Below are 227,678 nucleotides of genomic sequence, written 5' to 3'. Positions count from 1 at the left end.
CTCTCGATGTTCAAGGTCCCGGCAGCGCTGGCCGCGGGCAACAGCATCGTGGTCAAGCCGGCCACGCAGACCCCGCTGTCGCTGCTGCGTGCCGCCGAGCTCTCGGCCGAGGCAGGACTGCCGCCGGGCGTGCTCCAGGTCGTCACGGGCAGCGGCTCCGGTGTCGGCTCAGCACTCGCGCGGCACCACGACGTGGCCACGTTGACCTTCACCGGATCGACCGAGGTCGGCAAGAAGCTGCTGACGTACGCCGGCGAGTCCAACGCCAAGCCGGTGTGGCTCGAGCTGGGCGGCAAGTCGCCGAACATCGTGTTCCCCGACGCCCCCGACCTCGACAAGGCCGCGGAGATGGCGGCGTGGGCGATCTCGTTCAACAGCGGGCAGATGTGCACGGCCGGGTCACGGCTGCTGGTCCACGAGGACATCCGCGACGACTTCGTCGCCCGGGTGGTCAAGCACCTCGAGGCCCACGTGATCGGCGACCCGCTCGACCCGGCCACCACCATGGGGCCGCTGGCCTACGCGGCGCACCGCGACGACGTCCTCGACGAGGTGCGCCAGGGGATCGCCGACGGCGCGACCCTGGTCGCCGGCTCGGACGCCAGGCGTGACGACGGGCTCTACGTCGACCCCGTGGTCTTCGTCGACGTCGACCAGGACAGCCGTCTCGCCCAGCATGAGATCTTCGGCCCGGTCCTGTCCGTCCTCACGTTCTCGAGCGAGGCCGAGGCGATCGCCGTCGCCAACAACTCCGACTTCGGCCTCGGCTCCGCGATCTGGACCGGCGACCTCAGCCGGGCACACCGCCTCTCCCGCCAGCTCCAGGCCGGCCTCGTCTGGGTCAACTGCTACGAGGAGGGCGACACGTCGGTGCCGTTCGGCGGGCAGAAGCTCTCGGGCCACGGGGCCGACCGCAGCGTGCACGGCCTGGAGAAGTACACCGCGCTGAAGACCACGTGGATCGAGCTGGCCTGACCTCACCCGGCCGCGTCGGGGTCCTCTGAGCCGAAGGCCGCTCGAAGCCGGGCGCAGGCCTCGCTGACGGCCCTCCGTGCCGTGGCGTAGGTCTCGACCTCGGTGAAGAAGCAGTGGAACACACCGGCGTACCGCTTCCGGGTGACCGCGACACCCTCCGCCGCCAGCCGGTCGGCGTAGGCCTCGGCGTCGTCCCGCAGCGGGTCGACCTCGGCGGTGATGACGTGTGCCGGCGCCAGGCCGGCGAGGCTCGTGGCGCGCATCGGTGCGGCGAGCTCGTCCGGCGCGACGGCGGCCTCTCCGACGTACTGACGCCAGAACCACCGTGCGTCGTCGGCGCCCAGCAGCGGGGCGTCGGCGAAGTCGGTCCACGAGCGGCGGGCGAACGAGTCGTCGACGGCGGGGTAGACGAGGAGCTGCAGGACGGGTTGTGCGTGCCCCCGCTCGCGGAGGTCCAGGCACAGGGACGTCGCGAGCCCCGCCCCGGCCGAGTCGCCGGCCACGGCCACCCGATCCGGGTCGACGTCGAGGGAGATCGCACCGTCGACGAGCCACGCGTACGCCGCGCGGACGTCGTCCAGTGCGGCCGGGTAGGGGTGTTCCGGGGCGAGCCGGTACTCCACCGAGAAGACAGCGCAGTCCGCTCCGGCGGCGATGCGACGGCAGAGCTCGTCGACTCCGTCGAGGCTCCCCACCGTGAACCCTCCACCATGCAGGTACAGGACGGCGGGAGAGCTGGTGCCCACCCGCGGCCGATACTCCCGGACTCGCACCCCCGTGCTGCCCGCCCGGTGCTCGCGCACCTCCGCCATCGGCGTGGTGCGCGGCGGAGTCTGCGGGGCGGCGAAGGCCCGCACCCCGTCCAGCCCGAGGGTGTGCAGCGGGCGCGGCAGGACCGCGGCCAACAACGCAGCTGCCTGCGTGGCTTCCTCGTCCAGGAGCGAGGACCAGCTCGGCTCGGACATGACGACTCCTCAGTAGTTCCGACGGCGAGAGGGAAGGTGTTCCACCTCACATGATCAACTGATACAGTCGTTTGAACAAGTCTTGATCGTGAGGAGCTTTCCATGACCCTGTCGCCGGCCGTCAAGTCGCTGGAGTCCGTCCCGCGGGACACTTCTGTGGAAGAGATCCTCGCCATCGTCGCCCGCGACGGTGGCGTGATCCTCAAGAACTTCCTCACCCAGGACCAGATCGATCGCTTCAACGCCGACGTCGCGCCGGCCATGGAGGCGCTCCGCCCCGGGTCGACCCACGAGGACGAGGAGATCGCCGCCTTCCACGGAAGCAATACGAAGCGCCTCACCAGGCTGGTGGAGCTGAGCCCGACCTTCCGCAACGAGATCATCGACCACGACCTGCTCCACGACCTCTGTGACGCGACCTTCCTCGAGGAGTCGGGCACCTACTGGATGACCACCGCCCAGGTGATCGAGATCGGTCCCGGCAACGACGCCCAGATGCTCCACCGCGACCTGGAGAACTGGTGGCCGTTCATCGGGATGGGTAAGGACGGCCCCGAGGTGATCCTCAACTTCCTCATTGCCTTCACCGACTTCACCGAGGAGAACGGCGCGACGCGCGTCATCCCCGGCAGCAACCACTGGGACGACTTCGAGGACCGCGGCACTCCGGAGGACACCATCCCGGCGGAGATGAAGGCCGGTGACGCTCTGTTCTTCAGCGGGAAGACCGTGCACGGCGGTGGCGCGAACCGCACCGAGAGCGAGTACCGCCGCGCGGTCGCGTTCGCGCTCAACCCGGGCTTCCTCACCGGTGAGGAGGCCTTCGCGTTCACGGTCGACCTGGAGACTGCGAGGTCGCTCTCTTCCCGGGTTCAGCGGATCCTGGGGTTCCGGTCCCAGTACCCCACCGGCTCCCCCGGGCTGTGGCAGGTGGACTACGCGGACCTCGGGGACTTCCTCGGCCTGGACGCGTGAGGCACGCCTGATGGCACTGGAGACCTCGCGCGTCGCCTACGAACGGGCACGGCAGAGCATCGGCGCCGGAGTGGGATCGGGCCTGCGGGCCGCGATGCTTCCGCACCCGCTCTTCGTCCGGGAGGCCCGAGGCGCCCACGTCTGGGACCTGGACGGCGACCGGTACGTCGACTACGTCATGGCGTGGGGACCGCTCGTCCTCGGCCACAGCGACCCGCGCGTCGTAGAGGCGGTGCGGGAGGTCGCGACCCGGATGCAGGTCGTCGGCACCGGCCACGAGCTCGAGTACCTGGCCGCAGAGGCGGTCCTGGATGCCGTTCCGCACGGTGAGCGGCTGTTGTGGAGCAACACCGGCACGGAGGCGGTCCAGGTCGCGCTGCGCCTGGCCCGGGCCGCGACGGGCCGGCGACGGGTCCTGAAATTCGCCCGGAGCTATCACGGCTGGCACGACTCCGTGTACGCGGGGCTTGCCGAGTCCGACAGCGACCGGCCCGCGGTGGCGGCCAGCAAGGGGCAGAGCCCGAGTGTGCTCGACGACCTCGTGGTGGCGCGTTTCAACGACGTGGCCATGGCCGAGCGACTGCTCGCCGACGCAGCGGAGCGGGACATCGCGGCGGTGCTCGTCGACCCGATCCTGAGCAACGGTGGCGTCGAAGCGCCCACGGCGGACTTCCTGCCCACGCTGAGGTCGCTGTGCAACCGGTACGGCGCCGTGCTCGTCTTCGACGAGGTCATCGCCGGCTTCCGGGTCGCACGCGGCGGGTCCGCCGAGAAGTTCGGGGTGATGCCCGACCTGTCCGTGTTCGGCAAGGCGATGGCCGGCGGGCTCACCCAGAGTGCGGTGGTCGGCCGGGCGGAGCTGATCGACCAGGTGACGGCCGGCGTGGTCCACGCCGGGACCTTCAACGCCAACCCCCTGGCACTGGCGGCCGTCGAGGCGACGATGCGCGTGCTGGCCGATCCGGCCGTCTACGAGTCCCTCGAGAACATCTCGGTGGACTTCGAACGAGCGGTCGGCGGGGTCCTCGGCGCCGTGCCGGGTCGGGGCAGCCTGAACCGGGTCGGCTCGCTCCTGCAGTACGTCCCCGAGGGCGGCGACACCGGGCTCCACGGAACTGGGGGCCTCTGGGGCGCGATCCTCGAGGGGATGCTGCGTCGCGGCTTCCTGTTCATGCCGTCGGGCAAGGTCTTCCTCTCCACGGCACACACCACGTCCGACGTCGCGGCGACCGCCGAGGCGCTCGACAAGGTCCTCTGCGACCTCTGACCGAACCCCTCATCCCTGAAGAAAGAAGAAAGGACGTGCCATGAGCACGCTGACCACCCTGGACGCCACTTCGACGGTCGAAGAGGCGATCGCCGTCATCGAGCGCGATGGTGGCGTCATCATCCGCGACTTCTTCGACAGTGCCACGCTTGCCGAGCTGCGGTCCGACATCGACACCGCCATGGCCGCGACCCCGTGGGGCCAGGACGACTTCTCCGGTCACCGCACCAAGCGCCTGTACGGCGTCTTCCAGCACACGCGCCACGCCGCCACGGCCGTGCGGCACCCGCACTACGCGGGCATCGCCAGCCACTTCCTCGAGGTTCCCCAGACGGGGTTCTTCGGCGAGGACATGCTCGAGCTGACCCCCAACTACACGGTCGGTGTCAGCTCGATCATCGACATCCACCCCGGCGAGGGTGCCCAGCCCCTCCACCGCGACGACGGTGTGTGGCAGTGGCGTCACCCCGAGGGCTACCGCCAGGCCCGGGTCCAGATCATGGTGGCGGTCACCGACTTCACCGCGGAGAACGGCGGGACCATGGTGGTCCCCGGCAGCCACCTGTGGGGCGACGACCGCGGCCCCCGGGTCGACGAGGCGGTGCCGACCGTCATGAGCGCCGGCTCGGCCCTGATCTGGGTCGGCGGCACGTTCCACGGCGGCGGCACCAACACCTCGGACAGCAACAGGATCGGCCTGACCATCGGTCTCGACCTCGGGTTCCTCCGCCAGGAGGAGAACGCCTACCTGACCTATCCGGCCGAGGTCGTGAAGACCTTCGACGAGGACATCCAGCGGCTCCTCGGCTGGTCGGTGTGCCCTCCGGGCACCGGCTTCGTCGAGCACGAGGGCGTCATGGCCGACCCGATCTTCATGCTCCAGGGAGAGGGTGCCGAGGTCGCCAATTCCTTCGCCCAGTTCGACGACGCCTCCAAGGCAACCGTGTGACAGGGCCGACCACGGTCGCCGTGGTCGGTCTCGGTGCCACCGGGTCGGCCATCGCCGAAGCCCTCGTGGCGCGTGCCGATTGCGAGCTCGTCGGCGCGGTCGACGTCCGGCCCGAGCTCGCAGGAGCAGGACTGGACTCCCTCGTCCAGCGTGCGCCTGCGGTCCCCGTCGTCGCCACGACTGAAGCTCTCCCGGAGGCCGACGTGGCCGTTGTGGCCACGTCGTCGTGGCTCGCGGACATCGAGCCGGTGCTCACCGCCCTGCTCTCCCGCGGAACCAACGTGGTGTCGATCTGCGAGGAGCTCCGCGACCCGGGGTTCGCCCATCCGGACATCGTTGCCCGGCTCGACGCGGTCGCTCGGGACAACGGCGTCTCCGTGCTCGGAACCGGCGTGCAACCCCGGCATGCTCATGGACGGCCGGCACCGTTGCCAGTGTGGTCCACCGGGCACGTGGAGTCCTGGCCGGCGAGCCGGTCATTGAGCTCGCGACGCGGTTCGGGATCTTCGAGGCCGACGACGACGTGGAGCCGGGCGACTCGCTGACCATCGTGGGACGGGAGCAGACCATCGAGGTCAACGCTCCGGCGGGCTACGAGAGCTTCCTGTCAACGGTGGCCATGGCGGCCAACGCGGTCTCGCCTGTGGCTGCGGCCGAGCCGGGATTCCGCACGGTCCTCGATCTCCCCGTCGCCGCCCTGGCGAGCAAGGGCTCGCGCATGGTCGCCGGCCCGGACGGGACGCCTGCTAAGGTCTGACTTGTTCAAGTGACTTAGTCGACTCAAGGAGGCGCCGCGATGGCGCACGTGCCCACCGAAGTGCGGCGGCAGCAGTTCATCGACGCAGCGATCGTCGTGATCGCGCGCGACGGGGTTGACGGGGCGACGACGCGACGGATCGCCCAGGAGGCGTCAGCTCCGCTGGCGACGTTGCACTACTGCTTCCAGACCAAGGAGAACCTGCTCTGGGCGGTGTTCGAGTACCTGGCCGAGATGGTCGGCTCGGACCTGGAGGAGCGGGTTCCGCGAGGCCAGAGCACGGCGTCCATCGCCGTGCAGATCCTGACGGAGACCCTCCTCTCCGCCATCGATCGTCCTGCCGCGAATCGCGCCCAGCTGGAGATCTGGCTCTGGGCCGAGCGCAACGACCCGGAGGCCGGGGTCCGTCTCTACGACATGTACGTCGAGCTGTGGCGCGACCGGCTCAGGGCGGCGAAGTCGCCCCTCCCTGACGACGAGATCGAGTCGGTGGCGCGGGTGCTGCTCGGGCTGGTCGACGGCCTGAACAACCAGTTCATCGCCTCCGCCGACGAGAAGCTCCTCCGGCGCGAGATCGACACCGCGTCCGCCATGCTGGAGGCGTATCTCGGTCGCAGGTCCCGCCGCTCCGCCTGACCTTCCTCCACCACCGCGCTGGGTCGTCCCTCGGGACGACCCAGCGCGGTTTTCGCATCGACGCCCGCTCTGCCGCAACTCGAACTTTTCATTGCGGGCCCACGCCAGATGTGTTTATGATCACGCGTCTCAGTCAAATGATCACAAACCTGGAGGCCATCGTGCCCACGATCAAGATCCACCGCCGTTCGGTCGCAGCGCTCGCTGCGGTCCTGGCCGGCGCGGCGTCGCTGTCCGCGTGCGGGAGCAGCTCGGAGTCCTCCTCGGGATCGGGCCCGGACATCTCCACGTTGAGCCAGGAGGGGCAAGCCCGCCTGGAGCTCCTCTACGAGGGCAGTGGGACGTCGCCCGCCACCGAAGCCCCCAAGCCGGAGGCCGGTAAGGACGTCTGGTTCATTGCGAGCGGGATGTCGCTCGAGCTGATCGCGGCCAGCGCCCAGGGCTTTGAGGATGCAGCGGAGGCGGTGGGCTGGAACGCCAAGGTAGTCGACGGGAAGTTCCAGCCGAGCCTCTGGCTGACCGGCATCGAGCAGGCGATCGCGGCCCGCGCTGACGGCATCGTCCTCTACGCGCTCGACTGCGCCGCCGTGCGGAACGGCCTCGAGGCCGCGAAGAAGGCCCGGATCCCGGTCGTGGGTGTCGAGTCCGAGGACTGCGACCCGTCCCTGGAGACGGTGCTCACGTACGCCGACGGCGACTTCCCCGAGTTCGCGCGCCAGCTGGGTGCCGACCAGGCCCTGTGGGCCGCAGCGAGCGCAAACGGCAAGGGGACGATCATCGAGCTCCGCGAGACCGACGCGGCGATCACGCTCTACCAGTCGGACGGTGTGGCGGCGACCCTGGAGGAGGAGTGCCCCGACTGCAAGCACGTCACGGTCGAGTTCACTGCGCCGGAGATCGGCCCGGCGCTCCAGCAGAAGGTTGAGCAGGCGATCCTGAAGAACCCCGACGCGATCGGGATGCTGGTGCCCTACGACGACCTCCTGGTCGCTGGTGTGTCCTCGGCGATCGTGTCCTCGGGGCGTGGCGGCCAGATCAAGGTGATCTCGGTCGGCGGCACCACCGCGGCCTTCGACCTGATGCGGCAGAACCGCGGCCTCAACGCCGATATCGTGTTCGACCCCCGGTGGGAGGGGTTCGCCGCGGTGGACTGGATGAACCGGCTCCTCCACGGGGAGACCCCGACGGGCGAGAGCGCGCCGACCGGCATCGGTCAGCAGCTGGTCGAGCAGGAGGACGTGCCGAAGGAGGGCAAGGTCGCGGCCACCGTCGACTACGAGGCGATCTACCTGGAGAGCTGGGGAGTCGACGGATGACCGTCCTCGCGGTCCGGGGCCTGACGAAGCACTTCGCCGGCGTTCCCGCCCTGCGAGGCGTCGACCTCGACGTCGAGGAGGGCAGCGTCCATGCCCTCCTCGGCGGCAACGGCTGCGGCAAGTCCACCTTGATCAAGGCGCTCGCCGGCGTCGGCCCGGGTGACGACGGCGAGATCGCCGTCGCCGGACAGCTGCACGCCGCCCCCGCCATGACTCCCCGTCACGCTCGCGAGGCGGGCCTCCGGTTCGTCCACCAGCAGCTGTCGATCTTCCCGGACCTCAGCGTCGCGGAGAACCTCGCGATCGGCCACGGCTGGGAGGCCGGAAGGACGGGGCGGATCCACTGGCGCAGCCAGAACCGCCGCGCCCGTGACCTGCTGGACCGCTTCGGGGTGCCGGTCTACCCGCGCCAGCTCGCAGGCGCCAGCAGCGTCGCGACCCAGACCATGATCTGCATCGCTCGGGCGATGCAGGACCTCGAGCAGGCCGGCGTGCTGGTGCTGGACGAGCCGACGTCGTCGTTCCCCCCGGCGCAGGTCGACCAGCTCCTCGCCTTCGTCCGGGAGTTCGTCGGTCACGGCCACTCGGTCGTCTACGTGACGCACCGTCTCGACGAGGTGGTGCGGGTCGCGGACCGGGCGACGATCATGCGGGACGGACTGGTAGACGTCCACGTCGAGCGAGACGAGCTGACGCACGACCGCCTGTCGCGGGCGATCATCGGTCCCGCCGTCCGATCGGCGGGGACGTCGGTCTCCGCCCGCCGCGAGCCCCCGGCCGGACCGGCGTCGGTCGTCGTCGACGGCCTGGCCGGGGGTCCGGTCGTGGGGGCGAGCTTCGCGTTGCGCCCGGGCGAGATCGTCGGGTTGGCGGGCCTGCTGGGTTCGGGTCGCTCCAGTCTGCTGAAGCTCCTGTTCGGGGCCCTGCCGGCCACCGCAGGCACGGTGGAGATCGACGGGCGTCCGTTCCGTCCCGCCGGTCCTGGTGCGGCGATGCGGGCGGGAGTGGCCTACATCCCCGAGGACCGACAGGCGGACGCCGCGTTCGCGTCGCTGAGCGTGGGGGAGAACCTGTCGCTGGCGACGAGTGGTGAGTACTTCCGCCGCGGCCGGATCCGTCATCGCGCCGAGGCGGCAGCCGCCCGCCGGCTGGTGGGGGACTACCACGTCAAGACCACCTCGACTCGCGCCGCGATGGGCACGCTGTCCGGCGGCAACCAGCAGAAGGTCGTGCTGGCTCGGTGGCTGCGTCGTGACCCGCGACTGCTGCTGCTCGACGAACCTTCCCAGGGGGTCGATGTCGGCGCTCGCGCCGAGATCTGGCACCTGGTCCGGCACGCCGTCGACCAGGGCGCGACCGCGCTCGTGGCGACCTCGGACCTCGATGAGCTGGCGACCTTCTGCGACCGCGCTCTCGTCATCCGCAGCGGCCGGATCGCCGACGAGGTCGCCCCGGCGGACATGTCGGAGCACACCCTTCAAAGCCGAGCGTTCGGCATCGACCAGGAGGCATCATGACCACCCACGCAACGACCGAGCCGGAGGCGGTGGAGCCGACGTCCGCCCTCGCGTCCGCCCCGACGGTCACGGCGAGGGCGGAGCGGAGGTGGTCGTCGTACGTCGAGGCGCTGGCGCTCCCGGCTGTGACGGTGGTGATCGCCGCGTTCTTCAGCCTGTGGCCGGAGACCTCGGACTACTTCCTCACCTCGGCCAACCTCACCGTGCTGCTCGGCTCGCAGACGGTGGTCGCCGTGATCGCACTGGGCGCGCTCGTGCCGCTGATCGCCGGCCAGTGGGACCTGTCCGTCGGCGCCGTCGCTGCGCTCGCCGCGGTGCTGACGGCGCAGGCGCTGGCCGACGGCGTCGCCCTTGCCCTGGCGCTGGCCCTCGGGATCGGCGCCGGTGTCCTGATCGGGGTGGTCAATGCCTTCATCACCACTCGAGTCGGGGTCAACGCGGTCATCACGACCCTCGGCATGGCGACGATCCTGGACGGCGTCATCAACCAGCGCACCGGCGGCATCGCCGTGTTCGGTGACATCCCGCTCGCGGTCGTGGAGTTCGGCACCGGCACGTTCCTCGGACTGCCGCGCACCGTGTACGCCGTCGCGGTCGTCGCCCTGCTCGTGTACTACCTGCTCGACCACACCCCCTACGGGCGCTACCTCTACGCCCTGGGCGTCAACCCGTCCGCGGCGGCGCTGGTCGGGATCAGGGTCCGGCTGGTGCTGTCGGTCTCCTTCGTGCTCGCCGGCGCCCTGGCCGCGACCGGCGGCCTGCTGCAGCTCGCGCGGGCCGGGGGAGCGGATCCCAACGTCGGCGCGGGCTTCGCGCTCCCGGCGTTGGCGGCAGCGTTCCTGAGTGCGGCGTCGATCCGGCCAGGCCGGTACAACGTGGGCGGAACGCTGGTCGCGATCCTGTTCCTGGCCGTGCTCAACAACGGGCTCAACCTGGCCGGCACGCCGCCGTACACGAGCAGCTACGTCAACGGTGCCGCCCTCATCCTCGGCGTCGCCCTCGCGGCCTGGCTCGGGCGGCGCAACAGCAGCGCCTGACGGACGCGATCAGCGCTGGGCGCCGACCATCCTGAGGGCGAGGTCGGCGTACTGGGTGCCGATGTCGTCGGGGCTCCACTCGCGCTCCTCGCGGTACCAGCGGGCGACGTCGATGCCCAGGGACAGCAGGGCGGTGGCCGCGAGGCGCGGGTTCGCGGTGTCGAACGCTCCTGACGCCACCCCGCGCTCCACGACGCCCCGCAGCTCGGCGGTGATCGTGCGGCGGATCTCGAGGACCTCGGCCAGGTGGTCCTCGCTCAGCGCCGCGAGCTCGTAGTTGATCACGCGGGCGCTGGTGTTGGCGCGGGCGTGATAGGCGGCGAACGACCGGACGACGGCGATCAGCTGGCCGGTGGGGTCGTCGGTGGACGCGATGGCGTGGCGCATCAGCTCGAGCGTCGCCACGTGCCCCCGCAGGGAGATCTGGTGGAGCAGCTCCTCCTTGGAGCGGTGGTGGACGTAGACCGCAGCCGGGCTGAGCCCGGCGGCGGCGGCGATGTCACGGGTGCTGGTGCCGTGGAAGCCGCGCTCCGCGAAGGCCGCAGCGGCGGCGTCCATCAGCCGGTTGCGGGTCTCGTCCGCGTGGGGCCGCGTCCGGGCAGCCGTGCCGGTCATCTCGTCGTCCCTCCTCCGCCGAGCTCCACCCAGTGGATGTGACGGGACGCACACCGGGGTCCCGGTTGACGGGCCCGGCCGTCCCCGTGCATCGTAGAGGGCACGCAAACTAAGCGCACGCTTAGTTTGGATCGAGGAGGAATCCGGATGCCTGAAGCCGTGATCGTCGCGACCGCCCGCTCGCCCATCGGGCGCGCCGGCAAGGGGTCGCTCAAGGACCTGCGCCCCGACGACCTGACCGTCCAGATGGTGCGCGCCGTCCTCGACCAGGTGCCGCAGCTGGATCCCGCGCAGATCGACGACCTCATGCTCGGCGTTGGCCAGCCCGCCGGCGAGGCCGGCAACAACCTGGCCCGTGCGGTGGCGGTGTTCGCCGGGCTGGACGAGGTCCCCGGAGTGACGGTCAACCGCTACTGCTCCTCGAGCCTGCAGACCACGCGGATGGCCCTGCACGCGATCAAGGCCGGCGAGGGTGACGTCTTCATCTCGGCGGGCGTGGAGACCGTGAGCCGCTACTTCAACGGATGGTCCGACAATCCCGAGGGCCAGAACCCGCTCGCCGCCGAGGCACAGGCCCGGACCGCGAGCTTCGCGCAGGGCGGCCGGACGTGGGAGGACCCCCGCGCCCTCGGCGCCCTTCCCGACATCTACATCGCGATGGGCCAGACCGCCGAGAACGTCGCCCAGGTCGCCGGCATCAGCCGCGCCGAGCAGGACGCCTTCGGCGTCCGCAGCCAGAACCTCGCCGAGCAGGCGATCGCCGACGGCTTCTGGGCCACGGACATCACACCGGTCACCCTCCCCGACGGCACCGTCGTCAGCACGGACGACGGTCCGCGCGCCGGGGTCACCCTGGAGGCGGTCTCCGAGCTCAAGCCGGTCTTCCGCCCCGACGGCACCGTCACCGCCGGCAACTGCTGCCCGCTCAACGACGGCGCCGCGGCGCTCGTGATCATGTCCGACACCTTGGCGCGTGAGCTCGGGCTGACCCCGTTGGCTCGGATCGTGTCGACCGGGGTGTCCGGCCTGTCGCCCGAGATCATGGGTCTCGGCCCGGTCGAGGCGTCCCGCCGCGCGCTGGCCCGGGCCGGGATGACGATCGACGACATCGACCTGGTCGAGATCAACGAGGCCTTCGCCTCACAGGTGATCGGCTCGGCCCGCGAGCTCGGCATCGACGAGGACCGGCTGAACGTCAACGGCGGCGCCATCGCGATCGGCCACCCGTTCGGCATGACCGGCGCGCGGATCACCAGCACGCTGATCAGCTCACTGCAGTGGCACGACAAGCAGCTCGGCCTGGAGACCATGTGCGTCGGCGGCGGACAGGGCATGGCGATGGTGCTGGAGCGGCTCTCGTGAGCGGCCGGTTCGGGGACAGGGTCGCCATCGTCACGGGCGCCAGCCGGGGCATCGGCCTGGCGATCGCGGAGCGACTCGCCGCCGAGGGCGCGCGTGTCGTCCTCACCGCCCGCAAGAAGGACGCGCTCGACGAGGCCGTGGCCGCGCTCGGCGGCCCCTCCGTAGCGCTGGGTGTCGCAGGCAAGGCCGACGACGTCGAGCACCAGGCCGACACGGTCCGCCAGGCGATCGAGACCTTCGGCAGCCTGGACCTCCTGGTCAACAACACCGGCATCAACCCGGCGTACGGTCCGCTGATGGACCTCGACCTGGGCGTCGCCCGCAAGGTCGTGGAGGTCAACTGCATCGCGGCCGTCTCCTGGACCCAGCACGTCTACAAGGCCTGGATGAAGGAGCACGGGGGCGCCATCGTCAACGTTGCGTCGTTCTCGGCCGTGCGTCCCGCGCCGGGCATCGGGTTCTACGGCGCCAGCAAGGCGATGCTCGCGTCGCTCACCGAGCTGATGGCCGTCGAGATGGCGCCGGGGATCCGGGTCAACGCGGTCGCTCCGGCCGTCGTCAAGACCCGCTTCGCGGAGAAGCTGTACGACGGGCGCGAGGACGCCGTCGCCGCCGACTACCCGCTCAAGCGTCTCGGTGAGCCGGAGGACATCGGCAGCCTGGTCGCCTTCCTGCTCTCCGACGAGGCCTCCTGGATCACCGGCGAGATGGTCGTCGCCGACGGCGGCCTGAAGCTCTCCGGAGCCATCGAGTGAACCTCGGCGTCGTCGTCACCGGCGCCGGGCACGGCATCGGCCGGGCCCTCGCCACCCGGATGAGCGCCGAGGGCGCCCGGGTCGTCGTGAACGATCTCGACGCCGAGGCGGCTGCCCGTGTCGCCGCGGAGATCGGGGGGCGTCCCGTTCCCGGTGACGCCGCGTCGGAGGAGGGCGTGACCGCTCTCGTCGAGGCCGCCCGCGGCCATCTCGGCGCTGTCGACGCCTGGTTCGCCAACGCCGGCATCGACTCCGGGCACGGCCTGGACGCACCCGAGTCGGACTGGGCCGCATGCCTCCAAGTCAACGTGCTCGCACACGTCCGGGCGGCTCGGCTGCTGGTGCCCGACTGGGTCGAGCGCGGCGCCGGCCGGTTCGTGGTCACGGCGTCGGCGGCCGGGCTGCTCACGTTGCTCGGCAGCCCGACGTACTCGGTCAGCAAGCACGCCGCCGTCGCCTTCGCGGAGTGGCTGTCCGCGACGTACCGCCACCGCGGTGTCGTCGTGCAGGCGATCTGCCCGCAAGGGGTCAGGACGCGGATGCTCGCGAACGCGGGCGCTCTCGAGGAGGTGCTCAGCCACGACCGCGCGCTCGAGCCCGAGGACGTCGCCGAGGCGATGTGGCAGGCGATGGATGACGACCGCTTCCTCGTGCTCCCGCATCCCGAGGTGGCCGACTACTACGCGCTGCGTGCCACGCAGACCGATCGCTGGCTCGAGGGCATGAGCAAGCTGCAGCGTCTCGTCGAGGCCCACGAGGAAGGAGCACGCGGATGAAGGCGTGGCGCGTCGACGAGCTCGGTGAGCCCCGCGACGTCCTGGCGTTGGTGGAGGTCGCCGACCCCGAGCCGGTTGCGGGTCAGCTGGTGGTGAAGGTGCTGGCCTCGCCGGCGAACTTCCCGGACGTCCTGATGTGCCGGGGGCTCTACCAGGTCCGGCCGGACCTTCCGTTCACGCCCGGCGTCGAGCTGTGCGGCGAGGTCGTCGCGCTCGGCGAGGGCGTCACGACTTTCGCCGTGGGCGACCGTGTCATCGGCGGCCCCGTGCTGCCGTACGGCGGGTTCGGCGAGCTCGCCGTGATGGACGCTGCGACCACCTTCCCGGCCCCGCCGGAGCTGGACGACGCGCAGGCGTCGTCGCTCTACATCGGCTACCAGACCGGATGGTTCGGCCTGCATCGCCGAGCCGGTCTGCAGGAAGGGGAGACCCTGCTGGTGCACGCGGCCGCCGGTGGCGTCGGCAGCGCCGCCGTCCAGCTCGGCAAGGCCGCCGGGGCGCGGGTGATCGGCGTCGTCGGTGGCCCCGAGAAGGCCGAGGTGGCGCGCGAGCTGGGTGCCGACGTCACGATCGACCGCCGCGAGCAGGACTTCGTCGAGGTGGTCAAGGCCGAGACGGGAGGACGGGGTGCGGACGTGGTCTACGACCCTGTCGGCGGGGACACCTACGCCCGCTCCACCAAGTGCATCGCCTTCGAGGGGCGGATCCTCGTGGTCGGCTTCGCCGGAGGCGAGATCCAGTCAGCGGCGCTCAACCACGCCCTGGTCAAGAACTACTCGATCGTGGGCCTGCACTGGGGTCTGTACAACCGCTACGACCCGACTGCCGTCGCTGACTGCCACCGTGACCTCACCCGGCTCGCCGCCGCAGGCGCCGTACGGCCGCTGGTGAGCGAGCGGTTGGCGCTCGGCGACGTGGCCCGCGGTGTGCAGCGGCTCGCCGACGGGACGACCGTCGGTCGGGTGGTGGTGCAGCCGTGACGCGCTCGATCGACGCGGTGCTGTTCGACTACGGCGGGGTGCTCACCCTGCCCGTGCGGGACTCGATCGCGGCCTGGCAGGACGCGGACGGCATCGACCCGCGGTCGTTCTCGCGCATACTCAAGGCCTGGCTGTCCCGGGACGCCGACGACGGCACCCCGATCCACCGGCTGGAGACCGGCGGGCTGTCGCCGCCGGAGTTCGACGCACTGCTGGCGGCCGAGCTGACCACGCTCGACGGCCGCCCGGTAGATCCGGAGGGTCTGCTGCAGCGGATCTTCGCCGGGATGCGCCCCGACCCGGCCGCGTTCGCGTTGATCGACGACCTGCGCTCGGTCGGGATCCGCGTGGGGCTGCTGTCGAACAGCTGGGGCAACACCTATCCGCGGGAGCGGATCGACGCCCTCCTCGACCCCGTCGTCATCTCGGGGGAGGTGGGGTTGCGCAAGCCGCACGCAGCCATCTTCGAGCTGGCTCTGGAGCGACTCGGCCTGCCGGCCGACCGGGTGCTCTTCATCGACGATGCCGAGCCCAACGTCCTCGGTGCCCGCCACGTCGGGCTGCAGGGCCTCCTGCACACCGACGCCACGACCACCCGTGCCGCACTCGCGGCACTCGTCCCCGACCTTCCGATCACGAGTGGAGCCCCCGCATGACCACGACCCCCCGACGTACTGCCATCGTCACCGGAGCCGCCCGCGGCATCGGCGCCGCCGTCGCCAGGCGCCTGGCCGCGGACGGCTTCGCGGTCGCCGTCCTCGACCTCGACGAGTCGGCCTGCGCGGCCGTCGTCGCGGAGATCGAGGCCGCAGGCGGCCGTGCCCTCGCCGTCGGTGTCGACGTCGCGGACGAAGGAGCCGTCCAGACAGCGGTCGAGCGGATCGCGGACACGCTCGGTGAGCCGACCGTCCTGGTCAACAACGCCGGCATCATCCGCGACAACCTGCTGTTCAAGATGACCGTCGACGACTGGGACGCCGTGATGGGTGTCCACCTGCGTGGGTCGTTCCTCATGGCGCGCGCCGTCCAGGGGTACATGACCCACGCGAGCTTCGGCCGCATCGTCAACCTCTCCAGCACCTCGGCTCTCGGGAACCGCGGCCAGGCCAACTACGCCACGGCGAAGGCCGGTCTCCAGGGATTCACCAAGACGCTGGCGCTGGAGCTCGGCAAGTTCGGCGTGACGGTCAACGCGATCGCCCCGGGGTTCATCGAGACCGAGATGACGGCTGCGACCGCCGCGCGGATGGGCGTGTCCTTCGAGGACTTCAAGGCGGCGGCCGCCGCGGAGATCCCGGTGGCCCGCACCGGCCGCCCCGAGGACATCGCGCACGCTGTCTCCTACTTCGTGAGCGAGGGCGCCGGGTTCACGTCGGGACAGGTCATCTACGTCGCGGGAGGGCCGAAGGCGTGAGGATCTTCAACGGCATCGCCGATCTCGAGGCGGCGGTCGGCACGCACATCGGCTACTCCCACTGGCGCACCATCACCCAGGAGCAGATCGACGCCTTCGCCTCCGCCACCGGTGACCACCAGTGGATCCACGTGGATCCCCACCAGGCTGCGCAGGGCCCGTTCGGCAGCACGATCGCGCACGGCTACCTGACCCTGTCCCTGGTGCCCATGATGGTGTGGGAGATCTACACGATCGAGGGCGTGCAGATGGGCATCAACTACGGCGCCGACAAGCTGCGGTTCCCCGCCCCGGTCCCGGTCGACTCGAAGGTCCGCGCAGGCGTCGAGGTGCTCTCCGTCGGGCCCAGTGGCGGAGGGCACCAGGTCAGGTCACGGGTCACCGTCGAACGGGAGGGCGGCGACAAGCCGGTCTGCGTCGTCGACACGGTCACCGTCGTGGTCGTGTGATGGGCGCGCACGAGCTGCCCGGCCTCGACCTCGGACGCCTTGCGCCGTGGCTCCGTACCGTGGTGCACGGCGTCGGCGGTGACCTCGGCGCCGAGCTGATCGCCGGCGGCAAGTCCAACCTGACCTACCGGCTGACCGACGGGCATCGCGCCTGGATCGTCCGCCGGCCGCCGCTCGGCCACGTCCTGGCCACCGCGCACGACATGGCACGGGAGTACCGCGTGATGTCGGCCCTCCAGGACACCGACGTGCCGGTCCCCACGACGTACGCGCTGTGCGAGGACACCGACGTGCTCGGTGCCCCGTTCTACGTGATGGAGCACGTCGAGGGCGTGCCGTACCGCTACGCCCGCGAGCTCGCGCCCCTCGGCCCCGAGCGCACCCGCGCCATCTCCGAGAACCTGGTCGACGTCCTCGCCGCGCTGCACGCGGTGTCGCCGGAAGCAGTCGGGCTCCGCGACTTCGGCCGGCCCGAGGGCTTCCTCGGCCGGCAGGTGGCGCGCTGGAAGAAGCAGCTCGGCGCCTCCCACGCCCGCGACCTCCCTGCCGCCGACGAGCTGCACCGCCGGCTGGCTGCGTCGGTGCCCGCCGAGTCCGCGACCGGGATCGTGCACGGAGACTTCCGCCTCGACAACGTGCTGACGGACGCCCAAGACCGGCCCGCGGCCGTCATCGACTGGGAGATGGCCACCCTCGGTGACCCGCTGACCGACCTCGCCCTCCTGGTGGTCTACCAGCGGCTGGGTGAGCTGGTGGGCGGCAACGCCGTTGCCGACGCCGCCTCGGCGCCCGGCTTCCTCACCGAGGACGAGATCCTCGCGCGCTATGCCACGCACAGCGACCGCGACCTGTCCGGGCTCGGCTTCTACCTCGGGCTCGCGTCCTACAAGCTCGCCGCGATCCTCGAGGGCATCCACTACCGCCACCTGCAGGGTCAGACGGTCGGCCCCGGTTTCGAGAGCATCGGGCCCGCCGTCCACCCCCTGCTCGACGCCGGCCTCACCGCACTGAAGGAGTACCGCTGATGGATTTCCAGTTCGACGCCAGGACCTCGGGCCTGCGAGAGAACCTGCTCGACTTCATGGACTCGCACGTCCACCCCGCCGAGGCGGTGTTCCACGACCAGCTCGCCGAGCTGGACGACCCCTGGGCGTGGGACTCGGCGCCCGTCATCAAGGAGCTGCGGGTCGAGGCCCAGAAGCGGGGGCTGTGGAACCTCTTCCTGCCCGGTGAGGACGGCGCGGGTCTCACGAACCTGCAGTACGCCGCACTCGCCGAGATCTCGGGCCGCAGCATCCATCTTGCACCGCCCGCGATGAACTGCGCGGCCCCGGACACGGGCAACATGGAGGTGCTGCACCTGTTCGGTTCGGAGGAGCAGAAGAAGACGTGGCTGGAGCCGCTGCTGGCCGGAGAGATCCGCTCGGCGTTCGCGATGACCGAGCCCGACGTCGCCTCCTCGGACGCCACCAACATCGCCCTGTCGATCGTCCGTGACGGCGACGAGTACGTCCTCAACGGCCGCAAGTGGTGGATCACCGGCGCGATGAACCCGAACTGCAAGATCTTCATCGTCATGGGCAAGACCGACCCGACCGCGGAGCGGCACCGCCAGCAGTCGATGATCCTGGTCCCCCGCGACGCCCCCGGCTTGGAGGTCGTGCGCGGCATGCACGTCATCGGCTACGACGATCGCGAGCACGGCGGCCACGCGGAGCTCCGCTTCACCGACGTCCGGGTCCCCGCCACGAACCTGATCGGCGAGGAGGGCGGCGGGTTCGGCATCGCCCAGGCCAGGCTCGGTCCGGGCCGGATCCACCACTGCATGCGATCGATCGGGATCGCGGAGCGCGCCATCGAGCTGATGTGCGAGCGCGCCGACTCCCGGGTGGCGTTCGGTCGCCCGATCGCCGACCAGGGCACAGTGCGGACCTGGATCGCGGAGTCGCGGGTGAAGCTGGAGCAGCTGCGGCTGCTGGTGCTGAAGACCGCGTGGCTGATGGACACGGTGGGCAACAAGGGCGCGCACACCGAGATCCAGGCGATCAAGATCGCCACACCCGAGACCGTGCAGTGGATCCTGGACAAGGCCATCCAGGTCCACGGCGCGGGTGGGCTGTCGCAGGACTTCCCGTTGGCCAACATGTATGCCGGCATCCGGACCCTGCGGTTCGCGGACGGCCCTGACGAGGTCCACAAGAACGCCCTCGCCAAGGCCGAGCTCGCCCGCCAGCGGAGCGCGAGGGAGGCGCGATGACCATCGACGAGCTCCGGGGAAGGGTGGCCGACTTCCTGGCCACCCACGACCCCCGGTCGACCGACCGGCTGGAGTTCCTCCGTGCTCGGTACGACGCCGGGCTGGCTTGGGTCGCGTTTCCCGAGGGCCACGGAGGACTGGGCGTGCCCCAGGCGTTGCAAGCGGAGGTGGACCGGCTGTTCGTCGAGGCCGGCGCGCCGGACAACAATCCGAGTGCCAACGGGATCGGACTCGGCATGGCGGCTCCGACCATCCTCGCCTTCGGCACGGACGCGCAGAAGGCCCGCTTCCTGAAGCCGCTGTGGACCGGCGAGGAGATCTGGTGCCAGCTGTTCAGTGAGCCGGGTGCCGGTTCGGACCTCGCCGGCGTGGCCACGCGCGCGGTGCGAGACGGTGACGCCTGGGTGGTGAACGGCCAGAAGGTCTGGACCTCCGGCGCCCACAACGCGAAGTACGCCATCCTGGTCGCTCGCACGGACCCGGACCAGCCCAAGCACTCGGGGCTGACCTACTTCCTGTGCGACATGACCGACCCCGGCATCGAGGTCCGTCCGCTGCGGCAGATCACCGGCGAGGCGGAGTTCAACGAGGTCTTCCTGACCGATGTGCGCATCCCGGACAGCCACCGGCTCGGTGAGGAGGGACAGGGCTGGAAGGTCGCCAATGCCACCTTGAACAACGAACGGGTCTCCATCGGCAAGACCGCCCTGCGCGAGTCCGGCATGATCGGCGTGGTCGCTCGGACCTGGCGAGCACAGCCGGAGCGCCGAACCCCGGAGCTGCATGATCGGCTGCTCCGCCTCTGGGTGGACGCTGAGGCGGCCCGGATCACCGGCCAACGACTGCGGCAGAAGCTCGCTCAAGGGCAGCCCGGTCCCGAGGGCTCTGCAATGAAGCTGGCGTTCGCCACGATCGCCCAACAGCTGTCCGGCCTGGAGCTGGAGCTGCTCGGCGAGGACGGGCTGCGCTACTCCGACTGGACCATGGTCCGCCCGGAGTCGGTCGACTTCACCGGCAGGGATGCCGGCTATCGCTATCTCCGCGCCAAGGGGAACTCGATCGAAGGCGGCACCTCGGAGATCCTCCGCAACATCATCGCCGAGCGGGTCCTCGGCCTGCCCGCCGAGCCACGCCTCGACAAGGACGTCCCCTGGAAGGAGCTCCAGAAGTGAGCGACCTGAACCTCCTGCCCACCGATGTCGAGGACGACCTGCGGGCCACGGTCCGCGACCTCCTGGTCGACCACTGCGAGCTGTCGGCGGTCGCCGCGGTCTACGACGGCGACCGGTCACTGGTGGAGCGGCTCTGGAAGGCGCTGTCCGTCGACCTGGGACTGGCCGGGTTGCTCGTGCCCGAGGAGCACGGCGGTGCCGGCGCCTCGACACGCGAGGCGGCGGTCGTGCTCGACGAGCTCGGCCGACATGTCGCACCCGTGCCGTTCCTCACCAGTGCGGTCGTGGCGACCACTGCGCTGCTCGACTCCGACCACGCTCTGCTCGGCAGGCTTGCCACCGGTGACTGCACCGTCGCCATGACAGTGCCACTCTCGATCGAGCTGGACGCACCGGGGCGGGAGCTGGCATCGGTGACCGCCGATGACGGTGGCCGGCTCACCGGGCGAGTGACCAGCGTTGCCGGCGCACTGGAGGCCGACGTGCTCCTGGTGCCGACGGTCGACGCCGATCGACTCGCCCTGTACGCCGTACCCGTCGAGCAGGCGGGGGTCGAACCCGTCGTGTCCCTGGACATGACCCGGCAGCTCGCTGACATCACGCTCGACGGCATTGCCGCCGAGCTGGTGCTGGCCGACGCCGAGGCCGCTGTCAGGCGCGCGCTCGAGGTCGGTGCCGCGCTGCTCGCCTCCGAGCAGGCCGGCGTGGCCGGCAGGTGCCTGGAGACGACCGTGGCCTACCTCAAGGAGCGCCGCCAGTTCGGCCGCGTGGTCGGGGGGTTCCAGGCACTCAAGCACCGCCTGGCCGACCTGTACGCCGGAGTGGAGTCCGCCCGCTCCGTAGCGGTCTCCGCGGCCGCCGCCCTGGCCGCGGACGAGGACGGCTCGGTGGCGACCGCGGTGGCTCAGGCCTACTGCAGTGACCTGGCCGTGCATGCCGCGGAGGAGGCGGTTCAGCTGCACGGTGGCATCGGGATGACGTGGGAGCATCCCGCCCACCTCTATCTCAAGCGGGCAAAGGCCGACCAGATCGCATTCGGCACGGCCGGCGCGCACCGGGCCCGCCTCGCCGGCCTGGTCGACCTCCCGCCGGTTCGGGCGTGATCCACGTCGCAAAGCGAGTCACCGGAGAGCCGACGCCACTGCGCGGGCGCCACGCGCCTTCCTGGCCGGGACGCCCAGGCCGCCGGCGGTGGTCCGAATCAGCGTCAGCGTGACGTTGTCCTTCGCGATCTCGGCCATGTCGCCGGATCGAGGCGGCTCCACCCCGTTGTAGGAGATGTCCAGTCCACCGTCGTCACGCAGCGTGTAGTCCCAGACGAAGGGAACGGCGTTCGACGGCTCGGCGTAGACGACATCTCTTGGCGCGTCCCTGCCCGCGTCCAGCTCGGGATAGTTCACGTTGAGCACGGTCCCGTCCTCGATGAAACCGGTTCCGTGGCTGAGAATGTCAACGAGCAGTCGCGGTGGCGCCGACCGTCCCGGACATGCCGAGGGCGACGACGGATGCGGCCGCGATGGTACGAGTCATGAGATGCAAGGCGAACCTTCTCCTGTCGAGGCGATGAGCACCTGGGGGTGGAGCTCAGTTGGTCCGCGCGGACTCGCCCGGAGCCGACGGCCGCAGTGTCACGGCCGCAGCGATGTCCTGATCGCCCAGGCCCGCGTCGACGGCCTGACGCAGGACGCGGGTCGCGGCCTGGACCATCAGGGCGTCGCCCCGACCCTCGAGGCCCGCGGCGAAGGTCGCAACGGCGTCCGCGTACACGTTGAGGGTGGCCTGGTCGGTAGTGAAATCGTTCCGCGCGACCCGGTCGAGCGCGAGCTTCATCTGGTGGTCGAGCACCGACACCGAGTAGCTGCTCAGGTCGGAGAGGACGTCATGGGAGACCCCGAACTCGTGGACGAATCGAACCGCTTCGATGAAGGAGACGAGGCTCGAGATGTAGAAGGCGCCGGTAAGGGCGCAGTCGATCGCGTTGGCCGCGCCATGGTCGGCGCCGACGTACATCGACGAGCCCGCGATCTCGAGGATGAGCTCCTGGTGTGTCCTGAAGAGCGCTTCGTCGCCGGCCACGAGGATGCGGGCCGCACGCGTGCCGAGCTGCTCGGGGTAGGCCCCGATGGCGGCATCGAGGTAGGCCACTCCGTGCGCCTGCGCCCAGTTGCGAAGGTCACGGCCGTCCTCGGGAGTCCCACTGGTCATGTTGAGAAGAGCGAGGCCGTCGAACGGTTCGGAGCTGGCCTCCTCGAGCAGGTGGCGGACGTCCTCAGTAGCACTGACGCAGACAATGACCAGCGGAGCAGCCGTCAGCGCTTCCCTGGCAGAGGCTTGCACCTCGGCGCCGACGGCGGCAAGGGCCCGCGCACGCTCGGCAGTGCGGTTCCACACGGCCACTCGTCACCCGGCGGCGAGGAGGGCACGCACCATCGCCGAGCCCATGTTCCCGCAGCCGAGCACCGCGACGTCGAAGGAACCGGAGGCGGGCAGCGCAGAAATCCGATCATCTGATCCAGTCATGTGGCTGAGTCTGTGGAACTGTGACGCTGCTGTCAATGGTTTCGTCCTGAAGCTTTCGCGACGCCCGCGTCGCCTCGAAGCGCTGAGTCTGCTGCAGCGTGGTCATCCGCCCGTCGATGCAGCTGCCGGCGGTCGCTCTCGGATCAGCTCGCGCTTGAGGATCTTCCCGGTGGCAGTCATCGGCAGGTTGGTCACGAACTCGACGATGCGCGGGTACTTGTAGGACGCCATCGTCGCCCTGGCCCAGGCCACGAGCTCGTCGGTGGTCAGGGAGGAGCCGGGCTGAAGGATCACGAACGCCTTGATCTCCTCGCCGTGGCTCTCGTGCGGTACGCCGACGACCGCGGCGAGGCTGACGTCCTGGTGTGTCACCAGGACCTCCTCGATCTCGCGGGGATAGACGTTGAAGCCGCCTCTGATGATGAGGTCCTTGGACCGGTCCACGATGTAGTAGAAGCCGTCCTCGTCGCGGCGTGCGAGGTCGCCGGTGCGGAACCAGCCGTGCTCGTTCATCACCTCGGAGGTCGCGTCGGGGCGCTTGTAGTAGCCCTTCATCACGTTGTGTCCCTTGATCGCGATCTCGCCGACGGCTTCGGGTGACCACTCGATCTCGGCCCAGGAGTCCGGTTGGATCAGCTTCATCTCGACGCCGGGGATCGGCTTGCCGATGGAGCCCGGTCGCGGCGGCTCGCCGTACGGCGCGAAGGACGCCACGGGGGAGGTCTCGGACAGGCCGTATCCCTCGGCGATCGTGACACCGAGGCGCTTCTCGACCTCGCGGTGGATCTCGACCGGAAGCGCGGCGCCGCCGGAGATCGCCGTGCGGAGGTTCTTGGCCAGGCGTTCCACGTCGGTGCCCTCCTCGAGCGCACCGAGCAGGCCCCAGTACATGGTCGGGACGCCGGCGAAGACCGTCACCGACTCCCTCAGCATCGTCTCGATGACAGGACCGGGCTCGAACCGGGGCAGCATGACGACGGTGCCGCCGAAGGCGAGGGCGCCGTTCTGGATGGTGGTCTGCCCGAAGGAGTGGAACAGGGGCAGCACACAAAGGTAGGTGTCGGGCGCGTCCGGGTCGCACCCGAAGAGCTCCTTGCTCGCCAGTGCGTTGTCCCGCATGTTGCGGTGGCGCAGCTCGGCGCCCTTGGGCTGGCCGGTGGTTCCGGAGGTGTAGAGGATGACCGCGGTGTCGTCCTCGTCGGTGGCCACCGGCTCGAAGGCGGTGGGCAGGTCTGCCACGGCCTGGCCGAAGGTCTCGGCGCCCGCGATCGGCGAGGCCGCGGCCGGATCCGGCGTGATGACGAAGAACCCACAGCACGCGTCGACCTGGTCGAAGCCGGCCTTGGCCTCGACGCCGATCGGCAGCTCCTCGGTGCCCTGGAACGCGAAGAGGGCCTTCGCGTCGGAGTCCTCGAGGTGGTAGGCGACCTCGCGTCCCTTGAGCAGCACGTTCAGCGGTACTACGACCGCGCCGGCCTTGAGGATGCCGTAATACGCGATCGTGAAGTACGGCAGGTTCGGGCACATCAGGGCGACCTTGTCGCCCGGCTCGATCCCGCGCTGCACGAGCAGGTTCGCGACCTGGTTCGCCGCGGCGTCCACCTGACGGTAGGTCAGGCGGGTCGTGCCGAACACGATGGCATCGCGGTCGGGATACTCGCGAGCCGAGTCCTCGAGCAGGATCGACAGGTTCGGCATGTGGCTTCCTCGTGGGGCTTTCGTGGTGGGTGACGGTGTTGCTGCTGGCCGGTGGGCACCCCCAGCAGCACTTCGCGGTGTCCGTGAACTCGCGGGTCCACGCTCGGGGGTCACATGCCGCACCACAAGGGCAGCCAGCACCTGCTTGGGCTGGCGTCGGTGCGCATTGCATCGATCACGCGGCCAGTCGGCCTTCCGGATTTTCGACGGGTCCGGTTCGCGAAGCTCAGCCTGAAGTGGTCGCCACGATGTCGGGCGCGAGGGCCAGCACGAGGAGCGCCGCTGCGACGTGAGCAGGGTTCTCCTCGACCTTGACGAGGGAGAGCTCGTTGGCTCGCGAGACTCTCCGCTCGACGGTGTTCCGGTGTGCGTAGAGGTTGGCGGCCGCGCGCGTGGTGTTGAAGCCGCACTGCACGTAGGTCAGGAGTGCCTCGCGCAGCGCTTCGTCGGCCTCCGCCAACGGACCGAGAGTCCGGGTCACGAACCGGCCTGCGCTCGCTCGGTCCTTCGTGAGGGCGTCGATCAGCTCGACGTCGGCGTAGTCCGTGAACCGCCGGTCCGAACCGAGCCGGACGACCAACGCCTGGCCGGCAAGGGCATCCTGGTGGCTGGCGCGGAACCCCTCGAGTCCGTGTCCGGCCCTCCCGGCGACGGCGCGCACAGCCTCGGTCGCCGCCACGACCTTCTGGACGTGATGGAGGTCAGGGGTGTCGGTCCCGGAGATCCAGATCCAGCGCGAGGTCGCACTCGCACGGGCGACCAGAGCGCTGCGACCCACGGAGGTGGCACGCACGCCCGCGACCGCTTGATCCAGTGCGTCGACCTGTTGGGGGTCCTCGATCCAGAGGACCAGACCGGCGTGGTGACGTGCCAGCCGGTAGCCCAGCCTGGCCTCTGCGACGTCCTCGGGCACGGTGGCACCGCTGGCGATCAGCTGGATCAGCGCGATCGCCTCGGCATCCGCGTTGCCAACAGCAGCGACCATGCTGGCCTCGCGCAGAGCCGTGAGCGAGTCGAGCGCGTACTGCACCAGCGACTTCGCGGACACATCGAGAACCTCGACGAGAAGGGCCGCATCGGTGCAGTACTTCACGCACTCTTCGAGCCACCAACGCCAACCGATCGCCAGCGCGACGCGCCACCCGCCGGCGAAGTTGGGTTCGATGCCCCGGGAGACGAGATCGCGGATGTACGCCGCCGTCCTCGGTCCGACGTAGGGCTCGACGCGACGCCCGGGGTGCTGGATGTTCGAGGTGAGCCACTGGACCAGGTCGGATCGGTTGAGGTGGCGGTCCTCCTCGACCAGCGAGGCGTCCGCCAGGAGAGCGGGGTCGTCCTGCGCCTCGAGGGCGGGCCTGGTGAACGCCTCAGCCAGGGCGTCCGACTCCGCCAGGAGCCGCTGGCACAGTGACCGGATCGCCTCAGCGGCCTCCGGCGCCGGCGCAGGCCACAACTCCTCCATGCCGGCAAGTCTGCCCTGATCGGCGGAGGGCGGCGACAACTGACAGGTGCTGGTCGCTCGCCGGGCACTGGCGCCCTTCCCGCCTCACCGACTCGGTGCACGCGGCACCGTGCCCGGGCACAGCAGGTGCCCGCTGTCGTTGTGACCCGACCGCGCGCCTCGCGACAGTGAGGCATCCGGGATCACCGTCTGCTTCCGCGACGTCGCCAGTCGACGTTCATGGCCGCCCCGCCCCCCATGGGGCACCACATCCCGGAAGCCCTGGTCGACCCGATCACGCAGTACATCTCGCAGCACGCGAACCGCGTGGGCGAAGGAGGAAGCCAAGTCGAGATCGCTTGAGTCGCACGAGACCGTCAGCCCCCGACCGGGAAGTGCAGTCTGCACCAGGAGCAGCAGAACCGGGTGCCGGCTGTCGTTGTGACGGACCTCATGGCCTGACGACAGTGAAGCCATGACCGCGGTTCAACCCCCAGCAGCGTGGATGCGCCCGCTCCTGCCCGTCGGGGAGCTCTTCGGTTTCGCGGGTGAGGTGTTCCGGCAGATGTTCCGGCGCCCGTTCCAGTGGCGGGAGTTCTTCGACCAGGCGTGGTTCGTCACTCGTGTCTCCCTGCTGCCCGTCATGGCGATCACGATCCCGTTCGGGGCCGTGCTTGCGATGCAGATCGGCGTCCTGTTCAACCAGCTCGGCGCAGGCTCCTTCACCGGGGCGGCGGCCGTCCTCGGGATCGTCCAGCAGTCCGCGCCCATGGCCACCGTCATCATCGTGGCGGGAGCGGCGGGCACCGCCGTGGCCGCTGACCTCGGGTCGCGGAAGATCCGCGAAGAGCTCGACGCGATGGAAGTGCTCGGGATCTCGGTCATCCAACGCCTGGTGGTCCCGCGTGTCCTGGCGATGGGCGTGATCGCCACCTTGCTCAACGTGGCCGCCACCACCGTGGGTGTCGCCGGCGGCTACGGGTTCAACGTCTTCGTCCAGGGCGGTTCCCCGGGTGCCTACCTCCACTCGTTCACTGCCCTCGCCTCGTTGCCCGACCTCTGGGTCGGTGAGATCAAGGCGTTCATCTTCGGTCTCTGCGCCGGCGTCGTCGCCGGCTACCAGGGCACGCACGCCAAGGGCGGGCCGCAAGGGGTCGGCGACTCGGTGAACCTCTCCGTCGTCGTGTCGTTCGTCCTGTTGTTCGTCGTCAACACGATCCTGACGGCCGTCTACTACCAGATCGTCCCCCCGAAGGGGCTGTGACCGTGCACGCGCTCCTCTCCACGCCGCGGCGAATGACGCGAACGGCGTACGCGACGCTGAACGACCTGGGCGACCAGGTGGTGTTCTACGGCCGCAGCATCGGATCCATCCCACGAGCCTGCATCCACTACCACCGAGAGGTCCTCCGGCTCCTCGCGGAGGTCAGCCTGGGTCGCGGTGCCCTGGTGCTGGTGGCGGGCACGCTCGGCATCATCGTCTTCGAGGTACTGGCCGTCGGCTCCGTCGTCGGGCTGGTCGGCTATCAGGGCTTGAAGCAGGTGGGCATCCAGCCCTACATCGGCTTCCTGTCGGCCTACTTCAACACTCGCGAGGTAGCGCCGCTGATCGCCTCGAACGCCTTGATCGCGACCGTGGGCGCCGGTTTCACCGCCCAGCTCGGGGCGATGCGGATCTCGGAGGAGATCGACGCTCTCGAGGTGATGGCGATCCGATCGATCCCCTACCTCGTCAGCACCCGGGTGGTTGCAGCTTTCATCGCGGTGATCCCGCTCTACACCGTGGGGCTGATGGGCACCTACCTGGCAACCCAGCTGGTCTCCATCCAGTACTACGGGCTCACGGGCGGCACCTACGACCACTACTTCACGCTCTTCCTGCCGCCCGTGGATGTCCTCTACTCGTTCGGCAAGGTGCTGGTCTTCTCGGTGATCCTGACCATGATCTGCTGCTACTACGGATACACCGCCCAGGGAGGCCCCGCCGGGGTTGGCGTTGCGGTCGGCCGGGCGGTGCGCCTGTCGCAGGTGATGATTGTCGTCGCTGACTTCTTCCTCAGCCTCGCCCTGTGGGGCTCGACCACCACGGTGCGGATCGCGGGATGACGCGCGCCATGCTCCGGGACCACCGAAAGCCGATCCTCGGACTCGTCTACCTCCTCGTCGTCGGACTCCTGATCGTCGGCAGCATCGCGATCTACGCCAAGGCGCTTCCCTGGCAACACGCCACGCGAGTCACGGTCGTCGCCGGTCGGGTGGGACTGGAGTTGAACCCGCACTCCGACGTCAAGCTGCAAGGCATGCGCGTGGGTGAGGTGCGCGAGATCTCCTCTGACGGCAAGACCGCCACCGTCGAGCTCGCTCTCGATGACGACAAGCTGGAGCTCATTCCAGCCAACATCGACGCGGCGATCGTGCCGAAGACCCTGTTCGGAGAGAAGTACGTCGACCTCCGCGTGCCTGACGACCCGGTCTCGGAGCGGCTCTCCGAGGGTGGCGTGATCCGCCAGTCGAGGACATCCGTCGAGATCGGCCAGCTCTTCGCCCGGGTCGTGCCTCTCCTGCGATCGCTCCGACCGGACCAGCTCTCCATGGTGCTCGGCTCGTTGGCCGACGCGGTGGACGGCCGCGGCGCACAGATCGGGCGGACCCTGAACCAGCTGTCGGACTACCTGACCGCAATGTCGCCGAGTCTCGACACGCTCGGCCACGATCTGCACCAGCTCGCGAAGACCGTGGAGGTCTACGCGGACAGCGCGCCGGAGATCGTGGGCCTCCTCGAGTCGTCCGCGCACATCAGCCGCGACCTCCTCCTCGGCGAACAGCAGCAGTTCGAGCATTTCCTCCGCGACCTCGGCGCGATGTCCGAGCGAGCCGAGGGGGTCCTCGCCAGGAACAGCGAGCGGTTGGTCGTGCTGTCCGGCTCGGCCCGCCGCATCCTCGCCCTGCTCGATGAGTACGCCGCGGCACTGCCCTGCACGATCAGCGGTCTGCGTACCTTCGAGACGCTGATGAACCAGGTCGTCGGCACCCAGGGCCCCTACCTCAACGTCCGCATCGAGATGGAGGTGAACCGAGAGCCCTACCGCTATCCGGACGACCTCCCCACGAACCCCGGCAGCGACGCGCACAACAGCAATCTTCCGCCCGAGGTGCCCTCCTGGGCTCCGCACTGTCCGCAGTTCTCGGCCGAGGTGAAGTCCCTACGCAACCCGGGGCTCTACTCCCAACCGATGTACGGCGGCGCCCCCCAGCACAGCTCGGCAGAGCAGGACGGATCTGCCGATGCGCGCCACAGCGGCGCGTCGGTCAACGCGATGGTGGCTGACGCCAGGGACGCCTTGAGCCGGGCTGCCGCGGCGCGCCTGTTGAACATCCCCCAGGAGTCCGTTCCGCCCTATGCAGGTTTGATCATCGGCCCGATGCTCTCGGATGGAGAGGTCAGCGCACCATGACCGACACCGCGACGAAGTTCAAGGGAAGAAGCCCCATCCCGACGTCGGCCTACAAGGTGCTCGCCTTCGCGCTGACGAGCGTCCTGCTCCTCGGCATCCTCGCGAGCCTGATCGGCAACATCTCACTCGCCAGCGCGCGGACCTACTACGCGTACTTCACCGATGCCACGGGCGTGAACAAGGGTGACCGCGTCCGGATCTCCGGTGTCGAGGTGGGGGCGGTCAAGGGACTCCAACTCGTGCCGGCGGACGGCCGCACGCTGGCCCGCGTCGAGTTCACCGTGAAGGAGGGGGTGCCGCTCTACCGCAACGCAGAGCTCCAGCTGCGCTACGAGAACGTCGTCGGCCAGCGGTACCTCTCGATCTCGGAGATCGCGAACTCGGGCGAGAAGATGCCCGAGGACGGCACGTTCCCCGTCGAGCAGACCACGCCGGCGCTCAACCTCACCCAGTTGTTCAACGGCTTCCAGCCCTTGTTCCGTGCGCTCGACCCCGACCGTGTCAACGCCTTCAGCTTCGAGCTGGTCCGAGCCTTCCAGGGCGAGTCGGGCTCCATGGCGCAGCTGATGCGGCACACCGCTTCGCTCACCCACACGCTCGCCGACCGCGACCAGGTCATCGGCCGCGTCGTCGGCAACCTGAACACTCTCCTGGAGACCGTGGCCGAACGTGACGACGAGCTCGGGGCGCTGCTGGTCCAGTTCCGCGACCTCATGGTCGGGCTGTCGCACGGCCGCGGAACGCTGAACCGGGCGCTCCCCTCCCTCGCCTCGCTGCTCGAGAGCTCCAGCGGCATGCTCGGCGACATCCGCCCACCGTTGGCGGGCACCGTCACCTCGATGCGCACCCTGGCGGGACAGGTCTACGACACCCGCGACGCGCTCGACGCATCCCTCAAGCGGCTCCCGGTCAGGTTGAACGTGCTCGCCCGCACCGCGTCGTACGGCACGTGGTTCAACTTCTACGTCTGCGGCCTCGGCGTGCAGCTCGGGCTCGGAAACGGCACCGTGAACTTCTCGACGCCGGCGGTCGCGGCCGACGAGAGGGAGACGGTCTGCGGGCTGGGAGCCGACGGATGAGCACCTCTACGCGCACGAACGGTCAGATCGCCCGAACCGCCGTCCTGGGGCTGACGGCGGCGATCCTCGCGACCCTGTTGGCGGTGAACTTCAACCGACTTCCCCTGGTCGGAGGTGGCCTGACGGAGTACAAGGCCGAGTTCACGGACGCGAGCGGGCTCGTCGAGGGAGAAGAGGTCAGGATCGCCGGCATCAAGGTGGGAACGGTCACGGACATCGCGCTCGACGGCGACAAGGTCGTCGTGACCTTCGGGGTGAGCGGAGTAGAGCTGGGCGACCAGTCGACCGCGAGCATCGAGGTCAAGACCTTGCTCGGACAGCACCACCTCGCGGTGACGCCGCAGGGAAGCGGCACGTTGGAGCAAGGGGCGACGATTCCCGTGCAGCGAACCTCCACGCCGTTGAACATCGTTCCGGCGTTCAACCAGCTCGCCGACCACAGCGCCAAGATCGACACCCAGCAGCTCGCCGCCGCCTTCAACTCCCTCGCGGAGCTGGCCGAGGACACGGCACCCCATGTCCGTGGCACTTTGCGCGGTCTCAGCAGGCTGTCGCGCACCGTGTCGTCGCGCGACGTCGAGCTGAAGGAGCTCCTCGCGCGCGCCAACCAGGTGTCGGGGGTCGTCGCCGCCCGCGACCGGGAGCTCGGCGAGCTGCTCACCAGCAGCCTGCGCGTGCTCACGGTCCTGAGGCAGCAGCGCACGACGATCGATCGGCTCATCGCCGGCACCACGGCGCTCTCTCTGCAGCTCACCGGGCTCGTTCGGGACAACCAGGCAGACGCCCACATCGCGCTCGAGCGGCTCAACGGAGTGCTTGCCGTCCTCCGCGACAACCGCGCGGAGATCGACCGGATCATCGAGCTCGGCGCCGTCTACGGCCGTGTGTTCGTCAACACAGTCGGCACCGGTCCGTGGTTCGACGGGACCAACAAGTACCCGAACGGCATGACCCTCTGCCACGCCGGCGGCACCGGGCCGTTCGACGGCTTGCTGGCCGACGCCTTCGTCCAGGGCAACAACGGCAAGGACGCCTGCCTGCCCCTCGGCGAGTCCGAAGGAGGTCCCTCATGAGACGCCGCGTAGTCGCCCTGTCAGTGGTCGCCCTCCTTGTGACGGCGGGCGTGGTGCTGGTTCGGAGCAACGGGAGCGACACCCGCACGATCTCCGCGACGTTCAGCCGTACCACGAGCCTCTACGAGGGCGCGGCCGTGAAGGTGCTGGGTGTCAAGGTCGGTCGCGTCGACGAGATCCAGGTGGACGGCACGGTGGTCGACGTGCAGATGTCCGTCGACGAGGACGTCGACCTTCCGGAGGATGTCACGGCACTGATCGTGCCGCCCTCCATCGTCGGAGACCGGTTCGTGCAGCTCTCCCCGGCGTACGTCGGGGGACCCGAGCTTGCTGACGGCGCCCACCTCGGACTGGACCGCACGGACGTCCCGATGGAGCTCGAGGACACCTACGACGGACTCAACAAGATCTCAGCGGCGCTGGGGCCGAACGGCGTCGACCGGACCGGTGCCTTCGCGCGGTTGATCAGTGCGAGCGCACTGGGCCTCAAGGGCAACGGCAGGCTCTTGAACTCGACGCTGACCGATCTCGCCGGTCTCATGAGCACGTTGTCGGCGACCAGCGATGACTTCAACGGGTTGGTCGAGAACCTCGGGACCACGACCCACACGCTGGCGGGCAAGGACCGCACCATCCGCGCCCTCATTCGCACCATGGCCGACGTCGGCACCCACCTCGACGGTCAGGGGGCCGGCCTCACGGTCGCGATCCGGAAGCTGCGCACAGCGCTCGGCCTGGTCGGCACGTTCACCAGAACCAACCGCCGCGAGATCGAGCACACCGTCGAGCGCCTGGGGTCGTTGAGCGGTCAGCTCGCCGAGCACCAGCACGAACTGCGCGAGGAGCTGGCGATCGCCCCGCTCGGGCTCAACGGACTCCTACGCTCCTATGTGCCGCAGAACTGGGAGCTGTCCGAGATCGGCAGGGTCCCGCCGGGAGCGCGCACAGGTGCGGTCAACAGTCGGTCCGACCTGCTCGACGATCTCGAGACCACCCTCGGCTACAGCTTGAGTGCGGTGTGCCAGGGGATGCCGGCCGAGCAACGGGTCCAGCTCGCTGCCTTCTGCAGCACCCTGACCTCCCTCGGCGGCGACCTCGGCGCAGTGGTGGACGAAGCCATGCGCAGTCGCGGGGCCGGCACGGTCTCGTCCGTCCCGGGTGCGACCTCACTCGACGAGATCCTGGGGGGACAGTGAGCACGCGCAAGCTCGCCGCCGTACTGCTGGCGTCCGCCGCGCTGACGGGCTGCGGCTTCGACGGCGTCCACAGCCTCCCGATGCCCGGCGCCGTGGACGGCGACGACACCTACCCGGTCACGATCCGCCTGGAGGACGCAACCAACCTGGTGCCGAAGGAATCGTGCCGCAGTCACGACACGGTCGTCGGCAGCGTCGAGTCGGTCACGCTCGACGACGACCTCAAAGCCGTGGTGGTCTGTCGCATCAGGGACGACGTCAAGCTGCCGGCCAACGTCCACGGGGCCATCAAGGAGACGAGCCTCCTCGGCGAGCGCTACGTCGCGCTCGACCCGCCGCCGGGCGTCCGGCGTCGGGGAGAGCTGCCTCGCGGCGCAGAGATCCCGGCCAGCAGGACCAGGGTCGACCCCAACGTCGAGCTGGTGCTGGGCACACTGTCGATCGTCCTGAACGGCGGCGGGCTGGGCCAGCTCGAAACCATCACCCGTGAGCTGAACACGGCGCTCGGACAGTCGGAGCTGAAGGGCACGTTCCGTGAGCTGAGAAGGTTCGTCGGCACGCTCGATGCCCACAGGTCGGACATCACAGCCACCCTCGACGGGCTGGACGAGCTGGTCGGACACGTCAGCTCGCAGCGCGACGTGATCGCGGAAGCACTGGATGCCGTCCCGGGTGGGCTCCGCGCTCTCAACGACAACCGACCCGAGCTCATGCGGACGCTTCGCCGGCTGGACGATCTGGCCGCCGTCGCGGTGCCGCTGATCCAGCAGACGCGGGACGACTCGACGGCAGACCTGAAGCACCTCTCGGTCGTCCTGTCGGAGCTGACCGAGGCGGGCAGCGACATCGCCCTGAGCCTTGAGCGGTTGGCGCTGTTCCCGTTCCCCAGCCAGACCGGCGGGATCCTCCGAGGCGACTACGGCGGCGTGTACTTCAGCTTCGTCCTCGACGTCGACACGTTGGAAGAGCTCTTGACCTCGACGACGGAGCGGACCGACGCCCCGTCGACGCCCACGGCGCCGTCCGGGACGGACAAGACCGAGCCGCCGCCAGGGGGCATCACCCTCCCGCCGCTGCCCGGCCTCAGCCCGGACGGTTCGGGCAACGATCTGAACAACCTGTTGGGGCTCCCGTCATGATCAGTCGTCGCGTCAAGGTGCAGCTGGCCGTCTTCACGGTCGTCACGCTGGTGTCGATCGCCTACGCGGGCGTCAAGCTGTTCTCGGTCCACGAGCTCGTGTCCCCGCCCTACGAGGTGGCCGCCGAGTTCGACCACGGCGGCGGGATCTTTCCCCGGGCAGACGTCGAGGTCCTCGGCACCCGGGTGGGCGAGGTGACGGAGGTGACCCCCGGACCCGACGGAGGAACGACCGTGGTGATGGCGATCGATGCTGATGTCGAGGTCCCCGCCGACGTGCACGCCTCGGTCGGCAGCAAGTCGGCGATCGGCGAGCAGTACGTGGAGCTTGCCCCCCGCTCCGTCGGAGGAAGGCTGTTGAGCGACGGCGACGTGATCCCGCGCTCCAACACGAGCTCGCCGATCCAGGTCCAGACGCTCCTGCGCAACCTCGACGCGTTCGTGGGGTCCGTGGACACCGAGGACATGGGCGTCGTGCTCGAGGAGCTGTCAGCGGCCTTGGCCGGCACCGGACCGAGCATCGGTCGTCTCGTCAACGACGCGGATGCCTTGACCCGCAACGAGGTGGCGCATGCACAAGATCAGGTGGCGTTGATCGAGAACGCCAGCACTGTGCTCGACACGCAGGTGGACAACGCCCAGCTGACGCGTCGTTTCCTGCGTGAGTGGGATGGAGCGCTGGACACCATCGAGGTCCTCTCTCCTGACTTCGCCGACGTGTTCCTCGCGGGCAGCGTCGCCAGTACCGAGGTCAGTCGCCTCCTGTTCGGGGTCGAGGAAAGCCTTCCTGTGCTGCTCGACGGCCTCATCACTCTCTCGGGCGTCGCGAACGCGCACCTCCCCGGCCTGCGCAAGGTGCTGACGCTCCTGCCGTGGGGGCTCGAGCTCGGTGCGTCGACTGTGCGGTACTGCGACGAGATCAACCCGATGACGGGACGGCCGGTCCCTCCCACCTGTCACTACGACAGCTCGGGCGAACCGCTCTACGCGTCGTACTTCTCCGACCAGCTGTTCGCCGACATCCCGATGGCCTATCCCTGCACCCGCGGCTACGAGGGCACCGTCAAGCACTACCCGGATGGCAGACCCGTGGACGGTGGACCGCGACAGCGTCCCGGCTCGCCCCCCAACATGGACGCGGCGTGCACGGCTTCCCCGGACGACCCGGTGATGCCGAACGTGCGCGGATCGCAGAATGCGCCGGGTCACTGATGGGCGGCCGGTTCGATCTCGTCCGGAGGCTGGCGACGGCGCCCGTAGCCCTCGCGCTCGTCCTCATGTTGCTGCTGGCGAGCAGCGGCTTGGTCTGGTGGAGGGGCCTACCGCCGGACAGCTCGGCCCCATCGGCGGTCGCGCGCGAGGAGGCAGAGAACTTCTTCACCCTCCACCACGAGAGTGTCCAGGACGACGTCGACAAGGTGCTGGCGCTCGCGGTCGGCGACTTCAAGAGCGAGTACGCAGCTCGTCGCGAAGAGATCGTCAAGCACGTGCGGGCCCGCAAGCTCGAGGTGGCAGCAACGATCCCGGAGAACGGGGTGGCGGTGGAGTACCTCAGCGAGTCGGAAGCGAGGATTCTCGTAGCGGTCGACGTCAGCTCGCGGTCCGAGGACGGTGTCGAGGACCAGCGGTTCCGTTGCCGCCTCACGTTGCGGAAGGTCGACGACTCCTGGCTCGTCGCGGAACTGGAGCAGGTGTGATGAAGCGCGTCACCGCCGTCCTCGCCGGCCTGGTCGTCCTTGCGGCGATCCTTCTCGCCTGGCTCGTCGCCCGACCCGCAAGCGACCCGGTGAAACCCCGCATCGGCGAGGACGGCACCTATGCCGTCGGCACGATCCCGGGCGACGAGCGTGCGGTGCGGACGGCGACCGAGGTCCTCTCTGCAGCCCTCTCCTACGACTACCGCACGCTGGAGGACGGGATGGACACCGCGACGCGGCAGATGACCGACTCCTTCGCCACAGAGTTCCGGGCCACCTTCGACAAGACGGCCGGAAAGCTGGCCCCGAAGGAACAAGCCGTCAGCCGCTCACTCGTCCGCGGCGCTGGCCTCGTCGAGTCGGACGAGGATCACGCGACGTGTGTCGTCTTCCTCGACCAGGTGCTCGTCGAAAGCAAGGACAGGGCCGGCAAGGCGCCGATCACGGTCAGCAAGAACCGTGTCCTGGTGACACTCCGGAAGGAAGACGGGGACTGGAAGGTCGATGGCATCGAGCCCTTCTGAACCATGGAAGCCAACTGAAGGCCCATGGTGAGCGCTGTGCATGTGATCGATCGCCTGGTGGAACGTCCGTCGGCGGAGTGTCAGGAGGCCGGCCGCTTCGCGTTCACCATCCGAAGTACGAGCTCGAGGTGTTTGTCGGCGGCCTGCTCGATGCTGAGGCGACCGCCCCGACGGAACCACGTGAAGACGTACTCGCACATGGTCGAGATCGCATAAGACGTCACCGAGACGTCGTCGATGTCGAAGTCGCCCTCATCGATCCCTTGGCGGAGGATCTCGCGCATCAGCCCGATGTAGGGCCTGCTCAAGCGCCCCAGCTCGCGCTGGCTTTCGTCGGTCAAGGACGATGCCAGCGCAGAATAGCTGTGGTTCCGGCGTTCGCCCACGCTCTCGAGCTGTATACGGACGTAGGCGCGCACGTAGTCGCCGAGACGCTCGACAGCGGGGGCATCGGGCCGCACGGACCCCTTGAGCTCGGCGTAGGAGCGCTCATACATCTGAGTCAGCATCGCGGCGAGCACGTCCTGCTTCGACGGGAAGTGCCAGTAGATCGCTGCCGGCGTCATGCCGGCGGCTCGGGCGATCCGGTTGACGGAGGTGCCCTCGTAGCCGGACTCCTGGAACAGCACGAAGGCTGCCGAGAGGATGCGCTCCCGGGCCCCGGAGGGGTCGGCCCCCGATCCGGCAGGAGCGGTGGAGTCGTCAGCGGAAGCGGTCATGACCAGATCGTAAATCCGTGGCAAGCCTTGCACCTAAATGAGCGCTCAGTTATGGTGTTGATCACTGGCTAAACGTTCATTTAATGGAGGTCCCCGATGCCCCTAGCACTGAAGGATCGTGCCTCGGGAGATGTGTCCGCCCTTGACAGCGGGAAGAATCAGCGCCCGGCCGACGGTCGCGTCGACCGGGGCGAGCGCTGCCGTCCCCAGCGAGTTCTCGTCGTCGACGACCACGAGCTCACCCAAGCGGGCCTGCGCGCCGTGCTCGCACGGGAGGACTGGGTGGACTCGTGCCTCGGAGCGGCGTCGGTGGAGGCGGCGTGGAGCATCGCCCGACGGCACCACCCCCAGATCGTGCTGCTGAGCACGTCGGTCCAGGGGCGTCCGGGCCTCGAGCTCTGCCGTGCGTTTCGCGAGCACATGCCGTACGTCAAGGTCATGCTGATGTCGAACGACGGAACGGTCCCGGCATCCCTCGCCCGCGCGCATGGCGCGGTGGGGATCCTCCCGAAGCAGTCCCCGATCTCCGGCATCGTGGCGTCGGTCCGACGCGTCGCGGAGGGGGGCCGGGTCTTCCCGAAGGGCGCGGTGGCGCCCGACTCCGTGCAGCTATCCCGACGCGAGCTGGACGTGCTCCGCTACCTCGTCTCCGGGCTCAGCAACCCCGAGGTCGCCGCGCGGCTGAACCTCTCGCGCCACACCGTCAAGCAGCACACCAGCGTCGTGTACCGCAAGCTTGGCGTCCGCAACCGCGCCGAGGCGGCGAGCCGCGCCCAGGTGCTGGGACTCGTCGCCTGAGCGCTGATCCCGCGGTCGAGCACGGCCACCAGGGCGAGCCTCCGACGGTCGGCGCCCGGGGATCGGTTCGGGTCTGGGCCGGTGTCGCCCTGGTCCTGCTGTCCACCGTGATCTACGGGTCGACACCGGCTTTGGTGACCTTCGTCCGCGGCGATGTCTCGGTGGTCGACCTCATCGCCTACCGCGCCGCACTGGCCGCGCTGATGTTCCTCGCGCTGGCGCGCCTGGTCGGCGTTTGGAGTGGGCGACGGCGCCTGCGCAGTGCCTCGCGTCCGGTTCGCGCGGTCCTCGTCGGAGCATCGTTATGGGGTCCCCAGTTCCTGCTCTACTACGCCAGCTTCGAGTACATCGACACCTCTTTGGCGGTCGCGATCGGCTTCGTCTACCCGACCGTCGTGCTGATCCTCGTCGCGGCCACCGAACGTCAGCGACCAGCCCCCGTCGAGATCGCACTGAGCCTGCTGGCGCTGCTCGGCATCGCCGCCCTGCTCCTGCCAGGCGGCGACGCGGGGGTCCACCCGCTCGGGGTCTGCCTCGCCCTGCTCGCCGCCTGCGGCTACGCGGTCTACGTTCTGCTCGCCGACCGGCTGCTGCAGGACGTCGAGCCGTTCGAGCTCGGCGCGCAGATCTCCCTCGGGGCGACGATCTGCGCGGTCGCGGTCGGTCTGGTCCTGCAGCGGATGTCCGTGCTGACCGACCCCAGGGACCTAGTGGTCGTCGGCGCGCAGGCGGTGTTGATGGTCGTCGCGACCGGCTGCTACTACGGCGGGCTGATGAGGCTGGGCTCGAGCCAGGCCTCGCTCGTCGACACGGCCCAGCCGGTCGTCGCCCTCGCCGCAGGTGGGCTGCTGCTCGGGGAGAGCATGGTCGCAGTGCAGGTGGCGGGGGTCGTGGTGGTCACCGCCTCCGTCGCCCTGTCGTCGGTGCTCACGCACCGGCGTGCGACGGTCCCCTACGCAGACCCGCCGTGAGCCCTGAGCCGACCAGGATCACCGGACAGCCCAAAATTGCCAATGCCCGCCGGGGAGTTCGGGCTCACCCGGCGGGCATCGGGTCAGGTCAGAGGTACGCCGTCGCGTCGATCTCGATCAAGGCGCCCTCGTGGGCAAGGGCGCTGATGCCGAGGACCACCATGGCCGGCACCCGAAGGCCGGTGGCGGCGACCGCTGCGCCGAACCCGGAGAACACGTCGTCGTGGATCTCCGGCCTGTAGTCGACGATGTAGATGCCGAGCTTGGCGATGTCGCCCACCTGCGCGCCCGCGCCCTCCACGGCGCGGACCACGTTGCGCATCGCGAGCTCGGTCTGCCCGGCGTAGTTGCCCCGGTGCTGCAGTTCGTCGTTCGCGTCCACCGCGATCTGGCCGCCGATCTCGATGACCTTGCTGCCCGCGGCGACCGCCACGTGCACGAACCCACGCGGCCTGTAGAGACCCTCGGGCTTCAGGTAGTCGGTCACAGGCATCACGCCACCTCCACGCGGATGTCGAGCGGTGCGAGCGCGGATCGCTCGCCCGCATGCTCGGCCAGTCGTTCGAAGAAGGGGATCGGGTCGATGCAGCCCTCGGGACCGAGGACGCCGGTCGTCTTGATCTCGCCGCGCGCCAGCATGCCGACCGCGATCGCCATGGGGATGCAGGTCGCCTCCCCCATCTCCCCTTCGGGCATGTAGTTGGTCGCCACTGCGGCGCGAGCCCTACGGCCGTCCTTGGTGCCCTCGGCGTAGGCGAAGACGCCCGGGAACGACGGGACGGGTCCTGCCTCCGGTCCACGCCGACCGGGGCTCAGGATGAGCACCTTGCTGGCTTCCGGGACCGTGAGCTCTTTGGCGCGCACGCGGTCGCGGACCGCGCGGGCGGCGTCGATGAGGCCCGGCCGGCAGAACATGACGTTCAGCGACTCCCTGATGTCGGGGAAGTAGCGAGGGAGGGTGATCGGCTCCGGGTGGCCGCACGTCCACACCGTCGCGCTGCCGATACCGGGGTAGTCGATGACGAGCTCCTCGAGCGCGTCCGCCTCCTGGTGCTCGCCGTCGCGCCACACGCGGATCGGCTCGGCGAGGTTGTGGATCCAGTGGTCGATCGCCGCGGCCGGCTTGACGTCGTCGGGGTCCTCTGGGGCCTTCGGGATCCCCGAACCGCCGCGCCAGGCGGTGTACAGCTTCTCGACGGTGTCGAGCTCGCCGTGGGCAACCGTGGCCAGCAGGTTCGACATCCCGGGGGACGCGCCGATGCCCACGATCGCGGTCACGCCCTTGGCCCGGGCGACGTCATCGAGTTCGAGCATCTCGATCGTCGGCTCCCAGTCGTCGGCGATGTCGACGTAGTGCTTGCCGGCTTCGAGCGCCGCCTCCAGGACCGGCCGGCCGTAGAGGTAGAAGGGCCCGACGGTGTTGAGCACCGTGTCGGCGTCGGCGATCGCGGCGAGGAGGGCCTCGCGGTCGGTGATGTCGAGGGCGACGCCGCTTGCCTTCGGTCCGAGCCGGTCGGCGAGTGCCTCCGCGCGAGGACCGTCGCGGTCGGCGATCACCACCGAGGTGATCTCCGGGTCCTCGACGGTGGCGGTGCACGCGACGCTGCCCATGTCGCCCGCACCTCCGATGATGATCAACCGCATGCTCTGCTCCTTGGGTCGTGGTTGCCGGACGTCGGCCCGGCCGTGAGGTTGTCCGTGCCGTTCACTGCGCGGTGTAGCCGCCGTCGACGATGAGCGCCTGGCCGGTCATGAAGTCCGAGGCCGAGGACGCGAGGAAGACGGCCGGCCCGACCATCTCCTCGGGTTGCGCCCACCGGCCCAGGGGCGTCATCCGGCGCAGGTAGCTCGCCGACGCCTCGTCGCCCACCGCCCGCGCCAGCATCTCGGTGTCCACGAAGCCGGGGCACAGCGCGTTGACCTGGACCCCCTTGCGGGCCCACTCGAGGGCAAGGCACTTCGTCATCCCCATCACCGCGTGCTTGGAGGTGACGTAGGCGAGCTCGGCACGAGCACCCACGTGGCCGAAGATCGACGCGATGTTGATGACCTTGCCGCCGCCGTCCTTCAGGTACGGCGACGCGGCCTGGCAGAGCAGGAAGAGCGACCGGACGTTGAGGTCGAGCACCTTGTCCCACTGGTCGACGGTGGTGTCGTCGATCCCCTGCTCGTTGTCGAACCCGGCGTTGTTGACCAGCACGTCCACGCCGCCGAGCAGCTCGACCGCGGACTCGACGACCGCGCGCGGCCCGCCCGCGTCGCCGCGCAGGTCGGCCTCGAGAGGGAGCACCTCGCCGGCTCCGCCCTCGGCGAGCCGACGGGTCTCCTCGAGGTCCTCGGCGGATCGGGCGACCGCGACCACCCGCACACCACGGGCGGCGAACTCCAACGTGATCGCGCGCCCGATGCCGCGGCTGGCGCCGGTGACGATGGCGCGTCGGCCGGTGAGGTCGAAGGTGTCGGCGCGCTGCGCCGTCTCAGCGAGTGTCATGCCGGACAGGGTCCAGCGTGGGGTCGGCGTTCCGGCCGCGGCGACGACCAATCATGCCCACTTGGGGGAGACCTGACGTGCCGATCGACCGGCAGTACTCCCCTGACCGGGCGTGGTTTCTGCAGCAGCATGGAATCACCGCGACCAATTGGTCACCATCGTCACGTGACCACCGACTTCGATCCGCTCAGCACCCCGATCATCGAGCTGGCCGCCGCCGCGGCCGACATCCCGGACCTGCCCCTGGTCTCGATCGAGGGTCAGGTCGCGACGTACGGCGACGCCTGGACCGCGGTGCGCGAGACCGCGCTCGGACTCCGGCGAGCCGGCGTGAGCCCGGGAGACCGCGTGATCGTGCTCCTGCCCAACCAGCTCGAGGCGATCTGGGCCTGGTTCGGCATCCAGGCCGCCGGCGCGATCGACGCCCCGATCTCGGTCGAGGCGCCCGGCGCCTTCCTCCGCTACTTGGCCGACGATCTCTCGCCAACCACCGTCATCGGCACCGCGCCCCTGCTCGCTCGCCTCGCCGGGGTGATGTCGACCCCGCCTGTGCTGGCCGTCGTGGTCGGGGAGCCGGCAGCCGGCGAGCCGATCTTCGGCGCCGGGGTCCGACAGCTGGGGTTCGACGAGCTGCGAGCGCTGGGTGCGTCGTCTCCGGACACCCTCGAGCTGCCGTCGTCCTCGACCCTCGGGACCATCATGTACTCGTCGGGCACGACCGGTCCGTCGAAGGGGGTCATGCTCTCGCAGGGCTACTACGCGACCCTTGCCGCCGTACACACCGAGCTCTTCGGGCTGCGTTCCGGCGCGACGACGTACTGCGTCCAACCGCTGTGTCACATCGACGGCCGGTCCTCGCTCGTGAACACCGTCCACGTCCGCGGCCGGCTGTTCCTCGGCACGCGATTCAGCGCGAGTCGGTTCTGGGATGAGGTCGAGGAGCACGACGTCGACTTCTTCTACTACGTCGGCACGATGATCCACTTGGTGTACAAGCAGCCGCCGCGCCCACTGCGCGATCCTGCGCGCCACCGGATCGGCATCGGCTCGTCGACGCCTGCCAGCATCCAGCGCGACTTCGAGGCGCGCTTCGGCTGCGAGCTCGTGCAGGGCTACGGGATGACCGAGTTCGGCCTGATCCTGTCCCAGCGGGCCGGGGACAACGAGCCGGGGCACGTCGGCGGACTGCTCCCGTGGGTCGAGGTGCAGGTCGTCGACGCCGACGACGTGCCGGTGTCCGACGGCACGCCCGGCCAGTTGGTCTGCCGGCCCCTCCGGCCTCACCTGCACATGCTCGGCTACTGGAACAAGCCCGAGGCGACGGTCGAGGCGTGGCGGGGACTCTGGTTTCACACCGGCGACGTGGTAGTGCGACGGACGGACGGCCACTTCGAGTACGTCGGACGCACCAAGGACTCCATCCGGCGTCGGGGTGAGAACGTCTCGGCCTGGGAGGTCGAGCAGGCTGCGACGCGTCACGAGCGGGTGCTCGAGGCGGCCGCCATCGGCGTGCCGTCCGACGTCGGCGAGGAGGACATCGCCCTGCTCGTGGTGCCGACGGCTCTGGGCCGTCCCGAGCCGTCGGAGCTCCGGTCCTTCATGGCTCGCGACCTGCCGCGCTACGCGCTCCCGCGCTACGTCGAGGTGGTCGAGGAGCTCCCGAAGACCCCGTCGGAACGCGTCGCCAAGGGCCTCGTGCGCGACCGCGGCGTGTCCAGCGCCGCGTGGGACGCCGAGGCGACGCCGGTCGGCGGCTGACGGATCCCCCAGTCGGGCGGAAAACCGCGGCAGACCCGGCCGTCCACCCCGGACAGCACGATTGACTCACCCCAGCTCCCGGCGTGGAGCGATCTCAAGGAGAGTGGACGCTTGCGCAACATGGACACGGGACCGACCATCGTGATCGGCGCCGGCCTGGCCGGACTCACCGCGGCATGGACCCTCGCACGCGAGGGCCGCGAGGTGATCGTGCTCGAGGCTGAAGACCGGGTCGGGGGGCGGGCGTACTCGTCCGTCGACGGCTGGAGCGACGGTCAGTACACCGACTACGGCGGGGAGCTCATCGACGATGACTACCGCGCCCTCACGACGTTGTGCGAGCAGGCAGGGGTCGAGCTCGGCGAGCCGATCGCGTATGCCCGGCCCCAGGAGGACGACCTCTCGACCGTCGAGGGCTACCTGCGGGTGGGCACGTTCGTGATCCAGGGTGAGGTGCTCGACCGGAGCGCGTGCCTGGAGTCCGCCAGCCGGATCCGTGAGGCCGCGACGGCTCACCCGCCCGCACAGCAGGAGATCGTCGAGCAGTGGATCCGTCGGGCGAGGCTTGCTGCCCGCGAGGCGGGCATCATGCGTGCGGTTGCGCGCATGCTCTGCCAGCTCGACCCGTGGGACTGCGACGTCCACTTCGTCTTCGGGCGCCCGAGCGCAGGTTTCCGCCGCATCGTCGGCGGGACGCAGGAGCTGGCGAAGAAGCTCGCCGAGGACCTGGACGTCCGGCTCGGGGACCCGGTCGCCCGGGTGAGCCGGATCGGCCGCGTGACGGTCGAGACTGAGAGCGGCGCGTCGTACGTCGGCAGCCGGGTCATCTGCGCGGCCGGACCGTACGCGGCGGTGCAGATCGGGTTCGACCCGCCACTGCCCGAAGAGAAGACGATGGCCGTGCAGTCGCTGCTGCCGGCCATGGGCGGCAAGGTGATTGCCCAGTACGCGGAGGGCGACGCGATCCGTGGACGGTTCCGCGAGGTCGTCTACACCGATGGCCCATTCAACGCCTGCTGGGTGACCATGCATCAGCTCGACGGGGGACCGGCCATCGTCACGTCCTTCATCACCGGTCAGGCACGGCACGTGCTCGCCGACGAGGAGGCGTCACTGGGGCTGCTCGACGACCTGGTGACCAAGGTCGTCGACAGCCCGGTGACGCGGCTGCGCGGTGAGGTGAAGAACTGGTGGGCCGACCCGCTCGCCATGGGCGTCACCGTGACGCCGTTCGACCCGGCGCGGCCGGCGATCGCCGGCACCCTCGCCGCGATGGAGCGACGGACCCACATGGCCGGCGACTACACCGAGGCGGGGATGGCCGGCACTCTCGAAGCAGCCGTCCGGTCCGGGCGCCGCGCCGCCGACGAGGTGCTGCGCACCCCGCAGCGCTTCCACATCGACGACATCAACGAGAGGCTGGCCCGCGCATGAGCACGGTGGTCATCGGCGCCGGGCTGGCCGGCGCGTTCGCAGCACGCACGCTGGCGCAGGCCGGGGAGGACGTCGTCGTCCTGGAAGCGACCGCCCACCTCGGCGGTCGCACGCGGACCAATCGCGAGGTGCTCGAGCACGGGCAGGTCGCCGACCTCGGCGGATCCTTCCTCGACATCGGTCAGGACCTGCTGCTCGAGTTCTGCGTGGAGCACGACATCACGCTGAAGCCCGAGATCCGGATGTTCCCGAAGGGCCCGGATGCCCGGTACAGCGGGGCCTCGATCCTGCTCGGGCGGATGGTCATCGACGAGACCCGGGTCGACGACGCCGACCGCGCGATGCTCGCGAAGGAGGTCCAGGAAGCGCTGGACGCGGCCCCGCCGGGGGAGAAGGAGACCCTCAAGGCCTGGGCCCGGCGTGCCGGCCTCTCGCCGCAGGCTCACGCGGCCTACGTGATGCAGGGCGCGTTCAACCCGACGGCACGAGCGGAGCTGGTCTCGTCGTGGCACGTCCACCCGGGTGACATCGGTCGGATCTGCTGGATCCTCGCCGACGGCACGGACACGATGGCTCGCGTCGCCCTGGAGGGGCTCGAGGTGCGGCTCGAGACGCCCGTGCGGCTGGTCGAGAGGACCGGCGGCGGCTACCGCGTCCACACGGACTCCGACGTCCTCAGCTGCGACAACGTCGTCGTGAGCGCGTCGGTCCAGGCCACGCGCCGCATCGGGTTCGACCCGGTGCTGCCATCGTGGAAGGTCGAGGCACTGCTGGGCACGCCGCTCTCGCAGGGCGGCAAGGCGGTCGCGCAGTACCGCGGCGGGGCAGACATCGCCGCGGCCGCCGGACCCAGCACCATGACCAACGGCCCGGTCAGCATGTTCTGGCTCAAGCAAGGGCCCGAGGACACGATCATTGCGATGGGCACCATGGCCGACACCGGCGACGGGATGCTCGACGACGAGGAGGCGACGCTCGCCTCCCTCGACCGGCACATCGAGGCGATGACCGGGGTGGCGCCGGAGCGGATCGCAGGCATCATCCAGAACTGGACGACCGAGGAGTTCGTCGGCGGCGTCGTCAACCTCGGTACCGGAGGGTTCGCCCGCCGCGCCGCTCTCGGCGCAGCGGTGGGAGGCATCCACTTCGCTGGCGAGGCGACGGGAGAGTGGCCCAGCGCCATGGAGGGTGCCGCCCGGTCGGGGCAGCGGGTGGCCGCCGAGATCCTCCAGAAGCGTCGCGCGCACACCGATCTCACCGCCGCTCCGCGGTCGTGACGGGCAGCGACATCCAGGTCGTCGTCCAGGGGCTGGGGCTCCTCGGCCGGACCGCGATCGGCGTGTGCGAGGACACCCCCGGGGTGGACCTCGTCGCGGTCGTCACCCGACGCCCTGACGAGGCCACCGGGCTGCCGCCGGGGGTGGCCGTCCTCGGCGACCTCCGCGAGGCCGCGCGTGACCACCCCGGCGCGGTGGTGCTGAGCACCGTCCACGCGCTCGACGGTGACCTGGAACGCACCCTGGTCGACGCGGTGACGGTCGGGCTCGACGTCGTGACGAGCTCCGGGGCGTTCCATCCTCCGACCCAGCTCGCCGACGGCGGGGACGCCCTGGACGCGCTCGCTCGGCAGCACTCCGCCAGGGTGATGGCGTCCGGGGTGCAACCCGGTTTCGTGCTCGACGTGCTGCCGGCCGCGGTGCTCGACCTGGCGCCCGGTTGGACCTCTGTCGACGTGGTCAAGCCGTCGGACGCCCGGTCGTGGCCCCCGTCGACCCGGCACATGCTCGGCCTCGGCGAGCTGCCGCACGTCGTCGAGTCGGCCGTGCCTTACCCCCTGGCCGCGTCGGCCCACCTGATCGCGAGCGCGGTCGGTCGTTGCGTCGTCGAGATCAGCGAGTCGCGTTCGGCCCGGACTGCGCGCCACGACGTCGTGCTGCCCGACGAGACGATCCCGGCCGGGCACTCCATCGGGTTCGCCCAGGAGTGCGTGGCCCGGTTGGAGGGTGGCCGGCAGGTCCGGATCAGGTGGGAGCCGACCGTCGACGTCACGGAGGACACCGACCTGTCCCTGCGCCTCGAGGCGACCGGGAAGGCCGACCTCACGATGACCCTGGACGGCTCGTTCCGTCAGGACCCGTACCCCGCGACCGCCGCGCGGATGCTGCACACAGCCGTCCGCGCGCGCGACCTGCCTCCCGGTCTCCACACGGCCGCGGCGCCGGGACTCCAGTGGCCCCTCAGCCCAGCAGGCGGGCGCGCTCGTCGTCGGTGAGGTGGCGCGAGCTTCTGCGATCGGTGTCCCAGGCGACGTAACGCGTCTGGGCCGCGCTGCATCGAGTGCCGCCGGCGTCACTGAGGACGAGGTCCACCACGAACGACGTGACGCCGATGTGCGCGGGTCGCACGTGGAGCGTGATCGGTAGCCGCGCACGGCGGACCTCGCTCAGGTACTCGATCGACGTCCGCGCGGTGACGTAGGCGGGGGAGGGGCGCTCCCACCGCTCGGTGACGAAGCGACCGACGCCTTCCTCGAACGCGGCGGGGTAGGCCGCCGCCGTCATGTGGCCGAGCTCATCGAAGTCACGCCACCAGACCTGGATCTCCGTCGACCACCATCCGGCCGTCGATGTCGACCGGTCCGGCGGTGCGGGCGCCGCGGACGCGCTCACGCGCGCTCCTCCACGACGGCGAGCAGGTCGTCGGCGTCGCGCAGGCCGGCGTCGGTGAGCGGCGCCAGCAGGTCGAAGAACTCCCGCGGGTCCATCACGGTCTCGGGAGCATGCACACCCGTGTCGCGCAGGGCGCCGCGGCGGAGCAGCTCAACCCCGACGGCGAGCGGGATGCCGGTGTTGCCGCCCATCTTCGCCGGGTGGAAGTGCCGCGGGTAGACCGCCACGCGGCACGGCTCCCCGTCCTTCTCGCCGACGGCGAGCGCCCATTCGATGGGCAGCGTGCTGCGGGCCCCGGGGTCCGCCGGCGCCGGCGGGTCGGCTAGGAGTGCGGCGCCGGTGCGGAGGTCGATCTCGCCGGCCGCGAACCGGGCGCTGACCTCGCGGAGGTAGTCGAACAGCCAGGCCGGCCCGGACTGCAGGTTGAGGGATGAGCGCAGCCCGGGGTAGGCCTTCGGCAGCGTGATGGGCTCGGGGTGCCCCATCGTGTACGCGGTCACGACGCCCAGCCCGGGGAAGCACAGGTCGACCTGCTCGACAGGCTCGACCGAGCCGGGGGCACCGTCGACCCATGCCCGGATGGGCTGGGCGCACTGGTGCAGCCAGTGCTCGACGGCCGCGGACGCAGCGGGCGCCGGGAACCCGGGCTCGTCGACGATGGTCGCCCCACTCAGCTTCCAGCCGGTGTGGAGCTCGTGCACGACGTCCAGCCGGTCGGCGGCGTGGGCGGCGCAGAGGTTGGTCACCCCAGGACTGCCGCCGAGCCCGACGACGACGTGAAGGCCCCGTCGGCGCGCGTCGGCGTCGAAGTCGAAGGCCTCGATGGTCGGTTGCCAGTCGTCGTTGATGTCCAGGTAGTGGCAGTCGGAGTCCAACGCCGCCTGCAGGACGGGCCGGACGAACGTGGCGAACGGCCCCATCGTGTTCACCACGACGTCGTGTTCGGCAAAGGCGGCCCGGAGCTGCTCGGGGTCGGTCGCGTCGAGGCGGAGCGCGCGAGTCGGTCCGCCCACGGACGCAACCACCCGCTCCGCCCGGTCGAGATCGATGTCGGCGACGGTGAGGACTGACGCGGTTCCCAGCCGTGCGATCGTGCGCACGGCCCACCGGCCCATGGATCCGGCCCCTCCGACGGCGATGACGCGAAGCGGGCTCTGGGGCGTGGACATGCATCCTCCTGCGAGAGACGGGGCCAGCCGGGTGCGGCGCACTCGGGCGGCCTGGTGCTCGTCGCAGGCTAGGAAGGACGACGGGCATTGAGGGCCGGTGGCTGCTCAACCATGCCCACCTGGGGGGTGGGCCTCAGTTCGGACGCATGAACCGGACGGCCATCGCGGCGTACGCATCCGCGATCCGCTCCGGCGGGACCCCGTCGTCGCGGTACCACCGCGCGATGTCGACCCCGAGCGAGATGAGCGCAGCCACTGCCAGTCGCCGGTCGGGAGGATCGAACGCCCCCGCGGCGATTCCCCCGTCGACCAGGCTGCGCATCTCCTCGGTGATCTCGCGCCGGATGGCGAGGATCTCGTCGAGGTGGTCCCCGCTGAGGGCAGCGAGCTCGTAGTTGACGACGCGCGACATGACGTGCGACCGGGCGTGGTACATCGCGAAGTCGTGCACCATCGCACGCAGCCGGACGACCGGGTCCTCGCTCGACCTCAGGGCGTCGCGCACCACCTGCAGGGCCTGCTCGTGGCCGGTCCTGGAGATCAGGTAGAGCAGCTCCTCCTTCGAGCTGTGGTGCACGTACAACGCCGTCGGGGAGATGCCGGCCGCGCGGGCGATGTCGCGGGTCGTCGTGCCGTGGAACCCCTTCGCGGAGAACGTCGCCTCGGCCGCGTGGAGCAGGCGTGCCCGGGTGTCGTCCGCCCGGCGCGAGCCCCTGCTCGGTGCGTTGCCCGGGGGGCTGACGGAATCGCTGTCGATGGACATGGCGTCCTCTCGCGTCGGGGTGAGAGCCGCGCAGCCTATTCCCATGAATGATCGTTCAGTCGATGCGCCCGGCAGTGGTGCCCAGATGGGTGGGTGAGGTGCATTGTGGGTTCGAGGAGCATCCCCCAGTCGGGTCCAATGTTGTGACGCACGCCGCAGACCGGTCCGCCGGCGTACCTAACATCCAGCAACGCCCGTACCGGGGATTGGAGAGCTATGAAGAACACGACGCGCCGCCGGCGCACCGTCTGCGGAATCTCACTGCTGAGCGCGCTCAGCCTCGCGGTCGCGGCCTGCGGCAACGGCTCGGACGAGGCCGGCGACGAGAACGAGCTGACCTTCGTCAACTACGGCGGCGACGGCATGGAGGCCGCCAAGGCCGGCTGGTTGGAGCCCTATACCGAGAAGACGGGCGTCACGTTCGAGACCGACGAGCCGAGCGACCAGGCGAAGATCAAGGCCATGGTGGCCTCCGGCAAGGTGACCTGGGACGTCGTCGACATCGATGCGGCGTCGGCGGGTCCCGAGTGCGGGACCCTCTACGAGGAGCGGCCCTCCGACTTCGACACCAGCGAGCTGATGGAGAACGAGATCACCGACGACTGCATGATTCCGATCATCAACCAGACGGTGGCCCTCGTCTACAACGCCGAGCTCTACGGCGACAACCCGCCCACCTCCATCACCGACTTCTTCAACCCCGAGTTCGAGGGCCAGCGGATCACCTTCAGCTACTGGACCGGCAGCGCGGAGCCGTTGGCCCTCGCGGCCGGGATCCCGGCCGAGGACGTGTACCCGATCGACTGGGACGAGCTGAAGTCGGCGGTCGACTCACTCGGCTCCGACCTGACGTTCCAGTCCACGCTCGACCAGCAGGTCCAGTCCCTCGAATCCGGGAACTTCGGGATGTGCCTGTGCTACACCGGACGCTCGGCCCTCGCCGCGCAGAACGGCGCGGACATCGGCGTCGTTTGGGACAAGGTCTGGGTCGGCTGGGACGGGCTGTACGTCGTCAAGGACTCCCCCCGCGAGGACATCGCCTGGGACTTCGTCCAGTACCTCGCGACCTCCGAGGGCCAGAACGGGTACTACGAGCACCTGCCCTACAGCCCCACGACGACGGGTGCGCCGCCGGACGTCCCCGAGGAGTTCAAGCCCTTCATGCTGTCCTTCAACGAGGGCAAGGTCCAGGAGACGTCCTACTTCGACGCCGGCTACTGGGGTGACCAGGGCGCCACCGCTGCCGACGAGTGGACAGCGCTGACCGCGGGCTGACCCGAGCGAATCGAGATCGACTGCCATGACGACAACGCAGACGCCCGGCCGGGTCTCGGAGGCGAGAGCCCCCGAGGCCCGGCGGGGCCGGCAGTGGCCGCGGCCGAGCGCTACCTGGCTGCTCGCGGCACCGTTGGCAGTCGTCGCCATCTTCTTCGCCTACCCGCTGCTGAAGATGTTCCAGGCGAGCTTCACCGACTTCGTGGTCCAGCCTCACGGAACGTGGGACAACTACACGTGGTTCCTCGGCGACGCGGTGCAGCGGACCATCGTCATCCGGACGGTCATGGTGACCCTGCTCGTCACGGCACTCTGCCTGGTCCTGGCCTACCCGTACGCCTACCTCATGACGATCGTTGGCCCCAGGGTCCGCCTGCTGATGGTGGCAGCGATCATGCTGCCGTTCTGGACCAGCCTGCTGGTGCGGCTGTATGCCTGGGTGATCGTGCTCCAGCCCAACGGGCCGATGAACTCCGCCCTGGAGCGTCTCGGCCTCGGCCGGGTCGACCTGCTGGGGACGATGTGGGGTGTCGCCCTCGGCTCCGTCCACGTCCTGCTGCCGTTCATGGTGCTCCCGCTCTACGCCAGCCTGGGGTCGATCGACCGCCGACTCGTCGATGCCGCGGTCAGCCTCGGCGCGCGGCCGTCCGTCGCGTTCGCCCGCGTGTACTTCCCCCTGTCCGTCCCGGGTGTGCTCGCGGGCTCGACGATCGTCTTCATCTTCACCATGGGCTTCTACTTCACGCCGGCGTTCCTGGGGAGCTCGCGAAACAGCCTGATCTCCGAGCAGATCGTGAACCAGATCAGCCGACTGCTCGCCTTCGGGCGTGGAGGCGCCATGGCCCTGCTCCTCCTACTCCTCACCCTCCTGCTCCTGGGCCTCGCGGCCTGGCTGAGCAGGCCAGTCATGCGCGCTCTCGGACAAGGGGGCCGCTGATGACTACGAACGCGTGGCGGCGTCCGTCGCGGCTGATCCTCGCTGCCTACTGCACGCTGGTCGGTCTGTTCGTCCTGGTCCCGACGCTGATCGTCGTACCGCTCAGCTTCTCCTCCGTCCGGTCCCTGCAGTTCCCCCCGCCCGGGTGGTCCACGAAGTGGTACGAGGAGTTCTTCACCAACCCTGAGTGGCGCGACGCCGCCCTGACCTCACTGAGGGTCGCCGGAGTGGTAACCGTGCTCGCCACGGCTCTCGGCACGATGGCCGCCATCGCCCTGGTGAACAGTCACCGGCGCTGGTCCGCGGCGGCGCGCGCGTTCCTGGTCGCGCCGATGATCGTCCCCGGCGTCGTCATCGCCGTGGGCATCTACTACGTCTTCCTGCGGTGGCAGCTGACGGAGACCTTCCTCGGGTTCGTCATGGCGCACACCGTGCTGGCGATCCCCATCGTGGTCATCACCGTGGGCGCCTCGCTCCAGTCCTTCGACCTGCAGCTCGTGCGCGCCGCGCAGAGCCTCGGCGCCGGACCGCTGACGACGTTCCGCACGGTGACCTTCCCGTTGATCCTCCCGGGAGTGCTGGCCGGCGCACTCTTCGCATTCCTGACGTCGTTCGACGAGTCGATCGTCTCCCTCTTCCTCTCCGGGTCGACGATGCGGACCCTCCCGATCGAGATCTTCCAGAGCGTCACGACCTCGCTGGACCCCACGATCGCGGCGGCGTCCACCGTCCTCCTCGGGCTGACGACGATGACCCTCCTGGCCTTCGGATTCCTCTCCTACCTGCGAAACAAGGCGGAAGCACATGGCTGAGCACGGCGTCGGACTCTCCTTGAAGGGACTCACGAAGGCCTACGGACCGTCGGTCGCGCTCGACGGCGTCGACCTCGAGATAGCGCCCGGAGAGTTCATGACCTTCCTGGGCCCCAGCGGGTCGGGCAAGACGACGACCCTGAACCTGATCGCGGGTTTCGTCGAGCCGGACACGGGCTCCATCGATGTCGGCGGAGCGCCGATCGTCGGCGTACCGCCGCACAAGCGGGACATCGGGGTTGTGTTCCAGCAGTACCTCCTGTTCCCGCACATGAAGGTCGGTGCGAACGTCGCCTTCCCGCTCCGGCGACGCGGCGTGGCCAAGCGGGAGGCGCAGCGACGGGTGATGGAGATGCTCGAAGTCGTGGGGCTCGAGGGGATGGCCCAGCGCTACCCGCGCCAGCTGTCGGGCGGCCAGCAGCAGCGCGTCGCGTTGGCCCGCGCACTGGTCTTCAACCCCAAGCTGCTCCTCCTCGACGAGCCGCTCGGCGCACTGGATCGGCGGCTGCGGGAGTCGCTCCAGCTGGAGATCCGGCGCATCCATCGCGAGGTCGGGGTGACGTTCATCTTCGTCACCCACGACCAGGAGGAGGCGCTCGCGATGAGCGATCGGATCGCCGTCTTCAACAAGGGCGCGATCGAGCAGGTCGGGACGGGGGAGACCCTCTACCAGAGGCCGGACACCCTGTTCGTGGCGAGGTTCCTCGGTGACTCCAACGTCATCGAGGGCGAGGTCCGGGTCGATGGTGGCCAGACCTACCTCGTCGACGGACGCAACCGCTTCATGGCGCCCAACGTCAACGTCCCTGTGCTGGACGCGCACATGGCGGTCGTCGTGCGCCCCGAGTGCGTCCGTCTGGTCGCGGGAGCGCAGGAGCTGGGGCCTGGCGTCAACCGGGTGGCGGGCGCGATCACCGAGGTGACCTTCTTCGGGAGCAGGCGCCGGCTGAGCGTGGACGTCGACGGGCGGGCGTTCCTCGTCGACGAGAGCGGTCTCGGCCCGGCCCCGCGGCCAGGCGACGCCGCGGTCCTGGCCTGGCGCGCCGAGGACGCATCGCTCGTCTGCACGGGCGCTCCCACGGGCGCGCCGCGCTCGGCCGTTCCGGTCGGCTGACGCGGCACCGACCCGCCCAGGGTCACGGACGCGAGGCGCGCCCGGGTGCCTGCGTGCGCTTGCTGTGACGTGCTCCACGTCACGCGCGTCCAACCGCCCCGACCGGCAAGCCCAGACAGTCGGGGGATTGATCGTGCCGCGCCCCTCCGTCACCGTATCCATGAATAAGCGCTTAGTAAGTAGGAGAAGCTGTGCCTGAAGCAGTCATCGTCGCCACCCCCCGCTCGCCGATCGGCCAGCCGGCCGGCGAGTCGGGCAATAACCTCGGCCGCGCCGTCGCGGTCCTCGCGGGGTTGGACCACCTGCCCGGCGTGACCGTGAACCGCTCCTGCTCCAGCAGCCTGCAGACGACCCGGATGGCGCTCCACGCGATCCGAGCGAGCGAGGGCAGCGCCTTCATCTCAGCGGGCGTGGAGACCGTGAGCCGCTACGCCAGCGGCTCCGCGGACAACCCCGAGGAGGTGCACGGCGTCGGCGGCATCTTCCAGGACTTCTTCCTGGCCTCCGCCTACGCCGGCACCCGCACGCTGCAGTTCGCCGACGGCCCGGACGAGGCGCACAAGAACGCACTCGCGAAGGCTGAGCTTCGCCGACAAAGGGAGGAACGATGAACAGCCAGCTACGCGAACGGGTCCGCGACTTCCTCGCGGACCACGATCCCCGGGCCATGGAGCGCGTCGACTTCCTGCGCGCCCGCTACGACGCCGGCCTGGCGTGGGTGCACTTCCCGGTCGGTCACGGTGGCCTGGGCCTCGAGCAGGCCCTCCAGCCGGACGTCGACCGGCTGTTCCGCGAGGCGGGTGCGCCCGACAACCGGCCGGGCGTCAACCCCATCGGCCTCGGCATGGCCGCACCCACGATCCTCGCCTTCGGCTCCGACGCACAGAAGGACCGCTTCCTGCGGCCGCTGTGGACGGGTGAGGAGGTGTGGTGCCAGCTGTTCAGCGAGCCCGGGGCCGGCTCCGACCTCGCTAACGTCGCCACCCGGGCGGTCCGCGACGGGGACGAGTGGGTCGTCAACGGGCAGAAGGTGTGGACGTCCGGGGCCCACAACGCCAGGTTCGCCATCCTGCTCGCGCGCACCGACTCCAGCCTGCCCAAGCACTTCGGGATGACCTACTTCCTGTGCGACATGACCGACCCGGGTGTCGACGTGCGTCCGCTGCGCCAGATCACCGGCGAGGCCGAGTTCAACGAGGTCTTCCTCACCGACGTCCGCATCCCCGACGGCCAGCGGCTCGGCGACGTCGGCGAAGGCTGGAAGGTCGCGAACGCCACCCTCAACAACGAGCGCATCTCGATCGGCAAGTCGGCCGACCGCGAGAGCGGCATGCTCGGGGTCGTTGCCAGCACCTGGCGGGAGCGTCCGGACCTGCGCACGCCGGACCTGCACGACCGCCTGCTGCGGCTGTGGGTGGACGCCGAGGTCGCTCGACTGACCGGGACGCGGCTGCGGCAGAAGCTCGCCCAGGGCCAGCCGGGACCGGAGGGCTCGACGATGAAGCTCGGCTTCGCCCGGATCGCGCAACAGCTCTCCGGTCTCGAGGTGGAGCTGCTGGGCGAGAAAGGGCTTCACTACTCCGACTGGACGATGGTCCGCCCCGGCCACGTCGACTTCAACGGCAGGGACGCCGGCTACCGCTACCTTCGCGCCAAGGGGAACTCCATCGAGGGCGGCACCTCGGAGATCCTCCGCAACATTGTCGCCGAGCGCGTGCTCGGCCTGCCCGGCGAGCACCGGGTCGACAAGAACATCCCATGGAAGGAGAGCGCGAAATGAGCGACCTCGACCTGCTCTACAGCGACATCGAGGAGGACCTCCGTGGGAGCGTGCGCGACCTTCTGGAGGACCGTTGCGACTCCGACGCGGTGACCAGGATGTACGACGGCGACCGGACCGTGGTCGAGAGCCTGTGGAAGTCGCTCACCGAGCTAGGCCTGGCCGGGCTCCTGGTCCCCGAGGACCGGGACGGTCAGGGAGCTTCTGCGCGCGAGGCCGCTGTGGTGCTGGAGGAGCTGGGCCGGGCGGCAGCGCCCGTGCCCTTCCTCACGAGCTCGGTCGTCGCGACGACCCTCCTGCTCGAAGGCGACTCGGACCTCCTCGCGCCCCTGGCGACAGGCGAGCGCACGGCCGCCCTCCTCGTGCCCTGGTCGCTCGCACCGGACGCCGAGATCCCTGCGGTGAGCATCGACGACGACCGGCTCAGCGGCACGGTCTCCACGGTCGCCGGAGCGCTGGAGGCCGACCTGTTCCTCGTGCCGGTGGCGGCCGGGTCCGGGCTTTCCGTCTACGCGGTCGAGGCGCACGAGGCCTCGATCGTCCCGCTGGTGTCCTTGGACATGACGCGCCAACTGGCGGACGTCACGGTGGACGCTGCGCCCGGTGAGGTGGTCGTGGCTGACGCCGAGCAGGCGGTGCGTCGTGCCCTCGACGCCGGCGCCGCACTGCTGGCGTCGGAACAGGCCGGAGTCGCGCGGTGGTGCCTCGACACGACGGTCGCCTACGTCAAGGACCGCAAGCAGTTCGGCCGGCCGGTCGGCGGGTTCCAAGCGCTGAAGCACCGGCTCGCCGACCTCTACGCGGGTGTGGAGTCGGCCGCGGCAGCCGCTCGCTACGCGGCAGCCACCCTGGCGCAGGCGGACCCGGACGCACCTGTCGGCGCGTCCACCGCGCAGGCCTTCAACGGCGACGTCGCCGTCCTCGCCGCAGAGGAAGCCGTGCAGCTGCACGCAGGCATCGGCATGACGTGGGAGCACCCTGCGCACCTGTACCTCAAGCGCGCCAAGGCCGACCAGATCGCGCTGGGGACTCCCGGCCGCCACCGCGCCCGACTCGCGGGGCTGGTAGGGCTTCCGGGCTGATGCGCGGCATGGGGCAGCTGGCCGACCTGCACCACGTCGGCATCGTGACGCCGCGGGACCGGCATTTCGAAGTCGTGGAGGCGCTGGCGCGGAGCCTTGGCGCCTCCCTGGAGGACGAGGTCGAGGATGATCCCCTGGACGTCACGGCGACGTGGATCCAGGTCTCGCCGTCCCTCCGGTTCGAGGTCGTGTCGCCGCGGAGCGACCGGACCACCCCCATCACCACCTTCCTGACGAGGACCGGCGGGGGTCTCCACCACGTCTCCTTGGCGACCACGCAGATCGGCGCCTGCAAGGAGCTCGCCGCCGCCGGCGGTGCCCGGATCATCGGTGAGAACGACGACCACGGGGGGTGGGCGGAGTTCTTCATCGACCCAAGCCAGACGGGCGGCGCTTTGTTGCACTGGATGCAACCCGTGCGGGACTAGTCTCCAGAAGGCGCGCTTGTCGATCCGGCCCGGAAACGGCCCCAAAAACCCTTTCGGACGAGCCGCGCGACCGTCTGGAACCATCCCGACGCGGCAGCAACCGATGGGGGCACTGAAACCGCCGCTGACCTGCTAGTTTTCGACACAGAAGCACGTCGCCTGCAGGCGTGCCGAGGCGGCACCAGACACCCCGGAACCGAGCTACGGATCAGAAGGTTTGGGGTTCGAATCCCTACGGGCGCGCAGATTGGAAATACCCGAGGACCTGCGAAGACGTCATCACCAAGGCGGTTACTCTCGTCGAGAGAAGCCGCCTTTCGGCCCAAATACCGGCCCAAAAACTCTCCGCGCGGTGCACACACCAGCTCCCTGACCACGACCGTCCCCGACACCCTGCTGCTCACCCTCGACGAGGTAGCCCGTGAGCTGCGCTGCGCCCGCCGCAGCGTGGAGCGCCAGATCGCCAACCATCGGCTGACCGTCGTCCACGTCGGCCGCTCGGTCCGCGTCTAGCGTCGCGAGCTCGAACGGTTCATCGCGACTCTGCGGGACCCGCACGATCATGCCTAGGCCAAGGAAGTCCGCCGAGCAGACCACGTCCTCGATGTACCGCGGTGCCGACGGCCACTGGCACGCCCGGGTGACGATGGGACGCCGGCCCGACGGCAAGATCCAACGCAAGCACGTCCAGCGACGCACCAAGTCCGAGCTGCTCGACGCCGTCCGCGAGCTCGAACGCTCCCGGGACTCCGGCGACTACGTCTGGACGACCGACGACCTCACCCCTCGAAGCGTGGCTCGAGCACTGGCTCGAGAACGTGCTGCCGATGACGGCGAGATGGAAGACCCTGTCGACGTACCGCAGTCAGATGCGCCTCCATGTCGTGCCGGCTCTCGGGGCGTGGCGGATGAGCGAGATCCAGCCCGAGCACCTCGAGGCGCACTACCGCCGGATGCAGACCGACGGCCACTCCGCCCACACCATCCGCGCCGTCCATCGCGTCCTGCGGTCCGCCCTCAACGAGGCGGTACGCCGGCGGCGCCTGGCCGGTAACCCGGCGCTGATCTCGCGGCCTCCTCGCGTCGAGGACGTCGAGGTGGAGCCGCTCTCGATCGAGGAGAGCCGCCGCGTCCTCCAGGCCGCGCAGTCCACGCTCCAGCCAGCGCGCTGGTCGATCGCGCTCTCGCTCGGCATGCGGCAGGGCGAGGCGCTGGGACTGCTGTGGGAGGACGTCGACCTGGACGAGGGCGTGGTGCGGGTGCGCCGCTCCGTCCAGCGCCACAACTGGGAGCACGGCTGTGAGGTGGTCGAAGGGCAGCCGTCCTGCGGACGAAAGCGCGGTGCGGAATGCGATTACCGGACCGGCGGAGGGCTGCTGCTGGTCGAGCCCAAGACCAAGGCGTCCAAGCGGACCATCGTCCTGCCGGCGCCGCTGGTCGAGGAGCTGCGGGTTCATCGAGTGCCGGTGAACCGCCGTCGGCTCGCGGCCGGTGAGAAGTGGGATGTCAGCTACGACCTGGTCTTCCCGGCCGCCAGTGGAGGGCTGATCGATCCGTCGCGCGATCACACCGAGTGGAAGTCGCTGCTCAAGAAGTCGGGCCTTCGCGACGTACGCCTGCACGATGCCGCCACACCGCAGCGACCCTCTTGCTTGTCCAGGGAGTCGACATCCGCACCGTCATGTCGATCATGGGCTGGACCGAGATGGCCACCGCCCAGCGCTACACCCACGCCGTCGACGAGCTCCGCCGTCGGGCGGCGCGCCAGATGGGAGCGTTGCTGTGGGACCAGCAGGCCGGCGGCTAATCGATGCGACCGACCTCGCGGGCCCAACTCTCGATGTCCACGGGGAAGTCCGGGCGGTGCGACAGCTGATTGACCCGTTGACGGCTGACCCCGAGGAACTTCGCGACCTCGGCGGCTCGCGTGCGAGACTCAAAGTGAACTGAATAGGCGGCCCCGGCCGGTGCGCCAACACCAAACCGGGGCCTAGGTACCGAGTGCACAGGAGGCACCCAGCACCATGGATTCATCTTCTACTGCCCTCAGCCCGTACTGCCGGCGGGCCCCGCGCGATGAGCGCGTCGACATCGCCCCGACCAGGGAGTACCGCCGCGATCGGCAGCACCTCTTCGCGCTCGAGGACTACCAGTCAGCGCTTGCCGCTGGCGGCATCGTCCGCTCCTACTGCGGCATCGACGAGCTCGTGCGGCAAGGCGATCCCGACTGCCTCGCCGAGGTGTTCGCCGCCGAGGATCAGGACTGTGTCACGTGCCTGGACATCTGGCGCGGGCAGGCCTAGGTCCGACTGTGAGCGCTGGCAGCAGTCGTCCGCGCAACCGCGCTCTGTGCTGCCGCTGCGGGCAATTGCGCTCGGTCGCCCAGGGCTACCGAGGCCGACGTCCGATAGGAGCCGGCCGAAGTGAACTCGGCCCTTGGTGCAGCTGGCTGCACTGCGGCCACTGCGGCGCGACCACCGTCCACGCCCTCATCGTCGATGCCCTTGTCGACCAGTGGGGTCGTGGAGGGTGCGATCGCGAGCAGACCGCCGGGACCGTTGCCGCCGTCGGGTCGACCGCCGCCTTCGAGCTCTAGCGGCGGAAGGCGTCACCATTATCCGCGCGCCATCCAGCGAACGTATGCACCTCGACGAGGCGATCATCGAGGTCATCGAGTACGCCGACCTGCGAGGCTTCGTCATCCGCGTCTGCACGGGAACAGAGCAAAGCGGTCTCCTGCGGGCACTCGATCTCGCCGAAGACCTTCTTGACGAGCCCACCCAGCTCGGCCCCTGGGCCGACCACCGAGACGGACACTGGCGCGGGCCTGGCGATCGTGGACTCGTCCCTTTGACGGCTGCTGGACGAGCGCGGCAAACCCGCTGCACTTCGCCGCGAAAACGCGAGCCTACGGGGGCATCAAGAAGTGTCACGCAGTCAATGAACTCCGGGCGGGAGTGGTCGAGGCTTGTCGGCGCTCCCGGGTCCGGAGGTTGAGCGGCGCGCGGGAGGACGACCGTGCACAATGGCACCCTGTCGCTGCCAGTCGCCATCCGGGGTCGGGCACAGGAACGGGGGAACCCATGCGCGTCAGCCGCTCGGCGGCGTCCACTTGCCCGCAGCGCCGATCGACAACCTACGCCGCTCGCGGACGTCGGGCCCTCGCGGTCGCCGCCGCCACCGTGGCGCTGGCCGCCCCCGCGGCCCACGCCGACGACGGCATTGATGTCGAATCCACCAGCCGCTACGTCCTCCAGGCCAAGGAGGAGGTCGTCCGGGCCACGATGACGATGACGGTGCGCAACGAGCGGCCGAGCTACCGGACCGGCAACTACATCCAGTACTTCTACGTGCCCTCTATCACCATCCCGGTCCCCGCGGAGGCGGCCCAGCTGACTGCGGTCTCCGATGGCGCCCCGCTCTCGGTGACCCGGGAGCCCACGAAGGACCCGAGCACGGCGCTCGCGACCATCCACTTCCCCTCCAACCTGCTCTACGGCCAGAGCCGCACCGTCACCGTCTCGTTCGTCCTCAAGGGTGAGAAACCACGCTCGAAGAACCAGACCCGGGTCGGGCCCGGCTATGCGACGTTCGCTGTCTACGGACGCGGCGACCCCGGCCAGAACACCGTCCAGGTGGTGCTGCCCGCATCGATGAGATTCGACGCGAGCACCGACGCCTTCGACGACGGCAAGGGCCGCAAGACCGTCACCTACACCGCGACGGCCGACACCGGGGGCTACGGCTTCTGGGCGGTGGTCTCGGCTCGCGACCTCGACATCGCGCGCACCAGGACGGTGCAGCTCGGCGACCAGGACGTGGAGGTGCTGGCCTACAGCGACGACAAGCGCTGGTTACGCTTCGTGGCCTCGCGGATGACGTCGGGGGTCCCGGTGCTGGAGGAGCTGGTCGGCACCCCGTGGCCGGGCGGGCTCACGACGGTCCGCGAGGACCTGTCCGTCAACGTCCGCGGCTACGACGGCTGGTTCGACAGCTCGGCGGACTCCATCGTGATCGGTGAGAAGCTCGACCAGGAGCTGCTCTACCACGAGCTCCTGCACGCCTGGGCCTCGTCGACCTCGTTCGAGGAGCGGTGGCTCTACGAAGGGATCGCCCAGTACCTCGCCGCTCGGGCGGTCGCGACCCAGGGCGACGAGCCGGCTCGGCGGAAGCCGGCCTCGGCCACGAGCAAGCAGGCCGTGCCGCTCAACACGTGGGCCGACGCAGGTGGACGCGCCCAGCCGACTGACGGCTACGGCTATCCCGCGTCGTACCGCGCGATGGAGGCGTTGCTCGACGGCATGGACGACGACACCCGCAGCATCGTGCTGGCCGCAGCCATCGCCGGGCAGAGCGCCTACGCCGTCTCCGGCGAGACTCGCCTGACGGCCAGCCGCACCGGATGGCGGCGGTTCCTCGACCTGGTGCAGGTGCTGGGCCACAACGACAGGGCGCCTCGGATCTTCAGCAAATGGGTGCTCACGCCGAGGGAGCGCAAGCTGCTCCAGGATCGCCGGCGTGCCCTCGCGAACTACCAGGACGTCGACGCCGCCGACGGCCAGTGGGTGCCGCCCCTCGGGGTGCGTGATGCGATGACCGACTGGGAGTTCGAACAGGCCCAGCAGGCCCTCACACAGGTTGCCGACCTCGCGCCGGCCGTCATCGAGGTCCAGGAGGCTGCCCAGCGCCATGACATGGAGGTTCCGGAGCCGGTGGTCGCGCTCTACCAGGACGCCGAGAGCGCGGCGGCTTACGAGAAGCTCTCCGACACTCTGCCGAGGGCGGCGACGGCGATCGAGGCCGTGGGCACGGCCAACGCGGCCGCAGCCGAGTCGCGCAACCCCGTGGCGGCCCTAGGTGCCCTTGTGCTCGACCTCGACGGCAAGGCCGCGGAGGCCGACGACCTCCTGGCCGAGGGAGACCTCGACGGCGCCACAACCGCGGCGGGCGCGGCGTCCGACGCCGCGGAGCGGAGCACGCTCCTGGGTGGAGGTCTCCTCGTCGGCGGGCTGGCGCTGCTGGCCGGCTCGACGCTGCTCGGCCGCGCGCTGCTTCGCGTACGCGCCCGCTGGCGACAAGCGCGGGCCGATGCGGCCCCGGTGGCCCCGGCAGCCGCCGGCGGCACGGAGCCAGACCCGGTGGACGCAGCCCGGGACGAGACGAGCGAAGCGATGAACGACGGGTCGCAACAGCGGTAGTTTGACCCTGTCGAGACCAGCGAACTGCGGCCTCGCCGACCGGTTCGCCACGGCCTCTACGCCTCCACCGTCGGCGGTACCAACAACTTCGTCCACAACCCCAACCTCGCAGTGATGCGGGACAGGGCTTCCAGACCCACCCCCATTTCCGTCGCCGGACGGGGGGTGCTGTCATGCCGCGAAGAGGGTGCCCCTTCCGCCGCCAAGGCGGCAGGGTCATAGCCCCGCCTTGGGGCGCGGGTATGCAGGTGAGTCGATCAGCACCTGATTTCGTCGTGGCGACCCCGTCGGCGAAGTTCAGGCTCCTCTACGGCGGTGTCCGGTCACTATGCCCTAGTAAAGGTGTCGCATACCCTTCACGTCGCCGAGACCGAGGGACCGCATCCACGTGGTGCACGGGAAGGTGGTGGCGTTGACTCCGCGACTTGTCGTGTTTTCAGGGCGACGCATGACCGCTTTCGGCGCGGCGGGGCTGGCGAACCAGCTGGCCGGCGGCCACGCCGCCCAGGACCAGCAACATCCCGAACGCCTGGAGCGGGCCGAACAGCTCCCCGGCGAGCGCTACGCCCAGGAGGGTCCCGACGACCGGGTTGAGCAGGCCGATCAGCGCGACTGCCCCAGCGGTCATCCGCGCCAGGCCGTAGAACCAGCAGACGTAGGCGACTGCGGTCCCCACGCTCCCCAGGTACACGAAGCCGGCGATCGCGGGAACGTCGAGCTGGGGCGGTGTGCCTTCGACAAGGGCAGCGAACGGCAGCAGGGCCAGCCCGCCCCACAGGAGCTGCCAGGACACCATCGTGACGGGGTCGATGGGGTCGTCGGCGGGTGCCGGCCAGTACTTCACGAGCACGAATCCGACTCCCGAGGTCAGCACCGCTCCGGCAGCGGCCACGACACCCACCGGGTCGACACCGCCCGGGCTGCGCAGCACGAGGAGCGCCACGCCGAGCAGTCCGGCGACCGCGGCCGTCACGCGGACGGTCCCCGCCGGTTCCCGGACGGCGGCCCAGGCGAGGCCCATGACGACAAGTGGCGACGTAGCGGTCATGGTCGCAGCGAGCCCGCTGGGCAGGTGCTCGCCGGCGATGAAGACGAGGGGGAAGAAGAACCCGATCGTCAGCAGACCCAGTACGGCCGATCGCCACCACCACACGCCCCGTGGCAGCCGCCGGCGCAGGGCCAGCAGTGCGAGACCTGCAGGTAGAGCGCGCACCACCGCAGCGGACAGCGGACGGTCGGGCGGAAGCAGGTGGGCGGTCACCCAGTAGGTGCTGCCCCAGGCCGCAGGTGCGACAGCGGTGATGGCGACGGCGCGTGCCATGAAACCTTCCATGGAAGGTAAAGTGCCTTCCTCGTCAGATATATTCCCGGCATGAAGTCCAAGGACCACGTCGGCCGGGTGATGGACCAGTGGGCGCGAGAGCGCCCGGACCTGGACGTCAGTCCGCAGGGCGTCATCGGCAGGCTGCACCGCATCGGGATGCGACTGACTGAGGAGCTGGTCGCGGAGTACGCGAAGTTCGGGCTCGGAGAGGGCGAGTTCGACGTGCTCGCCACTCTGCGGCGGGGCGGCGCGCCGTACCGGCTGACCCCGACCGAGATCGCCGAACGCACGATGGTCTCGTCCGGCGCGGTGTCCAAGCGGGTGGACCGCTGTGAACGGCACGGTTGGGTCACCCGGGAGCCGAGCGTCACCGATGGCCGCGGAAGGGTCGTGGTGCTGACGGGCGCGGGCAAGCGGCTCATCGACCGCGCGTTCACGGCCCACATCGCCAACGAGCACCGGCTGCTGGAGGGTCTGTCGCGCCGCCAGCGGGACGACCTGGCACGGCTGTTGGAACAGTGGGCACGGCAGCTCGGCGTCTGAGGCGACAAGCGAAAGACTGCGGTACGGCGCTCGACTGCTGTGTCCAACCGATCTAGGCCCTGTTTGACCCGGCCAACTCCGGGCACCGGACCTCCAAAGGAGGGGTTGAGATGTCGAAGTTCTCATTCCTGGCCGGCGTAGGCGTCGGGTACGTGCTCGGAGCCCGCGCGGGTCAGCAGCGATATGAGCAGATCAAGTCGGGTGCCCAGACCTTCTGGAACAACCCGAAGGTGCAGGACACCGTCTCGCACGCACAGGATTTCGCGGCGCAGAAGGCACCAGAGGTCCAGCACAAGGTCGCGGAGACCGCGTCGACCGTGGCGCACAAGGTGAGCGAGAAGGTCGGCTCCGGCGAAGGCGCGAACGATACGAAGGAGACCGGCGGCGGCGAGGGAGGCGGTACGGCGTACTCGGGCCCGGACACGCCGGCCGGGTTCGTCGAGAACCCCGCGAAGTAGTTGTCGCACCCGTCTGCTGAGCAGCGTCCTTCAGTGACCCCGCAATGGGCGGTGGCGAGTCCGCACCGGACGGCGAGCGACGCTGCTGCGGATGTCTTCAGGTCTGGCGGCAACGCTGTCGACGCGGCCTTGGCCGCTGCTGTCACCCTCACGGTGGTCTATCCGAACCAGTGCTCGCTCGGCGGCGACGTGATGGCGCTGATCGGAGCTCCGGACGGCCACGTTCACGCGGTCAACGGCAGTGGCCGGAGCCCGCGGGCGAGCGACGTCGCGCGGCTCGGCCCGACCGTGGGCGGGATGCCTGTGTACGGCCCGTTCACGGTGACGGTACCGGGTGCGGTCGCGGCGTGGCACGACATTGCCGACCGGTACGGGACGTTGTCCCTCGCCCCGACACTTCTCGCAGCGGCAGAACTGGCGGGAGGCGGAGTCGAGGTCGCTCCGGGCCTGGCACGCGACCTCGAGCGTGAGGAGTCGCGACTGCTGGCGGACGACGGGATGCGGGCAGTGTTCACTCGCCACGGCTCGACACTCAGGTCGGGCTCTCTTCTGGAACAGGTCAACCTCGCACGCAGCCTGACCTTGCTCGCCGAAGGCGGCGCCGAGGCGTTCTACGACGGCCCTGTCGGGAAAAGCTTGGTACGCCGGCTGAGGCAACTGGGTTCGGCGATGTCCGCGGAGGACCTCGCAAGCCATCGAACCTCGTTCGATGACGCGTCGTCTGCGGTCTACGCGGGCCACGAGCTGGTGTCGGGTCCTCCCGGCTCTCAGGGCATCTTCTTCCTCGAAGGCATGGCGGCACTGGAGGTGGTCCGCGAGCGACTGGGCCACGACCTGGATCCGTTGGGAGACGACGCCGGTGTGATCGCCGCGGTGCTGAGCGCTGCGGCTCAGGACCGCGACCGTCTTCTCGGCGATCCGGACTCCTCTCCCCTCGACATCGACTCCCTCCTGGGACGGCGTGCGAGGACCGTCGCAGAGTCCGCATTGCTCGGCGACCCGAGCCCGCGACGAACGCAGCCGACACGGGCGACGGGAGACACCGTGGCCGTCGTCGCGGCCGACGGCGCCGGGACGTGGGTGTCGTTGATCCAGAGCAACTTCCACGCCTTCGGCTCCGGCATCCTGGACGAGTCGTCCGGCATCGTTCTCCACAACCGCGGAGCATCGTTCGTGCTGGACCCCTCGTCTCCGAACGTGTACGCCGGCGGCCGTCGACCGGCGCACACCCTGATGCCGGTCCTTGTCCGTCGGTCGGACTCGTGGACAGGGGCGCACGGCACGATGGGGGGCCGCGCACAGCCGCAGATCCACACCCAGCTCGCGTTGCACCTGGCGGCCGGCAGGACCTCGGTCGAGGCTGTGACCAACCCTCGCTTCGTCCTCGGGCCGACGGAGCCAGGGGCCGGCGACCCCAGTCCAAGGGCTGCCGTCAAGGTCGAAGCCGATCTGCCCGGCGAGGCGCGGGATGCCCTGGCCGGAGCCGGCTTCGACCTGGCCGAGATCCCGGCGCACGACGACGGCGCGGGGCACTCCCAGCTCGTGCGCCGCAACGGGACGACGCTGGAGGCGGCCAGCGACCCCCGGGCCGACGGAGCTGCGCGGACGCACGCCGGTTGAGCGGACCCGGTCCGCCCGGGAGCCGACGGGGCGCGGCCCTGCCCTCACTCCCTGGCGATGTCAGCGGTCATCGTCATGTCGCCGATGGAGCTGGTGAGCACCATCGAGACCGACATCCTTCGTTCGTCGTCGCTCACGGTGGCCGACCACGGGCCGGTGTCGGTGTAGCAGTAGAAGTAGTCCGTGTCCTCGTCGAGCTCCAGGTACTCCTCGGCGTAGTCGAGCGCGGCCCCCGCTGCCTCGCGCTCGCGCGCGATCGCCAGCAGGTCGTAGTGGCCGGCGCCGGTGTAGCCGGGCACCTGGAACCGCCAGCCGGCCAGCTGATGACTCCCCAGTGACACGGCGTTCCCGGCTTGAGGGTGCAGCTCGACCGACAGGTACGGCCGGTAGGCGTAAGGGTCCGGGTCGGGGTACTCCGGATCGGGCTCCTCCGCAGGGATCACCTCCCACCGCAGGTGCATGGGGCCGAACCACGCGTCCTCCGTCCAACCGGTGACCCGCATCTGCACCTGAGCCACCGGGAGCGCCGCGATCTCGTCGCGGGCCCGCTGGAGCCGGTCCTCCTCGGCCTGGCGCTGGTTCTCCTCCTGCTTGTCCTTCCACTTGGCGAGGCCGGGGAACGCTGTCCGCATCAGCTGCTCGCCCGCCGCGTCCTTCGCCTCCCGCTCGGTCGCGTCAGCCTCGGAGGAGGCTCGCGCCGCCTTCTGGCTGTCGCTCGACAGCATCTCCGTCGCCTTCGACTTCGCCCACTGCTTGGCCAGGTCTCCCAGTCCCATGTCTTCCTCCCCGCACTCGAGACTCGCGTGGAAAACACGCTACGTCCGGAACCGGCCGGGTGGGCGGCTTCGATCCGGCCGAACGCTGTGTGCCATAGTGTCGCGGCCTGTCTAGACCGCCTTGCAGGACGGCGACGGGCATCGGTAGACCGACTCGGAGGTACCGCTCATGTCGAAGGGACGTCACAGCGCCGCCCCTGCTGCCGGCCATCGTCGATCCACCACCGGTCTCCGGAAGGCGACACCGGGTGCCCGGAAGGCGCCGCCCGAGGCACGCAAGGCGTCGCCGGCGCGCGTGGGTGGCGCCCGGGTTGCGGGGCGTCGGGTGGCGCAGGGAGACGGCCGTCCGGTCGTCCTGACCGCGATCGGCTCGGGAGAGAAGCTCTTCGCGCTCCTCCCGCTGGCGATCCTGTCCGTGGCCTCCGTCGCGGGACTGACGGCCTTGGGGAACGGTGACCCGGCAGCGTCGCCGTCACCTGCCGATCCCGGCACGGCCGCCGGTTCGCCTAGGCACGAGACCGCGCCCCGTCAGGTCCCTGCGCGCCTGACTCCCTCCTCCGCGCCGACGACAGCCCCGGAGACCGCTCCCACTGCCCTGACGAGCGAAGGCGCCGCTGGCGAAGCGGTCGACGAGGAGCGCGCGTCCCCGGACGAGCCGGTAACGGTGAGCCCGCGGGTCGAGCCCCCTGCGGGGCCCGTGGACCGCCCTGCCGGCGAGGAACCCACGACTCCTGTGCCGCCCGCGTCGCCGACCGCCACGCCGGAGCCGACGCCCAGCGACAGCATCACCCGGGCCGAGGCGATCGCTCGCTGCCTGGAGTCCGGCATCACCGCGGTCGACGTCCTCGCCCTCAAGGGATGCGTGGCCGACCTGCTCGGCTGACGCCGCCGGGTCTCTTCTCGACGGTCGTTCGCAGCCGGGTCCTCACGCCAGCGCCTCCGCGGCGCGGGCGAGGTCGTCGACCCCGCGTGCCAGCTCCTCCGCCCGGTCGGTGATGAGATCGAGGTGGAACCCGTAGAGCGAAGAGTCGACGAGCCGCACCACCCGGGCGACGCGGCGCGGCGAGGCTCCGCAGCGCACCAGGTAGTCGCGCAGGCTCTGTGCCCACCGGGCGTTGGCGTCGCGGGCGGCGCTGCGGTACGGCTCCTGGCCGATCAGGCCGGTGGCCGCGGCCTGGCAGTACACGTGGAGGCAGCCCCGCAACGGCTCGCTGCGGAAGGCCTCCCACAGCCGGTTCACCCCGGACCGCACGCTCGGCGCGTCGGGCAACACCTCGACGGCCGCGGTCGCCCGGTCCACCGTGCGGACGATGACCGCGATGACGAGGTCGTCCCGGCTGTCGAAGTGGTAGAGCAGCATCCGGTCGCTGGTGCCGAGCGCGGCCGCCAGCGGTCGGAGGGTCAGTCCGATCAGCCCGTGCTCGACGACGTAGTCGGCCGCCAGCTCGAGCAGGGCGTCGCGCTTGTCCATGCGTGTCTCCTCAGCCGTCTGGCGCCCATTCTGCACCTACGCGTAGCGAGTGCTACATTTCTGTATGTAGCACTCGCTACAGAATCGACGAGAAGGTGACACGATGTACGGCGCCATAACGCTTCTCCTGGGGGCGATCGCGATCGAGGTGTTCGCGACCGCCAGCCTCCCCAAGGCCGACGGCTTCCGCGCGCCCGGATGGAGCGCGGCCGTGATCGTCGGCTACGCGGCGTCGATCTGGATGCTGTCGCTGGTCGTGCGCACGATGTCGGTGTCGATCGCCTACGCCCTGTGGGCGGGGATCGGCACCGCGATGGTCGCCGTGGTCGGCATGGCCCTGGGCGAGTCGATGACCCTGGCCAAGGCCGTGTCCCTCGCCCTGATCGTCGCCGGGGTCATCGGCCTCAACCTCGCCGGTGCGCACTGAGCCTGCGTCAGCGAGTCGCCGGGTCAGGTCGCGTTCGGGTCGGACCCCCCGGAGACGTCCCCCTGCGGGCTGGTGTTGTCGGTGCCGCCGAGGTCGCGGAGGAACTCGTGGCACCGCTGGGCCCGCTGGGAGTCCTGCTCCATGACCTCCTTGAAGAACTGCGCGATGTCGTCCTTGCCGGCGTTCTCGGCATCACGGACGTACTGGCCGTAGTCGTGACCAGCCTTGAGCGAGTGGTATTGCACCGAGATGAGGTCGTAGGTGACGTCGTCGAACCCGGTCTCTCCTGTTGCCACGTCCTTCTCCTTGTCTCTTGAGCGGGTACCTCCCAGTCCGGTACCCCTCTGCTGCGAGCACATCCGATCGGCGTCGCCCACCCGGCCGAAGTCGTGACGGCGCACGGTAACCACCCGGCGGAGGTCTCGTTGAAGCCTTGGACACTCGGCCCCGGAGGTTGACGATGATGCTCGGATCCACCCGACGCCTGGCGGCGTTCGCAGCTGTTCTCACGGTTGGGGCCGGCGCGCTGATGGCGCCGGGCTCCGCCGGTGCGAGCCCGGAGCTGCCGGCGCCCGCCGCGGCGTCCGTTCCGACGGACGAGGCAGGGCACGGCAAGGTCATCGTGGCCTTCGCCGACGGCGTGATCCCGGCCGGCACGCTGGGAGCGCTGCGGGACCTGGGCGTCGAGCGGGCGATCGAGCTGCCGACGATCGGAGCCGTGGCGGTGACCGCGGACCTGCCGGTCGTCGACCTGCTCGACGGGCTGCCGGGCGTCGTCGCCGTGGAGCCGCAGCGCCGACTGGTGTCTTACCTCTACGCCTCGAAGAAGCAGATCAACGCGATCGGCCTCGACCAGCCCGCGACGTACACGACCCGGGTGGGCGGCAAGCGGGTCACCGCGACCCGGCCGGGCGTCACCGGGGCGGGCGTGACCGTGGCCGTCCTCGACTCCGGCATCTTCGCCGGGCACCCCGACTTCGGCGACCGCGTGGTCAAGGGCCTCAACTTCTCCTACTCCGAGGCGGCGCAGCAGGCCGGCTTCTCGGCGGAGCAGTGGGACACGTACGCAGAGTCCACCGGCACGCTGGCGCTGCAGGACGAGATCGGCCACGGCACCCACGTCGCGAGCACCGTGGGCGGGGACGGCAGCCTGTCCGAGTCGCAGGGTGGTCCCGACCTCGCCGGCGTCGCCCCGGGTGTCTCGCTGATCTCGATGCGGGTGGCAACGCCCGGCTTCGGGATCGTCGACGACATCGACTGGGAGGAGGCCGCGCTGGCTGCGTTCGACTGGACGATCCGGCACCGCGTCGAGTACGGCATCGACATCACCCAGAACTCCTGGGGCCTGCTCCCGACGGAGCCGAACTGCTTGGGCCTCGACTGCGGTGAGCCGACCGACTTCGACGCGATGTCGCGGATGATCAAGTCGGTCGTGGACAGCGGCGTGCACGTCGTCTTCTCCGCCGGCAACGACGGCCCCGAGCCGGGCACGATCGGCGGCTACCACGACCCCGCGAACGGCGCCGTCCTCGTGGGCGCGGCCTGCAAGTCCCAGGACTCCTCGCGCTGCGTGCCGGGCCAGCAGATCGTGGACTTCTCCAGCCGCGGCGCGGCCGACGGCACCGGTCCGCAGGTCGACGTCGTCGCTCCCGGCGACACGATCATGGCCGCCCTGTCCCCGTCGGTGCTCGCCCCGCTGACCGAGTGCCCGGAGATCCAGCAGCCCGGCTACTTCTGCATCTCCGGCACCTCGATGGCGTCGCCGCACGTGTCGGGCGTCGTGGCGCTGATGCTCCAGGCAAATCCCCAGGCGACGCCGGCCCAGGTGAAGCAGTGCCTGCGGGCGACCGCGGTCGACATGATGACCCCCGGGTTCGACATCCACTCCGGGCTCGGGATGGTCGACGCCAGGGCCGCGTTGACCTGCGCCCACTCGCTCACCTTGACCAAGAAGAAGGGCTGACCGCCGGCGTCCCGCCGGTTGAGCGGGACGCCGGCGGGTAACGCGAGCCCCATGGATCCAGGTGACGTCAGTCAGGACTCGATCCGCGCGGAGCTCGGCGTCGCCGAGGCGTTCGACGCGGCTGAGGAGGCCGAGCGCAGGATCGGGTTCCTCGCGGACTACCTGCGCGCAAGCGGAGCGAGCGGCTACGTGCTCGGCATCAGCGGTGGGGTCGACTCCACGGTCGCCGGCCGCCTCGCCGCTCTCGCCTGCGAGCGCGCCGACGGCACCTTCACCGCGGTCAGGCTGCCCTACGGCCGGCAGCACGACGAGGCCGAGGCGGCCGATGCGCTGCGCTTCATCGAGCCGTCCGCGACGGTGACGGTGGACGTCAAGCCGGCCGTGGACGCGCTGCACGAGGCGACCTCGGTCAACGAGGTGAGCCCCGAGCGCGCCGACTTCGTCAAGGGGAACATCAAGGCGCGGCAGCGGATGGTGGCGCAGTACGCCGTCGCCGGCCGGCTGGATGCCCTGGTCGTGGGGACCGACCACGCCGCCGAGGCGGTGATGGGCTTCTTCACGAAGTACGGCGACGGGGCGTTCGACGTCGGTCCGCTGCTCGGTCTCACCAAGAGCAGGGTGCGCGAGCTCGGACGCGAGCTCGGGGCGCCGTCACACCTGGTGGAGAAGGTGCCCACCGCCGACCTCGAGGACCTGCGGCCCGCGTTGCCGGACGAGACGGCCTACGGGGTCACCTACCAGGAGATCGACGCCTACCTCCTGGGCGAGGAGGTGAGCCCACGGGCACGTGAGGTCATCGAGACCGCCTACCGGCAGACGGCTCACAAGCGTCACCTCCCGGTGGGACCATGACACCCGCGGACCCGGTGGACGTCATCGCCCAGCACGCGGCAGCGGCCTCCGTCACCGTCGCGTGCGCCGAGTCGCTCACGTCCGGCGCGATCGCGTCGGCGCTGGGACGCGGCGAGGACGCGTCGTCGTGGTTCCTCGGCGGCGTGGTCGCCTACGCGTCCGGGGTGAAGTTCGGCGTCCTCGGCGTGGAGGAGGGACCGGTGGTGCGGGCGTCGTGCGCCGAGCAGATGAGCCAGGGCGTCAGCAAGCTCCTCGGCGCGGACGCCGCCGTGGCCGTCACCGGGGTCGGCGGGCCGGGCGAGGAGGAGGGTGAGCCAGCGGGCACCGTCTTCGTCGCGAGCTGGGTGGACGGGCAACCCCTGGTGACCCGCCACCTGTTCGAGGGCGATCCGGCCGACGTCGTCGAGCAGACCGTCCGCGCGGCCCTCTCCCAGCTGGCCGCGCACCTCACTCGGGACTGACTGCCCTTCACGGGACTTCAGGGCTAGCCCCGATGCCGGGAGCGGTGGAGAAGGTGGACTGGGGGCCACCTTCCCCACCGCTCCAGGGATCGGATCCCCGGGGGACCCCTATGCTCGGGCGCGCGGTGCCCGGCAGCAGCAACCGGGCCGAGGGAGGCCGCTCGCGAAGGGAACCCGAGCATGACCACCATCGACCCCGACAGCCCCGTCCTCGTCACCGGTGCGACCGGATACGTGGCGAGCTGGATCGTCCGCTACCTCCTCGAGGACGGCCGGACCGTCCGCGGGACGGTGCGGGACCCCGACAAGGCGATCGGGCTCGAGCACCTGCACGCGCTGGCCGACGCGCACCCCGGGCGGCTCACCCTGCACCGGGCGGACCTGCTCGAGACCGGCAGCTACGACGAGGCGATGCAGGGCTGCGAGCTGGTGATCCACACCGCGTCGCCGTTCCTGCTGGGCAAGGTCCGCGACCCCGAGCGGCAGCTGGTCCGCCCGGCCCTCGAGGGCACCCGCAACGTGCTGGCGAGCGTCGACGCGACCCCGTCGGTCAAGCGGGTCGTCCTCACCAGCAGCGTCGTGGCGATCCACGGCGACAACATCGACATGCGCGGACGCGGTCCGTTCACCGAGGCCGACTGGAACACCACCAGCACCACCCAGCACCAGCCGTACCCCTACGCCAAGACCGTCGCCGAGCGCGCTGCCTGGGACATCTGCGGGCGGCAGGACCGGTGGGACCTGGTGACCATCCACCCCGGACTGGTGCTCGGTCCGTCGCTGACCACCGCGAGCAAGTCGGGGTCGATGGCGACGATGCGGGCGTTCACCGACTACTCGCTCGCAGCCGGCGCGCCCGACCTGGCGATGGGCCTGGTCGACGTACGCGACGCGGCGCGCGCCCACATCGCAGCCGGATACACACCGACCGCACACGGGCGCTACATCACGAACGCCCGCACCATCACGATGCTCGAGATCGGCCGCATCCTCCGTCGGAGGTTCGGGCGGACCTACCCGTTCCCGTACACGAAGATGCCGAAGCGGGCGTTCAAGATGTTCGCCCCGGTCGCCGGGTTCACCCGTGAGTTCGTGGAGAAGAACGTCGGCTGGCCGCTGGAGTTCGACAACAGCCGCAGCCGCGCGGAGCTGGGGCTGGAGTACCGCGACGCGGAGGAGACGATCACGGACCACTTCCAGCAGATGATCGATGACGGCATCGCCCGCCGACTTCCGCTGCGGTAGGGATCAGGCAGCCAGCACCGACACGGTCGCCGCGACGGCGACCGTGCCCGCGGACAGCAGCCACTGCAGGACGGTGAGCAGCCGTGACGGCTCGTCGCCGAGCGGCGCCGGCTCGCGTCGTACGGCGTCGCGCACCGTCCGGACGAGGACGACGACCGCGAGCCCGCCGAGCGCACCGGCCGTGGTCCACTAGCGGGAGCCGGCGAGGTGGACGAACGGCTGGGTGAGGAGCGCCAGCAGGCCGACCTTGAGCAGGACCGCGACGACCTGCTCGCTGTGGCGGCGGCCGCTGACGACCAGCAGGGCCGCAAGGACGAGCCAGGAGACCGGCCCGAAGATCTCGAGGCTCAGGTCGCGGGCGACCCACTGCCAGAACCCGCGGTCGTGCGGGGCGTCGGGCGGCTTGAGGAGCGCGCCGAACCCGTCGATGGAGCGGTAGCGCTCGAAGTTGTCGGCGACGTCGCGGGCGTAGCTGCGGGAGGTGACGTCCTGCCGGGCGTGGCTCGACATCTGGTTGAGCACGGTGACCTCGCCGCCGCCGGTGGCCCGCGCGACCTCCCGCGCGTAGCGAACCGGAGCGAACCACACCGTGCTGCCGGGGTCGCACGGGCCGTAGCAGACCTCGGCCCGCTCACCGAAGGTGTTGGCGAGAGCGGTCGGGACCGACGTCGTCGTGACCACCCGGTCGTCGAGCGCGGCCGAGGCGCCGATCGACCAGGGCAGCAGCAGTCCCGCGAACACCGCGCCGGCCGCCGCGGCCGAGACCAGTGACGTGCCGAGGACGGACCGCTCGCCGGTGCGCCGCAGCGACCAGAGGAGCACGACGACCGCGGTGGCTGCCATGGCCACGACCGCCAGCACCGCGCTGGACCGCAGGTAGACGACCGCGATCGCGAGGAAGCCGAGCACCATCCCGTCGCGGACCGTCGGCGGCTGGCCCTCCTGCCCTGCCCGGAGCACGTCGACGAGCCGGGTGAGGAGCAGGACGAGCACGAGACCGGCCAGCAGGTCGCCGTACGCCGTGAGGGAGAGGAGCACCCATACCGGCACCAGCGCCGGGAAGGCGCAGAGCGCGAGCGCGAACCCCCGCCCGAGCGAGCGCCGGACGTGCACGACGGTGAGGACGAACACCGCGCCCGAGACCAGGCCGAGCCACAGCCGGGCGACGGTGTCGTCGGCCTCCGGGGCGACGAGGTAGAGCGGCATGAGCACGAGCCCCATCCCCGGCATGAACCAGCCGCTACCGACCACGTTGCGCGAGAGCTCGCCGCCGTCGGGGCTGCGGAGCCAGGCGAGGTCGCGCACGAGGTTGGCGAGCGCGCAGCCGGCGTCGTGATAGGCCACCTCGTCACCGCGGAACGGGAGGTCCGCTACCCGGGCGAAGAGCACGACCTTGAGCGCGAGGGCGACCGCGACGCACGCAGTCAGCAGCGGATCGGCCCGCACCGCACGCAGCGGCGCGATCATCCGTACTCCGTGGACGGCGCCCAGTCGTCGGGGAAGCGCTTCGTGGTCGCGGGGTCGGTGCAGGCCGGGTCGGCGCTCGACAGCCGCGCGACCGGGAGCCTGAGCACGACCTCGCCCCGCACGATCATGTCCGGCGTGAGCTCGGGGAACGGCGTCACGGTGGCCGACCGGCGCGGCAGGCCGGCACCCACGAGGGCGGCGGCCAGCCGGCGTCGTACCTCCGCAGCGTCCAGCTCGTCCCAGTGGAGGGTGAGGACCCGCACGCCGTCGACGTCGCCGTCCTTACGGACCTGGTAGGGGAAGTCGAGGGTGAGGCCGGGCGGCAGCGGGTAGCAGCCGAGCTCGAGCGGATCCGCGGGGAGCTGGGGACGGTAGCGCCCGGTCGGCTCGGCCCGGCCGAGCGCCGGACTGACCAGGATCGCGAGGACCGTCAGCGCCACGGCGGCGACGACCAGCAGCGTCATCGTCGTGCGGTGGGTGCGCAGCGCGTGGCCGAGCCGCCGGGTGTCCCGGACCAGGACGGCGTCGACCGGCACCGCCGGGATGTGGTCCACCGTCTCGCGCAGGTCCCGGCGCAGCACCTGCTCGAGGCTGCCGTCGTCGGGTCTCGGGAAGTCGGTCACGACTACGAGATGCGGCGAAGCGCCTTCCCGGTTGGCTGCCGGCGGACGAGCGCCGACCGTCGGGCGGGACGGTCCCGGAAATCTATGACCACAACACCGACGGCGCCGACGTCTACTTGTTAGTAGCCCGCGGAGGGGTCTTAGGTAGGCGCATGAGCGTCACGCCGTCGTCGTACTCCATCACCATGCGTCTCTACACCGAGCCGGACTTCGCGGTGGTCGGCACGGTGGCGACCACCATCGCCGAGGCCGGCGGCATCACGACCGCGATGGACGTCGCGGAGTCGCGGCACGACCGGCTGGTCCTCGACGTGACCTGCAGCGCCACGGACTCCGACCACAGCGAGCGGCTGGTGCAGGCGGTCGAGGCGATCGCCGGCGTGCAGGTCCACAAGGTGTCCGACCGGACGTTCCTGCTCCATCTCGGCGGCAAGATCCAGGTCACCAGCAAGGTGCCGCTCAAGAATCGCGACGACCTGGCGATGGCCTACACGCCGGGGGTCGGCCGGGTCAGCATGGCGCTGGCGCAGCACCCGGAGGACGTCGCGAAGCTGACCATCAAGGGCAACTCCGTCGCCGTCGTCACCGACGGGTCCGCCGTGCTGGGCCTCGGCAACATCGGCCCGGGCGCCGCGCTGCCGGTGATGGAGGGCAAGGCCGCGCTGTTCAAGCGCTTCGCCGACATCGACGCGTGGCCGATCTGCCTCGCCAGCCAGGACGTCGACGAGATCGTCCGCGCGGTCGAGATGATCGCGCCGGGCTTCGGCGGCATCAACCTCGAGGACATCGCCGCGCCGCGGTGCTTCGAGATCGAGGCGCGGCTGCGGGAGTCGCTCGACATCCCGGTGTTCCACGACGACCAGCACGGTACGGCGATCGTCGTGCTCGCCGCGCTCCACAACGCCCTCCGCGTCGTCCGCAAGTCGCTGTCGGGGACCCGCATCGTGGTCGCCGGCGGCGGCGCGGCCGGGTCCGCGATCGTCGCGCTGCTCCTCGCCGACGGCGCCGAGGACGTCGTCGTCTGGGACCGCGAGGGCCTGCTGTCGGCCGATGACGAGTCGCTCCCGCCCGCCAAGCGCCAGCTGGCCTCGATCACCAACCCGCGGGGGATCCGCGGCACGCTCCACGACGGCCTCAAGGGAGCCGACGTCTTCATCGGCGTGAGCGGTCCCGGCGTGCTGGACCCGGAGTGGATCCAGGACATGGCCGAGGGCGCCGTGGTCTTCGCGCTCGCCAACCCCGACCCCGAGGTCGACCCCGCCGAGGCCGCTAAGCACGCCGCGGTCGTCGCGTCCGGCCGGTCGGACTACCCCAACCAGATCAACAACGTGCTGGCGTTCCCCGGCGTCTTCCGCGGCCTCCTCGACGCCCGCGCGTCCCAGGTCACCATCGACATGCTGCTCCGCGCTGCGCACGCGATCGCTGCCGTGGTCACCGACGAGGAGCTGCACGCGAGCTTCATCATCCCGAGCGTGTTCCACCCGGACGTGCCGGGCGCGGTGGCCTCCGCCATCCGCGGCACTCCCCAGGAGTGACGTCGCGTTGCGCGCTCAGGACTACAGCGACGACCAGCTGGTCGCCTCGATCGCGGCGGCGGCCGCCGAGCTCGGAGAACCGCTGACCGCTGGTGCGTACGACGGCTGGCAGCGCAGCCGCGACGCCGCCTCGCCGGCCCTGCTGATCCGCCGGTTCGGCTCGTGGATCGAGGCGTGCAACCGCGCCGGCGTGGCGACGAACAAGACCCGCTCGACCTCCCGCCGCTGGTCGGACGACGAGATCGTCGGCATCGTCGCCACCTACCTCCGCGCTCCCGGCAGCACCGGGTCGTTCGCCGACTACTCCGCCTGGGCGAGGACGCAGGACGGAGCGCCGAGCGGCGCGACGCTCCGCCAGCGGCTCCCGTGGGCCGAGCTGAAGAGCCGGGCGGAGAAGGCCTGAGGACGGCGCGTCGCGCCGAGCTAGGACGGCTGATCTATCCTCCGGCGGGTGGACTCACTCGGCGGATCGGTCAACCGCCCGCTCTGGCTGGACACCCCCGTGCGCCCCGAGCCCCGACCGGCGCTGGCTGCAGACGCCACCGCGGACCTGGTGGTCGTGGGTGGCGGCTTCTGCGGATTGTGGACGGCGGTGCGCGCGGTCGAGCGGGAGCCCGGCCGCGACGTGCTGCTGGTCGAGGGCGACCGGATCGCCGAGCACGCCACCGGCCGCAACGGGGGGTTCTGCGAGGCCTCGCTGACCCACGGCGAGCACAACGGGATGGCCCGCTGGCCGGAGGAGTACGACGACCTCCACCGGCTCGGCATCGAGAACCTCGACGGGATCGAGGAGGCGGTCGCCCGCTACGGCATCGACTGCGGCTTCCTCCGGGGCGGGTCCCTCGCCGTGGCGACGCGACCGCACGAGGTCGCCGGGCTCGAGCCCGATGTGCCGGGCTTCCTCGACCGGGACGCGGTGCGGAAGGTGGTCGACTCGCCGACCTACCTCGCCGGTCGGCTGTCGGGCGCGGAGGAGGGCGCCGTGCTCGACCCCGCCCGGTTGGCGTGGGGCCTGGCCGACGCGGCGGAGCAGCAGGGCGTGCGGATCGCCGAGCGCACCCGGGTCACCGGGATCCGTCGTACCGGCGACACGATGGAGGTCACGACCACCGGCGGCGTGGTCCGTGCTCGCCGGGTCGCCCTCGCCACCAACGTGTTCCGCCCGCTGCTGCGGCGGCTCCGCCTCACGACGGTCCCGGTCTACGACTACGTCCTCGCCACCGAGCCGCTCACCGAGACCCAGCTCGCTGCGCTCGGCTGGGACCCGGCGATCGGGGTCGGCGACGCCGGCAACCAGTTCCACTACTACCGGGTGACGCCGGACCGCCGGATCCTGTGGGGCGGCTACGACGCGATCTACCACTTCGGCCGGTCGATCCGGAGCGACCACGAGGATCGCCGGGAGACGTTCGCGATGCTGGCCGAGCACTTCCACACCACGTTCCCGCAGCTGGACGGGATCCGCTTCACGCACCGCTGGGCCGGGGTGATCGACACCTCGACGCGCTTCAGCGCCAGCTTCGGTACGGCGCACGGCGGCCGGTCGTCGTACGCCCTCGGGTTCACGGGCCTCGGCGTCGGTGCCACCCGCTTCGCCGCCGACGTGATGCTCGACCTGCTGGCGGGCGAGGAGACCGAGCGGACCCGGCTGGAGATGGTGCGCCGGCCGGCGGTGCCGTTCCCGCCCGAGCCGGTCGCCTGGGCGGGCATCGAGCTCACCCGGCGCGCACTCGCCCGCGCCGACGACACCGGGCGCCGCAACCTGTGGCTGCGGACCCTCGACCGGCTGGGGCTGGGCTTTGACTCCTGAACAGCTCGTCGTGGGGTTCGACCTCGACATGACCCTCATCGACACCGTGCCCGGCTTCCGCGAGGTGCTGCTCGCGCTGTCCGGGGAGCTGGGCGTCGAGCTCCCCATCGACGAGATGACGTCGAACCTCGGGCCGCCGCTCGACCTGATCCTCCGGCCCCACCTCGCCGAGGAGGCCATCCAGCCGGCGGTCGACCGGTTCCGCACGCTCTACCCGGACCACGCGATCGAGTCCGTCGCGGCGATGGCGGGCGCCCACGAGGCCCTGTCGGCCGTGCGGAGGCACGGCGGCCGCGTGGTGGTCGTGACCGGCAAGTTCACCCCGAACGCGCAGCTGCACGTCGACCACGTCGGGTTCGACGTCGACCACCTCGAGGGCAAGGTCTGGGGCGTCGGCAAGGCCGACGTGCTGCGCCGCGAGGGTGCCCACATCTACGTCGGCGACCACGTCCACGACGTCGAGGGGGCGCTGGCCGCGGGGATCCTCAGCGTCTCGGTGCTGACGGGTGGCTGCACTGCCGAGGAGCTGTACGACGCAGGGACGCACGTCGTGCTCGAGGACCTGCACGAGTTCCCGGCCTGGCTCGACGACTACCTGGCCGACGGGTCACCGGGTCAGCGCACGCCCCACGAGTAGATCTGCTTGCGCAGGCTCAGGTAGACGAACGTCTCGGTCGAGGCCACGCCGGGGATCCGGCGGATGCGCTCGGAGACGATCTCGAGCAGGTCCTCGTCGGACTCGGCGACCACCTCGGCGAGGATGTCGAGGCTGCCCGCGGTCATGACGACGTAGGTGACCTCGTCGAGCTCGGCGAGCGCGTCGGCCACCGGCGCGATCTGACCGCTCACCCGGATCCCGACCATGGCCTCGCGGGCGAACCCGAGCTCCAGCGGGTCGGTCACGGCGACGATCTGCATGACACCGGTGTCGACCAGCCGCTGCACCCGTTGGCGGACGGCGGCCTCGGACAACCCGACCACCTTGCCGATCGCCGCGTAGGACCGGCGGCCGTCCTGCTGCAGCTGCTCGATGATCGCCTTCGAGACGTCGTCGAGCTGGGGCCGTGAGGTGCGAGCGGGCATGGCGTGATGCTGCCATGGACCCGCTTCCGTGCTCAATCACGTCCGGAAACGCGGATTCCGTTGCAAACGTGTTTCAACGCAACCGGATCGCTTGTCATGGCCGGGGCCTGGTGGCAGGATCCGAGCCGGCGAATCACCCAGGAACGAGGGGCAAGCAGATGACGATCAGGCGAACACCACCACCGGCGCTCTTCCCCGGCGTGCCGCTCCGACGCGGTCTCGGACGCCGCCGCATGCTCCAGGGCGCCGGCCTCTCGGCGCTCGCGCTCGGCTCGCCCACGCTGCTGTCCGCGTGCGGGACGGAGTCGCAGGTGCAGTCCTCCGACAGCTGCAAGAGCACCGACAAGTCCGAGGAGGAGAAGGTCCTCGTCTTCTCCAACTGGCCGGAGTACATCGACGTCCAGGGGAAGCGGATGCCGACCCTCGAGCAGTTCGAGACCGAGACCGGCATCGAGGTCACCTACAACACCGACATCAACGACAACGCCGAGTTCTTCGGCAAGGTCAAGGACCAACTGGGCTCCTGCGAGCCGATCGGCCGGGACATCATCACCATGACCGACTCGACGGCCGGCCGGATGATCGCGCTGGGGTGGATGCAGGAGCTCGACAAGGACAACCTCCCCAACGTGGAGGCCAACCTGATCGACGGCCTGCGCTCGCCGAGCTGGGACCCGGAGCGCGAGTACAGCGTCCCGTGGCAGTCGGGCCTCACCGGCATCGCCTACAACGCCGACGTGACCGGCGAGGTCACCAGCTTCGAGGAGATGCTGACCCGCAGCGACCTCAAGGGGAAGGTGGGCCTGCTCACCGAGATGGAGGACACCATGGCCTTCATGCTCGCCATCGAGGGCGCCGATCCCGAGGACTTCACCGAGGACGAGTGGCAGGCGGCGATCGCGCGGCTGGAGGAGGTCGTCGCATCGGGGCAGGTGCGCCGGTTCACCGGCAACGACTACATCCGCGACCTCAAGTCCGGCAACCTCGCTGCCTGCATGGCGTGGTCCGGCGACATCGCCGCGGCCGAGGACCCCAAGATCCCGTTCGTCCAGCCGGAGGAGGGCCTCAACATCTGGTCCGACAACATGATGGTTCCGAACAAGGCCGACCACAAAGCGAACGCCGAAGCCCTCATGAACTACTACTACGACCCCGTCGTCGCGGCCACGCTCGCCGCCTGGGTCTGGTACATCTGCCCGGTCGAGGGCGCACGTGAGGAGATGGAGAAGATCGACCCGTCGCTCGTCGACAACAACCTGATCTTCCCGAGCGAGGAGTTCCTCGCCACCACCCGCGACTTCATGGTCCTCGACGAGAAGACCCGGCAGCAGTACGAGAGCGACTTCCGTCAGGCGAGCGGTGGCTGAGCCCGTGACCGCCGGCAGCGAGGACCTCGTCCTTGCCGGGCTCACGAAGAAGTACGGCGACTTCGCCGCGGTCGACGCGCTCGACCTGACCGTGCCCTCCGGCTCGTTCTTCGCGCTGCTGGGCCCGTCCGGCTGCGGCAAGACCACCACGCTGCGGATGGTCGCAGGGCTCGAGGTGCCGACCGCGGGCACCGTCACCCTCGCCGGCGAGGACATCACCCGGCTCAAGCCCTACCGCCGTCCGGTCAACACGGTCTTCCAGAGCTACGCGCTGTTCCCGCACCTCACCATCCGCGACAACGTCGCGTTCGGCCCGCGCCGCAAGGGCGTCAGCAAGCGGGAGGCCGCGGCCGAGGTGAACCGGATGCTCGACCTGGTCGAGCTGGGCGAGTACGCCGGACGCAAGCCTGCCCAGCTCTCCGGCGGTCAGCAGCAGCGGGTCGCGCTGGCCCGCGCGCTCATCAACCACCCCCAGGTCCTGCTCCTCGACGAGCCGCTCGGCGCGCTCGACCTCAAGCTCCGGCGCCAGATGCAGCTGGAGCTCAAGCGGATCCAGATCGACGTCGGTCTCACCTTCATCCACGTCACCCACGACCAGGAGGAGGCCATGACGATGGCCGACACGGTCGCGGTGATGAACCAGGGCCGGATCGAGCAGATGGGCGCGCCCGAGGAGCTCTACGACCTGCCGCGCACGACCTTCGTCGCCAACTTCCTCGGCCGCTCCAACCTGGTCGCCGGCTCGGTCACGGGCACCGCCGGGGAAGAGGTGTCGGTCCAGCTCGACGGCGGCACGGTGACGGCGCCGGTCGAGCGGGCGGCGACCGCCGAGGGCAAGGTCTGGGTCGGCGTACGGCCGGAGAAGGTGCACCTCAAGCCGGCCGGCGACCCCGCGGGCGGGCGGGGCAACGAGCTGCGCGACGCCGTCGTGAGCGACGTCAGCTTCGCCGGCGTCAGCACCGAGTACGTCGTCCGGCTGCCGTCGGGCCAGGAGCTGATGGTGTTCGAGCAGAACCACACCAGCCAGCGCCGCCTCCACTCGGGCGACCGGGTGGACCTGACGTGGGCGCCCGAGCACACCTTCCTCCTCGACGCCGCCCAGGACGCGTCGGCCGGCACCCAGTTCGACGACGAGTGAGGTCGCAGAGGCATGGCGCACGTCGTACCGACTGAGATTCCGGACGCCCCACCGGCTCCGGAGCAGCAGCGTCGCGGGCTCGCCGGCTACCTGCTGCTCACACCCGGCTCGCTGTGGCTGGCGGTGTTCTTCATCGTGCCGACGGTCTCGCTCGTCGCGACCAGCCTCTACGACCCGAGCGGGTCGCTGGAGTTCGGCTACCAGATGACCGGGCACGTCCAGAACTACCCGCACGCGATCGCGGAGTACTGGGACCCGATCGTGCGATCCCTGCAGTACGCACTGATCGCGACCGTGGCCTGCATGATCCTCGGCTACCCGCTGGCCTACGCGATCGCCTTCAAGGCGGGGCGCTACAAGACGATCCTGCTGGTGGCGGTCATCGCGCCGTTCTTCACCAGCTTCCTGGTCCGGACGCTGGCCTGGCAGTACCTCCTCGGCGACAACGAGTGGGTGGTGACCTTCCTCCGGTGGCTGCCGTTCACCGGGGCGGAGCTGCAGCTGATCAACACGCCCGTCGCCGTCGTCGCCGGCCTCACCTACAACTTCCTGCCGTTCTTCGTGCTGCCGCTCTACGCCTCGCTGGAGAAGATCGACCACCGCCTGCTGGAGGCCGCCGGTGACCTCTACGCGTCGCCGTTCCGCGGGTTCCTGAAGGTGACGCTGCCGCTCTCGATGCCGGGCGTCGTCGCCGGCACCCTGCTGACCTTCATCCCGGCCGCCGGCGACTACATCAACGACGAGCTCCTCGGCAGCCCGAAGACGAGGATGGTCGGCAACGAGATCCAGAGCCTCTTCTACGCCGGTGACTACCCGACCGCCTCGGCCCTCTCGGTCGCCCTGATGGTGACGATCGTGCTGCTGGTAGCGGTGTACGTGTGGCGCGCGGGGACGGACGAGCTCGTATGAAGGCCTCGATGAGGACTGCCGGCGACTGGATCGCGCGCCACCTGGTCCTGATGATCGGGCTGTTGGTGCTGCTCTACATGCTCACGCCGGTGTTCGTCGTCGTCCTGATGTCGTTCAACCAGCCGGCCGGCCGCAACACCTACACGTTCGACGGGTTCACCCTCGACAACTGGACCAACCTCTGCGAGCCCTACCAGCTCTGCTCGTCGGTCGGGCTGTCGCTGGAGATCGGCCTGCTCGCGACGCTGGTGGCGACCCTGCTCGGGACGCTGATGGCGTTCGCGATGGTGCGGCACCGGTTCCGCGGCCGGGCCGCGGCGAACGTCTTCATCTTCCTGCCGATGGCGACCCCGGAGATCGTGCTCGGCTCCTCGCTGCTGGCGCTGTTCGTCAGCTCCGGGCTCGCCGGCAAGCTCGGGTTCTGGACGATCTTCGTCGCCCACGTGATGTTCTGCCTGTCGTTCGTCGTCGTCACGGTCAAGGCCCGGCTGGCAGGCATGGACCCGCGACTCGAGCAGGCGGCTGCGGACCTCTACGCCAACGAGTGGCAGACGTTCTGGCGGGTCAGCTTCCCGCTCGTCTTCCCCGGCATCCTGGCCGCCGCGCTGCTGAGCTTCTCGCTGTCCTTCGACGACTTCATCATCACGAACCTCAACGCCGGCCAGGAGGTCACGTTCCCGATGTTCGTCTGGGGCGCCAACACCAAGGGCATCCCGATGCAGATCAACGTCATCGGCACGATGATGTTCGCCATCGCGCTGATCGTCGTCGTGGTGGGGGAGTTCGGCTCGCGGCGCCGGGGGCGGGCGGTCCTGTAACTACGTGTTATGGCCACTGCCAGGGTGGTCGACCACCCGGGTAGTGGCCACAGCACAGCGGTAGTCAGATGAGGGCGTAGGCCTTGTCGAGGACCGACCGCAGGATCTGCTCCATCTCGTCGAAGTGCTCCTGCGTGCAGACCAGCGGCGGGGAGAGCTGGATGACCGGGTCGCCGCGGTCGTCGGCGCGGCAGTAGAGGCCCTCCTCGAAGAGCCCCTTGGAGACGAACCCGTAGAGGATCCGCTCGCACTCCTCGGCGGTGAACGACTCCTTGGTGGCCTTGTCCTTCACGAGCTCGATGCCGTAGAAGAAGCCCTCGCCGCGCACGTCGCCGACGATCGGCAGGTCGAGGAGCCGCTCGAGGGTACGACGCATCGCCGGTGCATTGGCCCGCACGCCCTCGAGCACACGCTCCTCCTCGAAGACCTGCATGTTGCGCAAGCCCACGGCGGTCGACACCGGGTGACCGCCGAAGGTGTAGCCGTGGGCGAACATCGCGCTGCCCGAGGCGAACGGCTCGAACAGCCGGTCCGACACGATCATCGCGCCGAGCGGCGCGTAGCCGGACGTCAGTCCCTTGGCGCTGGTGATGATGTCGGGCTGGTAGCCGATCGCCGTGGCGCCGAACATCTCCCCCAGCCTCCCGTAGGCGCAGATGACCTCGTCGGAGACCAGCAGCACGTCGTAGGCGTCGCAGATCTCGCGGACCCGCTGGAAGTAGCCGGGCGGCGGCGGGAAGCAGCCGCCGGCGTTCTGCACCGGCTCGAGGAAGACCGCGGCCACGGTGTCGGGACCCTCGTCGAGGATCGCGACCTCGATCTGGTCGGCGGCCCAGCGACCGAAGGCCTCGCGGTCGTCCTCGTGGACCGGAGCCCGGTAGAAGTTGGTGTTCGGCACCCGGAACGTCGAGGGGACCAGCGGCTCGAACTGCTGCTTGAGGCTCGGCAGCCCGGTGATCGAGAGCGCTCCGTGGGTGGTGCCGTGGTAGGCGATCGCGCGGCTGATCACCTTGTGCTTGAGCGGCTTGCCGACCCGCTTGAAGTAGTCCTTCGCGAGCTTCCACGCCGACTCGACCGCCTCGCCTCCGCCGGAGGTGAAGAACACCCGGTTCAGGTCGCCGGGGGCGTACGACGCCACCTTCTCCGCGAGCTCGATCGCCGGCGGGTGGGCGTAGGACCACAAGGGCATGAACGCGAGCGTCCCCGCCTGCTGCGCAGCGGCGTGGGCGAGCTCGCGCCGGCCGTGCCCGAGCTGCGACACGAACAGCCCGGCGAGGCCGTCGAGGTAGCGCTTCCCCTTGCTGTCGTAGAGGTAGACCCCCTCACCGCGCACCATGATCGGGACGTCGTGGTCGGGCCCGTCCCCGGTGTAGCGACCGTGCTGCGAGAAGTGCAGCCAGAGGTGGTCCTTCGCTGCGCGCTGGAGTGCGGAGTCGTCCATGGCGTCCATGGTGACGATCCCGGCGGGGCGTTGCAAGTGAATCAGTTGCCTCAACTGGGATGAGCGACGGAATCCGTCACACAAAGGCGTCCGAGGGCCGCTGATTTCGTCGGTTTTCGGCGCTAGAGTCTGCCCATGGCGGACCTCACCTTCAAGAACGTCATCAACGGCGAGCTCGTCGAGGCGGCGAGCGGTGCGACGTACGACGTCATCGACCCGACCACCGGAGCGGTCTACGCGCAGGCGCAGATGTCCGGGCCTGAGGACGTCGACCGGGCGTACGCCGCCGCGGCCGCCGCGTTCGAGGCCTGGGGCGACACCACTCCCCAGGAGCGCGCGACCGCATTGCTCAAGATCGCCGACGCGATCGACGCGCGCGCCGAGGAGATCGCCGCGGTCGAGGTGAAGGACACCGGCAAGCCGACCCAGGCGATGCTCGACGACGAGATGCCGCCGAGCTCCGACCACTTCCGGTTCTTCGCCGGCGCGGCGCGGGTGCTCGAGGGCCGCTCGGCGGGGGAGTACCTCGCCGACCACACCAGCTGGATCCGGCGTGAGCCGATCGGCGTCGTGGGCCAGGTGACGCCGTGGAACTACCCGCTCATGATGATGATCTGGAAGATCGCCCCGGCGCTGGCGGCGGGCAACACCATCGTGCTGAAGCCGAGCGACACCACCCCCGCCAGCTCGACGCTGCTCGCCGAGATCTGCCAGGAGTTCCTGCCGCCGGGCGTGCTCAACGTCGTCACCGGCGACCGCGACACCGGTCGGGCGCTCGTCGCGCACGAGACGCCGCAGATGGTGGCCATCACCGGCTCGGTGCGCGCGGGCATGGAGGTCGCCGGCAGTGCCGCGGCCGACCTCAAGCGGGTGCACCTCGAGCTCGGCGGCAAGGCGCCGGTGATCATCTTCGACGACGCCGACCTCGAGAAGGCGGCGGAGGCGATCGCGGGAGCCGGCTACTACAACGCCGGCCAGGACTGCACCGCCGCGACCCGGGTGCTCGCCGCTCCCGGCATCCACGACGACTTCGTCGACGCGATCACCGAGCAGGCGCGGAACACCAGGACCGGCATGCCTGACGACGCCGACGTCCTCTACGGCCCGCTCAACAACGCCGACCAGTTCGCCCGGGTGGCCGGCATGGTCGACCGGCTGCCCGACCACGCGTCGCTCCGGACCGGCGGACAGCAGGTCGGCGACGCCGGCTACTTCTACGAGCCGACGGTCGTGTCCGGGCTGCAGCAGGACGACGAGCAGGTCCAGAACGAGATCTTCGGCCCGGTCATCACGGTGCAGCGGTTCACCGACGAGGGCGAGGCGCTGAGCTGGGCCAACGGCGTGGAGTACGGCCTCTCGTCGTCGGTGTGGACCTCCGACCACGGTCGCGCGCTGCGGATGAGCCGCAAGCTCGACTTCGGTGTCGTCTGGATCAACACCCACATCCCGTTCGTCTCCGAGATGCCCCACGGCGGCTTCAAGCACTCCGGCTACGGCAAGGACCTGTCGATGTACGGACTCGAGGACTACACGCGCATCAAGCACGTCATGTCGTACTTCGGCGAATAGCCGTATTCGATCGATCCAATCCGCCCCGATGTGCGTTCGCGCGTCGGTGAATGCCATGGTGACTCCCGTCGCGGACGACGGTGTCCACGGTTCAGGCGAAAAGCCACACGGTGAATCGGGCAGTTGAGCGTGAGGTAGCGTGCCCACACCTCAAACGGACGCGAAAGGCTAGACAGATGGTCGATGTGGAGCGGGTTCTCGACGAGGCGGGGCTCACCAACACCTATGTTCGTGAGTACGTCGCCCACTGGGCCGGGGTGACCGGCGCAGAGAGGGTCGAGGTCGTCTCCGCGTCCGACGACGCGCGGCTGGTCCAGGAGTCGCTGGACGCCGGCGAGCTGCTGCCGGCCGGCGAGGGTCTCTACTACTCGCGTTCCTACTTCAAGGACACCGCCCGCGCCGAGGAGCGCACCATCGTCGCCACCAACGACGAGAGCGACAAGGGCACCTACAACAACTGGCGTCCCGCGTCGGAGATGAAGCCGCTGCTCGTCGACCTGATGACCGGTGCGTCGGCCGGCAAGACGATGTACGTCATCCCCTACCTGATGGCGCCGAAGGGCTCCCCGCTGGAGAGGTTCGCCGCCGGTGTCGAGCTCACCGACAACCGCAACGTCGTGCTGCAGATGATCCGCATGGCCCGCGTCGGCGTGGAGTACATCAACCACCTCGGCGACTCCTTCGTGAAGGCCGTCCACGTCACCGGCGACCTCGAGAACCTCGGCCAGGGCACGCCCGACGACAAGCGCTACTTCGTGACCGTCGCCGACGAGCGCACGATCCTGCACTTCGGTTCGTCGTACGGCGGCAACGCGCTGCTCGGCAAGATCGCCCACGGCCTGCGCCAGGGCTCCTACGACGGCTGGAAGAACGGCTTCCTGGTGGAGCAGTTCATGCTGCTCGGCATCACCGACAAGGAGACCGGCAAGAAGTACAACATCTGCGGTGGCTTCCCGAGCGCCTCGGGCAAGACCAACCTCGCGATGACGCTGGCCCCCGACGCCCTCGGCGACCGCTACTACGTGGAGTTCTACGGCGACGACATCGCCTGGCTGTGGGTCGGCGACGACGGCAAGCTCTACGGGATGAACCCGGAGAACGGCGTCTTCGGCGTTGCCAAGGACACCAACGAGAAGACCAACCCGACCGCGATCGACTCGATCGTCCCGGGCACCGGCGCCATCTTCACCAACGTCGCCTACAACGAGAAGACCCAGGAGGTCTGGTGGGAGGGCAAGACGCCCGAGTACCCGGCTGACCTCGACGGCTGGCTCGACTGGAAGGGCGACCGGATCGCCGACCGCGCCCCGGAGAACGCCGACGCTCCGTGGGCCCACCCGAACAGCCGGTTCACGACCACCCTGGCCAACGTGCCGAACGTCGCGAAGGACTTCGAGGAGCCGCAGGGCGTCGAGATCCACGGCATCATCTTCGGCGGCCGCACCCGCGACCGCGAGCCGCTGATCCGTGCGATCACCGACATCGCCGAGGGCGTCTACGACGGCCTCACCCTGGGTGCCGAGGCGACCGCCGCGGCCGACGGTCTCGAGGGCGTGCTCCGCTACGACCCGATGTCGATGCGGCCGTTCATGTCCTACCCGGAGGCCGACTACGCCGCGCACTGGCTCAAGGTCATCGGCGCGGCGAAGGAGACGCCGATCTTCGCCCACGTGAACTGGTTCCAGCGCGGCGACGACGGCCGCTTCCTGTGGCCGGGCTACCGCGAGAACCTCCGCCCGCTGCTCTGGCTGATGCAGCTCAAGTACGGCGAGGTCAGCGGCGTTGAGACCCCGGTCGGCATCATCCCGACCCGCGAGGAGCTCAACCTCGAGGGCCTCGACGAGCAGGCGCTTGCCGACCTCGACACGATCCTCACGATCGACACCGAGCGCTGGCAGCAGGAGATGAAGTTCCGCGAGGAGCACCTCAGCCAGTTCGAGGGTCTGCCCGAGGAGATCTGGGCGGCCCACCGCCGGGTCGCCGAGGCGCTCGACCAGGCCTGAGGTCTCGCGCCTCCGAGAGCAACGTCATACGGCTCGCACCCCCCGGGGTGCGGGCCGTATGACATTCTCCGGGACATGCGCGCAGTCACCTGTCACGAGGGCAAGCTCGAGGTCGCGGAGGTCGCCGACCTGACGCCGGGCAAGGGTCAGGTCCTCCTCGACGTGGAGCGGTGCGGGATCTGCGGGTCGGACCTGCACGCGCGGCTCCACTGCGACGAGACCGCCGACGACGTCGCGGCGCTGGGCTACGACGCCTTCATGCGCTCCGACCAGCACGTCGTCATGGGCCACGAGTTCGTCGGGACGGTCGCCGACTACGGCCCCCGCACGAGGAAGCCGTGGCCCGTCGGCACCCGGGTGGTGGCGCTGCCGGTCCTGCGCGCCCGTGGCTCGGTGCACCTGACCGGGCTGAGCGAGCAGGCCTCGGGCGGCTACGCCGAGCAGGTGCTCGCCACCGCCTCGATGGCGATGCGGGTGCCCGACGGCGTGGACGCCGAGCGGGCGGCGCTGACCGAGCCGATGGCGGTCGCCCTGCACGCCGTACGACGCGGGCATGTGGGCGCCAAGGACACCGCGGTCGTCATCGGCTGCGGCCCGATCGGGCTCGCGGTCATCCTGATGCTCAAGGCGACCGGCGTGCGGCACGTGATCGCGAGCGACTTCTCGCCCGCCCGGCGTGCGCTCGCCGAGAAGTGCGGCGCCGACGTGGTGATCGACCCGGCGGCCGAGTCGCCGTGGAGCTCCTTCGAGGAGTCCCGGCGTTACCTGACCAACCCGATCGCCCTGGCCGAGCTGGGTCTCGACGCGATGGACAAGCTGCGCGCCGTACCCCTGCTGCCGTGGGCGCACGTCATGCGCGCGGCCGAGAAGGCCGGGGCCACCCCGCGTGGTCCGGTCGTCTTCGAGTGCGTCGGCGTGCCCGGGATGATCGAGCACATCGTCTCCTCCGCGCCGCTGCTGTCGCGGGTGGTCGTGGTCGGGGTGTGCATGGGCGCCGACTCGTTCCGGCCGTCGATGGCGATCAACAAGGAGATCGAGCTGCGGTTCGCCTTCGCCTACGACCCCAGCGAGTTCCATCAGACCCTGCAGTGGATCGCCTCCGGGAAGGTGGACGTCGCCCCGCTGATCACCGGCACCGTCGGGCTCGACGGCGTCGCCGGCGCGTTCGAGGCCCTCGGCGACCCCGAGCGGCACGCCAAGATCCTCGTCGACCCGAGCAGCGACGCCACCTCCGTCTGATCCTCCGCGCGCCGGGAGCGGATGAGGCGCATCACATCCCCTTGCCACTGGCAAGGAGGCGGACTAGCGTCCGAGGGACATCTTCCTTGCCACTGGCAAGGAGACCGCGCGGACGGTGCCGACAGGGGAGCCCGATGGCCGACAACGGAAGCGTCTCGGGGCTGGCGAGGTTCGCCGCAAAGCGGGCGGTGTGGGTGCTGCTCGCCTGGGTGGCGCTGGCGACCGCCCTCAACCTCCTCGTGCCGCAGCTGGAGGAGGTCGCCGCCCGCGACTCCTCGCCGGTGGTGCCGTCGTACGCACCGTCGATCGTCGCCATGAAGGACATGGACGAGGCGTTCGGCAACGGCGAGAGCCAGAGCTTCGTCGTCATCGCCATGGAGCGCGACGGCGGCCTGGCCCCGGCCGACAAGAGGTACGCCGGACGGCTCGCCGACGTCCTCACCCGGGACCGGGAGAACGTCTCCTTCGTCCAGGACGTGCGGGAGCGACCCGAGCTGCTGAAGGCCCTGACCAGCCGCGACGGCGAGGCGCGCTACCTCCTCGTCGGCATCACTGGGCAGACCGGGGCGCCGTCCTCGATCCGGCAGGTCACCGCCGTACGCGACGTCGCGGCGGACCTCGCTCCCGCCGGCCTCGAGGTCGCGGTCACCGGCCCCACCGCCACCATCACCGACCTGGCGACCGAGACCGAGGACAGCATCGTCCGGATCACGGTCGTCACGATCGGCCTGATCGCGATCATCCTGTGGCTGATCTACCGGTCGTTCGCGGTGACGGCCCTCGTCCTGACCGTCGTCGGCATCGGCCTCGGCCTGGCCCGGGCGGTGACCGCGTGGTGCGGCCTCACCGGGATCTTCACGGTCTCGACCTTCAGCGGCTCCTTCCTCACCGCGGTGGTCCTCGGCGCCGGCACCGACTACGCGGTGTTCCTGGTCAGCCGCTACCACGAGCTCCGGCGTGAGGGCGTGCCGCCGCGGGAGGCCGCCGCGACCGCGGGCACGCGGATCACCAGCGTGGTGGTGGGGTCCGCACTCACCGTCGTGCTCGCCTGCGGCTGCATGCTGCTCGCCGAGCTCGGCTTCTTCAGCACCACCGGTCCCGCGATCGCGGTCAGCGTGGCGATCAACCTGGCGGTCGCGCTCACGCTGACGCCGGCGCTGCTGGCCCTCGCGGGGAGCCGCGGCTGGTGCGAGCCGCGGCCGGAGCGGGCCGGGTCGCTGTGGCCGCGCATCGCCGGCACGGTCGCGGCCCACCCGGGACGGATGCTCGCCCTGTCGCTGCTGCCCCTGCTGGCGCTGGCCGCCCTGGCGCCGCTGCTCCAGGTCTCCTACGACACCCGCGACTCCCAGCCCGACGACACCGAGAGCAACCGCGGCTACGCACTCCTCGACCGGCACTACCCGGTCAACGAGATCCTCCCCGACTACGTCCTCATCCAGTCCGACCACGACCTGCGCAACCCGCGGGACCTGGCCCTCCTCGAGCGCGCCGCGTCGGCCACCGCGCAGGAGGAGGGCGTGGTCATGGTCCGCAGCATCACCCGTCCCCTGGGCCGCCCGATCACCGACGCGTCGGTCGCGCGGCAGGCCGGCATCGTCGGCGTCCGGCTCGACCGCGCGTCCGACCGGGTCGGCGACGGCGAGCAGGGTGCGGAGCAGCTCGCGGACGGCGCCGGACAGCTCGGCGACGGAGCCGACGAGCTCAGCGACGGCAGCGGGCAGCTGGCCGACGGCGCGGACCGCGCGGTCGACGGTGCCGGCCGGCTGGTGCGCGGGACAGCCGACCTCGAGCAGGGCCTACGACGACTGCTGGCCGGTGCCGACCAAGCCGTCACCGGCGCCGGGCGCCTCGGCGGCGGCATGCGCCAGCTCGCCCGCGGGCTCGAGACCGGTGCCGACCAGGTCCAGCTCGCCGTCGACGGCCTCGGGCTCGCCTACGACGCCCTCCGCACGAAGAGCCTGACCTGCAACGTCGACCCGGCCTGCCGCCAGGCCCGCGAGGGGATCCGCCGGATCTGGGTCGCCGAGCGCGACGAGCTGCTACCCGGCCTCCGCCGAGCGGCGACCGCAGCGCGCAGCCTGGCCGACGGCACGGTGGACCTGCAGACCGGGCTCCGCCGGCTGCGCGACGGCCTGCGCCAGGCGCGGGCGGGCGCCGACCTCCTCAACGACGGCCAGCAGACGTTCGCCGAGCAGCTCGGCGGCCTCGCCGACGGCGCCGACCAGCTCGCCGACGGAGCGGGCCGGCTCGCCGAGGGAGCGGGCCGGCTCGAGGGCGGCACCGAGGAGGTGGCCACCTCGCTGCCCGAGCTGCGGCGCGGACTGAGCCGCGCGGCGACGTACCTCCGCCGTACCAGCGTGGTCGCCGACGACCCCGCGATCGGCGGGTTCTACCTGCCGCCCACCGCGTTGAAGGACGAGCGGTTCGCCGCTGCCATGGGGCTCTTCCTGTCCGAGGACGGGCGGACGGCGCGGTTCGCGGTGCTCGGCTCGACCGACGCGTTCGACGAGGAGGCTGCCGACCGGACGGTCGAGATCCGCGAGACCGTCGAGCAGTCGCTGCGGGGCACCCGGCTCGACGACGCCGAGGTCAGCACGACCGGCATGGCGGCGACGAACGCCGACCTGGCGGCGTACTCGCAGTCCGACATGCGCCTGGTCGCGCTGACCGCCCTCATCGCGGTGTTCCTGGTCCTGCTCGTGCTCCTGCGCAGCCTGGTCGCCGCGGCGGTCCTGATGGCGACGGTCGTGCTCTCCTACGCCTCCGCCATGGGCCTCTCGGTGCTGGTCTGGCAGGAGCTGCTTGGCATCGAGATCGACTGGACCGTGGCGGCCGTGGCGTTCACGATCCTGGTGGCGGTCGGTGCCGACTACAACCTGTTGCTGACCAAGCGCATGCACGAGGAGGCACCGGACGGCGATGCGGCCGGCATCGCCCGCGCGACCGCCGCGACCGGTTCGGTGATCACGTCCGCCGGCGTCATCTTCGCCGCGAGTATGTTCGCGCTCATGGCCGGCAGTGTGACCACGATGACCCAGGTGGGCTTCACCATCGGGGCGGGCCTGCTGCTCGACACGTTCGTCGTGCGGTCGCTGCTCGTGCCGGCGGCCGCGACCCTGCTCGGACCGCGGCTCTGGTGGCCCGGAGCGAAGGCGTCCAGGTGAGCCGCGCCGCCACCGTCGACCTTCGTGCCCGGCTGCTCCGCGCGGCCGAGGCCGAGATCGCCGCGACCGGCCCGGCGCGGGCCAGCCTGCGGGCGATCGCCCGCAGGTGCGGCGTTTCCCACCAGGCGACGGCCCACCACTTCGTCGACCGGGCGGGGCTCTTCACCGCCCTCGCGGTGGAGGGTCACGGGCTCCTGCACCAGGAGACGGAGGAGGCCATCGCCGGTGCGCCCGTCGAGGGTGGGCAGCAGGTGGCGGCAGCCGGGGCGGCGTACGTCGAGTTCTCGCGCCGCCACGCGGCCCTCTTCGACCTCATGTACCGGCCGGACCTGCTCCGCAACGACGACGAGCAGCTGGTCGCGGCCCGCCTTGCGCAGCGCGACCTGATGATGTCCACCATCGCGGCCGCGCAGGAGCGGGGCTGGGGCACGGACGTGCCGACCCCCGAGCTAGCGGCCCTGGGCTGGGCCGCGGTGCACGGGCTGGCGGTCCTCCAGCGCGACCTCGTCGTCTCGGCTGTCTATCCCGAGGTCGACCCCGACTCGATCCTGCGTCGGGTCGTCCACGTCCTCGACCGGCTCGGCTAGTCCCAGACGGGTACGGCGAGCGCGGTCTTCTCGGTCCGCCCGCGGAGCACTTCGGAGCCCCTCTTCTCCCACCGGGCGGCCGCTTCGGCGTCACCGTGCTCGACGGCGGAGACGACGGTCTCCCAGGTCGCCAGGACCCCACCGGGGACGTCCTTGGCCAGCTCGGTGAGGCGGGACGCGCAGTTCACCGCGTCGCCGATCACGGTGTACTCGTAGCGCGACTCGGACCCGACGTTGCCCGCGACGACGGTGCCTGTCGCGACCCCGATGCCCGCTCCGATCTCGGGGAGCTCCTCCTCGAGCCGGGTCGCGATCGCGCGGGCGGCCGCCAGCGCCGACGCTGCGTGGTTCTCGTCGGGGACGGGGGCGCCGAAGATCGCCAGCACCGCGTCGCCGATGAACTTGTTGACCAGCCCCTCACGCCGGTCGACCTCGTCGACGACGACGCCGAAGAACCGGTTGAGCACGCCGACGACCTCGGCCGCCTCGTGGTCGGAGGCGTACGCCGTCGAGCCGACCAGGTCGACGAACAGCACGGAGGTCACGCGCGTCTCACCGCCGAGCTCGACCTCACCGGTCTCCACCGCTGCCGCGGCGGCGGCCACGTCGTGACCGACGTGCCGGCCGAACAGGTCCCGCAGCTTCTCCTTCTCCCGGAGACCGGTGACCATCTGGTTGAAGCCGCTCTGCAGCGCTCCGAGCTCGGTGCCGTCGTAGACGACGACGTCCACGTCGAGGTCGCCCGCCTCGACGGACTTGAGCGCGTCGCGCACCGACATGATCGGCGCCACCACGGAGCGGGCGTTGAGGTCGGTCAGCACGAACCCGAAGACCAGCACCGCCCCGCACACGACCAGGGTGACGATCGCGAGCTGCCGGAGGGTCGTCTCGCCCTCGTCGACGAGGGCGAGGACGGCGGCGACCATCAGGCCGACGACCGGGACCGCGGTGCCGATCGCCCAGAAGATCACCATCCGCGGGCCGATGCCGACGAACCGGGCCTTCTTGTTCACCTCCGTGTCCGCGAGCGCGCGCGCCGCCACCGGACGGAGGGTGAACTCGGTCAGGAGGTAGGAGATGCCGGCGACCACGAGCGCGCCGATGCCGACGGTCAGGCCGGTCGCCAGCGCCCGCTCCGGCTGCAGGACGAGGGCCAGCACCGTGAACACGGCGCTGCCGGCCAGCCACAGCGACAGCTGCATCATGGTGAGCTGCAGCGGCACGTTCAGGGCCTGCCGTCGCTCCTTCTCGGTGGGCACCACGTGCGCGCCCTGGGTCGCCCAGCGGAGCGCGCGCAGGCTGGTCGCCGTACCCCAGATGACGCCGACGACCGCTGCGGTCACGACGTACGTCGGCACCCCGATCGCGAGCGCGACCAGCATCGCCGTCGACGGGGTCGGCGCCGGCACCGCGAAGTTGTTGACGACGAAGACCACGCCCGCGCCGAGCACGTTGGTGCTGACGAGGACGAGGGTGAGCAGCAGCTGGATCCGGATCCGGAGGCGACGCGGGTCCTGCTCGCGCGGCCCGAGGATGCGTGCGCCGAAGGGGCTCCGCTGGCTGACGGGCGTCGGGCGCGGCATGTCCGCGAGCCTAGTGGTTGGATCTTCGGGTGAGCCGCTTCAGTGCAGACGAGATCACCGATGCCTACGCCGCGTTCCACGAGCAGGTCGCGGGGTTCGTGGCCTCCGGCGACTGGACCGGCTACGCCGACCTGTTCACGCCGGACGCGGTCTACGTCGAGCACGCGATGGGCACCTTCCGCGGGCGCGAGGAGATCCGCGCGTGGTCGGTGCGGACGATGACGGCGTACCCGGGGCGGGTGATGACCGGCTTCCCGCTGAGCTGGCAGGTCGTCGACGCCGACGCCGCCCGGCTGGTGTGCGAGGTGCGGAACCCGATGCCGGACCCGGGCGACGGGACCCTGCTCGAGGAGCCCAACATCACGATCATGACGTACGCCGGCGACGGCCTCTTCTCCTGCGAGGAGGACGTCTACAACCCGCTCCGCTTCCACGAGATGGCGATGACGTGGGCCCGGATCGCCGTCGCGCACGACAACGCGGACGACGACGTGCGCGCCTATCTCGATCGCTTCGGTGGTTGAGCCCTACGGCAGGATGAGGCCATGACGGCACCAGCGCGACGCATCGCCATCGGGGTCGCCGGCTGGTTGATCGTGCTGGTCGGCATCGCCGCGATCCCGCTCCCGGGACCCGGCTGGATGCTGCTCTACGCCGGGGTGAAGGTGTTGTCGTCGGAGTTCGAATGGGCGGACCGGTGGCTCGGCCCCATCGAGCTCCGCGCCCTCCGGGGTGCGGCCGAGGCCGTCGAGACGGTGCCGCGCGTCGTCATGTCGAGCATCTTCGCCGTCGGCATCGGTGCGTTCGGCGTGCTGTGGATCGTCGGCCCCGACGTCCCCGGCTGGTGGCCCGTCGACGACGACTGGTGGCTGGCCGGCGGCCCGTGGACCGGCGTCACCCTGCTGGTCTCGTGCGTGCTCGCGATCGCGCTCCTCGTGTACTCCTACCGTCGGTTCTTCGGGAAGCCCGAGGCGGTCGCGGCGCTGTCGAAGGAGATCGACGAGGCCGACGAGGAGATCAAGGAGCGCCTGCACCACGAGCAGGCCAAGGACAAGGCCAAGGACAAGGACTGAAGCACGCAAGCGTCGGGCCCCACGGCTAACCTCGGTCCGCCATGGCCCTTCACGTCCACCGCGCCGCGCGCACCGACCAGCTCGCCGACCAGCTCGGCGAGCTCCTGGTGACGCCGCTGGCCGACCCGTTCGCGGCCGAGCTCGTGGTGGTGCCGGCCAAGGGCGTGGAGCGGTGGCTCTCCCAGCGGCTCTCGCATCGGCTCGGCACGGCTCCGGGCCGCGACGACGGTGTGTGCGCCGGCGTCGACTTCCTGAGCCCGCGCTCCCTGTTCGCCGTGGTGTCGGGGCGGCCCGACGACGACCCGTGGGCGGCCGAGGCGCTCGCCTGGCCGCTCCTGCGCGTGATCGACGAGGCGGTGAGCGAGCCGTGGGCGGCGACCCTCGCGCGCCACCTCGGGCACGGCGTGGCCGGCGACGACGGTGAGCTGCGCCGTGGTCGCCGGTTCGCGACCGCGCGGCGGCTGGCGGGTCTCTTCGCGTCGTACGCCGCGCAGCGGCCGTCGCTCGTGGCCGACTGGGCCACGGGCCGCGACAGCGACGGAGCCGGCGGTGTCGTGCCCGACGACCTCACCTGGCAGCCCGAGCTGTGGCGCCGGCTCGCGGCGGCCGTCGCCGCCCCGGACCCGGTGCAGCGACAGGCAGCGGCGATCGAGCGGTTGCGGACCGACCCCGCCGCGGTCGACCTCCCGGAGCGGGTCAACCTCTTCGGCCACACCCGGCTCGCCGTCGGCGACCTCGCGCTGCTCGACGCCCTCGCCGCCGGCCGCGACGTCCACCTCTGGCTGCCGCACCCGTCGACCGCGCTGTGGTCGCGGCTCGCCGGCCTGGTCGGCGTCGTGCCGCGCGTCGAGGACCGCTCCCACCTGCAGGTCGGGCACCCGCTGCTCGCCACCCTCGGCCGCGACACCCGCGAGCTCCAGCGGACCCTGGCCACGGTGGGCCACATCGACGAGTCGCCCGCCCCCGACCCGGGGACGCCCGACACGCTGCTCGGCTGGCTCCAGGCCGACCTCCGCGCCAACGCCGCGGGGCCGGCAGGCGCTCGCGTCCTCCGGCGCGACGACCGCTCCGTCCAGCTCCACGCCTGCCACGGGCCGGCCCGCCAGGTTGAGGTGCTCCGCGAGGTGCTGCTCGGCCTGCTGGCCGACGACCCCACGCTCGAGCCGCGTGACGTGCTGGTGATGTGTCCCGACATCGAGAGCTACGCCCCGCTGCTGTCCGCGGCGTTCGGGCTCGCCGACGTGGTCGGGCCGGACGGCCATCCCGCCCACCGGCTCCGGGTGAGCCTCGCGGACCGCGCGCTCGACCAGACCAACCCGCTGCTGGCGGTGGTCGCCCGGCTCCTCGACCTCGCCGGCGGCCGGGCGGGCGTGGGCGCCGTGCTCGACCTCGCCCACGCCGAGCCGGTGCGCCGCCGCTTCGGGTTCCGCGACGACGACCTCGACCTGCTCGCCACCTGGGTCGCCCAGGTCGGCGTGAAGTGGGGCTTCGACGCCGCGCACCGGGCCGACTTCGGCCTCGACGGCTACGCCGACAACACCTGGCGGGTCGGCCTCGACCGGCTGCTCAGCGGGATCGCCCTGTCCGACGACAGCGACACGCTGCTCGGCGAGGTGCTGCCGCTCGACGACGTCGGCAGCGGCGACGTCGACCTGATCGGCCGGCTCGCGGAGCTCGTCGCCCGCCTCGAGGCGGTGACCGACCGGCTCGTCGGCACCCATCCGCTCGAGCACTGGCTGAGCGCGATCGAGGACGGGGTGGGCGCGCTGACGTCGGTGCGGCCGACCGACTCCTGGCAGCTCGGCCAGGTGCAGCGCGAGCTCGACGCGTTGCGCGCAGGCGCCGGCACCGGGGTGGAGCTCCGGCTGCCCGACGTCCGGGCGATGTTCTCCGACCGCCTCGCCGGCCGGCCGACCCGCGCGAACTTCCGCACCGGCGTGCTCACGGTGTCGACGCTGGTGCCGATGCGCTCGGTGCCGCACCGGGTGGTGTGCCTGCTCGGCCTCGACGACGGGATCTTCCCGCGGGTCGGTGTCACCGACGGTGACGACGTGCTGGCCCGGCGGCCGCTGACCGGCGAGCGCGACCCGCGCAGCGAGGACCGCCAGCTGCTCCTCGACGCCGTGCTCGCGGCGACCGACACCCTGGTCCTCACCTACACCGGCGCCAACGAGTACACCGGTCAGACCCGCCCGCCCGCCGTGCCCGTCGGCGAGCTGCTCGACGCGCTCGACCAGACCGCGACCGCTCCCGACGGCGCCGTGCGGGACCTGGTCACCGTGCAGCACCCGCTGCAGCCGTTCGACCGGCGCAACCTCGTGACCGGGGCACTCGTGCCGGGGGCGACGTTCGCCTTCGACCGGTTCGCTCTCGCCGGGGCGCGCGCGGTGGAGCGGGAGCGCGAGGAGGTGCCGCCGTTCCTCCCCGGGCCGCTGCCGCCGCCGGAGCCAGGCGACGTCGCTCTCGACGACCTCGTCGAGTTCTTCGGCGGCCCGGTCAAGGGTTTCCTCAAGCAGCGCCTCGGCATCGCGCTGCCGCGCGAGGACGAACCCGTCGACGACCGGGTCCCGATCACCCTCGACCCCCTCGAGGAGTGGGCGGTCGGCGACCGGGTCCTCGGCGACCTGATGCGCGGCCACCACCCCGACGTCGCGGTGGAGCGCGAGCGCCGGCGCGGCGTCGTACCCCCGGGCGAGCTCGGCGAGCGCGTCCTGCAGAAGGTCATCGGCCGCGCCAAGCCGTTGGCCCGGGAGGCGCTCGCCCACACCGGCCCGTCACCGCGGGCCGTCGACGTCGACGTCGACCTCGGCGACGGTCGCCGGCTGCGCGGCACCGTGCCGGAGCTCTACGGCGACCTGCTGGTGCGGGTCAGCTACTCCCGGCTCGGTCCCAAGCACCGGCTCCACTCCTGGGTCAAGCTGCTCGCCCTCGCCGCGAGCGACGAGGACCGGGCCTGGCGCAGCCTGACCATCGGCCGTCCCGAGCAGGTCCGCAACGACGTGGACCTGTCCCGGCTCGGTCCGCTCGACCACCGGGCCCACGGCTGGCTCCGCGACCTCGTCGCCATCCGCGACGAGGGACTGGTGGCGCCGTTGCCGCTGCCGCTCAAGACGTCGCTGAAGTACGCCCGTGCCCGCCGCACCCACACCGACGCCGGTGCCGCCGTGGACCGGGTCGACTTCCAGTGCTGGCGCTACGACGGCCGCTTCGACGGCGAGCGGCTCGACGCCGAGCACGTGCTCGTGTGGGGTGACAAGGCGCCGCTTCCGGGAGTCGCCGAGCCCGGTGAGGGTGCCGAGCCGACCCGCTTCGGCGCGCTGGCGATGCGCGTGTGGAGCCCGCTGCTCGAGAGCGAGGTGGGGAGCTGGTGAGTCCGTCGACCGAGGCCGACCAGCTGCCGACCTTCGACCTGGTCGGGCCGCTGCCCGTGGGCACGACCCTGCTCGAGGCGAGCGCCGGCACCGGCAAGACCTTCACGGTCGGTGCGCTGGTGACCCGCTACGTCGCCGAGGGCGAGGCGACGCTCGACGAGATGCTCGTCATCACGTTCAGCCGGTCGGCCACCCAGGAGCTGCGTGCGCGGGTGCGCGAGCAGCTCACCAGCGCCGAGCGGGCGATCGCCCGCCAGCTGGCGACCGGTGACGCGGCCGCCGACAACGAGGTGCTGGTGCATCTGCTCGACGTGGACCCGGCCGAGCTGGCCCGGCGACTCGAGCGGCTGCGCAGCGCGCTGGCGGCGTTCGACAGCGCGACCATCGCGACCACCCACCAGTTCTGCCACGTCGTCCTCCGGTCGCTCGGTGTCGCGAGCGAGAGCGACACGTCCGCCACCTTGGTCGAGTCGCTCGACGAGCTGGTGCTCGAGGTGGTCGACGACCTCTACCTGGCCGACCACGGACGGCGTACCTCCGCTCCTCTCGTCGACCGCGCCACCGCCGCCGCCATCGGCCGCGAGGCGGTGCTCCACCAGAACGTCGACCTCGCGCCGACCGACGCGTCCCACCCGGTGGCAGCCGCGCGCGCCGACTTCGCGCAGCGCGTCCGCGGCGAGGTCGAGCGACGCAAGCAGCGCCTCGGCATCCAGTCCTACGACGACCTCCTCGCCCGGCTCGCCCACGCGCTCGAGCAGGACGACGCCCCCGCCCGCGTGCGGATGCGCAACCGGTGGCGGATCGTCCTCGTCGACGAGTTCCAGGACACCGACCCCGTGCAGTGGCAGGTGCTCGAGCGGGCGTTCCACGGTCACGGGACGCTGATCCTCATCGGCGACCCCAAGCAGGCGATCTACGGCTTCCGCGGCGGCGACGTCGACACCTACCTCCTCGCTTCCCGGCAGGCCGGCACTCGCGCGACCCTCGGCACCAACCGGCGGTCCGACGCACCCCTCGTCGACAAGTTCAACGCGACCCTCGGCAACGCCGGGCTGGGGTCCGCCGACATCGTGGTCCACCCGGTCGCCGCGTCCCACGCGGAGTCCCGGCTGGTCGGCGCTCCCTGCCCGGCGCCGTTCCGGATCCGGCAGCTGACCCGCGACGACTTCAAGCTCAAGGACGGCCTGATCCGGTGGTGGTCCGCCCGGGAGCGGATCGCGGCCGACCTCGCCGGCGACGTGGTGGCGCTGCTGGAGTCCGGCGCGACCTGGGACGGCGACCCGGTCCGCGCCCACCACGTCGCGGTCCTCGTCGCCGACCGCCTCCACGGCGGGATGGTGGAGTCGGCGCTGCAGAAGCGCGGTGTGCCCGTCGTCCTCAACGGCGGCGGCGACGTCTTCCTGACCCCGGCGGCCGACGACTGGCTGGCACTGCTCAAGGCACTCGACGCCCCGCACCGGCCGCAGCTGGTGCGGTCGGCGGCGCTGACGTGCTTCTTCGGCTACGACGTGCCGGGGCTGGTCGCCGGTGGCGACGCCCTCACCGGCGAGGTGGCCGACGACCTGCGGGACGGTGCGATCCTGGTCCGCACCCGCGGCGTCGCTGCGCTCGTCGAGTCGCTCGAGGAGCGCGGCCTGAGCAGCCGGATCCTCGGCCGGGTCGGTGGCGAGCGGCTGCTGACCGACCTGCGCCACCTCGGTCAGCTGCTGCACCAGCAGGCGGTGAGCCAGCGGCTCGGCCTGACCGCGCTGCTCGAGTGGTTCCGCGACGAGCGGCTCCGGGTCGCGGCGGGCGAGCGGCCGCGGCGGCTCGACTCCGACGCGCGCGCCGTGCAGATCGTCACCATCCACGGCAGCAAGGGCCTCGAGTACCCCATCGTCTACCTCCCCTACCTCTACGCCGGCTACGAGCGCGAGCTCCAGACGGCGCTCTTCCACGACCGCTCCGACCCCGGCAGGCTGCGCCGGCTCATCGACGTCGCCGGCAGCGGTCGCCAGTGGGCGGCCAGCGTCGAGGCGCACCGGGCGGAGGAGGCAGGCGAGGAGCTCCGCAAGCTCTACGTCGCGCTGACCCGTGCGCAGTCGCAGGTCGTCACCTGGTGGGCGCCTGACGAGGGCACCGAGAAGGGACCCCTGCACCGCATGCTCTTCGGTCGCCGCCCCGGCACCCGCGACGTCCTGCGGGTGGCTCCGGTCGGGTCCGACGAGCGGGCGCAGGAGATCCTGCGCACCATCGAGCGCGACTACGGCGGGCCTGCCGTCGAGATCGCCGGCCCGACCAAGGACCGGCTGACGGAGCCCGACCGCGAGGAGGAGCCGCTCGCGGCACGGGTCTTCGACCGCGTGATCGACACCGAGTGGCGGCGGACGTCGTACTCCGGGCTGATCCGGGTCGAGGAGCAGGCCATCGCGACCAGCGAGCCGGAGGTCCGCGGCAAGGACGACGAGCCGGGCGACGACGAGGCCGAGGACCTGCCCGTCACCGAGCCCTCGGCGGTCGAGCTGGCTGACGTGCTCTCGCCGATGGCCGACCTCCCGGCAGGCGCCGGCTTCGGGTCGCTGGTCCACGCGGTCCTCGAGCACGCCGATCCCGGGGCGCCCGACCTGCGCGCCGAGCTCCGGACGCGCGTACACGAGCAGCTGCGGTGGTGGCCGTCCGAGGTCACCGCCGACGAGCTCGCCGAGGCCTTGCTGCCAATGCAGGAGACCTCGCTCGGCCCGCTCGCCGACGGGCTGACGCTGGGCCGGATCCCGCTGCGGGACCGGCTGCGCGAGCTCGACTTCGAGATCCCGCTGGTCGGCGGTGACCTCGCGCGGGTTCGTCCCGGCGCCGACGGCGAGGTCCGCCTCCAGGACCTGGCGCCCGTCCTGCGCACGCACCTCGACGGCGACCCGATGGTCGCCTACGCCGACCGGCTCGAGCAGCCCCCGCTCGCCGACCAGACCCTGCGCGGGTACCTGTCCGGCAGCATCGACGCCGTCCTGCGGCTGCCGTCCGGGCGGTTCCTCGTCGTCGACTACAAGACCAACCGACTGGGCGACATCGGCCGGCCGGTCACCGCCGCCGACTACGCGCCGGCGCGGCTGACCGAGGCGATGCTCCACTCGCACTACCCGTTGCAGGCGCTGCTCTACTCCGTCGTGGCCCACCGCTACCTGCGCTGGCGACTGCCCGGCTACGACCCGGCGACGCACCTCGGCGGCGTGCTCTACCTCTACGTGCGCGGCATGTGCGGGCCCGAGACCCCCGAGGTCGACGGCGTGCCGTGCGGTGTCTTCAGCTGGCAGCCGCCGGCCGCGCTCACCATCGGGCTGTCCGACCTGCTCGACGGAGGTGGGCGATGACCGAGCTGTTCGAGGTCGAGGACCGTGACGACCACCGGATCGCCGCCGGCGCCACTGGACTGCTCGCGACGTTCAACCAGGCCGGTCTGCTGACTGCGGCCGATGTCCACGCCGCCGCGCGGATCTGCGCGCTCGCGGGGGAGGCCTCCGCCGAGGTCGCGCTCGCGGTCGCGGTCACCGTCCGCGCCGCCCGGCACGGCTCGGTGTGCGTCGACCTGCCCGGGCTGACCGTGAGCGACGGCGCCGAGGACCTGCCCTGGCCCGACCCGGCGGGGTGGCTGGTGCTCGTGGACGCGAGCCCGCTCGTGGCTGCCGGGATCCTGCGCTGCGAGGACGACCTGCTCTACCTCGACCGGTTCTGGCGGGAGGAGGGACAGGTCCGCGACGACCTCTTGGCCCGCATCGCCGCGCCTGCGCCGGTCGTCGACGAGGCGGCGCTCGCGGCTACGGCCGAGCGCCTGTTCCCCGAGGGCTACGCCGAGCAGCGCGCCGCGGCGCTCGCCGCCGCTCGCCAGTGGACGACGGTGCTCACCGGCGGGCCCGGCACCGGCAAGACCACGACGGTGGCCGGTCTGCTCGCGCTGCTCACCGAGCAGGCCGACCAGCCGCTGCGGATCGCGCTCACCGCGCCGACCGGCAAGGCGTCGGCCCGGCTGCAGGAGGCGGTGCAGGAGGCGCAGGCCGAGGACCGCTTCACCGACGCCGACCGGGCCCGGCTCGGTGGGCTGACCGCGTCCACCCTCCACCGGTTGCTCGGGTGGATGCCCGGGTCGCGCAACCGGTTCCGCCACCACCGGCGCAACAAGCTGCCCCACGACGTGGTCGTCGTCGACGAGACCTCGATGGTCTCCCTCACGATGATGGCCCGGCTGCTCGAGGCGGTGCGCCCGGACGCCCGGCTGATCCTGGTCGGCGACGCCGACCAGCTCGCCAGCGTCGAGGCGGGCGCCGTGCTCGCCGACCTGGTGCAGGGGCTCGCCGGCCGCACCTCCGGCGCCGTCACCGGGCTGCACACCACCCACCGGTTCGGCGAGAGCATCGGCGCGCTGGCCGAGTCGCTGCGCCGGGGAGAGACCGATCGGGTGCTGGCGCTGCTCGACGGCAGCGACGACCGGGTGCGCCTGTTCGACCCGGCCGAGCACGCCGAGACACTCCGGGAGCGGCTGCTCGAGCACGCGCGCGCCGTACGCTCCGCGGCGCTGGCGGGCGACGCCGACGCCGCGCTCGCGGCGATGGACGCCCATCGGCTGCTGTGCGCCCACCGCGACGGCCCCTATGGCGTCGCGCACTGGAACCGCCTCACCGAGCGGCTGCTGGCCGACGCCGCCGGCGACCCGACCATCTGGCACGAGTGGTACGCCGGGCGGCCGCTCCTCGTCACCGCCAACGACTACGGTCTCGGGCTGTTCAACGGCGACACCGGCGTGGTCGTGCGCGACGGCGACCGGCTGCGGGGCGTCATCGCCGGGGTCGGCCGGCACCTGTGGCTGGCCACCGCCCGGCTCGGGGCCGTCGAGACGCTCCACGCGATGACGATCCACAAGAGCCAGGGCAGCCAGGTCGGCGAGGTCACGCTGCTGCTCCCGCCCGAGGACTCGCCGCTGCTCACCCGCGAGCTGTTCTACACCGCGGTCACCCGCGCCAAGGAGCGCGTGCACGTCGTCGGCACCCCGGAGTCGGTCGTCGCGGCGGTCGAGCGTCGCGCGCAGCGCGCGACCGGTCTCGCGCAGCGGCTCGCGGGCAGCTGACCCGCCGTACCGGGTGCTGGCCCCGAAACGGCTGCGCAACACCGGGCGGCTAGCCTCGCAGGCATGCCCTTCCTGCTTCGTGTCGAGCTGCCTGACGTCCCGGGGTCCTTGGGCAGGGTGGCGACCGCGATCGGTATGGCGGGGGGCGACATCGAGGCGATCGAGATCGTGGAGAAACGGTCCGACGGCACCGCGCTCGACGATGTCCTGCTGGAGACCGCCGAGGGCACCATGCCCGACTCGATCGTGTCGGCGTGCAACGCGATCGACGGGGTGCGCGTGGTCTGGATCAGTCGCTATCCGGCCGGGGGCAACCTGACGCTCGACCTCGAGGCGGTCGAGGAGCTGACCGTCGCGCCCAAGGAGGCGCTCGACCGGCTGGTCCACCTGCTGCCGCGGACGTTCCGCTCCGACTGGGCAGCGCGCGTGCACCGGGCGAAGGGCGTCGTGCTGGGCACCAGTGCGGCACCGGAGAAGTTCGACTTCGTCGAGCTCGAGGGCCCGACCCGGCTCGACCCGGAGACCGACGACGACGTCACCCTCTACGCCGCCGCCCGGCTCGACGGCAACCAGATCATCGTGATCGGCCGGCGTGGCGGTCCCGACTTCGTCGACTCCGAGATCGCACGCCTGGGGCACCTCTCGGGGCTCGCGGTCACGATCGCCGGGACCTGACGGTCGGGGGGCGCGGAATACCCGGTCGACCGGGTATTCCACGGGTTGTCAGCCGTTGCAGTGGCCGACAACCCGTGGGAGAGGCGGACAACCCCCCACCGCCGGGAATGATCGACCGGCCAATGGCATTGCCTGAGGCATGGATCTCCTCGAAGGCGAGTACGAGCCCAGCCCGGCCGAGTGGGTGCGCGACCAGGTCGCGACCTACGAGGCGACCGGAGGCAGGGAAGCCAACGTCCTGCGCGGCAACCCCGACTGGCCCATCGTCGTCATCACCTCGCGCGGCGCCAAGTCCGGCAAGCTGCGCAAGAACCCGGTGATGCGGGTGGAGAAGGACGGGAAGTACGCCGCCATCGCGTCCTACGGCGGCGGGCCCGAGAACCCGACCTGGTATGCCAACTTCCTGGCCCACCCGGTCGTCCAGCTCCAGGACGGCCCCGAGCCCGCGCTCTACCGCGCTCGGCTGGTCGAGGGTGACGAGCGCCAGCAGTGGTGGGACCACGCGGTGGCCACCTGGCCGACCTACGCGTCGTACCAGGAGAAGACCGACCGCCAGATCCCGGTCTTCGTGCTGGAGCCCGTCGACTGAGCGCGGTCGTCCTTGCCAGGGTGACCTATCGGTCACGGTGGCAATGACGACTCGATAGCCTCGCCGCCATGAGCGCGATCGAGGGTGTGTCGGAGACGTTCGACCCGGATGCCTGGGACGAGGTCCCCGGGTTCGAGGGCCTCACCGACCTGACGTACCACCGGGCCAAGGCCCACGGGACGGTCCGGATCGCGTTCGACCGGCCGGACGTGCTCAACGCGTTCCGCCCCCACACCGTCGACGAGCTGCTCCGCACGCTGGAGCACGCGCGTACGTCGGCCGACGTCGGCTGCGTGGTCCTCACCGGCAACGGCCCGTCCCCGAAGAACGGCAAGCGGAGCTTCTGCACCGGCGGCGACCAGCGGATCCGCGGCAAGGCCGGCTACCAGTACGAGGCTGTGGCCGCCGGCAGCCACGAGAGCACGGCCACCGGAGCCGAGGAGCCCAGCCCGATCGACAAGGCGAAGCTCGCCCGGCTCCACATCCTCGAGTGCCAGCGACTCATCCGGTTCATGCCCAAGGTCGTCCTCTGCGTCGTACCCGGCTGGGCGGCCGGCGGCGGCCACTCGCTGCACGTGGTGGCGGACCTGACCCTCGCGAGCGCCGAGCACGCGCGGTTCAAGCAGACCGACGCCGACGTCGGGTCGTTCGACGGCGGCTACGGGTCGGCGTACCTCGCCCGCCAGGTCGGCCAGAAGTACGCCCGCGAGATCTTCTTCCTCGCCGAGGAGTACGACGCCGCGGACGGCATGCGCATGGGCACGGTCAACCGGGCCGTCCCGCACGCGGAGCTCGAGGCGACCGCGCTCGAGTGGGGCCGGATCATCAACGGCAAGAGCCCCACGGCCGTGCGGATGCTCAAGTACGCCTTCAACCTGCCCGACGACGGCCTCGTCGGCCAGCAGCTGTTCGCCGGCGAGACGACCCGGCTTGCCTACATGACCGACGAGGCGCAGGAAGGACGGGACCAGTTCCTCGAGAAGCGCGAGCCGGACTGGTCGCCGTACCCCTGGTACTACTGAGCCGGACTGGCTTACGGGCGCAGGACGTAGCGTCCCCGGACGCCGCCCTTCGCTACCGCCCGGTGTGCCTCGGCGGCCTCGGCCAGCGGTAGCTCGGCGTGGACCCGGGCCGGCAGGTCGCCGCGGCCAGCGCGTCCGAGCAGCTCGGCGAGCCTCGCCGCGTCGGGCGTCACGTCGACGGCGCGCGCGGTGATGTCCCGCTCCCCGGGGAGCGCGGGCGGGAGCACCCCGACGAACACGCCGCCGTTTCGCACCAGCGCGACCCCGCGCTCCTGGAGCCCGGCGGGGTCGGCCACGGCGTCCCAGCCGTCACTCACGTCCGCGGTGAACGCGACGCCGAGGCCGCGGACGAAGGCCTCGTCCTCGGCGCGGGCCAGGCCGGTGACGACCCAGCCGCGCTCGGCCGCGAGCGGCGCGACGTACCCACCGACGGCACCGGCAGCGCCGGTCACCAGCAGTTGCCGGCCGTCGCCGTCGCCGAGCAGGTCGACGACCTGAGCGGCGGTCAGCGTGTTGAGCGGCAGGGTGGCGGCTTCGACGGTCGAGAGGCCGTCGGGCACCGGCGCGATCCACTCCAGCGGGGCGACGATCTCCTCGGCGTACCCGCTGAGGTCGCGGTCGAGGCCCGGCACGATCCCGGCGACCCGGGTGCCGACGGTGAGGTCGACGCCGTCGCCGGCCTCGATCACCGTGCCGGCGAAGTCCCAGCCGAGGCCGGCGTGCTCGGGCTGGTCGATCAGTCCGATCGAGTGGAAGTAGCCGTCGGCGACCGCGAGGTCGACCGGGTTCACCCCGGCCGCCTCGATCCGCACCCGCACCTGGCCGGCGCCGGAGTGGCGGACGGGCAGGTCGATCAGCTCGATGGCCTCCGGGCCACCCGGGACGCGGACGACTGCGGCGCGGTACGTGGAGCTCATGGTTCCTCCTGGAGGGTCGTGGTTCGTTGTCGCCTCCAGAACCACCCTCGGGCGTGGTAACTTTCCAATAGAGAGTAGACACCTTGAAGTGTGTTAGTTGCCGATAGGTGCCGGAAAGGGAACCGCCGATGCCGACAATGACCGCAGCCCAGCGCCGCGCCCGCGCGAAGGAGGAGTACGACGCCTTCCTCGCCGCCTGCCCCAGCCGGCAGCTGCTCGGCCGGATCTCCGACAAGTGGGTGGCGCTCACGATCGCCGCGCTCCACGACGGCGGCACGCTCCGCTACTCCGAGCTCGCCCGCCGGCTCGCCGGCGTGAGCCAGAAGATGCTCACCCAGACCCTGCGCTCCCTCGAACGCGACGGCCTGGTGACCCGCACGGTCACGCCGACGGTGCCGGTCACCGTGGAGTACACCCTCACCCCGCTGGGCGCGTCCCTCCAGGACCTCATGCTCGGCATCAAGGGCTGGGCCGAGACGCACATGAGCGAGGTCCACGCCGCCCGGGAGCGGTACGACGCCATTCGCTGAGGTCCTAGGCTGGCCGCCGTGCCACGGGTCGTCGTCCTCACGGGAGCCGGCATCTCCGCCGAGAGCGGGGTGCCGACCTTCCGCGACGCCGACGGGCTGTGGGAGGGCCACCGCGTCGAGGACGTGGCGACGCCGGAGGGGTTCCTGGCGGATCCGGAGACGGTGCACCGGTTCTACGACGAGCGGCGAGCGGCGCTGGCCGGCGTCGTACCCAACCCCGCCCACGTCGCGCTCGCCGACCTCGAGCGGGTGCTCGGGGACGACCTGACTCTGGTCACTCAGAACATCGACGACCTTCACGAGCGGGCCGGGTCGACGCGGGTGGTCCACATGCATGGCGAGCTGCTCTCGGCGCTCTGCATTCGCTGCGGCGGCCGGGTCCGGTGGGAGGGCCCGATGCTGGGCGCACCGCCGTGCGGCTCGTGCGGGAAGGGCGACCTCCGGCCGGACGTGGTCTGGTTCGGCGAGATCCCCTACCGGATGGACGACATCTTCGAGGCGCTCGCGGCCTGCGATCTCTTCGTCTCGGTCGGCACCTCCGGCGCGGTCTACCCCGCGGCCGGCTTCGTCCAGCAGGCGAGGGCCTTCGGCGCCCGGACGCTCGAGCTCAACCTGGTCCCGAGCGAAGGCAGCCACTTCTTCCACGAGGCCCGGCACGGCCGCGCCGGTGAGCTGGTCCCGGCCTGGGTGGCCGAGCTGATGCAGGCATGACCGTCCGGATCGCCGTCCTCGGCACGGGCGGCACCATCGCCAGCCGGCGCGACGAGCACGGCGCCGCGCAGCCCGTCGAGACCGTCGATCGACTGACGGAGGGGCTGGTCGCCGGACTCGGCCTCCGCGACGTCGAGGTCGCCGCCCGGGACCTGTTCGTCAAGGACAGCTCGGCCCTCACCACCGCCGACCAGGCGGTCATCGTCCGTGAGGTGCGCGCGGCGCTGGACGATCCTGCGGTCCGCGGGGTGGTGGTGACGCACGGGACCGACACGGCGGAGGAGACGGCGTACCTCCTCGACCTGGTGCACACCGACGACCGACCGGTCGTGCTGACCGGCGCGCAGCGACCGGCCGACGCCCCCGACGCCGACGGTCCGGGCAACCTCCGCGACGCGCTCCTCGTCGCCGCCGACCCCGCTGCCCGGGGTCTCGGCGTGCTGGTGGTGTTCGACGGCCGCGTGCTCGCGGCGCGGGGCACCCGCAAGGTCCACACCCACGAGGTCACCGCGTTCGCGCAGCCGGACGGGGGGTCGCTCGGCCGGGTCGTCGACGGGCGGCTGGTCGTCGACGGCGTGCCCGCCCACCGGGAGCACCTCGACATCGGCCTCGCCGACATCGAGCGGGTGCGGGTGGACATCGCCGCGGTCTACCCGGGCGTCGACGGCACCGCCCTGCGGGCGTTCGCGGCGGCGGGTGCCCGCGGCGTCGTCCTCGTGGCGACCGGGTCCGGGAACGCCAACCCGGCGATCGTCGAGGCGGTCGCCGAGCTCACCGACCGCGGCGTGGTCGTCGGCCTCACGACGCGGGTCGACACCGGCCCGGTGGCCGGGATCTACGGCGGCGGGGGAGGTGGGGCCGACCTGGTGGCTGCCGGGGCGGTGCCGCTCGGCACCCTGCGCGCCGGCCAGGGACGGATCCTGCTGCTCGGCCTCCTCGCCACGATCGGCGACCCTGCGCAGGTGCGGGCGGCGCTGCCGACCTACCTCTGAGAGCGGTCCCGGGCCAGCTCGGCGTCGAGCACCGCGGTGAGCCGCTCGGTCTCCGCGCCCAGCCCGAGGGGCTCCAGCCAGTCGAGCATCGTCGCGCGGAACAGCGCCGCGCTCTCGATCACCCGCGGGTCGCAGTGGCCGGTCGACTCCAGGGTCACGACGCCGTAGAGCGCCGACCAGGACCGCATGTAGATCCAGAGGATGCCGCGGTCCTCGGGCTCGATGTGGTCGGCCTTGGCGGGGATCAGCGGGTCGAGGACGGCGTCGCGGACGATCGGGTCGAGGTCGTCGAGCGCCGGGTACGGGAACTGGTAGAGCTCCCAGATCTGGTAGAGCAGGTCGGTGAAGTAGTGGCCCGACGTCGACAAGGTGAGCAGCTCGCGGCGCTCGGAGTCCTCGCTGCCGATCGGGTTGGCGAACACGAGCGCGAACTCCCGCGGCCGGGTCAGCGCCCACCGGCGGAACGCCACGCACGCGGCGCAGAGCCGTGCCGCCGGGTCGTCCTCGAGGTAGCTCTCCGCCGCCGCCATGAAGTCCTGGGTCGCGGCCTTGTCGAGCTCGAAGGCCACGAGGTCGACGAGCTCCTGGTAGTTCGCGACGTAGCGGTAGAGCGCCGGGGCGGTCATCCCCATCCGCGACGCCACCGCCCGCAGCGACAGCTCGGCGCCGTCGGTCAGCAGCTGCGTGGACACGCGCACGATCTCGTCGTACGTCGCCTCCCGCTGCCGCTCGCGGCGGGTCGGCTGGGGCAGTACGGGCACGCCACTCCTCGAGGTCCGGGTGCGACCGGGACCACAGCGAGCGGTCCCGGATCGGGGTTGACGCGGCGAGTTTACACCGTTTACCGTGAATGGTGTTAACCAAGATGACGCCATGTCACGAGAGGTGCGGAGCATGATCGAGCGTTGGGGAAGCGTGGTGGTCCGGAGGGCCCTCGCCGTGCTGCTGGTGGGTCTCGGCGTCACCGCCGCCGCGATGCTCGCCGGCGTCGGCCTCGAGGACAAGCTGTCGGCCGGCGGGTTCGACGACCCGGCGACGGAGTCGGCCCGGGAGCTGACCCAGGAGCGCGACACGTTCGGCAACCGGTCGGTCGACGTCATCGCGATCTTCTCCAGCCCCGACGACATCGCCACCGACCCCGCCTTCCGCGCCGAGGTCGAGGAGACCCTCGCAGCCGTGCCCGACGACCGCGTCTCGTCGATGGCCACGTTCTACGAGACCGACGACCCCGCGATGCTCAGCCACGACGAGCACGCGACCGCCGTGTACATCTCGCTCGCCGGCGACAGCCAGAACGACTTCGTGGACGCCTACCGCGACATCCGGCCGACGCTCTCCGACTCCGACCTCGACGTCGACTTCGCCGGCCCGTTCGCGGTCTACTCCGACGTCAACGAGCACACGAAGGACGACCTCCTGATGGCGGAGATCGTCTCGCTGCCGATCGTCCTGCTGCTGTCGCTGATCATCTTCCGCAGCGTGACCGCCGCGCTGCTGCCGGTCCTGGTCGGCGTCGTCACCGTGGTGGGCGCCCGCGCGGCGATCGCCGGGCTCAACGAGATCACCGAGGTGTCGATCTTCGCGCCCAACATCATCACCCTGATCGGGCTCGGCCTCTCGATCGACTACGCGCTGTTCGTCGTCTCGCGCTTCCGTGAGGAGATCGCGCTGAGCCCCGACGACACCCGCCACGCCGTGGTGCGCACCATGGCGACCGCCGGCCGCACCGTGATGTTCTCCGCGTTGACCGTCGCCGCGTCGATGAGTTCCCTCCTCGTCTTCCCGCAGGCCTTCCTCAAGTCGATCGGGTACGGCGGGATCGCGGCTGTCCTCGTCGCGATGGTCGCCGCGCTGACCGTGCTGCCGGCCGCGCTGGCGCTGCTCGGGAAGCGGGTCGACTCGCTGCGCATCCCGTTCCTGCAGCGCAGCACCGCGGTCGATGCCGAGCACGGCGCCTGGTCGCGGCTCGCGCATGGTGTGATGCGGCGGCCGGTCCTCGTCGCCGTCGGCGTCATCGTCGTGCTGCTGGCCGTCGCGTCCCCCTTCCTCGGGGTGAAGTGGGGCAGCGTGGACTACCGGGTCCTGCCGCCGGACGCCGCGGCCCACCAGGCCGCGGAGCGGCTCAACACCGAGTTCGGCCCGGAGCGGTCGACCGCCAACGTGCTGATCGAGGGCGCGGACGAGGCCCAGGTGTCGTCGTACGTCGATGCGCTCCGCGACGTCGACGGAGTGGTCGACGTGCGCCCGGTCGAGTCCGAGGGCGGCACGACGCTGCTGCGCGCCGCGTGGGAGGGCAACAGCCAGTCCGAGCGGAGCCAGGACGTCGTGCGCGAGCTCCGTGACGTCCCCAGCCCGGAGGGGACGACCGCCCTGGTCGGCGGCCTGACCGCCGACACCGTCGACCTGGCTTCTTCGGTGAGGTCCCACCTCCCGTGGATGGGGCTGATCGTGGTCACGGTCATGCTGGTGCTGCTGTTCCTCGCGTTCGGGTCGTTGGTGCTGCCGCTGAAGGCGGTCGCGATGAACTTCTTCTCGATCACCGCGTCGTTCGGTGTCGTGACCTGGATCTTCAGTGACGGCAACCTCTCGGGCCTGCTCGGCTTCACCAGCTCCGGCTTCCTGGACCTGACCAACCCGATCGTGATGCTGGCGGTGCTGTTCGGCCTGTCGATGGACTACGAGGTCTTCCTGCTGAGCCGGGTCCGTGAGCAGTGGGACGCGACCGGCGACAACGACCTAGCGGTCGCGACCGGCCTGCAGAAGACCGGCCGGATCATCACCAGCGCCGCGCTCCTCCTGGGGGTCGTGATCGGTGCCTTCAGCCTCAGCGGCGTCGTCTTCATGAAGATGATCGGCATCGGCATGCTGATCGCGCTCCTCGTCGACGCCACCATCGTGCGGGCGCTTCTGGTGCCGGCGACGATGAAGCTGCTCGGCCGCTGGAACTGGTGGGCACCCGGCCCGATGGCCCGGTGGTGGGAGCGCAACGGCTTCCGCGAGGAGGGCGGCCGACGCGGTCCTTCCGGCAAGGACGAGCGGGTCACCGCGGGGGTCTGACCCGCAGCTGCCCGGCGAACCAGCCGACCGGGCCGGGATCCTCCCATCCCGCCCGGTCGGCTTCCCGTTCGCTCACGTCAGGTAGAAACGTCCCGTGGACCCTGACTCGGCAGGCTCGGCACGCGGGTATCCCGTCCCTGGTGCTCGGATCGGGCGGTTCCGGATCGTGGAGCAGCTCGGCCAGGGCGGCATGGGCGTGGTCTACCGCGCGGTCGAGGAGAACCTCGGTCGCGAGGTGGCGCTCAAGATCGTCGCTCCGTACTTCGCACACGACCCGGAGTTCCGCGAGCGGTTCAGCCGGGAGGCGCGCGCCCAGGCCTCGCTGGAGTCGGCGCACGTCGTCGCTGTCTACGCCCACGGCGAGGAGGACGGCTACGTCTACATCGCCAGCCAGCTGGTCATCGACGGCGACCTCGGCCGCCTGATCCGTACGGCGGGCGTGCCTCCCCTCGTCGACGCGCTGAGCGTCATCGAGCAGGTGGCGTCCGGCCTGTCCGACGCCCACGAGGCCGGCCTCGTCCACCGCGACATCAAGCCCGGCAACGTCCTGGTCCGGATCCGGGGCAACGCCGTGCGGGCCTACCTCGCCGACTTCGGCATCGCACGTCGGCTGGACGCTGCCTCGACCCGGTTCGGCTCCTCGGCGGTCGGGACACCCACCTACATGGCGCCGGAGCTCCACGGCGGCGCCGAGGCGAGCTACGTCACCGACGTCTACTCGCTCGGCTGCCTGCTGTGGGTCGCCCTGACCGGGGCGCCCCCCTACACCGGCCAGAGCGACTACCAGATCGTCGCCGGCCACGTGAACGGGCCGCTCCCGCAGCTCACGGGCGAGAGCCCGATGGTGCGGGCCACGAACCGCATCCTCCGGCTCTCGATGGCGAAGGAGCCGGGCGAGCGCTACCCGACCGCTGCGGCGATGCGGGCCGACCTCCAGGCCGCGCTGAGGCTGCCGCACGCCCCGGGATCGGCCGTGCCCGAGCCCAGCGGCGGCACGGTGCAGCGGCCGATCGCCACCCACGCCCGTCCCGGTGTGGCCGCCACGAACGGCCGGGCCACGCCGACCGCACCGCCGCCGATCGGGCCGCCTCCCGGGCCGACGCCAGCGCCGACACCGGACAGCGGCCGCTCCGGGGCCGACGCGCCGGCGTACCTCGCTCCCACCGCCCTGCCCCGCGGACACCCGTCGCGCTCCGGGTCCCGCACCACGCTCCTCGTCGCCTCCGTGGCGGCGGGCGTGCTGGCGGTCACCGGCGGCGTGGTCGCCGCGCTCCTGGTCGGTGACGGCGACGGGGAAGACCCGACACCGGGCCCGACGACGGGATCCTCGTTCCTCGCCCTGCCGGCGGAGGAGATCCTGCGGACCTCGGAGAAGGAGATGAAGGTCCTCGACACCGTGCTGGTGACGGGACAGTTCCCCGACGGCCGGCGGCAGGTGTCGATCCGGATGTCGATCACCGCCGACGGCGACTGCTCCGGCACCATGAGCTACCTCGGCACCGGCACGGCCGAGGTCGTCCACCAGGGCGACCGGACGGTGATGAGGCCCGACGCGGCGTTCCTCACCGACCTCGGCATCGAGCAGGCGTCGGACTTCCTCGCCGAGCTCGACGGGCGGTGGCTGGAGCTCGACGTGGACGCGCTCACGAGCGTCTGCGACCTCGACGAGTTCCTCGAGCGCGACGGCCGTGGCGACGCCGTCGCCACCAACGAGGGCAACGGCTCCGTGCGCGGCGAGGACGTGGTGAAGGTCCGCCTGCAGGAGGGCTCCAACCAGGAGACCTACTACGTGATGGCCGCCGATCCCCACTACCTGCTGCGGCTGGACGAGGCCGAGGACGCGTGGTTCGAGTACTCCGAGTTCGACGAGGACGTCGAGGTCGAGCTCCCGCCCGAGGACGAGATCTACCAGATGCCCAGCGCCGAGGAGCCCTGAGCGACGGGCGTCGTACGCCGGGCGGGGGAATGCCTGACCGGCCCGCCCGGTTGCCGGTGGGTGTGACGACCGCCGCCCCCACCCGTGCCTCGGTGGGTCTGCGGAGCGACCGCGGGCCCATCCTCGGGTCGGTGATGATCTCGATCGCGCTGATCGCGATCGACGCGACGATCCTCGCGACCGCCGTGCCGGCGATCGTGAAGGACCTCGGCGGGTTCACCCAGTTCCCGTGGCTGTTCTCGGCGTACCTGCTGACCCAGGCGATCAGCACGCCGGTCTACGGCAAGCTCGCCGACACGTTCGGGCGCAAGCCGCTGATGCTCTTCGGCATCGGGACGTTCGTCGTCGGCTCCGTCCTCTGCGCGGTCGCGTGGAGCATGGGCGCGCTCATCGCGTTCCGGGCGCTGCAGGGCCTGGGCGCCGGTGCGATCCAGCCGGCCGGGATGACGATCATGGGCGACATCTACTCCGTCGCGGAGAGGGCGGTCGCCCAGGGCTACATCGCGAGCGTGTGGGCGATGTCGGCGGTCGTGGGTCCTGCTCTCGGCGGGCTCTTCTCCGACCACCTGTCGTGGCGGTGGATCTTCTGGATCAACGTGCCGCTCGGCCTGCTCGCCGCCGCCGTGCTGTGGCTCCGCTTCGACGAGCGCCCCGAGCCGCACGAGCGCCGGCCGATCGACTGGTGGGGCGCCCTGCTGGTCGCCGCGGCGTCCGCCTTGCTGCTCGGCCTGCTCGAGGGCGGCATCCGGTGGCCGTGGTGGTCCTGGCAGAGCGGCGTCGCCTTCGGCGGCACGGCAGTGCTCCTCGTGCTCTTCGTCCGCGTGGAGGGTCGGGCGGCGGACCCGGTGCTGCCGGGCTGGCTGTTCCGCCACCGGGTGCTCAACGCCGCGACGGTGGGGGCGTTCGTCGCCGGCATGGTGATGCTCGGCGTCACGTCCTACATCCCGGTCTACGCCCAGCAGGTGCTCGGCGCGGGTGCGACCGTCGCCGGCTTCGCCGTCGCGGCCCTGGCCATCGGCTGGCCGATCGCGGCCACCACGTCCGGCCGGGTCTACCTCCGGTGGGGCTTCCGGAGCTGCCTCCTGCTCGGCGCGGCCTTCGGCGCGGGCGGCGCCGTGATCATCGCGCTCGTCGGCCCGGACAGCCCGGTCTGGCTGCTCGCCGTCGCCTGCCTGGTCCTCGGCCTCGGCCTCGGCTACGTCGTCAGCCCCAGCGTCGTGGCGCTGCAGTCGGCGGTCGAGTTCCGCCAGCGCGGCGTCGCCACCGGCGCCAACATGTTCGCGCGATCGGTCGGAAGCGCGGTGGGCGTCGCGATGTTCGGCGCCATCGCCAACGCGATCGTCGCGGACCGGCTCGGGGGAGCCGAGGCTGCCGGCGCGGTGGAGCTCGAGCAGCTGCCGGTCGGCGTACTCGATCCTGCGTTGCAGGCCGTCTTCCTCGCCGTCGCCGCTTGCGCGCTGCTGCTCGTGCTCGCGGGCCTGATGATGCCGTCTCGGCTGGTCGACGGGCCCGATCGGGAGCCTGCTACCAGCGAGTAGGATCGGGTCCATGAAGCGCGACATCTACAACGAGGACCACGAGTCGTTCCGCGAGTCGGCTCGCACCTGGATCGAGCGGTCGGTCACCCCGAACGCCGAGAAGTACATCCAGGACAAGTCGCTGCCGCGCGAGTTCTGGCTCGAGGCGGGTGCCCAGGGCATGCTCGGCCTGGCCATCCCGGAGGAGTACGGCGGCGCCGGTGCCGACGACTTCCGCTTCAACGCGGTCCTCACCGAGGAGATGGCGAAGGTCGGCGCCTGGATGCCCACCTGCGTCGGCATCCACGCCGACATCACCGCGCCGTACATCGTCGAGCTCGGCACCGAGGAGCAGAAGCAGCGCTGGCTCCCGGGCGTCGCCTCCGGCGAGATCCTGCTCGGCATCGGCATGACCGAGCCGTCCGGCGGCTCCGACCTCGCCGCGCTGAAGACGACCGCCGTCCGCGACGGCGACGAGTGGGTCATCAACGGCTCCAAGACGTTCATCACCAACGGCTACTCCGGCGACCTGATCGTCACCGCCGCGCGGACCGACCCGGAGAAGGGCCCCAAGGGCATCACCCTCTTCGGCATCGAGGCGACCAAGGAGGGCTTCAGCCGCGGTCGCAAGCTCGACAAGGTCGGCATGGAGGAGTCCGACACCTCCGAGCTGTTCTTCGAGAACGTGCGGTGCACCGACGACGACATCATCGGCGAGCTCAACATGGGCTTCGTCCACATGATGCAGAAGCTCCCGCAGGAGCGGATCGCCTGTGCGATCGCCAACACCGCCCACGCCAAGCAGATCCTCGCCGAGACGATCCAGTACGCCAAGGACCGGCAGGCGTTCGGCCAGTCCATCGGCCGCTTCCAGCACATCAAGTTCCTGCTGGCCGAGCTGGTCACCAAGGTCGAGGTGTGCGAGGCCTACATGGACAAGTGCGTCAAGGCGCACGCCGAGGGCCAGCTCACCGCGGTCGAGGCGGCCAAGGCCAAGTGGTGGTCATCGGACATGCAGAACGAGGTCATCGACCACTGCGTCCAGATCCACGGCGGCTACGGCTTCATGAACGAGTACCGCGTCGCGCGCGCCTGGCGGGACGCCCGGGTCACCAAGATCTGGGCCGGCTCCAACGAGATCATGAAGGAGCTCATCGGGCGCGAGCTGGGGTTCTGAGCCGCGCCGCTCCTGTAACTACGTGTTATGGCCACTACCCGGGTGGCAGACCACCCTGGTAGATGCCATAACACTTAGTTACAGCACGCCTCGGCGCCGAGCGCCCCGCCCCGCCCGCCCCGACCCCGCTCACCCCGCCGTCGACCGGCGTACGACGAGCTCCGGCTCGAGCACCACGTCCCGGACCTTCGCGGCCGGGTCGGCGATGACCTCGAGCAGGGTGTCCGCGGCGACGTTGCCCAGCTGCTCACGGGGCTGGCGGACCGAGCTGAGCGGGATCGCTGCCGAGGCGGCGAAGTCGATGTCGTCGTAGCCGATGATCGCGACGTCGTCGGGCACCCGCACACCGGCGAGGGTGAGCGCCTGCAGCACGCCGAGCGCGATCAGGTCGTTCGCGGCGAAGATGGCATCGGGCCGGGCCCGCTTGCCCAGGGCGAGGAGCTGCTCGGCCGCCTGGCGGCCGGCGACGGCGTCCATCATCGGTGTCTCGACGAACGTCAGCCGGGTCCCGGGCGACGCATCGACGACGTCCTGGGCGCCGCGGAGACGGTGCTTGACCTGGTTCAGCCCCTTGGGACCGCCGACGAAGGCGATCCGGCGGCGGCCGCAGTCGACCAGGTGCTGCGCGGCGATCCGGCCCCCGAGCTTGTCGTCGACGGCGATCGACGAGAACTCCCGGGTCCCGGTGCGACGGTCGACGACGACGACCGCCGTGCCGCGCTCGCGGAGCCGACGGAGGCGCGGCAGTACCTGACCCACCGGCGTGATCAGCAGCCCGCTCACGCGCTGCTCCTCGAAAAGGTCGAGGTACGTCGACTCGCGCCGTGCGTCCTGGCCCGAGTTGCCGAGGATGAGCGGCCGCCCGTGCTCGCTGAGCCGGTCCTCGACGCCCTGCGCCACGTCGGTGAAGAACGGGTTGCGGACGTCGAGCACGATCATCCCGACGGCGTGGTTGGTGCCGGCCCGCAGCTGCCGCGCGGCGTCGTTGCGCACGAAGCCGAGGTCCCCGATCACCGCGAGGACGTGCTCGCGCGTCGCGGGCAGGACCTTCTCCGGCCGGTTGAGGACGTTGGACACCGTGCCGAGCGAGACGCCGGCGGCGGCCGCGACGTCCTTGACCGACACGCGTCGGCCGTTCGGTTCGATGCCCACTCTTCTCCTCCTGGATGTGCGCTCAGACTAGGTCCAGCCGCCACGCTCGTGGCGATTGATTCGTTTCAATAAAGTTTCGCCGGAGGGTTGACGCGCGTGACGGCGGTCACCTAACGTCATCCGAACCGTAGTTGAAACCTTTCAACGACGAAAGTCAAGGATTCCATGTCTGCCAGAACCGAAGCCGGCGCCGCATCGCCGACGCTCGAGCTGCGCGACGTCGCGAAGTCGTTCGGCGCCGTCGCCGCTCTGCGCTCGGGGACGCTCGAGGTGAGCCCGGGTTCGATCCACGCGCTCGTGGGTGAGAACGGTGCCGGCAAGTCCACGCTGGTGAAGATCGTCGCCGGCGTTCACCGCCGCGACGCGGGCACCTTCCGCCTGCTCGGCACTGACGTCGACTTCGGATCGACCGCCGAGTCCAAGGCGGCCGGCGTCGCGGTCATCTACCAGGAGCCGACGCTCTTCCCCGACCTCTCTGTCGCCGAGAACATCTTCATGGGCCGCCACCCGCTGCGGGCCGGCCGCCGGATCGACCGGCCGCAGATGTACGCCGAGTCCGAGGCTCTCTTCAGTCGGCTCGGGGTGCACATCGATCCCCGCCGCCCGGCGCGCGGCCTCTCCATCGCCGACCAGCAGATCATCGAGATCGCCAAGGCCATCTCGCTCGACGCCGCGCTGCTCGTCATGGACGAGCCGACCGCCGCGCTCAGCGGGGTCGAGGTCGACCGCCTCTTCGCCGTCGCCCGCAGCCTGCGCGACGAGGGCCGGGCCCTGGTCTTCATCTCCCACCGCTTCGACGAGGTCTTCGCCCTCTGCGACATGGTCACCGTGATGCGCGACGGTCAGTACGTCTCCACCGACGCGGTCGCCGAGACCTCCGTCGAGCAGATCGTCGCCCGGATGGTCGGCCGCGAGGTCGCCGAGCTCTTCCCGAAGGTGCCGGCCGAGGTCGGTGACGTGGTGCTCGAGGTCGAGGGCCTCAACCGCGCCGGGGTCTTCCACGACGTGAGCTTCCAGGTCAGGGCCGGCGAGATCGTCGCCCTCGCGGGCCTGGTCGGCGCCGGCCGCAGCGAGATCGCGCGCGCCGTATTCGGCGTCGACCGGTACGACGCCGGCCGTGTGGCCCTCGCCGGTCGCCCCCTCCCGCAGCGGCGGCCCCGCGCCGCGATCGCGGCGGGCATGGCGTTCGTCCCCGAGGACCGCCGTCAGCAGGGCCTGGTCATCGAGGGCACGATCGCGCGCAACGTCGCTTCCGTGATCCGCACCCGGCTGGACCGGTTCGGTCTGCTCACCGCCCGTGCGGAGAACAAGGCAGCCGGTCCCTGGGCCGGTCGGCTCGAGGTCAAGACGAGCGCCCTCGACATGCGTGCCGCCACCATGTCGGGCGGCAACCAGCAGAAGGTCGTGCTCGCGAAGTGGCTCGCCACCGAGCCGAAGCTGCTCATCATCGACGAGCCCACCCGCGGCATCGACGTCGGCACGAAGGCCGAGGTCCACCGGCTGCTGTCGGACCTCGCCGGCCGCGGCCTGGCGATCCTCATGATCTCGTCCGAGCTGCCGGAGGTGCTCGGCATGGCCGACCGCGTCCTCGTCGTCCACGAGGGGCGGATCGCCGCCGAGCTGGACCGCGACCAGGCCACCCCCGAGTCCGTGATGCATGCCGCGACCGGCAGCGTCACGCCGCTGTCCCAGGAGGTGACGGCATGACCGTCGCGACCGGTGCCCCCCCGCCGCTGCCGGACGACGCGATCGAGCTGGCCCCCAGCGCGCTGTCGCCGGCGCAACGGGTCCTCGGCGGGGTACTCCGCTCCCGCGAGCTCGCCGTCGGCCTCGTGCTCCTCGCGCTCGTCGCGGTGACGGCCACCCAGAGCTCCAGCTTCGTGTTCGGCTCGGACGGCTGGCGGTCGCTGCTGGTCAACCCCAGCATCCTGATCCTGCTGGCGGTCGGCCAGACGGTCGTGATCGTCACCCGCAACGTCGACCTCTCGGTGGGGTCGACGCTCGGGCTCACGGCGTACCTCACCGGTCGGCTCTTCGTCGACACCGGTCTGCCGACCCCGCTCGTCATCGTCGTCGCGGTGCTCGCCGGGGCCGGCCTCGGCTTCGTCAACGGGATCCTGGTGACCTTCGGCCGGGTGCCGTCCCTCGTGATCACGCTCGGCACCCTCTACATCTACCGCGGCGTCTTCCTCTCCTGGGCCGGCAGCGACCGGATCAACGCCGGCGACATCCCCGACGGGTTCTCGTCTCTCGGCACGGAGCAGGTGCTCACGGTGCCCGTCCTCACGGTCGTGGCGCTCGTCGTGATGGGGGTCGTCGGCTACCTGATGCACACGTCCCGTAGCGGCCGGGAGCTCTACGCGATCGGGTCCGACCCGGATGCCGCCCACCTCTACGGCCTGCCCGTCGCTCGCCGGGTGCTCGTCGCGTTCGTCGCGTCCGGGGCCCTCGCCGGACTCGCCGGCGTCTTCTACGTCGCGCGCTACGGCACGGTGAGCTCCAACGCCGGCTTCGGCATCGAGCTGCAGGCCGTCGGCGCCGCGGTCATCGGCGGGGTCGCCATCTTCGGCGGCAGCGGCACCGTGTGGGGCGCCGCCATCGGAGCGACGCTGCTGGTGACCATCAACAGCGCACTGCCCGTGCTCGGCATCGACGACTTCTGGCAGCGCGCCGTCGTCGGCGCACTGATCCTCGCCGCGGTCGCCCTCGACCGGGTGCTCGCCCTCCGGCAGGAGCGCCGGCTGGTGGCGGCACGCGATCTCGACCTCGGGCCACCACCACCGCAGGCCGAGAAGCCGTCCACCTCCGCATCGTCCGGGAGCGCATCATGAGCACCACGACCACGACCACGTCCGCGCAGACGCCTGCGCCGGTGCGGACCTATCGCTCCTACGCCCGTCCGCTGTGGATGCGCTCCCTGATGACGCACGAGGCGGCCGTCATCGCGCTGCTCATCGCGGTGTTCGCCTGGGCCAACGGCAACGTCGCGAACTTCGACGGACCGCTCACGCTCTACTACCTCTTCCTCGACACCGCGCCGATCCTCCTGATCGCGCTCCCGATGACCCTGGTGATCGTGACCGGCGAGATCGACCTCTCGGTCGCCAGCATCGTGGGTGTCAGTGCGGCGCTGACCGGCGTCTTCCACGTCGACGCCGGCCTCTCGCTGCCGGTCGCCGCGACCCTCGCGGTCGGGGTGGGGATCGTCGCCGGTGCTCTCAACGGGTTCCTGGTGGCGTACGTCGGACTCCCGTCGCTCGCCGTCACGATCGGCACGCTCGCGCTGTTCCGCGGGATCGCGGTGGGCCTGCTCGGCGACAGCTCGATCACGGACTTCCCCGACAAGTGGACCGACCTGGCCAAGGAGCGCCTCGTCGAGGAGAGCGCCTACCCGATGATCCTCCTCCCGATCGCGGTGCTGGCCGTCGTGTTCGTGCTGCTCCTGCACTTCACCGGCTTCGGCCGCGGGATCTACGAGATCGGCCTCAACGACGAGGCCGCCCGGTTCACGGGCGTCAACGTGGAGCGCACCAAGTTCATGCTGTTCGTGCTCTCCGGCGCGGTCTCGGCCTTCGCCGGCGTCTACTACGCGCTCCGCTACGGCAGCGTCCGCGGCGACTCGGCGTACGGGCTGGAGCTCCAGGTCATCGCAGCCGTCCTCCTCGGCGGCGTCTCGATCTTCGGCGGCCGCGGCGCGCTCCACGGCGTCCTCGCCGGCGTGCTGCTCATCGGAGTCATCTCGAGCGCGATGCGGCTCGAGGGCGAGACCGTCAACAAGATCAACATCGTGATCGGAGTGCTCCTCGTGCTCTCCGTCATCTCCACCAGCTTCCTCTCCTGGGCCTCGGGCCTGCGCTCAGGGAGGAGATGGCCGTGGGCATCGCGCTCAAGGCCTGACCGCGCTGCCCGGCAGCCGCAGTCCTGATCATTCAACGAAAGGTAACCAGGACGATGATGTTCCGAAGCCGACGCGTGGCCACCCTTGCCGCCGTCACCCTTGTCGCCGGACTCAGCCTCACCGCGTGTGGGGGCGACGACGGTGACAGTGGCAGCGGTGGGGGCGACAGCTCCATCACCATGCTGCCGAAGAACCTCGGCAACCCGTACTTCGACACCAGCACCGCCGGAGCGGAGAAGGCGGCCGAGGAGCTCGACGCCGAGGTCGAGGAGGTCGGGCCCGACACCGCGAGCCCCGAGGCCCAGGTGCCCTTCATCAACACCGCCGCCCAGCAGGGCGTCGGCGGCCTGATCGTGTCGGCCAACGACCCCGAGGCGATCTGCGACGCGCTCACCGAGGCGATGGACGCCGGCGTCTCCGTGGTGACCTTCGACTCCGACACCAACCCCGAGTGCCGCGACCTGTTCATCAACCAGGCCACCGCCGAGGGCATCGCCAAGGTCCAGGTCGACCTGATCGCCGAGCAGATCGGCGGGTCCGGTGAGGTCGCCGTCCTGTCGGCGGCGGCGAACGCCACCAACCAGAACGCCTGGATCGAGATGATGGAGGCGGAGCTCGAGACGAGCTACCCCGACATCGAGCTCGTCGACATCGTCTACGGCGACGACGACGACCAGAAGTCCTTCGACCAGACCGCTGCGCTCCTGCAGGCACACCCCGACCTCAAGGGCATCATCTCGCCCACCACCGTCGGCATCGCCGCAGCTGCCCGCTACCTGTCGGACTCCGAGCACAAGGGCAAGGTCGCGCTGACCGGTCTCGGCACCCCGAACCAGATGCGTGAGTACGTCGAGAACGGCACCGTCGAGGCGTTCGCGCTCTGGAACCCCGAGGACCTCGGCTACCTCGCGATGTACGCCACCAAGGCCCTGGTGGACGGTGACATCGAGGGCGAGGAGGGCGACACCTTCGAGGCCGGCGACCTCGGCGAGTACACGGTGGGCGCGGACGGCGAGGTCCTCCTCGGCGACCCGTACGTCTTCAACAAGGACAACATCGGCGACTTCGACTTCTGAGCCACCCGCTCTGGTCGAAGCGTCCTCACCCCCGCAGGAACAGGGAGGCGGCACCACCATGCCCCGCTACTGCTTCACCCTCCAGGTCCGACCGGACCTGATCGACGAGTACGTCGAGCGTCACCGCGCCGTCTGGCCGGAGATGCTCGCCGCACTCGCCGAGACCGGGTGGCGCGACTACTCCCTGTTCCTGCGGGAGGACGGGCTGCTCGTGGGCTACGTCGAGTCCGACGACCTCACGGCAGCCCGGGCAGCCATGGCCCGCACCGAGGTGAACGCCCGGTGGCAGGCCGAGATGGCGCCGTACTTCACCTGGCCCGACAGCTCCGACGGCCGGGCCCCCGACGAGGGGTTCGTCGTCCTCCGCGAGGTGTTCAACCTCGCTGAGCAACTCCGCAAGCTGGAAGAAAGCAACAGACCATGACTAGTCAGAGCGGCTTCGCCGCCATCGCCGACCGGCTCGAGGGCCAGGCGATCGAGCTGCCCTCGTGGGCGTTCGGCAACTCCGGCACCCGCTTCAAGGTCTTCGGCACCGCAGGGACCCCGCGCAGCGTCAAGGAGAAGATCGCCGATGCCGCGACCGTCCACCGGTTCACCGGGCTCGCGCCGAGCGTCGCGCTCCACATCCCGTGGGACAAGGTCGACGACTACGCCGCACTGTCGGCGTACGCCGAGGACCACGGCGTCCGGCTCGGGACGATCAACTCCAACACCTTCCAGGACGACGACTACAAGTTCGGCGCGCTGACCCACGTCGACGCGAAGATCCGGCAGAAGGCGATCGACCACCACCTCGAGTGCCTCGACATCATGGACGCGACCGGGTCCCGCGACCTGAAGATCTGGCTGGCCGACGGCAGCAACTACCCCGGCCAGGCCGATCTCCGGGGCCGCCAGGACCGGCTCGCGGAGTCGCTCGCGACGATCTACGAGCGGCTCGGCGCGGACCAGCGCCTGGTGCTCGAGTACAAGTTCTTCGAGCCGGCGTTCTACCACACCGACGTGCCCGACTGGGGTACGGCGTACGCCCAGGTCACGGCCCTCGGCGACCGTGCGGTGGTCTGCCTCGACACCGGCCACCACGCGCCCGGGACCAACATCGAGTTCATCGTCATGCAGCTGCTGCGGCTCGGGAAGCTCGGCTCGTTCGACTTCAACTCCCGCTTCTACGCCGACGACGACCTCATCGTGGGCGCGGCCGACCCGTTCCAGCTGTTCCGGATCCTCTTCGAGGTCATCCGGGGCGGCGGCTACGGCCCCGACAGCGAGGTCGCCTTCATGCTCGACCAGTGCCACAACGTCGAGGAGAAGATCCCCGGCCAGATCCGGTCCGTCCTCAACGTGCAGGAGATGACGGCGCGCGCGCTGCTCGTCGACAGTGACGCGCTCGAGGCCGCCCAGGAGTCCGGGGACGTGCTCGGCGCCCACCAGGTGCTGATGGACGCGTTCTACACCGACGTCCGCGGGGACCTCGCCGAGTGGCGCGCGTCGCGCGGCCTGCCTGCAGACCCGATGCGCGCCTATGCCGAGTCCGGCTACCAGGCCGAGATCGAGGCCACCCGCGTCGGCGGCACCCAGCTGTCCTGGACCTGACCCCAGTGAAGGAAGAAATGACCAACCCCGCAGCGGCCGCGCTGATCGCCCGGTCCAACCGCCTCGGCGCCGACCCCAAGAACACCAACTACGCGGGCGGCAACACCTCGGCCAAGGGCACCGAGACCGACCCGGTCACCGGAGAGCCCGTCGAGCTGCTCTGGGTCAAGGGCTCCGGCGGCGACCTCGGCACCCTGACCGAGTCCGGCCTCGCGGTGCTCCGCCTCGACCGGATGCGCAGCCTCGTCGACGTCTACCCGGGCATCGACCGCGAGGACGAGATGGTCGCGGCGTTCGACTACTGCCTTCATGGCAAGGGCGGCGCCGCTCCCTCGATCGACACCGCCATGCACGGTCTCGTCGACGCCGCGCACGTCGACCACCTCCACCCCGACTCGGGCATCGCGATCGCGACGGCCGCCGACGGTGAGGCGCTCACGAAGGAGATCTTCGGCGACCGCGTCGTGTGGGTGCCGTGGCGCCGTCCAGGCTTCCAGCTCGGCCTCGACATCGCGGAGATCAAGGCCCAGAACCCGCAGGCGATCGGGTGCATCCTCGGTGGCCACGGCATCACCGCCTGGGGCGAGACCAGCGACGAGGCCGAGGCTCACTCGCTGACGATCATCGACACCGCGGCCGACTACATCGCCGCGAACTCCAAGGCGGAGCCGTTCGGTCCCGCCCTCGAGGGGTACGCCGCGCTCCCGCCCGACGAGCGTCGCGCGAGGGCCGCCGCCCTCGCGCCAACGATCCGCGGCCTCGCGAGCGCCGACCGGCCGATGGTCGGCCACTTCACCGACTCCGAGGAGGTCCTGGACTTCCTGGCCCGTGCCGAGCACCCCCGGCTGGCCGCGCTCGGCACGTCCTGCCCGGACCACTTCCTGCGCACCAAGGTCAAGCCGCTCGTGCTCGACCTGCCGGCCACCGCTTCGGTCGAGGAGTCGGTCGCGCGCCTCCAGGAGCTCGCGATGACCTACCGCGAGGACTACCAGGCCTACTACGACCGGCACGCGACGCCGGACTCGCCGGCCATCCGCGGCAAGGACCCGCTGATCGTCCTCGTGCCGGGCGTCGGCATGTTCAGCTTCGGCAAGGACAAGCAGACCGCCCGCGTCGCCGGGGAGTTCTACGTCAACGCGATCAACGTCATGCGCGGCGCCGAGGGGCTGTCGTCGTACCAGCCGATCGACGAGGCGGAGAAGTTCCGCATCGAGTACTGGGCGCTGGAGGAGGCGAAGCTCCAGCGGATGCCGAAGCCCAAGCCGCTCGCCACCCGGGTCGCCCTCGTGACCGGCGCGGCGTCCGGCATCGGCAAGGCCACGGCCGCCAAGCTCGCGGTCGAGGGCGCCTGCGTCGTCATCGCCGACCTGTCGCTGGCGAACGCCGAGGCCGCAGCGGCGGAGATCGGCGGCCCCGACGTCGCCGTCGGCGTGCAGGTCGACGTCAGCGACGCCGAGGCCGTCCAGGCAGCGGTGGACGCCGCGGTGCTGGCGTTCGGCGGGGTCGACCTGGTCGTCAACAACGCCGGGCTCTCCCTCTCGCGCTCGCTGCTCGACACGACCGAGCAGGACTGGGACCTCCAGCACGACGTGATGGCGAAGGGCTCGTTCCTGGTCGCCAAGGCCGCGGCGAAGGTGATGATCGAGCAGGGGATGGGCGGTGACATCGTCTACATCTCCAGCAAGAACTCCATCTTCGCCGGCCCCAACAACGTGGCGTACGGCGCCGCCAAGGCCGACCAGGCCCATCAGGTCCGGCTGCTGGCCGCCGAGCTCGGCGAGCACGGCATCAAGGTCAACGGCGTCAACCCCGACGGCGTCGTGCAGGGCTCCGGGATCTTCGCGAGCGGCTGGGGCGCCAACCGCGCCGCGGTCTACGGAGTCGAGGAGGAGGACCTCGGCAAGTTCTACGCCCAGCGGACGATCCTCAAGCAGGAGGTCCTGCCCGAGCACATCGCCAACGCCGTGTTCGTGCTGTGCAGCCCCGAGCTCACCCACACCACGGGCCTGCACATCCCGGTCGACGCCGGGGTGGCGGCCGCGTTCCTGCGATGAGCGAGGCTGTCACGCGGGTCGCCGCGGTCGACCTCGGGGCCACCTCGGGCCGGGTCATGTCCGGGCGCATCACGCGCGACCGGGTGGAGATCAACGAGCTGCACCGCTTCCGCAACGGAGCGGTGCGCGCCCGCGGCTCCCTGCTCTGGGACGTGCTCGGCATCTACCGGGAGACGCTCACCGGCATCGGTAAGGTCGCCGGCACCGGTCCGCTGCACGGGATCGGGATCGACTCGTGGGCGATCGACTACGGCCTCGTGGACCGGGACGGCGAGCTGCTCGGCTCGACGTACTCCCACCGCGACGCCCGCACCGACGGCGTCGCCGAGAAGGTCGTCGCCGAGATCGGCGCTGCCGAGCTCTACGCCACCACCGGCATCCAGCAGCTGCCGTTCAACACGCTGTACCAGCTCGTCGCGGCGCGCGGCTCCGCCGCGCTCGAGGCGGCGGACACGCTGCTGCTCCTGCCCGACCTGCTGGGGTTCTGGCTGACAGGTGCGGCCGGGGCGGAGCGCACCAACGCCTCCACCACCCAGCTGTACGACGTGCGCACCGGCGAGTGGGCCGTCGACCTCTGCCGCCGGCTCGGGATCCCGTGGTCGATCCTCCCCCCGCTGCGGGACCCCGGATCGGTCGTCGGGCCACTGCTGCCCGACGTCGCCCGCGACCTGGGCGTCGGCGCGGAAGTCCCCGTGGTCGCCGTCGGCTCCCACGACACCGCGTCCGCCGTCGTCGGCGTACCCGCCGAGACCGATCGGTTCGCCTACATCTCCTCGGGCACCTGGTCGCTCGTCGGCCTCGAGCTGGACCGGCCGGTGCTCACCGAGGAGGCGCGGCTCGCCGACTTCACCAACGAGCTCGGCGTCGACGGGACCACCCGGTTCCTCAAGAACGTGATGGGCCTCTGGGTGCTCTCGGAGTCGCTCCGCTCCTGGAGCGAGCGCCGCTACCAGGACGTCGAGCTGCGGTCCCTGGTCGCCGCCGCCGCCGAGTTCGAGCCGTTGCGCACCGTGGTCGACATCAGCGACCCCCGCCTGCTCGCGCCGAGCACCGCCGCCGACCCGATGCCCGAACGGGTCGCCGGCCTGGCCGCCGAGGCGGGGGAGCCGGTCCCGGTCTCGCCGGTGGCGATCGCTCGATGCATCGTCGACAGCCTTGCCGTCGCCTACCGCCGGTACGTCCGCACGGCAGCCGAGCTCGCCGGTAGGACGCTCGACGTTGTCCACGTCGTCGGTGGCGGCTCGCAGAACGAGGTGCTCTGCCAGCTCACCGCCGACGCGTGCGAGCTTCCCGTGGTCGCGGGCCCGGTCGAGGCGGCGGCGCTCGGCAACGTCCTGGTGCAGGGCCGTGCGCTCGGCGCCGACCTCCCAGACCTCGCCGCGATGCGCGCGATGGTGCGCCGCTCCTCCACCATCCGCCGCTACGAGCCCACCGCCGGCCTCGACTGGGCCGCCGCGGAGTCCCGCGTCTTCTGATCCACGGTCCCCCAACCCCTCCCTCGGAAGGCCGCCAGCATGAACGAACCACACTCCGCCACCCGCCTCAACCGACGCTCCCTCTTCGGTGCGGCAGCGGCCACGGTCGGCGCCGCGGCACTGGTCAGCGCCGCCGGCACCCCACCGGCCTCCGGCGCCGCGGTCGGCACCGGCGGCCTCCCGGCCGACCTGGCGAGGGCCTTCCGCAAGCCCGGCCCGGCGTCCGCGGCCGGCTTCCGCTGGTGGTGGCCCCACGGCCTTGTCGACCCGGTGGAGATCGCCCGCGAGGTCGACCAGGTGGCGGACGCCGGCTTCGGCGTCCTCGAGGTCGCCGTCGTGACCCACAGTCTGCGAGCCCGGGGCATCGAGATCGACGTCGCGAAGCACGGATGGGGAGGCCCGTCCTGGGTGCAGGGTGTGAAGGCCGCCCTGGGACGGGCCGCCGAGCGCGGTGTCCGCGTCGACATCACGGTCGGTCCGTCATGGCCGGCAGCGGTGCCGACCATCACCCCCGAGGACGACGCTGCCTGCAACGAGCTCGCGTACGGCCGTGCCGACGTCGCAGCCGGCGCGACGTACGACGCCGAGCTCCCCGCCCCCACCGGCGAGGCGCACAGCACGCGCGTCGAGCTGGTCACCGTCCAGGCCCACCGCGTCACCGCCGCCTCGTCGTCGATCACGACGATCGACCCGGAGTCGTACGTCGACCTGGCCGGCAGCGTGTCCGGCACCCGTCTCACCTGGACGGCGCCGGCCGAGCCGGCCGGTGGCACCTGGGTGGTCCTCGCGACCTGGCGCCGCGGGTCCGGTCAGGAGCCGGAGGCGGGTCCGCACACGAACCCGCGTTCCTACGTCGTCGACCACTTCAGTGAGGCCGGCACCCAGGCGGTCGTCGACCTGTGGGAGGACCGGGTGCTCGACGGCGAGATGCGTGCGCGGCTCCGCGCAGCCGGGGGCTATCTCTTCGAGGACTCGCTGGAGATCGAGACCGAGGCGACCATCTGGACTCCGCGGATGCTCGAGGAGTTCGAGGCGCGCGCCGGCTACGACCTTCGGCCGTGGCTGCCCGTGGTGCTGGAGGTGAACGAGGCCTACCGGTTCGCCCTCGGCACGCCCGGAGCGCTGGCGACCACCGACGCGCTGCGGACCAACCAGGTGCGGGACGACTTCAACCAGGTGCTCTCCGACCTCTACCGCGACTACCACCTCCGGCCGCTGCAGGAGTTCGCCCGGTCCCTCGGGATGGGTCTGCGGGTTCAGGCCTACGGCCTGGAGACCGACAGCACCGAGCACGCGGCGATCCTGGACATCGCCGAGACGGAGTCGCTCGGCTTCAAGAACCTCGACGACTACCGCGTCATGGCCGGCGGTCGCGACATCGCGGGCAAGAAGATCCTCTCGTGCGAGGCGATCTGCTACAACGGCGCCGCCTACAACACGACGTGGGGCGCCAACACCATCAGCCCCACCGCTCAGAACCAGGCGCTGTTCACGCTCAACAGCATCTTCGCGGCCGGGGTCAACCAGGCGATCATCCACGGCTTCCCGTATGCACAGGCGCCCGACGTCACCTGGCCCGGATTTGCGGCGTTCTCCCCGTACTACAACGGCGCCGTCGGGTTCGGTGAGGCGTGGGGACCCCGCACACCCCAGTGGGAGCACGTGCCGGGCATCTCCGCATACCTCGCCCGCACCCAGCTGGTGCTGCAGACGGGCACACCCCGGCACGACATCGTGTTCCTTCGCCAGAAGAGCGGCGCGTCGACCGGCATCGGTCCGTTCTGGGTCACCAACGACGGCACGAAGCTCGGCTGGTCCCACTCGTTCATCACCTCCTCGCTCCTCACCCGCGACGACGTCACCTTCCGCGACGGGCGGCTCGCGCCGGACGGCCCGGCCTACAAGGTGCTGGTGATCGGACCGGACAAGATCCGCAGCCGGGAGGTGACCATCGCCCTCGACGCCGCGCGCAAGGTTCTCGAGCTCGGGCGGGCCGGGCTGCCGGTCATCCTTGTCAACGACGCGGGCAGGGATTGGGCGAGGGACGCCACCCCGATCGGCCGGACCGACGCCGCTGCGGTCGCCGAGGTGCGCGAGCTGATGGCCGAGATCGCCGCGCTGCCGACCACCCGGAGTGTCTCCGAGGCCGGTGTCGGTGGAGCGCTGGCCGCGCTGGGCATCACCCGCGACGTCGAGCACACCGACTCCACCGTCATGCACGTGCGCCGGGTCGTGGGCGACACGGACCTCTACTACCTCGCCAACGCCCGCCACGCGGAGAACCGCCGGCTCAACCGGGTCACCCAGGACGTCTGGCTGACGGCCACCGACCGGTCCGCGGTGCCGTGGCTGCTGGACGCTTGGACCGGCGGCATCTCACGGGTCGCGGCATTCGAGCGCAACGGCGACCGGGTGCGCGTGCGGGTCGACCTCGTGCCGGGACAGTCGACGGTCGTCGTGCTCGCCGCTCCGGGCGACGAACCGACCCGCTCGGTGCTGCCGGGCGCGGGCCAGGAGTTCGTCCTCCACGGGGTCCGCCCGGCGCTGCGGACGACCACGGCGGGCACCCACCAGGTCACCTGGCCGGGTGGCAAGACGGCCAAGGTCCGGGTGGACCGGGTCCGGGAGCCGCAGACGCCGACGGCGTGGACGCTGGAGGTCGAGGACTGGCGCCCGGCCGACCCCGCCGACCCGAAGAACCTCGCCACCACCAAGGAGACGCGCCACGCCGACCTGCCCGCCCTGCAAGCGTGGTCGAAGGTGGCCGGCTTCGAGGACGTCTCGGGCATCGGGCGCTACCGCACGACGATCGACCTCGGCACCGACTGGACCGAGGACGACGGAGCCGTGCTGGAGCTCGGCGAGGTCAACGACACGTTCGTGGTGCGGGTCAACGGCGAGGAGCTCCCGCCCTGCGACCCGCTCGACGCGACGGTCGACCTCGGCCACCGGCTGGTGCCGGGGCTCAACGAGATCGAGGTCGAGGTCGCGTCCACCCTCCTCAACCGGCTCCGGGTGGTGACGCCGTCCGTCTACGGCGTCGCGAGCCGGCAGAGCTACGGCCTCACCGGGCCGGTGCGGCTGGTCCCGTACGTCGACAAGGTGGTGCCTTCCTGACGTCGACGGCAACGGCATGATCGGGAGGGGCCTGCGGGGTCCCGCGAGCGAGGGAAGGAGGTCGGCAGCGTGCGAGTCGCCCTGATGGTCACGTGCGTGAACGACGCGATGTTCCCGGGCACGGGCGCGGCCGTCGTACGCCTGCTGCGGCGGCTCGGTGTCGACGTCGACTTCCCGCAGGCCCAGACCTGCTGCGCCCAGCCGATGGTGAACACCGGTTACCTCGACGAGGCGGTGCCGGTGGTGCGGACCTTCGTCGACGCGTTCGAGGGGTACGACGCGATCGTGACGCCGTCCGGGTCCTGCGCCGGCTCGGTGCGGCACCAGCACCGGCTGGTCGCCCAGCGGTCCGGTGATGCCGGGTTGGCGAGTGCGGTCGCGACGACGTCGCCGCGGGTGCACGAGCTGAGCGAGTTCCTGGTCGACGTCCTCGGCGTGACCGACGTCGGTGCGTACTTCCCGCACCGGGTGACCTACCACCCCACCTGCCACTCGCTCCGCATGCTGGGAGTCGGCGACCGGCCCCGCCGGCTCCTCGAGGCCGTGCGCGGCCTGCGCCTGGTCGACCTCCCGCACGCCGAGGAGTGCTGCGGCTTCGGCGGGACCTTCGCCGTCAAGAACGCCGACACGTCGGTGGCGATGGGGTCCGACAAGGCCCGGCACGTGCGGGACACCGGAGCCGAGATCCTGGTCGCCGGCGACAACTCGTGCCTGATGCACGTCGGCGGTCTCCTCACCCGCGGCCGTTCCGGGGTGCGGGTGATGCACCTCGCCGAGGTTCTGGCCGCGACCGAGGACGACCCCGGAGGGGTCCGATGACGCACACCTTCGTCGGGATGCCACCGTTCCCCACGGCCGCTCGGGAGGCGTTGGCGGACACCCAGCTGCGGCACAACCTGGTCCACGCCACCGCCACCATCCGCGGCAAGCGGGCGGGGGTCGTCGCCGAGGTGGAGAACTGGGAGGAGCTGCGGCTGGCGGGAGCCGCGGTCAAGGACCGGGCGCTGCGCGGTCTCGACGAGCGGCTCGTGCAGCTCGAGGAGTCGTTGACCGCTCGGGGTGCGGTGGTGCACTGGGCGCGCGATGCCGCGGAGGCCAACCGGGTCGTCGTCGACGTGGCCCGCCGCCACGGCGTCGACGAGGTCGTGAAGGTCAAGTCGATGGTCACCCAGGAGATCGGCCTCAACGAGGCGCTCCAGGCCGCGGGGATCGCGGCGTGGGAGACCGACCTGGCCGAGCTGATCGTCCAGCTCGGCGGCGACCTGCCCAGCCACATCCTGGTGCCGGCGATCCACCGCAACCGTGCGGAGATCCGCGACATCTTCCGCCGCCGGATGGCCGAAGCCGGCCGGCCCGCGCCGGCCGACCTGAGCGACGACCCGGCCGCGCTTGCCGCGGCGGCCCGCGCGCACCTGCGGGAGAAGTTCCTCCGCGCCCGGATGGCCGTCTCGGGCGCGAACTTCGCCGTCGCCGACACGGGGACCCTCGTCGTCGTCGAGTCCGAGGGCAACGGCCGCATGTGCCTGACCCTCCCCGACGTGCTGGTGAGCGTGGTCGGCATCGAGAAGGTGGTCCCGACCTGGGCGGAGCTCGACCCGCTGCTGCGGCTCCTGCCGCGCTCGTCGACGGGCGAGCGCATGAACCCCTACACGTCTACCTGGAGCGGCGTCACGCCCGGCGACGGCCCGCAGGAGGTCCACGTCGTGCTCCTCGACAACGGTCGGACCCGCGCCCTCGCCGATGACGTCGGCCGCCAGGCGCTGCGCTGCATCCGCTGCTCGGCGTGCCTCAACGTGTGCCCGGTCTACGAGCGGGTCGGCGGGCACGCCTACGGCTCGGTCTACCCCGGCCCGATCGGCGCGATCCTCAACCCGCTCCTGAAGGGCACGGGCGACCCGCAGACGGACTCGCTGCCCTACGCGTCCTCGCTCTGCGGCGCCTGCTTCGAGGCCTGCCCGGTCCGGATCGACATCCCCGAGGTGCTGGTGCACCTGCGGTCGAAGGTCGTCGACGGCCACCGCGAGGACCGGGTGCCCAAGCCCGAGGCGATCGCCATGAGGTCGGCCGCCTGGACGCTGTCCCGCGGTCCGCGGCTCGGGTTCGCTGAGCGCCTCACCGGGACCGGCCTCGGCGTGGCGCGCCGCTTCGGGGCGGCGCGCTGGACGTCCGCCCGGGACCTGCCGGCCGCGCCGCGGGAGTCGTTCCGCGCGTGGTGGCGACGCACCGACGGGCGATTGGATGACTCCGGTGGTTGAGGTGCGACGAGCGCAGCGAGGAGCCTCGAAACCCGCGCGGGACGAGATCCTCGGCCGGGTGCGCAGCGCCCTGGCCGGCGTCGAGCCCGACCGTGAGCCGGTGGCCGCGCCGCCCGGCGTCCGCGCGGCCGACCTGGTCGCGCGCTTCGCCGAGCGGGTCGCCGACTACCGGGCGACCGTCGTGCACCGCGCGCCCGGGGATGTCGCCGTGAGCGTGGCGGCCGCGCTCCCGAGCGGCGCCCGCGTCGTCGTACCACCGGGGCTGCCGGACGACCTCCGCGCAGCCGTGGCCGGTGCCGTCGTGGACGACGGGCTGTCCGCTGCCGAGCTCGACGAGATCGATGCGGTCGTCACCTGTTGCCGGGTCGCGATCGCCGAGACGGGCACCATCGTGCTCGACCACGCGCCCGACCAGGGCCGCCGCGCGGTCACGCTCGTGCCTGACCGCCACGTCTGCGTGGTCCGCGCCCACCAGGTGGTCGCCGACGTCCCCGACGCGGTCGCCGTCCTCGACCCGGAGCGGCCGCTCACGTGGATCAGCGGTCCCAGCGCGACGAGCGACATCGAGCTCGACCGCGTCGAGGGCGTGCACGGACCCCGGGTCCTCCACGTGATCGTGGTGGAGGAGACGGGCTGAGGTGATCGACCTGCGTCGGAGGCACGAGTGCGAGACGCCCGGCTGGCAGCCGAGCGAGCTCGACGTCGAGATCCTGCGGCTGCTGTCCCGAGGCCTCACCACCGATGCGATCGCCCGCCGCGTGGGGGTCTCGGAGCGCACCGTCCGTCGCCGGCTGCGCGCGACTGCCGACGAGATCGGCGTGGAGTCGTCGATCGAGGCCGTCGTGCACGCCGTGCGGATCGGCCTGATCTGACGGTTGCGGCCGGAGACCGGCAGCCCACCGGACCGCCACCGGACGGATCGGCTGGCTGGAGTGCCGAGAGAGTGTCGCCGGCTCCTCACATCCGGCTACTGGCCATGACACCTGGACAGTGGCCCGAGCGTGCAACTACCTCGGCGGTCTTGTCACTGCCAGGGTGGTCGACCACCCGGACAGTGGCCACAACACCCGCGCAGTCCTCCGTGATCACGAGAACGTCGGGTCTCGTTCGTGCCTAGCCGTGCGTATGTGGAACGAACTCGAGGTAGTGCACCTCTGTGACCGGGCGGGCAGCGAACGCGAAGGCGCGCTGCCAGGGCGTCCACTGCGACTTGATCACGCGGGCGGCGTGTGTCCGGTCGGCGACGGTCTCGAGGATGCGGCCGCGGGCTGCTATCGGGTCGCCGAGCGGCTTGCCGGTCGCGCTGCACGGTGCGATCAGTGCCCGGGGATCACGCCGAAGCCGCTTGGCCTTGTAGGCGTTCACCTCGGTCCAGACGAACAGGCGCTCGCCGTCGCGGGCGAACCAGACCGGCGCCGGCACCGGGCTGCCGTCACGCTTGTAGGTGACGAGCAGGCAATGGTGATGTCCGGTCAGCGCGTTGAAGTCGGTGTGTCGGACCGGACGGTCGATGACGGTGTGGGCGCTGTCGTCCATCGTTGCCACCATCGGTCGCTTGGCGAGAGTGACGAGCCGGCGCGAGAGCCGGGCTCGCGTCTGCCTTCTCGGATCTTTCGGTGGCTGGTGGGGGTGGGTGTCCTCGGTCTGCGGGGTCATCGTTCCTCCTGGATAGACTGGTCGGTCTATGAGACCAGGAGATGAACTGATCGGTCTACTGGAGGTGATCATGGCGACATCGGGGCCTGAGTGCGGACCGCGCGACCGCCTGCTGCTCAGTGCCGTCACGCTGGTCCGTCGTCAAGGCGTGGCAGGCACCGGTCTAGCTGAGCTCCTCGAGCGGAGCCGGACAGCGCGGGGCTCCGTCTACCAGCACTTCCCCGGAGGCAAGGAAGAACTGGTAGCGGCGTCCACTCGCCTTGCCGGGGACGCGGTGGCTCAACGCATCCGCGCAGAGGCACACCACATCGACCCGGTCGAGATCGTCAGGGCCGTCGTCGACACTGCGATCCGCGACCTCGTCGACCACGGCTTCGAGTTCGGCTGCCCGATCGCTGCGGCTGCGAGCTCCGGTCCCGACCACGCCGAAGCCGTGGCGGCGGCCGCCGACTCGTTCGCCGCCTGGGTGAGCGGGCTCCGCGACGGGTTCGCCAGCGGGGGAATGGACCGATCTGTCGCCGAGGCGTTCGCGAGCGTCGTCGTCAGTGCTGTCGAGGGTGCAATCCTGCAGGCGAGGGCGTCGCGCTCGCTGGACCCGCTGCTCCACGTGGCCGAACAGCTGAGCGACCTCGCCCGAACACGGCCAAGGGCTACGGATTGACGTTGGAGCAGTTGAAGACTCGGCTCGGTCCGCTGCCACCCCGAGTGCGCTGATGGCGAGTGAAGGCGGGGGCGGCGCCGTGGGCGAGCTCGCGTCGCATCTGGCAGGCGACCTCCAGCCGGATCGCACTGGCCGGATCCGGCCAAACCCTTGTGACGGGCGTCACCGGCTTCCTACCGTGGACGATGAATCGTTTCACAACCCAGGGAGCTCTCCTCATGCTCGGTGCCCGTCGTCGTACTCCGCTCGTCGTCGCGCTCCTGGTGCTCGGCGCGCTCCTGGTGGCGGTCGGGCCGTCGGCAGCCCGGTCCGCAGCGCCGAGCGCGCTGCCGTCGGGCCTGACGGTGGAGCAGCGCACCACGCCGTCGGACATCGCCGACCTGACCGCCCCGATCCTGGGCTGGCGCGTGCCGTCGGCCCGGCAGTCGGCGTACCAGGTCCAGGTCGCCACCTCGCGAGCGGCACTGGCCTCCGGCAACCTGGTCTGGGACTCCCGCAAGGTGACGTCGCCGGCGAGCACGAACGTCCCGTACGCCGGCCCGGCGCTCGCGCCGGGGGAGGGCTACGAGTGGCGGGTGCGCACCTGGAGCGGCGACGGCCGGGTCTCGCCGTGGTCCCTCCCCGCCCACTTCGGTACGGCGCTCGGCGGCGACTGGGGCGACAGCCGGCCGATCTGGCTCGGCGCCCCGGCCGCGCTCGGGTGGCGCGGGTACTCGCTCGAGGCGACCTTCTCGATCACCACGCAGAACGCGACGATCGTCTTCAACGCCCAGGACGCCGACAACTACCTGATGTGGCAGCTCCGCGGCGACGGGGTCAACCAGCTCGCGCCGCACCAGCGGGTCAACGGCACGTTCACTCAGCTCAAGAGCGTCCCGCTCGGGGTGAGCCTGCAGCGCGGCACCGACTACCGGATCCGGATCGAGGTGACCGGCTCGACCGTGCGCACCTACCTCGACGGCAGCCTGGTCGACACCACCGAGGGTGTCCGCTTCACCAGCGGCAGCATCGGCTTCCGCACCGGCGGCAGCGAGCGCAGCACCTGGGACGACCTCAGCGTGACCGGCGCCGACGGCACGGTCCTCTACGACAACGACTTCGAGTCGCCGAGCAGCGACTTCCCCTGCGGGACGGTCTCCGGCGGCCGGCTCGCGATCGGCACCGGCCAGAACTGCGTGTACGGCGTCGGCAGCACCGACTGGGCGTTCCTGCGCGGCAAGTTCGAGACCGCGCCCGGCAAGGAGGTCGCGTGGGCGACCGCCTTCGCCACCGGGTCCTCCCCCGAGCCCGGCCGGCAGTACGTCTACAAGCTCTGGCTCAACGGCCGGTTCGTCGGCCTCGGTCCGACCCGGTCGATCAGCACCGAGACCCGCTACGACGGCTTCGACGTCACCGACCTGGTCCGTGAGGGCGGTGCGAACGCCCTCGGCGCTCTCGCCTGGACCACCCGCGACAAGCGGTTCCAGGCACAGGTCGTCGTGGAGTACGTCGACGGCAGCCGCCAGACGTTCGGCACCGGCGAGGGCTGGACCACGATGCCCGGCAGCTCCGTCTTCCCGTCGGCAGGCTCGATCGGCACCAGCTACTTCACCGCGCCGAAGGAGAACCTCCAGGCGGCGGCGTACCCCCTCGGCTTCGACACGCCGGGCTTCGACGACAGCGCCTGGCAGCCGGCCGCGCCGAAGGCGGCGTACGACGCCCTCGTGGCGACGCCGACCGACAAGGTGGCCCAGCGACTCGAGCTCCCCGTCGAGGTGGTCGAGAAGGCGCCCGGGCACTACTTCGTGGACTACGGCCGGACCTGGGTGGGCGGCGTCAGTCTCGACCTGGAGGGGACCGCCGGTCAGGTGGTCGACCTGCGGTTCGGCGAGGAGCTGTCCTCACCCCAGACGGTGCGTTACGCGATGCGCACCGGCAACAACTACCAGGACAAGTGGACGCTGGTGGACGGGCCGCAGCACCTGGAGACGTGGGGCATGCGGGTCTTCCGCTACCTCGAGGTGATCGGCGCCCCGCCCGGGCTGACCGCCGCCGACTTCCCGGCGCTCGCGCAGGTCTATCCGTTCGACACCAGCGGCGCCGTGTTCAGCTCGTCCGACGACGCGCTCAACCAGGTCTGGGAGCTGTCGCGCAACACCGTGGAGGCGACCAACCACAACCTCTACGTCGACTCGTGGACCCGCGAGCGCGAGCCGTACGAGGCCGACAGCTACCTGCAGATGATGGCCAACTTCTTCACGTCGTCGGACCCGACGCTCGGCAACTACTCGATCGACTACCTGCTGACCCGCCGCACCTGGCCGACCGAGTGGCCGATGTACACGATCCTGGCGATGCACGACAGCTTCCAGCAGACCGGTGACGTGGCCCAGCTCGAGCGGAGCTACGACCAGCTGGTGCAGAAGCTGCCCAGCGAGTGGGTCGAGCAGGAGACCGGCCTGATCCGCAAGGACTTCCGCTCCAACGGCTGCAACAGCCAGACCGACTGCGACATCGTCGACTGGCCGTCCTCCGAGCGCGACGGCTACGTCTTCCGGCCCTACAACACCGTCATCAACGCGATCGGCTACCGCAGCTTCATGGACATGGCCGCGATTGCCGAGGCCCTCGGGAAGGACGCGGACGCCGCGTCGTTCCGGGCCACCGGCGACCGGCTCCGTGACGCCATCAACCAGCGGCTGTGGGACGACACAAAGGGTGCCTACCGCGACGGGCTCAACGCCGACCGCACTCCCGTGGACCACTGGGCGGTGCACGCCAGCGTCTTCGCCAGCGCGTTCGGGGTGCCGGACGCCGACCGAGCCGCGCGCGCTGCGGACTACGTCGGCTCGCGCGGCATGCAGTGCAGCGTCTACTGCGCGGCGTTCCTCATCGAGTCGCTCTACAACGGCGACCGCTCGGACCTGGCCTACCAGCTGTTGACCAGCACCGGGACGCGCAGCTGGCTGAACATGATCAACGACGGCGCCGGCGCGACCGGCGAGGCCTGGGACGCGTCGCTGAAGTCGAACATGACCTACTCCCACCCGTGGGCGGCGTCGCCGGCGTACCACGTCCCGCAGGGGATGTTCGGCATCCGTCCCACGACACCGGGCTACGGCACGTTCGCCGTACGGCCGCAGCCGCAGTCGGTCGACTGGGCGAGCGTGACGCTGCCGACGCTGAAGGGCGGGATCGGCGCGGCGTTCCACACCGTCGACGGCCGCACCGACGTCGGCGTCTCCGTGCCCGGCAACACCGTCGCCTCGGTGCACGTCCCGGCGGGCGAGACCGCCGCGGAGGTCGTGTACGTCGACGGCCGGGCGACCCCGGCGGTGCGGGAGCGCGGCTACCTGCGCGTCGACGGTGTGCCCAGCGGCTGCCACGTCCTCAGCACCACCGCGGGCGGCGGGCCGAAGGACGACGCCCGGCTGACCTCGATCTGCCACTGACCCACTCACCACCGACTCGGAGGAACTTGTGAGCACCCCACCACTGCGCCGACTCCGGCGCACCGCCCTCGCCCTGGCGACGGCGGTCGCCGTCGCCCTCCCCGTGGTCAACCTGTCGCCGACCGCGACGGCCGCCCGCGGCACCGCGCCGTCGGCGCCCACGCGGCTGACCGTCGACGACCAGGCCCGTCCGATGAACACCGACGAGACGCCCCGCTTCGGCTGGCTGCCGCAGGACCGCGACCGCGGCGAGGTGCAGACGGCCTACAAGGTGCAGGTGCGCGACGACGCGGGCCGGGTGGTGTGGGACAGCGACCGGGTCGCGTCCTCCCAGCAGTCCTACGTCGAGTACGACGGCCCGCCCCTCGCTCCCGGAAGCCTCTACACCTGGCGCGTCCGGACGTGGGACAAGGACCGTCTGGTCTCGCCGTGGTCGGCCTACGCGACCTTCGAGACCGGCCTCGGTGACGACGACTGGGGCGACGCGGCGTGGATCCGCCGGCCGCCCGGCAACCCCGACTTCTCGGCCCTGAGCGTCGTCGACGGCCGCGGCCGGGTGAGCGGCGGCAACGTGACGCTCGCGAAGACCGGCAAGGACTGGACCGACTACGTCCTCACCCTCGAAGTCACGCCGGTCAGCCGTGCAGCGGCGGTCGTCTTCCGTGCGCCCGACAACAGCTTCGGCTACATGTGGCAGCTGCACGCCAACGACAACGCGCTGAAGACCCACCGGATGGTGGCCGGCGCGTTCCCGACCGACGCGCGGCGTACCGTCCCGATGGTCATCGACACCGGGGTGACCTACGAGGTCGCCATCCGGGTCGAGGGACAGACCTTCCAGACCAGCATCAACGGGCAGGTGGTCGACACCTGGACCGACCCGTCCCCGACCGGCTCCCGCGCAGGCACCATCGGCTTCCGCCAGGCCAGCGGCGAGGTCGCCGACTACGACGACATCCGGGTGACGTCGCTCGACGGCTCCACCGTGCTGTTCGAGGAGGACTTCTCCGACGGCACCGACCAGTGGTCCCGCGGCACCACCACCCGCGAGGCGGACGAGTACACGCTCGCCCGCACCGCGGTCGACGTGCCCGCCGGCGACATCGTCCGCGCACGCAGCTACCTCGCCGCCAGCCACACGGCGGAGCTCTACCTCGACGGCGAGCGGGCCGACCGGATGACCAACTACGGCTACCCCGGCGAGGGCTACTACCAGGCCACCGACGTGACCGACCTGGTCACGGCGGGCGAGCCGCTGGCGGTCGCGGCGATGCTGCACTGGTTCAGCGGCGGTCAGGGCCGGGCAGCCGGCGAGCCCGGCCTGCTGGCGCGGATCGTGGTGGAGTACGCCGACGGCCGCGAGTTCACCGTCGTCAGCGACGGTTCCTGGAAGGTGCGGCGCGGGCCGTACGTCCTCGTCGGCACGCGCAACGGCGAGGGGCTCTACGTCGAGCACCTCGACGGCACCGCGGTGCAGCAGATCGGAGCCTGGCGGCAGGAGGAGTACGACGACGCCGGGTGGTCCGACGCGGTCGTGGTCGGGCAGCACCCGGTCGCCCCGTTCACCCACCTGGAGGGCCAGGAGACCCGGCTGGTCGAGAAGGTCGTCCACCCCGAGCGGATCCTGGTCGCCGACGACGGCACGCCGGTCGCCGACTTCGGCACCGTGATCCCGGCCCGGCCGGGCGTCCACTTCGACGACGGGCAGGCCGGCCGGGTGATCACGATCCGGGCCAGCTACGGCCTCGCCGCCGACGGGCGCGCGTCGACCGCCACGGTCGACACCCAGGGCACCAACATGTCCTTCCCCTACACGCAGGCGGCGGGGGAGCAGGAGTACCAGGCCTTCGGCCACCTGGGCTTCCGCTACCTCGAGATCCCCGGTGCCGGTGAGGAGATCACCGTCGACGACGTGACCGCCACCGTCGTGCACAGTGCCTATCCCGAGGACGGGGCAGCGACGTTCGAGAGCTCCGACGAGACCCTCGACGCCGTGTGGGACCTCATGGACCGGTCGCTCGTGTACTCCGTCCAGGAGACGTTCGTCGACACCCCGACCCGGGAGCAGGGCCAGTTCCTGCACGACACCGTCAACATCTCCTATGGGCTGATGGCCACCGAGCACGACCGGGTGGCCACCCGGCAGGCGATCCGCGAGTTCGTGCTCAGCCAGGAGCGCTACTGGAGGACGGGCAACGACGTCGGGCGCTACAACGCGGTCTACCCCAACGGCGACGGCAAGCGCGACATCCCCGACTTCACCGAGGTCGTGCCGGACTGGATCTGGCGCTATTACCTGGAGACCGGTGACCGCGAGCTGCTCGCGGGCGTCTACGACAACCTCGCCGCGACGGCCGACTACATCCGGCGGCACATCCCCTCGTCCGGCCCGACCCGGGGCCTGGTGACCCAGCTGACCGGCGGCAGCGGCGCCTACCAGTACGGCATCGTCGATTGGCCGATGCACGGACGCTTCGGCTACGACATGACGGCCACCGCGCGGACCACCGTCAACGCGCTCGGCGTCGACGTGCTTCGCAAGGTGGCGCTCGTCGCCGAGGCGCTCGGCCGGCCCGCCGCCGAGGTCGCGTCGTACGACGCCGACGCGGATGCCCTCACCGAGCGGATGAACGCGACCCTGCGCCGCCCCGACGGCACCTACGTCGACGGCCTCCGGGCCGACGGCTCGCAGAGCCCGCACGCCGGGCAGCACGCGACGTCGTACGCCGTGGCGTTCGGGATCGCCCCGGAGTCGGACCTGCCGGCCCTGGGTGAGCACCTCGCCGGGATGGGCATGAAGCAGGGCCCGATGACCGCGCACTTCCTGCTCGATGCCCTCGAGCGGGCGGGTGCCGACGAAGGCCTGCTCGACCTGCTCACCAACGAGGACGACTACGGCTGGGCGGGCTGGCTCGCCGACGGCGGGACGTTCACGCCGGAGGCGTGGGAGCTCAGCGGCTCCGCGAACAGCGCGTCCCACGGCTGGGGCTCGCAGGCGGTGGTCGACGTGCTCGACTCGGTGCTCGGCATCGACGTCACCGCTCCGGGAGCCGCCGAGGTCACCATCTCGGTGCCGGACACCGGCCTCACCCACGCCTCGGGCTCCCGGATGACGCAGCGCGGCCGGGTGTCCTCGGAGTGGACGGTGGACGGCGACGACGTGAGCCTCACCGTCGAGGTGCCGGTCAACGTCACGGCGGTCGTCGAGGTCCCGTCCGCGGACGGCGTCACGCGTCACCGCGTCGGCTCCGGGACCTGGTCGTTCGAAGGCGTCATGGCGCCGTAGAGCGCGTTCGCCACCAGCGAAACGTCGGGAGGAAGGGACCCGGCAGCCGCGGAGTTGAGCCTCTATCACTCAACTTCGAAAGAGGCTCAGCATGACTCTCAAGCGGCTGCCGGTCCTGTTCCTCGACGACGTCGTCCTCCTGCCGGGCATGGTGGTGCCGATCGAGCTCGACGAGCCGGCCCAGGCGGCGGTCGACGCCGCCCGCGCGGCGGATCTCGAGGAGATCCTGGTCGCGCCCCGGTTGGACAACCGCTACGCGTCGTACGGCGTCGTGGCGGCTCTCGAGAAGGTCGGCAAGTTCCGCGGCGGCGGCCCCGCTGCGCTGCTGCGCACCGGTGAACGCGCCAGGATCGGCAGCGGCGTCACCGGGCCCGGGGCGGCGCTGTGGGTCGAGGTCGAGCCGGTCGAGGACCCGGAGCCGACGGCACGGGTCCGGGAGCTCGCCGCCGACTACAAGAAGCTCGTCGTCGCCGTCCTGCAGAAGCGCGAGGCGTGGCAGATCATCGACACCGTCAACGCGATCGACGACCCGTCGACGCTGGCGGACACGGCCGGCTGGGCGCCGTACCTCTCCATCGACAGGAAGCGTGAGCTCCTCGAGACGCCCGACGTCGAGCAGCGGCTGACGCTGCTGATCGAGTGGACCGGCGACTACCTCGCCGAGGCCGAGGTCAGCGACAAGATCAGCGAGGACGTGCGGGAGTCGGTCGAGAAGCGCAACCGGGAGTACCTCCTGCGTGAGCAGCTCCGCGCGATCCGCAAGGAGCTCGGCGAGGAGGACGCCGACGGCACGGGCAGTCCGGGTGACTACCGCGCCCGGGTCGAGGCTGCGGACCTGCCGGACGCCGTTCGTGAGGCCGCGCTGCGCGAGGTCGACAAGCTGGAGCGGTCGAGCGACCAGAGCCCCGAGGGCGGCTGGATCCGCACCTGGCTCGACACCGTCCTGGAGCTGCCGTGGAACACCCGCACCCAGGACGCCGCCTCGCTCGTCGACGCGCGCGCCGTCCTCGACGCCGACCATCACGGCCTCGACGAGGTCAAGGAGCGGATCGTCGAGTACCTCGGCGTGCGCTCGCGCCGCGAGGAGCGCGGCCTCTCGGTCGTCGGCGGACGCGGCTCCGGCGCGGTGATCCTGCTCGCCGGCCCTCCGGGCGTCGGCAAGACCTCGTTGGGCGAGTCGGTCGCCCGTGCGCTCGGCCGGAGGTTCGTCCGGGTCGCGCTGGGCGGCGTGCGAGACGAGGCGGAGATCCGCGGGCACCGGCGGACGTACGTCGGTGCCCTGCCCGGTCGCATCGTCCGCGCGATCAAGGAGGCCGGCACCCTCAACCCGGTCGTCCTGCTCGACGAGGTCGACAAGGTCGGCAGCGACTTCCGTGGCGACCCCGCGGCGGCGTTGCTGGAGGTGCTGGATCCGGCGCAGAACCACACCTTCCGCGACCACTACCTCGAGCTCGACCTCGACCTGTCCGACGTGCTCTTCATCGCGACCGCCAACGTCCTGGAGACCATCCCGCCGGCCCTGCTGGACCGGATGGAGCTGGTCACCATCGACGGCTACACCGAGGAGGAGAAGGTCGCCATCGCGCGCGACTTCCTGGTGCCGCGCCAGCTCGAGCGGGCGGCGGTCACGGCCGACGAGGTCACCGTCACCGACGAGGCGCTGCGCGAGCTCGCGGCCAACTACACGCGCGAGGCCGGCGTCCGGGTGCTGGAGCGGCTGCTCGCGAAGGCGTTCCGCAAGGTGGCGCTGGGCGACCTGCCGGCGGTCGTCGACCTCGACTCGCTCAAGGATCTGGTGGGCCGGCCGCGGTTCACGCCGGAGTCCCGCGAGCGTACGGCGGTGCCCGGTGTCGCGTCCGGCCTGGCCGTCACCGGGATGGGTGGCGATGTGCTCTACATCGAGGCGTCGTCGCTGCCGGGCGACCGATCATCTGACGGCGGGCTGACCATCACCGGTCAGCTCGGCGACGTGATGAAGGAGTCCGCGCAGATCGCGCTGTCCTACGTCCGCGCCCACGCAACGGAGCTCGGCATCGACCCGGCCGTGCTCGACCGGCCGATCCACCTGCACGTGCCGGCGGGCGCCGTACCCAAGGACGGGCCGTCGGCCGGCGTGACCATGACGACGGCGCTGGTCTCGCTGCTCACCGGCCGCAACGTGCGGGCCGAGGTCGGCATGACCGGCGAGGTGTCGCTGACGGGCCGGGTGCTGCCGATCGGCGGGGTGAAGCAGAAGCTGCTCGCAGCCCAGCGGGCCGGCCTGACCGAGGTCTTCCTGCCGCAGCGCAACGAGCCCGACCTCGACGACGTCCCGGCCGAGGTGCTGGAGGCGGTCACGGTGCACCTGGTGTCCGACGTCCGGGAGATCCTCGGCAGGGCGCTGGAGGTGGCTCGTAACGGTGCAGGCGCACACGCCGCGGCCTGACCGGGTCGGGCCGGGTCAGCCGGCGCCGTCGTACCGCATCACGCGGTCGCGTCCGGCCGCCTTGGCCTGGTAGAGAGCCACGTCTGCACGCACGATCGTGTCCTTCACGCCGACGGCGGCGTCGACCGGCGCGACGCCGAAGCTCACGGTCGGTGTGGGCTGGTCGTCGGGCCCGTCGAGCAGGTGCCGGCTGATGCGGGCGGCGACCTCCTCGGCGAGGTCGCCGTCCGGAAGCAGCAGGGCGAACTCGTCGCCGCCCAACCGGCCGACCAGCCCGTCGTCGCCGACCGCCTCGCGACAGGCGGCGGCGAACCGGTGCAGCGCGTGGTCACCGGCCGCGTGGCCGTAGCCGTCGTTGAGGGCCTTGAAGCCGTCGAGGTCGGCGACCATCAGCGCACCGGCGCCGGCCCCTCGACGGCCCGTGGCGAAGGCGTCCTCCGCCCGGCGCAGGAACTCCGCCCGGTTGAGCAGGCCGGTCAGGTCGTCGTGGCTCGCCCGCTCGCGGAGCTCGAGGGTCTGCTGCTCGTGGCTCAGCTCCGACATGCTGAACGTGACGACCACGAGGAGCACCATCGTCAGCAGCGTGGTGGCCTGCGACCCGAAGCCGGTCCGGAACACGACGTGGTCGGGGCCGACGGCGACGAAGACCACCGCGCGCAGGAGGTAGAACAGGGCGACCAGCCCTGAGGTCAGGGTGAGCGACCACAGTGTGAACCGCACCTGCCTCGCCGTGCCCCCGCCCGGCCCGGGAGGGCGCAGCGTCTGGGCCAGCTCGTACGCCGAGAGGCCGAGCATCGTCGCCATCCCGGCCAGGAAGTACGGGCCGCCGGCCCAGACGTCGTGCGCCGGGTCGTCGAGGAGCGACGCCACCAGGACCACTGCCGGCGCGACGGCCAGCTGCCATCGAGGCAGGGAAGCCGCACGCAGCGACCGCGCGGCGGCCCACACGCAGCCCGCCCCCAGGACAGCGAGGGTGTTGCCCAACGGGTTGGCGACCACCTGCACCGGGGTCCCGTTGCAGAGGAAGAGCATCGCGCTGACCAGGAAGAGGGCCAGCGAGACGCACCACCACCCGCTGTAGGGCGATCGGGTGGTGCGGTAGGTGACGCCGTAGAACAGGACGACCACGCAGAACCCCACGACGCCGAAGGCCACGCGCAGGGTCGCTGTGTCGAGCACCGTCCCAGGCTATGCGTCCGGTGGTCCGCGGTGGAGTCGGACCAGACGGTGGAGTCGGATCAGGCGGTGCAGAGCCTGACGCTGGTCTCACGGGTCAGGTCCCGGTGCCCGGCGGCCAGCACCTCGGCCTCGCGGCGCGGCAGGAAACCGGAGTCGAGACGGCAGTCGTGGCAGACACAGACGGCCCGGACGCCCAGATGGACGACCTCGACGACGTGAGGGTGGCAGGTCTCGCCCGCGCGTCCGTGCTCGTGGTCGCGCCGATGCGCAGCCGCCATCGTGGACGCCGCCACGCCGGCGTTGACGTTGATCGGGTTGTGGTCCACGGTCGTTCCCCTGTTGCTTCACCGGGCATCGTTGTCCGGTGTTTCCATTGAAGCCCTCGGTTGCCGCAAAATCTCGGGATTTGCTGCGGCGTGGCCGAAAGTCATCCGTTTCGTTACGGAGTGCAGGCTGGAGTCATGGCGATGCGTGGCGTGCCGGAGCAACCGGCGGGGCTCGCCTACGAGGCAGACCTGCTCACGGCCGCCGAGGAGTCGGACCTGCTGGGCCGGTTCCGCGGGCTCGGCCTCGAGCCGGTGGTGATGCGCGGCGCCGCGTCACGGCGACGCGTGGGGCACTTCGGGGTGGGCTACGACTTCGACTCGGCGGGCACGGCACCGGCCGAGCCGATCCCGGACTACCTGCTCCGGCTCCGGGATCGCGCCGCGGTCCTGGCGGGGACGGAGCCGTCTGCGTTCGTGGAGGCGCTCGTGACGCAGTACCCCCCGGGCGCGACCATCGGCTGGCACCGGGACGCCCGGGTGTTCGGGTCGGTCGTGGTCGGGGTGTCGCTCGGCTCCGACGCGGTGATGCGCTTCCAGCGGCGCGCCGCCGGAGGGGAGCGTCGCGTCTTCGAGCAGCCGCTGGCCCGCCGGTCGGCGTACGTCCTGACCGGCGCCGCGCGGTGGACGTGGCAGCACAGCGTGCCGCCCGTGCCGGAGGAGCGCTGGTCGGTCACGTTCCGGCAGCTGCGTCGCGCCTGAGGGAAAGTGTCGGCGGGGACGCCTAGGGTCGGACCCGTGAATGCGCGATGAGCAAGGAAGCCGCCCTGCGGGCGATGCGGGAGGCCCGTTACAACGCCAGGTCCACCGGTTCGGCGGTCGCCTCGACGCCGGCGAGGCCGATGGCCCGTCCCGCGAAGAGCGAGAAGGCGAGCCCCGCTGCCCCGGCTGCGCCCACCGAGGAGCTCTGCGGGCACCGGTCGATGAACGGGCGCACCTGCACCCGCGAAGCCGGGCACGCTGCGAAGAGCCACCGCTACTCCTAGCGGCGTCACCGTAGGGTCGTCCTATGGCTGGTGACTGGAAGAGCGAGACGGTCGACCGCGTGCGGTCCCTCATTGTCAGGGCCGAGCCGGATGTGGTCGAAGAGGCGAAGTGGCGCAAGGAGTCCAACCCCGAGGGCGTTCCGACGTTCTCGCGGGACGGCCTGATCTGCACCGTGGAGACCTACCAGGACAAGGTGAAGCTCACCTTCGCCAAGGGAGCGTCGCTGCCGGACCCCGCGGGACTCTTCAACGCCGGCCTCGACGGCGGCAGCCGCCGCGCCATCGACCTCCGCGAGGGGGCGGACCTCGACGAGGATGCCTTCGTCGCGCTGGTCCGTGACGCGGTCGCGCTCAACCAGGCCTGAGGGCGTGGCGCGAGGGCGCACCCGGCCGGCCCGGGTCGAGGACGTGCACGAGATCGCACAGGCGATGCCCCACGTCACCGTCCAGCCCGGGACCAAGCAGCGGCCGATCTACCAGGTCGGCGGCAAGTCGTTCGTCTTCTTCCGAAACCCGCGGCCCGACGCCTTCGACCCCGACACCGGCGAGAGGTACGACGACGTCATCGTCATCTGGGTGGCCGACCAGGGCGAGAAGCTCGCGATGGTGCAGGACGACTCCTCGCCGTTCTTCACCACGCCGCACTTCGACGGGCATCCGTCGGTGCTGCTGCGGGCGAGCCGGATCGGCGAGATCACCTACGACGAGCTCGCCGAGGTGATCCAGGACGCCTGGCTCTCCCGCGCCTCTGCCCGCCGCAGGGAGAAGTGGCTCGCCGAGAACCTGCCGGACTGACAAGCTCTCAGCGGGTGTCCTCGTCCCGGTGGGGGTTGGCGTTCGGGCCCGCCTCGGGCTCGGGCTCCTGTGCCTCGCCGCTCTCGCTGGTGGGATAGCTCGCGGCGGCGTCGCCGTCCGCGATCGGGGTGTCCGCGTCCGCGGGGTCCATCCGGCCCACCTCGGAGACTGCGGCATCGTCGGACGGGCCGGGTGTCTGGGTGCTCTCGCGCCGGGTGCCCTCCGGGTCGTCGACCCGCTCGTCGGACTCCTCGAGGATCGCCTCGGCCTGGGCCTCCCGGTCCTCGCTGCCGGCCTGCTCCTCCTCGGGCAACAGGTCCGACCGTCCTGCGATGCGCTGCTCGTCCTCCGGTGTCTGGCTCATGGGAGTGCCGTACCCGCTCCGCGCCCCGTCACCCGGGTCCGGCAGGTCGCTAGCCTGAAAGAGTGCTCGACCTGCGCGACCTGGCGATCCCCGTGGTCGGCGCGCCGATGGCCGGCGGGCCCTCGACGCCCGCCCTCGCGGCCGCTGTCTCCGACGCCGGTGGCCTCGGCTTCCTGGCCGCCGGCTACAAGAGCGCCGACAGGATGGCGGCGGAGATCGAGGAGGTGCGCGCCACCAGCTCCGCGCCGTACGGCGTCAACCTGTTCCTCGTCGAGCCGTACGAGCCCGACCCGACGCGACTCGACGCGTACATCCGGTCGCTGGAGGCGGAGGCCGCCCGGCTCGGCGCCGACCTGGGGGAGCCGCGCTGGGACGACGACGACTGGCAGGGGAAGCTCCAGGTGGTGCTCGACGTGCGCCCGGCCGCGGTCTCGTTCACCTTCGGCTGCCCGAGCGCCGAGGTGCTCCGCACGCTCGCGAAGCATGACGTCCTCACCGCGGTCACGGTGACCTCGGTCGCCGAGGCCCGCGAGGCGGTCGCCCGAGGAGCGGCGTCCCTGGCGGTGCAGGGCCCGGACGCCGGTGGTCACCGCGGCACGTGGGACCTCGACGCGCACCCTGACCAGACCCCGCTGCTCGACCTGGTGTCGGCGGTCGTGGCCGAGGTCGCGGTGCCGGTGGCGGTCGGCGGTGGCGTGACCACGGCGCGCGACGTGGCATCCGTGCTGGAGCGTGGCGCGGTCGCGGCACAGGTCGGCACGGCGTACCTCCTCGCCGACGAGGCGGGCACCAACCCGGTGCACCGGGCAGCGCTGACCGACCCGGACTTCACGACCACCGCGCTGACGCGCGCCTACACCGGACGGTGGGCGCGCGGCGTGGCGAACCGGTTCATGGCGGAGCACGACGACGCTCCGGCGGGCTACCCGCACCTCCACCACGTCACGGCTCCGCTGCGCGCGGCGGCGGTGGCCGCCGGCGATGCCCAGGTCGCGCACCTGTGGGCCGGCACGGGGTTCGCCGATGCCCGGAGCATCCCGGCGAAGGAGATCACCGCGTCGCTCGCTCCCTGACCTGCCGGTCTACCGCGGCGCCGCCACGGGTACCGCTGGATCGAGCAGGAGGTGGGTGCCATGGCACGGTCGATCTGGAGTGGCTCGGTCTCGTTCGGGCTGGTGAACGTGCCGGTCCGGCTGTTCTCGGCGACGCAGGACCACAAGGTCCACTTCCACCAGTTCCAGAAGGGGACGTCCAACCGGGTCCGCAACGAGCGCGTCAACGAGAAGACCGGCGAGGAGGTCGCGTACGGCGACGTCGTCAAGGGCGCCGAGGTCGGCGACGGCGACTACGTGATGCTCACCCAGGAGGAGCTGGAGTCGGTCGAGCCCGGCCGGAGCCGCACCATCGACATCAGCGACTTCGTCGACGCAGCCGAGATCGACCCGATCTACTACCAGAAGTCCTACTACCTCGCGCCGGCCGATGACACGGCCAAGAAGCCGTACGCGCTGCTGGTCAAGGCGATGGAGAAGGCTGAGCGGATCGGCGTCGCGACGTTCGTCATGCGCGGCAAGCAGTACCTCGCCGCGATCCGTCCGTACGACGGCGTGCTCGTGCTGGAGACCATGCACTTCGCCGACGAGGTCCGCGACCCGGCCAAGGAGCTCGACAACCTGCCGAAGCAGACCAAGGTGTCGCCCAAGGACCTCGACATGGCCGTCCAGCTGGTCGAGTCGCTCACCACGAAGTGGAAGCCGGAGAACTACCGCGACACCTACACCGACCGCGTCAAGAAACTCGTCAACGCCAAGAAGAACGACCGCGAGATCGTGCGGGAGGAGACCACCGAGGAGACCTCGGAGAAGGTCGTCGACCTCTTGGCCGCGCTCCAGGCCTCCGTCGACCAGGCCAAGAGCCACCGGGCGGGCAACGCCCACCGGATGGACAAGCTGAAGACCCGCAAGGCCGGCGCCGAGGACGGCAAGAAGGACTCGAAGCAGTCGTCGAAGTCGGCGAAATCGGCGAAGTCGGCGAAGGCGTCGAAGAAGGAGCTCTACGACCGGGCGCAGGAGCTGGACATCCCCGGCCGCTCCAGCATGAGCGCCGACGAGCTCGCCGCCGCGATCGCCGACGCAGGGAAGGGCAAGGGCCGCCGCAAGAAGGCGTCGTGACCGACCGCCCCAGGAATGGACGAAGCGCTCGGGAGTACTCGGCTGCGTAAGCGAGTACCTCCGGGCGCCTCGTAAGACCTAGTCCTACCGAAGACTCGCCTCGGGCACAACGATGGTTGAAAAGGCAACATATTTGCCCTGGGGTGGCCTTGGCTTGCGAGTCGCCCCTAATGTCAATGATCTGGCCCCGGGGCCACGCTCCTCGCGGCGAGCATGCACGCGAGCGGCCGAAATGACGCCAGGCTGTAGCCCGTGCTCGCCGGAACCGTGCGGACCGCCGGACTCAGGAAGTCCATAACAGTTTTGCCAGAGTTTGTCCCCACGCTTTTCCGCATTTTCCAGCGGCGAGCTGCTCAATTTGCCATTCTCGGACAGATATCCGACGCAAGGAGACTCTGATGGCAGGTTCGGTATCAGCAACAGCAAAGTCAGCCGTTACCAGGGGCGCCTTGCTTGCGATCGGGACTGCGCTGGCGACGTTCGCGACCGCGCAGGTTCAAATCGACGATGACTGCAAGCGAGGCAAAGGGAAGGAAGCGAAGGCTCGCTACGCGGAGTGCAAGAAGCAGGTTGAGGAACGCGAAGACGACGCCCTGTGGGCGGCTATTCTCGCCGGTCTTGCTGCGCTAGGTATCCGTGCTGGAGCCGAAGGAGGCATCGATGCCCGGAGACAGGCGCAAGGCAACGTCAAGCCTTCGGATGTTCAATGACCAGCTATGAGGAGCGACCTACTCCGCCCGTTGAGGAGCAATCCCACGGCGCACCCGAAGCGCCAGCGACCCCTCCGATCGAGAATCAAACGACCCCGCCCATCGAGGATGAAGTGAGCCAGCCCATGGAGGAGCGAGTCCATTCGACATACCGCTACCTGCGCGTCATCGCGGTCCTCCCCGCTGTCTGGCTCCTCCTTGCGATGGCGGTTGTCTGGGTGGTGCGAGGCGAAGTCTTCGACTCCATCAGCGACTACTACGGTGGCCCCCTACGCGACGTCTTCGTCGGCGCCCTGATGGCATCCGGCATCTGCTTGGTTGCCTACAAAGGCGAGTCGAAACTGGAGGACTATGCCCTCAACTTCGCCGGTATCAACGCGTTTTTCGTTGCGCTAGTGCCCAACTCTTTTCCAGACCTACTCGACGAGGCGAGCGCTGCTGAGGATGCAGGCGAGCCGCTGGCGGTCGGTAGCGCGGACCTTCTGCAGAATCTCGGGATCGCGGTCGGAACCTTCGTCGTCGTCGTCGGCATATTCATCGTCGTGGACAGTCTCTTCTTCAAGTGGACGCGGTTCAGCTGGGCGGAACAGGGACGGTTGGCGAACGTGCTCATCGGACTCTCGTGGGTGGCCGAGATTGTGCTCGCCGGGGTAGTTCTGTTCGTCGTGGTGACGACGCTCGCCGGAGACGAGAGCACCTGGGCGTTCACGGCCGTCCATTTCGGCGCCGCCAGTCTCCTCGTGCTCAACCTCGCGTTTGCTGCTGCCAGCCATGCGTTCCCCGGGCGACTGCGCACAGCGGCGGACGCCCCGGCCGACCCGCGGAAGATCGTGGCGGCATTCCGGTTCATCGTCATCGCGATGACCCTAGGGATCGTCGCCGCTTGTATCGCCATCCCCGCCGACGTGCCTTACGCGGTCATCGCTGTCGAGGTCTGGGAGATCGTCCTGTTCATAATCTTTTGGATTCTCGCGACACGTAGCGAATGGCGCCGGGCGGGCGCTCCTGCCTAGGCGACCGGCCTCCTGCATGGTCTGGGTGCGCGCCGGCGGGATGACCCTGGCGCATTGCGCGCCTACCCGGGGCGCCCTAGAGCCGGGTCATGGGCCAGAAGGTCAATACCTTCGGCAGCACCCACAGGGTCATTGATGGCCCGGTGACGCGCGGGCGTCGTGGGCCGAGGACTAGCAGGTTTCCTCGGCGTTGAGGGCGAGGAGGGAGACCAGGTCGTAGGCGAGGTGGGCGGCGGCGACGCCGGTGATCTCGGCGTGGTCGTACGCCGGAGCGACCTCGACGACGTCCGCGCCGATCAGATTCAGGCCGGCGAGGCCGCGGAGGATCTCGAGGAGCTCGCGGCTGGTCATGCCGCCGGCCTCGAGGGTGCCGGTGCCGGGCGCGTGGGCCGGGTCGAGGACGTCGATGTCGATGGAGACGTAGAGGGGGCGGTCGCCGATGCGGTCGCGCAGCCGGTGGACCACCTCGTCCGAGCCCTGGCGGTAGACGTCGGCGCTGGTGACGATGCCGAAACCGAAGCGGCGGTCGTCCTCGAGGTCCTTCTTGCCGTACAGCGGACCCCGGATCCCCACGTGGGAGAGGGCCTCGGTGTCGAGGATGCCCTCCTCGACGGCCCGGCGGAACGGCGTGCCGTGGGTGTAGTCGGCGCCGAAGTAGGTGTCCCAGGTGTCGAGGTGGGCGTCGAAGTGCAGGAGCGCCACCGGGCCGTGGCGCTCCGCGGCGGCTCGCAGCAGCGGGAGGGAGATCGTGTGGTCGCCGCCGAGCGTGACCAGCCGGGTGCCGTCCGTCGTGAGGTCGAGGGCGGCGGCGTGCACGGTCTCGATCGCCGCGCCGATGTCGTACGGGTTGACGGCGATGTCCCCGCCGTCCGCCACCTGGGCGACGGCGAACGGGGAGACGTCGAGCGCCGGGTGGTAGGGACGCAGCAGCCGGCTCGAGGTGCGGATGTGGTCCGGCCCGAACCGTGCGCCCGGCCGGTAGGAGACACCGCTGTCGAACGGCACGCCGGCCACCACGATGTCGGCGCGGTCGACCTCGTCCAGCCGGGGGAGCCGGGCGAAGGTCGCCGGTCCGGCATAGCGGGGTACGACGGCGCTGTCGACCGGGCCGATCGGCGGCACCACCGGACTACCAGCCGCGCTCGGCGAGGCGGTGGGGCTGGGGGATGTCCTCGACGTTGATGCCGACCATGGCCTCACCGAGTCCGCGGGAGACCTTGGCGACCACGTCGGGGTCGTCGTGGAAGGTGGTGGCCTTCACGATCGCCTCGGCCCGCTGGGCGGGGTTGCCGGACTTGAAGATCCCGGAGCCGACGAACACGCCCTCGGCGCCGAGCTGCATCATCATCGCCGCGTCGGCCGGGGTGGCGATCCCACCGGCGGTGAACAGCACCACCGGCAGCTTGCCGGTGCGGGCGACCTCGGCCACCAGGTCATAGGGCGCCTGGAGCTCCTTGGCCGCCACGTACAGCTCGTCGTCGGCCAGCGCCCCGAGCCGGCGGATCTCACCGCGGATGGTGCGCATGTGGGTGACCGCGTTCGACACATCGCCGGTGCCGGCCTCGCCCTTGGAGCGGATCATCGCCGCGCCCTCGGTGATCCGGCGCAGCGCCTCGCCCAGGTTGGTGGCCCCGCACACGAAGGGGACGGTGAAGGCCCACTTGTCGATGTGGTTGGTGTAGTCGGCCGGGGTGAGGACCTCGGACTCATCGACGTAGTCGACCCCGAGGGACTGCAGCACCTGGGCCTCGGCGAAGTGCCCGATCCGGGCCTTGGCCATCACCGGGATCGAGACGGTCTCGATGATCGAGTCGATCATGTCCGGATCGCTCATCCGCGAGACGCCGCCCTGGGCCCGGATGTCGGCCGGGACCCGCTCCAACGCCATCACCGCGACCGCGCCGGCGTCCTCGGCGATCTTGGCCTGCTCGGGAGTGACCACGTCCATGATCACCCCGCCCTTGAGCATCTCGGCCATGCCCCGCTTGACCCGGGTGCTGCCCAGCGTCGCCGGGGCCGAGCCCGCCGGACCGGCGGGACTCGGCCGCAGACCGATGGTCACGCCAGCGCCTCCTCGACGGAGACCGCGCCGATGCCGACGGCCTCGCCGACGGGGGCGTTGGTGAGCTGGCCGGCGTGGGTGTTGAGGCCGAGCGCAAGGGAGTGGTCCTCGCGGCAGGCACGCTGCCAGCCCTTGTCGGCCAGCGCGACCGCATAGGGCAGGGTCGCGTTGGTCAGCGCGTAGGTCGAGGTGTTCGGCACCGCGCCGGGCATGTTCGCCACGCAGTAGAAGATCGAGTTGTGCACCGGGTACGTCGGGTCGGCGTGCGTGGTGGGCCGGGTGTCCTCGAAGCAGCCACCCTGGTCGACGGCGATGTCGACCAGCACCGAGCCCGGCTTCATCTGCGCGACCAGGTCGTTGCTCACCAGCTTCGGCGCCGCCGCGCCGGGGATCAGCACCGCGCCGATCACCAGGTCAGCCTGCTTGACCTGCTCCTCGATCGCCAGCTTCGACGACGCCAGCCCGTGCACCCGGTTGTTGTAGCGCCAGAACGACATCCGCAGCTTGTCCAGGTCGGTGTCCAGCAACGTCACGTCCGCACCCATCCCGAGCGCGATGTTGGCCGCATTCTGCCCCGCGACGCCGGCGCCGATCACCACCACCTTCGCGTTCGCGACCCCACCGACGCCGCCGAGCAGCACCCCCCGGCCGCCCTGGGCCTTGAGCAGCGAGTGCGCCCCCACCTGGGGCGCGAGACAGCCCGCCACCTCCGACATCGGGTAGAGCAGCGGCAGCCCACCCGAGGGCAGCTGCACGGTCTCATAGGCGATGCCGGTGACCTTGCGGGCGATCAGCTCCTCGGTCAGCGCCTTGTCCGCAGCCAGGTGCAGGTAGGTGAACAGGACCTGCCCCTCCCGCATCCGGTGGTACTCCTCGGTGATCGGCTCCTTGACCTTGAGGATCATCTCGGCGGTGCCCCACACGTCGTCAGCCGTGTCGAGGATCTTGGCGCCCGCGCCGACGTACTCCGCGTCCGGGATGCCCGAGCCGAGGCCGGCGTCGGTCTCGATGACGACCTCGTGGCCGTGGGCGACCAGCTCATGCACGCCGATAGGCGTGATCGCGACCCGGTACTCGTGGTTCTTGACTTCCTTGGGGATGCCGATGCGCATCGCAGGTGACTCCGTCTTTCTTGTAGGTGGGGGGCTCAGAGGTGGTCGCTGGCCTCGGTCAGGACCGAGTCGAGGACCTGGTGGATCTCGTCGAAGTGCGACTGGTCGCAGATCAGCGGCGGCGACAGCTGGATCACCGGGTCGCCGCGGTCGTCGGCACGGCAGTAGAGGCCGGCGTCGTACAGCGCCTTGGAGAGGAAGCCCCGCAGCAGGCGCTCCGACTCGTCGTCGTCGAACGTCTCCTTGGTGGCCTTGTCCTTAACGAGCTCGATCCCGTAGAAGTACCCGGCACCGCGGACGTCGCCGACGATCGGCAGGCTGCTGAGCTTGTCGAGGGTCAGCCGGAAGGCCTCCTCGTTGGCGCGGACGTGCTCGAGCACGCCCTCGTCCTCGAACGCCTTGAGGTTCGCCAGCGCGACCGCGGTCGAGACCGGGTGGCCGCCGAACGTGTAGCCGTGGGCGAACATCGTGTCGCCGGAGGCGAACGGCTCGAACAGCTTGTCGGAGGCGATCATCGCGCCCAGCGGGGCGTAGCCGGAGGTGATGCCCTTGGCGCAGGTGATGATGTCGGGCTGGTAGTCGAACTTCTCGGCGCCGAACATCGTGCCCAACCGGCCGAACGCGCAGATGACCTCGTCGGAGACCAGCAGTACGTCGTACTTGTCGCAGATCTCGCGGACCCGCTGGAAGTAGCCCGGCGGGGGCGGGAAGCAGCCACCGGCGTTCTGCACCGGCTCGAGGAACACCGCGGCGACGGTCTCCGCGCCCTCGTTGAGGATCGCGACCTCGATCTGGTCGGCGGCCCAGCGGCCGAACGCCTCCGGGTCGTCCTCGTGGATCGGGGCCCGGTAGAAGTTCGTGTTCGGGACCCGGAACGTCGACGGGACGAGCGGCTCGAACGGCGCCTTCAGGCCGGGCAGGCCGGTGATCGAGAGGGCGCCCTGGGTGGTGCCGTGGTAGGCGATCGCGCGGCTGATGACCTTGTGCTTCATCGGCCGGCCGGTCAGCTTGAAGTACTGCTTCGCCAGCTTCCACGCGGACTCGACGGCCTCGCCGCCACCGGAGGTGAAGAAGACCCGGTTGAGGTCGCCTGGAGCGTACGACGCCACCTTGTCGGCGAGCTCGATCGCGGTCGGGTGGGCGTAGGACCAGAGCGGGAAGAACGCCAGGTCGCCGGCCTGCTTCGCGGCCGCCTCGACCAGGTCCTTCCGGCCGTGGCCGAGCTGGTTGACGAACAGGCCGGCCAGCGCATCGAGGTAGCGCTTCCCGTTGCTGTCGTAGATGTAGGCGCCCTCGCCGCGGACGATCACAGGGACGTCGTGCTCGTCGTACGTCGAGTGCCGGGTGAAGTGCATCCAGAGGTGGTCCTTGGCGGACTGCTGGAGGCGGGCGTCGCGGGTCATCGGTTCACATCCATCAGGTTGTCGTCGTCGAGGTCGTCATCGAGGTCGAGCTCGAACTCGGAGAGGGTCCGGCCGGAGATCCGGCGCAGGACGAGGGCGTAGACCACGCCGATCGCGGTCCACGTCAGGCCCATGAGGAGGGCGTCGCGGTGCAGGAAGCTCCACAGCACCGCGGTCATGGCGAAGCCGACCACGGGGAGCGCGACGTTGACCGCGATCTCCCGTCCGGTGCGGTACTCGCGTCGGCCCACCACGAAGTACGCGATGACCGACAGGTTCACGAAGGAGAAGGCGACCAGCGCGCCGAAGTTGATCATCGACGCCACCAGCTCGAGGCTCGGCGTGATCGCCATCAGCGAGACGACGCCGACGAAGAGCACGGCGTACACCGGGGTGCGGCGGGTCGGGTGGACGTAGCTGAACACCTTGGTGGGGTGCAGGACCCGGTTGCGGCCCATCACGTGCAGCAGCCGGGAGACGCTGGCGTGCGAGGCGAGGCCGGACGCCACGGTGGCGGCGAACGCGGCGGAGACGAACAGGATCTGGAACAGCTTGCCGCCCACCAACAGGGCCATCTCGGGCAGCGGGTCGTCGATCAGGTCGAACCGCGAGTTGTCCGGGAAGACCGACTGCGCCACGAAGCTGCTCACCAGGAAGACCGCGCCGCCGATGAGCAGCGTCAGCATGATCGCCTTGGGGACGTCGCGGGTGTCCTTGGCCTCCTCGGTGTACATCGTGATCGCGTCGAAGCCGATGAACGAGAAGCAGACGATCGTCGCGCCGGTGAGCACCGCTGAGACCTCGACGCCGGCGTGGAACAGCGGCTCGGTGGTGACCAGGGTGCCCTGGCCGACGCCCTTCGAGAGCTCGACCACGGCGAGCACGAGGAACGCAGCGATGAGCACGACCTCGAACACGACGAGGACGGAGTTGAGCCGCGAGGTGGTGTTGAGGCTCCAGATGTTGAGCGCGGTGATCGCGGCGACGAACAGCACCACCCAGATCCAACCGGGGACGCCCGGGAACAGCGACGTCATGTAGAGCCGGATGATGAGCGCGTTCACCAGCGGCAGCAACAGGTAGTCGAGCATCGCCGTCCAGCCCACGAGGAAGCCGAGGCCAGGGTGCATCGTCTCCCGGGTGTAGGTGTAGGCCGATCCCGCCGACGGGAAGACCCGCACCATCCGGCCGTAGCTGATCGCCGTGAAGAACATGACGACGAGGGCGACGAAGTAGGCGGTCGGTACGGCGCCGTCGGTCTGGTCGGACACGATCCCGAAGGTGTCGAACATGACGGTCGGGGTCATGTACCCGAGCCCGAGGGCGACGATCGCCCAGAGCCCGAGGGATCGCTTGAGTGCTGGCGTCTTCTCCATGGTCATCTTTCTCAGGCCTCGATGTTCGCCATCACGTGCTTGATGCGCGTGTAGTCCTCGAGGCCGTACATCGACAGGTCCTTGCCGTAGCCCGAGTGCTTGAAGCCGCCGTGCGGCATCTCCGCGACGAGCGGGATGTGCGTGTTGATCCAGACGCACCCGAAGTCGAGGCTGCTCGACATCCGCATGGCGCGGCCGAAGTCGCGGGTCCAGACCGAGGAGGCCAGCGCGTAGGGCACGTCGTTGGCCTTGGCGATCGCCTCGGCCTCGCTGTCGAAGGTCTGCACGGTGATGACCGGGCCGAAGACCTCCTGCTGGACCAGCGTGTCCTCCTGCTCGAGGCCGGCGATCACGGTCGGCGCGACGTAGAAGCCCCGGTCGCCCTGGCGGCCGCCGCCGGCGACGACCTCGGCGTGCGCCGGGACCTGGTCGAGGAAGTCGAGCACCCGCTCGAACTGGTTCGCGTTGTTGACGGGGGGCACGAACGCGTCCTCGTCGTGCCGGCCGTTGTCGTACGACGTCTGCGCGCCCTTCGCCTGGGCGGCGAGCGCCGCGACGAACTCGTCGTGGATGCGCGGCGACACGAGCACGCGCGTGGCGGCGGTGCAGTCCTGGCCGGCGTTGAAGTAGCCGGCGAGGGCGATCGCCTCGGCGGCGGCCTCGACGTCGGCGTCCTCGAAGACGATGACGGGCGCCTTGCCGCCGAGCTCGAGGTGGACGCGCTTCACGTCGTCGGCCGCGGCCCGCGCGACCTGCATGCCCGCGCCCACCGAGCCGGTGATCGAGACCATCTGGGGCGTGGGGTGGGTGACCACGAGGTTGCCGGTGCCGCGGTCGCCGCACACCACGTTGAGCGTGCCGGCCGGGAGGAACTCCGCGGCGATCTCGGCCAGCAGCAGCGCGGTGTGCGGCGTGGTGTCGCTCGGCTTCAGGACCACCGTGTTGCCCGCCGCGAGCGCCGGGGCGAACTTCCAGACGGCCATCATCATCGGGTAGTTCCACGGCGCGACCTGGCCGATGACACCCACCGGCTCCCGGCGGATCCACGAGGTGTGGCCGGCCAGGTACTCACCGGCCGAGCGACCCTCGAGCACCCGCGCGGCACCGGCGAAGAAGCGGATCTGGTCGACCATCGGCGGGATCTCCTCCGCCAGCGTCAGCGGCACGACCTTTCCGGTGTTGCGGCTCTCCGCCTCCACCAGCTCCTCGGCCCGCGCCTCGACCGCGTCGGCGATCTTCAGGAGCGCCTCCTGGCGCTGGGACGGCGTGGTCGAGCGCCAGCCGTCGAACGCCTTCGCCGCGCTCTCGTAGGCGAGGTCGATGTCGGCCTGGCTCGACACGGGCGCATCGCCGTACGTCTCGCCGGTGGAGGGGTCGACGAGCGGCGAACGGTGCTCGGAGCGGTCGTCGACGTACTCACCGCCGACGAAGTTCTGGAGGTGCAGGGAGGTCATGGCGGTCGACTGTAGGCTCCGTCACACTGGACTCTCAGAGACAAGATGTCGAATCAGTCGGTCACTCACTCGACAGGTTGTCGATTGACCCGCGGAGGTGGGCGATGGCGTCGCTGCGCTGGCTGCTCGACCGCCCCGAGTTCGGCCTGCGCCTCGTGGTCGGTACGGCGACCGACGAGCCGCTCGCCTGGGCCCACGCGATCGACGCCGTCGACCCCACGCCCTGGCTGACCGGCGGCGAGCTGATCCTCACCACCGGCCTGCGGCTGTCCCGGTCGGCGCGCGAACAGACGTCGTACGTCGACCGGCTCGCCGCCACCGGCATCGCCGGGCTCGGCTTCGGCGTGGGCGTGCGGTTCGACGAGATCCCCCCGGCGATCGTCGACGCCTGCGCGGCGCACGACCTGCCGCTGCTCGAGGTGCCGCTGCCGACGCCGTTCATCGCCGTCACCCAGGCCGTCGCCCGCAAGCTAGCCGACCGGCAGGTCGAGGAGCTGCAGCGCGTGCTCGCCTACCAGCGCGACGTCACCCGCGCCGCCGTCCGCGGCGGCCTTCGCGGCGCGGCCAACCTGCTCGCGCGCGAGCTCGGCGTGGACGTCGTGGTGCTCGACGAGTACGGCGTGGTCATGGCCGCGTCGTCGCGCCGGCACGGCCTGCTGGAGCGGGTCGGTGAGGAGTACCGCCGGCTCCTCTCCGCCGCACGACCCGGCACGGTCGCGATCGACGTCGACGAGGGCACCCTCGAGATGCAGATGATCCAGGGACGGTCCGGTGTCTGCGGATGGCTGGCCGTCCTGCACCGCACCCCGCCGTCCCACACCGACCGGCTGCTGCTCAACCAGGCCGCGGGCCTGATCACGCTCCAGCTGGACTGGCCGGCCGAGCTGATCGCGGCCTACCACGCGCTCGGCGGCACCCTCCTCTCCCTGCTGCTCGACGCCGGCGCCGACGCGTCCGGGCTGGAGCGGCACCTGCACCACTTCGGGTTCGAGCCGCGGGACGGCGTCGTCCTCGCGCTGGCGGCGTCCGACCGTCGCCGGGCGCGGGTCGAGGAGGTCATCTCGACGTACCTCGAGGTCACGAAGCGGCCGCACGTGGTGGCCCGCGTGGATGCCGGCGTCGCGGTGCTGATGCTGCGCCGCGACGCCGAGACGCTGCTCGACGGGCTGGTCGAGGAGCTGCGCCGGGTCGGCCTGCCGGGTGTCGCGTGGGGGGTCAGCGGCGAGCTCGACCAGTTCGCCATCGCGTCCGGGCTCGGACCGGCCGAGCTGGCCGCCGACGCGGCACGGCGGGAGGGCCGTCCGGTCGGTTGGTACGACGAGCTGGCGCTCGCCCCGGTGCTGGCCGACGAGCGCGTGCGCGCGCTGGTGTGGTCGATGGCAGCGCCCGCGATCGAGGCCCTCGCGCGCGACTCCGGCCCTCGGGACGGCGACCTGCTCGCGTCGCTCGAGGCGTTCCTCCACCACAACGGCTCGTGGGAGGCGGCCTCGCGTGCCCTGGGTGTTCACCGCCACACGCTCAAGGCGCGGATGGCGCGGGTGGAGGAGATCACCGGGCTGCGGCTCGACAACGCAGAGACCCGGGCGCTGCTGCTGCTCGCCGTGATGAGCGGGCCGTACCGCCGCTGACTGTGCAGACTGCCCAGTCGGGCGCTGTCCGTTGTGCACGCTCTGGGTATCGGCGCGGCGCACCTTCACCTAGCCTCGCCGCCATGACCAGACCACTGGACGGGCTGCTCGTGGCCGACTTCAGCCGCGTCCTCGCCGGTCCGCTCGCGACGAGCATGCTCGCCGACCTCGGCGCGAGGGTGATCAAGGTCGAGCGGCCCGGCTCCGGTGACGACACCCGGTCCTGGGGACCGCCGTGGACGGGACCCTCGGGGTCCTCGAGCTCCTACTTCGAGTGCGCGAACCGGTCCAAGGAGTCGATCGCCCTCGACCTGGACGACCCGGGCGACCTCGCGGTCGCGCAGCGGCTCGCCGCCCGGGCCGACGTCCTCGTCGAGAACTTCCGGGACGGCACCCTCGCCCGCCGCGGGCTGGACCACGCGACCCTGCGGCAGGTGAACCCGCGACTCGTCTACTGCTCGGTGACCGGCTTCGGGAGCGCGGGCGGCGCCGACCTCCCGGGCTACGACTTCCTGGTCCAGGCCGTCGGCGGGCTGATGAGCATCACCGGCGACGCCGACGGGGCGCCGACCAAGGTCGGTGTCGCCCTCGTCGACGTGCTCACCGGCAAGGACGCGGTCATCGGGATCCTCGCCGCGCTCGCCGAGCGCGAGCGCTCCGGGCGCGGCCAGCGGGTCGAGGTCAACCTGCTGTCGAGCCTGCTCGGCTCCCTGGCCAACCAGGCGTCGTCGTACCTGACCACCGGCGAGGCGCCCGTCCGGATGGGCAACCAGCACCCGTCGATCGCGCCGTACGAGACGCTGCGGTGCAAGGACGACCTGCTCGCCGTCTGCTGCGGCAACGACGCGCAGTTCCGCCGGCTCTGCGCGGTGCTCGGAGCGCCGGACCTCGTGGACGACGAGCGCTTCGCGACCAACCCCGCGCGGGTGGCGCACCGGACCGAGCTGGTCCCGGCGCTCGAGGCGCGGCTGTCGGTCGAGACCGCGGCCGAGTGGGCCGTGCGGCTCACTGCGGGCGGTGTCGCGGCCGGCCGGGTCGGCGACGTCGCCGACGGCTTCGCGCTCGCCGAGGCCTTGGGCCTGGACCCGGTCGTGCCGGTGCCCGGCGCTGCTCCGCAGGTGCGGCACCCGGTGCGGTACGAGCGCTCCCCGGTCACGCACTACGCGGCCTCGCCGCGCCTGGGTCAACACGGCGACGAGATCCGTCGCTGGCTCGAAGAGGAGGCATCCCCATGACCGTCCCCCCGCCGTCCGTCGATCTCGCCGGCATCGACGACCTGCTCACCGCGGACGAGATCGCGGTGCGGGCCTCGGTCCGCCAGCTGTGCGCCGACCGGGTCGACCCGTACGTCGCCGACTGGTTCGAGCGCGGCGAGATCGACGACGTACGCGGTCTCGCCAAGGAGCTCGGCACCCTCGGCCTGCTCGGCATGCACCTCGAGGGCTACGGCTGCGCAGGCATGTCGGCCGTCGACTACGGCCTCGCGTGCCTCGAGCTCGAGGCCTCCGACTCCGGCATCCGCTCGCTGGTGTCGGTGCAGGGGTCGCTGGCGATGTACGCGATCTGGAAGTGGGGGAGCGAGGAGCAGAAGCAGGAGTGGCTGCCGCGGATGGCGGCTGGCGAGGCGATCGGCTGCTTCGGCCTGACCGAGCCCGACGCCGGGTCCGACCCCGGCAGCATGCGCACCCGCGCCCGGCAGGAGCCGTCCGGCGACTGGGTCCTCGACGGCCGGAAGATGTGGATCACCAACGGGTCGGTCGCCGACGTCGCCGTGGTGTGGGCGCAGACCGAGGACGGGGTGCGCGGCTTCGTCGTACCCACGTCAGTTGCGGGCTTCTCGGCGCCCCTCATCAAGCACAAGATGTCGCTCCGCGCCTCGGTCACCAGCGAGCTCGTGCTGGACCGCGTCCGGCTGCCCGCCTCGGCGGTGCTGCCCGACGTGCGCGGACTCCGCGGACCCTTGAGCTGCCTCAACGAGGCGAGGTACGGGATCGTCTGGGGCGCCATGGGTGCCGCCCGGTCCGCCCTCGAGGCCGCGCTGACGTACGCCGGCGAGCGCACCCAGTTCGGCAAGCCCATCGCCGCCTTCCAGCTCACCCAGCAGAAGCTGGTCGAGATGGACCTCGAGTACACCAAGAGCCTGCTCCTCGCACTGCACCTCGGCCGCCGCAAGGACGCCGGCACCCTGCGGCCGGAGCAGGTCAGCCTCGGCAAGCTCAACAACGTCCGCGAGGCCATCGAGATCTGCCGCACCGCCCGGACGATCCTCGGCGCCAACGGGATCTCGCTGGAGTTCCCGGTCATCCGGCACGCCAACAACCTGGAGTCGGTGCTGACCTACGAGGGCACGGTGGAGATGCACACCCTCGTGGTGGGCCAGGCGCTCACCGGTCACCCTGCCTTCCGGTAGTCGGGTGGTTGAGGTGCGAGGCGCGCTAGCGCCGAGCCTCGAAACCACGGCGACTGCTCCTTGTCGTCCACAGCCCACGGTCGGCGGATCGCCTGTCCACAAGCGGGGTTTCGGGTGCATGGCGATGTCGGTTCACGACGGTTGAATAGGCCTCCGCCGGGCGAAGGTCCTCGGCCAGCTCGGATGCGAGGAGACCCGTGACGTCCGGAGGTCGATCGCGTCCGGTGAGCTCGCCCGCCACGACCTGTCGTTGGACCTCGACATCGCCGACCCCGAGACCGGGGAGTTCGCCCGCACCGTCCCTGGCGCTGCGACCTCGACCACGTCGACGTCCACGGAGCCGGCGGGGCGACGTGTCCGTGCAATCTCGCGCCACTCTGCCGTGCTCACCACCGGCTCAAGAGCGCCGGCCGGATGACCTGTCGCGTCCTCACCCCCGGCACCTATCTGTGGACCGGCCCCTCCGGACAAGCGGTGCGATCCGCGAGTCTCCCGCTCCCCTGGCAGTGAGCGGGGCGGATGCGGTCTGCTGGATACGCCCGCTTCTGCCGAGAAGCGGGCACTGAGACCCCCATGCTCGGTTTCGCATCCGATAACCCGTCAGACCCGAGTGTCGCTTTGCCGCTAGCCTGAGAAGACCGGGAGGGAGCCCGGGCTTGACCCGGTGTCGGAGTCGATGAACGGAGATACCGATGCCCTCCTGGAACTGGTCGGGGCCATTGGTTGAGGCAGCGGACGCGGCGCCTTGGGACGGCCCCCTAGCGGGCATGGTGCGCCCGTTCAGCACACGTGCCTGGCTACGACTTATCCTGGCCGGTGGCATCTTGTACGGGGGAGGCGCCGCGGCGGTTGGCTTCGTGCTTCTGACGTCTCCGGAGATCTTTAGACACCCGGCCGCCAGCACGGTTGTTGCTGTGTTTACCGGTCTGTGCGCTCTCGGGCTCTTCGCCCTGCCGCTGCTCGTGAGTCCGCTCACCCTTCGTCGATCTGCGCCAGTTCTGGGTGTGGTTGCCAACCTGCTGTCGACGCTGATCGTTACAGCAGGAATCGCCTCAGCGGGTCCCGACTTCGGGTCGTTGGTGGCCGCGGCCTACATCGAGGCACCGTTGTTCGCGATGTACATGCTGCGACGGCGCTGGGCCGTGCTTATCGCCGTGCTTGCCCTAGTCGGGTTCGCGCTGGTCCTCGCGGTCCAGGACGGGTGGGAAGCGCCTCTGGGTCGATGGGTGTTCTTGCTCGCGAGCGTCGGCGCAACGTCGGTCCTGATGGGAGTGATCGCTGAGCGCGCGGATCGGCTGGCCGAGTCCGAGCATGCGTTGGCCGTCGAGTTGGCAGGCATGAATCACACTCTGGAGGAGCGGGTCGATGCTCAGGTGCGGGAGATCGAACGGCTGGGTGGTCTCCGCAGGTTCCTGTCGCCCCAGGTGGCAGACGCTGTGCTTTCGGGCGACGCCGAGGCGATCATGCGTCCGCACCGGCGTCGCATCGCGGTGTTCTTCTGCGATTTGCGGGGATTCACCGCGTTCACGAACAGCACCGAGCCGGAGGAAGTGGTCGACGTGCTGGACGAGTACTACGGCGCCGTGGGTGGGCTTCTTCAAACCTACGACGCGACCGTGGGCGGGTACGCCGGGGACGGCATCATGGCCTACTTCGGCGACCCGGTACCGCACGAGGACCCCGCGCAGGCTGCGGTGGAGATGACAGTCGAGCTCCGGCAAGGGATGGGCGCTGCTGTCGAGAACTGGCAGCGCCGCGGCTACGACCTGAATTACGGCGTTGGTCTTACATTCGGCTACGCAACCCTCGGCGTCATCGGCTTCGACGGACGGTACGACTACACCCCCCTGGGCGGAGTGGTGAATCTCGCCGCGCGACTCTGCGCGCATGCCGGACCGGGCCAAGTCCTGCTCGACCACTCGACCCACGCAGCGACTACCAGCCAGTTCCCAAGTGAGCACCACGCAGATCTCGACCTAAAGGGATATCCCGTGCTGACCAAGGTCTACACGCTGGCGGACCTGAGGCCAGAAGCGCGAAGCGCGACCCTGTAACGCCGCTCGCCAGCACGATCCTCGTCTCAAACACCGCCCTGTATTGCCGCCCTGCGTGCTCGCGGCAACTGCACGCTACTGGCACACTGCGTGCTCGCGGCAGCTGCACGCTACCTGCCGCGTCGAGCGCGCGCTCGTGCCGAGAAGCGGCACGGAGGACTGTCCGGGTGTTGTGGCCACTGTCCGGGTGGTCGACCACCCGGGCACTGACAACAACGCCGAGGTAGTTGCACGATCGGGCCACTGTCCGGGTGTTGTGGCCAGTACCCGGGTGTTAGGAGCCGGCGACACTCTCTCGGCACTCCAACGCCCGCTCATGCCTCCCTGCGTTTGCGCTATGCCGAGGAGCGGGCGCTCGGTGCTGCCGACGAAGGTGCCCTGAGCGGCGTTCCCGCTCGACCGGGTCGGTCCGGGCGAGTCGATAGCGGCTGCCAGCCGCTCACCCTTCCGGGCGGGCGAGGACTTCGAAGCTCCGCCCGTCGGTGGTGGCGCTGAACTGGCCGACGCGCTGGAAGCCGAGGCCCTCGACGGCGCGAAGAGCGCGCACGTTGAAGGTTGCGACGGTGACGCGGAATGCCCGAGGCGCGAGCTTGGCTCGACCGAAGGCCAAGCCGGCCGAGATGGCGGCACGCCCGAGCCCCTGTCCGACGAGCTGGGGGCGCAACCCGCCGCCGGTGTCGAGCGCCTGGTCGTCATAGTCCCAACCGGGCACCTGCCCGTCCGGACCGAACGAGCGAAAGCCGATCAGTCGGTCGCCTGCGAGCAGGGCGTGGAACCCGGCTTCGGGCTGAAGCAGCCGATCCGGGTCTGCGTCGGTCATGTCGTAGCACTCGTAGGGCGGTGCATAGCGCCACGTGCAGATGTCGAGGGCGTGCTCTCGCGTCAGCGGAACGACCTGCAGAGAGGGGAGTGACTGAGCCGATGAGTCACTCGGTGACCGCGGATCGAGGCTCATGCCCATCAACCTAGTGCGCAGCGAGCAACCGCCCCACCCGGACGAGCCGGGTGGGGCGGTTGCGAGTGCGGGCGGTCAGTGAGCGTCGTGGCTCCCGCGGCCGCTGTTCGAGCCGGTGGAGTCGTCGTAGTGCTCACGGCTGCCGGACTTGGCGAGCCCGCGGCTGATCATGTAGCCGATCGTCAGCAGGCTGACGTAGAACCAGGCCTCTTGCGCACCGAAGTCGCTGCTGCCTTCGTCGACGACCAGCGATGCGATGAGCACGCCGAGAACGGCGAGGATGTAGACGGCGAGCTCCGAGGTCTTGAACGACGCCTTGGTCTCGGTGCTGATACGCCGCTCGGTGACGTAGCTCTGGGCGTTGCCGGTGTTGTGGACGTTGCCCGTGTTGTGGGTGGAGGCCATCTCTGGCTCCTTCCTTGGAAGGTGCCCTACCCTGTGGCGCAGAGGCGCCGCGGGGCAGGTTGGGTTTCGTTAGCACGATCCACGATGCCCCCGGCGCCTCGCTTCATACTGTCGCGGCCGTTCTCTTGACTTGCCTGAGACCGTGCACCCGACCTGGCGGAACCGCCCACGAGCGGCGCACGCGATGCGATGCTCGACTCATGAGCCTCGACCCAGCGGAGACAAACCCCGACCACTACAAGGTCGTCTTCGAGAACGAGCGCGTCAGAGTTCTCGAGTACACCGACCAGCCCGGCACGGTCACCACGCCGCACACGCACCCCGACAGCGTCATGTACACGCTGTCCTCGTTCCGCCGTCGGATCGTGCAAGGAGACGTGCAGCGAGAGGTGGAACTGGAGGCAGGAACCGTCGGCTGGCTGCCGGCGCAGCAGCACCACGGCGAGAACATCGGAGACACCCCTTCCCACGCGATCTTCGTGGAGCTGAAGGACGCGGCTGATGCCCCGCAGGAAGGAGCGATCGGCCCGCGCCTGTGAGGCTCAACCCCCGGTAGGGCTGACCTGCAGCGCGACCCAGGCGTCGACGCGGACGCGGGGGTCGTCGAGGGAGGCGCCGAGCAGGGACTCGATGTGCTCGAGCCGGTTGCGGACGGTGTTGCGGTGGACGCCGAGCTCGGCCGCGGTCTCTCCTCGGGAGCCGTGCTGGCGAAGGAAGGCGGCCAGGGTCTCGAGCAGCACCGGGTCGTCGGCGAGCGGAGCGAGGAACGAGCGTGCGAAGGCCGCCGCCCGGTCGGCGCCGAGAAGGCCGACGACGCCGGTGTCGGCGAGGTCGTCCCACGTGCGGACCGCCGGCGCCCGTCCGGTGGCGGCGAGCGCGTGCCCCGCGGTCTCGTGGCTGGTCGCGGTCTGCTCGACGGGTACGGCGCGGCCGACCCCGACCTGCAGACCACGCTCCGCGAGCCGCTGGGCGATGTCAGCAGCGCCCCGGGCGCTGCTGACCGCTACGAGCTCACCCTCGAGCACGGCGACCAGGTGCCGCTCCTCCTCGAGCATCGTGAGCGCGTCCTCGAGCACCTCGGCCGGTCCGCGCCCCCGCAGCATCCGGACCTCGCGGGGCAGCCGGGGGCCGGTGCCGGCTGCGGCGCCGGCCGCGCCGAGCACGATCCGCGCCGTCCGCATGTCGTCGGCGAGGAGCAGCTCGACCGCACGCGCCCGCAGCTCGCGGTCGGTCGCCCGGCGCTCGCGGCGACGCTCGAGCCCGAGTCCCAGCAGCGACACCGCGGTGGTGATCGCGACCCGGTCGACGTCGCCGGTGCGGCCGGGGACGAAGACGGCGAGCCAGGCCTCCGGCCGGGAGCGTACGCCGAGCGGCCGGACCGCGATCGTGCCCGCGGCGCCGGACGCGCTGGCCGCGGCCCGCAGGCCCTGGCGCCGGATCCGCTCGACCTCGGTGCGCACCTCGTCGAGCTCCAGGTCGGCGGTCCGGGGGCCGAACGGCCCCGCGACGGGCACGCCATCCCGGGTCACGGTCACGGCGGCGCCCTCGACGAGCGCGGCCAGCCGCCGGACCACCGATACCTCGTCCTCGACCTCGAGCGCCGCCTGGGTGAGGACCCGCTGCGCGTCCATCGACCTCCGGGCGACGTTCTCGCGCTCGGCGTCGAGCAGCCCGGCGATGGCCCGGGAGATCGCGACGAAGGTGGTCGGCCGCGGCACCTCGAACAGGTTGAGCCCCGCGTCCTCACAGGCGCGGACCAGCAGGCGCGGAGGCCGCTCGTGGGTGAGGCCGACCGCGAACCCGAGCGCCGCGACCCCGGCGCCGGCCAGCCGATCGACGTACCTGGGCCACTCCGCGCGCCAGCCCTTGGTCTCGAGCCCGGTGGTCAGCAGGACCTCGCCGCCCTCGAGGTACGGCGTCGGGTCGACGAGCTCGCTGGTCGCGACCCAGCGGACCTCGGCGGCGGGCGCGGGCAGCTGGAGCGGGGCGAGCGCGAGCTCCCCCTCGGCCAGCAGGTCGGCCACCGTCACCATGGCGGCAGTGTCGCACAACCCGCAGAAAGCGATTGTGCAGAAGCGCTATGGCGTCGACCCCGAGGCGCTCCTACCGTCGAAGGACCAGCACTGCCGGACCAGGAGCACACCATGACTGTTGACCTCGCCACCGCGTCGCCCGCCGTGGGCGGGCCGCAGCTTCCCCAGGAGCGCCGCCTCGTCACCGAGATCCCCGGTCCGCGGTCGCGCGAGCTCGCCGCCCGCAAGGACGACGCGGTCAGCCGTGCCGTCGGCACGATGCTGCCGATCTACACCGTCGCGGCCGGCGGTGGCGTCATCGTCGACGTCGACGGCAACTCGCTGATCGACCTCGGCTCCGGCATCGCCGTGACCACGGTCGGCAACAGCAACCCCCGCGTCGCCGCGGCGGTCGCCGAGCAGGTGGCGGCCTTCACCCACACCTGCTTCATGGTGACGCCGTACGACGGCTACGTCCGGGTCGCCGAGGCGCTCAACCGGCTGACGCCCGGCGACCACGAGAAGCGCACCGCACTCTTCAACTCCGGCGCCGAGGCCGTCGAGAACGCCGTCAAGATCGCGCGCTCGCACACCGGCCGTCAGGCCGTCGTCGCGTTCGACCACGGCTACCACGGCCGCACCAACCTGACGATGGCGCTGACCGCCAAGAACATGCCCTACAAGCACGGCTTCGGCCCGTTCGCGCCCGAGGTCTACCGCGCTCCAATGTCCTACCCGTTCCGCGACGGTGTGGCCGGGGTCGACGGCCCGGCCGCGGCCCGCCGCGCGATCGACGTGATCGAGAAGCAGGTCGGCGCCGGCAACCTCGCGGCCGTCGTCATCGAGCCGATCCAGGGCGAGGGTGGCTTCGTCGTACCCGCTCCCGGCTTCCTGCCCGCCCTCGCCGAGTGGTGCCGTGACAACGGCGTCGTCTTCGTTGCCGACGAGGTGCAGACCGGGTTCGCCCGCACCGGCGACCTCTTCGCGTGCGACCACGAGGGCGTCGTGCCCGACCTGATCGTCACCGCCAAGGGCATCGCCGGCGGCCTGCCGTTGGCTGCCGTGACCGGGCGCGCGGAGATCATGGACGCCCCGCACGCGGGCGGCCTCGGCGGGACGTACGGCGGCAACCCGCTCGCCTGCGCCGCCGCACTCGCCGTGATCGAGTCGATCGAGGGCGACGGCCTCGTCGCGCGTGCCCAGGAGATCGGCCGCACGATGATCGACCGGTTGACGAAGCTCCAGGCGGACGACCCGCGGGTCGGCGACGTCCGCGGCCGCGGCGCGATGGTCGCCGTCGAGCTCGTCCAGCCCGGGACGACCGAGCCCGACGCCGCCCTCGCGCAGCGCGTCGCCACCGCCGCGCACGCACAGGGCCTCGTCGTCCTGACCTGCGGCACCTGGGGCAACGTGCTCCGCTTCCTCCCGCCCCTGTCCATCCCCGACCACCTGCTGGCCGAGGCGTTCGACGTCCTCGCCGACATCTTCGAGGAGACGCGATGACTGCCGTCCTGACCGAGCGGACCTTCGCCGTCCACGACCCGGCAACGGGTGAGGTGGTGGCCGAGGTGCCCGACGGGGGCGTGGACGAGGCGAGGTCCGCGGTGGACGCCGCGGCGCGCGCGTTTCCGGCCTGGTCCGCCCAGACCCCACGTGCCCGGGCCGAGATCCTGCGGCGGTCGTTCGACGCGATGATCGCCGCGACGGACGAGCTCGCGGGGCTGATCGTCGCCGAGAACGGCAAGTCGCAGGCGGACGCCCGGGCCGAGGTCGCCTACGCGGCCGAGTTCTTCCGCTGGTACTCCGAGGAGGCCGTCCGCGGCGAGGGCGAGTACGCCGTCGCGCCCGCGAGCGGCACGCGCACGATCGTCACGCACCGTCCGGTCGGCGTGGCCGCGCTGGTCACGCCGTGGAACTTCCCCGCCGCGATGGCGACCCGCAAGATCGCGCCGGCGCTCGCCGCCGGCTGCACGGTCGTGCTCAAGCCCGCCGCCGAGACGCCGCTCACCGCCCTCGCGATCGCCCGGATCCTCGGGGAGGCGGGCGTCCCGGACGGCGTCGTCAACCTGGTCCCCACGACCGACGCACCCACCGTGGTCACCACCTGGCTCGAGGACGACCGCGTGCGCAAGGTCTCCTTCACCGGGTCCACCGGCGTGGGGCGGGCGCTGCTCCACCAGGCGGCCGACCGGGTCCTCAACGCCAGCATGGAGCTCGGCGGCAACGCCGCGTTCGTCGTCACCGCCGACGCCGACGTCGACGCGGCCGTGGCCGGCGCGATGATCGCGAAGTTCCGCGGCGGCGGGCAGGCCTGCACCGCGGCCAACCGGTTCTACGTGCACACCGACGTGGCCGAGGAGTTCGTCGCGAAGCTCGGCGCTGCCGTCGAGGCGCTGCAGGTCGGCCCCGGCGCCGACGAGAAGTCCGAGATCGGTCCCCTCATCAGCGCTCGCGCCGTCGAGGGCGTCCGGGCGCTGGTCGACGAGGCGGTCGCGGCAGGAGCGACGGTCGCCTACCGCGGCGCGCTCCCGGAGCAGGGCTGGTTCTACCCGCCGACCGTCCTCACCGACGTCGCGCCGGACTCGCCGATCCTGAGCCAGGAGATCTTCGGTCCCGTCGCGCCCGTCGTCGTCTGGGACGACCAGGAGCAGATGCTCGCACAGGTCAATGACACCGAGTTCGGCCTGGCGTCGTATGTCTATGCCGGGCGGCTCCAGGACGCGCTCAAGATCGCCGAGCGCATCGACGCCGGCATGGTCGGCATCAACCGCGGCATCGTCTCCGACCCGGCTGCGCCGTTCGGCGGGTTCAAGCAGAGCGGCCTCGGCCGCGAAGGTGCGCGCGACGGCATCCGCGAGTTCCAGGAGACCCAGTACTACAGCGTGGAGTGGTCGTGAGCAGCCGCAAGCGGATCGTCGTCGTCGGGGGAGGGTACGCCGGGCTCACCGCCGCCCGCCGCCTGCTGAAACGCGGACGCGACCTCGACGTGACCCTGGTCAACCCCAGCGGCTACATGACCTACCAGCCGCTCCTGCCCGAGGTCGCCGCCGGCACCGTCCAGCCCGGCCACGTCGTCGTCCCGCTGCGGTCGGCGCTCCCCGGCGCCCGGGTGCTGACCGCAGCGCTGACGGCGCTCGACACCGACGCCCGGGTCGCGACCGCGACCGCCGCGGACGGCACCGAGCACCCGTTGGAGTACGACGAGCTGGTGCTCGCACTCGGCGCCGTCACCCGGGTCTTCCCGGTGCCCGGCCTCGTCGAGCACGCGATCGGGTTCCGGACCGTCGAGGAGGCCCTCCACCTCGGCAACCGCGTGCTCGCCCGACTCGAGCTGGCCGCGTCCTCCGCGTCGCCGGAGGTACGACGCCGCGCCCTGACGTTCGTCGTCGTCGGTGGGGGCTACGCCGGTGTCGAGGCGCTCGCCGAGCTGCAGGACATGGTGAGCCGCGCCGTCCGTCGCTTCCCCGGCCTGACGATCGAGGACACCCGCTGGGTCCTCGTCGAGGCGGCTCCGCGGATCCTCGGGCAGCTGCCCGAGCGGCTCGCGACGTACGCCACCGCCCACCTCATCGGCCGCGGTGTCGAGGTGAAGACCGCGACCACGGTGGCGGCGGTCGGCCCGGACCTGGTCACTCTCGGCACCGGCGAGGTCATCCCCTCCGACACGGTCGTGTGGACCGCCGGCGTCGTCGCCAACCCGCTGCTGCGGCGGCTCGGCCTGCCGTGCGACCCCGCCGGCCGCGTCGTCACCGACGCGTCGCTCCGGGTCGTCCCGGGGGTATGGGCGCTCGGCGACTGCGCCGCCGTGCCCGATCTCGCGGCCGGCGGGGGCGTGTGCCCGCCGACGGCGCAGCACGCCGTCCGGCAGGCGGTCCGCGTCGCCGACAACATCCGTGGCCGGCTCCGCGACTACCGCCATCGTGACGTCGGCGCTGTCGCGTCGCTCGGCCTGCGCAAGGGCGTCGCCGAGCTGTACGGCGTACCCCTCCGTGGCGTGCTGGCCTGGTGGGTGCACCGGCTCTACCACGGGAGCCGGCTGCCGTGCCCGCGCCGGCGCCTGCTGGTGAACCTCGCCTGGCTGCTCGGATCCCGGGGCCGTGACCCGGTCGCGCTGCACGCCCTCGAGTCACCCCGCACCCCGCTCCAGGAGGCGCACGCCGCCCAGCGCGCCAGCTGATCGTCCCGTCCAGCGCCACCGGCACCCCGTCCCGGGGTGCCGGTACGGGTGCTTTTGCGGCACCCGGAGGGCGAGGAAAACCCGAAAGGAAAATCCTCTGTGACCCCCTTCACAGCAGACGCGATCCGTGCTTAATCTGAACCCGACTTTGAACGCCATTCAAAAATCGGAGGAGCCGACATGGCCCACCACCGCCTCGCCCGAGCCGTCGGCGCAGCCGTCGCCACCGTCCTCGCCGCCAGCGTTCTCACGTCCTGCGGCGGGAGCGACGCCAGCGACGGCTCCGGCGACCCCGTCGCCGGTGGCACGCTCAACGTGATCCGGGCGAACCCGTTCGAGGGGTTCGAGGGCGACAAGCAGACCCTCAACTCGTCGTACCAGATCTCACAGGCAGTCATCGAGCCGCTGATCCGCGTCGCCGAGGACGGCAAGTCGCTGGAGCCCGGGCTCGCGACGTCGTGGAAGTACACCAAGGGCGGCACCCGGCTCGCGATCGAGCTCCACCCCGACGCGACCTTCAGCGACGGCAAGCCGGTGACCGCCGAGGACGTCGCGTTCTCGATCGAGACCTGGAAGGCCGGGCCCAACTACGGCGCCTCCTTCGGGACCATCGAGGAGGTCGAGGTCGTCGACGAGAAGTCGCTGGTGCTCCACCTCTCGGCGCCCGACACCGCGCTCGTCGCGTTCCTGGCGTGGGCCAACGCGGGCGTGATGCCGAAGGACTTCGGCGGCCGGTCGGCGGAGGAGTACTACCAGGACCCGGTCGGCGCCGGTGCGTTCACAGTCGAGAAGTGGAGCCTGAACGGCGAGGTGGTCCTGGAGAAGAACCCGGACTACTACCAGGAGGGCCGGCCGTACGTCGACGAGGTCGTCAGCACCTTCGCCAGCGACCCCAACTCGGTGACGCTCCAGCTCCAGTCCGGCGAGGCCGACATGGCCGACGAGATCCTGCCCGTGACGGCGTCGACCCTGGGCGACTCGGTCTACGCCGGCCCGGAGCACCTCACGCCCGTGCTGCTCATGAACACCCGTGAGCCCGAGCTGGCCGATGTGGACGTCCGTCGGGCCATCGCCTACGCCATCGACTACGAGGCCATCGCCGACGGCGCGCTCAAGGGCTACGGCAAGGCGCCGGAGGGCGCGCTGCCCACCAACACCGAGAACTGGGCGCCGCCGAGCCAGCCCTACTTCAGCCGCGACCTCGAGCAGGCCGAGGAGCTCCTCGACGGTGCCGACAACGCGCCGGACGAGCTGGAGCTGACCTACCCGAACGACGCGAGCTCCAGCGTGATGGCCCAGGTGATCCAGGAGAACCTCGGCGAGATCGGCATCGACGTCGAGCTGAGGTCGGCCGACACCGGCACGGCGTACGGCGCGATGTCCTCCGGCGCCTACGACCTGGTGATCTTCTCCAACAACGCGATCACGACCGACGCGTCCGACCCGGCGTGGTACATCGTCGCGACCGAGACCATGTTCACCGGCTTCCCGACCGACGAGGCGATCGACATCCTCGGCCGCTACGCGTCGACCCAGGAGGGCGCGGAGAAGGAGGCGGCGATCACCGAGCTCCAGGACCTGTGGACCGAGCAGGCGCCGTACGTCGCGCTCGCGCACACCCCGGCCCTCGAGGGCATCCGCCCCGTCGTCCACGACGCCCACGTGACGCCGTGGGGGGTCTACTACTTCGACACGATCTGGAAGTCCGAGGGATGAGCGGGCGCTTCGCCTTCGTCCTCCGCCGGCTCCTCAGCCTGCTGCCGCTGCTGCTGGGGATCCTGCTGCTGGCGATGCTGCTGCTGAGCCTGGCGCCGGGCGACCCCGCGCGCCAGGTCGCCGGGCCCCGGGCCCCGCAGTCCGAGGTCGACGAGGTGGCCCGCGAGCTCGGGCTGGACCGGCCGGTGGTGGAGCGCTACGCGCTCTACGTCGCGCAGGTCGCGTCGGGAGACCTCGGCACGTCGGTCAAGACCGGGCAGTCGGTGGGCGACCAGGTCGTCGACCAGCTGCCGGTGACCCTGGCGGTCGCGAGCCTCGGCGTCCTGCTCGCCCTGCTCGTTACGGTGCCGCTCGCGGTCGCCGCGGCGCGGCGACCAGACGGGCCTGTCGACCACCTGATCCGGCTGCTCGCCGTCTTCGGCATCGGCCTGCCGACGTTCTGGATCGCGATCATGGGGATCCGCTTCATCGCGCTGCCCACCGGCTGGTTCCCCGTCGCCGGCACCGGCGAGGGGGCCGGGGACTTCCTGCGAGCACTGGTGCTTCCGGCGAGCGTCGTCGCGATCAGCATCCTGGCGCCGATGGTACGCAGCCTCCGGGCGACCATGATGGAGCTCGAGGAGGCCGAGTTCGTGCTCGCCGCGCGGACCCTCGGCTTCCGCGGCGGCTCGCTGCTGCGCCGGTTCCAGCTCCGCAACGCGGTGCCGCCGCTGATCACGGTGACGGCGGCCCAGGCCGGCTACGCCCTCTTCGGGACGGTCGTCGTCGAGGTGGCGTTCGGCCTGCCCGGCCTCGGCCAGGGGCTCGTCGTCGCGTCGAGCACCCAGGACTTCCCGCTCGTGCAGGGCTACGTGATCGTCTTCGCGGTCCTCGTCGTCCTGCTCTACCTCGTCGCCGACGTGCTGAACGCCGCCGTCGACCCGCGCGTGAGGATCACCGCATGAGCCCGAGGAGCCCCCGCGGAGGTGCGCCGAGGAACGAGGTGCGCCGGAGCGAGGCACCGCAGGGCGAGTGCAGAAAGGACACAGCGTGAGCACCGTCAGCACCAGTGCCAGCCCGCTGGGCGCCATCGGTGGGGCCACCGAGACCTCCCGGGCGGCGCGCCCGCGCAGCCGCCGGGCCGCGCGGATCAAGCTCGTCGTTGGCGGGGTGATCGTCGCGACGTACGTCGTGCTCGCGCTGCTCGCGCCGTGGCTGACCTCGCACGACCCCACCGACCAGGACATCCTCAACGCGCTCCAGGCGCCGTCGGCCACCCACCCGCTGGGCACCGACGAGGCCGGCCGCGACGAGCTCGCCCGGCTGCTCTACGCCGCCCGGATCGACCTGCCGATCGCGTTCCTGGTGACCGTGCTGCCGTGCCTGCTCGGCACCGCGCTCGGGGTGGTCTGCGGCTACCTCGGTGGCTGGTTCGACGCCCTGGTGATGCGGGTGAGCGACCTGCTCCAGGCGTTCCCGACCTACATCCTGATGATCGTGCTCGTGTTCAGCCTCGGCCACGGGGTGCGCTCGCTGCTGATCGCCTTCACCGTGGTCGGCTGGGTCGTCTACGCCCGGCTGGTGCGCGCCGAGGTGCTGCGGATCCGTGAGGCGGGCTACATCACCGCCGCCCGGACCGCCGGCTTCGGGACGCCGCGCATCATCGCGCGCCACGTCCTGCCCAACACCCTCCGGCAGACGCTCATCTATCTCACCTCGGACCTGGTGTTCGCGGTGACGGCGCTCGCTGCCTTCTCGTTCCTGGGCTTCGGGATCCAGCAGCCGACCCCCGAGTGGGGCGCGATGACCGCCGCAGCGCAGCCCTACATGACCACCAACATGTCGCTGACGGTGCTGCCCGGCCTGGTGATCACCGTGCTCGCGCTGGGCTTCGCCCTCCTCGGCGACGGCCTCCAGGACAGGAAGGGCAACCGATGAACGCACTGTCCGTCTCGGGACTGACCCTGACCTGCGGCGACACCACCCTGGTGGACGACCTGTCCTTCGAGCTCCCGGCCGGCGCCACGCTCGGCATCGTCGGGGAGTCGGGGAGCGGCAAGAGCCTCACCCTCCGCTCGGTGATGGGGATCCTGCCCGAGGCGGTGACGCGCCACGGCGAGATCCGCTGCGAGGCCCGCACGGCGATGGTCTTCCAGGAGCCCGCGACCGCGCTCAACCCGACCATGCGGGTCGGCGACCTGGTCGCCCGCACCTGGCGCCGCCACCACCCCGACACGTCGGCCCGGGAGGCCCGGGCAGCGGCGGCTGAGCTCTTCGACCAGGTCGGGATCGACGACGCCGTACGACGCCTGCGCGCGTGGCCGCACGAGCTGTCCGGTGGCATGCGGCAGCGGGTGATGATCGCCGCCGCACTCGCGACCGACCCCGACGTCCTCCTCTGCGACGAGCCGACCACCGCGCTCGACGTGCGGGTCCAGGCGCAGATCCTCCAGCTGCTGCGGGACCTCGTCTCCGAGCGGGGCATGGCGATGGTTTTCGTGAGCCACGACCTCGCCGTCGTGGCGAGCGTCTGCTCGCAGATCCTGGTGATGCGCCACGGGCGACTGGTGGAGTCCGGGCCGATGGACAGGGTGCTCGCCGTACCCCAGGAGCAGTACACCCGCGACCTCCTGGCGGCGAACCTCGCCCGCCGGCTCGCCGACCGGGAAGGAGTCCTGCGATGACCCCGCTGCTCGAGATCGACCACGTCACCGTCCGGTTCGGTCGCCCGAGCCTGCTGGACCGGGCGCTGCGCAGGGACGTCTCCCCGCTCGTGGCCGTCGACGACGTCAGCCTCACCGTCCCGGCGGGCGGGGCGGTCGGGATCGTGGGCGAGTCCGGGTCCGGCAAGTCGACCCTGATGCGGGCCGTCCTCGGACTGCACGCCCCGGACGCCGGCGAGATCCGGTTCCGCGGCGCGGTGCTTACACCGCGTCGCGACCTGGCGACGCGGCGGGCGATGCAGATGGTGTTCCAGGACCCCGGCACCACGCTCAACCCGGCGCACACCGTCGGCGCGACCCTCGCGGAGCTGCTCCACGTGCACCGGGTGGTCCCGGCTGCGCAGGTCGACCGGCGGGTCGGCGAGCTGCTCGACCTGGTGCACCTGTCGTCGTCCCTCCGGGACGCCCGGCCGGCCCGGCTGTCGGGTGGCCAGAAGCAACGGGTCGCCATCGCCCGCGCGTTGGCGCTCGAGCCGGAGCTGATCGTCGCCGACGAGGCCACCAGCGCGCTCGACGTCGTCGTCCAGGCCTCGGTGCTCGACCTGCTCGCCGAGCTGCGGAGCACGACCGAGGTGACCCTGGTGTGCATCAGCCACGACCTGGACCTGGTGCGCTACCTCTGTGACAGCGCCGTCGTCATGCGGCGCGGTCGGGTCGTCGAGGAGGGACCGGTCGGCTCGCTCCTCGCGTCCCCTGCAGATCCCTACACCGCGGAGCTGATCGCTGCCGCACCCACCCTTCGAGCACAGGAGCTTGGATGACCACCAAACGCCAGGAGAGGCGTGCCGAGATCGCACGGGCGGCGATCCGCCCCCTCAGCGCGCAGGGCGTCAACAACGTCCGTCTCTCCGACCTCGGCGAGAGCCTGGGGATGACCGGCGCGCACCTCCTCTACTACTTCGACAGCAAGAACGACCTGTTCATGGCCGCGCTGCGCATCGTCGAGCAGGACCTGCGCGAGACCGTCCTGCGGGCGTTCGAGGCGATGCCGTCGGCCCGCGAGCGGTGGGAGTGGGTGCTCGACACCGGCGCCCCTGCCGGCCTCGACGACAGCGGCCTGCTGATGTGGCTCGAGGCGTGGGCCGGTGCCGTGCACCAGAAGGACGTCCTCGAGCTGATCTCCGAGCTGGAGACGGAGTGGCAGGGCCTCCTGCGCGACACCTTGAAGTACGGCGTCGACCGCGGCGAGCTGCCCGACGACATCGACCTCGACCTCATCGTCGAGGGCGTCTCCGCGCTGCTCGACGGCCTGACGATCCGGGTGGTCGTCGGCTACCGGCCGGTCGACCACGAGGTCGCGATGCGCATCGTGCGCCAGTTCGTCGGCCCGCTCCTCCCTTGGCGTGACGGCGGTGACCAGTGATCTCCAAGAACGGGACGACTCCACAGTGGCGGATGCCGGCCGAGACCGAGCCGCACGAGCGCGCCTGGATGGCATGGCCGTCGGCGCCGTACACGCTGGGTGAGACCGCCGCCGAGGCCGAGGAGGCCCGCACCGCCTGGGCCGCGGTGGCCAACGCGATCTCCGAGCTCGAGCCGATCAGCGTGGTGGTCGACCCGTCCGGACGTGACGAGGCCAGGCGCCGGCTGTCGAGCGCCGTCGAGCAGGTCGACGCCCGGCTGGACGACGCGTGGTACCGCGACATCGGGCCCACCTTCGTGGTCGGCACCGGTGCCGACGGGCAACGGAGCCTCGGCGCGGTCAACTGGGTCTTCAACGGCTGGGGCCAACAGGAGTGGGCCATCTGGGACAACGACGCGCACGCCAGCGGTGTCGCGACCGACCTCAGCGGAGCGGTGCGGATCGACTCGCCGATGGTCAACGAGGGTGGCGGCATCCACACCGACGGGCTCGGCACGTTCCTCGTCACCGAGACCGTGCAGCTCGACCCGTTCCGCAACCCCGGCTGGACCAAGGCGGACGTGGAGGCCGAGCTCGTCCGCACCGTCGGCGCCCGCAAGGTGATCTGGCTGCCCCGCGGCCTCACCCGTGACTCCGAGCGCTTCGGCACCCGCGGCCACGTCGACATCGTCGCGACGTTCACCGCGCCGGGTCGCCTGCTCGTCCACGACCAGCGCGACGAGAGCCACCCCGACGCCGCCGTGACCGCGGAGGTCGTCGACCTGCTGTCCCGCGAAACCGACGCGGACGGCCGGCCGCTCGAGGTGGTCCGGCTGCCGGCACCCAAGACCCTCGTCGACGACGTGGGCTGGGTCGACTACAGCTACGTCAACCACTTCGTCCTCAACGGCGGGGTCGTGGCGTGCTCGTTCGACGACCCGGTCGACGCCGAGGCGCGCGAGGTCATCGCCGACGCCTACCCCGGCCGGTCGGTGGTGACCGTCGACGCCCGGGCGCTCTTCGCCCGCGGCGGCGGAATCCACTGCATCACCCAGCAACAGCCGGCCGTGACGCCGGCGGTCCCGACAAGCCCGACCAACGAAAGAGGTACGCCGTGAAGACCCTCGTCGCCCTCCCGCAACCCTCCCCGGCGCGGGTGACCGACACCGACCGCTCGCCCCTGACCGTCGGGCTCGTCCAGACCCGCTGGCACGAGGACGCCGACGAGCACGCCGCCGTGCTGCAGGACGGCATCCGCTCCGCGGCGGACGCCGGTGCGGAGGTCGTGTTCCTGCCCGAGCTCACGCTGCTCCGCTATCCCGCAGACGTCCGGGCCGGTGACCGGCCGGTCGAGCTCGCGGAGGACCTCGAGGGCGGGCCGACCTTCGCGCTCGCGGCGCAGGCCGCGAAGGAGAACGGCGTCTTCGTGCACGCCTCGCTCTACGAGCGTGAGGACACCGGGGACGGGCGCGGCTACAACACGGCGATCATGGTCTCGCCCGACGGCGCCCTGGTCGGCCGGACCCGCAAGCTGCACATCCCGATCACCACGGGCTACTACGAGGACACCTACTTCCGTCCCGGCCCGGCCGAGGCGGCGTACCCCGTCGTCGACCTGGCCCTGCCGTCCGCGCCGCGGGTCGGCCTGCCGACCTGCTGGGACGAGTGGTTCCCCGAGGTGGCCCGCGCCTACTCGCTCGGCGGTGCCGAGGTGCTCGCCTACCCGACCGCGATCGGCTCCGAGCCCGACCACCCCGACTTCGACACCCAGCCGCTGTGGCGGCACGTCATCGTCGGCAACGGCATCACCAGCGGCGTGTTCATGGTCGTCCCGAACCGGTGGGGCTCCGAGGGCGTCATCACGTTCTACGGCTCGTCCTTCATCAGCGACCCCTACGGCCGGGTGCTGGTCGAGGCGCCGCGGGAGGGCGACGTCGCCCTGGTCGCCACCCTCGACCTCGCACAGCGCCGCGACTGGCTGGACCTGTTCCCGTTCTTGACCACGCGCCGTCCGGACACCTACGACGCCCTGGTCGCCCCCCACGGATCCGCCGAGCTCTGAGGAGGAGCACGTTGAGCACCCCCACCCCGCCGTACGCCCTGGTCCGGCCGCCGGCCGCGACGCTCGCCGACGGCATCGTCACGTTCATCGACCGGCAGCCCGTCGACGTCGAGAAGGCGCGCGTGCAGTGGCGCGGCTACGTCGACGCGCTCGAGGCCGCCGGCTGGCCGACCGTCGAGGTCGAGGGTGACGACAGCCTGCCCGACTCGGTGTTCGTCGAGGACGCGGTCGTCGTGTTCGGCGACCTCGCGGTCATCACCAACCCGGCCGAGCCGGCGCGCAACCCTGAGACCGCCGGCGCGGAGAAGAAGATCCGCGAGCTCGGCTTCGAGACCGTCACCATCACCGACGGCCACCTGGACGGTGGCGACGTGCTCAAGGTCGGCCGTACGGCGTACGTCGGGCTCACCGGCACCACCGACGCAGCCGCGGTCGAGCAGCTCCGGACGATCCTCGAGCCGCGCGGGTGGACGGTGGTCGCCGTCCCCGTCACCAAGGCGCTCCACCTCAAGAGCGCGATCACCGCACTGCCGGACGGCACCGTCATCGGCTACGGGCCGGTGGTCGACGACCCGTCCCTCTTCGCTCCCTACCTCGAGGTCCCCGAGGAGCCGGGCGCCCACGTCGTGGTGCTCGACGACCGGACGGTGCTGATGAGCTCCCGGGCGCCGCAGACCGCCGAGCTGCTGCGGGCGCGCGGCCTCGACGTCGTCACCGTCGACATCGAGGAGTTCGAGAAGCTCGAGGGCTGCGTCACCTGCCTCAGCGTCAGGGTTCGGCCGTGAGGCGCCTCTACGTCGCGCAGATCGTCCACACCCTCGACCCCGCCGCGCCCGAAGCGACCGGCGTCCTCGTCGAGGACGGCCGGGTGGTCGCCGTCGGCGACGCCGCGGACCTCCGGGGCACCGGGGTCGAGGTCGTCGACCACGGCGACGCCGTCCTGACCCCGGGCCTCGTCGACGGCCACGCCCATCCTGTCGCGGGCCTCGAGCTGACCGACGGCGTCGACCTGACCGACGCGCTCGACCTCGACGCCGTGCGCGCGCTGCTCGCCGAGGAGCGGGACCGGCTGGCGCCGGGCGCCTGGCTGAAGGGGTGGGGCCTCAACCCGGTGGTGTTCGGCGGCAGGGCGCCGACGGCCGAGGACCTCGGTCCCGCGTTCGCGGGCATCCCCGGCTACGTCCAGATCTACGACGGCCACGCGTCGATCGCGTCCCGCGAGGCGCTCGCCCTCGCCGGCGTGGACGGGCCGATCACCTTCGCCTCCAGCTCGCGGGTCGACCTCGACGCGGACGGCCGCCCGACCGGCTACCTGGTCGAGGCCGACGCCTGCGAGGTGGTCGAGAAGGTGATCCCGCCGCTGACGATCGCCGAGCAGGTCGACCGCCTCCGCGCGCTGCTCGGCGGCATGGCCGCGGTCGGCTACACCGGCCTGCACGCGATGGACTTCCGCGACCCGGCGCACGAGCTGGTCACCCTGCTGGAGGAGGACGGCGAACTGCCGCTCCGGATGGGCTTCAACCCGATGCTCATGCCCGAGGACGACGGGCCGGACGGCGTACTCGCGCTGCAGGGACAGCACGGCCGGCGGTGGCGGGTCGAGGGCGTCAAGCTCATGGTCGACGGCACCATCGACCACGGGACCGGCTGGCTGGAGTACGCCGACACCCACGGCGAGGGCCTCGACGCCCTCTGGCGCGACTTCGACCGGTTCCGGGACGCCGTGATGATGCTCCACCGGGCCGGCGTGAACTGCGCCGTCCACGCGATCGGCGACCGCGGCGTGCGGCAGGTGATCGAGCTGTTCGTCGCCCTGCGCGAGCAGCACGGCCCGCTCGCGCGGCACCGGATCGAGCACATCGAGACCATCCCCGACGACGTCGTGAAGATGTTCGGGTCCGGCGCCGCGGCGGCCAGCATGCAACCGCTGCACTGCACCTGCTTCAACCGAGCCGACCGCAGCGACTCGTGGTCGCAGCGGCTGGGGGACATCCGCGTCGACAACGGCTTCCGGTGGAGCGACATCCGCTCGGTCGGCGGCGTCGTCGCGCTCGGCTCGGACTGGCCGATCGCGCCGTACGACCCGCGCTGGATCATGGCCGACGCCCGGCTGCGGCGCCGGTTCGACCGTCCCGAGATGGAGGCGATCCGGCCCGAGCAGGCGCTCGACGCCCGCCAGGTGCTCGAGGGCTTCACCTGCCACGCCGCGCTCGCGTCGGGCGAGGAGGACCACCGCGGCCGGATCGCTCCGGGGTACGACGCGGACTTCACCGTCTTCGGCGCGGACCCGCTCACGACCGCACCCGAGGAGCTCGGAACGATCGAGATCCGCGGCACGGTGGTTGCAGGGGAGGCTGTCGTCACCTGACCGGGGATGATGGGGGGATGGACACCACCGCAGTCGATCCGGGCGCTGCCGCCGAGGCGGATCCGCCGCACCTGGGCGGCCATGCCGACGAGCCGCACGAGTCGTCTTTCAACGACCGGCTGAACTGGCTGCGGGCAGGCGTGCTCGGGGCCAACGACGGCATCGTGTCGGTCGCGGCCACCGTGCTCGGCGTCGCCGGCGCGACCACCGACCGCACGGCGATCATGGTCGCGGGTGTCGCCGCACTGGCCGCCGGTGCCTTGAGCATGGCGGCCGGCGAGTACGTCTCCGTCAGCACCCAGCGCGACTCCGAGGAGGCGCTGCTGGCGAAGGAGAGGCGCGAGCTCAAGGAGGACCCGGAGGACGAGCTCGCCGAGCTCGCCGGGCTCTACGTCGAGAAGGGGCTCGACCCCGACCTCGCACTGCGGGTGGCCCGCCAGCTCACCGCGAAGGACGCGCTCGCGGCGCACGCCGAGGTCGAGCTCGGCATCGATCCCGACGACCTGACGAGCCCGTGGAACGCCGCGCTCGCATCGATGGTGGCCTTCACGCTCGGCGCGCTGCTGCCGCTCTGCACGATCCTGTTCGTGACGCCCGACCTGCGCGTGGTCGTCACCGTCGCCGCCGTGACCGCCGCCCTGGCGCTGACCGGGTGGGCGAGCGCCCGGTTCGGCTACGGAGCCGTCGGCCGGGCGGTGCGCCGGAACATGCTCGGCGGACTGCTCGCCATGGTCGTGACCCACCTGATCGGCCAGGCCCTCGGGACCCAGATCTGATGGCCCGCCTCTTCGCAGCGATCGTCCCGCCGGCGGACGTCGTCGAGCACCTCGACGAGTTCCTCGAGCCCAGGCGTGAGGCCGGTGAGTTCCGCTGGACCCTGGCCGAGCAGTTCCACATCACCCTCGCGTTCATGCCCAGCGTGGCCGACCACCTCATCGACGAGTACGCCGACCGGCTGGCCGACGGGCTGGCCCGCACCCCGGTCCCGGTCGTCCGCCTGGCCGGGCCGCTCGCGTTCCCGAACGCCGCCCAGACCCGCGCGCTCGCCGTGGGGGTCGTGCCCGAGAGCGAGGGGGCCGACGTCGTGCTCGAACGGATCGCGGGGCGTGCCCGCAACGCCGCGGTCACCGTCGGCACCGAGGTCGACGGCCAGCGGTTCCGGCCGCACCTGACCATCGCGCGGCTCCGCCGGCAGGCCGACACCACCAACTGGGTGCGGCTGCTGGAGACCTACACCGGACCGGAGTGGCCGGTCCTCGAGGCGACCGTGCTCGCCTCGCACCTCGGCGAGGGCCCCGGCAAGCGGCCGCGATACGAGACCGTCGCCGAGATCCCCCTGGGCCAGTAGGCACGCATGCTGCTCCTGCTCCTCGACCTGCTCGGGATCGCCGTGTTCGCCGTGTCGGGCGGGCTGGTCGCCGTACGCCAGCGGCTCGACATCGTCGGCGTGCTCGTGTTGGCCACGGTCACCGGACTGGGCGGCGGCTGGATCCGCGACGTCCTCATCGGCGAGACGCCACCGGCCGCGCTGGCCGACTGGCGCTACCTCCTGGTGCCGGTCGGGGCGGGGCTGTTGACGTTCTTCTTCCACCCGGCGCTCGCGCGGATGGACCCGCTGGTCAACGTCTTCGACGCCTTCGGGCTCGGGCTGTTCTGCGTCGCCGGCGCGCTCAAGGCCGCCGAGCACGGGCTGAGCCCGCTGCCCGCGGCGATCCTCGGCATGGTCACCGGGATCGGCGGCGGCGTGATCCGCGACGTCCTCGCCGGGCAGGTCCCGGTGGTCCTCACCAGCGGTGAGCTCTACGCGATCCCTGCCCTCGCCGGGTCCGCGGTCGCCGCGGTCGGCTTCCACCTCGACGCCCCGACGGCCGCGGTCGCCGTACCCGCTGCGGCGCTCACCACCGGCTGGCGGCTGATCGCCATCCGCCGCGGCTGGCGCGCACCCATCCCGGGCTCGTGACCGTCAGTTCGGCAGGCTGTGGATGATCTCGTCGACCTTGGCCTTGGCGTCACCGAAGAGCATCCGGCTGTTGTCGCGGAAGAACAGCGGGTTCTGGACGCCGGCGTAGCCGGTGGCCATCGAGCGCTTGAAGACGACGACCTCCTTGGCGTTCCACACCTCGAGCACGGGCATGCCGGCGATCGGGCTGGTGGGGTCCTCGGCGGCGGCGGGGTTGACGGTGTCGTTGGCGCCGATGACGAGGACGACGTCGGTCTCGGGGAAGTCGTCGTTGATCTCGTCCATCTCCAGGACGATGTCGTAGGGCACCTTGGCCTCGGCGAGCAGGACGTTCATGTGGCCGGGCAGGCGCCCGGCGACCGGGTGGATGCCGAACCGGACGTCGACGCCGCGGGCCCGGAGCTTGGAGGTGAGCTCGGCGACGGGGTACTGCGCCTGGGCCACCGCCATGCCGTAGCCCGGCGTGATGATGACCGAGCTGGCGTCGGCGAGCAGGTCGGCAGCGTCGACGGCCTGGATCTCCTTGTGCTCGCCGTAGTCGGTGTCGGCGCCGGTGGGTGCCTCGATGCCGAAGCCGCCGGCGATGACGGAGATGAAGGACCGGTTCATCGCCTGGCACATGATGTAGCTCAGGTAGGCACCGGAGGAACCGACCAGTGCGCCGGTGACGATCAGCAGGTCGTTCTCGAGCAGGAAGCCCGAGGCGGCCGCGGCCCAGCCGGAGTAGCTGTTGAGCATCGAGACCACGACCGGCATGTCGCCGCCGCCGATCGACGCCACCAGGTGCCAGCCGAGCAGCAGCGCGAGGACGGTGACCAGGACCAGCAGCCACAGCTGCGGGTCGATCACGAACCACACCGTGAGGCCGGCGAACGCCGCCAGGGCGCCGAGGTTGAGGACGTTCTTGCCCGGCAGCGTCATCGGCGCGGACTTGATCCGCGCGGAGAGCTTGAGGAACGCCACGATCGAGCCGGTGAAGGTCACCGCGCCGATGAAGACACCGATGAACACCTCGGCGGAGTGCACGCCGAGCAGGTCCTGCGCCTCGAGCACGGCGGCGTGGTGGCTGCCCGGGTCGTCCTCGACCTCGAGGTAGCCGTTCCAGCCGACGAGCACGGCAGCAAGACCGACGAAGCTGTGCAGCAGCGCGATCAGCTCGGGCATGCCGGTCATCTCGACCTCGCGCGCCCGCCACAGTCCGATCGCGGCGCCGAGGAGCATGGCGACGACCAGCAGCACCAGCGGCAGCGTGTCGATGTCGCGGTCGACGGCCAGGCCGATGGTGGCGACCAGGGCGATCGCCATACCGAGGATGCCGTAGGTGTTGCCGACCTTGGCGGTCTCGTGCTTGGAGAGCCCGGCGAGGGCGAGGATGAAGAGCAGCGCCGCGACGATGTAGGCAGCGCTGGAGGCGGTGTCGATCTCGAACATGTGAGTTAGTCCCTCTGTCCTGCGGTCACGACCGGGTGAAGAGTCCGAGCATGCGGCGGGTCACCGCGAAGCCACCGAACACGTTGATGCTGGCGAGCAGGGTCGCGACGAACGCGAGCAGCATGATCGGCGTGCTGTCGTCGCCGATCTGCAGCAGGGCGCCGACCACGATGATCCCGGAGATCGCGTTGGTCACCGACATCAGCGGCGTGTGCAGCGCGTGGTGGACGTTGCCGATGACGTAGTAGCCGATCACGATCGCGAGCGCGAAGACGGTGAGCCGCTCCTGCAGCGGCGGCGGGGAGATCGCGATCAGCCCGAACAGCACCAGGGCTGCGATGCCGACCGACATGAGCCGGCCGCGCGCGGTGAGCTTGGGCTTCTTCTCCTCCTTGTCCGCCGGGTGCGTGTCGACCACCTTCGGGGTCGCCGAGACCTGCACCGGCGGCGGCGGCCACATGACCTCGGCCTCGCCGTCCCGGTGCTGGGTCACGGTGATGCCGCGCTGGACGACGTCGTCCATGTCGAGGGTGAGCTCGCCGTCCTTCTCGGGCGTGAGCAGCTTGAGCAGGTTGACGACGTTGGTGCCGTAGAGCTGGGAGGTCTGCGCCGGCAGCCGGCCGGCGAGGTCGGTGTAGCCGAGGATGGTGACGCCGTGGTCGGTGACGACCCGCTTGTCGGTCTCGGTGCCGGCGCAGTTGCCGCCGTTGGCGGCCGCCATGTCGACGATCACGCTGCCGGGCCGCATCCCGGCGACCGTGTCCTCGTGGATCAGCTTCGGCGCCGGACGCCCCGGGATGAGGGCAGTGGTGATGACGATGTCGGCGGCACGGGCCTCCTCGTCGTACATCGCGGCGGTGGCCTGCTCCTGCTCCGCCGTCATCTCCCGCGCGTAGCCGTCGGTGCTGACCTCGCTCTCGAAATCGACCTCGACGAACTGACCGCCGAGCGACTCGACCTGCTCGGCCACCTCGGGGCGGACGTCGAACGCGCGCACGATCGCGCCCATCGCGGACGCGGCTCCGATCGCGGCCAGGCCGGCCACGCCCGCGCCGACCACGAACACCCGCGCCGGCGGCATCTTGCCCGCGGCGGTCACCTGGCCGGTGAACATCCGGCCGAACTCGTGGGCCGCCTCGACCACCGCGCGGTAGCCCGCGACGTTGGCCATCGAGGACAGCACGTCCATCGACTGCGCGCGCGAGATCCGCGGCACGGCGTCCATCGCCAGCGCCGTGACGCCCGCTGCTGCTAGCTGCTCGACCAGCTCGGGGCTGCGTGCCGGCGCCATCATCGAGATGATCGTCGCCCCCCGGCGGAGCCGGCCGATCTCCTCGGCGGTCGGTGCGTTGACCTTGACCACGACGTCGGCACCCCAGACGTCGTCGGCGCTGCCGACGGTCACGCCCGCCTCGGTGAAGGCCTCGTCCGCCTGGTCGGCGAGCGCGCCTGCGCCCGACTCCACGACCACGTCGTAGCCCAGGCCCTGGAGCTGGTTGGCCGTCTTCGCGGTCGCCGCGACCAGCGTCTCTCCGGCCTTCGACTCGCGGGGAATACCGATCCGCATCACTGCCTCGCTTCCGGCTGGGGTTCCGGGGATCCAGCGCAGGTCAACCTACACACGACACGTCGCACGGACGCACGTTGTCCGCTCACTGTGCGTCGGTGAGGAGTGTGGGAGATACAGCCCGATCGGGTGTGTGATCCACGCCTCAGCGGGGATCAGCCGACGACGCCGTAGAGGCGGTCGCCGGCGTCGCCGAGGCCGGGGACGATGTAGCCCTTCTCGTTGAGCCGCTCGTCCATCGCCGCGACGACGACCGTGACGGGGACGTCGAGGCCGGCGAGCTCGTCCTCGAGCCGCGCGCAGCCCTCGGGCGCAGCCAGCAGGCAGACCGCGGTGATGTGGTCGGCGCCGCGGTTGGTGAGAAACCGGATGGCCGCAGCCAGGGTGCCCCCGGTGGCGAGCATGGGGTCCAGCACGTAGCACTGCCGCCCGCTGAGGTCGTCGGGCAGGCGCTCGGCGTACGTCGACGCCTCGAGCGTCTCCTCGTTGCGGACCATCCCCAGGAAGCCCACCTCGGCGGTGGGGAGCAGCCGCATCATCCCGTCGAGCATGCCGAGCCCGGCCCGGAGGATGGGTACGACGAGCGGGCGCGGTGCCGCGAGCTTCGTGCCCGTGGTGGGGGCGACCGGCGTGACGATGGCGCAGTCCTCGACCCGGACGTCGCGGGTCGCCTCGTAGGCCAGCAGGGTCACCAGCTCGTCGGCGAGGTTGCGGAAGGTGGGTGACTCGGTCGTCTCGTCGCGGAGCACGGTGAGCTTGTGGGCCACCAGGGGGTGGTCGACGACGAGGGTGCGCATGGTCCGAACTCTAGGGCGTGCCCGAACCCTCTGGCCTGATCAGGCGGCAGGTGTCACCCTTGAGACGTGACCGCATCGGACGCTGTCGACTTCGCCCTGGCCGCCTACCGTGAGGAAGGCGTCTGGCAGGTCGCCGAGCTGACCCACGACCACGTCGCCGACGTGGAGACGCTGGCGTCCGCGCTCCGTCGGTTCCCGGGTGACCACGGCGCCGTCGGCCTGGTCGCGATCGACGAGGACTTCTTCGTCGTCGTTCGGGTGGCCGGTCAGCAGACCCGGGTCCTGCTGTCCGACGTGACCGCCGCGGCGGAGTGGGAGCTCGCTGCCTCGGCCGTGGAGTTCCTGCAGCTGCCGATGCCGGAGGACGAGGACGAGCCGGAGGCAGCCGGCGAGCTCGACCTGCTCGGCGACCTCGGCATGCCCGCGATGGACCTGGCGGCGCTGCTCGACGACGAGGAGCTGTACCCCGACGAGATGCTCTCCGAGGTCGCCCGGCGACTCGGCTTCGGCGAGCTCTTCGACGACGCGGTCTTCACCTCGGCGTGATCCCAGCAGAACGCTGGCGGGAGCCGATGCTTGCCGCCCTCGCCGAGGCGCGTGCCGCGCTCGCAACCGGCGACGTGCCGATCGGTGCCGTCGTGGTGGACGTTGCCGGGACGGTGGTGAGCGCGGGCCGCAACGTCCGCGAGGCCGACGCCGACCCGACCGGCCACGCGGAGATCGTCGCCCTCCGCGCCGCCGCCCGCGACCGCGGTGAGTGGCGGCTCGACGGGTGCACCCTGGTCGTGACCCTCGAGCCGTGCACGATGTGCGCGGGCGCCGCCGTGCTCTCGCGGGTCGACCGGATCGTCCTCGGAGCCTGGGACCCCAAGGCCGGCGCGGTCGGGTCGCTCTGGGACGTCGTCCGCGACCGCCGGCTCAACCACCGGCCCGAGGTCGTGTCCGGCGTGCTGGCCGAGGAGTCGGCCGCGCTGCTGGCGGAGTTCTTCGCCGGCCACAGATGAGGCCGCGGCCGTGCCGCAGGTTCATCAAGGGATGCAGACGGGCATGCACTTCCCTAGCCGAATTCAGCCAGGGAAGCGGCGGTTCGGCTGCATACCTTGATGAACCTGCTCGATTTCAACCGCACCAACCACCTCCGGTAACCTTCCCCGCGGTGGCGTGTCCGAGCGGCCGAAGGTGCATCACTCGAAATGATGTGTGGGGCAACCCACCGTGGGTTCAAATCCCACCGCCACCGCCAGATCCTCCTGGATCAGAACAGCCGGACCCCATGGGTCCGGCTGTTCTGTTTCCGGAAGGTCGACAGGCAACCCCGCCCGCTCCCGCGCGTCTTCACAAGTACAAGCAGACCGCAGGACGAAGGACGAAGGACGAAGAAGTCGACGACATGGGACGTGGACGACGAGGAGTCGTGGGTGCGGCGATCGCGCTCGGGCTGGGACTGGCCGCGCCGGCGTGGGCGGCCGACGAGCCGACGCAGGGCGACGACTCCATCGAGGGACACCCCAACGGGACCTGATCGACGCCCTGGGTGGCGACGACACGATCCACGGCTACCTCGGCGACGACGAGCTGCGCGGTGGCCCGGGGCACGACCGGTGCTGGGCGGGCGCGGCAGCGACCTGCTCCTCGGAGGGGTGGTCGGGACGCGATCATGGGCGGTCCCCGGGGCGACTCGCTCTACGGTCACACCGGGTCGGACGACGACGAGATCTACGTGTCCAACGCCGGCCAGCCGGACGTCATCTTCTGCGACGGAGGATTCGACTGGGTCGAGATCAGCCTCCGGCGGCACGAGCGCCGCGACCCGCTCGACCGGTACGTCGACTGCGAGTCGGTCCACGTCGACCGGGACGGCATCCCGAGCTGACGTGCTGCGACGGACCACGACCCGGACCCACCGAAGTGGGCCCGGGTCGTGGATCCCCCAGATCAGGTCCGGCTACTGCCGGACGAAGTTGGTGCCCCCGCCACCGTGGAGGGTGTCGGCGTCGGGCCCGCCGATGAGGCGGTCGTCGTCGTCTCCGCCGTCGAGGACGTCGGCACCCGCGTTGCCGTTGAGGGTGTCGTTGCCGGCCTCGCCGTGCAGTGCGTCGGCTCCCTCGCCACCGTGGAGGGTGTCGTTGCCGGTGCCTCCGTGCGCGCTGTCGGCGTGCAGGCCGCCGTACGCCGTGTCGTCGCCGTCGCCGCCGGTGAGGTCGTCGAGACCCTCGGCGCCGGTCAGCGTGTCCTGCCCGGCGCCGCCGTCGAGGACGTCGTTGCCGACGTGCCCCTGGAGGGTGTCGTCGTCGTCCCCGCCCTGGAGGTCGTCCACTCCCGCGCTGCCGAGGAGGGTGTCGTTGCCCCCGCTGCCGAGCAGGTCGTCGGCACCGAAGCCGCCGTCGACCGTGTCGTCGCCCGCGCCGCCGTCGATGGCGTCGGCCCCGGCGCTGCCGGACAGCACGTCGGCGCCGTCGCCGCCACCGACCGTGTCGTCGCCCCCGTCGCCGCTGACGGTGTCGTCGTCGGCACCGCCCTCGAGCGAGTCGTTGCCAGGCCCGCCACGCAGCGAGTCCTGGCCGCTGTCACCGCCGACGACGTCCTCGCCGATGCCGCCGAAGACGGTGTCGGCGCCGTCGCCGGCGTTGATCGTGTCGGCACCGCCGAAGCCGCAGATGACGTCGTTGCCGCCGAGACTGTCGATCTCCTCGTCACCGTCGGTGGCCACGATCACGTCGTCGCCCTCGGTGCCCACGATGGGCCCCCCGCCGGCGCCCTTGATCGTGGCCAGCTCGCCGTTGCACTTGGGCGCGCACACGCTTCCGATCATGCTGGTCTCGAGGCTGCACTCGACGACCTCGTAGCTGCGCGTGACCGTGGCGGTGTTGCCCGCGTTGTCCTCGACGCTGCCGGTGATCGTGTGGGAGCCGAGCTGGTCGGACCAGCCGGCCACGCTGCAGCCGTCGACGGTCACGCCGGACGTGACGTCGTCGGCGGTGCAGGTCGGCGCAGCAGGCACGGTCTCCAGGCCGAAGAAGTACGTCGCACCGTCGGCCGGTCCGTCGTCGAGGCCCAGCGACGGGACGGTGCCGTCGACCTTGATGTCGCCGGTCGTCGCCTCGAAGTGGCCGCCGGCGCTGTCGGCGGAGCAGGTGTAGGCCGCCGCGCGCTGGTCGGCAGTGATGCTGACGTCGTCACAGCCGGTGGTCGTGACCGAGTTGCCCGACTCGGCGTCGGTCACGGTCCAGTCCACCGAGACGTTGCCGGTGTACCAGTCGTTGTCACCGTCCGGAGTCGCCGGGCTGACGTCGTAGTCGATCTCCGGCGCGCTGGGGTCGGCGATGCTGTAGGTCGCGGTCGCGTCGTCGCTGAGGCCGCCGCCGTCCGTGTAGGAGCAGTCGGCCGTCTGGGACCCGATCCCGTCCGACGCGTACGTGCCGCTGACCTCGGTGAGGGTCGCGGGGAACGACGAGCTGCCGTCCTCGGTGTCGGTGACGTCGCACATCGCGGTGGGCACGCTGCCCTTGTCGTAGCTGTCGCCGTCGGCGACGCCGGAGACGGTGACCGTCGGCGCGCTGTTGCCCGCGGCCACGCTGACGTCGAACGTCGCAGGCGCCAGGTCGAACGTGGCTCCGGTGGTGTTCACCACCGGGGTGAAGGTGACCTGCGCGTTGCCGTTGCCGACCGGGGTCACGGTGACCGTCGGCGAGGCGCCGCACGACGTGAGCGTGACGGTCGGCGGGGTGGCGATCGCGACCAGGGGGGCCGATGAGGTCACCGCCAGGGTCAGCGTCTGGCCGTTGTTCTGGTTCAGGTTGCACCCGCTCTTGCCGTCGCCGTTCTGCGGTGTGACCGAAAGGGTGGTGGTGCCGTTGGCGCCTCCGGCCGTGAGCGTCATCGTCTCCGCTGCCGCGTCGACGGTGTCGTCGAGGTCGTTCGAGACGTCGTCGGCGAAGCTCGGGGCGGCCAACCCCATGAGCAGCACCGGGGCCGCGGTGACGGCGGCTAGTCGTGTGAGTCGCATTTTGCTCCCTCTCCCCAGGGTCGAGCGGCAGGGTTCCCGCTCGGGTGGCGCATCCGCGGTGGGCCGCGGCTGCTTTCGGCTCCGAGGCTCGCGGAGGGGAAAGCGGCCCGCACCGGGTTCCGCGCCGTTGAGCGTTCAACCGTCTAAGCGACCCGTAACCCGGGCGGGGTGAGCGGGGCGAGGGTGGGTGTGACCCAGGTCCTCAGTGGCCTGGATCACATTCCCTCGCTGACAAAGCCGGCGACGCTGTAAACATCTACCTGTACAACGTGTACAGCTAACTAAGGGCAGCGTTGCCCGGTGAGGCGGTAGAGCGGATGCTGGCATACGAGCGGTTCGGAGCCGGAGAGCCCCTGGTCCTGGTCCACGGGATCAGCCACCGCCGGCAGGCGTGGTACCCCGTCGCCGAGCGGCTGGCCGAGCAGCGCGAGGTCATCCTGTTCGACCTCCCCGGCCACGGTGAGTCCCCGGAGCTGGTGACCGACGGCCGCTCGGTGAAGGACGTCCTCCAGGACGAGCTGATCGCGCTCTTCGCAGAGCTCGACCTCGACAGCCCCCACATCGCCGGCAACTCGCTCGGCGGCCGGATCGCGCTCGAGGCGGCCGCCGACGGCCTGGTGAGCAGCGCGACCGGCCTCTCGCCCGCCGGGTTCTGGAAGGGCGACCTCGACTTCCTCTACATCCGCGCCCACTTCGCCGCGCTCCAGACCTCCGCCCGGATGGCCATGCCCGCCGCGCCGACGCTCGCCCGCTCCGCCTTCGCGCGCAAGGTGCTGCTCGGCTCGCTGATGACCCACGGCGACCGCGTCGACGCCGAGCACTTCCTCGGTGACCTCCACTGCATGGTGGCTGCCCGACCCGCACTGCGCCGGATCATCCGCGAAGGCGTCCCCTTCGACAGCGACATCGCCGCGGACATCCCGGTGACGATCGCGTGGGGCACCAAGGACCGGGTGCTGATGCCCTACCAGGGCCGGCGCGCGCGCAAGCAGATGCCGGAGGCCGAGCACGTCTGGCTCGACGGCAGCGGTCACGTCCCGATGTCCGACGACGTGGACGGTGTCGTCGACGTGCTCCTTCGCGGCTCGTCGCACGGCCTGCGCGCGACCGTCGCCGACGTCGCCTGACCTGCCCCAGGGGAGACCGTGAAAGACACCCACGACCTCGACGTCCTCATCGTCGGCGCCGGCGTCTCCGGCATCGGCGCCGCGTGCCACCTCGTCCGCGAGGGGACCGGCAAGTCCTTCGCCATCCTCGAGCGACGCGCGGCGGTGGGCGGCACCTGGGACCTCTTCACCTACCCGGGCATCCGGTCCGACTCCGACATGCTGACCTTCGGCTACAACTTCCGGCCGTGGGCCGGCACCAAGGTGCTGGCGGACGGCCCGAGCATCAAGAAGTACGTCGCCGACACTGCCGACGAGTACGGCGTCACCGAGCACATCCGGTTCGGCCGCCGGGTCGTGAAGGCGAGCTGGTCGACGGAGGCCGGCCGGTGGACCGTCGAGGTCGACACGCAAGACCCGGGCTGCGGTCGCGAGACCTACACCAGCCGGTTCCTCGTCGGGGCGACCGGCTACTACGACTACGACAGCGGCTACCGTCCCGCCTTCCCCGGCGAGGAGGACTTCCGCGGACAGGTCGTCCACCCCCAGTTCTGGCCCGAGGACCTCGACCACGCCGGCAAGCGGGTCGTCATCATCGGCAGCGGGGCGACCGCGATCACCCTGGTGCCTGCGATGGCGACCGGTGCGGGCGCGGCGGAGCACGTCACGATGCTGCAGCGCTCGCCGTCGTACGTCATGCCGGTGCCGGAGACCGACCCGGTCGCCTCGCCGCTGGCGAGGCTGCGGGTGCCCCAGCGCGTGATCTACCGAAGCGGGCGGATCCGCAACATCCTCCTCCAGCAGGCGGTCTACAAGCTCTGCCGGGCGCAGCCGGCGCTCGCCCGTCGGCTGCTGCTCGCGGGGGTCCGCGCCCAGGTCGGCCCGGACGTCGACATGGTGCACTTCACCCCGTCCTACGACCCGTGGGACGAGCGGCTCTGCGTCGTGCCGAACGGTGACCTGTTCCGGGTGCTGCGCCGCGGTGAGGCGTCGATCGTGACCGACCACATCGAGAGGTTCACCGCGACCGGCATCAGGCTGAAGTCCGGCGAGGAGATCCCGGCCGACATCGTCGTCAGCGCGACCGGCCTGCAGATCCAGATCGCCGGCGGCGCCGAGATCGAGGTCGACGGCGTGCCCGTCGACACCCGCGAGCGGATGCTCTACAAGGGCGTGCTGATGGAGGGAGTGCCGAACTCCATGTTCGTGATCGGCTACACCAACGCGTCCTGGACGCTGAAGGCCGACCTCGCGAGCGAGTACTTCTGCCGGCTGGTCAAGCACATGGACGCGCACGGCCACGACCAGGTGGTCCCCGTGGCGGATGCCGACGACCGCACCGACGTGTCGGTGATGGGCGACTCGATGCGCGCGGGCTACATCCAGCGCGGCGACGCCGTGATGCCGCGCCAGGGCAAGCGGATGCCGTGGCGGATCCGCAACGACTACTTCCGCGACGCGCCCGCGCTGCGACGCGGCGCCATCGAGGACCCGGTCCTGAAGTTCAGCGTCACCGAATCGACCGCTGCTCCGGCAGCGGCCGCCGTCTGAGGGGAGAGTGGGCATGACCGCAGTGCAGACGTACGAGGAGAAGCTGCAGACCCTGAGCGAGGGGTCGGTCCGGCTGTCGTTCAACGCGTTCAAGGACATCCCGTGGGACGACCCGGCGTACGCCGTCGTCCCCGACGACGAGCGGTGGATCCTGCCGAGCGTCGACCCGCTCGGCGGCCACGAGTGGTACCGGTCGCTGCCGCGGGAGCGGCAGATCGAGATCGGCATGGCCCGGATGGCCAACATCACCAAGGTCGGCTGGCAGTTCGAGAACGTCCTGATCAAGGGCGTCCTCGAGTACCTCATGGACGTGCCGAACGGCAGCCCCGAGTTCCGGTACCTCATGCACGAGGTGACCGAGGAGACCCACCACATCCAGATGTTCCAGGAGTTCGTGAACCGCACGGGCACCGACATCCCCGGGGCGGCGGGCTGGTTCCGGGTCGTGCAGTCGGTGCTGCCGGTGTTCGGCCGCCTCCTGCCGGAGATCTTCTTCACCGGCGTCCTCGCCGGTGAGGAGCCGATCGACCACCTGCAGAAGGCGATCCTCCGGTCCGGCGACGACCTGCACCCGCTGATGGTCCGGATCATGCAGATCCACGTGGCGGAGGAGGCGCGCCACATCTCCTTCGCGCACGAGTTCCTCGCCCGCAAGGCGCCGACGCTGAGCCTGCCGCGCAAGGCACTGCTCTCGGTCGCCTACCCGATCGTGATGCGGGTTCTCTGCGACGTCATCGCCACGCCGTCGCGCGGCTTCATCAAGCACTACGACATCCCCAAGGAGGTCATCAAGGACCTCTACTGGGACGCCCCCGAGTCCGAGAAGCTGCTCCGGGACCTCTTCGCCGACGTCCGCGTCCTGGCGGAGGAGGCCGGCCTGATGAACCGCGTCTCCAAGGTGCTGTGGAAGCGGCTCCGGATCGACGGCCGCCCGGCCCGCTACCGCAGCGAGCCGGCGCCCAAGGCTGCCTAGGAGCCCCATGCCGTACGTCGTCACCCAGTCCTGCTGCAGCGACGGGGCCTGCGTCCTCGCCTGCCCGGTCAATGCCATCCACCCGGCTCCCGGCGAGCCCGGCTTCGCCGAGGCGGAGATGCTGTACGTCGACCCGGTCACCTGTGTCGACTGCGGTGCCTGCGCCACGGCGTGCCCCGTCGACGCGCTGCTCCCGCACACCAAGCTGACCGACGCGCAGCTGCCGTTCGTCGAGCTGAACGCGACGTACTACAAGGACCACCCGCACGCCGACCGCAGCCCGCTCGCCCTCGTCCCGCGGCACCGCGCCTCGAGCACCGAGGGCCTCCGGGTCGCGGTCGTCGGCGCCGGGCCGGCCGGCCTGTACGCCGCCGACGAGCTCCTCAAGCTGCCCGGGGTGGAGGTGGACGTCTTCGACCGGCTGCCGACGCCCCATGGCCTCGCGCGGTACGGCGTCGCGCCCGACCACCCCAGGACCAAGCAGGTCATCGAGCTCTTCTCGAAGATCGAGCGGGAGCCCGGCTTCCGCTACCGGCTCAACGTCGAGGCCGGCACCGACGTGACCATCGAGGAGCTGCGGTCGTCGTACCACGCCGTCATCTACGCCGTCGGCGCCGCGACCGACCGCCGCCTCGGCGTGCCGGGCGAGGACCTGCCCGGCAGCGTGTCGGCGACCGACTTCGTCGCCTGGTACAACGGCCACCCCGACGCCGACGACGCGCGGTACCCCCTCGACTCCGAGCGGGCCGTCGTGATCGGCAACGGCAACGTGGCGCTCGACGTCGCGCGGATCCTCACCGCGGACCGCGGGCGGCTCGCCACGACCGACATCTCCGACCGTGCGCTGCTCGCCCTCGGCGACAGCCGGATCCGGGAGGTCGTCGTCCTCGGGCGCCGCGGACCCGCCGAGGCCGCGTTCACGCTGCCCGAGCTGGTCGGTCTCGCCGCACTGGACGACGTCGACGTCGTGGTCGAGGGCGACGTGTCCGTCACCTCCCTCAAGACCGAGGTCCTCGCCGAGCTCGCGTCCCGCCCGCGGAGGCCCGGCCGACGCCGGATCGTCCTGCGGTTCCACGCCGCTCCCGCGCGGATCGTCGGCGACGAGCGGGTCGAGGGGCTCGAGGTCGTGCGCACCGAGGTCGTCGACGGCCGCGCCGTGCCGACCGGCGACACCGAGCTGGTCGAGGCCGGCCTCGTCCTCCGGGCGATCGGCTACCGGGCGCGGCCCGTCCCCGGCCTCCCGTTCGACGAGCAGCGGGCGCTGGTGCCCAACGACGGCGGCCGGGTCGAGGCCGGGCTGTACGTCGGCGGCTGGATCAAGCGCGGCGCCACCGGCTTCCTCGGCACCAACAAGTCGTGCTCGAAGGAGACCGTCGAGAGGCTGCTCGACGACCTCGACGCGGGGCTCCTGCCCACGCCGACCACGGTGGTGCCGCCCTTCGAGTACGAGGTCGACCACCGCGGCTGGCTGGCGATCGACCGTGCCGAGCGCGCGCTGGGCGAGATCGCCGGACGGCCGCGGGTGAAGCTCACCGACCGGGTGGCGCTGCGCGACGCGACGACACCGGTCCGCGCGGACGCGTTGCGCGGGAGGCTCAGAGCAGGGCGCTGACGCGGGTCCGGCGGGTCAGCCGGATCCCGAGGCCGGTGGCCTGGCTCTGCAGCACCGCCCACACCGACTCGGTGAGCAGACTGGCGAGCACGTCGACCGCCGCCCGCTCGGCGGGATCGGTGTGCACCCACCGGTTGACCGCCCCGTCGATCAGGCCGACCACGCCGAACGCCACCGGCTCGGCCACCGTCGGGTCGGCGCCGGTCTTCGCGGCCGCGGTCTGGAGCAACGTGGTGAGGTGCCGGGCGATCGCGGTCCGGGTGCCGGTGACCACCCGGGAGCCGGTGGTCCGCCGCTTCGTCGATCCGGTGCCGAGGAACTGGTGCAGCAGGGGGTGCCCGGCCACCCAGTCGACGTACGTCGTCACCGCATCGGTCAGCGCCTCGTGGACGGTGCCGCTCGGCGCGAGCTTCGGCGCCATCACGTCCATCAGTCGCACCACGATCTCGGTGCGCAGCTGCTCGTCGAGGTCGTCGCGGTCGCGGAAGATCCGGTAGACGACCGACCGCGGCACCTGCGCCGCGTCCGCGATGTCGCGGACGGCGACCGCACCGCCGTCGCGCGCGACCAGGTCGATGGCGGCGTCGAGGATCCGCTCCCGCCGCTCGGCCTTGTGGTCGTCCCAGCGCGTGGAGCGGCCGTCGGCCGTCGCGGGCGGGGAGGCGTGCGTGGTCATCGACGCCAACATACCTGCGCGAACCCCTTGACTGGACAACCTGTCCAACATAGTTTTCGGAACATCGGAGTTCCTTGGACAAGTTGTCCAAGGTAGTGGTCGCGAAGGTCGGAGGCAGCAGGCGTGAGTGGCAAGGTGTTCGTCGTCGGGGTCGGCATGACGAAGTTCGAGAAGCCGGGCTCCCGGGAGTGGGACTACCCGGACATGGCCCGTGAGGCGGGGTCCAAGGCGCTCGAGGACGCCGGCATCGACTACCGCGAGATCGAGCAGGCCTACGTCGGCTACGTGTACGGCGAGTCGACCTCCGGTCAGCGGGCGCTCTACGAGCTCGGCATGACCGGCCTGCCGATCGTCAACGTCAACAACAACTGCTCCACCGGCTCGACGGCGCTGTTCCTCGCCGCGCAGGCGGTGCGCAGCGGCACCGCCGACTGCGCGCTGGCGCTCGGCTTCGAGAAGATGCAGCCCGGTTCGCTCGGCTCGACGTTCGACGACCGGGAGCAGCCGATGATGCGGCACCTGCTGGCTCTGGCCGAGCTCCAGGAGTTCGCGATGCCACCCGCGCCGTACATGTTCGGCGCCGCCGGCAAGGAGCACATGGAGCGCTACGGCACGACCGCCGAGCAGTTCGCGAAGATCGGCGTGAAGAACCACCGGCACTCCGTCAACAACCCCTACGCCCAGTTCCAGGACGAGTACACCCTCGAGGAGGTCCTGGCTGCGAAGACCATCTACGGCCCGCTGACCAAGCTGCAGTGCTCGCCGACCTCCGACGGCTCGGGTGCGGCGATTCTCGCGAGCGAGGACTTCGTCGACCGCCACGACCTCGCCGACCAGGCCGTCGAGATGGTCGGCCAGGCGATGGTCACGGACATGAGCAGCACGTTCGACGACAGGTCCGCGATCTCGCTGGTCGGCGCCGACATGACCCGCAAGGCGACCGAGAAGGTCTACGCCCAGGCCGGGATCACCGCCGACGACGTCGACGTCATCGAGCTGCACGACTGCTTCTCCGCCAACGAGCTGATCACCTACGAGGCGCTGGGCCTCTGTGGTGAGGGTGAGGGCGGCAAGCTCGTCGACAACGAAGACACGACCTACGGCGGCCGCTGGGTGGTCAACCCCTCCGGCGGTCTCATCTCGAAGGGTCACCCGCTGGGCGCGACCGGTCTCGCCCAGTGCAGCGAGCTCACCTGGCAGCTGCGTGGCACCGCCGGCCAGCGGCAGGTCCCCTCGGCCGCGACCAGGGACGGCGTGGCCCTCCAGCACAACATCGGCCTCGGTGGCGCGGTCGTCGTCTCGGCGTACCGCCCCGCCAACCGCTGACCGCGCCTCCACCCCACCCACCAAGAGAAAGCACCGCCATGGCAACCGTGTCCGTGTCCAAGCACATCAACGTCCCGGTCGAGAAAGGCTGGGAGAAGCTGCTCGACCTTCCCACCTGGGAGGAGTGGCTCACCCTCCACGTCAGCTGGAAGGGCGACCTGCCCACCAGGATCGAGGAGGGCACCCGGCTCACCGAGGTCGTGTCCGTGATGGGCATGGCCAACAAGATCGAGTGGACCGTCGAGGAGCTCGAGGAGCAGAGCCGGGTCAAGATCTCCGGCACCGGCATGGCTGCGGTGAAGGTCTCGATCGACTTCAGCATCAAGCCCGACGGCGACGGCTCCGAGGTGGAGATCGAGGCGGGCTTCAGCGGCGCGATGATCGTCGGCCCGATCGGCACGGCCGTCGGCAAGGCCGCGCAGAAGGACCTCGACGAGTCCATCGACAAGTTCGCCGCGCTCGTCGGCTGACCGCCGGCGCAGGAGGACACCGACATGACCCTCACCCCGGCGGAGTTCGACGCGTCCGCGCTCGGCACCTGGACCGACGAGGAGCGCTTCGACGTCACCGCGGAGCGGATCGCCGAGTACGCCGCGGCCACGAACGACCCGATCGAGCGGCACCTGCGCGGCGAGGTCGCGCCGCCGGTGTTCGCGGTCGTGCCCGTGTTCTTCTCGATGGCTCCGGCCGCGCTGTCCGTCGCCCCCGTGGACCTGCTGATGAAGCTGGTCCACGGGGAGCAGGACTTCCACTTCCACCGGCCGATCGTCGCCGGCGACCAGCTGGTCGTCCGCTCACGGCCGATCGGCTTCGCCAGCCTCGGCACCGGCTCGACGGTGACCGTGCACGCGGAGACCCGCACCGCGGCCGGGGAGCCGGTCAACGACCAGTACCTCACCGCCTTCTTCCGGGGTGTCGGCGCGGGCGAGACGCTGGGCGACCAGGCGCCGGGGCACAGGTACGACGAGGCGCTCCGCGCCGACGCCCCGGTCGCCAAGGTGACCCAGCACGTCGACGCCGACCAGACCTTCCGCTACTCCCCGGCGTCCGGGGACCCGATGCCGATCCACCTCGACGACGAGATCGCGCGGATGGCCGGCCTGCCCGGGATCATCAACCACGGCCTCTGCACGATGGCCTTCACCTCGTGGGCCGCCCTGACCGAGCTCGCCGACGGCCGGGTCGAGCGGCTGCGGCGGTTCGCCGTCCGCTTCGCCAAGCCGGTCCTGCCCGACCAGGACATCGCGACGACCTTCCGGGTCGCCGGGTCCGAGGACGGCACCCCGGCAACCAGGTACTGCTTCGAGACGACCGTCGGCGACGACGCCGTCATCCGCGACGGCCTCGCCGTCATCACCGACTGACCCCTTCGGACAAGGAACACCATGGGAACCCTCGACGGACGCGTCGCCATCATCACCGGCGCGGGCCGCGGCATCGGCCGCGAGCACGCCCTCCTCTTCGCCCGGGAGGGCGCCAGCGTCGTGGTCAACGACCTCGGTGGCGGGAACGACGGCAGCGGCGCCGACAGCGGTCCCGCCCAAGAGGTCGTCGACGAGATCGTCGCTGCCGGTGGCAAGGCGGTCGCCAACACCGACAACGTCGCCAGCTGGGACGGCGCCGCCAACCTGGTCCGGGAGGCGATCGAGACCTTCGGCGGGCTACACGTCCTGGTCAACAACGCCGGCATCCTCCGCGACGCCTTCATCGCCTCGATGGACGAGAGCCAGTGGGACGCCGTGATCGCGGTGCACCTCAAGGGCCACGCCGCGCCGCTCCACCACGCGGCGGCGTACTGGAAGCAGCTGACGAAGGCCGGCGAGACGGTGAGCGCGTCGGTGATCAACACCGCGTCCGCGTCCGGGACGTTCATGCCGAACGCCGGCCAGGCCAACTACGGCGCCGCCAAGGCCGGCATCGCGGCGCTGACCCTGGTCGCCGCCGACGAGCTGGAGCGGTACGGCGTCCGGGTCAACGCGATCGCCCCGATCGCCCGCACCCGGCTGACCCTGGCGACGCCCGGGATGGGCGCCCTCTTCGCCGCCGAGGTGCCCGAGGGGGAGTTCGACGCGTTCGCGCCGTCCAACATCTCCCCGCTGGTGGCTCGCCTTGCCGCCGCCGACTGCCCGCTCACCGGCAAGGTCTACGCCGTCCAGGGGGGCGGCATCTCCGAGCTGGCGGGATGGCACGACGTCAGCACGATCGAGACCGACGGCCCCTGGACCGTCGACATCCTCCGCGACCGGCTCGGGTGAGGCACGCCATGGCACGCACGTCGTACGACCTCGGCATCGGGCTGACCGACGAGCACATCGCGCTCGCCGACGCGGTCCGCTCCTTCGCCGACAGCGCGATCACCTCCGACCTGGTCCGCAAGGACATCGACGCCCGCTCCGCCGACAAGTTCCCGCCCTTCTGGCCGGCGCTGGTCGGACAGGACCTGCTGGGGCTCCACGTGCCCGAGGACATGGGCGGGTCCGGCGGTGGGCTGCTCACGCTGGCCGTCGCCCTCGAGGCGCTGGGCCGCACGGCTGCCCCGGGCCCGTTCGTGCCGACCGTGCTGGCGACGGCACTCTTCGCCGCCGGTGACTGCAAGGCCGACGTCGACCTGCTCCCCGGCCTGCTGGACGGCAGCCGGACCGCGGCCGTCGCTCTGGCGCTGCCCTCGGACGCCGCCGACGCGGCCACCTCGCAGACCGTCAGCGGCACCTACGACGCCGTCCTTGGTGCGGAGCACGCCGACGTGGTCCTGCTGCCCGTGCGGCTCGAGGGCGAGTGCCGGTGGGTGGCGGTCGACGCCGCCGACCTGGCGATCAAGCCCCAGGACAGCATCGACGTGGTGCGCGGCTCCGCCCGGGTCGTCGTCTCCGATCTGCCGCTCGACGCGGGCCGGGTGATCGACCACCTCGACGAGACGCGGGTGCGGTCGATCGCCACCGTCGTCCTCGGTGCGGAGGCGGTCGGCGTCATCTCCTGGTGCGTGAGCACCGCGGCGGAGTACGCCAGGACCCGGGTGCAGTTCGGCCGTCCCATCGGCCAGTTCCAGGGCGTGAAGCACAAGTGCGCGCACATGGCGATCGCGCTCGAGCAGGCGCGCGCCGCGGTCTGGGACGCCGCCAGTGCGATCGACAAGGGCGACGCCACCGCAGACTACGCCGCCGACGTCGCAGCGCTCGTCGTGCCGGAGGCCGCGGTCGAGGTCGCCCAGGACTGCATCCAGGTCCACGGCGGCATCGGCTTCACCTGGGAGCACGACGCGCACCTGTTCTACCGGCGCGCGCTCGCGCTGCGGGCCCTCTTCGGCTCCCGGGAGGAGCGCGCGGCGCGGGTCGCCGACCAGGCGCTGGCCGGCGTCAGCCGATCGCTCGAGCTCGAGCTCCCCGAGGAGGCCGAGGAGATCCGGGCCACGGTGCGCGCCGAGCTCGCCGGGCTCCAGGGCCTCGACGACGAGGAGGAGCTGATGACCCGCCTCGGCGATGGGGGCTGGGTCCAGCCGCACCTGCCGACGCCGTACGGCCGGGCGGCCGGTCCGCTCGAGCAGATCGTCATCGGCCAGGAGCTGGCCGCTGCGGGGATCACGCTGCCGCAGCTGCTGATGGGCGGCTGGGCGGTGCAGGCGATCGTCGCCCACGGCACCGAGCAGCAGAAGCAGGCGCTCGTCGTACCCACGCTGCGCGGACAGGTCGTCTGGTGCCAGCTGTTCAGCGAGCCGGGCGCCGGCTCGGACCTCGCCTCGCTGTCGACCAGGGCGGTCAAGGTCGAGGGCGGCTGGCAGGTCACCGGGCAGAAGGTCTGGACGACGGTCGCGCAGTTCTCCGACTGGGCGATGCTGATCGCGCGGACGAACCCGGACAAGCCGAAGCACGAGGGGATCACCTACTTCGTCCTCGACATGAAGTCGCCCGGTGTCACGGTCCGCCCGCTGCGCGAGATGACCGGGTCGGCGCTCTTCAACGAGGTCTTCCTCGACGACGTCTTCGTGCCCGACGAGCACGTCGTCGGCGAGGTCGACCACGGTTGGGGCGTCGCCCGCACCACCCTCGCCGGGGAGCGCGTCGCCCTCAGCCAGAAGATGGACGCCTACGCCAGCGACAAGGACCTGCTGCGCTTCGCCCGCGGTCGTGAGCTGTCGCCGGTCGCCCGCCACCAGCTCGGCGAGCTGGTCGCCGAGAGCCAGTCCATCGACCTGATCAGCGCCCGGATCGTGCTCAAGCAGCTCTCCGGAGCCGACGTCAGCACCGCCTCCAGCGTCGGCAAGCTGCTCGGCATGGGCATGGGCCAGAAGATCGCGGAGTACGTCGTCGCGACCCTCGGACCCGCCGGTGTCGTCAGCATCCCGGGCGAGCGCTCCGACCACGCAATGGAGCAGCTGATCGCCGGCCGCGCCACGACGATCTACGGCGGCACCACCGAGGTCCAGCTCAACGTGATCGGCGAGCGGATGCTGGGCCTGCCCCGGGACGCGGACCGGTGACCGTCGGAGGCCCGCTCGCCGACCTCCGGGTCGTCGAGCTGACCGGGCTCGCGCCGGCGCCGTTCGGCTGCATGGTGCTCGCCGACCTCGGGGCCGAGGTGGTCCGGGTCGACCGCGCCGGTCCCGGTGGCGACGGGCTGCTGGCGCCGTCCGGCGTCCTCGACCGCAGCCGGCGCTCGATCGCGATCGACCTGAAGACCGACGAGGGCCGCGAGGTGCTGCTGCGTCTCGTCGACGAGGCGGACGTGCTGGTCGAGGGCTACCGACCGGGCGTGGCCGAGCGGCTCGGCATCGGGCCGGAGGCCTGCCTCGAGCGCAACCCCCGGCTGGTCTACGCCCGGATGACGGGCTGGGGACAGGACGGGCCCCTCGCACCCCGCGCCGGTCACGACATCAACTACATCGCGCTCTCCGGGGCGCTCGAGCCGATCGGCACCGCCGACGGCAAGCCGGTCCCGCCGCTCAACCTGCTCGGCGACTTCGGGGGCGGCGGGCTGCTGATGGCGATGGGCGTGCTCGCCGCGCTCCACGAGCGCAGCAGCTCCGGCCGGGGGCAGGTCGTGGACGCCGCGATGGTGGACGGCTCTGCGCTCCTCACTGCCTTCATCCACGGCATGCACCACGCCGGCCTCTGGCAGCAGGAGCGGGGGCACAACATCTTCGACGGCACCGCGGCGTTCTACGACACCTACGCCTGCGCGGACGGACGTTTCGTGGCGGTCGGCTGCGTGGAGCCGCACTTCTACGCCGAGCTGGTGGAGAGGCTCGGCCTCGCCGACACGGACCTCCCGCATCAGTTCGACTTCGACGCGGCCGACAAGCTGAAGGCGCACTTCGCCGAGGTCTTCGCGACCCGTCCCCGGGACGAGTGGGCCGCCGTCTTCGCTGACTCCGACGCCTGCGTGACGCCGGTGCTCTCACCCTTCGAGGCGCACGAGCACCCCCACAACGCCGCCCGGTCGACGTTCACCGTGGTCGGCGGGATCCGGCAGCCGGCGCCGGCTCCCCGCTTCAGCAGGACGCCGGCCTCCGACCCGCGGCCACCGCGCCGTCCGGGTACCGACACCGACGAGATCCTGGGGGAGCTCGGTCTCGACGCTGCCGCTGTCACCCGGCTCCGTGCGTCGGGCGCCGTGGAGTAGCGCCTCCCGCCGCGCGCACGGAGGGGGTGCTGCCCGTCACCGTCGTCTACCCTTCGCCCATGCCGCACGTGCCCCGCGTCCCCGGTCTCGACGGCCGGCAGCTGCGCTGGCAGGACCACAACGAGGAGCGCCGCCTGCACGTGCTCAACGCTGCCGTCGAGCTGATCGAGGAGCAGCCGCTCGGCACCGAGCTCAAGGTCCAGCAGATCGCCGAGCGGGCCGGTCTCGTCCGCACGGTGGTGTACCGCCTCTTCAGCAACCGGGTCGACCTGAACCGTGCCGTCCAGCTGCACATCGTCGGGATGATCCGCGACGTCCTGGACTCCACGATGGTGCTGTCCGGCAGCATCGAGGAGATCATCCACAGCATCGTCGGCGGCTACGTCGAGTGGGTCGCCGAGCACCCCCACCTCCACGAGATGGCGCAGCGCGCCCTCGGCGACGGGCAGCCCGGCGAGCTCGACCGGGCGGTGGACCAGCTCGGCACGGACATCTCCGAGCTCTTCCAGGCCGGGGCGACGCTCCTGGACCACGAGCTCGACGAGGAGCAGCTGAACACCCTGGACCTGCTCGTGGTGGGCCTCCTCGGCCAGGTCCGCGGCAGCGTCAACCAGTGGGTCCGGCGCTCCGACCAGGCGCTCAGCCCCCGCGGCCTCACCAACATGCTCAGCCGCTGGATCTGGTACCAGATCGACGGCCAGGCCCGGGAGATCGGCGTGGTGCTCGACCCGACGGTGCCGGTCGACAGGCTCGCGGCCGGGCGCTCGGGGGTCTAGGAGCGCTCAGCGCGCCCGGGTGCGCTCAGTGCGGTCGGTGGGCTCGCTGCTCTCGGTGCGCTCGCGGCCGAGGCAGACGGCGACCAGCTCGCCGGGGCGCTCGTTGTTGAAGACCGCCCAGCCCTCGTCGAACGTCACGAGCCGCGTGCGGCCGACGGCGTCGCGGATCACCGCGGTGGTGGGGATCACCTCGGGGTTGAACCCGGTGGTGGAGCAGTTGTTGCGCTCCAGCAGCCGGCTGGTCGCCTTGTCCTGGCCGGAGAGGCCGAGGTGCTCCGCAGGCGGCTGCGGGGCGGTGAGGACGCTGACGGCGCCGAGCCCCATCAGGAGGGTCAGGGAGCCGGCGGTGAGCGCCGTGCGGACGGAGGTCGCAGCGGTGATGAGCCAGCTCTTGCGGGCAGCGTCCAACGTCGTCTCCTTTCGCCTCGAGACAGCCTCGATGTCCAGTGCGGCCGATGGCCGCCCCACCCTCGCCCCGGTGGATCCTTCGTTGTCCCACTCAACGACCAGGAGCGCGCCGGGTCACGAGGCAACCCGGGTGACCCGTGCCTGGAAAACCCAGGCAGGATGGGGGGCTATGACCTGGTTCTCCTCCCCGGCGCAGGCCGCCGACCGGCTCGCCGCGGCGGGCTACCTCGCCGACGCAGCCACCGCCACGACCTCGTTCCTGGCCGGCGCGCTGGAGAAGCCGCTCCTGCTCGAGGGACCGGCCGGCGTCGGCAAGACCGAGCTCGCCAAGGCCGTCTCCCGGGCGACCGGGGCGGAGCTGGTCCGGCTGCAGTGCTACGAGGGGCTCGACGAGGCCCGGGCGCTCTACGAGTGGAACTACAAGAAGCAACTCCTAGCGATCCAGGCCTATGGAGCCGCTCGAGCCCAGCGAGGCACCTCGACCGAAGGCAACCCCAGCCACCAAACTCAGCCATGGAACGACCTGGACCACAGCATCTTCACCGAGGAGTTCCTGCTCACCAGGCCGCTGCTGACCGCCATCCGGCGCGACGAGCCGACGGTGCTGCTGATCGACGAGGTCGACAAGACCGACATCGAGGTCGAGGGCCTGCTGCTCGAGGTGCTGTCGGACTTCCAGGTCACCATCCCCGAGCTCGGGACGGTGGCCGCGACGCGGCGGCCGTACGTCGTACTCACGTCGAACGCGAGCCGTGAGCTCTCCGAGGCGGTCAAGCGCCGCTGCCTCTACCTCCACCTGGACTACCCCGACGCGGAGCGGGAGCGCGAGATCCTGCAGGCGCAGGTGCCCGACCTCGACGACAAGATCGCCGAGCAGCTGGTGGCCACGGTCGGCAGGCTCCGCGACCTCGAGCTGAAGAAGGCGCCGTCGATCGCCGAGTCGGTCGACTGGGCGCGCACCCTCATCGCGCTGGAGATCCGCAACCTCGACGAGAAGGCCATCGGCGACACCCTGGGTGCCGTGCTCAAGCACGCGTCCGACCAGGAACGTGCCGTCAAGGAGCTGAGGCTGGACGGCCGACGGAAGCCATGACGCCCGAGACCCCCGAGACCCCCGAAACCTCCGGCCTGCTCGACCGGCACCTCGCCTTCATCGAGGCGCTCCGGGGAGCCGGCCTGTCCGTCTCGCTGGCCGAGGACCTCGACTCGGTCGCCGCGCTGGGCGCGGTGGGCTGGGGCGACCGCACGCACGTGCGGGACGTCCTGGCCGCGACGCTGGTCAAGAAGCAGGCCCAACGCACCACCTTCGACGCGCTGTTCGACGTCTACTTCCCGGCGCTGGTCGGGGACGGGGTGGCGCCCGAGGACGGCGCGCCGGAGGGCGTGCGGGACAACGCGGCCGCGCTCCAGGAGTTCCGCGACCAGCTCGCCGAGGCGCTGGAGAGCGGCGACGAGCAGCAGCTGCGCCGGCTCGCCGCCCAGATGGTCGGCACCTTCGGTTCCATGCCGGGGCGTGGGCCGGGGCTGTCGTCGTGGTCTGCCTACACCGCGCTGCAGCGGGTGGCGCCGCAGGAGCTGGTCGACCGGGTGGTGGGCGGGCTCCTCGGCGAGATGGGCGAGGAGGCCCGGGAGCCGGAGGCGCGTCGCCTCGCCGACCGCCGGGTCGGTGCGTTCACGCGGATGGTGGAGGACGACGCCCGGCGCCGGATCGCCGAGGAGAAGGGGCCGGACCACGTCGCCGACGTCGCCGTCCGGCCCAGCATCGACAAGCTGGCGTTCACCGCGGCCCGGCGCAGCGACCTGGTGGAGATGCGCCGGGAGATCTTCCCGCTCGCGCGCCGGCTCGCCACCCGGCTCACCAAGGAGCACCACGCCCGCCGTCGAGGGGCGCTCGACTTCCGCCGTACGGTCCGGGCGTCGATCGCCACCGGCGGCGTCCCGCTCACCACCCACCACCGCCCGAAGCGCCCCCACCGGACGGACCTGGTGGTGCTCTGCGACGTCAGCGGCTCGGTCGCCAACTTCGCGCAGTTCACGCTGCTCTTCGTCTTCGCCCTGCGCGAGGTCTTCCAGAGCATGCGGGCGTTCACGTTCATCGACCACGTCCACGAGGTCACCGAGCACCTCCGGCCGGGCGCCGACCCGGTCGAGGTGCTCGAGAACCTCGCGGCCGCCAGCAGCTACGCGGCGCTGTGGGGACGGACCAACTACGGCCGGGCGTTCGCCAAGTTCGAGGAGGAGTACGCCGACGCGCTCGGCCCCAAGACCACCCTGCTGATCCTCGGCGACGCCCGCAGCAACTACAGCGACCTCGAGGACGCCACGCTCCGCCGCCTCGCGGGCTCGGTGCGCCGGTCGTACTGGCTCAACCCCGAGCCGCAGAGCAGCTGGGGTGCGGGCGACTCCGCTGCGCAGACCTACCGCGAGATCGTCTCGATGATCGAGTGCCGGAACCTGACCCAGCTCCAGGAGTTCGTCCACGACCTGGCGCTGTGAGGTCCTAGCCGAGGGCTCCGTCCAGGCGGTCCAGCGCGGCCTCGATCTCGGCCGCCGTCCCGGCGAAGCTGAACCTCAGGAAGCGGCCGCCGTCGGCGGTGTCGAAGTCGATGCCGCTCGCCACCGCGACCCCGGTCCGGGCGAGCAGGTCGCGGGCGAAGGCCATCGAGTCGTCGGTGAGGTGGCCGACGTCGGCGTAGGCGTAGAACGCGCCGTCCGCCGGCGCAAGCCGGTCGATCCCGAGCCGCGCGAGGCCGGCCAGCAGCAGCCCGCGGTTCTCGGCGTACCGCCGGACGTGCCCGTCGAGCTCGGCGTACGACGCCGCGTCGAACGCCGCGAGTGCCGCGCGCTGGGCGAGCACCGGCGGGCAGATGCTGAAGTTGCCGGTCAGGACGTCGACCGCGCGCAGCAGGCGGCCGGGCGCGAGCATCCAGCCGAGACGCCAGCCGGTCATCGAGAAGTACTTCGAGAACGAGCCGAAGACGATCGCCTCCCGGCTCGTCTCCCAGGCGCACCGCGCCAGCTTGGCGTCGGCGTACTCGATGCCGTGGTAGATCTCGTCGGAGACCAGCTGGACGCCCGACTCCTCGCACCACCGCGCGATCGCAGAGAGCTCGTCGGGGAGCAGCATCGTCCCGGTCGGGTTGGCCGGGCTGGCGACGACCAGGCCGGCGACGGGGCCGGCGGCGTGCACCTCGGCCAGCTGCTCGACGGACGGCTGGAAGCGGGTCTCCGGCCCGGTCGGGATCTCCACCACCTCGCAGCCGAGCGCGGTGAGGACGTTGCGGTAGCAGGGATAGCCGGGCCGCGCGATCGCCACCCGGTCGCCGGCCTCGAACGCCGCGAGGAACGCCAGCAGGAAACCGCCGCTCGAGCCGGTCGTCACCACCACGTCGTCGGCGGTCACGTCGATGCCGTAGTGCGTCCGGTGGTGGTCGGCGATCGCCGCCCGGAGCTCGACGATCCCGGTCGCCGGCGTGTAGCCCAGCGGGTCGCCCGAGCCCAGCAGCCGCACGGCCTCGGCGTTGACCGGCTGCGGCGCGCCCGTGCTCGGCTGGCCGGCCAGGAGGTTCACCACGTCGCCGTGCGTGCGCTGCCGCTCCGCCGACAGCGCCAGCAGGTCCATCACGTGGAACGGCGGCACGTTCGCGCGCCGCGCGGCGGCCAGGCGGGAGGTCACGTGCCCATCTTGTCAGCGGCGGGTGTCGGCGAGGCTTGCTGTGCGTGCGGCGTGCGTCCCTGCGCGACGCCCGAAGAACGAGCCCTCGCCCAGCTGGGTGCCGGAGCAGTAGCCGGCCGCGTCCTGGGCGATGTTGGACGCGCAGGCGCCTGCGGCGTACAGGCCTCGTACGACGGACGCGTCCTCCCGCAGCACCTCGCCGTCGGCGCTCGTGCGCATGCCGCCGAGGGTGAACCCGGCGTAGAGGGCGGTGCCGAGGGTGAGGTCGTAGACGCCCCACGGGCCGACGGTCTGCGGCGCCAGCCAGTCGGGGTGCTTGTGGAAGTCCGGGTCCTCCCCGCGGGCGGCGTGCTCGTTGTAGCGCGCCATCGTCGCGACCAGCGACCCCTCCGGCAGGCCGAGTGCCGCCTCCATCTCCTCGATCGTCTCGTAGCCGTCCTTGAGCGGGACCAGCGGCATGCGCTGCTCCTCCATGTGCTCGCTGTCGGCGATGAGGTACGCCGCGGAGTCGGGCTGGCGCAGCACGAAGTACGACGTCCGCGCGTGGTAGCTGTCCTCCGCGACGAACCGCTGCCCGAGCTTGTTGACGATCAGGCCCTTCACCAGCGAGGACGGCGGGTAGAACGGCGCGGTGACGAACGGCTCGTCCATGTTCTCGAGGGCAGCGCCGACGGACTGGCCGAGCCTGATCCCGAGCCCGTCGTCGTAGGTCCCGCCGAGCGCGAAGAGCTTGTGGGTCAGTGCGGGGGTGTACTTCTCGAGCATGGCGCGGTTCATCACGTAGCCGCCCGCGGCGACGACCACGGCGCCGGCCCGCACGACACCGGTCTCGTCGAACCTCTTCCAGCCGATGCCCGCGACCGCGCCGTCGTCGGTCACCACCAGGTTCGTCGCGCCGGTCTCGAAGCGGACCTCGACCCCGGCCTCCTCGACCCGCTCCCGCAGCAGGTCCATCACGATCCGGGTGCCCTCGGTGTCGCCCGGGACCGGCACCTTGTGGCCGCGCGGTGCGGGCGGGACCTCGTCGCGGAACGGCCAGACCTTCTCGTTGCCGGTGTACATCAGGCCCTCGGTGCCGGGCTGGATCACCGCCTTGCCGGGGAAGTAGGACCGCTCGAACTCGAAGCCGAGGGACTCCAGCCAGTCGAAGTGCGCGACCGACCCCTCGCAGTAGAGGCGGATCTTCTCCTCGTCGGGGTTCTTGGTGCTGGCGATCAGGTAGCGCGCCATCGCGTCGACGGAGTCCTCGTGGCCCGTCGCCTGCTGCACCGCGGTGCCGCCGCCGAGGTAGAAGTGGCCGCCGGACATGCTCGAGGTGCCGCCGTGGACGGCTGCCCGCTCCAGGAGCAGCACCCGGGCACCGCTGCGGGCCGCCTCGAGCGCGGCGCAGCCGCCGGCGATGCCGAACCCGACGACGACCACGTCGAAGGTCTCGGCGTCCTCCGGGAGATCGTCGACGGGGATGGTCGCGGGGATGGCCAGTCCAGCGGGGTCGGTCATGGCACAAATGTAGAACACGTTTCAGTTTCGGGCGACCCAAGGCCCGCGGCAACGGACCGATAGACTGCGGACCCGCGCCCCGACTCCACCGCCAGCCGAGGTGACATGACCTTCGACGTCGACCAGCTCGACACCTTCTTGCTGGTGGGTTCGGCCGTCACCCTGTTCGCGGTCCTGGCGGTGCGCATCTCCTCGCGCGCCGGCCTGCCCAGCCTGCTCGTCTACCTCCTGATCGGCGTCCTGCTCGGCGAGTCGGTGATCGGCATCGGCTTCGAGAACGCCGAGCTGGCGCACGCCATCGGCTTCGGCGCGCTGGCGATCATCCTGACCGAGGGTGGCCTGACGACGAACTGGCGGGAGACCCGCAGCTCGGTGAAGCTGGGGTTCGCGCTCGCCACCATCGGCGTGACGGTGTCGGTCGCGGTGGTGGCGATCGCCGCCCACTACGTGCTCGGGATGCCGTGGGAGCTGGCGGTGCTGCTCGGTGCGGTCACCTCCCCGACCGACGCGGCTGCCGTCTTCTCCGTGATCCGGGTGGTCCCGCTGCCGCGGAGGATCACCGGCGCCCTCGAGGCGGAGTCGGGCTTCAACGACGCGCCGACGGTCGTGCTCGTCGTCCTGATCTCGACCGGCGCCGCGGCGGACCACGGCCCGCTCGTGCTGGCCGGGATCATCGTGTTCGAGCTCGCGGCCGGTGTGCTCATCGGCCTGGCCGCCGGCTTCGGCGGGGCGTGGATCATGCGCCGCGCGGCCCTGCCGGCGTCCGGCCTCTACCCGATCGCCGTGCTCTGCCTGGCGCTGCTGGGGTACGGCGCCGCGGCCGCCGTCCATGCCAGCGGCTTCGCCGCGGTCTACGTCGCCGCGCTCGTCCTCGGCAACACCGACCTCCCGCACCGGTCGGTGACGCGGTCGTTCTCCGAGGGTCTCGCCTGGCTCGCCCAGATCGGGCTGTTCGTTATGCTCGGCCTGCTGCTGTCGCCGTCCCGGATCACCTGGGAGACCTTGGCGATGGCGATCGGAGCCGGCTTCATCCTGACCGTCATCGCGCGGCCGCTGTCGGTGCTGATGAGCTCGGTCGTGAAGCGGATGTCGCTGCCCGAGCTCGCGTTCCTGTCGTGGGCCGGCCTCCGCGGCGCGGTGCCGATCGTGCTGGCGACCATCCCGCTGGCGGAGGATGTCGACCAGGCCGACCTGCTCTTCGACATCGTCTTCGTGCTCGTCGTCATCGACACGGTGCTGACCGGCCCCACCCTGCCCTGGGTCGCGAAGGTGCTGCGGGTGGCGAGGCGGTCGGAGCCGCGGGACATCGAGCTCGAGGCGGCACCGCTCGACCGCGTCGCCGCCGACATGCTCCAGGTCGCGATCAGCCCCCGCTCCCGCTTGCACGGCGTCGAGATCGGCGAGCTGCGGCTGCCGCCCGGTGCATCGGTCGCACTGATCGTGCGCGAGGGCCAGGCGCTGGTCCCGGAGCGACGCACGGTGCTCCGGCAGGGCGACGAGCTGCTGGTCGTGACCCCGCGCAAGCTGCGGGAGGCGACCGAGCGGAGGCTCCGGCAGGTCAGCGCGGGCGGCCGGCTGGCGCAGTGGCTCGGTGCCGACCCGGCCGGTGAGCCCCGCAGCGAGTGAGGGCCCGGCGCACGCCTTCGCTCACACCGCCGGCGGGCTGCACACGGAGCTGTCGTCCTTGGCCTTGACGCCCTTCTTGCCGTCCTTGACGCCTGGGAATCCCTCGCCGACGACGACGGTGATCCCCGGCTCCGCGGTCGCCTGCTCGACGATCTCGGTCCCGGGGCCGAAGTAGGACTTCAGCAGGGCCGCAGCGGGCCCGTCGGGGTCGGTCGTCCAGATGACCACGCCGCGGTCGGTCGTCGACGCGGCGGTGTTGCCCTCCGTGCCCTCGGCGAAGCCCTTCCGGACGAGCGCGTCCATCGTCTCGCCCGCGAGACCCTCGGTCTTGCTGGCGTTGAGGACGTTCACGAGCACGTTGCCGGGCGTGATCCGGTCCCCGGCGGCGAACGAGGACTCCACGCACGCCGGCTGCTCCTCGGGCTCCGGGAACGGCTCGGTGACCGTCGACCATGCCCAGGCGACCCCGATGACGAAGAGGACCGCGAGCACGGTCAGGGTCACTGCCGACCGGGTACGTGCCTTGCCATCCACGTGGCTCAGTCTTCCACCCGGACGACCCGCGCGTGCAGGACGCTCCGTTGCTGGAGCGCCGCGCGCAGCGCGCGGTGGAGGCCGTCCTCGAGGTAGAGGTCACCGCGCCACAGCACGACGTGGGCGAAGAGGTCGCCGAAGAACGTCGAGTCCTCGTCGAGCAGGGCCGCGAGCTGCAGCGTGTCCTTGGTCGTGACCAGCTCGTCGAGCCGCACCTGGCGCGGCGGCACGGACGCCCACTCCTTGGTGCCCAACCCGTGGTCGGGGTACGGACGGTCGCTCCCGACGCGCTTGAAGATCACGGGGGCCGAGTCTAGGAGGGACCTCCTAGCGACCTAGAGGACGTCGGGCGCGCGGAGCCGCCGCTCGAGCGGCTCACACGGTCCAGCGCACCGCGTCGTCGACGAAGTCGGCGAGAGCGTGGACGCCGCGCAGGTCGGCGCGCTGCGCCATCAGCCGGGTGATGCCCTGGGCGTGGCGGGAGCGGAGAGTGGCGCGGCGCTCGAGGCTGCGGGCCTCGGAGGAGTTCGTGTCGTCCATGTCCCCAAGAGTGCCCACCGAAATCCCCGTTTCAACGAACCGGCGGTTACGGATCGGTGTCCTGGCCCGTGATTGTCCTTACATTCCCGGGTCGGGACCGAGGTCACAGGCCCCAAGGGTTGGCGCGAGGGCGGCCGGGGACGCATACTCGAAGGGAAAATAGAACGTGTTCTAGACGTGCGGGAGACCCGGTGTACGACTTCGAAGCCGAGAAGAGTGCTGACGGCGCGGGTGCTCGCGTGGCCGGTTCCGGCCCTTCCCGCGCCCTGTTGCTCCTCGAGCTCCCGCGCCTCGCCGGCGAGCTCGCGGCCTCCCACGCGGTCGACCTGGTGGCGCCGCGGCGGCCCAGCGGGGACGGCCGCCCGGTGCTGGTGATCCCCGGCTTCCGGGCGACCGACGGCATGACCGGCCGCCTCCGCGGCCACCTCCGGCGGCACGACTTCCGCGTGCACGGGTGGGGCCAGGGCCCGAACATCGGGCTCACCGACACCCTGATCGACGGCCTGGCGGCGCGGTTCGAGGAGATCCGCAAGAAGTACGACGAGCCGGTCAGCGTCGTGGGCTGGAGCTTCGGCGGCGTCCTCGCCCGCTGGCTGGCGCACACCTACCCGGGCGACGTCCGCCAGATCGTGTGCCTCGGCTCCCCGTGGCGGGCCGACGGCGAGCGGACGCGGGCGACCGCGATGTTCGAGCGCTCCCGCCGCCGGCACGGGCTCTCGGAACGCGCCCGCCCGATGATCGAGCTGCTGCGCGGCCCGTTGCCGGTGCCGTGCACGGCGGTCTACTCGAAGACCGACGGCATCGTGCCGTGGCGCGGCTGTGCCGTCGACGTGGCGGACCACCCCGCGGCCGAGAACGTCGTGGTCCCCAGCAGCCACGTCGGCATGGTGGCCAACCCGCTCGTCCTCGACGTGGTGGTCGACCGGCTGTGCCAGGACCCCGAGAGCTGGCAGGAGTTCTCCTGGCGCGCGGCGCTCCTCAGGAAGTGGGCCGGGGCATGAGCGACGAGCTCCTCGCGCAGCGCGACCCGGCCTACATCGCCACGGTGCTCCCGCTGCTGAAGATCGCGATGAAGGGCTACTTCCGGTCCGAGGTGCGCGACATGGACCGGGTCCCGGCCGGCGGCGCGCTCATGGTCGGCAACCACTCGGGCGGACTGATGGCGATGGACGTGCCGATCATCGCCGTGGCGTTCGCCGACACCTTCGGCGCCGACCGCCCGCTCTACTGCCTGGCGCACGACATGCTCTTCACCGGCGCGGGCGGGCCCTTCTTCCGGAAGTTCGGCTTCGTGCCGGCGGACCGGGCGAGCGCCAAGGAGGTGCTGGCCTCGGGCGCCGTCACCATCGTGTTCCCCGGTGGTGACTACGACACGTTCCGGCCGACGCTCAAGGCCAACGTGATCGACTTCGCCGGGCGCACGGGCTACGTGCGGACCGCACTGGAGACCGGTGTCCCGATCGTCCCCGTCGTGTCGATCGGTGGTCAGGAGGCGCAGTTCCACCTCACCCGCGGGGAGTGGCTCGGGCGGCTGTCGCCCCTGCGGAAGCTGATGCGGTCCGACCTGATGCCGCTGTCGTTCGGCTTCCCGTTCGGCCTGATGCCGGCCGGTGCGCTCAACGTGCCGCTGCCGACCAAGATCGTCACCCAGGTGCTCGACCCGATCGACATCGAAGTCGAGTTCGGTCCCGATCCCGACATCGCCGAGGTCGACGAGGTGGTCCGCGCGCGGATGCAGGAGGCGCTGGACCAGCTGGCCCGCGAGCGAAAGTTCCCGGTGCTGGGATGAGTGCCGGGATGACTGACGGGATGACTGCCGGGAAGGGGCTGCGCATGCAGCTGTGGGCCACCGGTCACCTGCTCCGCAGCCGAATGATCGCGCCGATGGGACCGCGGAAGCTGGTGGGGATGACGCGGATCCTGCGCACCTACGGGCCGCACGCCACCACGGGCTTCGCGCTCGCCGCCAACCGGCGGCCGGACGGCACCGGCCTGGTCGACGAGCGCGGCTCGCTGACCTGGCAGGAGATCCAGGACCGCGCCGACGCCCTTGCCGTAGGGCTCGCCGCGCAGGGCGACGCACCCACGTCGGTCGCCATCCTGTGCCGCAACCACCGCGGCTTCGTCGACGCGTTCCTGGCGGCCGGCCGGCTCGGCGTACCGGCGCTCCTGCTCAACACGGGGTTCTCCGGTCCGCAGCTCGCCGAGGTGCTGGAGCGCGAGCAGTCGACCCTCATCGTCTACGACGAGGAGTTCGCCGGTCTGGTCGCCGACGCGCGGAGCCGGATCCCCGCCCTGACCGAGGTGCTCAGCTGGGTCGACGACGAGAGCGCGACCCGCGACGAGGTCACCGCGGAGCAGCTCATCACCGCGCACCGCGGTGAGCGACCGCCGCCGGCCCGGCCCGGCCGCGTCGTGCTGCTCACGTCGGGCACCACCGGCACGCCCAAGGGAGCGTCCCGCAGCGGCGGTGGGCCCCAGGAGCTGGCGGCGATGCTCGAGCGGATCCCGTGGCATGGCGAGGAGACGGTCGTCGTTGCCGCGCCGACCTTCCACGCGTGGGGCTTCGGCCAGCTCGTCATCGCGGCGACCATGGCCTGCACGATCGTGCTCCGCCGGAGGTTCGACCCGGAGGCGACGCTCGCCCTCGCGGACGAGCACCGCGCCACCGGCATCGCGCTGGTGCCGGTCATGCTCGAGCGCATCATGGAGCTCCCGGCCGAGGTGCTCGACCGCTACCCGCTCAGCAGCGTGCGGTTCGTGACGGCGAGCGGCTCGCGGATGCGCGGCGAGGCGGTCACCGCCTTCATGGACCGCTTCGGCGACAAGGTCTACAACAGCTACAACGCGACCGAGGCCGGCCAGATCAGCGTCGCGTCGCCCGCCGACCTGCGGCACGCCTCCGACACCGCCGGGCGCCCCGTCACCGGAACCACCGTGAAGCTCGTCGACGACGAGGGCCGGGAGGTCCCGGTCGGCGAGGTCGGCCGGATCGTCGTGCGCGGGGCGTCGGAGTTCGACGGCTACACCGCCGGCGACACGAAGGAGTCCCTGGACGGGTTCATGGTGTCCGGCGACGTGGGCCGGATGGACGCCGACGGCCGCCTCTACGTGGTCGGGCGCGACGACGACATGATCGTGTCGGGCGGCGAGAACGTCTACCCGGTCGAGGTCGAGCGCGCCATCGGCGAGCTGTCCGCCGTCCGCGAGGTCGTCGTCGTCGGCGTGGACGACGAGGCGTTCGGACAACGGCTGGCGGCGTACGTCGTACCGACGGAGCCCGACGCCGTCAGCCCGGACGACGTGCGCGCCCACGTGAAGGCCCGGCTCGCCGGCTACAAGGTGCCGCGCGACGTCGTGCTGATCGACGAGCTGCCACGCAACGCGTCGGGCAAGGTGGTCGCCCGCGACCTACCGGAGGTGTCGTCGTGAGCCCGGTGACGCGGATGAGGGGAGCCGACGCCGGCTTCCTCTACCTCGAGACGCCCGCGATGCACATGCACACCCTGAAGATCGCGGTCGTCGACCCCACCCCGGACATGACCTACGAGAACCTCGTGAAGGCGATGCTGTTCCGGCTGCGGCGGATGCCGGCGCTGCGGCGACGGGTCGTGCCGGTGCCCTTCGCGCTCAACCACCCGGTCCTGGTGACGCAGCGCCGCCTCGACCCGCACCGTCACTTCCACCGCCACGACGTCGGCGGCACCGGCTCGATGCGCGACCTGGAGCGGCTGATCGGCGAGATTGCGAGCACGCCCCTCGACCGCAGCGTGCCGCTGTGGGAGATCCACCTCTGCGAGGGCCTCGCCGACGGCAGGGTCGGGATCGTCGGCAAGATCCACCACGCGCTGGCCGACGGCGCCGCGGCCAACGCGATGCTCGCCAACGTGATGGACGTCGGCTCCGCCGAGCTCCGACCGGGATTCTTCTCGGAGTCCGCGGAGGGCGACGAGGTGCCGTCCCGGCGCCGGATGGTCCTCGAGGCGCTGCGCGACGCCGCCCTCCAGCTGCTGGTGATCCCCGGCCTGCTGGCGCGCACGGCCCGGGCGCTGACCGGGATGCTGCGCTACCGGCACCGCGAGTCCCGCGGGGTGCCGCTGCCGATCAAGGACGCCCCGCCGACCTCGTTCAACGGCCCGCTGACCGCGCGTCGGACCTTCGCCACGGCCACGCTGCCGCTCGCCGACCTCAAGGAGGTACGCCGCCTCCACGCCGACTCGGTCGCCGGCCTCACCCTCAACGACGTGGTGCTCGCCGTGACCTCCGGGGCCCTCCGGCGCTGGCTCGACGCCCACGACGAGCACCCGCGGGCCTCGCTGACCGCCGGTGTGCCGGTGGCGATGGACCCCCGCGACAGCGACCCGCGGCTGTTCGGCAACAACGTGTCGAACATGTTCACCACGCTCGCCACCGACGTCGACGACCCGGTCGAACGGCTGCGGGTGATCTCCGAGACCGCCCGCCACGCCAAGGCGATGAACCGGCACCTCGGCACCTCGCTCGCCGACTGGTCCCAGTTCACGCCGCCCGCGCCCGTCTCGGCACTGGTCCGCGCCTACAGCCGGCACCGAGGGGCGCGCTTCCACAACGCGCCGTTCTCGGCGATCGTCTCGAACGTGCCCGGCCCGCGGGAGCGGGTGAAGATCGGCGGCGCCCAGCTCGCCGACGTCTTCAGCGTCGGCCCGCTGGTCGAGGGGATCGGCCTCAACGTCACCGTCTGGTCGTACGTCGACCGGATGAACTTCTCGCTGCTCGCCTGCCCGGACCTGCTGCCGGACGTGGAGGTGCTGGCGTCGTATCTGCGGCCGGCGCTGGCCGAGCTGCTCGGGAAGCCCGAGCCCGGCGCCGCGGCCGAGCCCGTCGCTGGCGACAACGACGCCAACAAGGACCAGGAGTCTGCATGACGTTCGAGACCATCGGCCGGCACTCAGCCCGGGCCGGTCGCACCGCCGCGCGCGTGGGTGGGCAGGCGCTGGTCCGTGGGCTGCGCCGGCTTGCGGACGGCGCGACGCCCGACGTACCCGTGCCGCCGCCGGCGCGCCCGCTCGACCTGCCGGACCGGGGGACGACGCACGTGCTGGACCTGCCGGGTCCGACACCGGACGCGCCGGTGCTGCTGCTCATGCACGGCATAGCGACCACCGGGTCGCTCACGTGGTTCTCGGTGCTCGACGAGCTGAGCCGGCGCTACCGCGTTGTGACGTTCGACCAGCGCTGGCACGGACGGGGGATCCTGTCGGAGACGTTCACGCTCGACGACTGCGCCGACGACGCCGTCGCCGTGCTCGACGCACTCGGGATCGATCGGGCGATCGTGGTCGGCTACTCGATGGGCGGCGCGAGCGCGCAGGTGCTCTGGCACCGGCACCCCGACCGCGTCGCCGGCCTGGTCCTCTGCTCGACCTCCGCCCGGTGGCAGGGGCACCTGGGCGAGCGGGTCTTCTTCCTCATGCTGCGGATGGCCAACGAAGGCCTGCTCTCGGTCGCCGCCGACAAGGTGCAGACGCACGCCTCGGCCCTGCCGCCGCTCGGGGAGGAAGCAGCAGCCGACGCGGACCTCCGGGCCTGGTGCATGGCCGAGCTGCGGTCGACCAGCCTCTGGTCGCTGCCCGTGGTGATGGCCGAGCTCGGCAAGTTCGACGCGACCGCGTGGATCGGTGACGTCGCCGTGCCGACCGGCGTCCTGGTCACCGCCCGGGACCGGGCGATCCCCACCGAGCGGCAGCGGCAGCTCGCGGCCCGGATCCCGCACGCGATCGTGCGCTACTCACCCGGTGGTCACGCGTCGCTGGTGTTCGACCTCCCGCGGTGGAAGCCGGTGTTCCTCGAGCTGGTCGACTCCGTGGTCGAGCAGGTCGTGGAGGACGCCGTCACCCGGTGATCGAGCGAGCGGCGCGGACGCCGCTCAGGAGGGCGCCCTCCATGGTCCCCGAGTGTGGGCCGGCCGTGTGCTCGCCGGCGAGGACCAGGGGCCCCGCCGGTCGCTGCAGCAGCGCCGCGGCAGCGGGGGAGCGGCCGGCCAGCACGTAGGAGTAGCCGCCCCGCGTCCACGCCTCGGCCTCCCAGTCGGTGAGCAGGGCCTGGTCGGCGACCAGGTCGAGGTCCGGGCGCAGGGCGCCGAGCTCCTCGACCCAGCGGGCCGGGCCGTCGGCGAGCTCGAGGCGGTCCCGGGTGGCAGGACCGCCCGCGAAGCAGGAGACGGCGGGGACGCCTCCGTCGCCCGCCGGGTCGAGGGAGTTCCAGGCCCACCAGGCCAGCTCGGGGTGCTGGACGCCGTCGGGGTGAGCACTGCCGGCGGTCGGGACCGAGAGCTTCACGGCGGTGCCGGTGACCAGGTGCTCGAGTCCGGTCTGCCACTGCTCGGGGAAGCCCGGCTCCCACCCGAGGTCGTCGAGGAGCGCCAGCGGTACGGCGACCACCGCGCGGTCCAGCTCCAGCGACTCCCGGTCCGTGGTCAGGACCGCGTGCCGGCCCTCGACCGCGACGCCCGCGACCGGCGTCCGGAGGCGGACCCGGTCGCCGAGCCCGGCCGCGAGTGTCTCCGCGATCCGCTGGTTGCCACCGACCACCCGGGTGGCCGCGTCGACCCGGGCACCCTCGGCCCGCGCGACGTGGAACCGGGCGCTGGCCGCGGCCGGGTCGCCCGCGGTCGAGGTGGCGATCCGCAGGAAGGCCGGGTCGGCGCCGTACTCCGGTCCGAGGGCCTCCTCGAACGCCGCCGCCACGGTCGTGTCGCCGTCCGGGATCCGGGCGGCGACGTCGGCCAGCGTGCGCTCGAGCGTCGCCAGGGTGGGCACCTCGCCGTTCACCCGCCGACGGTGGAAGCGGACGCCGTGCGGCGCCAGCGGCAGCCCGAGCTCCGCGCAGGCCCGCCGGATCGTGTGCTGGTCCGCGTCGATCCACTCACCGCCCCGCTCGACCACGACCCCGTTCGGGAGCGTCGTCGACCAGGTCCGGCCGCCCACCCGGTCCCGCGCCTCGAGCACCACCACGTCATGACCGGCGCGGTGCAGCTTCCACGCACACGCCAGTCCCGCCAGTCCCGCACCCACCACGCCGATCCGCACGGTGCCAGCATGGCCCATCCGAGGGGTGCATGATCGCCGCGTGGCAATCTTCGGGTGGACCGTCCTGGCGCTGGTGTTCGTCGACGAGCTGCTGGCCATGACGGCGTTCGGGGTCTGGGGCTGGCAGCAGGACCCGCGCTGGCTCCTCGTCTGGCTGCTGCCCCTGGCCCCCATGCTCGCGTGGTACTTCTTCGCCTCGCCGAAGGCCCGGTACGGCGGCACGCTGGTCCGCCCCGTCGCCAAGGTGATCGTCTTCGGCCTCGCCACCGCCGCCCTCTGGGACGCCGGTCACGAGCCCTGGGCCGTCGTGTTCCTCGGGTTCTCGGTCGTGGTCAACGGCCTCGCCCTGCTCCCCAGCATCCGGGTGCTCGTCGACCGGGAGTGAGGACGGTCGCGCCTGACCTCAGGTTTCGAGACGCGCGGTCGCGCCCTCAACTCTTCGACCGACGCCCACAGCTCGTTCCTCGCTGTCGGCTGGCCTCAGACGTTACGGCGGTACTGGCCGCCCACCTCGAAGAACGCCTCGGTCACCTGCCCGAGGGTGCAGACCCGTGCGGCGTCCATGAGTACGCCGAACACGTTCTCGCCGCTCGTGGCCGCCTCCTTGAGCCGGGCGATCGCGGTCTCCGCCTCGTCGGCGTGCGCCGTCCGGAACGTCTCGACCCGCTCGAGCTGGGAGCGCTTCTCGTCCTCGGTCGCCCGCGCGAGCTCGACGTGGTCGGGCGTGCCGTCGCCGGCCTCGGGAGCGCGGAACGTGTTGACGCCGATGATCGGCAGCGAGCCGTCGTGCTTGCGGTGCTCGTAGAGCATCGACTCGTCCTGGATCCGACCCCGCTGGTAGCCGGTCTCCATCGCGCCCAGCACGCCGCCGCGCTCGGAGATCCGGTCGAACTCCGCGAGCACGGCCTCCTCGACGAGGTCGGTGAGCTGGTCGACGATGAACGAGCCCTGGAGCGGGTTCTCGTTCATGGCCAGGCCCCACTCGCGGTTGATGATCATCTGGATCGCCAGCGCGCGTCGTACGGACTCGTCGGTGGGGGTGGTGACGGCCTCGTCGTAGGCGTTGGTGTGCAGCGAGTTGGCGTTGTCGTAGATCGCGCACAGGGCCTGCAGCGTCGTACGGATGTCGTTGAAGGCCATCTCCTGGGCGTGGAGCGACCGGCCCGAGGTCTGCACGTGGTACTTCAGCTTCTGCGAGCGCTCGTTGGCGCCGTACCGCTCCTTCATCGCGACCGCCCAGATCCGGCGGGCGACGCGGCCGATGACGGTGTACTCCGGGTCCATGCCGTTGGAGAAGAAGAACGACAGGTTGGGCGCGAAGTCGTCGATGTCCATGCCCCGCGCGAGGTAGGACTCGACGTACGTGAAGCCGTTGGCGAGCGTGAACGCGAGCTGGCTGATGGGGTTCGCCCCGGCCTCGGCGATGTGGTAGCCGGAGATCGAGACGGAGTAGAAGTTCCGCACCCCGTGCTCGATGAACCACTCCTGGATGTCGGCCATGCAGCGCAGGCTGAACTCGGTGGAGAACAGACAGGTGTTCTGGCCCTGGTCCTCCTTGAGGATGTCGGCCTGGACCGTGCCGCGCACCACCCGCAGCGCCTCGGCCGGGTCCATGCCCTTGTCGCGGGCCTGGTCGATGACGGTGTTGAGGAAGAACGCGAGGACCGTCGGTGCCGGCCCGTTGATCGTCATCGACACCGACGTCGTCGGTGACGTGAGGTCGAAGCCGTCGTAGAGCGCCAACATGTCGTCGAGCGTGGCGACGCTGACGCCGGACGTGCCGACCTTGCCGTAGATGTCTGGTCGCTCCGCGGGGTCGCGGCCGTAGAGCGTCACCGAGTCGAACGCCGTCGACAGCCGGGTCGCCGGTTGGCCCTCGGAGAGCAGCTTGAACCGGCGGTTGGTGCGGAACGGGTCGCCCTCGCCGGCGAACATCCGGGCCGGGTCCTCGTTGTCGCGCTTGTAGGGGAAGACACCGGCGGTGAAGGGGAAGTAGCCGGGCAGGTTCTCGCGCCGCCAGAAGCGGACGAGCTCGCCGTGGTCCTCGAAGCGGGGTACGGCGACGCGGGGAATCTTGTTGCCGGAGAGCGACTCGCGCCCGGCGTCCTCGGCGTACCTCGCGGCGAGGGCGGGCCACTCGTCGAGCCGGTCCCGCAGCTCCTGCGGCAGGTCGTTGACGGCGCGCTCGGCGAGCTCCTTCGCCTCCGGGACCTCGGCAGCCACCGCCGCGAATCGCTGCGCCCGGCGGGCCTTGTCGACGAGGAGCTCGGTCCGCCGGTGGTAGTCGCGGACGGTGCCGGCGATCTCGGAGAGGTAGCGGACCCGGTCGGGCGGCAGCACTTGCTGGATCCGGGTCGACGTCTTGCCGGACACGGGAGCCAGCGCGCCCTCGTCGGCCGCGAGACCGTGCTCGGCCAGGTGGTCGCGGAGGAACTGGTAGAGCGCGGTGACGCCGTCATCGTCGAACGTCGCGGCCGAGGTGCCGAACACCGGCATGTCCTCGGGGCGCTGCCCGAAGGCCTCGCGGTTGCGGAGCAGTTGGCGGGCGACCTCGCGGAGGGCGTCCGCGGCGCCCCGGCGCTCGAACTTGTTGATGGCGACGGCGTCGGCGAAGTCGAGCATGTCGATCTTCTCGAGCTGGGAGGCGGCGCCGTACTCCGGCGTCATGACGTAGAGGCTGGTGTCGACGAACGGCACCACTGCGGCGTCGCCCTGGCCGATGCCCGGCGTCTCGACGATGACCAGGTCGAAGCCGGCCGCCTTGACCGCGGCGATGACGTCGGTGAGGTGGTCGGGCAGCTCGTGGGCGCCGCGGGTGGCGAGACTGCGGAAGTACACGTGGTCGCGGTCGAGCCCGGGTCCGTCCAGGTCGAGGCTGTTCATCCGGATCCGGTCGCCGAGCAGCGCGCCGCCGCCCTTGCGCCGGGTCGGGTCGACAGCGAGCACGCCGACGCGCAGCTTGTCGTGCTGGTCCATCCGCAGCCGGCGGACCAGCTCGTCGGTGAGCGAGCTCTTGCCGCTGCCACCGGTGCCGGTGATGCCGAGGACCGGGACTGCCCGGGCGGTCGACGCCCGCCGCAGCTCCTCGAGCGCGTCGTCGGCGACAGCGCCGGTCTCGATGCCGGTGATCATGCGGGCCAGGGCGGTGCGGTCGCCCCCCAGCACCTCGTCGGTGGTCGCCGGACGCGTCGCCCAGAGGTCGGTGTCGCAGTCGCGGACGACGGTGTTGATCATCCCCGGCAGGCCCATCCGCTGGCCGTCCTCGGGGGAGAAGATGGTGACGCCCGACTGCCGGAGCCGGTCGATCTCGTCGTGGACGATGACGCCGCCACCGCCGCCGACGACCTTGATGTGGCCGGCGCCGCGGCTGCGCAGCTGCTCGACGAGGTACTCGAAGTACTCGACGTGGCCACCCTGGTACGACGAGACGGCGACTCCCTGCACGTCCTCCTCGAGCGCCGTCTCGACGATCTCGGCGACGGAGCGGTTGTGCCCGAGGTGGATCACCTCGCACCCCTGGCTCTGGAAGATCCGCCGCATGATGTTAATCGCCGCGTCGTGGCCGTCGAACAGGCTCGACGCGGTCACCAGGCGGATCGGGTGGGTCGGCTTGTGCAGCGCCATGGGGGCGGGTCACCTCATTTAGTAGGACGTCCTAGGAAAATAGTAGGGCGTCCTACTAGTTCTTCCAAGTCCCGCCTCGCGTGACGGTCAGGAGGTGCCGCGCAGCTCGGCCGCCAGCGCCGTGACCAGGGCGTCGCTCGTGCGCTCCACCATGGCGAGCACGGTCTCGAAGCCGTCGCCGTCGCCGAAGTAGGGGTCCGGGACCTCGGCGCCGGGCTCGAGCGGGTCGAAGTCGCCAAACAGGCGGAGCCGCTCGGGCTCGGCGGCGTCGGTGCCGAGGGCTCGCAGGTCACGCAGGTTCTCGCGGTCCATGGCAAGCACGACGTCGCACTCGGTCAGCCACGAGGCGCGGACCTGCTGGGCGCGATGGGTGGTGGCGTCGTACCCCTCGCGGGTGAGGACCCCCGCCGCCCGCCTGTCCATCGGCCCTCCGACGTGCCAGTCGCCGGTGCCGGAGCTGACGACGGTCACTCGGTCGCCGAGGCCGGCTGCGGCGACCCGGTCGCTCAGCACCACGTCGGCCATCGGGGAGCGGCAGATGTTGCCGAGGCAGACGAGGGCGATCCGGTAGCGCCCCGGCGTGCGGGGCGGCGGCAGCGCCGGCACTAGTCGTCCTTGTCCTCGACGCCGACGATCGCGTCGAGGATCCAGGTGGTGACGCCGATGATGATCGCGCCGCCGACGGCCGGCCAGAACCCGTCGACGTGGAAGCCGACGTCGACGAGGTCGGCCAGCCAAGCGGTGAGCATCAGCAGCAGCGCGTTGAGCACGAGCAGGAAGAGCCCGAGGGTGAGCAGGATCAGCGGGATCGACAGCAGGGTCAGCACCGGCTTCACGAACGCCGTCACCAGGCAGGAGATCAGGGCGACGCCGAGCAGCGGCAGCAGCTTGTCCTCGATCTCGGCCTGCCCCGAGCGGGC

209 protein-coding genes, 1 tRNA gene and 1 pseudogene (2 of these 211 running past the window's edge) are annotated in these 227,678 nt (G+C 71.1%); 156 read left to right on the top strand and 55 right to left on the bottom strand.

Going from position 1 to position 227,678, the window contains the following annotated elements:
• A protein-coding gene (locus F0U47_RS10500) for an aldehyde dehydrogenase family protein (RefSeq protein ID WP_149750314.1) crosses the window boundary here: on the top strand, nt 1-975 show its 3' portion. The gene continues 531 nt to the left of window position 1, outside the view; 975 of the gene's 1,506 nt are visible here — the last part of the coding sequence; the start codon falls outside the window, past its left edge; its stop codon occupies nt 973-975.
• Nucleotides 976-977: 2 nt separating this feature from the next.
• Here the strand turns inward: F0U47_RS10500 and F0U47_RS10495 are convergent, their stop codons facing one another.
• Complete coding sequence (locus F0U47_RS10495; RefSeq protein ID WP_149750312.1) at nt 978-1,940, bottom strand: alpha/beta hydrolase; 963 nt, start codon at nt 1,938-1,940, stop codon at nt 978-980.
• A gap of 102 nt (nt 1,941-2,042) precedes the next feature.
• Here F0U47_RS10495 and F0U47_RS10490 point away from each other — a divergent pair, with 102 nt between their 5' ends.
• From F0U47_RS10490 to F0U47_RS10455, 8 genes are all read left to right on the top strand, one after another.
• Nucleotides 2,043-2,915 carry a phytanoyl-CoA dioxygenase family protein gene (locus tag F0U47_RS10490; protein ID WP_188111270.1) on the top strand — a complete coding sequence of 291 codons (873 nt, stop codon included), beginning with the start codon at nt 2,043-2,045 and terminating at the stop codon, nt 2,913-2,915.
• Nucleotides 2,916-2,925: 10 nt separating this feature from the next.
• Nucleotides 2,926-4,182: an aspartate aminotransferase family protein gene (locus tag F0U47_RS10485; protein ID WP_149750310.1), complete on the top strand. Its 1,257-nt coding sequence runs from the start codon at nt 2,926-2,928 to the stop codon at nt 4,180-4,182.
• A 40-nt stretch (nt 4,183-4,222) separates the two neighbouring features.
• The gene (locus F0U47_RS10480; RefSeq protein WP_149750308.1) at nt 4,223-5,131 is read left to right on the top strand and encodes a phytanoyl-CoA dioxygenase family protein; all 909 of its coding nucleotides are present in this window, start codon (nt 4,223-4,225) and stop codon (nt 5,129-5,131) included.
• Between the two features lie 226 nt (nt 5,132-5,357).
• The gene (locus F0U47_RS22015) at nt 5,358-5,888 is read left to right on the top strand and encodes a hypothetical protein (RefSeq protein WP_223162714.1); all 531 of its coding nucleotides are present in this window, start codon (nt 5,358-5,360) and stop codon (nt 5,886-5,888) included.
• A 39-nt stretch (nt 5,889-5,927) separates the two neighbouring features.
• The gene (locus F0U47_RS10470; protein WP_149750304.1) at nt 5,928-6,524 is read left to right on the top strand and encodes a TetR/AcrR family transcriptional regulator; all 597 of its coding nucleotides are present in this window, start codon (nt 5,928-5,930) and stop codon (nt 6,522-6,524) included.
• Nucleotides 6,525-6,685: 161 nt separating this feature from the next.
• Entirely contained in the window at nt 6,686-7,840 is a 1,155-nt protein-coding gene (locus tag F0U47_RS10465; protein ID WP_188111269.1) for a sugar ABC transporter substrate-binding protein, read from the top strand.
• Nucleotides 7,837-9,357: a sugar ABC transporter ATP-binding protein gene (locus tag F0U47_RS10460; protein ID WP_149750300.1), complete on the top strand. Its 1,521-nt coding sequence runs from the start codon at nt 7,837-7,839 to the stop codon at nt 9,355-9,357. Before F0U47_RS10465 ends, F0U47_RS10460 begins: the two co-directional genes overlap by 4 nt.
• The gene (locus tag F0U47_RS10455; RefSeq protein WP_149750298.1) at nt 9,354-10,394 is read left to right on the top strand and encodes an ABC transporter permease; all 1,041 of its coding nucleotides are present in this window, start codon (nt 9,354-9,356) and stop codon (nt 10,392-10,394) included. The genes F0U47_RS10460 and F0U47_RS10455 overlap by 4 nt, the downstream gene beginning before the upstream one ends.
• A 9-nt stretch (nt 10,395-10,403) precedes the next feature.
• Here F0U47_RS10455 and F0U47_RS10450 read toward each other — a convergent pair whose 3' ends face one another.
• Entirely contained in the window at nt 10,404-11,009 is a 606-nt protein-coding gene (locus tag F0U47_RS10450; RefSeq protein WP_149750296.1) for a TetR-type transcription factor C-terminal domain-containing protein, read from the bottom strand.
• A gap of 147 nt (nt 11,010-11,156) precedes the next feature.
• Between F0U47_RS10450 and F0U47_RS10445 the strand changes: the two genes are divergently transcribed.
• From F0U47_RS10445 to F0U47_RS10395, 11 genes are read left to right on the top strand one after another with little or no spacing between them, the layout of a single operon-like run.
• On the top strand, nt 11,157-12,371 hold the full coding sequence (locus F0U47_RS10445) for an acetyl-CoA C-acetyltransferase (protein WP_149750294.1): 1,215 nt from the start codon (nt 11,157-11,159) through the stop codon (nt 12,369-12,371).
• Complete coding sequence (locus F0U47_RS10440; RefSeq protein WP_149750292.1) at nt 12,368-13,126, top strand: SDR family oxidoreductase; 759 nt, start codon at nt 12,368-12,370, stop codon at nt 13,124-13,126. The genes F0U47_RS10445 and F0U47_RS10440 overlap by 4 nt, the downstream gene beginning before the upstream one ends.
• Nucleotides 13,123-13,902, top strand: coding sequence for an SDR family NAD(P)-dependent oxidoreductase (locus F0U47_RS10435; RefSeq protein ID WP_149750291.1), 780 nt, complete (start codon nt 13,123-13,125; stop codon nt 13,900-13,902). Before F0U47_RS10440 ends, F0U47_RS10435 begins: the two co-directional genes overlap by 4 nt.
• Complete coding sequence (locus F0U47_RS10430) at nt 13,899-14,882, top strand: NADPH:quinone oxidoreductase family protein (protein ID WP_149750289.1); 984 nt, start codon at nt 13,899-13,901, stop codon at nt 14,880-14,882. The genes F0U47_RS10435 and F0U47_RS10430 overlap by 4 nt, the downstream gene beginning before the upstream one ends.
• The gene (locus tag F0U47_RS10425; protein ID WP_246159552.1) at nt 14,879-15,538 is read left to right on the top strand and encodes an HAD family hydrolase; all 660 of its coding nucleotides are present in this window, start codon (nt 14,879-14,881) and stop codon (nt 15,536-15,538) included. The genes F0U47_RS10430 and F0U47_RS10425 overlap by 4 nt, the downstream gene beginning before the upstream one ends.
• Nucleotides 15,535-16,296: a 3-oxoacyl-ACP reductase FabG gene (gene fabG / locus F0U47_RS10420; protein ID WP_149750287.1), complete on the top strand. Its 762-nt coding sequence runs from the start codon at nt 15,535-15,537 to the stop codon at nt 16,294-16,296. Before F0U47_RS10425 ends, fabG begins: the two co-directional genes overlap by 4 nt.
• Entirely contained in the window at nt 16,293-16,745 is a 453-nt protein-coding gene (locus F0U47_RS10415; RefSeq protein ID WP_149750285.1) for a MaoC family dehydratase, read from the top strand. The genes fabG and F0U47_RS10415 overlap by 4 nt, the downstream gene beginning before the upstream one ends.
• Complete coding sequence (locus tag F0U47_RS10410) at nt 16,745-17,770, top strand: phosphotransferase family protein (protein ID WP_149750283.1); 1,026 nt, start codon at nt 16,745-16,747, stop codon at nt 17,768-17,770. Before F0U47_RS10415 ends, F0U47_RS10410 begins: the two co-directional genes overlap by 1 nt.
• The gene (locus tag F0U47_RS10405) at nt 17,770-19,002 is read left to right on the top strand and encodes an acyl-CoA dehydrogenase family protein (RefSeq protein WP_149750281.1); all 1,233 of its coding nucleotides are present in this window, start codon (nt 17,770-17,772) and stop codon (nt 19,000-19,002) included. The genes F0U47_RS10410 and F0U47_RS10405 overlap by 1 nt, the downstream gene beginning before the upstream one ends.
• Nucleotides 18,999-20,174, top strand: coding sequence for an acyl-CoA dehydrogenase family protein (locus tag F0U47_RS10400; protein ID WP_149750279.1), 1,176 nt, complete (start codon nt 18,999-19,001; stop codon nt 20,172-20,174). The genes F0U47_RS10405 and F0U47_RS10400 overlap by 4 nt, the downstream gene beginning before the upstream one ends.
• Complete coding sequence (locus F0U47_RS10395; protein WP_149750277.1) at nt 20,171-21,277, top strand: acyl-CoA dehydrogenase family protein; 1,107 nt, start codon at nt 20,171-20,173, stop codon at nt 21,275-21,277. Before F0U47_RS10400 ends, F0U47_RS10395 begins: the two co-directional genes overlap by 4 nt.
• An 18-nt stretch (nt 21,278-21,295) precedes the next feature.
• Here the strand turns inward: F0U47_RS10395 and F0U47_RS10390 are convergent, their stop codons facing one another.
• The 4 genes from F0U47_RS10390 to F0U47_RS10375 all read right to left on the bottom strand — a co-directional run bounded on the left by F0U47_RS10390 (nt 21,296) and on the right by F0U47_RS10375 (nt 25,854).
• Nucleotides 21,296-21,583, bottom strand: a complete 288-nt coding sequence (locus tag F0U47_RS10390; protein WP_149750275.1) for a hypothetical protein — start codon at nt 21,581-21,583, stop codon at nt 21,296-21,298.
• Between the two features lie 175 nt (nt 21,584-21,758).
• On the bottom strand, nt 21,759-22,565 hold the full coding sequence (locus tag F0U47_RS10385) for an NAD(P)-binding domain-containing protein (RefSeq protein WP_188111268.1): 807 nt from the start codon (nt 22,563-22,565) through the stop codon (nt 21,759-21,761).
• A 231-nt stretch (nt 22,566-22,796) separates the two neighbouring features.
• Entirely contained in the window at nt 22,797-24,392 is a 1,596-nt protein-coding gene (locus F0U47_RS10380; protein WP_149750271.1) for a long-chain-fatty-acid--CoA ligase, read from the bottom strand.
• Between the two features lie 226 nt (nt 24,393-24,618).
• Nucleotides 24,619-25,854: a helix-turn-helix domain-containing protein gene (locus F0U47_RS10375; protein WP_149750269.1), complete on the bottom strand. Its 1,236-nt coding sequence runs from the start codon at nt 25,852-25,854 to the stop codon at nt 24,619-24,621.
• 454 nt (nt 25,855-26,308) lie between these two features.
• Here F0U47_RS10375 and F0U47_RS10365 point away from each other — a divergent pair, with 454 nt between their 5' ends.
• From F0U47_RS10365 to F0U47_RS10320, 10 genes are read left to right on the top strand one after another with little or no spacing between them, the layout of a single operon-like run.
• Nucleotides 26,309-27,097, top strand: coding sequence for an MlaE family ABC transporter permease (locus F0U47_RS10365; protein WP_149750267.1), 789 nt, complete (start codon nt 26,309-26,311; stop codon nt 27,095-27,097).
• Nucleotides 27,098-27,099: 2 nt separating this feature from the next.
• On the top strand, nt 27,100-27,939 hold the full coding sequence (locus F0U47_RS10360; protein WP_438362057.1) for an MlaE family ABC transporter permease: 840 nt from the start codon (nt 27,100-27,102) through the stop codon (nt 27,937-27,939).
• Nucleotides 27,936-29,288, top strand: coding sequence for an MCE family protein (locus F0U47_RS10355; RefSeq protein ID WP_149750265.1), 1,353 nt, complete (start codon nt 27,936-27,938; stop codon nt 29,286-29,288). The genes F0U47_RS10360 and F0U47_RS10355 overlap by 4 nt, the downstream gene beginning before the upstream one ends.
• Nucleotides 29,285-30,367: an MCE family protein gene (locus F0U47_RS10350; RefSeq protein ID WP_149750263.1), complete on the top strand. Its 1,083-nt coding sequence runs from the start codon at nt 29,285-29,287 to the stop codon at nt 30,365-30,367. Before F0U47_RS10355 ends, F0U47_RS10350 begins: the two co-directional genes overlap by 4 nt.
• The gene (locus F0U47_RS10345) at nt 30,364-31,440 is read left to right on the top strand and encodes an MCE family protein (protein WP_149750261.1); all 1,077 of its coding nucleotides are present in this window, start codon (nt 30,364-30,366) and stop codon (nt 31,438-31,440) included. The genes F0U47_RS10350 and F0U47_RS10345 overlap by 4 nt, the downstream gene beginning before the upstream one ends.
• Nucleotides 31,437-32,636, top strand: coding sequence for an MCE family protein (locus F0U47_RS10340; protein ID WP_149750259.1), 1,200 nt, complete (start codon nt 31,437-31,439; stop codon nt 32,634-32,636). Before F0U47_RS10345 ends, F0U47_RS10340 begins: the two co-directional genes overlap by 4 nt.
• Nucleotides 32,633-33,775 (top strand): MCE family protein, encoded by a 1,143-nt coding sequence (locus F0U47_RS10335; RefSeq protein ID WP_188111267.1) that lies wholly within the window; start codon nt 32,633-32,635, stop codon nt 33,773-33,775. Before F0U47_RS10340 ends, F0U47_RS10335 begins: the two co-directional genes overlap by 4 nt.
• Nucleotides 33,772-34,986: an MCE family protein gene (locus F0U47_RS10330; RefSeq protein ID WP_149750255.1), complete on the top strand. Its 1,215-nt coding sequence runs from the start codon at nt 33,772-33,774 to the stop codon at nt 34,984-34,986. The genes F0U47_RS10335 and F0U47_RS10330 overlap by 4 nt, the downstream gene beginning before the upstream one ends.
• Complete coding sequence (locus tag F0U47_RS10325) at nt 34,986-35,471, top strand: Rv1363c family protein (protein WP_149750253.1); 486 nt, start codon at nt 34,986-34,988, stop codon at nt 35,469-35,471. The genes F0U47_RS10330 and F0U47_RS10325 overlap by 1 nt, the downstream gene beginning before the upstream one ends.
• On the top strand, nt 35,471-35,995 hold the full coding sequence (locus F0U47_RS10320) for a hypothetical protein (RefSeq protein ID WP_149750252.1): 525 nt from the start codon (nt 35,471-35,473) through the stop codon (nt 35,993-35,995). Before F0U47_RS10325 ends, F0U47_RS10320 begins: the two co-directional genes overlap by 1 nt.
• A gap of 80 nt (nt 35,996-36,075) precedes the next feature.
• Here F0U47_RS10320 and F0U47_RS10315 read toward each other — a convergent pair whose 3' ends face one another.
• Nucleotides 36,076-36,714, bottom strand: coding sequence for a TetR/AcrR family transcriptional regulator (locus F0U47_RS10315; protein ID WP_149750250.1), 639 nt, complete (start codon nt 36,712-36,714; stop codon nt 36,076-36,078).
• Nucleotides 36,715-36,846: 132 nt separating this feature from the next.
• On the opposite strand from F0U47_RS10315, the gene F0U47_RS10310 reads away from it, so the two are divergent.
• Both F0U47_RS10310 and F0U47_RS10305 read left to right on the top strand, forming a co-directional pair.
• A complete protein-coding gene (locus tag F0U47_RS10310) occupies nt 36,847-37,512 on the top strand; it encodes a response regulator transcription factor (RefSeq protein WP_188111266.1) in 666 nt (221 codons plus the stop codon).
• Nucleotides 37,509-38,483 carry a DMT family transporter gene (locus tag F0U47_RS10305; protein ID WP_281290982.1) on the top strand — a complete coding sequence of 325 codons (975 nt, stop codon included), beginning with the start codon at nt 37,509-37,511 and terminating at the stop codon, nt 38,481-38,483. Before F0U47_RS10310 ends, F0U47_RS10305 begins: the two co-directional genes overlap by 4 nt.
• An 88-nt stretch (nt 38,484-38,571) precedes the next feature.
• On the opposite strand, the gene F0U47_RS10300 is transcribed toward F0U47_RS10305, so the two are convergent.
• From F0U47_RS10300 to F0U47_RS10290, 3 genes are all read right to left on the bottom strand, one after another.
• A complete protein-coding gene (locus F0U47_RS10300) occupies nt 38,572-38,970 on the bottom strand; it encodes a RidA family protein (RefSeq protein WP_188111264.1) in 399 nt (132 codons plus the stop codon).
• 5 nt (nt 38,971-38,975) lie between these two features.
• Nucleotides 38,976-40,127: a saccharopine dehydrogenase family protein gene (locus F0U47_RS10295; protein WP_149750244.1), complete on the bottom strand. Its 1,152-nt coding sequence runs from the start codon at nt 40,125-40,127 to the stop codon at nt 38,976-38,978.
• Nucleotides 40,128-40,188: 61 nt separating this feature from the next.
• Nucleotides 40,189-40,974 (bottom strand): SDR family NAD(P)-dependent oxidoreductase, encoded by a 786-nt coding sequence (locus F0U47_RS10290; RefSeq protein WP_149750242.1) that lies wholly within the window; start codon nt 40,972-40,974, stop codon nt 40,189-40,191.
• 165 nt (nt 40,975-41,139) lie between these two features.
• Between F0U47_RS10290 and F0U47_RS10285 the strand changes: the two genes are divergently transcribed.
• The 4 genes from F0U47_RS10285 (at nt 41,140) to F0U47_RS10270 (ending at nt 46,438) form a co-directional block, all read left to right on the top strand.
• Nucleotides 41,140-42,732 (top strand): AMP-binding protein, encoded by a 1,593-nt coding sequence (locus F0U47_RS10285; protein WP_188111263.1) that lies wholly within the window; start codon nt 41,140-41,142, stop codon nt 42,730-42,732.
• A gap of 120 nt (nt 42,733-42,852) precedes the next feature.
• Nucleotides 42,853-44,166, top strand: coding sequence for a flavin monoamine oxidase family protein (locus F0U47_RS10280; protein ID WP_149750238.1), 1,314 nt, complete (start codon nt 42,853-42,855; stop codon nt 44,164-44,166).
• Complete coding sequence (locus F0U47_RS10275; protein WP_149750236.1) at nt 44,163-45,443, top strand: flavin monoamine oxidase family protein; 1,281 nt, start codon at nt 44,163-44,165, stop codon at nt 45,441-45,443. Before F0U47_RS10280 ends, F0U47_RS10275 begins: the two co-directional genes overlap by 4 nt.
• Nucleotides 45,440-46,438 (top strand): hypothetical protein, encoded by a 999-nt coding sequence (locus tag F0U47_RS10270; RefSeq protein WP_149750234.1) that lies wholly within the window; start codon nt 45,440-45,442, stop codon nt 46,436-46,438. Before F0U47_RS10275 ends, F0U47_RS10270 begins: the two co-directional genes overlap by 4 nt.
• On the opposite strand, the gene F0U47_RS10265 is transcribed toward F0U47_RS10270, so the two are convergent.
• From F0U47_RS10265 to F0U47_RS10255, 3 genes are all read right to left on the bottom strand, one after another.
• Nucleotides 46,404-46,835 carry an acyl-CoA thioesterase gene (locus F0U47_RS10265; RefSeq protein ID WP_149750233.1) on the bottom strand — a complete coding sequence of 144 codons (432 nt, stop codon included), beginning with the start codon at nt 46,833-46,835 and terminating at the stop codon, nt 46,404-46,406. The two genes, F0U47_RS10270 and F0U47_RS10265, sit on opposite strands and share 35 nt — an antisense overlap.
• The gene (locus F0U47_RS10260; protein WP_149750231.1) at nt 46,832-48,004 is read right to left on the bottom strand and encodes a saccharopine dehydrogenase family protein; all 1,173 of its coding nucleotides are present in this window, start codon (nt 48,002-48,004) and stop codon (nt 46,832-46,834) included. Before F0U47_RS10260 ends, F0U47_RS10265 begins: the two co-directional genes overlap by 4 nt.
• A gap of 133 nt (nt 48,005-48,137) precedes the next feature.
• The gene (locus F0U47_RS10255) at nt 48,138-48,767 is read right to left on the bottom strand and encodes a TetR/AcrR family transcriptional regulator (RefSeq protein ID WP_149750230.1); all 630 of its coding nucleotides are present in this window, start codon (nt 48,765-48,767) and stop codon (nt 48,138-48,140) included.
• Nucleotides 48,768-48,983: 216 nt separating this feature from the next.
• Here F0U47_RS10255 and F0U47_RS10250 point away from each other — a divergent pair, with 216 nt between their 5' ends.
• From F0U47_RS10250 to F0U47_RS10205, 11 genes and pseudogenes are all read left to right on the top strand, one after another.
• Nucleotides 48,984-50,042 (top strand): extracellular solute-binding protein, encoded by a 1,059-nt coding sequence (locus tag F0U47_RS10250; RefSeq protein ID WP_149750228.1) that lies wholly within the window; start codon nt 48,984-48,986, stop codon nt 50,040-50,042.
• A gap of 25 nt (nt 50,043-50,067) precedes the next feature.
• Nucleotides 50,068-50,979, top strand: a complete 912-nt coding sequence (locus F0U47_RS10245) for an ABC transporter permease (protein ID WP_149750227.1) — start codon at nt 50,068-50,070, stop codon at nt 50,977-50,979.
• Nucleotides 50,979-51,791, top strand: coding sequence for an ABC transporter permease (locus tag F0U47_RS10240; RefSeq protein WP_149750226.1), 813 nt, complete (start codon nt 50,979-50,981; stop codon nt 51,789-51,791). Before F0U47_RS10245 ends, F0U47_RS10240 begins: the two co-directional genes overlap by 1 nt.
• A complete protein-coding gene (locus F0U47_RS10235) occupies nt 51,784-52,905 on the top strand; it encodes an ABC transporter ATP-binding protein (RefSeq protein WP_149750224.1) in 1,122 nt (373 codons plus the stop codon). The genes F0U47_RS10240 and F0U47_RS10235 overlap by 8 nt, the downstream gene beginning before the upstream one ends.
• Before the next feature lie 191 nt (nt 52,906-53,096).
• The gene (locus F0U47_RS22590; protein ID WP_438362056.1) at nt 53,097-53,516 is read left to right on the top strand and encodes a thiolase family protein; all 420 of its coding nucleotides are present in this window, start codon (nt 53,097-53,099) and stop codon (nt 53,514-53,516) included.
• Nucleotides 53,513-54,685, top strand: a complete 1,173-nt coding sequence (locus F0U47_RS10225; protein ID WP_149750222.1) for an acyl-CoA dehydrogenase family protein — start codon at nt 53,513-53,515, stop codon at nt 54,683-54,685. The genes F0U47_RS22590 and F0U47_RS10225 overlap by 4 nt, the downstream gene beginning before the upstream one ends.
• On the top strand, nt 54,682-55,767 hold the full coding sequence (locus F0U47_RS10220; RefSeq protein WP_149750220.1) for an acyl-CoA dehydrogenase family protein: 1,086 nt from the start codon (nt 54,682-54,684) through the stop codon (nt 55,765-55,767). The genes F0U47_RS10225 and F0U47_RS10220 overlap by 4 nt, the downstream gene beginning before the upstream one ends.
• Before the next feature lie 8 nt (nt 55,768-55,775).
• The gene (locus F0U47_RS10215; protein WP_188111262.1) at nt 55,776-56,195 is read left to right on the top strand and encodes a VOC family protein; all 420 of its coding nucleotides are present in this window, start codon (nt 55,776-55,778) and stop codon (nt 56,193-56,195) included.
• 827 nt (nt 56,196-57,022) lie between these two features.
• Nucleotides 57,023-57,073: pseudogene (locus F0U47_RS22105) on the top strand (hypothetical protein); the annotation flags it as partial.
• 620 nt (nt 57,074-57,693) lie between these two features.
• A complete protein-coding gene (locus F0U47_RS21810) occupies nt 57,694-58,002 on the top strand; it encodes a tyrosine-type recombinase/integrase (protein ID WP_368666137.1) in 309 nt (102 codons plus the stop codon).
• 217 nt (nt 58,003-58,219) lie between these two features.
• Entirely contained in the window at nt 58,220-58,498 is a 279-nt protein-coding gene (locus F0U47_RS10205) for a hypothetical protein (RefSeq protein WP_149750214.1), read from the top strand.
• A gap of 289 nt (nt 58,499-58,787) precedes the next feature.
• On the opposite strand, the gene F0U47_RS10200 is transcribed toward F0U47_RS10205, so the two are convergent.
• Nucleotides 58,788-59,012 carry a hypothetical protein gene (locus F0U47_RS10200; RefSeq protein WP_149750213.1) on the bottom strand — a complete coding sequence of 75 codons (225 nt, stop codon included), beginning with the start codon at nt 59,010-59,012 and terminating at the stop codon, nt 58,788-58,790.
• 266 nt (nt 59,013-59,278) lie between these two features.
• Between F0U47_RS10200 and F0U47_RS10195 the strand changes: the two genes are divergently transcribed.
• Nucleotides 59,279-61,393, top strand: coding sequence for a hypothetical protein (locus F0U47_RS10195; RefSeq protein WP_149750211.1), 2,115 nt, complete (start codon nt 59,279-59,281; stop codon nt 61,391-61,393).
• Between the two features lie 436 nt (nt 61,394-61,829).
• Here F0U47_RS10195 and F0U47_RS10190 read toward each other — a convergent pair whose 3' ends face one another.
• Nucleotides 61,830-62,714: an EamA family transporter gene (locus F0U47_RS10190; RefSeq protein WP_188111261.1), complete on the bottom strand. Its 885-nt coding sequence runs from the start codon at nt 62,712-62,714 to the stop codon at nt 61,830-61,832.
• A gap of 51 nt (nt 62,715-62,765) precedes the next feature.
• Here F0U47_RS10190 and F0U47_RS10185 point away from each other — a divergent pair, with 51 nt between their 5' ends.
• The 3 genes from F0U47_RS10185 (at nt 62,766) to F0U47_RS10175 (ending at nt 65,338) form a co-directional block, all read left to right on the top strand.
• Nucleotides 62,766-63,260: a MarR family winged helix-turn-helix transcriptional regulator gene (locus F0U47_RS10185; protein WP_149750208.1), complete on the top strand. Its 495-nt coding sequence runs from the start codon at nt 62,766-62,768 to the stop codon at nt 63,258-63,260.
• A gap of 110 nt (nt 63,261-63,370) precedes the next feature.
• Nucleotides 63,371-63,718, top strand: coding sequence for a YtxH domain-containing protein (locus F0U47_RS10180; RefSeq protein ID WP_149750207.1), 348 nt, complete (start codon nt 63,371-63,373; stop codon nt 63,716-63,718).
• A 33-nt stretch (nt 63,719-63,751) separates the two neighbouring features.
• Nucleotides 63,752-65,338: a gamma-glutamyltransferase family protein gene (locus F0U47_RS10175; RefSeq protein WP_188111260.1), complete on the top strand. Its 1,587-nt coding sequence runs from the start codon at nt 63,752-63,754 to the stop codon at nt 65,336-65,338.
• Nucleotides 65,339-65,382: 44 nt separating this feature from the next.
• Here the strand turns inward: F0U47_RS10175 and F0U47_RS10170 are convergent, their stop codons facing one another.
• Nucleotides 65,383-66,114 carry a hypothetical protein gene (locus F0U47_RS10170; RefSeq protein ID WP_149750203.1) on the bottom strand — a complete coding sequence of 244 codons (732 nt, stop codon included), beginning with the start codon at nt 66,112-66,114 and terminating at the stop codon, nt 65,383-65,385.
• 169 nt (nt 66,115-66,283) lie between these two features.
• On the opposite strand from F0U47_RS10170, the gene F0U47_RS10165 reads away from it, so the two are divergent.
• A complete protein-coding gene (locus F0U47_RS10165; RefSeq protein ID WP_149750201.1) occupies nt 66,284-66,997 on the top strand; it encodes a hypothetical protein in 714 nt (237 codons plus the stop codon).
• A gap of 42 nt (nt 66,998-67,039) precedes the next feature.
• On the opposite strand, the gene F0U47_RS10160 is transcribed toward F0U47_RS10165, so the two are convergent.
• Nucleotides 67,040-67,585 carry a TetR/AcrR family transcriptional regulator gene (locus F0U47_RS10160; protein ID WP_149750199.1) on the bottom strand — a complete coding sequence of 182 codons (546 nt, stop codon included), beginning with the start codon at nt 67,583-67,585 and terminating at the stop codon, nt 67,040-67,042.
• Nucleotides 67,586-67,688: 103 nt separating this feature from the next.
• On the opposite strand from F0U47_RS10160, the gene F0U47_RS10155 reads away from it, so the two are divergent.
• On the top strand, nt 67,689-68,012 hold the full coding sequence (locus F0U47_RS10155) for a DMT family transporter (RefSeq protein WP_149750198.1): 324 nt from the start codon (nt 67,689-67,691) through the stop codon (nt 68,010-68,012).
• 23 nt (nt 68,013-68,035) lie between these two features.
• On the opposite strand, the gene F0U47_RS10150 is transcribed toward F0U47_RS10155, so the two are convergent.
• Entirely contained in the window at nt 68,036-68,308 is a 273-nt protein-coding gene (locus tag F0U47_RS10150; RefSeq protein WP_149750197.1) for an acyl carrier protein, read from the bottom strand.
• Nucleotides 68,309-68,475: 167 nt separating this feature from the next.
• On the opposite strand from F0U47_RS10150, the gene F0U47_RS10145 reads away from it, so the two are divergent.
• From F0U47_RS10145 to F0U47_RS10130, 4 genes are all read left to right on the top strand, one after another.
• Nucleotides 68,476-69,975, top strand: a complete 1,500-nt coding sequence (locus F0U47_RS10145) for a S8 family serine peptidase (protein ID WP_188111259.1) — start codon at nt 68,476-68,478, stop codon at nt 69,973-69,975.
• Between the two features lie 51 nt (nt 69,976-70,026).
• Entirely contained in the window at nt 70,027-70,827 is an 801-nt protein-coding gene (nadE, locus tag F0U47_RS10140) for an NAD(+) synthase (protein ID WP_149750194.1), read from the top strand.
• Nucleotides 70,824-71,288 (top strand): CinA family protein, encoded by a 465-nt coding sequence (locus F0U47_RS10135; protein ID WP_149750193.1) that lies wholly within the window; start codon nt 70,824-70,826, stop codon nt 71,286-71,288. The genes nadE and F0U47_RS10135 overlap by 4 nt, the downstream gene beginning before the upstream one ends.
• Before the next feature lie 180 nt (nt 71,289-71,468).
• Entirely contained in the window at nt 71,469-72,533 is a 1,065-nt protein-coding gene (locus F0U47_RS10130; protein WP_223162713.1) for an SDR family oxidoreductase, read from the top strand.
• Between the two features lie 3 nt (nt 72,534-72,536).
• Here the strand turns inward: F0U47_RS10130 and F0U47_RS22010 are convergent, their stop codons facing one another.
• From F0U47_RS22010 to F0U47_RS10120, 3 genes are read right to left on the bottom strand one after another with little or no spacing between them, the layout of a single operon-like run.
• On the bottom strand, nt 72,537-72,668 hold the full coding sequence (locus F0U47_RS22010) for a hypothetical protein (RefSeq protein ID WP_281290975.1): 132 nt from the start codon (nt 72,666-72,668) through the stop codon (nt 72,537-72,539).
• A gap of 54 nt (nt 72,669-72,722) precedes the next feature.
• Entirely contained in the window at nt 72,723-74,000 is a 1,278-nt protein-coding gene (locus tag F0U47_RS10125) for a hypothetical protein (protein ID WP_149750191.1), read from the bottom strand.
• On the bottom strand, nt 73,997-74,623 hold the full coding sequence (locus F0U47_RS10120; RefSeq protein WP_149750189.1) for a hypothetical protein: 627 nt from the start codon (nt 74,621-74,623) through the stop codon (nt 73,997-73,999). The genes F0U47_RS10125 and F0U47_RS10120 overlap by 4 nt, the downstream gene beginning before the upstream one ends.
• Nucleotides 74,624-74,775: 152 nt before the next feature.
• Between F0U47_RS10120 and F0U47_RS10115 the strand changes: the two genes are divergently transcribed.
• The 4 genes from F0U47_RS10115 to F0U47_RS10100 are packed head-to-tail and all read left to right on the top strand — an operon-like array spanning nt 74,776 to nt 78,605.
• Entirely contained in the window at nt 74,776-76,158 is a 1,383-nt protein-coding gene (locus F0U47_RS10115; protein ID WP_149750187.1) for an NAD-dependent malic enzyme, read from the top strand.
• 7 nt (nt 76,159-76,165) lie between these two features.
• Nucleotides 76,166-76,561, top strand: a complete 396-nt coding sequence (locus tag F0U47_RS10110) for a homing endonuclease associated repeat-containing protein (RefSeq protein ID WP_149750185.1) — start codon at nt 76,166-76,168, stop codon at nt 76,559-76,561.
• Between the two features lie 48 nt (nt 76,562-76,609).
• The gene (locus F0U47_RS10105) at nt 76,610-77,968 is read left to right on the top strand and encodes an NAD(P)/FAD-dependent oxidoreductase (RefSeq protein ID WP_246159549.1); all 1,359 of its coding nucleotides are present in this window, start codon (nt 76,610-76,612) and stop codon (nt 77,966-77,968) included.
• 10 nt (nt 77,969-77,978) lie between these two features.
• On the top strand, nt 77,979-78,605 hold the full coding sequence (locus tag F0U47_RS10100; RefSeq protein ID WP_246159548.1) for an HAD family hydrolase: 627 nt from the start codon (nt 77,979-77,981) through the stop codon (nt 78,603-78,605).
• Here F0U47_RS10100 and F0U47_RS10095 read toward each other — a convergent pair.
• Complete coding sequence (locus F0U47_RS10095) at nt 78,584-79,051, bottom strand: Lrp/AsnC family transcriptional regulator (RefSeq protein ID WP_149750182.1); 468 nt, start codon at nt 79,049-79,051, stop codon at nt 78,584-78,586. The genes F0U47_RS10100 and F0U47_RS10095 overlap by 22 nt on opposite strands.
• Nucleotides 79,052-79,209: 158 nt before the next feature.
• Between F0U47_RS10095 and F0U47_RS10090 the strand changes: the two genes are divergently transcribed.
• Genes F0U47_RS10090 through F0U47_RS10075 form a run of 4 tightly spaced genes read left to right on the top strand, consistent with a single transcriptional unit; the run spans nt 79,210 to nt 83,283 of the window.
• The gene (locus F0U47_RS10090; RefSeq protein WP_149750181.1) at nt 79,210-80,418 is read left to right on the top strand and encodes a polyamine ABC transporter substrate-binding protein; all 1,209 of its coding nucleotides are present in this window, start codon (nt 79,210-79,212) and stop codon (nt 80,416-80,418) included.
• A complete protein-coding gene (locus F0U47_RS10085) occupies nt 80,411-81,556 on the top strand; it encodes an ABC transporter ATP-binding protein (protein WP_149750179.1) in 1,146 nt (381 codons plus the stop codon). Before F0U47_RS10090 ends, F0U47_RS10085 begins: the two co-directional genes overlap by 8 nt.
• A gap of 12 nt (nt 81,557-81,568) precedes the next feature.
• Nucleotides 81,569-82,465: an ABC transporter permease gene (locus F0U47_RS10080; protein WP_149750177.1), complete on the top strand. Its 897-nt coding sequence runs from the start codon at nt 81,569-81,571 to the stop codon at nt 82,463-82,465.
• An 8-nt stretch (nt 82,466-82,473) separates the two neighbouring features.
• Entirely contained in the window at nt 82,474-83,283 is an 810-nt protein-coding gene (locus F0U47_RS10075; protein ID WP_149750175.1) for an ABC transporter permease, read from the top strand.
• A gap of 64 nt (nt 83,284-83,347) precedes the next feature.
• Here F0U47_RS10075 and F0U47_RS10070 read toward each other — a convergent pair whose 3' ends face one another.
• On the bottom strand, nt 83,348-84,724 hold the full coding sequence (locus tag F0U47_RS10070; RefSeq protein WP_246159547.1) for an aspartate aminotransferase family protein: 1,377 nt from the start codon (nt 84,722-84,724) through the stop codon (nt 83,348-83,350).
• 135 nt (nt 84,725-84,859) lie between these two features.
• Here F0U47_RS10070 and F0U47_RS10065 point away from each other — a divergent pair, with 135 nt between their 5' ends.
• The 5 genes from F0U47_RS10065 (at nt 84,860) to F0U47_RS10045 (ending at nt 93,286) form a co-directional block, all read left to right on the top strand.
• Nucleotides 84,860-86,293, top strand: a complete 1,434-nt coding sequence (locus F0U47_RS10065) for a gamma-aminobutyraldehyde dehydrogenase (RefSeq protein ID WP_149750172.1) — start codon at nt 84,860-84,862, stop codon at nt 86,291-86,293.
• A 176-nt stretch (nt 86,294-86,469) separates the two neighbouring features.
• Entirely contained in the window at nt 86,470-88,296 is a 1,827-nt protein-coding gene (locus F0U47_RS10060; protein WP_149750170.1) for a phosphoenolpyruvate carboxykinase (GTP), read from the top strand.
• 75 nt (nt 88,297-88,371) lie between these two features.
• Nucleotides 88,372-89,535 (top strand): zinc-binding dehydrogenase, encoded by a 1,164-nt coding sequence (locus F0U47_RS10055; RefSeq protein ID WP_149750169.1) that lies wholly within the window; start codon nt 88,372-88,374, stop codon nt 89,533-89,535.
• 134 nt (nt 89,536-89,669) lie between these two features.
• Nucleotides 89,670-92,699: an MMPL family transporter gene (locus tag F0U47_RS10050; RefSeq protein WP_149750167.1), complete on the top strand. Its 3,030-nt coding sequence runs from the start codon at nt 89,670-89,672 to the stop codon at nt 92,697-92,699.
• Nucleotides 92,696-93,286 (top strand): TetR/AcrR family transcriptional regulator, encoded by a 591-nt coding sequence (locus F0U47_RS10045; RefSeq protein WP_188111258.1) that lies wholly within the window; start codon nt 92,696-92,698, stop codon nt 93,284-93,286. The genes F0U47_RS10050 and F0U47_RS10045 overlap by 4 nt, the downstream gene beginning before the upstream one ends.
• Here F0U47_RS10045 and F0U47_RS10040 read toward each other — a convergent pair.
• Complete coding sequence (locus F0U47_RS10040; protein WP_149750166.1) at nt 93,283-94,869, bottom strand: adenylate/guanylate cyclase domain-containing protein; 1,587 nt, start codon at nt 94,867-94,869, stop codon at nt 93,283-93,285. The genes F0U47_RS10045 and F0U47_RS10040 overlap by 4 nt on opposite strands.
• Before the next feature lie 29 nt (nt 94,870-94,898).
• On the opposite strand from F0U47_RS10040, the gene F0U47_RS10035 reads away from it, so the two are divergent.
• The 8 genes from F0U47_RS10035 to F0U47_RS10000 all read left to right on the top strand — a co-directional run bounded on the left by F0U47_RS10035 (nt 94,899) and on the right by F0U47_RS10000 (nt 106,691).
• The gene (locus F0U47_RS10035) at nt 94,899-95,393 is read left to right on the top strand and encodes a nuclear transport factor 2 family protein (RefSeq protein WP_223162712.1); all 495 of its coding nucleotides are present in this window, start codon (nt 94,899-94,901) and stop codon (nt 95,391-95,393) included.
• Between the two features lie 21 nt (nt 95,394-95,414).
• Nucleotides 95,415-95,942: a PGPGW domain-containing protein gene (locus tag F0U47_RS10030; protein ID WP_149750163.1), complete on the top strand. Its 528-nt coding sequence runs from the start codon at nt 95,415-95,417 to the stop codon at nt 95,940-95,942.
• Nucleotides 95,943-95,983: 41 nt separating this feature from the next.
• Entirely contained in the window at nt 95,984-99,313 is a 3,330-nt protein-coding gene (recC, locus tag F0U47_RS10025; RefSeq protein ID WP_149750161.1) for an exodeoxyribonuclease V subunit gamma, read from the top strand.
• A complete protein-coding gene (locus tag F0U47_RS10020) occupies nt 99,310-102,657 on the top strand; it encodes a UvrD-helicase domain-containing protein (RefSeq protein WP_246159546.1) in 3,348 nt (1,115 codons plus the stop codon). The genes recC and F0U47_RS10020 overlap by 4 nt, the downstream gene beginning before the upstream one ends.
• Entirely contained in the window at nt 102,654-104,405 is a 1,752-nt protein-coding gene (recD, locus tag F0U47_RS10015; RefSeq protein ID WP_149750159.1) for an exodeoxyribonuclease V subunit alpha, read from the top strand. Before F0U47_RS10020 ends, recD begins: the two co-directional genes overlap by 4 nt.
• 63 nt (nt 104,406-104,468) lie before the next feature.
• Nucleotides 104,469-105,080 (top strand): ACT domain-containing protein, encoded by a 612-nt coding sequence (locus F0U47_RS10010; protein ID WP_149750157.1) that lies wholly within the window; start codon nt 104,469-104,471, stop codon nt 105,078-105,080.
• 139 nt (nt 105,081-105,219) lie between these two features.
• On the top strand, nt 105,220-105,669 hold the full coding sequence (locus F0U47_RS10005; protein ID WP_149750155.1) for a nitroreductase family deazaflavin-dependent oxidoreductase: 450 nt from the start codon (nt 105,220-105,222) through the stop codon (nt 105,667-105,669).
• Between the two features lie 68 nt (nt 105,670-105,737).
• Nucleotides 105,738-106,691, top strand: coding sequence for a 1,4-dihydroxy-2-naphthoyl-CoA synthase (locus F0U47_RS10000; RefSeq protein WP_149750153.1), 954 nt, complete (start codon nt 105,738-105,740; stop codon nt 106,689-106,691).
• A gap of 11 nt (nt 106,692-106,702) precedes the next feature.
• Here the strand turns inward: F0U47_RS10000 and F0U47_RS09995 are convergent, their stop codons facing one another.
• The gene (locus F0U47_RS09995) at nt 106,703-107,608 is read right to left on the bottom strand and encodes an NADP-dependent oxidoreductase (protein ID WP_149750152.1); all 906 of its coding nucleotides are present in this window, start codon (nt 107,606-107,608) and stop codon (nt 106,703-106,705) included.
• Nucleotides 107,609-107,736: 128 nt separating this feature from the next.
• Between F0U47_RS09995 and F0U47_RS09990 the strand changes: the two genes are divergently transcribed.
• From F0U47_RS09990 to F0U47_RS09980, 3 genes are read left to right on the top strand one after another with little or no spacing between them, the layout of a single operon-like run.
• Nucleotides 107,737-108,138, top strand: coding sequence for a winged helix-turn-helix transcriptional regulator (locus F0U47_RS09990; protein ID WP_149750151.1), 402 nt, complete (start codon nt 107,737-107,739; stop codon nt 108,136-108,138).
• Between the two features lie 18 nt (nt 108,139-108,156).
• Nucleotides 108,157-108,849 (top strand): NAD-dependent deacylase, encoded by a 693-nt coding sequence (locus F0U47_RS09985; protein WP_223162711.1) that lies wholly within the window; start codon nt 108,157-108,159, stop codon nt 108,847-108,849.
• On the top strand, nt 108,846-109,841 hold the full coding sequence (locus F0U47_RS09980; protein WP_149750148.1) for an asparaginase: 996 nt from the start codon (nt 108,846-108,848) through the stop codon (nt 109,839-109,841). The genes F0U47_RS09985 and F0U47_RS09980 overlap by 4 nt, the downstream gene beginning before the upstream one ends.
• Here the strand turns inward: F0U47_RS09980 and F0U47_RS09975 are convergent.
• Nucleotides 109,832-110,602, bottom strand: a complete 771-nt coding sequence (locus F0U47_RS09975) for a TetR/AcrR family transcriptional regulator (protein ID WP_149750146.1) — start codon at nt 110,600-110,602, stop codon at nt 109,832-109,834. The two genes, F0U47_RS09980 and F0U47_RS09975, sit on opposite strands and share 10 nt — an antisense overlap.
• Nucleotides 110,603-110,735: 133 nt before the next feature.
• Here F0U47_RS09975 and F0U47_RS09970 point away from each other — a divergent pair, with 133 nt between their 5' ends.
• The 4 genes from F0U47_RS09970 to F0U47_RS09955 all read left to right on the top strand — a co-directional run bounded on the left by F0U47_RS09970 (nt 110,736) and on the right by F0U47_RS09955 (nt 117,528).
• On the top strand, nt 110,736-112,898 hold the full coding sequence (locus F0U47_RS09970) for an MMPL family transporter (protein ID WP_188111257.1): 2,163 nt from the start codon (nt 110,736-110,738) through the stop codon (nt 112,896-112,898).
• A 94-nt stretch (nt 112,899-112,992) separates the two neighbouring features.
• On the top strand, nt 112,993-114,834 hold the full coding sequence (locus F0U47_RS09965) for a serine/threonine-protein kinase (RefSeq protein ID WP_149750142.1): 1,842 nt from the start codon (nt 112,993-112,995) through the stop codon (nt 114,832-114,834).
• 134 nt (nt 114,835-114,968) lie between these two features.
• Entirely contained in the window at nt 114,969-116,372 is a 1,404-nt protein-coding gene (locus F0U47_RS09960) for an MDR family MFS transporter (RefSeq protein WP_246159574.1), read from the top strand.
• A 10-nt stretch (nt 116,373-116,382) separates the two neighbouring features.
• Nucleotides 116,383-117,528, top strand: a complete 1,146-nt coding sequence (locus tag F0U47_RS09955; RefSeq protein ID WP_149750139.1) for an acyl-CoA dehydrogenase family protein — start codon at nt 116,383-116,385, stop codon at nt 117,526-117,528.
• Nucleotides 117,529-117,657: 129 nt separating this feature from the next.
• Here F0U47_RS09955 and F0U47_RS09950 read toward each other — a convergent pair whose 3' ends face one another.
• Nucleotides 117,658-118,680, bottom strand: a complete 1,023-nt coding sequence (locus tag F0U47_RS09950) for a LacI family DNA-binding transcriptional regulator (RefSeq protein WP_246159545.1) — start codon at nt 118,678-118,680, stop codon at nt 117,658-117,660.
• A gap of 165 nt (nt 118,681-118,845) precedes the next feature.
• Here F0U47_RS09950 and F0U47_RS09945 point away from each other — a divergent pair, with 165 nt between their 5' ends.
• From F0U47_RS09945 to F0U47_RS09885, 13 genes are all read left to right on the top strand, one after another.
• Nucleotides 118,846-120,387 (top strand): sugar ABC transporter ATP-binding protein, encoded by a 1,542-nt coding sequence (locus F0U47_RS09945; protein ID WP_149750137.1) that lies wholly within the window; start codon nt 118,846-118,848, stop codon nt 120,385-120,387.
• Complete coding sequence (locus F0U47_RS09940; RefSeq protein WP_149750135.1) at nt 120,384-121,511, top strand: ABC transporter permease; 1,128 nt, start codon at nt 120,384-120,386, stop codon at nt 121,509-121,511. The genes F0U47_RS09945 and F0U47_RS09940 overlap by 4 nt, the downstream gene beginning before the upstream one ends.
• Nucleotides 121,508-122,605: an ABC transporter permease gene (locus tag F0U47_RS09935; RefSeq protein WP_149750133.1), complete on the top strand. Its 1,098-nt coding sequence runs from the start codon at nt 121,508-121,510 to the stop codon at nt 122,603-122,605. The genes F0U47_RS09940 and F0U47_RS09935 overlap by 4 nt, the downstream gene beginning before the upstream one ends.
• A 47-nt stretch (nt 122,606-122,652) precedes the next feature.
• Nucleotides 122,653-123,654: a rhamnose ABC transporter substrate-binding protein gene (gene rhaS, locus F0U47_RS09930; protein ID WP_246159544.1), complete on the top strand. Its 1,002-nt coding sequence runs from the start codon at nt 122,653-122,655 to the stop codon at nt 123,652-123,654.
• A gap of 58 nt (nt 123,655-123,712) precedes the next feature.
• Complete coding sequence (locus F0U47_RS09925; protein ID WP_149750132.1) at nt 123,713-124,078, top strand: L-rhamnose mutarotase; 366 nt, start codon at nt 123,713-123,715, stop codon at nt 124,076-124,078.
• Nucleotides 124,075-125,247 (top strand): L-rhamnose isomerase, encoded by a 1,173-nt coding sequence (gene rhaI, locus F0U47_RS09920; protein WP_149750130.1) that lies wholly within the window; start codon nt 124,075-124,077, stop codon nt 125,245-125,247. The genes F0U47_RS09925 and rhaI overlap by 4 nt, the downstream gene beginning before the upstream one ends.
• Nucleotides 125,248-125,264: 17 nt before the next feature.
• The gene (locus F0U47_RS09915; RefSeq protein ID WP_149750128.1) at nt 125,265-127,301 is read left to right on the top strand and encodes a bifunctional aldolase/short-chain dehydrogenase; all 2,037 of its coding nucleotides are present in this window, start codon (nt 125,265-125,267) and stop codon (nt 127,299-127,301) included.
• The gene (locus tag F0U47_RS09910) at nt 127,298-128,776 is read left to right on the top strand and encodes a rhamnulokinase (protein WP_149750126.1); all 1,479 of its coding nucleotides are present in this window, start codon (nt 127,298-127,300) and stop codon (nt 128,774-128,776) included. Before F0U47_RS09915 ends, F0U47_RS09910 begins: the two co-directional genes overlap by 4 nt.
• A gap of 39 nt (nt 128,777-128,815) precedes the next feature.
• Entirely contained in the window at nt 128,816-131,893 is a 3,078-nt protein-coding gene (locus F0U47_RS09905; RefSeq protein WP_149750124.1) for a glycosyl hydrolase, read from the top strand.
• Nucleotides 131,894-131,977: 84 nt separating this feature from the next.
• On the top strand, nt 131,978-132,712 hold the full coding sequence (locus tag F0U47_RS09900; protein WP_149750577.1) for a (Fe-S)-binding protein: 735 nt from the start codon (nt 131,978-131,980) through the stop codon (nt 132,710-132,712).
• Nucleotides 132,709-134,148: a lactate utilization protein B gene (locus F0U47_RS09895; RefSeq protein WP_149750122.1), complete on the top strand. Its 1,440-nt coding sequence runs from the start codon at nt 132,709-132,711 to the stop codon at nt 134,146-134,148. The genes F0U47_RS09900 and F0U47_RS09895 overlap by 4 nt, the downstream gene beginning before the upstream one ends.
• On the top strand, nt 134,132-134,785 hold the full coding sequence (locus F0U47_RS09890; protein ID WP_149750120.1) for a LutC/YkgG family protein: 654 nt from the start codon (nt 134,132-134,134) through the stop codon (nt 134,783-134,785). The genes F0U47_RS09895 and F0U47_RS09890 overlap by 17 nt, the downstream gene beginning before the upstream one ends.
• A 1-nt stretch (nt 134,786) precedes the next feature.
• Nucleotides 134,787-135,020, top strand: a complete 234-nt coding sequence (locus F0U47_RS09885; RefSeq protein WP_223162710.1) for a helix-turn-helix domain-containing protein — start codon at nt 134,787-134,789, stop codon at nt 135,018-135,020.
• A gap of 241 nt (nt 135,021-135,261) precedes the next feature.
• Here the strand turns inward: F0U47_RS09885 and F0U47_RS09880 are convergent, their stop codons facing one another.
• On the bottom strand, nt 135,262-135,804 hold the full coding sequence (locus tag F0U47_RS09880; protein ID WP_149750119.1) for a PPOX class F420-dependent oxidoreductase: 543 nt from the start codon (nt 135,802-135,804) through the stop codon (nt 135,262-135,264).
• A gap of 28 nt (nt 135,805-135,832) precedes the next feature.
• Between F0U47_RS09880 and F0U47_RS09875 the strand changes: the two genes are divergently transcribed.
• From F0U47_RS09875 to lon, 4 genes are all read left to right on the top strand, one after another.
• Nucleotides 135,833-136,465 (top strand): TetR/AcrR family transcriptional regulator, encoded by a 633-nt coding sequence (locus F0U47_RS09875; protein WP_149750117.1) that lies wholly within the window; start codon nt 135,833-135,835, stop codon nt 136,463-136,465.
• Between the two features lie 185 nt (nt 136,466-136,650).
• On the top strand, nt 136,651-139,896 hold the full coding sequence (locus F0U47_RS09870) for a family 78 glycoside hydrolase catalytic domain (protein ID WP_223162709.1): 3,246 nt from the start codon (nt 136,651-136,653) through the stop codon (nt 139,894-139,896).
• 28 nt (nt 139,897-139,924) lie between these two features.
• Nucleotides 139,925-143,182, top strand: a complete 3,258-nt coding sequence (locus tag F0U47_RS09865; RefSeq protein WP_149750115.1) for a family 78 glycoside hydrolase catalytic domain — start codon at nt 139,925-139,927, stop codon at nt 143,180-143,182.
• 91 nt (nt 143,183-143,273) lie between these two features.
• Nucleotides 143,274-145,607 (top strand): endopeptidase La, encoded by a 2,334-nt coding sequence (gene lon / locus F0U47_RS09860; protein WP_149750113.1) that lies wholly within the window; start codon nt 143,274-143,276, stop codon nt 145,605-145,607.
• A 15-nt stretch (nt 145,608-145,622) separates the two neighbouring features.
• Here lon and F0U47_RS09855 read toward each other — a convergent pair whose 3' ends face one another.
• Nucleotides 145,623-146,786: a GGDEF domain-containing protein gene (locus F0U47_RS09855; RefSeq protein ID WP_149750111.1), complete on the bottom strand. Its 1,164-nt coding sequence runs from the start codon at nt 146,784-146,786 to the stop codon at nt 145,623-145,625.
• Nucleotides 146,787-146,845: 59 nt separating this feature from the next.
• Nucleotides 146,846-147,112 (bottom strand): hypothetical protein, encoded by a 267-nt coding sequence (locus tag F0U47_RS09850; protein ID WP_149750109.1) that lies wholly within the window; start codon nt 147,110-147,112, stop codon nt 146,846-146,848.
• Nucleotides 147,113-147,247: 135 nt separating this feature from the next.
• Between F0U47_RS09850 and F0U47_RS09845 the strand changes: the two genes are divergently transcribed.
• From F0U47_RS09845 to F0U47_RS09830, 4 genes are read left to right on the top strand one after another with little or no spacing between them, the layout of a single operon-like run.
• Entirely contained in the window at nt 147,248-147,811 is a 564-nt protein-coding gene (locus F0U47_RS09845; protein ID WP_223162708.1) for an alpha-ketoglutarate-dependent dioxygenase AlkB, read from the top strand.
• 47 nt (nt 147,812-147,858) lie between these two features.
• Nucleotides 147,859-148,095, top strand: coding sequence for a hypothetical protein (locus F0U47_RS09840; protein WP_149750108.1), 237 nt, complete (start codon nt 147,859-147,861; stop codon nt 148,093-148,095).
• Between the two features lie 23 nt (nt 148,096-148,118).
• On the top strand, nt 148,119-148,460 hold the full coding sequence (locus tag F0U47_RS09835) for a DUF1801 domain-containing protein (RefSeq protein WP_149750106.1): 342 nt from the start codon (nt 148,119-148,121) through the stop codon (nt 148,458-148,460).
• A 4-nt stretch (nt 148,461-148,464) separates the two neighbouring features.
• Nucleotides 148,465-148,890 (top strand): MmcQ/YjbR family DNA-binding protein, encoded by a 426-nt coding sequence (locus F0U47_RS09830; RefSeq protein WP_246159543.1) that lies wholly within the window; start codon nt 148,465-148,467, stop codon nt 148,888-148,890.
• A 7-nt stretch (nt 148,891-148,897) separates the two neighbouring features.
• Here F0U47_RS09830 and F0U47_RS09825 read toward each other — a convergent pair whose 3' ends face one another.
• Nucleotides 148,898-149,254, bottom strand: coding sequence for a hypothetical protein (locus tag F0U47_RS09825; RefSeq protein ID WP_149750105.1), 357 nt, complete (start codon nt 149,252-149,254; stop codon nt 148,898-148,900).
• A 62-nt stretch (nt 149,255-149,316) separates the two neighbouring features.
• On the opposite strand from F0U47_RS09825, the gene F0U47_RS09820 reads away from it, so the two are divergent.
• From F0U47_RS09820 to F0U47_RS09805, 4 genes are all read left to right on the top strand, one after another.
• Entirely contained in the window at nt 149,317-150,327 is a 1,011-nt protein-coding gene (locus F0U47_RS09820) for a nitronate monooxygenase (protein ID WP_223162707.1), read from the top strand.
• Between the two features lie 60 nt (nt 150,328-150,387).
• Nucleotides 150,388-151,425 carry a non-homologous end joining protein Ku gene (gene ku, locus F0U47_RS09815; RefSeq protein ID WP_149750103.1) on the top strand — a complete coding sequence of 346 codons (1,038 nt, stop codon included), beginning with the start codon at nt 150,388-150,390 and terminating at the stop codon, nt 151,423-151,425.
• A 398-nt stretch (nt 151,426-151,823) separates the two neighbouring features.
• A complete protein-coding gene (locus tag F0U47_RS09810; RefSeq protein ID WP_149750101.1) occupies nt 151,824-152,135 on the top strand; it encodes a hypothetical protein in 312 nt (103 codons plus the stop codon).
• Nucleotides 152,136-152,248: 113 nt separating this feature from the next.
• Nucleotides 152,249-153,148 carry a hypothetical protein gene (locus F0U47_RS09805; RefSeq protein ID WP_149750099.1) on the top strand — a complete coding sequence of 300 codons (900 nt, stop codon included), beginning with the start codon at nt 152,249-152,251 and terminating at the stop codon, nt 153,146-153,148.
• 171 nt (nt 153,149-153,319) lie between these two features.
• On the opposite strand, the gene speB is transcribed toward F0U47_RS09805, so the two are convergent.
• From speB to F0U47_RS09775, 6 genes are read right to left on the bottom strand one after another with little or no spacing between them, the layout of a single operon-like run.
• Nucleotides 153,320-154,273 carry an agmatinase gene (speB, locus tag F0U47_RS09800; RefSeq protein WP_149750097.1) on the bottom strand — a complete coding sequence of 318 codons (954 nt, stop codon included), beginning with the start codon at nt 154,271-154,273 and terminating at the stop codon, nt 153,320-153,322.
• A gap of 4 nt (nt 154,274-154,277) precedes the next feature.
• A complete protein-coding gene (gene pdxS, locus F0U47_RS09795) occupies nt 154,278-155,204 on the bottom strand; it encodes a pyridoxal 5'-phosphate synthase lyase subunit PdxS (RefSeq protein WP_223162739.1) in 927 nt (308 codons plus the stop codon).
• A gap of 2 nt (nt 155,205-155,206) precedes the next feature.
• A complete protein-coding gene (gene ald, locus F0U47_RS09790; RefSeq protein WP_149750096.1) occupies nt 155,207-156,322 on the bottom strand; it encodes an alanine dehydrogenase in 1,116 nt (371 codons plus the stop codon).
• Nucleotides 156,323-156,357: 35 nt separating this feature from the next.
• The gene (locus F0U47_RS09785) at nt 156,358-157,725 is read right to left on the bottom strand and encodes an aspartate aminotransferase family protein (protein ID WP_149750094.1); all 1,368 of its coding nucleotides are present in this window, start codon (nt 157,723-157,725) and stop codon (nt 156,358-156,360) included.
• Nucleotides 157,722-159,101: an APC family permease gene (locus tag F0U47_RS09780; RefSeq protein WP_149750093.1), complete on the bottom strand. Its 1,380-nt coding sequence runs from the start codon at nt 159,099-159,101 to the stop codon at nt 157,722-157,724. Before F0U47_RS09780 ends, F0U47_RS09785 begins: the two co-directional genes overlap by 4 nt.
• Before the next feature lie 11 nt (nt 159,102-159,112).
• Nucleotides 159,113-160,555 (bottom strand): aminobutyraldehyde dehydrogenase, encoded by a 1,443-nt coding sequence (locus F0U47_RS09775; protein ID WP_149750091.1) that lies wholly within the window; start codon nt 160,553-160,555, stop codon nt 159,113-159,115.
• Nucleotides 160,556-160,659: 104 nt separating this feature from the next.
• Between F0U47_RS09775 and F0U47_RS09770 the strand changes: the two genes are divergently transcribed.
• The 4 genes from F0U47_RS09770 to F0U47_RS09755 all read left to right on the top strand — a co-directional run bounded on the left by F0U47_RS09770 (nt 160,660) and on the right by F0U47_RS09755 (nt 166,647).
• Nucleotides 160,660-162,183, top strand: coding sequence for a PucR family transcriptional regulator (locus F0U47_RS09770; RefSeq protein ID WP_149750089.1), 1,524 nt, complete (start codon nt 160,660-160,662; stop codon nt 162,181-162,183).
• A gap of 83 nt (nt 162,184-162,266) precedes the next feature.
• Nucleotides 162,267-163,418 carry a CaiB/BaiF CoA transferase family protein gene (locus tag F0U47_RS09765; RefSeq protein ID WP_149750087.1) on the top strand — a complete coding sequence of 384 codons (1,152 nt, stop codon included), beginning with the start codon at nt 162,267-162,269 and terminating at the stop codon, nt 163,416-163,418.
• Nucleotides 163,415-164,593, top strand: a complete 1,179-nt coding sequence (locus tag F0U47_RS09760) for an acyl-CoA dehydrogenase family protein (RefSeq protein ID WP_149750085.1) — start codon at nt 163,415-163,417, stop codon at nt 164,591-164,593. Before F0U47_RS09765 ends, F0U47_RS09760 begins: the two co-directional genes overlap by 4 nt.
• A 767-nt stretch (nt 164,594-165,360) precedes the next feature.
• Nucleotides 165,361-166,647, top strand: a complete 1,287-nt coding sequence (locus tag F0U47_RS09755) for an adenylate/guanylate cyclase domain-containing protein (RefSeq protein ID WP_188111255.1) — start codon at nt 165,361-165,363, stop codon at nt 166,645-166,647.
• A 439-nt stretch (nt 166,648-167,086) separates the two neighbouring features.
• On the opposite strand, the gene F0U47_RS09750 is transcribed toward F0U47_RS09755, so the two are convergent.
• Both F0U47_RS09750 and F0U47_RS09745 read right to left on the bottom strand, forming a co-directional pair.
• Nucleotides 167,087-167,602 (bottom strand): GNAT family N-acetyltransferase, encoded by a 516-nt coding sequence (locus tag F0U47_RS09750; protein ID WP_149750082.1) that lies wholly within the window; start codon nt 167,600-167,602, stop codon nt 167,087-167,089.
• Between the two features lie 75 nt (nt 167,603-167,677).
• Nucleotides 167,678-168,007 (bottom strand): hypothetical protein, encoded by a 330-nt coding sequence (locus F0U47_RS09745; RefSeq protein ID WP_149750081.1) that lies wholly within the window; start codon nt 168,005-168,007, stop codon nt 167,678-167,680.
• Between the two features lie 200 nt (nt 168,008-168,207).
• Between F0U47_RS09745 and F0U47_RS09740 the strand changes: the two genes are divergently transcribed.
• A complete protein-coding gene (locus tag F0U47_RS09740) occupies nt 168,208-168,546 on the top strand; it encodes a cupin domain-containing protein (protein WP_149750079.1) in 339 nt (112 codons plus the stop codon).
• A gap of 3 nt (nt 168,547-168,549) precedes the next feature.
• Here F0U47_RS09740 and F0U47_RS09735 read toward each other — a convergent pair whose 3' ends face one another.
• Nucleotides 168,550-170,040, bottom strand: coding sequence for a PucR family transcriptional regulator (locus tag F0U47_RS09735; protein ID WP_149750078.1), 1,491 nt, complete (start codon nt 170,038-170,040; stop codon nt 168,550-168,552).
• Nucleotides 170,041-170,151: 111 nt separating this feature from the next.
• Here F0U47_RS09735 and gabT point away from each other — a divergent pair, with 111 nt between their 5' ends.
• From gabT to F0U47_RS09660, 16 genes are all read left to right on the top strand, one after another.
• A complete protein-coding gene (gene gabT, locus F0U47_RS09730) occupies nt 170,152-171,522 on the top strand; it encodes a 4-aminobutyrate--2-oxoglutarate transaminase (RefSeq protein ID WP_149750077.1) in 1,371 nt (456 codons plus the stop codon).
• Nucleotides 171,519-172,916 carry an NAD-dependent succinate-semialdehyde dehydrogenase gene (locus tag F0U47_RS09725; RefSeq protein ID WP_149750076.1) on the top strand — a complete coding sequence of 466 codons (1,398 nt, stop codon included), beginning with the start codon at nt 171,519-171,521 and terminating at the stop codon, nt 172,914-172,916. Before gabT ends, F0U47_RS09725 begins: the two co-directional genes overlap by 4 nt.
• Nucleotides 172,913-174,196, top strand: coding sequence for an NAD(P)/FAD-dependent oxidoreductase (locus F0U47_RS09720; RefSeq protein ID WP_149750074.1), 1,284 nt, complete (start codon nt 172,913-172,915; stop codon nt 174,194-174,196). Before F0U47_RS09725 ends, F0U47_RS09720 begins: the two co-directional genes overlap by 4 nt.
• A gap of 180 nt (nt 174,197-174,376) precedes the next feature.
• A complete protein-coding gene (locus tag F0U47_RS09715) occupies nt 174,377-175,912 on the top strand; it encodes an ABC transporter substrate-binding protein (protein WP_149750072.1) in 1,536 nt (511 codons plus the stop codon).
• Entirely contained in the window at nt 175,909-176,856 is a 948-nt protein-coding gene (locus F0U47_RS09710) for an ABC transporter permease (protein ID WP_149750070.1), read from the top strand. The genes F0U47_RS09715 and F0U47_RS09710 overlap by 4 nt, the downstream gene beginning before the upstream one ends.
• An 85-nt stretch (nt 176,857-176,941) precedes the next feature.
• Nucleotides 176,942-177,829: an ABC transporter permease gene (locus F0U47_RS09705; RefSeq protein ID WP_188111254.1), complete on the top strand. Its 888-nt coding sequence runs from the start codon at nt 176,942-176,944 to the stop codon at nt 177,827-177,829.
• Nucleotides 177,826-178,575, top strand: a complete 750-nt coding sequence (locus F0U47_RS09700; RefSeq protein ID WP_149750067.1) for an ABC transporter ATP-binding protein — start codon at nt 177,826-177,828, stop codon at nt 178,573-178,575. Before F0U47_RS09705 ends, F0U47_RS09700 begins: the two co-directional genes overlap by 4 nt.
• Nucleotides 178,572-179,375 carry an ABC transporter ATP-binding protein gene (locus F0U47_RS09695; protein WP_149750066.1) on the top strand — a complete coding sequence of 268 codons (804 nt, stop codon included), beginning with the start codon at nt 178,572-178,574 and terminating at the stop codon, nt 179,373-179,375. The genes F0U47_RS09700 and F0U47_RS09695 overlap by 4 nt, the downstream gene beginning before the upstream one ends.
• Nucleotides 179,372-179,977 (top strand): TetR/AcrR family transcriptional regulator, encoded by a 606-nt coding sequence (locus tag F0U47_RS09690; RefSeq protein ID WP_149750065.1) that lies wholly within the window; start codon nt 179,372-179,374, stop codon nt 179,975-179,977. The genes F0U47_RS09695 and F0U47_RS09690 overlap by 4 nt, the downstream gene beginning before the upstream one ends.
• 32 nt (nt 179,978-180,009) lie before the next feature.
• A complete protein-coding gene (locus F0U47_RS09685; protein WP_149750064.1) occupies nt 180,010-181,074 on the top strand; it encodes an agmatine deiminase family protein in 1,065 nt (354 codons plus the stop codon).
• Nucleotides 181,071-182,018, top strand: coding sequence for a nitrilase-related carbon-nitrogen hydrolase (locus F0U47_RS09680; RefSeq protein ID WP_149750063.1), 948 nt, complete (start codon nt 181,071-181,073; stop codon nt 182,016-182,018). Before F0U47_RS09685 ends, F0U47_RS09680 begins: the two co-directional genes overlap by 4 nt.
• An 11-nt stretch (nt 182,019-182,029) precedes the next feature.
• The gene (ddaH, locus tag F0U47_RS21125) at nt 182,030-182,803 is read left to right on the top strand and encodes a dimethylargininase (protein WP_188111253.1); all 774 of its coding nucleotides are present in this window, start codon (nt 182,030-182,032) and stop codon (nt 182,801-182,803) included.
• A complete protein-coding gene (locus F0U47_RS09675; RefSeq protein ID WP_188111252.1) occupies nt 182,800-184,386 on the top strand; it encodes an amidohydrolase in 1,587 nt (528 codons plus the stop codon). The genes ddaH and F0U47_RS09675 overlap by 4 nt, the downstream gene beginning before the upstream one ends.
• Before the next feature lie 17 nt (nt 184,387-184,403).
• Nucleotides 184,404-185,162, top strand: a complete 759-nt coding sequence (locus F0U47_RS09670; protein WP_149750061.1) for a VIT1/CCC1 transporter family protein — start codon at nt 184,404-184,406, stop codon at nt 185,160-185,162.
• On the top strand, nt 185,162-185,734 hold the full coding sequence (gene thpR / locus F0U47_RS09665) for an RNA 2',3'-cyclic phosphodiesterase (protein WP_149750060.1): 573 nt from the start codon (nt 185,162-185,164) through the stop codon (nt 185,732-185,734). Before F0U47_RS09670 ends, thpR begins: the two co-directional genes overlap by 1 nt.
• A gap of 6 nt (nt 185,735-185,740) precedes the next feature.
• Entirely contained in the window at nt 185,741-186,346 is a 606-nt protein-coding gene (locus F0U47_RS09660) for a trimeric intracellular cation channel family protein (RefSeq protein ID WP_149750059.1), read from the top strand.
• Nucleotides 186,347-186,349: 3 nt separating this feature from the next.
• Here F0U47_RS09660 and pntB read toward each other — a convergent pair whose 3' ends face one another.
• From pntB to upp, 3 genes are all read right to left on the bottom strand, one after another.
• The gene (pntB, locus tag F0U47_RS09655; protein ID WP_149750058.1) at nt 186,350-187,777 is read right to left on the bottom strand and encodes a Re/Si-specific NAD(P)(+) transhydrogenase subunit beta; all 1,428 of its coding nucleotides are present in this window, start codon (nt 187,775-187,777) and stop codon (nt 186,350-186,352) included.
• Nucleotides 187,778-187,802: 25 nt separating this feature from the next.
• On the bottom strand, nt 187,803-189,344 hold the full coding sequence (locus tag F0U47_RS09650; RefSeq protein ID WP_149750057.1) for a Re/Si-specific NAD(P)(+) transhydrogenase subunit alpha: 1,542 nt from the start codon (nt 189,342-189,344) through the stop codon (nt 187,803-187,805).
• Between the two features lie 155 nt (nt 189,345-189,499).
• On the bottom strand, nt 189,500-190,141 hold the full coding sequence (upp, locus tag F0U47_RS09645) for a uracil phosphoribosyltransferase (RefSeq protein WP_149750056.1): 642 nt from the start codon (nt 190,139-190,141) through the stop codon (nt 189,500-189,502).
• Between the two features lie 66 nt (nt 190,142-190,207).
• On the opposite strand from upp, the gene F0U47_RS09640 reads away from it, so the two are divergent.
• The 5 genes from F0U47_RS09640 to F0U47_RS21805 all read left to right on the top strand — a co-directional run bounded on the left by F0U47_RS09640 (nt 190,208) and on the right by F0U47_RS21805 (nt 192,014).
• On the top strand, nt 190,208-190,687 hold the full coding sequence (locus F0U47_RS09640; RefSeq protein WP_149750055.1) for a tRNA adenosine deaminase-associated protein: 480 nt from the start codon (nt 190,208-190,210) through the stop codon (nt 190,685-190,687).
• Between the two features lie 26 nt (nt 190,688-190,713).
• On the top strand, nt 190,714-191,145 hold the full coding sequence (locus F0U47_RS09635; RefSeq protein WP_149750054.1) for a nucleoside deaminase: 432 nt from the start codon (nt 190,714-190,716) through the stop codon (nt 191,143-191,145).
• A gap of 151 nt (nt 191,146-191,296) precedes the next feature.
• Nucleotides 191,297-191,384 (top strand) — tRNA-Ser (locus F0U47_RS09630).
• A gap of 147 nt (nt 191,385-191,531) precedes the next feature.
• Nucleotides 191,532-191,663, top strand: coding sequence for a hypothetical protein (locus tag F0U47_RS22005; RefSeq protein ID WP_281290970.1), 132 nt, complete (start codon nt 191,532-191,534; stop codon nt 191,661-191,663).
• A 135-nt stretch (nt 191,664-191,798) separates the two neighbouring features.
• Nucleotides 191,799-192,014 carry a hypothetical protein gene (locus F0U47_RS21805; RefSeq protein ID WP_149750053.1) on the top strand — a complete coding sequence of 72 codons (216 nt, stop codon included), beginning with the start codon at nt 191,799-191,801 and terminating at the stop codon, nt 192,012-192,014.
• Between the two features lie 72 nt (nt 192,015-192,086).
• On the opposite strand, the gene F0U47_RS09620 is transcribed toward F0U47_RS21805, so the two are convergent.
• Nucleotides 192,087-194,147 (bottom strand): calcium-binding protein, encoded by a 2,061-nt coding sequence (locus F0U47_RS09620; RefSeq protein WP_149750052.1) that lies wholly within the window; start codon nt 194,145-194,147, stop codon nt 192,087-192,089.
• Between the two features lie 317 nt (nt 194,148-194,464).
• Between F0U47_RS09620 and F0U47_RS09615 the strand changes: the two genes are divergently transcribed.
• Genes F0U47_RS09615 through F0U47_RS09600 form a run of 4 tightly spaced genes read left to right on the top strand, consistent with a single transcriptional unit; the run spans nt 194,465 to nt 199,389 of the window.
• On the top strand, nt 194,465-195,274 hold the full coding sequence (locus tag F0U47_RS09615) for an alpha/beta fold hydrolase (RefSeq protein ID WP_149750051.1): 810 nt from the start codon (nt 194,465-194,467) through the stop codon (nt 195,272-195,274).
• An 18-nt stretch (nt 195,275-195,292) separates the two neighbouring features.
• Nucleotides 195,293-196,804, top strand: a complete 1,512-nt coding sequence (locus tag F0U47_RS09610; protein WP_149750050.1) for a flavin-containing monooxygenase — start codon at nt 195,293-195,295, stop codon at nt 196,802-196,804.
• A gap of 13 nt (nt 196,805-196,817) precedes the next feature.
• A complete protein-coding gene (locus F0U47_RS09605) occupies nt 196,818-197,777 on the top strand; it encodes an AurF N-oxygenase family protein (RefSeq protein WP_149750049.1) in 960 nt (319 codons plus the stop codon).
• Nucleotides 197,778-197,784: 7 nt separating this feature from the next.
• Complete coding sequence (locus F0U47_RS09600) at nt 197,785-199,389, top strand: FAD-dependent oxidoreductase (protein WP_149750048.1); 1,605 nt, start codon at nt 197,785-197,787, stop codon at nt 199,387-199,389.
• On the opposite strand, the gene F0U47_RS09595 is transcribed toward F0U47_RS09600, so the two are convergent.
• Nucleotides 199,373-200,065, bottom strand: a complete 693-nt coding sequence (locus F0U47_RS09595; RefSeq protein ID WP_223162706.1) for a TetR/AcrR family transcriptional regulator — start codon at nt 200,063-200,065, stop codon at nt 199,373-199,375. The genes F0U47_RS09600 and F0U47_RS09595 overlap by 17 nt on opposite strands.
• Nucleotides 200,066-200,188: 123 nt before the next feature.
• Here F0U47_RS09595 and F0U47_RS09590 point away from each other — a divergent pair, with 123 nt between their 5' ends.
• From F0U47_RS09590 to F0U47_RS09560, 7 genes are read left to right on the top strand one after another with little or no spacing between them, the layout of a single operon-like run.
• Nucleotides 200,189-201,391 carry a lipid-transfer protein gene (locus tag F0U47_RS09590; RefSeq protein ID WP_149750046.1) on the top strand — a complete coding sequence of 401 codons (1,203 nt, stop codon included), beginning with the start codon at nt 200,189-200,191 and terminating at the stop codon, nt 201,389-201,391.
• A 38-nt stretch (nt 201,392-201,429) separates the two neighbouring features.
• Nucleotides 201,430-201,861, top strand: a complete 432-nt coding sequence (locus tag F0U47_RS09585) for a type II toxin-antitoxin system Rv0910 family toxin (protein WP_149750045.1) — start codon at nt 201,430-201,432, stop codon at nt 201,859-201,861.
• Between the two features lie 24 nt (nt 201,862-201,885).
• Nucleotides 201,886-202,755, top strand: a complete 870-nt coding sequence (locus F0U47_RS09580) for a MaoC/PaaZ C-terminal domain-containing protein (RefSeq protein ID WP_149750044.1) — start codon at nt 201,886-201,888, stop codon at nt 202,753-202,755.
• A gap of 21 nt (nt 202,756-202,776) precedes the next feature.
• Entirely contained in the window at nt 202,777-203,646 is an 870-nt protein-coding gene (locus F0U47_RS09575) for an SDR family oxidoreductase (RefSeq protein ID WP_149750043.1), read from the top strand.
• Between the two features lie 8 nt (nt 203,647-203,654).
• Nucleotides 203,655-205,865, top strand: a complete 2,211-nt coding sequence (locus F0U47_RS09570; RefSeq protein ID WP_149750042.1) for an acyl-CoA dehydrogenase family protein — start codon at nt 203,655-203,657, stop codon at nt 205,863-205,865.
• Nucleotides 205,862-207,007 (top strand): CaiB/BaiF CoA transferase family protein, encoded by a 1,146-nt coding sequence (locus tag F0U47_RS09565; protein WP_149750041.1) that lies wholly within the window; start codon nt 205,862-205,864, stop codon nt 207,005-207,007. Before F0U47_RS09570 ends, F0U47_RS09565 begins: the two co-directional genes overlap by 4 nt.
• A 59-nt stretch (nt 207,008-207,066) precedes the next feature.
• Nucleotides 207,067-207,783: a TetR/AcrR family transcriptional regulator gene (locus F0U47_RS09560; protein WP_149750040.1), complete on the top strand. Its 717-nt coding sequence runs from the start codon at nt 207,067-207,069 to the stop codon at nt 207,781-207,783.
• Nucleotides 207,784-207,789: 6 nt separating this feature from the next.
• On the opposite strand, the gene F0U47_RS09555 is transcribed toward F0U47_RS09560, so the two are convergent.
• Nucleotides 207,790-208,191, bottom strand: coding sequence for a hypothetical protein (locus F0U47_RS09555; RefSeq protein ID WP_149750039.1), 402 nt, complete (start codon nt 208,189-208,191; stop codon nt 207,790-207,792).
• Between the two features lie 169 nt (nt 208,192-208,360).
• On the opposite strand from F0U47_RS09555, the gene F0U47_RS09550 reads away from it, so the two are divergent.
• Both F0U47_RS09550 and F0U47_RS09545 read left to right on the top strand, forming a co-directional pair.
• Nucleotides 208,361-209,284 carry an AAA family ATPase gene (locus tag F0U47_RS09550; RefSeq protein ID WP_149750038.1) on the top strand — a complete coding sequence of 308 codons (924 nt, stop codon included), beginning with the start codon at nt 208,361-208,363 and terminating at the stop codon, nt 209,282-209,284.
• Nucleotides 209,281-210,687, top strand: coding sequence for a vWA domain-containing protein (locus F0U47_RS09545; protein ID WP_149750037.1), 1,407 nt, complete (start codon nt 209,281-209,283; stop codon nt 210,685-210,687). The genes F0U47_RS09550 and F0U47_RS09545 overlap by 4 nt, the downstream gene beginning before the upstream one ends.
• Before the next feature lie 4 nt (nt 210,688-210,691).
• Here F0U47_RS09545 and F0U47_RS09540 read toward each other — a convergent pair whose 3' ends face one another.
• Together F0U47_RS09540 and F0U47_RS09535 are read right to left on the bottom strand one after the other, a co-directional pair.
• Complete coding sequence (locus tag F0U47_RS09540) at nt 210,692-211,867, bottom strand: aminotransferase class I/II-fold pyridoxal phosphate-dependent enzyme (RefSeq protein ID WP_246159542.1); 1,176 nt, start codon at nt 211,865-211,867, stop codon at nt 210,692-210,694.
• 12 nt (nt 211,868-211,879) lie between these two features.
• Nucleotides 211,880-213,367: an FAD-binding protein gene (locus F0U47_RS09535; protein WP_149750036.1), complete on the bottom strand. Its 1,488-nt coding sequence runs from the start codon at nt 213,365-213,367 to the stop codon at nt 211,880-211,882.
• A 105-nt stretch (nt 213,368-213,472) separates the two neighbouring features.
• On the opposite strand from F0U47_RS09535, the gene F0U47_RS09530 reads away from it, so the two are divergent.
• Complete coding sequence (locus tag F0U47_RS09530; RefSeq protein WP_149750035.1) at nt 213,473-214,993, top strand: potassium/proton antiporter; 1,521 nt, start codon at nt 213,473-213,475, stop codon at nt 214,991-214,993.
• A gap of 21 nt (nt 214,994-215,014) precedes the next feature.
• Here F0U47_RS09530 and F0U47_RS09525 read toward each other — a convergent pair whose 3' ends face one another.
• The 3 genes from F0U47_RS09525 to F0U47_RS21115 all read right to left on the bottom strand — a co-directional run bounded on the left by F0U47_RS09525 (nt 215,015) and on the right by F0U47_RS21115 (nt 216,067).
• Nucleotides 215,015-215,527 carry a LytR C-terminal domain-containing protein gene (locus tag F0U47_RS09525; RefSeq protein WP_188111251.1) on the bottom strand — a complete coding sequence of 171 codons (513 nt, stop codon included), beginning with the start codon at nt 215,525-215,527 and terminating at the stop codon, nt 215,015-215,017.
• A gap of 5 nt (nt 215,528-215,532) precedes the next feature.
• Nucleotides 215,533-215,829: a type II toxin-antitoxin system VapB family antitoxin gene (locus F0U47_RS09520; protein WP_149750033.1), complete on the bottom strand. Its 297-nt coding sequence runs from the start codon at nt 215,827-215,829 to the stop codon at nt 215,533-215,535.
• A 73-nt stretch (nt 215,830-215,902) separates the two neighbouring features.
• Entirely contained in the window at nt 215,903-216,067 is a 165-nt protein-coding gene (locus tag F0U47_RS21115) for a hypothetical protein (RefSeq protein ID WP_188111250.1), read from the bottom strand.
• 191 nt (nt 216,068-216,258) lie between these two features.
• On the opposite strand from F0U47_RS21115, the gene F0U47_RS09515 reads away from it, so the two are divergent.
• From F0U47_RS09515 to F0U47_RS09495, 5 genes are read left to right on the top strand one after another with little or no spacing between them, the layout of a single operon-like run.
• On the top strand, nt 216,259-217,068 hold the full coding sequence (locus tag F0U47_RS09515) for an esterase/lipase family protein (RefSeq protein WP_149750032.1): 810 nt from the start codon (nt 216,259-216,261) through the stop codon (nt 217,066-217,068).
• Nucleotides 217,065-217,856 carry a lysophospholipid acyltransferase family protein gene (locus F0U47_RS09510; RefSeq protein WP_149750031.1) on the top strand — a complete coding sequence of 264 codons (792 nt, stop codon included), beginning with the start codon at nt 217,065-217,067 and terminating at the stop codon, nt 217,854-217,856. Before F0U47_RS09515 ends, F0U47_RS09510 begins: the two co-directional genes overlap by 4 nt.
• Nucleotides 217,857-217,864: 8 nt before the next feature.
• Nucleotides 217,865-219,499: an AMP-binding protein gene (locus F0U47_RS09505; RefSeq protein ID WP_223162705.1), complete on the top strand. Its 1,635-nt coding sequence runs from the start codon at nt 217,865-217,867 to the stop codon at nt 219,497-219,499.
• Nucleotides 219,496-220,971, top strand: coding sequence for a wax ester/triacylglycerol synthase family O-acyltransferase (locus F0U47_RS09500; protein WP_149750030.1), 1,476 nt, complete (start codon nt 219,496-219,498; stop codon nt 220,969-220,971). Before F0U47_RS09505 ends, F0U47_RS09500 begins: the two co-directional genes overlap by 4 nt.
• Nucleotides 220,968-221,948, top strand: coding sequence for an alpha/beta fold hydrolase (locus tag F0U47_RS09495; protein WP_149750029.1), 981 nt, complete (start codon nt 220,968-220,970; stop codon nt 221,946-221,948). The genes F0U47_RS09500 and F0U47_RS09495 overlap by 4 nt, the downstream gene beginning before the upstream one ends.
• Here F0U47_RS09495 and F0U47_RS09490 read toward each other — a convergent pair.
• Nucleotides 221,938-223,134: a flavin monoamine oxidase family protein gene (locus F0U47_RS09490; protein WP_281290969.1), complete on the bottom strand. Its 1,197-nt coding sequence runs from the start codon at nt 223,132-223,134 to the stop codon at nt 221,938-221,940. The two genes, F0U47_RS09495 and F0U47_RS09490, sit on opposite strands and share 11 nt — an antisense overlap.
• 40 nt (nt 223,135-223,174) lie before the next feature.
• Between F0U47_RS09490 and F0U47_RS09485 the strand changes: the two genes are divergently transcribed.
• On the top strand, nt 223,175-223,519 hold the full coding sequence (locus F0U47_RS09485) for a YrdB family protein (RefSeq protein WP_188111248.1): 345 nt from the start codon (nt 223,175-223,177) through the stop codon (nt 223,517-223,519).
• Between the two features lie 95 nt (nt 223,520-223,614).
• On the opposite strand, the gene icmF is transcribed toward F0U47_RS09485, so the two are convergent.
• The 3 genes from icmF to F0U47_RS09470 all read right to left on the bottom strand — a co-directional run.
• Nucleotides 223,615-226,758, bottom strand: a complete 3,144-nt coding sequence (gene icmF, locus F0U47_RS09480; protein ID WP_149750026.1) for a fused isobutyryl-CoA mutase/GTPase IcmF — start codon at nt 226,756-226,758, stop codon at nt 223,615-223,617.
• Nucleotides 226,759-226,845: 87 nt separating this feature from the next.
• Nucleotides 226,846-227,364, bottom strand: a complete 519-nt coding sequence (locus tag F0U47_RS09475) for a low molecular weight protein-tyrosine-phosphatase (protein ID WP_246159541.1) — start codon at nt 227,362-227,364, stop codon at nt 226,846-226,848.
• Nucleotides 227,364-227,678, bottom strand: partial view of a phage holin family protein gene (locus F0U47_RS09470; RefSeq protein ID WP_149750025.1) — the 3' portion only. Its footprint extends 87 nt past the window's final position; only the last 315 of its 402 coding nucleotides appear in the window; its start codon lies off the right edge, out of view — the gene reads right to left on this strand; its stop codon occupies nt 227,364-227,366. Before F0U47_RS09470 ends, F0U47_RS09475 begins: the two co-directional genes overlap by 1 nt.

The sequence above is a fragment of the Nocardioides antri genome, assembly GCF_008373765.1.
GTDB lineage: Bacteria > Actinomycetota > Actinomycetes > Propionibacteriales > Nocardioidaceae > Nocardioides > Nocardioides antri.
This window is presented reverse-complemented; position numbering and strand designations above follow the sequence as displayed.

Excerpts from the sequence above, each read along its gene's own strand:
- F0U47_RS10380 (WP_149750271.1), bottom strand. The coding sequence starts at position 24,392 with ATGCCGAACCTGTCGATCCTGCTCGAGGACTCGGCTCGCGAGTATCCC.
- F0U47_RS09940 (WP_149750135.1), top strand. The coding sequence starts at position 120,384 with ATGACCGTCGCGACCGGTGCCCCCCCGCCGCTGCCGGACGACGCGATC.
- F0U47_RS09660 (WP_149750059.1), top strand. The coding sequence starts at position 185,741 with ATGCTGCTCCTGCTCCTCGACCTGCTCGGGATCGCCGTGTTCGCCGTG.
- F0U47_RS10050 (WP_149750167.1), top strand. The coding sequence starts at position 89,670 with ATGGCCGACAACGGAAGCGTCTCGGGGCTGGCGAGGTTCGCCGCAAAG.
- rhaI (WP_149750130.1), top strand. The coding sequence starts at position 124,075 with ATGACTAGTCAGAGCGGCTTCGCCGCCATCGCCGACCGGCTCGAGGGC.
- lon (WP_149750113.1), top strand. The coding sequence starts at position 143,274 with ATGACTCTCAAGCGGCTGCCGGTCCTGTTCCTCGACGACGTCGTCCTC.
- F0U47_RS09670 (WP_149750061.1), top strand. The coding sequence starts at position 184,404 with ATGGACACCACCGCAGTCGATCCGGGCGCTGCCGCCGAGGCGGATCCG.
- F0U47_RS10070 (WP_246159547.1), bottom strand. The coding sequence starts at position 84,724 with ATGGACGACTCCGCACTCCAGCGCGCAGCGAAGGACCACCTCTGGCTG.
- F0U47_RS10205 (WP_149750214.1), top strand. The coding sequence starts at position 58,220 with ATGGATTCATCTTCTACTGCCCTCAGCCCGTACTGCCGGCGGGCCCCG.
- F0U47_RS10125 (WP_149750191.1), bottom strand. The coding sequence starts at position 74,000 with ATGATCGCGCCGCTGCGTGCGGTGCGGGCCGATCCGCTGCTGACTGCG.
- F0U47_RS10365 (WP_149750267.1), top strand. The coding sequence starts at position 26,309 with ATGACCGCGGTTCAACCCCCAGCAGCGTGGATGCGCCCGCTCCTGCCC.
- F0U47_RS10480 (WP_149750308.1), top strand. The coding sequence starts at position 4,223 with ATGAGCACGCTGACCACCCTGGACGCCACTTCGACGGTCGAAGAGGCG.
- F0U47_RS09530 (WP_149750035.1), top strand. The coding sequence starts at position 213,473 with ATGACCTTCGACGTCGACCAGCTCGACACCTTCTTGCTGGTGGGTTCG.
- F0U47_RS10290 (WP_149750242.1), bottom strand. The coding sequence starts at position 40,974 with ATGACACTCGCTGAGACGGCGCAGCGCGCCGACACCTTCGACCTCACC.
- F0U47_RS09570 (WP_149750042.1), top strand. The coding sequence starts at position 203,655 with ATGGCACGCACGTCGTACGACCTCGGCATCGGGCTGACCGACGAGCAC.
- F0U47_RS09595 (WP_223162706.1), bottom strand. The coding sequence starts at position 200,065 with ATGACCACGCACGCCTCCCCGCCCGCGACGGCCGACGGCCGCTCCACG.
- F0U47_RS09735 (WP_149750078.1), bottom strand. The coding sequence starts at position 170,040 with ATGGTGACGGTGGCCGACCTGCTGGCCGAGGGGGAGCTCGCGCTCGCC.
- F0U47_RS10460 (WP_149750300.1), top strand. The coding sequence starts at position 7,837 with ATGACCGTCCTCGCGGTCCGGGGCCTGACGAAGCACTTCGCCGGCGTT.
- F0U47_RS10075 (WP_149750175.1), top strand. The coding sequence starts at position 82,474 with ATGAGGACTGCCGGCGACTGGATCGCGCGCCACCTGGTCCTGATGATC.
- F0U47_RS09725 (WP_149750076.1), top strand. The coding sequence starts at position 171,519 with ATGACTGCCGTCCTGACCGAGCGGACCTTCGCCGTCCACGACCCGGCA.
- F0U47_RS10400 (WP_149750279.1), top strand. The coding sequence starts at position 18,999 with ATGACCATCGACGAGCTCCGGGGAAGGGTGGCCGACTTCCTGGCCACC.
- F0U47_RS09585 (WP_149750045.1), top strand. The coding sequence starts at position 201,430 with ATGGCAACCGTGTCCGTGTCCAAGCACATCAACGTCCCGGTCGAGAAA.
- F0U47_RS10115 (WP_149750187.1), top strand. The coding sequence starts at position 74,776 with ATGAGCGTCACGCCGTCGTCGTACTCCATCACCATGCGTCTCTACACC.
- F0U47_RS09825 (WP_149750105.1), bottom strand. The coding sequence starts at position 149,254 with ATGAGCCAGACACCGGAGGACGAGCAGCGCATCGCAGGACGGTCGGAC.
- fabG (WP_149750287.1), top strand. The coding sequence starts at position 15,535 with ATGACCACGACCCCCCGACGTACTGCCATCGTCACCGGAGCCGCCCGC.
- F0U47_RS10095 (WP_149750182.1), bottom strand. The coding sequence starts at position 79,051 with ATGCCCGCTCGCACCTCACGGCCCCAGCTCGACGACGTCTCGAAGGCG.
- F0U47_RS10130 (WP_223162713.1), top strand. The coding sequence starts at position 71,469 with ATGACCACCATCGACCCCGACAGCCCCGTCCTCGTCACCGGTGCGACC.
- F0U47_RS10190 (WP_188111261.1), bottom strand. The coding sequence starts at position 62,714 with ATGGCACGCGCCGTCGCCATCACCGCTGTCGCACCTGCGGCCTGGGGC.
- F0U47_RS09550 (WP_149750038.1), top strand. The coding sequence starts at position 208,361 with ATGACCTGGTTCTCCTCCCCGGCGCAGGCCGCCGACCGGCTCGCCGCG.
- F0U47_RS09575 (WP_149750043.1), top strand. The coding sequence starts at position 202,777 with ATGGGAACCCTCGACGGACGCGTCGCCATCATCACCGGCGCGGGCCGC.
- thpR (WP_149750060.1), top strand. The coding sequence starts at position 185,162 with ATGGCCCGCCTCTTCGCAGCGATCGTCCCGCCGGCGGACGTCGTCGAG.
- F0U47_RS10430 (WP_149750289.1), top strand. The coding sequence starts at position 13,899 with ATGAAGGCGTGGCGCGTCGACGAGCTCGGTGAGCCCCGCGACGTCCTG.
- F0U47_RS22005 (WP_281290970.1), top strand. The coding sequence starts at position 191,532 with ATGGGACGTGGACGACGAGGAGTCGTGGGTGCGGCGATCGCGCTCGGG.
- F0U47_RS09840 (WP_149750108.1), top strand. The coding sequence starts at position 147,859 with ATGAGCAAGGAAGCCGCCCTGCGGGCGATGCGGGAGGCCCGTTACAAC.
- F0U47_RS10145 (WP_188111259.1), top strand. The coding sequence starts at position 68,476 with ATGCTCGGATCCACCCGACGCCTGGCGGCGTTCGCAGCTGTTCTCACG.
- F0U47_RS10255 (WP_149750230.1), bottom strand. The coding sequence starts at position 48,767 with ATGTCCATCGACAGCGATTCCGTCAGCCCCCCGGGCAACGCACCGAGC.
- F0U47_RS09755 (WP_188111255.1), top strand. The coding sequence starts at position 165,361 with ATGGTGCGCCCGTTCAGCACACGTGCCTGGCTACGACTTATCCTGGCC.
- F0U47_RS10160 (WP_149750199.1), bottom strand. The coding sequence starts at position 67,585 with ATGGACAAGCGCGACGCCCTGCTCGAGCTGGCGGCCGACTACGTCGTC.
- F0U47_RS10490 (WP_188111270.1), top strand. The coding sequence starts at position 2,043 with ATGACCCTGTCGCCGGCCGTCAAGTCGCTGGAGTCCGTCCCGCGGGAC.
- F0U47_RS10005 (WP_149750155.1), top strand. The coding sequence starts at position 105,220 with ATGGATCTCCTCGAAGGCGAGTACGAGCCCAGCCCGGCCGAGTGGGTG.
- F0U47_RS10065 (WP_149750172.1), top strand. The coding sequence starts at position 84,860 with ATGGCGGACCTCACCTTCAAGAACGTCATCAACGGCGAGCTCGTCGAG.
- F0U47_RS09750 (WP_149750082.1), bottom strand. The coding sequence starts at position 167,602 with ATGAGCCTCGATCCGCGGTCACCGAGTGACTCATCGGCTCAGTCACTC.
- F0U47_RS10260 (WP_149750231.1), bottom strand. The coding sequence starts at position 48,004 with ATGTCCACGCCCCAGAGCCCGCTTCGCGTCATCGCCGTCGGAGGGGCC.
- F0U47_RS10280 (WP_149750238.1), top strand. The coding sequence starts at position 42,853 with ATGGACACGGGACCGACCATCGTGATCGGCGCCGGCCTGGCCGGACTC.
- F0U47_RS09580 (WP_149750044.1), top strand. The coding sequence starts at position 201,886 with ATGACCCTCACCCCGGCGGAGTTCGACGCGTCCGCGCTCGGCACCTGG.
- F0U47_RS10355 (WP_149750265.1), top strand. The coding sequence starts at position 27,936 with ATGACGCGCGCCATGCTCCGGGACCACCGAAAGCCGATCCTCGGACTC.
- F0U47_RS10325 (WP_149750253.1), top strand. The coding sequence starts at position 34,986 with ATGGGCGGCCGGTTCGATCTCGTCCGGAGGCTGGCGACGGCGCCCGTA.
- F0U47_RS10455 (WP_149750298.1), top strand. The coding sequence starts at position 9,354 with ATGACCACCCACGCAACGACCGAGCCGGAGGCGGTGGAGCCGACGTCC.
- F0U47_RS09880 (WP_149750119.1), bottom strand. The coding sequence starts at position 135,804 with ATGACCCCGCAGACCGAGGACACCCACCCCCACCAGCCACCGAAAGAT.
- F0U47_RS10295 (WP_149750244.1), bottom strand. The coding sequence starts at position 40,127 with ATGCGGTTGATCATCATCGGAGGTGCGGGCGACATGGGCAGCGTCGCG.
- F0U47_RS09715 (WP_149750072.1), top strand. The coding sequence starts at position 174,377 with ATGGCCCACCACCGCCTCGCCCGAGCCGTCGGCGCAGCCGTCGCCACC.
- F0U47_RS09870 (WP_223162709.1), top strand. The coding sequence starts at position 136,651 with ATGAATCGTTTCACAACCCAGGGAGCTCTCCTCATGCTCGGTGCCCGT.
- F0U47_RS10165 (WP_149750201.1), top strand. The coding sequence starts at position 66,284 with ATGTCGAAGGGACGTCACAGCGCCGCCCCTGCTGCCGGCCATCGTCGA.
- F0U47_RS09810 (WP_149750101.1), top strand. The coding sequence starts at position 151,824 with ATGGCAGGTTCGGTATCAGCAACAGCAAAGTCAGCCGTTACCAGGGGC.
- F0U47_RS10350 (WP_149750263.1), top strand. The coding sequence starts at position 29,285 with ATGACCGACACCGCGACGAAGTTCAAGGGAAGAAGCCCCATCCCGACG.
- F0U47_RS10315 (WP_149750250.1), bottom strand. The coding sequence starts at position 36,714 with ATGACCGCTTCCGCTGACGACTCCACCGCTCCTGCCGGATCGGGGGCC.
- F0U47_RS09970 (WP_188111257.1), top strand. The coding sequence starts at position 110,736 with ATGATCGAGCGTTGGGGAAGCGTGGTGGTCCGGAGGGCCCTCGCCGTG.
- F0U47_RS09615 (WP_149750051.1), top strand. The coding sequence starts at position 194,465 with ATGCTGGCATACGAGCGGTTCGGAGCCGGAGAGCCCCTGGTCCTGGTC.
- F0U47_RS09510 (WP_149750031.1), top strand. The coding sequence starts at position 217,065 with ATGAGCGACGAGCTCCTCGCGCAGCGCGACCCGGCCTACATCGCCACG.
- F0U47_RS10275 (WP_149750236.1), top strand. The coding sequence starts at position 44,163 with ATGAGCACGGTGGTCATCGGCGCCGGGCTGGCCGGCGCGTTCGCAGCA.
- F0U47_RS10090 (WP_149750181.1), top strand. The coding sequence starts at position 79,210 with ATGACGATCAGGCGAACACCACCACCGGCGCTCTTCCCCGGCGTGCCG.
- F0U47_RS09620 (WP_149750052.1), bottom strand. The coding sequence starts at position 194,147 with ATGCGACTCACACGACTAGCCGCCGTCACCGCGGCCCCGGTGCTGCTC.
- F0U47_RS10080 (WP_149750177.1), top strand. The coding sequence starts at position 81,569 with ATGGCGCACGTCGTACCGACTGAGATTCCGGACGCCCCACCGGCTCCG.
- F0U47_RS10495 (WP_149750312.1), bottom strand. The coding sequence starts at position 1,940 with ATGTCCGAGCCGAGCTGGTCCTCGCTCCTGGACGAGGAAGCCACGCAG.
- F0U47_RS09690 (WP_149750065.1), top strand. The coding sequence starts at position 179,372 with ATGACCACCAAACGCCAGGAGAGGCGTGCCGAGATCGCACGGGCGGCG.
- F0U47_RS09780 (WP_149750093.1), bottom strand. The coding sequence starts at position 159,101 with ATGGAGAAGACGCCAGCACTCAAGCGATCCCTCGGGCTCTGGGCGATC.
- F0U47_RS09960 (WP_246159574.1), top strand. The coding sequence starts at position 114,969 with ATGATCTCGATCGCGCTGATCGCGATCGACGCGACGATCCTCGCGACC.
- F0U47_RS10330 (WP_149750255.1), top strand. The coding sequence starts at position 33,772 with ATGATCAGTCGTCGCGTCAAGGTGCAGCTGGCCGTCTTCACGGTCGTC.
- F0U47_RS09505 (WP_223162705.1), top strand. The coding sequence starts at position 217,865 with ATGACTGACGGGATGACTGCCGGGAAGGGGCTGCGCATGCAGCTGTGG.
- F0U47_RS09765 (WP_149750087.1), top strand. The coding sequence starts at position 162,267 with ATGACCAGACCACTGGACGGGCTGCTCGTGGCCGACTTCAGCCGCGTC.
- ku (WP_149750103.1), top strand. The coding sequence starts at position 150,388 with ATGGCACGGTCGATCTGGAGTGGCTCGGTCTCGTTCGGGCTGGTGAAC.
- F0U47_RS10450 (WP_149750296.1), bottom strand. The coding sequence starts at position 11,009 with ATGACCGGCACGGCTGCCCGGACGCGGCCCCACGCGGACGAGACCCGC.
- F0U47_RS10220 (WP_149750220.1), top strand. The coding sequence starts at position 54,682 with ATGAGCGACCTCGACCTGCTCTACAGCGACATCGAGGAGGACCTCCGT.
- F0U47_RS10135 (WP_149750193.1), top strand. The coding sequence starts at position 70,824 with ATGACACCCGCGGACCCGGTGGACGTCATCGCCCAGCACGCGGCAGCG.
- F0U47_RS09900 (WP_149750577.1), top strand. The coding sequence starts at position 131,978 with ATGGTCACGTGCGTGAACGACGCGATGTTCCCGGGCACGGGCGCGGCC.
- F0U47_RS10010 (WP_149750157.1), top strand. The coding sequence starts at position 104,469 with ATGCCCTTCCTGCTTCGTGTCGAGCTGCCTGACGTCCCGGGGTCCTTG.
- F0U47_RS09910 (WP_149750126.1), top strand. The coding sequence starts at position 127,298 with ATGAGCGAGGCTGTCACGCGGGTCGCCGCGGTCGACCTCGGGGCCACC.
- F0U47_RS09945 (WP_149750137.1), top strand. The coding sequence starts at position 118,846 with ATGTCTGCCAGAACCGAAGCCGGCGCCGCATCGCCGACGCTCGAGCTG.
- F0U47_RS09545 (WP_149750037.1), top strand. The coding sequence starts at position 209,281 with ATGACGCCCGAGACCCCCGAGACCCCCGAAACCTCCGGCCTGCTCGAC.
- F0U47_RS09770 (WP_149750089.1), top strand. The coding sequence starts at position 160,660 with ATGGCGTCGCTGCGCTGGCTGCTCGACCGCCCCGAGTTCGGCCTGCGC.
- F0U47_RS10375 (WP_149750269.1), bottom strand. The coding sequence starts at position 25,854 with ATGGAGGAGTTGTGGCCTGCGCCGGCGCCGGAGGCCGCTGAGGCGATC.
- F0U47_RS09925 (WP_149750132.1), top strand. The coding sequence starts at position 123,713 with ATGCCCCGCTACTGCTTCACCCTCCAGGTCCGACCGGACCTGATCGAC.
- F0U47_RS09845 (WP_223162708.1), top strand. The coding sequence starts at position 147,248 with ATGGCGATGCGTGGCGTGCCGGAGCAACCGGCGGGGCTCGCCTACGAG.
- icmF (WP_149750026.1), bottom strand. The coding sequence starts at position 226,758 with ATGGCGCTGCACAAGCCGACCCACCCGATCCGCCTGGTGACCGCGTCG.
- F0U47_RS10030 (WP_149750163.1), top strand. The coding sequence starts at position 95,415 with ATGACGGCACCAGCGCGACGCATCGCCATCGGGGTCGCCGGCTGGTTG.
- F0U47_RS10000 (WP_149750153.1), top strand. The coding sequence starts at position 105,738 with ATGAGCGCGATCGAGGGTGTGTCGGAGACGTTCGACCCGGATGCCTGG.
- F0U47_RS09535 (WP_149750036.1), bottom strand. The coding sequence starts at position 213,367 with ATGACCGACCCCGCTGGACTGGCCATCCCCGCGACCATCCCCGTCGAC.
- F0U47_RS09605 (WP_149750049.1), top strand. The coding sequence starts at position 196,818 with ATGACCGCAGTGCAGACGTACGAGGAGAAGCTGCAGACCCTGAGCGAG.
- F0U47_RS10055 (WP_149750169.1), top strand. The coding sequence starts at position 88,372 with ATGCGCGCAGTCACCTGTCACGAGGGCAAGCTCGAGGTCGCGGAGGTC.
- F0U47_RS09980 (WP_149750148.1), top strand. The coding sequence starts at position 108,846 with ATGACCGTCCGGATCGCCGTCCTCGGCACGGGCGGCACCATCGCCAGC.
- F0U47_RS09695 (WP_149750066.1), top strand. The coding sequence starts at position 178,572 with ATGACCCCGCTGCTCGAGATCGACCACGTCACCGTCCGGTTCGGTCGC.
- F0U47_RS09955 (WP_149750139.1), top strand. The coding sequence starts at position 116,383 with ATGAAGCGCGACATCTACAACGAGGACCACGAGTCGTTCCGCGAGTCG.
- F0U47_RS10410 (WP_149750283.1), top strand. The coding sequence starts at position 16,745 with ATGGGCGCGCACGAGCTGCCCGGCCTCGACCTCGGACGCCTTGCGCCG.
- F0U47_RS10155 (WP_149750198.1), top strand. The coding sequence starts at position 67,689 with ATGTACGGCGCCATAACGCTTCTCCTGGGGGCGATCGCGATCGAGGTG.
- F0U47_RS10445 (WP_149750294.1), top strand. The coding sequence starts at position 11,157 with ATGCCTGAAGCCGTGATCGTCGCGACCGCCCGCTCGCCCATCGGGCGC.
- F0U47_RS09990 (WP_149750151.1), top strand. The coding sequence starts at position 107,737 with ATGCCGACAATGACCGCAGCCCAGCGCCGCGCCCGCGCGAAGGAGGAG.
- F0U47_RS21115 (WP_188111250.1), bottom strand. The coding sequence starts at position 216,067 with ATGGACGACACGAACTCCTCCGAGGCCCGCAGCCTCGAGCGCCGCGCC.
- F0U47_RS09745 (WP_149750081.1), bottom strand. The coding sequence starts at position 168,007 with ATGGCCTCCACCCACAACACGGGCAACGTCCACAACACCGGCAACGCC.
- F0U47_RS09700 (WP_149750067.1), top strand. The coding sequence starts at position 177,826 with ATGAACGCACTGTCCGTCTCGGGACTGACCCTGACCTGCGGCGACACC.
- F0U47_RS10405 (WP_149750281.1), top strand. The coding sequence starts at position 17,770 with ATGGATTTCCAGTTCGACGCCAGGACCTCGGGCCTGCGAGAGAACCTG.
- F0U47_RS09775 (WP_149750091.1), bottom strand. The coding sequence starts at position 160,555 with ATGACCTCCCTGCACCTCCAGAACTTCGTCGGCGGTGAGTACGTCGAC.
- F0U47_RS09760 (WP_149750085.1), top strand. The coding sequence starts at position 163,415 with ATGACCGTCCCCCCGCCGTCCGTCGATCTCGCCGGCATCGACGACCTG.
- F0U47_RS10470 (WP_149750304.1), top strand. The coding sequence starts at position 5,928 with ATGGCGCACGTGCCCACCGAAGTGCGGCGGCAGCAGTTCATCGACGCA.
- F0U47_RS09890 (WP_149750120.1), top strand. The coding sequence starts at position 134,132 with ATGACTCCGGTGGTTGAGGTGCGACGAGCGCAGCGAGGAGCCTCGAAA.
- F0U47_RS21805 (WP_149750053.1), top strand. The coding sequence starts at position 191,799 with ATGGGCGGTCCCCGGGGCGACTCGCTCTACGGTCACACCGGGTCGGAC.
- F0U47_RS09895 (WP_149750122.1), top strand. The coding sequence starts at position 132,709 with ATGACGCACACCTTCGTCGGGATGCCACCGTTCCCCACGGCCGCTCGG.
- F0U47_RS10340 (WP_149750259.1), top strand. The coding sequence starts at position 31,437 with ATGAGACGCCGCGTAGTCGCCCTGTCAGTGGTCGCCCTCCTTGTGACG.
- recD (WP_149750159.1), top strand. The coding sequence starts at position 102,654 with ATGACCGAGCTGTTCGAGGTCGAGGACCGTGACGACCACCGGATCGCC.
- F0U47_RS10250 (WP_149750228.1), top strand. The coding sequence starts at position 48,984 with ATGAAGAACACGACGCGCCGCCGGCGCACCGTCTGCGGAATCTCACTG.
- F0U47_RS10240 (WP_149750226.1), top strand. The coding sequence starts at position 50,979 with ATGACTACGAACGCGTGGCGGCGTCCGTCGCGGCTGATCCTCGCTGCC.
- F0U47_RS09685 (WP_149750064.1), top strand. The coding sequence starts at position 180,010 with ATGCCGGCCGAGACCGAGCCGCACGAGCGCGCCTGGATGGCATGGCCG.
- F0U47_RS10185 (WP_149750208.1), top strand. The coding sequence starts at position 62,766 with ATGAAGTCCAAGGACCACGTCGGCCGGGTGATGGACCAGTGGGCGCGA.
- F0U47_RS10485 (WP_149750310.1), top strand. The coding sequence starts at position 2,926 with ATGGCACTGGAGACCTCGCGCGTCGCCTACGAACGGGCACGGCAGAGC.
- F0U47_RS09905 (WP_149750124.1), top strand. The coding sequence starts at position 128,816 with ATGAACGAACCACACTCCGCCACCCGCCTCAACCGACGCTCCCTCTTC.
- F0U47_RS09995 (WP_149750152.1), bottom strand. The coding sequence starts at position 107,608 with ATGAGCTCCACGTACCGCGCCGCAGTCGTCCGCGTCCCGGGTGGCCCG.
- F0U47_RS09635 (WP_149750054.1), top strand. The coding sequence starts at position 190,714 with ATGCTTGCCGCCCTCGCCGAGGCGCGTGCCGCGCTCGCAACCGGCGAC.
- F0U47_RS10180 (WP_149750207.1), top strand. The coding sequence starts at position 63,371 with ATGTCGAAGTTCTCATTCCTGGCCGGCGTAGGCGTCGGGTACGTGCTC.
- F0U47_RS09740 (WP_149750079.1), top strand. The coding sequence starts at position 168,208 with ATGAGCCTCGACCCAGCGGAGACAAACCCCGACCACTACAAGGTCGTC.
- F0U47_RS10225 (WP_149750222.1), top strand. The coding sequence starts at position 53,513 with ATGAACAGCCAGCTACGCGAACGGGTCCGCGACTTCCTCGCGGACCAC.
- F0U47_RS09495 (WP_149750029.1), top strand. The coding sequence starts at position 220,968 with ATGACGTTCGAGACCATCGGCCGGCACTCAGCCCGGGCCGGTCGCACC.
- F0U47_RS10215 (WP_188111262.1), top strand. The coding sequence starts at position 55,776 with ATGGGGCAGCTGGCCGACCTGCACCACGTCGGCATCGTGACGCCGCGG.
- F0U47_RS09785 (WP_149750094.1), bottom strand. The coding sequence starts at position 157,725 with ATGACCCGCGACGCCCGCCTCCAGCAGTCCGCCAAGGACCACCTCTGG.
- F0U47_RS10235 (WP_149750224.1), top strand. The coding sequence starts at position 51,784 with ATGGCTGAGCACGGCGTCGGACTCTCCTTGAAGGGACTCACGAAGGCC.
- F0U47_RS09710 (WP_149750070.1), top strand. The coding sequence starts at position 175,909 with ATGAGCGGGCGCTTCGCCTTCGTCCTCCGCCGGCTCCTCAGCCTGCTG.
- upp (WP_149750056.1), bottom strand. The coding sequence starts at position 190,141 with ATGCGCACCCTCGTCGTCGACCACCCCCTGGTGGCCCACAAGCTCACC.
- recC (WP_149750161.1), top strand. The coding sequence starts at position 95,984 with ATGGCCCTTCACGTCCACCGCGCCGCGCGCACCGACCAGCTCGCCGAC.
- F0U47_RS10040 (WP_149750166.1), bottom strand. The coding sequence starts at position 94,869 with ATGCCGCGCCCGACGCCCGTCAGCCAGCGGAGCCCCTTCGGCGCACGC.
- F0U47_RS09560 (WP_149750040.1), top strand. The coding sequence starts at position 207,067 with ATGCCGCACGTGCCCCGCGTCCCCGGTCTCGACGGCCGGCAGCTGCGC.
- F0U47_RS09935 (WP_149750133.1), top strand. The coding sequence starts at position 121,508 with ATGAGCACCACGACCACGACCACGTCCGCGCAGACGCCTGCGCCGGTG.
- ald (WP_149750096.1), bottom strand. The coding sequence starts at position 156,322 with ATGCGCATCGGCATCCCCAAGGAAGTCAAGAACCACGAGTACCGGGTC.
- nadE (WP_149750194.1), top strand. The coding sequence starts at position 70,027 with ATGGATCCAGGTGACGTCAGTCAGGACTCGATCCGCGCGGAGCTCGGC.
- F0U47_RS10195 (WP_149750211.1), top strand. The coding sequence starts at position 59,279 with ATGCGCGTCAGCCGCTCGGCGGCGTCCACTTGCCCGCAGCGCCGATCG.
- pntB (WP_149750058.1), bottom strand. The coding sequence starts at position 187,777 with ATGTTCGAGATCGACACCGCCTCCAGCGCTGCCTACATCGTCGCGGCG.
- F0U47_RS10245 (WP_149750227.1), top strand. The coding sequence starts at position 50,068 with ATGACGACAACGCAGACGCCCGGCCGGGTCTCGGAGGCGAGAGCCCCC.
- F0U47_RS10060 (WP_149750170.1), top strand. The coding sequence starts at position 86,470 with ATGGTCGATGTGGAGCGGGTTCTCGACGAGGCGGGGCTCACCAACACC.
- F0U47_RS09600 (WP_149750048.1), top strand. The coding sequence starts at position 197,785 with ATGCCGTACGTCGTCACCCAGTCCTGCTGCAGCGACGGGGCCTGCGTC.
- F0U47_RS09915 (WP_149750128.1), top strand. The coding sequence starts at position 125,265 with ATGACCAACCCCGCAGCGGCCGCGCTGATCGCCCGGTCCAACCGCCTC.
- F0U47_RS09875 (WP_149750117.1), top strand. The coding sequence starts at position 135,833 with ATGAGACCAGGAGATGAACTGATCGGTCTACTGGAGGTGATCATGGCG.
- gabT (WP_149750077.1), top strand. The coding sequence starts at position 170,152 with ATGACTGTTGACCTCGCCACCGCGTCGCCCGCCGTGGGCGGGCCGCAG.
- F0U47_RS09835 (WP_149750106.1), top strand. The coding sequence starts at position 148,119 with ATGGCTGGTGACTGGAAGAGCGAGACGGTCGACCGCGTGCGGTCCCTC.
- F0U47_RS10170 (WP_149750203.1), bottom strand. The coding sequence starts at position 66,114 with ATGGGACTGGGAGACCTGGCCAAGCAGTGGGCGAAGTCGAAGGCGACG.
- F0U47_RS10320 (WP_149750252.1), top strand. The coding sequence starts at position 35,471 with ATGAAGCGCGTCACCGCCGTCCTCGCCGGCCTGGTCGTCCTTGCGGCG.
- F0U47_RS09650 (WP_149750057.1), bottom strand. The coding sequence starts at position 189,344 with ATGCGGATCGGTATTCCCCGCGAGTCGAAGGCCGGAGAGACGCTGGTC.
- F0U47_RS10345 (WP_149750261.1), top strand. The coding sequence starts at position 30,364 with ATGAGCACCTCTACGCGCACGAACGGTCAGATCGCCCGAACCGCCGTC.